This window comes from Taibaiella sp. KBW10, assembly GCF_003852495.1.
In the GTDB taxonomy this organism is placed as follows: Bacteria; Bacteroidota; Bacteroidia; order Chitinophagales; family Chitinophagaceae; genus Edaphocola.
On sequence record NZ_QAJI01000004.1, the window covers coordinates 269718 to 500403 of the forward strand.

Annotated in this window: 197 protein-coding genes and 2 riboswitches (1 of these 199 running past the window's edge); of the genes, 116 read left to right on the forward strand and 81 right to left on the reverse strand. The window is 41.5% G+C overall.

The features are described from left to right. Window positions 1-43 precede the first annotated feature (43 nt). The 5 genes from DBR32_RS08890 to DBR32_RS08910 form a co-directional block, all read right to left on the reverse strand. Window positions 44-607, reverse strand: coding sequence for a DUF6799 domain-containing protein (locus DBR32_RS08890; RefSeq protein ID WP_124635960.1), 564 nt, complete (start codon window positions 605-607; stop codon window positions 44-46). Between the two features lie 113 nt (window positions 608-720). Beyond that, entirely contained in the window at window positions 721-1107 is a 387-nt protein-coding gene (locus tag DBR32_RS08895) for an SRPBCC domain-containing protein (RefSeq protein ID WP_124635961.1), read from the reverse strand. A gap of 302 nt (window positions 1108-1409) precedes the next feature. Then, entirely contained in the window at window positions 1410-2270 is an 861-nt protein-coding gene (gene tatC / locus DBR32_RS08900; protein ID WP_233559700.1) for a twin-arginine translocase subunit TatC, read from the reverse strand. Window positions 2271-2291: 21 nt separating this feature from the next. Further along, window positions 2292-2744, reverse strand: a complete 453-nt coding sequence (rpiB, locus tag DBR32_RS08905) for a ribose 5-phosphate isomerase B (protein WP_124635962.1) — start codon at window positions 2742-2744, stop codon at window positions 2292-2294. A gap of 87 nt (window positions 2745-2831) precedes the next feature. Then, window positions 2832-3815: a pyruvate dehydrogenase complex E1 component subunit beta gene (locus DBR32_RS08910; RefSeq protein WP_124635963.1), complete on the reverse strand. Its 984-nt coding sequence runs from the start codon at window positions 3813-3815 to the stop codon at window positions 2832-2834. 193 nt (window positions 3816-4008) lie between these two features. On the opposite strand from DBR32_RS08910, the gene rpsP reads away from it, so the two are divergent. The 3 genes from rpsP to DBR32_RS08925 all read left to right on the forward strand — a co-directional run bounded on the left by rpsP (window position 4009) and on the right by DBR32_RS08925 (window position 7891). After that, complete coding sequence (gene rpsP, locus DBR32_RS15800) at window positions 4009-4557, forward strand: 30S ribosomal protein S16 (protein WP_124635964.1); 549 nt, start codon at window positions 4009-4011, stop codon at window positions 4555-4557. Between the two features lie 79 nt (window positions 4558-4636). After that, window positions 4637-5161 (forward strand): ribosome maturation factor RimM, encoded by a 525-nt coding sequence (gene rimM, locus DBR32_RS08920; RefSeq protein ID WP_124635965.1) that lies wholly within the window; start codon window positions 4637-4639, stop codon window positions 5159-5161. 39 nt (window positions 5162-5200) lie between these two features. Next, window positions 5201-7891, forward strand: a complete 2691-nt coding sequence (locus tag DBR32_RS08925; protein ID WP_124635966.1) for a DNA translocase FtsK — start codon at window positions 5201-5203, stop codon at window positions 7889-7891. Between the two features lie 409 nt (window positions 7892-8300). On the opposite strand, the gene lptC is transcribed toward DBR32_RS08925, so the two are convergent. The 3 genes from lptC to DBR32_RS08940 are packed head-to-tail and all read right to left on the reverse strand — an operon-like array spanning window position 8301 to window position 10941. Then, window positions 8301-8840, reverse strand: a complete 540-nt coding sequence (gene lptC, locus DBR32_RS08930; protein ID WP_158605946.1) for an LPS export ABC transporter periplasmic protein LptC — start codon at window positions 8838-8840, stop codon at window positions 8301-8303. A gap of 51 nt (window positions 8841-8891) precedes the next feature. Then, window positions 8892-10223 (reverse strand): hypothetical protein, encoded by a 1332-nt coding sequence (locus DBR32_RS08935; RefSeq protein ID WP_124635968.1) that lies wholly within the window; start codon window positions 10221-10223, stop codon window positions 8892-8894. Beyond that, window positions 10213-10941, reverse strand: coding sequence for a type III pantothenate kinase (locus DBR32_RS08940; protein WP_124635969.1), 729 nt, complete (start codon window positions 10939-10941; stop codon window positions 10213-10215). The genes DBR32_RS08935 and DBR32_RS08940 overlap by 11 nt, the downstream gene beginning before the upstream one ends. Window positions 10942-11035: 94 nt before the next feature. On the opposite strand from DBR32_RS08940, the gene priA reads away from it, so the two are divergent. Further along, on the forward strand, window positions 11036-13477 hold the full coding sequence (gene priA, locus DBR32_RS08945) for a primosomal protein N' (RefSeq protein ID WP_124635970.1): 2442 nt from the start codon (window positions 11036-11038) through the stop codon (window positions 13475-13477). A gap of 38 nt (window positions 13478-13515) precedes the next feature. Here priA and DBR32_RS08950 read toward each other — a convergent pair whose 3' ends face one another. From DBR32_RS08950 to DBR32_RS08965, 4 genes are all read right to left on the reverse strand, one after another. After that, window positions 13516-14067, reverse strand: coding sequence for a hypothetical protein (locus DBR32_RS08950; protein ID WP_124635971.1), 552 nt, complete (start codon window positions 14065-14067; stop codon window positions 13516-13518). A 458-nt stretch (window positions 14068-14525) separates the two neighbouring features. Continuing rightward, window positions 14526-15494, reverse strand: a complete 969-nt coding sequence (gene pfkA, locus DBR32_RS08955) for a 6-phosphofructokinase (protein WP_124635972.1) — start codon at window positions 15492-15494, stop codon at window positions 14526-14528. A gap of 6 nt (window positions 15495-15500) precedes the next feature. Then, window positions 15501-15935, reverse strand: a complete 435-nt coding sequence (gene dut, locus DBR32_RS08960; protein ID WP_124635973.1) for a dUTP diphosphatase — start codon at window positions 15933-15935, stop codon at window positions 15501-15503. A gap of 22 nt (window positions 15936-15957) precedes the next feature. Further along, window positions 15958-16722, reverse strand: coding sequence for an inositol monophosphatase family protein (locus tag DBR32_RS08965; protein ID WP_124635974.1), 765 nt, complete (start codon window positions 16720-16722; stop codon window positions 15958-15960). Between the two features lie 237 nt (window positions 16723-16959). Between DBR32_RS08965 and DBR32_RS08970 the strand changes: the two genes are divergently transcribed. Beyond that, window positions 16960-18624, forward strand: a complete 1665-nt coding sequence (locus DBR32_RS08970) for a tail fiber domain-containing protein (RefSeq protein ID WP_124635975.1) — start codon at window positions 16960-16962, stop codon at window positions 18622-18624. Window positions 18625-18726: 102 nt separating this feature from the next. Here DBR32_RS08970 and accC read toward each other — a convergent pair whose 3' ends face one another. Both accC and DBR32_RS08980 read right to left on the reverse strand, forming a co-directional pair. Next, window positions 18727-20202, reverse strand: coding sequence for an acetyl-CoA carboxylase biotin carboxylase subunit (gene accC / locus DBR32_RS08975; RefSeq protein ID WP_124635976.1), 1476 nt, complete (start codon window positions 20200-20202; stop codon window positions 18727-18729). 111 nt (window positions 20203-20313) lie between these two features. Further along, entirely contained in the window at window positions 20314-20727 is a 414-nt protein-coding gene (locus tag DBR32_RS08980; protein WP_124635977.1) for a BrxA/BrxB family bacilliredoxin, read from the reverse strand. 133 nt (window positions 20728-20860) lie between these two features. Between DBR32_RS08980 and DBR32_RS08985 the strand changes: the two genes are divergently transcribed. From DBR32_RS08985 to DBR32_RS09030, 10 genes are all read left to right on the forward strand, one after another. After that, complete coding sequence (locus DBR32_RS08985) at window positions 20861-21886, forward strand: arginase family protein (RefSeq protein WP_124635978.1); 1026 nt, start codon at window positions 20861-20863, stop codon at window positions 21884-21886. A gap of 65 nt (window positions 21887-21951) precedes the next feature. Then, on the forward strand, window positions 21952-22752 hold the full coding sequence (locus DBR32_RS08990; protein WP_124635979.1) for a DUF3822 family protein: 801 nt from the start codon (window positions 21952-21954) through the stop codon (window positions 22750-22752). Continuing rightward, on the forward strand, window positions 22743-23291 hold the full coding sequence (locus DBR32_RS08995) for an RsmD family RNA methyltransferase (protein ID WP_124635980.1): 549 nt from the start codon (window positions 22743-22745) through the stop codon (window positions 23289-23291). The genes DBR32_RS08990 and DBR32_RS08995 overlap by 10 nt, the downstream gene beginning before the upstream one ends. 15 nt (window positions 23292-23306) lie before the next feature. Then, the gene (locus tag DBR32_RS09000; RefSeq protein ID WP_124635981.1) at window positions 23307-23888 is read left to right on the forward strand and encodes a hypothetical protein; all 582 of its coding nucleotides are present in this window, start codon (window positions 23307-23309) and stop codon (window positions 23886-23888) included. Window positions 23889-23900: 12 nt separating this feature from the next. After that, entirely contained in the window at window positions 23901-24716 is an 816-nt protein-coding gene (locus DBR32_RS09005) for a purine-nucleoside phosphorylase (RefSeq protein WP_124635982.1), read from the forward strand. Window positions 24717-24719: 3 nt separating this feature from the next. Beyond that, window positions 24720-25001: a YHS domain-containing protein gene (locus DBR32_RS09010; protein ID WP_124635983.1), complete on the forward strand. Its 282-nt coding sequence runs from the start codon at window positions 24720-24722 to the stop codon at window positions 24999-25001. Between the two features lie 140 nt (window positions 25002-25141). After that, on the forward strand, window positions 25142-26191 hold the full coding sequence (gene ribD / locus DBR32_RS09015; RefSeq protein WP_158605947.1) for a bifunctional diaminohydroxyphosphoribosylaminopyrimidine deaminase/5-amino-6-(5-phosphoribosylamino)uracil reductase RibD: 1050 nt from the start codon (window positions 25142-25144) through the stop codon (window positions 26189-26191). Further along, the gene (locus DBR32_RS09020) at window positions 26178-26774 is read left to right on the forward strand and encodes a YigZ family protein (protein WP_124635985.1); all 597 of its coding nucleotides are present in this window, start codon (window positions 26178-26180) and stop codon (window positions 26772-26774) included. Before ribD ends, DBR32_RS09020 begins: the two co-directional genes overlap by 14 nt. 87 nt (window positions 26775-26861) lie before the next feature. Continuing rightward, the gene (locus DBR32_RS09025; protein WP_124635986.1) at window positions 26862-27707 is read left to right on the forward strand and encodes a hydroxymethylglutaryl-CoA lyase; all 846 of its coding nucleotides are present in this window, start codon (window positions 26862-26864) and stop codon (window positions 27705-27707) included. A 106-nt stretch (window positions 27708-27813) separates the two neighbouring features. Beyond that, window positions 27814-28566 carry a hypothetical protein gene (locus DBR32_RS09030; protein ID WP_124635987.1) on the forward strand — a complete coding sequence of 251 codons (753 nt, stop codon included), beginning with the start codon at window positions 27814-27816 and terminating at the stop codon, window positions 28564-28566. On the opposite strand, the gene DBR32_RS09035 is transcribed toward DBR32_RS09030, so the two are convergent. Further along, on the reverse strand, window positions 28544-29077 hold the full coding sequence (locus DBR32_RS09035; RefSeq protein WP_124635988.1) for a hypothetical protein: 534 nt from the start codon (window positions 29075-29077) through the stop codon (window positions 28544-28546). The two genes, DBR32_RS09030 and DBR32_RS09035, sit on opposite strands and share 23 nt — an antisense overlap. Before the next feature lie 38 nt (window positions 29078-29115). On the opposite strand from DBR32_RS09035, the gene DBR32_RS09040 reads away from it, so the two are divergent. The 4 genes from DBR32_RS09040 (at window position 29116) to DBR32_RS09055 (ending at window position 32829) form a co-directional block, all read left to right on the forward strand. Further along, window positions 29116-30390 carry a replication-associated recombination protein A gene (locus DBR32_RS09040; protein ID WP_124635989.1) on the forward strand — a complete coding sequence of 425 codons (1275 nt, stop codon included), beginning with the start codon at window positions 29116-29118 and terminating at the stop codon, window positions 30388-30390. 63 nt (window positions 30391-30453) lie between these two features. Continuing rightward, window positions 30454-31329 carry an aspartyl protease family protein gene (locus tag DBR32_RS09045; protein ID WP_124635990.1) on the forward strand — a complete coding sequence of 292 codons (876 nt, stop codon included), beginning with the start codon at window positions 30454-30456 and terminating at the stop codon, window positions 31327-31329. Window positions 31330-31425: 96 nt separating this feature from the next. Next, on the forward strand, window positions 31426-32064 hold the full coding sequence (locus DBR32_RS09050) for a M949_RS01915 family surface polysaccharide biosynthesis protein (protein ID WP_199724429.1): 639 nt from the start codon (window positions 31426-31428) through the stop codon (window positions 32062-32064). A gap of 48 nt (window positions 32065-32112) precedes the next feature. Next, complete coding sequence (locus tag DBR32_RS09055; protein WP_124635991.1) at window positions 32113-32829, forward strand: hypothetical protein; 717 nt, start codon at window positions 32113-32115, stop codon at window positions 32827-32829. Between the two features lie 144 nt (window positions 32830-32973). Here the strand turns inward: DBR32_RS09055 and DBR32_RS09060 are convergent, their stop codons facing one another. Then, window positions 32974-33513, reverse strand: coding sequence for a DinB family protein (locus tag DBR32_RS09060; protein WP_124635992.1), 540 nt, complete (start codon window positions 33511-33513; stop codon window positions 32974-32976). Between the two features lie 78 nt (window positions 33514-33591). On the opposite strand from DBR32_RS09060, the gene DBR32_RS09065 reads away from it, so the two are divergent. The 4 genes from DBR32_RS09065 (at window position 33592) to DBR32_RS09080 (ending at window position 38917) form a co-directional block, all read left to right on the forward strand. Further along, window positions 33592-34239 carry a vancomycin high temperature exclusion protein gene (locus tag DBR32_RS09065; RefSeq protein ID WP_124635993.1) on the forward strand — a complete coding sequence of 216 codons (648 nt, stop codon included), beginning with the start codon at window positions 33592-33594 and terminating at the stop codon, window positions 34237-34239. 72 nt (window positions 34240-34311) lie between these two features. Further along, a complete protein-coding gene (locus tag DBR32_RS09070) occupies window positions 34312-36177 on the forward strand; it encodes an Nramp family divalent metal transporter (protein ID WP_124635994.1) in 1866 nt (621 codons plus the stop codon). 77 nt (window positions 36178-36254) lie between these two features. Beyond that, window positions 36255-37760: an NAD(P)/FAD-dependent oxidoreductase gene (locus tag DBR32_RS09075; protein ID WP_124635995.1), complete on the forward strand. Its 1506-nt coding sequence runs from the start codon at window positions 36255-36257 to the stop codon at window positions 37758-37760. Window positions 37761-37951: 191 nt separating this feature from the next. Beyond that, the gene (locus tag DBR32_RS09080; protein ID WP_124635996.1) at window positions 37952-38917 is read left to right on the forward strand and encodes a hypothetical protein; all 966 of its coding nucleotides are present in this window, start codon (window positions 37952-37954) and stop codon (window positions 38915-38917) included. Window positions 38918-38957: 40 nt separating this feature from the next. On the opposite strand, the gene DBR32_RS09085 is transcribed toward DBR32_RS09080, so the two are convergent. Next, window positions 38958-39761, reverse strand: a complete 804-nt coding sequence (locus DBR32_RS09085) for a hypothetical protein (RefSeq protein WP_124635997.1) — start codon at window positions 39759-39761, stop codon at window positions 38958-38960. Window positions 39762-39983: 222 nt separating this feature from the next. Here DBR32_RS09085 and pnp point away from each other — a divergent pair, with 222 nt between their 5' ends. The 13 genes from pnp to argH all read left to right on the forward strand — a co-directional run bounded on the left by pnp (window position 39984) and on the right by argH (window position 56093). After that, a complete protein-coding gene (gene pnp, locus DBR32_RS09090; RefSeq protein ID WP_124635998.1) occupies window positions 39984-42314 on the forward strand; it encodes a polyribonucleotide nucleotidyltransferase in 2331 nt (776 codons plus the stop codon). A 716-nt stretch (window positions 42315-43030) separates the two neighbouring features. Further along, window positions 43031-45013, forward strand: a complete 1983-nt coding sequence (locus DBR32_RS09095) for a M13 family metallopeptidase (protein WP_233559701.1) — start codon at window positions 43031-43033, stop codon at window positions 45011-45013. A gap of 168 nt (window positions 45014-45181) precedes the next feature. Further along, a complete protein-coding gene (locus DBR32_RS09100) occupies window positions 45182-45664 on the forward strand; it encodes an RNA polymerase sigma factor (RefSeq protein WP_124636000.1) in 483 nt (160 codons plus the stop codon). Then, window positions 45664-46485, forward strand: a complete 822-nt coding sequence (locus DBR32_RS09105; protein WP_124636001.1) for an anti-sigma factor — start codon at window positions 45664-45666, stop codon at window positions 46483-46485. The genes DBR32_RS09100 and DBR32_RS09105 overlap by 1 nt, the downstream gene beginning before the upstream one ends. Before the next feature lie 6 nt (window positions 46486-46491). After that, the gene (locus DBR32_RS09110) at window positions 46492-47388 is read left to right on the forward strand and encodes a hypothetical protein (protein ID WP_124636002.1); all 897 of its coding nucleotides are present in this window, start codon (window positions 46492-46494) and stop codon (window positions 47386-47388) included. Window positions 47389-47868: 480 nt separating this feature from the next. Continuing rightward, a complete protein-coding gene (locus DBR32_RS09115) occupies window positions 47869-48564 on the forward strand; it encodes a GNAT family N-acetyltransferase (RefSeq protein WP_124636003.1) in 696 nt (231 codons plus the stop codon). A gap of 22 nt (window positions 48565-48586) precedes the next feature. Further along, window positions 48587-49786 carry an argininosuccinate synthase gene (locus tag DBR32_RS09120; RefSeq protein ID WP_233559702.1) on the forward strand — a complete coding sequence of 400 codons (1200 nt, stop codon included), beginning with the start codon at window positions 48587-48589 and terminating at the stop codon, window positions 49784-49786. A 1-nt stretch (window position 49787) separates the two neighbouring features. After that, window positions 49788-50771 (forward strand): N-acetyl-gamma-glutamyl-phosphate reductase, encoded by a 984-nt coding sequence (gene argC / locus DBR32_RS09125; RefSeq protein ID WP_124636005.1) that lies wholly within the window; start codon window positions 49788-49790, stop codon window positions 50769-50771. Between the two features lie 10 nt (window positions 50772-50781). Beyond that, the gene (locus tag DBR32_RS09130; RefSeq protein ID WP_124636006.1) at window positions 50782-51927 is read left to right on the forward strand and encodes an aspartate aminotransferase family protein; all 1146 of its coding nucleotides are present in this window, start codon (window positions 50782-50784) and stop codon (window positions 51925-51927) included. A gap of 10 nt (window positions 51928-51937) precedes the next feature. Further along, complete coding sequence (locus DBR32_RS09135; RefSeq protein WP_233559703.1) at window positions 51938-52912, forward strand: acetylornithine carbamoyltransferase; 975 nt, start codon at window positions 51938-51940, stop codon at window positions 52910-52912. Further along, the gene (gene argB, locus DBR32_RS09140; protein WP_124636007.1) at window positions 52905-53687 is read left to right on the forward strand and encodes an acetylglutamate kinase; all 783 of its coding nucleotides are present in this window, start codon (window positions 52905-52907) and stop codon (window positions 53685-53687) included. Before DBR32_RS09135 ends, argB begins: the two co-directional genes overlap by 8 nt. Further along, window positions 53684-54790 carry a M20/M25/M40 family metallo-hydrolase gene (locus DBR32_RS09145; protein ID WP_124636008.1) on the forward strand — a complete coding sequence of 369 codons (1107 nt, stop codon included), beginning with the start codon at window positions 53684-53686 and terminating at the stop codon, window positions 54788-54790. The genes argB and DBR32_RS09145 overlap by 4 nt, the downstream gene beginning before the upstream one ends. A gap of 4 nt (window positions 54791-54794) precedes the next feature. Next, window positions 54795-56093, forward strand: coding sequence for an argininosuccinate lyase (gene argH / locus DBR32_RS09150; RefSeq protein ID WP_124636009.1), 1299 nt, complete (start codon window positions 54795-54797; stop codon window positions 56091-56093). A 126-nt stretch (window positions 56094-56219) separates the two neighbouring features. Here argH and DBR32_RS09155 read toward each other — a convergent pair whose 3' ends face one another. The 8 genes from DBR32_RS09155 to DBR32_RS09190 all read right to left on the reverse strand — a co-directional run bounded on the left by DBR32_RS09155 (window position 56220) and on the right by DBR32_RS09190 (window position 63243). After that, a complete protein-coding gene (locus DBR32_RS09155) occupies window positions 56220-57461 on the reverse strand; it encodes a DEAD/DEAH box helicase (protein ID WP_124636010.1) in 1242 nt (413 codons plus the stop codon). 263 nt (window positions 57462-57724) lie between these two features. Continuing rightward, the gene (locus DBR32_RS09160; RefSeq protein ID WP_199724430.1) at window positions 57725-58177 is read right to left on the reverse strand and encodes a GNAT family N-acetyltransferase; all 453 of its coding nucleotides are present in this window, start codon (window positions 58175-58177) and stop codon (window positions 57725-57727) included. Next, the gene (locus DBR32_RS09165; protein WP_199724431.1) at window positions 58174-59442 is read right to left on the reverse strand and encodes an MFS transporter; all 1269 of its coding nucleotides are present in this window, start codon (window positions 59440-59442) and stop codon (window positions 58174-58176) included. Before DBR32_RS09165 ends, DBR32_RS09160 begins: the two co-directional genes overlap by 4 nt. A gap of 156 nt (window positions 59443-59598) precedes the next feature. Further along, window positions 59599-59982: a DUF1573 domain-containing protein gene (locus DBR32_RS09170; protein WP_124636011.1), complete on the reverse strand. Its 384-nt coding sequence runs from the start codon at window positions 59980-59982 to the stop codon at window positions 59599-59601. 36 nt (window positions 59983-60018) lie between these two features. Next, on the reverse strand, window positions 60019-60489 hold the full coding sequence (locus DBR32_RS09175; protein WP_199724432.1) for a DUF1573 domain-containing protein: 471 nt from the start codon (window positions 60487-60489) through the stop codon (window positions 60019-60021). Between the two features lie 429 nt (window positions 60490-60918). Beyond that, window positions 60919-61575 (reverse strand): CoA transferase subunit B, encoded by a 657-nt coding sequence (locus tag DBR32_RS09180; protein WP_124636012.1) that lies wholly within the window; start codon window positions 61573-61575, stop codon window positions 60919-60921. A gap of 62 nt (window positions 61576-61637) precedes the next feature. Continuing rightward, window positions 61638-62561 (reverse strand): hypothetical protein, encoded by a 924-nt coding sequence (locus DBR32_RS09185; protein WP_124636013.1) that lies wholly within the window; start codon window positions 62559-62561, stop codon window positions 61638-61640. Further along, window positions 62548-63243, reverse strand: a complete 696-nt coding sequence (locus DBR32_RS09190) for a 2-C-methyl-D-erythritol 4-phosphate cytidylyltransferase (protein WP_124636014.1) — start codon at window positions 63241-63243, stop codon at window positions 62548-62550. Before DBR32_RS09190 ends, DBR32_RS09185 begins: the two co-directional genes overlap by 14 nt. A 109-nt stretch (window positions 63244-63352) precedes the next feature. Between DBR32_RS09190 and DBR32_RS09195 the strand changes: the two genes are divergently transcribed. The 7 genes from DBR32_RS09195 (at window position 63353) to DBR32_RS09225 (ending at window position 71145) form a co-directional block, all read left to right on the forward strand. Beyond that, a complete protein-coding gene (locus DBR32_RS09195) occupies window positions 63353-64654 on the forward strand; it encodes a hypothetical protein (RefSeq protein WP_124636015.1) in 1302 nt (433 codons plus the stop codon). Between the two features lie 41 nt (window positions 64655-64695). After that, window positions 64696-65241: a glutathione peroxidase gene (locus tag DBR32_RS09200; RefSeq protein ID WP_124636016.1), complete on the forward strand. Its 546-nt coding sequence runs from the start codon at window positions 64696-64698 to the stop codon at window positions 65239-65241. A 12-nt stretch (window positions 65242-65253) separates the two neighbouring features. Further along, window positions 65254-66333 carry a DUF5074 domain-containing protein gene (locus tag DBR32_RS09205; RefSeq protein ID WP_124636017.1) on the forward strand — a complete coding sequence of 360 codons (1080 nt, stop codon included), beginning with the start codon at window positions 65254-65256 and terminating at the stop codon, window positions 66331-66333. Then, the gene (locus DBR32_RS09210; protein ID WP_124636018.1) at window positions 66326-68113 is read left to right on the forward strand and encodes a BamA/TamA family outer membrane protein; all 1788 of its coding nucleotides are present in this window, start codon (window positions 66326-66328) and stop codon (window positions 68111-68113) included. The genes DBR32_RS09205 and DBR32_RS09210 overlap by 8 nt, the downstream gene beginning before the upstream one ends. 66 nt (window positions 68114-68179) lie before the next feature. Then, on the forward strand, window positions 68180-69424 hold the full coding sequence (locus DBR32_RS09215) for a DUF1015 domain-containing protein (protein ID WP_124636019.1): 1245 nt from the start codon (window positions 68180-68182) through the stop codon (window positions 69422-69424). 15 nt (window positions 69425-69439) lie between these two features. After that, window positions 69440-69982 carry a DUF1599 domain-containing protein gene (locus DBR32_RS09220; protein ID WP_124636020.1) on the forward strand — a complete coding sequence of 181 codons (543 nt, stop codon included), beginning with the start codon at window positions 69440-69442 and terminating at the stop codon, window positions 69980-69982. 11 nt (window positions 69983-69993) lie between these two features. Then, window positions 69994-71145: a BT_3928 family protein gene (locus DBR32_RS09225; RefSeq protein ID WP_124636021.1), complete on the forward strand. Its 1152-nt coding sequence runs from the start codon at window positions 69994-69996 to the stop codon at window positions 71143-71145. Between the two features lie 67 nt (window positions 71146-71212). On the opposite strand, the gene DBR32_RS09230 is transcribed toward DBR32_RS09225, so the two are convergent. Continuing rightward, the gene (locus DBR32_RS09230) at window positions 71213-73447 is read right to left on the reverse strand and encodes a Tex family protein (protein ID WP_124636022.1); all 2235 of its coding nucleotides are present in this window, start codon (window positions 73445-73447) and stop codon (window positions 71213-71215) included. A 193-nt stretch (window positions 73448-73640) separates the two neighbouring features. On the opposite strand from DBR32_RS09230, the gene DBR32_RS09235 reads away from it, so the two are divergent. From DBR32_RS09235 to ruvX, 4 genes are all read left to right on the forward strand, one after another. Next, complete coding sequence (locus DBR32_RS09235) at window positions 73641-75593, forward strand: peptidylprolyl isomerase (RefSeq protein ID WP_124636023.1); 1953 nt, start codon at window positions 73641-73643, stop codon at window positions 75591-75593. Window positions 75594-75732: 139 nt separating this feature from the next. Further along, window positions 75733-76515, forward strand: coding sequence for a hypothetical protein (locus DBR32_RS09240; RefSeq protein WP_124636024.1), 783 nt, complete (start codon window positions 75733-75735; stop codon window positions 76513-76515). Then, complete coding sequence (locus tag DBR32_RS09245; RefSeq protein ID WP_124636025.1) at window positions 76490-77188, forward strand: DUF5683 domain-containing protein; 699 nt, start codon at window positions 76490-76492, stop codon at window positions 77186-77188. The genes DBR32_RS09240 and DBR32_RS09245 overlap by 26 nt, the downstream gene beginning before the upstream one ends. A gap of 2 nt (window positions 77189-77190) precedes the next feature. After that, window positions 77191-77601 (forward strand): Holliday junction resolvase RuvX, encoded by a 411-nt coding sequence (gene ruvX / locus DBR32_RS09250; protein WP_124636026.1) that lies wholly within the window; start codon window positions 77191-77193, stop codon window positions 77599-77601. Between the two features lies 1 nt (window position 77602). Here ruvX and DBR32_RS09255 read toward each other — a convergent pair whose 3' ends face one another. Next, the gene (locus DBR32_RS09255) at window positions 77603-78208 is read right to left on the reverse strand and encodes a hypothetical protein (protein WP_124636027.1); all 606 of its coding nucleotides are present in this window, start codon (window positions 78206-78208) and stop codon (window positions 77603-77605) included. Window positions 78209-78419: 211 nt separating this feature from the next. Here DBR32_RS09255 and DBR32_RS09260 point away from each other — a divergent pair, with 211 nt between their 5' ends. After that, on the forward strand, window positions 78420-80447 hold the full coding sequence (locus tag DBR32_RS09260) for an Ig-like domain-containing protein (RefSeq protein WP_124636028.1): 2028 nt from the start codon (window positions 78420-78422) through the stop codon (window positions 80445-80447). Between the two features lie 577 nt (window positions 80448-81024). Here the strand turns inward: DBR32_RS09260 and ychF are convergent. Beyond that, complete coding sequence (gene ychF / locus DBR32_RS09265; RefSeq protein ID WP_124636029.1) at window positions 81025-82122, reverse strand: redox-regulated ATPase YchF; 1098 nt, start codon at window positions 82120-82122, stop codon at window positions 81025-81027. Window positions 82123-82260: 138 nt separating this feature from the next. Here ychF and DBR32_RS09270 point away from each other — a divergent pair, with 138 nt between their 5' ends. The 7 genes from DBR32_RS09270 to DBR32_RS09300 all read left to right on the forward strand — a co-directional run bounded on the left by DBR32_RS09270 (window position 82261) and on the right by DBR32_RS09300 (window position 89714). Further along, window positions 82261-83043 (forward strand): alpha/beta hydrolase, encoded by a 783-nt coding sequence (locus tag DBR32_RS09270; protein WP_124636030.1) that lies wholly within the window; start codon window positions 82261-82263, stop codon window positions 83041-83043. Between the two features lie 8 nt (window positions 83044-83051). Then, a complete protein-coding gene (locus tag DBR32_RS09275; RefSeq protein WP_124636031.1) occupies window positions 83052-84203 on the forward strand; it encodes a glycosyltransferase in 1152 nt (383 codons plus the stop codon). 31 nt (window positions 84204-84234) lie between these two features. Beyond that, window positions 84235-84675, forward strand: a complete 441-nt coding sequence (locus DBR32_RS09280; RefSeq protein WP_124636032.1) for a hypothetical protein — start codon at window positions 84235-84237, stop codon at window positions 84673-84675. 50 nt (window positions 84676-84725) lie between these two features. Then, the gene (locus tag DBR32_RS09285; protein WP_124636033.1) at window positions 84726-85322 is read left to right on the forward strand and encodes a phosphatase PAP2 family protein; all 597 of its coding nucleotides are present in this window, start codon (window positions 84726-84728) and stop codon (window positions 85320-85322) included. 10 nt (window positions 85323-85332) lie between these two features. Continuing rightward, entirely contained in the window at window positions 85333-88242 is a 2910-nt protein-coding gene (locus DBR32_RS09290) for a DUF5686 and carboxypeptidase-like regulatory domain-containing protein (protein ID WP_124636034.1), read from the forward strand. Window positions 88243-88392: 150 nt separating this feature from the next. Beyond that, the gene (locus tag DBR32_RS09295; protein ID WP_124636035.1) at window positions 88393-88863 is read left to right on the forward strand and encodes a hypothetical protein; all 471 of its coding nucleotides are present in this window, start codon (window positions 88393-88395) and stop codon (window positions 88861-88863) included. 125 nt (window positions 88864-88988) lie between these two features. Then, on the forward strand, window positions 88989-89714 hold the full coding sequence (locus DBR32_RS09300) for a 1-acyl-sn-glycerol-3-phosphate acyltransferase (RefSeq protein ID WP_124636036.1): 726 nt from the start codon (window positions 88989-88991) through the stop codon (window positions 89712-89714). A gap of 207 nt (window positions 89715-89921) precedes the next feature. On the opposite strand, the gene DBR32_RS09305 is transcribed toward DBR32_RS09300, so the two are convergent. Next, entirely contained in the window at window positions 89922-90524 is a 603-nt protein-coding gene (locus tag DBR32_RS09305) for a hypothetical protein (protein WP_124636037.1), read from the reverse strand. A gap of 258 nt (window positions 90525-90782) precedes the next feature. Between DBR32_RS09305 and DBR32_RS09310 the strand changes: the two genes are divergently transcribed. Beyond that, entirely contained in the window at window positions 90783-92507 is a 1725-nt protein-coding gene (locus DBR32_RS09310) for an amidophosphoribosyltransferase (protein WP_233559704.1), read from the forward strand. A gap of 70 nt (window positions 92508-92577) precedes the next feature. Beyond that, window positions 92578-93642: a 3-oxoacyl-ACP synthase III family protein gene (locus tag DBR32_RS09315; protein ID WP_199724451.1), complete on the forward strand. Its 1065-nt coding sequence runs from the start codon at window positions 92578-92580 to the stop codon at window positions 93640-93642. A gap of 199 nt (window positions 93643-93841) precedes the next feature. On the opposite strand, the gene DBR32_RS09320 is transcribed toward DBR32_RS09315, so the two are convergent. The 3 genes from DBR32_RS09320 to DBR32_RS09330 form a co-directional block, all read right to left on the reverse strand. After that, complete coding sequence (locus DBR32_RS09320) at window positions 93842-96175, reverse strand: T9SS type A sorting domain-containing protein (RefSeq protein WP_124636040.1); 2334 nt, start codon at window positions 96173-96175, stop codon at window positions 93842-93844. Window positions 96176-96291: 116 nt separating this feature from the next. Next, window positions 96292-99156 carry a histidine kinase gene (locus DBR32_RS09325; RefSeq protein ID WP_124636041.1) on the reverse strand — a complete coding sequence of 955 codons (2865 nt, stop codon included), beginning with the start codon at window positions 99154-99156 and terminating at the stop codon, window positions 96292-96294. Window positions 99157-99194: 38 nt separating this feature from the next. Further along, window positions 99195-99935 carry a LytTR family DNA-binding domain-containing protein gene (locus tag DBR32_RS09330; protein ID WP_124636042.1) on the reverse strand — a complete coding sequence of 247 codons (741 nt, stop codon included), beginning with the start codon at window positions 99933-99935 and terminating at the stop codon, window positions 99195-99197. Window positions 99936-100335: 400 nt separating this feature from the next. On the opposite strand from DBR32_RS09330, the gene DBR32_RS15735 reads away from it, so the two are divergent. Continuing rightward, complete coding sequence (locus DBR32_RS15735; RefSeq protein WP_124636043.1) at window positions 100336-100749, forward strand: VOC family protein; 414 nt, start codon at window positions 100336-100338, stop codon at window positions 100747-100749. A gap of 252 nt (window positions 100750-101001) precedes the next feature. On the opposite strand, the gene DBR32_RS09340 is transcribed toward DBR32_RS15735, so the two are convergent. From DBR32_RS09340 to DBR32_RS09355, 4 genes are all read right to left on the reverse strand, one after another. Then, window positions 101002-101355 (reverse strand): arsenate reductase family protein, encoded by a 354-nt coding sequence (locus DBR32_RS09340; protein ID WP_124636044.1) that lies wholly within the window; start codon window positions 101353-101355, stop codon window positions 101002-101004. A 2-nt stretch (window positions 101356-101357) separates the two neighbouring features. Then, window positions 101358-103193, reverse strand: coding sequence for a UbiD family decarboxylase (locus DBR32_RS09345; RefSeq protein ID WP_124636045.1), 1836 nt, complete (start codon window positions 103191-103193; stop codon window positions 101358-101360). Between the two features lie 118 nt (window positions 103194-103311). Further along, window positions 103312-106635, reverse strand: a complete 3324-nt coding sequence (locus DBR32_RS09350; protein ID WP_124636046.1) for a TonB-dependent receptor — start codon at window positions 106633-106635, stop codon at window positions 103312-103314. A gap of 125 nt (window positions 106636-106760) precedes the next feature. Next, window positions 106761-108290, reverse strand: a complete 1530-nt coding sequence (locus tag DBR32_RS09355) for a GH3 auxin-responsive promoter family protein (protein ID WP_124636047.1) — start codon at window positions 108288-108290, stop codon at window positions 106761-106763. Window positions 108291-108487: 197 nt separating this feature from the next. Here DBR32_RS09355 and DBR32_RS09360 point away from each other — a divergent pair, with 197 nt between their 5' ends. The 3 genes from DBR32_RS09360 to DBR32_RS09370 all read left to right on the forward strand — a co-directional run bounded on the left by DBR32_RS09360 (window position 108488) and on the right by DBR32_RS09370 (window position 110301). Beyond that, window positions 108488-108754: a hypothetical protein gene (locus DBR32_RS09360; protein ID WP_124636048.1), complete on the forward strand. Its 267-nt coding sequence runs from the start codon at window positions 108488-108490 to the stop codon at window positions 108752-108754. 64 nt (window positions 108755-108818) lie between these two features. Further along, window positions 108819-109943, forward strand: a complete 1125-nt coding sequence (locus DBR32_RS09365; protein ID WP_124636049.1) for a glycosyltransferase family 1 protein — start codon at window positions 108819-108821, stop codon at window positions 109941-109943. 1 nt (window position 109944) lies between these two features. Next, the gene (locus tag DBR32_RS09370) at window positions 109945-110301 is read left to right on the forward strand and encodes a YraN family protein (RefSeq protein WP_124636050.1); all 357 of its coding nucleotides are present in this window, start codon (window positions 109945-109947) and stop codon (window positions 110299-110301) included. A 19-nt stretch (window positions 110302-110320) separates the two neighbouring features. On the opposite strand, the gene DBR32_RS09375 is transcribed toward DBR32_RS09370, so the two are convergent. Beyond that, on the reverse strand, window positions 110321-110968 hold the full coding sequence (locus DBR32_RS09375; protein ID WP_124636051.1) for a murein L,D-transpeptidase catalytic domain-containing protein: 648 nt from the start codon (window positions 110966-110968) through the stop codon (window positions 110321-110323). An 86-nt stretch (window positions 110969-111054) separates the two neighbouring features. Between DBR32_RS09375 and DBR32_RS09380 the strand changes: the two genes are divergently transcribed. Further along, window positions 111055-112998, forward strand: coding sequence for an ABC-F family ATP-binding cassette domain-containing protein (locus DBR32_RS09380; protein ID WP_124636052.1), 1944 nt, complete (start codon window positions 111055-111057; stop codon window positions 112996-112998). A 79-nt stretch (window positions 112999-113077) separates the two neighbouring features. On the opposite strand, the gene DBR32_RS09385 is transcribed toward DBR32_RS09380, so the two are convergent. The 3 genes from DBR32_RS09385 to DBR32_RS09395 all read right to left on the reverse strand — a co-directional run bounded on the left by DBR32_RS09385 (window position 113078) and on the right by DBR32_RS09395 (window position 116480). Further along, on the reverse strand, window positions 113078-113845 hold the full coding sequence (locus DBR32_RS09385; protein ID WP_124636053.1) for a class I SAM-dependent methyltransferase: 768 nt from the start codon (window positions 113843-113845) through the stop codon (window positions 113078-113080). 100 nt (window positions 113846-113945) lie between these two features. After that, a complete protein-coding gene (locus DBR32_RS09390; RefSeq protein WP_124636054.1) occupies window positions 113946-114437 on the reverse strand; it encodes a YajQ family cyclic di-GMP-binding protein in 492 nt (163 codons plus the stop codon). A gap of 627 nt (window positions 114438-115064) precedes the next feature. Further along, on the reverse strand, window positions 115065-116480 hold the full coding sequence (locus DBR32_RS09395) for a T9SS type A sorting domain-containing protein (RefSeq protein ID WP_124636055.1): 1416 nt from the start codon (window positions 116478-116480) through the stop codon (window positions 115065-115067). A gap of 487 nt (window positions 116481-116967) precedes the next feature. Between DBR32_RS09395 and DBR32_RS09400 the strand changes: the two genes are divergently transcribed. Then, window positions 116968-117417, forward strand: coding sequence for an META domain-containing protein (locus DBR32_RS09400; RefSeq protein WP_158605948.1), 450 nt, complete (start codon window positions 116968-116970; stop codon window positions 117415-117417). A gap of 1 nt (window position 117418) precedes the next feature. Here DBR32_RS09400 and DBR32_RS09405 read toward each other — a convergent pair whose 3' ends face one another. From DBR32_RS09405 to DBR32_RS09415, 3 genes are all read right to left on the reverse strand, one after another. Then, window positions 117419-118600: an SAM-dependent methyltransferase gene (locus DBR32_RS09405; RefSeq protein ID WP_124636057.1), complete on the reverse strand. Its 1182-nt coding sequence runs from the start codon at window positions 118598-118600 to the stop codon at window positions 117419-117421. Window positions 118601-118679: 79 nt separating this feature from the next. Continuing rightward, window positions 118680-120194, reverse strand: coding sequence for a bifunctional phosphoribosylaminoimidazolecarboxamide formyltransferase/IMP cyclohydrolase (gene purH / locus DBR32_RS09410; RefSeq protein ID WP_124636058.1), 1515 nt, complete (start codon window positions 120192-120194; stop codon window positions 118680-118682). 462 nt (window positions 120195-120656) lie between these two features. Next, on the reverse strand, window positions 120657-121244 hold the full coding sequence (locus DBR32_RS09415; RefSeq protein WP_124636059.1) for a hypothetical protein: 588 nt from the start codon (window positions 121242-121244) through the stop codon (window positions 120657-120659). 579 nt (window positions 121245-121823) lie between these two features. On the opposite strand from DBR32_RS09415, the gene DBR32_RS09420 reads away from it, so the two are divergent. The 4 genes from DBR32_RS09420 to DBR32_RS09435 all read left to right on the forward strand — a co-directional run bounded on the left by DBR32_RS09420 (window position 121824) and on the right by DBR32_RS09435 (window position 126905). Next, window positions 121824-123239, forward strand: coding sequence for a DUF5689 domain-containing protein (locus DBR32_RS09420; RefSeq protein WP_124636060.1), 1416 nt, complete (start codon window positions 121824-121826; stop codon window positions 123237-123239). Between the two features lie 99 nt (window positions 123240-123338). Further along, window positions 123339-124490, forward strand: coding sequence for an N-acetyl-alpha-D-glucosaminyl L-malate synthase BshA (gene bshA / locus DBR32_RS09425; protein WP_124636061.1), 1152 nt, complete (start codon window positions 123339-123341; stop codon window positions 124488-124490). Next, window positions 124491-125606, forward strand: a complete 1116-nt coding sequence (locus DBR32_RS09430) for an ABC transporter permease (RefSeq protein WP_124636062.1) — start codon at window positions 124491-124493, stop codon at window positions 125604-125606. 57 nt (window positions 125607-125663) lie between these two features. Continuing rightward, window positions 125664-126905, forward strand: coding sequence for a pitrilysin family protein (locus DBR32_RS09435; protein ID WP_124636063.1), 1242 nt, complete (start codon window positions 125664-125666; stop codon window positions 126903-126905). 447 nt (window positions 126906-127352) lie between these two features. Here DBR32_RS09435 and DBR32_RS09440 read toward each other — a convergent pair whose 3' ends face one another. From DBR32_RS09440 to DBR32_RS09455, 4 genes are all read right to left on the reverse strand, one after another. Continuing rightward, on the reverse strand, window positions 127353-129530 hold the full coding sequence (locus DBR32_RS09440) for a TonB-dependent receptor (RefSeq protein WP_124636064.1): 2178 nt from the start codon (window positions 129528-129530) through the stop codon (window positions 127353-127355). An 89-nt stretch (window positions 129531-129619) separates the two neighbouring features. Next, window positions 129620-129714: riboswitch (TPP riboswitch) on the reverse strand. Between the two features lie 118 nt (window positions 129715-129832). Continuing rightward, on the reverse strand, window positions 129833-130198 hold the full coding sequence (locus DBR32_RS09445; RefSeq protein WP_124636065.1) for a hypothetical protein: 366 nt from the start codon (window positions 130196-130198) through the stop codon (window positions 129833-129835). A gap of 178 nt (window positions 130199-130376) precedes the next feature. Beyond that, window positions 130377-130922, reverse strand: a complete 546-nt coding sequence (locus DBR32_RS09450) for a hypothetical protein (protein ID WP_124636066.1) — start codon at window positions 130920-130922, stop codon at window positions 130377-130379. A 27-nt stretch (window positions 130923-130949) separates the two neighbouring features. After that, the gene (locus DBR32_RS09455) at window positions 130950-132482 is read right to left on the reverse strand and encodes an aldehyde dehydrogenase family protein (RefSeq protein WP_124636067.1); all 1533 of its coding nucleotides are present in this window, start codon (window positions 132480-132482) and stop codon (window positions 130950-130952) included. A 213-nt stretch (window positions 132483-132695) separates the two neighbouring features. On the opposite strand from DBR32_RS09455, the gene DBR32_RS09460 reads away from it, so the two are divergent. The 7 genes from DBR32_RS09460 to DBR32_RS09490 all read left to right on the forward strand — a co-directional run bounded on the left by DBR32_RS09460 (window position 132696) and on the right by DBR32_RS09490 (window position 138496). Beyond that, entirely contained in the window at window positions 132696-133127 is a 432-nt protein-coding gene (locus tag DBR32_RS09460; protein ID WP_124636068.1) for a hypothetical protein, read from the forward strand. Between the two features lie 18 nt (window positions 133128-133145). Continuing rightward, a complete protein-coding gene (locus DBR32_RS09465; RefSeq protein WP_124636069.1) occupies window positions 133146-134288 on the forward strand; it encodes a hypothetical protein in 1143 nt (380 codons plus the stop codon). A gap of 22 nt (window positions 134289-134310) precedes the next feature. Further along, window positions 134311-134853, forward strand: coding sequence for an NADPH-dependent FMN reductase (locus DBR32_RS09470; protein ID WP_124636070.1), 543 nt, complete (start codon window positions 134311-134313; stop codon window positions 134851-134853). 44 nt (window positions 134854-134897) lie between these two features. Then, window positions 134898-135656, forward strand: coding sequence for an AraC family transcriptional regulator (locus DBR32_RS09475; protein ID WP_124636071.1), 759 nt, complete (start codon window positions 134898-134900; stop codon window positions 135654-135656). A 31-nt stretch (window positions 135657-135687) separates the two neighbouring features. After that, window positions 135688-136854: an NAD(P)/FAD-dependent oxidoreductase gene (locus tag DBR32_RS09480; protein ID WP_124636072.1), complete on the forward strand. Its 1167-nt coding sequence runs from the start codon at window positions 135688-135690 to the stop codon at window positions 136852-136854. Between the two features lie 94 nt (window positions 136855-136948). Next, complete coding sequence (locus tag DBR32_RS09485) at window positions 136949-137428, forward strand: DUF1572 domain-containing protein (RefSeq protein ID WP_124636073.1); 480 nt, start codon at window positions 136949-136951, stop codon at window positions 137426-137428. Window positions 137429-137515: 87 nt separating this feature from the next. Further along, window positions 137516-138496, forward strand: a complete 981-nt coding sequence (locus DBR32_RS09490; RefSeq protein WP_124636074.1) for a hypothetical protein — start codon at window positions 137516-137518, stop codon at window positions 138494-138496. Between the two features lie 24 nt (window positions 138497-138520). On the opposite strand, the gene DBR32_RS09495 is transcribed toward DBR32_RS09490, so the two are convergent. Next, window positions 138521-139801 (reverse strand): MFS transporter, encoded by a 1281-nt coding sequence (locus DBR32_RS09495; protein ID WP_158605949.1) that lies wholly within the window; start codon window positions 139799-139801, stop codon window positions 138521-138523. 147 nt (window positions 139802-139948) lie between these two features. On the opposite strand from DBR32_RS09495, the gene queG reads away from it, so the two are divergent. From queG to DBR32_RS09530, 7 genes are all read left to right on the forward strand, one after another. Next, entirely contained in the window at window positions 139949-140854 is a 906-nt protein-coding gene (queG, locus tag DBR32_RS09500) for a tRNA epoxyqueuosine(34) reductase QueG (RefSeq protein WP_255416696.1), read from the forward strand. A gap of 75 nt (window positions 140855-140929) precedes the next feature. Further along, window positions 140930-142069 carry a cysteine desulfurase family protein gene (locus DBR32_RS09505; protein ID WP_370453699.1) on the forward strand — a complete coding sequence of 380 codons (1140 nt, stop codon included), beginning with the start codon at window positions 140930-140932 and terminating at the stop codon, window positions 142067-142069. A gap of 70 nt (window positions 142070-142139) precedes the next feature. After that, the gene (locus DBR32_RS09510) at window positions 142140-143525 is read left to right on the forward strand and encodes a chloride channel protein (RefSeq protein WP_199724434.1); all 1386 of its coding nucleotides are present in this window, start codon (window positions 142140-142142) and stop codon (window positions 143523-143525) included. An 83-nt stretch (window positions 143526-143608) separates the two neighbouring features. Then, on the forward strand, window positions 143609-144988 hold the full coding sequence (locus DBR32_RS09515; RefSeq protein WP_124636077.1) for a protein disulfide isomerase family protein: 1380 nt from the start codon (window positions 143609-143611) through the stop codon (window positions 144986-144988). Window positions 144989-145092: 104 nt separating this feature from the next. Further along, complete coding sequence (locus DBR32_RS09520; RefSeq protein ID WP_124636078.1) at window positions 145093-146262, forward strand: class I SAM-dependent rRNA methyltransferase; 1170 nt, start codon at window positions 145093-145095, stop codon at window positions 146260-146262. Window position 146263: 1 nt separating this feature from the next. Next, entirely contained in the window at window positions 146264-146749 is a 486-nt protein-coding gene (paaD, locus tag DBR32_RS09525; protein ID WP_124636079.1) for a 1,2-phenylacetyl-CoA epoxidase subunit PaaD, read from the forward strand. 33 nt (window positions 146750-146782) lie between these two features. Beyond that, complete coding sequence (locus DBR32_RS09530; RefSeq protein ID WP_124636080.1) at window positions 146783-147379, forward strand: transferase hexapeptide repeat family protein; 597 nt, start codon at window positions 146783-146785, stop codon at window positions 147377-147379. Between the two features lie 130 nt (window positions 147380-147509). Here the strand turns inward: DBR32_RS09530 and DBR32_RS09535 are convergent, their stop codons facing one another. The 6 genes from DBR32_RS09535 to DBR32_RS09560 form a co-directional block, all read right to left on the reverse strand. Further along, window positions 147510-148175: a DUF4240 domain-containing protein gene (locus DBR32_RS09535; protein WP_124636081.1), complete on the reverse strand. Its 666-nt coding sequence runs from the start codon at window positions 148173-148175 to the stop codon at window positions 147510-147512. Window positions 148176-148316: 141 nt separating this feature from the next. Further along, window positions 148317-148853 carry an inorganic diphosphatase gene (locus tag DBR32_RS09540; protein ID WP_124636082.1) on the reverse strand — a complete coding sequence of 179 codons (537 nt, stop codon included), beginning with the start codon at window positions 148851-148853 and terminating at the stop codon, window positions 148317-148319. A gap of 63 nt (window positions 148854-148916) precedes the next feature. After that, window positions 148917-149981: a lipopolysaccharide assembly protein LapB gene (locus DBR32_RS09545; protein ID WP_124636083.1), complete on the reverse strand. Its 1065-nt coding sequence runs from the start codon at window positions 149979-149981 to the stop codon at window positions 148917-148919. 242 nt (window positions 149982-150223) lie between these two features. Further along, window positions 150224-152545, reverse strand: coding sequence for a TonB-dependent siderophore receptor (locus DBR32_RS09550; protein WP_124636084.1), 2322 nt, complete (start codon window positions 152543-152545; stop codon window positions 150224-150226). Beyond that, complete coding sequence (locus DBR32_RS09555) at window positions 152533-152892, reverse strand: heavy-metal-associated domain-containing protein (protein ID WP_124636085.1); 360 nt, start codon at window positions 152890-152892, stop codon at window positions 152533-152535. Before DBR32_RS09555 ends, DBR32_RS09550 begins: the two co-directional genes overlap by 13 nt. Window positions 152893-152952: 60 nt before the next feature. Further along, a complete protein-coding gene (locus DBR32_RS09560) occupies window positions 152953-153399 on the reverse strand; it encodes a hypothetical protein (RefSeq protein WP_124636086.1) in 447 nt (148 codons plus the stop codon). Window positions 153400-153521: 122 nt separating this feature from the next. Between DBR32_RS09560 and DBR32_RS09565 the strand changes: the two genes are divergently transcribed. From DBR32_RS09565 to DBR32_RS09595, 7 genes are all read left to right on the forward strand, one after another. Then, window positions 153522-154580: an RluA family pseudouridine synthase gene (locus DBR32_RS09565; protein WP_124636087.1), complete on the forward strand. Its 1059-nt coding sequence runs from the start codon at window positions 153522-153524 to the stop codon at window positions 154578-154580. Window positions 154581-154588: 8 nt separating this feature from the next. Beyond that, window positions 154589-155734: a hypothetical protein gene (locus DBR32_RS09570; protein ID WP_124636088.1), complete on the forward strand. Its 1146-nt coding sequence runs from the start codon at window positions 154589-154591 to the stop codon at window positions 155732-155734. Between the two features lie 168 nt (window positions 155735-155902). After that, window positions 155903-162319 (forward strand): gliding motility-associated C-terminal domain-containing protein, encoded by a 6417-nt coding sequence (locus DBR32_RS09575; protein WP_124636089.1) that lies wholly within the window; start codon window positions 155903-155905, stop codon window positions 162317-162319. Between the two features lie 170 nt (window positions 162320-162489). Continuing rightward, window positions 162490-167721 carry a gliding motility-associated C-terminal domain-containing protein gene (locus DBR32_RS09580; RefSeq protein WP_233559705.1) on the forward strand — a complete coding sequence of 1744 codons (5232 nt, stop codon included), beginning with the start codon at window positions 162490-162492 and terminating at the stop codon, window positions 167719-167721. Between the two features lie 191 nt (window positions 167722-167912). Next, window positions 167913-168845 (forward strand): ABC transporter ATP-binding protein, encoded by a 933-nt coding sequence (locus tag DBR32_RS09585; RefSeq protein ID WP_124636090.1) that lies wholly within the window; start codon window positions 167913-167915, stop codon window positions 168843-168845. A 22-nt stretch (window positions 168846-168867) separates the two neighbouring features. Continuing rightward, window positions 168868-170163, forward strand: coding sequence for an ABC transporter permease (locus tag DBR32_RS09590; protein ID WP_158605950.1), 1296 nt, complete (start codon window positions 168868-168870; stop codon window positions 170161-170163). A gap of 52 nt (window positions 170164-170215) precedes the next feature. Next, the gene (locus DBR32_RS09595) at window positions 170216-170743 is read left to right on the forward strand and encodes a 3-hydroxyanthranilate 3,4-dioxygenase (protein ID WP_199724436.1); all 528 of its coding nucleotides are present in this window, start codon (window positions 170216-170218) and stop codon (window positions 170741-170743) included. A gap of 781 nt (window positions 170744-171524) precedes the next feature. Here the strand turns inward: DBR32_RS09595 and DBR32_RS09600 are convergent. Further along, complete coding sequence (locus tag DBR32_RS09600) at window positions 171525-171794, reverse strand: SymE family type I addiction module toxin (RefSeq protein ID WP_124636092.1); 270 nt, start codon at window positions 171792-171794, stop codon at window positions 171525-171527. A 143-nt stretch (window positions 171795-171937) separates the two neighbouring features. On the opposite strand from DBR32_RS09600, the gene DBR32_RS09605 reads away from it, so the two are divergent. The 3 genes from DBR32_RS09605 to DBR32_RS09615 all read left to right on the forward strand — a co-directional run bounded on the left by DBR32_RS09605 (window position 171938) and on the right by DBR32_RS09615 (window position 174226). Beyond that, complete coding sequence (locus DBR32_RS09605; RefSeq protein ID WP_233559706.1) at window positions 171938-172363, forward strand: helix-turn-helix domain-containing protein; 426 nt, start codon at window positions 171938-171940, stop codon at window positions 172361-172363. Between the two features lie 81 nt (window positions 172364-172444). Further along, the gene (locus DBR32_RS09610) at window positions 172445-173560 is read left to right on the forward strand and encodes a zinc ribbon domain-containing protein (protein ID WP_124636093.1); all 1116 of its coding nucleotides are present in this window, start codon (window positions 172445-172447) and stop codon (window positions 173558-173560) included. A 42-nt stretch (window positions 173561-173602) separates the two neighbouring features. Next, window positions 173603-174226 (forward strand): hypothetical protein, encoded by a 624-nt coding sequence (locus tag DBR32_RS09615; RefSeq protein ID WP_124636094.1) that lies wholly within the window; start codon window positions 173603-173605, stop codon window positions 174224-174226. Window positions 174227-174268: 42 nt separating this feature from the next. Here DBR32_RS09615 and DBR32_RS09620 read toward each other — a convergent pair whose 3' ends face one another. From DBR32_RS09620 to DBR32_RS09630, 3 genes are read right to left on the reverse strand one after another with little or no spacing between them, the layout of a single operon-like run. Beyond that, window positions 174269-175018, reverse strand: a complete 750-nt coding sequence (locus DBR32_RS09620) for a RelA/SpoT domain-containing protein (protein ID WP_124636095.1) — start codon at window positions 175016-175018, stop codon at window positions 174269-174271. A gap of 2 nt (window positions 175019-175020) precedes the next feature. Next, entirely contained in the window at window positions 175021-176034 is a 1014-nt protein-coding gene (locus DBR32_RS09625; RefSeq protein ID WP_158605951.1) for a ParA family protein, read from the reverse strand. After that, a complete protein-coding gene (locus DBR32_RS09630) occupies window positions 176027-176614 on the reverse strand; it encodes a hypothetical protein (RefSeq protein ID WP_124636097.1) in 588 nt (195 codons plus the stop codon). Before DBR32_RS09630 ends, DBR32_RS09625 begins: the two co-directional genes overlap by 8 nt. Window positions 176615-177078: 464 nt before the next feature. Here DBR32_RS09630 and DBR32_RS09635 point away from each other — a divergent pair, with 464 nt between their 5' ends. From DBR32_RS09635 to DBR32_RS09670, 8 genes are all read left to right on the forward strand, one after another. Beyond that, window positions 177079-177438: a DUF2200 domain-containing protein gene (locus DBR32_RS09635; RefSeq protein ID WP_124636098.1), complete on the forward strand. Its 360-nt coding sequence runs from the start codon at window positions 177079-177081 to the stop codon at window positions 177436-177438. 204 nt (window positions 177439-177642) lie between these two features. Beyond that, window positions 177643-177999: a hypothetical protein gene (locus DBR32_RS09640; RefSeq protein WP_124636099.1), complete on the forward strand. Its 357-nt coding sequence runs from the start codon at window positions 177643-177645 to the stop codon at window positions 177997-177999. Between the two features lie 849 nt (window positions 178000-178848). Continuing rightward, window positions 178849-179172, forward strand: a complete 324-nt coding sequence (locus DBR32_RS09645) for a helix-turn-helix transcriptional regulator (RefSeq protein WP_124636100.1) — start codon at window positions 178849-178851, stop codon at window positions 179170-179172. A 6-nt stretch (window positions 179173-179178) separates the two neighbouring features. Beyond that, window positions 179179-179646 carry an SRPBCC domain-containing protein gene (locus DBR32_RS09650; RefSeq protein WP_124636101.1) on the forward strand — a complete coding sequence of 156 codons (468 nt, stop codon included), beginning with the start codon at window positions 179179-179181 and terminating at the stop codon, window positions 179644-179646. A gap of 18 nt (window positions 179647-179664) precedes the next feature. Continuing rightward, a complete protein-coding gene (locus DBR32_RS09655) occupies window positions 179665-180042 on the forward strand; it encodes a DoxX family protein (RefSeq protein WP_233559707.1) in 378 nt (125 codons plus the stop codon). Window positions 180043-180051: 9 nt separating this feature from the next. Beyond that, window positions 180052-180630, forward strand: a complete 579-nt coding sequence (locus DBR32_RS09660) for a YdeI family protein (RefSeq protein WP_124636103.1) — start codon at window positions 180052-180054, stop codon at window positions 180628-180630. An 82-nt stretch (window positions 180631-180712) separates the two neighbouring features. After that, entirely contained in the window at window positions 180713-181084 is a 372-nt protein-coding gene (locus DBR32_RS09665; protein WP_124636104.1) for a DoxX family protein, read from the forward strand. Between the two features lie 42 nt (window positions 181085-181126). After that, window positions 181127-181696, forward strand: coding sequence for a DUF4256 domain-containing protein (locus tag DBR32_RS09670; protein WP_124636105.1), 570 nt, complete (start codon window positions 181127-181129; stop codon window positions 181694-181696). 128 nt (window positions 181697-181824) lie between these two features. On the opposite strand, the gene DBR32_RS09675 is transcribed toward DBR32_RS09670, so the two are convergent. From DBR32_RS09675 to DBR32_RS09690, 4 genes are all read right to left on the reverse strand, one after another. Then, window positions 181825-182505, reverse strand: a complete 681-nt coding sequence (locus DBR32_RS09675) for a TetR/AcrR family transcriptional regulator (RefSeq protein ID WP_124636106.1) — start codon at window positions 182503-182505, stop codon at window positions 181825-181827. Between the two features lie 24 nt (window positions 182506-182529). After that, the gene (locus DBR32_RS09680; RefSeq protein WP_124636107.1) at window positions 182530-183789 is read right to left on the reverse strand and encodes an aminotransferase class I/II-fold pyridoxal phosphate-dependent enzyme; all 1260 of its coding nucleotides are present in this window, start codon (window positions 183787-183789) and stop codon (window positions 182530-182532) included. Between the two features lie 160 nt (window positions 183790-183949). Then, a complete protein-coding gene (locus tag DBR32_RS09685; protein WP_124636108.1) occupies window positions 183950-184543 on the reverse strand; it encodes a Crp/Fnr family transcriptional regulator in 594 nt (197 codons plus the stop codon). 537 nt (window positions 184544-185080) lie between these two features. Continuing rightward, window positions 185081-186529: an acyl-CoA dehydrogenase family protein gene (locus DBR32_RS09690; RefSeq protein WP_124636109.1), complete on the reverse strand. Its 1449-nt coding sequence runs from the start codon at window positions 186527-186529 to the stop codon at window positions 185081-185083. 235 nt (window positions 186530-186764) lie between these two features. Here DBR32_RS09690 and DBR32_RS09695 point away from each other — a divergent pair, with 235 nt between their 5' ends. Continuing rightward, complete coding sequence (locus DBR32_RS09695) at window positions 186765-188774, forward strand: putative porin (RefSeq protein WP_124636110.1); 2010 nt, start codon at window positions 186765-186767, stop codon at window positions 188772-188774. Between the two features lie 29 nt (window positions 188775-188803). Here the strand turns inward: DBR32_RS09695 and rnhA are convergent, their stop codons facing one another. After that, window positions 188804-189268, reverse strand: coding sequence for a ribonuclease HI (gene rnhA, locus DBR32_RS09700; RefSeq protein ID WP_124636111.1), 465 nt, complete (start codon window positions 189266-189268; stop codon window positions 188804-188806). 56 nt (window positions 189269-189324) lie between these two features. Here rnhA and DBR32_RS09705 point away from each other — a divergent pair, with 56 nt between their 5' ends. Then, a complete protein-coding gene (locus DBR32_RS09705) occupies window positions 189325-190071 on the forward strand; it encodes a menaquinone biosynthetic enzyme MqnA/MqnD family protein (protein ID WP_124636112.1) in 747 nt (248 codons plus the stop codon). On the opposite strand, the gene DBR32_RS09710 is transcribed toward DBR32_RS09705, so the two are convergent. The 7 genes from DBR32_RS09710 to DBR32_RS09740 form a co-directional block, all read right to left on the reverse strand. Beyond that, window positions 190068-191372 carry a hypothetical protein gene (locus DBR32_RS09710; RefSeq protein ID WP_124636113.1) on the reverse strand — a complete coding sequence of 435 codons (1305 nt, stop codon included), beginning with the start codon at window positions 191370-191372 and terminating at the stop codon, window positions 190068-190070. The genes DBR32_RS09705 and DBR32_RS09710 overlap by 4 nt on opposite strands. Continuing rightward, window positions 191366-193501: a hypothetical protein gene (locus DBR32_RS09715; RefSeq protein ID WP_124636114.1), complete on the reverse strand. Its 2136-nt coding sequence runs from the start codon at window positions 193499-193501 to the stop codon at window positions 191366-191368. The genes DBR32_RS09710 and DBR32_RS09715 overlap by 7 nt, the downstream gene beginning before the upstream one ends. A gap of 5 nt (window positions 193502-193506) precedes the next feature. After that, entirely contained in the window at window positions 193507-194160 is a 654-nt protein-coding gene (locus tag DBR32_RS09720; protein WP_124636115.1) for a hypothetical protein, read from the reverse strand. A gap of 107 nt (window positions 194161-194267) precedes the next feature. Next, on the reverse strand, window positions 194268-194516 hold the full coding sequence (locus DBR32_RS09725) for a type B 50S ribosomal protein L31 (RefSeq protein ID WP_124636116.1): 249 nt from the start codon (window positions 194514-194516) through the stop codon (window positions 194268-194270). A gap of 88 nt (window positions 194517-194604) precedes the next feature. Further along, the gene (locus DBR32_RS09730) at window positions 194605-196656 is read right to left on the reverse strand and encodes a thiamine pyrophosphate-dependent enzyme (protein ID WP_124636117.1); all 2052 of its coding nucleotides are present in this window, start codon (window positions 196654-196656) and stop codon (window positions 194605-194607) included. A gap of 92 nt (window positions 196657-196748) precedes the next feature. Beyond that, window positions 196749-198077: a CinA family nicotinamide mononucleotide deamidase-related protein gene (locus DBR32_RS09735; protein ID WP_124636118.1), complete on the reverse strand. Its 1329-nt coding sequence runs from the start codon at window positions 198075-198077 to the stop codon at window positions 196749-196751. Between the two features lie 126 nt (window positions 198078-198203). Then, window positions 198204-199178: a DUF4465 domain-containing protein gene (locus DBR32_RS09740; RefSeq protein WP_124636119.1), complete on the reverse strand. Its 975-nt coding sequence runs from the start codon at window positions 199176-199178 to the stop codon at window positions 198204-198206. 61 nt (window positions 199179-199239) lie between these two features. Further along, a riboswitch (cobalamin riboswitch) is annotated at window positions 199240-199440 on the reverse strand. Window positions 199441-199551: 111 nt separating this feature from the next. Here DBR32_RS09740 and DBR32_RS09745 point away from each other — a divergent pair. The 6 genes from DBR32_RS09745 (at window position 199552) to DBR32_RS09770 (ending at window position 207519) form a co-directional block, all read left to right on the forward strand. After that, on the forward strand, window positions 199552-200625 hold the full coding sequence (locus DBR32_RS09745) for an anhydro-N-acetylmuramic acid kinase (RefSeq protein ID WP_124636120.1): 1074 nt from the start codon (window positions 199552-199554) through the stop codon (window positions 200623-200625). Between the two features lie 141 nt (window positions 200626-200766). Then, window positions 200767-201378, forward strand: coding sequence for a porin family protein (locus DBR32_RS09750; RefSeq protein WP_124636121.1), 612 nt, complete (start codon window positions 200767-200769; stop codon window positions 201376-201378). Between the two features lie 153 nt (window positions 201379-201531). Then, window positions 201532-202230, forward strand: a complete 699-nt coding sequence (locus tag DBR32_RS09755; RefSeq protein ID WP_158605952.1) for a porin family protein — start codon at window positions 201532-201534, stop codon at window positions 202228-202230. Window positions 202231-202387: 157 nt separating this feature from the next. Further along, window positions 202388-205408, forward strand: coding sequence for a leucine--tRNA ligase (locus DBR32_RS09760; protein WP_124636123.1), 3021 nt, complete (start codon window positions 202388-202390; stop codon window positions 205406-205408). Window positions 205409-205592: 184 nt separating this feature from the next. Continuing rightward, window positions 205593-206246, forward strand: coding sequence for a FadR/GntR family transcriptional regulator (locus DBR32_RS09765; RefSeq protein ID WP_124636124.1), 654 nt, complete (start codon window positions 205593-205595; stop codon window positions 206244-206246). A 43-nt stretch (window positions 206247-206289) separates the two neighbouring features. Further along, the gene (locus DBR32_RS09770; protein ID WP_124636125.1) at window positions 206290-207519 is read left to right on the forward strand and encodes an MFS transporter; all 1230 of its coding nucleotides are present in this window, start codon (window positions 206290-206292) and stop codon (window positions 207517-207519) included. A gap of 60 nt (window positions 207520-207579) precedes the next feature. On the opposite strand, the gene DBR32_RS09775 is transcribed toward DBR32_RS09770, so the two are convergent. The 4 genes from DBR32_RS09775 to DBR32_RS09790 all read right to left on the reverse strand — a co-directional run bounded on the left by DBR32_RS09775 (window position 207580) and on the right by DBR32_RS09790 (window position 215403). Then, window positions 207580-212346, reverse strand: a complete 4767-nt coding sequence (locus DBR32_RS09775) for a translocation/assembly module TamB domain-containing protein (protein ID WP_124636126.1) — start codon at window positions 212344-212346, stop codon at window positions 207580-207582. A 95-nt stretch (window positions 212347-212441) separates the two neighbouring features. Further along, window positions 212442-212939, reverse strand: coding sequence for a hypothetical protein (locus DBR32_RS09780; RefSeq protein WP_124636127.1), 498 nt, complete (start codon window positions 212937-212939; stop codon window positions 212442-212444). Between the two features lie 88 nt (window positions 212940-213027). Continuing rightward, on the reverse strand, window positions 213028-214317 hold the full coding sequence (eno, locus tag DBR32_RS09785; RefSeq protein ID WP_124636128.1) for a phosphopyruvate hydratase: 1290 nt from the start codon (window positions 214315-214317) through the stop codon (window positions 213028-213030). A gap of 120 nt (window positions 214318-214437) precedes the next feature. Beyond that, the gene (locus DBR32_RS09790) at window positions 214438-215403 is read right to left on the reverse strand and encodes a beta-1,6-N-acetylglucosaminyltransferase (RefSeq protein WP_124636129.1); all 966 of its coding nucleotides are present in this window, start codon (window positions 215401-215403) and stop codon (window positions 214438-214440) included. Between the two features lie 168 nt (window positions 215404-215571). Here DBR32_RS09790 and DBR32_RS09795 point away from each other — a divergent pair, with 168 nt between their 5' ends. From DBR32_RS09795 to DBR32_RS09805, 3 genes are all read left to right on the forward strand, one after another. Further along, window positions 215572-216306 carry an NYN domain-containing protein gene (locus DBR32_RS09795; protein WP_124636130.1) on the forward strand — a complete coding sequence of 245 codons (735 nt, stop codon included), beginning with the start codon at window positions 215572-215574 and terminating at the stop codon, window positions 216304-216306. Window positions 216307-216442: 136 nt separating this feature from the next. Continuing rightward, entirely contained in the window at window positions 216443-217024 is a 582-nt protein-coding gene (locus DBR32_RS09800) for a nitroreductase (RefSeq protein ID WP_124636131.1), read from the forward strand. A gap of 52 nt (window positions 217025-217076) precedes the next feature. Continuing rightward, window positions 217077-218438, forward strand: coding sequence for a dipeptidase (locus DBR32_RS09805; protein ID WP_124636132.1), 1362 nt, complete (start codon window positions 217077-217079; stop codon window positions 218436-218438). Window positions 218439-218515: 77 nt separating this feature from the next. Here DBR32_RS09805 and DBR32_RS09810 read toward each other — a convergent pair whose 3' ends face one another. After that, window positions 218516-219169: a DsbA family protein gene (locus tag DBR32_RS09810; protein WP_124636133.1), complete on the reverse strand. Its 654-nt coding sequence runs from the start codon at window positions 219167-219169 to the stop codon at window positions 218516-218518. 59 nt (window positions 219170-219228) lie between these two features. Here DBR32_RS09810 and DBR32_RS09815 point away from each other — a divergent pair, with 59 nt between their 5' ends. From DBR32_RS09815 to DBR32_RS09835, 5 genes are all read left to right on the forward strand, one after another. After that, the gene (locus tag DBR32_RS09815) at window positions 219229-219459 is read left to right on the forward strand and encodes a DUF3820 family protein (protein ID WP_124636134.1); all 231 of its coding nucleotides are present in this window, start codon (window positions 219229-219231) and stop codon (window positions 219457-219459) included. A gap of 73 nt (window positions 219460-219532) precedes the next feature. Further along, window positions 219533-220240 (forward strand): hypothetical protein, encoded by a 708-nt coding sequence (locus tag DBR32_RS09820; RefSeq protein ID WP_124636135.1) that lies wholly within the window; start codon window positions 219533-219535, stop codon window positions 220238-220240. 5 nt (window positions 220241-220245) lie between these two features. Continuing rightward, the gene (locus tag DBR32_RS09825; protein WP_124636136.1) at window positions 220246-220743 is read left to right on the forward strand and encodes a DUF4878 domain-containing protein; all 498 of its coding nucleotides are present in this window, start codon (window positions 220246-220248) and stop codon (window positions 220741-220743) included. 82 nt (window positions 220744-220825) lie between these two features. Next, window positions 220826-222079 (forward strand): methionine adenosyltransferase, encoded by a 1254-nt coding sequence (metK, locus tag DBR32_RS09830; protein WP_124636137.1) that lies wholly within the window; start codon window positions 220826-220828, stop codon window positions 222077-222079. A gap of 50 nt (window positions 222080-222129) precedes the next feature. Further along, window positions 222130-222570, forward strand: coding sequence for a hypothetical protein (locus tag DBR32_RS09835; RefSeq protein ID WP_124636138.1), 441 nt, complete (start codon window positions 222130-222132; stop codon window positions 222568-222570). 56 nt (window positions 222571-222626) lie between these two features. Here the strand turns inward: DBR32_RS09835 and DBR32_RS09840 are convergent, their stop codons facing one another. From DBR32_RS09840 to DBR32_RS09855, 4 genes are all read right to left on the reverse strand, one after another. Continuing rightward, window positions 222627-223430: a class I SAM-dependent methyltransferase gene (locus DBR32_RS09840; protein ID WP_124636139.1), complete on the reverse strand. Its 804-nt coding sequence runs from the start codon at window positions 223428-223430 to the stop codon at window positions 222627-222629. Continuing rightward, complete coding sequence (locus DBR32_RS09845) at window positions 223414-223935, reverse strand: GNAT family N-acetyltransferase (protein ID WP_124636140.1); 522 nt, start codon at window positions 223933-223935, stop codon at window positions 223414-223416. The genes DBR32_RS09840 and DBR32_RS09845 overlap by 17 nt, the downstream gene beginning before the upstream one ends. A gap of 133 nt (window positions 223936-224068) precedes the next feature. Continuing rightward, complete coding sequence (locus DBR32_RS09850; protein ID WP_124636141.1) at window positions 224069-224761, reverse strand: TIGR02117 family protein; 693 nt, start codon at window positions 224759-224761, stop codon at window positions 224069-224071. Between the two features lie 71 nt (window positions 224762-224832). Then, a complete protein-coding gene (locus DBR32_RS09855; protein ID WP_124636142.1) occupies window positions 224833-225255 on the reverse strand; it encodes a type II 3-dehydroquinate dehydratase in 423 nt (140 codons plus the stop codon). A gap of 136 nt (window positions 225256-225391) precedes the next feature. Here DBR32_RS09855 and DBR32_RS09860 point away from each other — a divergent pair, with 136 nt between their 5' ends. Continuing rightward, entirely contained in the window at window positions 225392-227449 is a 2058-nt protein-coding gene (locus tag DBR32_RS09860) for a M13 family metallopeptidase (protein ID WP_199724438.1), read from the forward strand. Window positions 227450-227522: 73 nt separating this feature from the next. Here the strand turns inward: DBR32_RS09860 and DBR32_RS09865 are convergent, their stop codons facing one another. Both DBR32_RS09865 and lipA read right to left on the reverse strand, forming a co-directional pair. Then, the gene (locus DBR32_RS09865) at window positions 227523-229907 is read right to left on the reverse strand and encodes a M14 family zinc carboxypeptidase (RefSeq protein WP_124636143.1); all 2385 of its coding nucleotides are present in this window, start codon (window positions 229905-229907) and stop codon (window positions 227523-227525) included. A gap of 194 nt (window positions 229908-230101) precedes the next feature. Continuing rightward, window positions 230102-230686, reverse strand: the 3' portion of a protein-coding gene (gene lipA / locus DBR32_RS09870) for a lipoyl synthase (protein WP_124636144.1). Its footprint extends 384 nt past the window's final position; only the last 585 of its 969 coding nucleotides appear in the window; its start codon lies beyond the right edge, outside the window — the gene reads right to left on this strand; it ends in the stop codon at window positions 230102-230104.

The following is a 230686-nucleotide window of genomic DNA, read 5'->3' on the forward strand; positions in this document are numbered from 1 at the left end:
CGCGCCACTATCTTTTTATAAAATAAAAGCATCATGCCTTTATTTATTTAGTTGCTTCATGAATGCTTTTTTTAACATCTTTTGCCGCTTCTTTAGTTGCATTTGCCGCGTCCTTGGCACCTTCTTTTACCGCTTTAGCAGCATTGGCAGCGCCCTCTTTAGCGTCTTTGGCCAGGTCTTTTGCACCTGCCGCCGCATTTTCTGCAGCTTGGGCGGTTCCTTTAGCCACATCATTCGCTACTTCCTTGGTGGCATCCCAGGCATTACTGATGGCTGCTCCGGTTTTATCCAGAAAAGCACCCGTTTTCGTTACGGTATACCCTTCTTGTAATACAACCTCTTTTCCTTCTTTTTTTACTGTTCCGGATTTGGTCACAATCATCCCATTTTCCAGTGTTCTGTCTGCTTCCAATGGTTTCCAGGCACCGTTTTGGTATACGACAATGGTGCCGTCTTTTTTCATCAGATCACCATCAACCGTAGTATAGGTTGTCGTTGTCGTCGTTACCGAAGCATCGACAGGATCGGTAGCTGTGGTTGTGGTCGTTGTGCTTTTACAAGCGATAAAACTGGTGCTTACCGCAAGGGCTAAGATTATTTTTTTCATTATTGATTAATTTTTTTGGTTCGTTTTTTATGCGTTTACTATTAATCGGCTTTAGTCAAAAAAGTAACCTGCATAAATGAACCAGCTGCAAATTTTGTTTTTTCTTTAACGGCCTAATCCTCTTCAGAATAGAACTCAATCAGAGAAGCTACATAAGGATCTTCCCAGCCTTCTGCAATATCTTCATAAGCCTCGTCCGGAATATTGGTATGCCTGATCTCTAAAGAAGTACCTTTCTTGTCTTCATGCAATTTTATTGTGGCAATGGAAGGCGTTTCCTGTTCCCCGAAATACCATTCCTGTACAATTTTAGAAGAAGGAACCAACTCCAGAAATTTACCGACAATCGCACCATCCCACATGGAAAATTCACCATTTACTTCCGTTTGCATCTCGGTTTCGGCACCGGTCCACAAAGCAACAGTTGCTTCCTGGGTTAAGGCACGGTATACTTCTTCCGGGCTGGCCGGGATTACTGCATATAGTTTATAATCTTTCATAAATTGCTTTTGCCGCAAAGGTAATGACTTCTGCAGTACCTGCCGATGACAATATCTTTCGGAGGGCTAAATATAAAGATAAGGTCACAGGCCAATATATTAGTACCGGATGATGATGAATAAATAGACCTTACCCTATAAAAAGGATAAGGGATAAAGTTATTCCGGCAAAAGAAGTGTGCCTGGTTTTTCTTACAGAAAATATTTGCTACTTGGGTATGCTCAATGCCGGAGTTATTGTAAAAAAAACAGAGCACATCCTTAGATGCGCTCTGTTTTTTTATTCAATCAATTATTAGAATCTACCAGGGTAGTGTTTCATTTGCTTTCTTTTCTCTTTCTTTCGTGAGTCGGGCACTGATCACAATACCGGCTTCATAAAGCATTACCAAAGGAATGGCCACCAGGAAGATACTGAACCAATCGGGTGGGGTAATGATTGCCGCCAAAACCATAATGATTACAATGGCATACCTTCTGTTATCCCGCATCATTTTAGGCGTTAAAATGCCTATTTTAGCCAGGATGTACACCAGGATCGGCAATTCAAAAACAATACCCATACCAAACACCAGGTCGCTCATCGTATCGTAATAGTTTGATATGGTAATAATATTATCAAACTGCGGACTGAGTTTATAGGTCGCAAAGAAATTAATCGTAAAAGGGGCAATAATAAAATAGGAAAAAGCCACACCGATCAAAAACAAGGCGCTGGCCCAAAACACGATACCACGTGTATGTTTTAGCTCTTTATCGGTCAATGCCGGTCTGGTAAATCTCCAGAACTCCCAGAACACATAAGGAAAAGCCACAATAAAGCCAATCATGAAACTGGCAGAAAAGCTCATCATGAACTGCCCGCTCAATTCCGTGTTTTGGAATTGCACTGTGACCGGATCCATGCATAAAGCATCTATATGGAGCAGCCTGCCTAAACCGCAGAACCATTTATAGGCAATGAAATCTTTATTTGCAGGGCCTAAGATAATCTTGTCGAAAATAAATTCGATATTGAAAAAGGCTACAATACCCGCAATAATAATAACGACAAGCGATCGTACGATATGCCATCTTAAAGCCTCGATATGATCCATGAAAATCATTTCTCCATTTGGGTTTCCATGGGCTCTTTTGGCCAAAAATTTATCTAAAATACTCAAAGAATGATTTATTTACAGGTATTACAAACTGATCTTCTCGGCTCTTCTTTCATGTCTGCCACCTTCGAAATCGGTGGATAAGAAAATGTCGACCATTTTCTGAGCAGTTTCATAGCTTACGAAACGCTCGGGCATACACAATACATTAGCATTGTTATGTTGTCTGGACAAGGCTGCCAGTTCTTCATTCCAGCATAAAGCTGCTCTGATGCCCTGGTGCTTATTGGCGGTCATACAAACGCCGTTACCACTCCCACAGATCAGGATACCTGCTGTGGCTGCATCAGATTCGACCATTTCCGCTACCGGATGGGCATAATCGGGATAATCTGTGCTTTCTTCGGAGAACGTACCTTTATCTTCCACCGTCCAGCCATTATCCATAAGATAAGCTTTGATTTTTTCTTTATAAGTATATCCGGCATGGTCGCAACCGATAGCAACAGGTAATGCCTTGTCAAACGTGTGTTTCATAAGAACCGCAAAATTAGCAATTTATATTATACAGAGTCCATAAAAAAGGTGCAAACTATTGTTTACACCTGAAATATTCGTTAAAATTTATTTTTTGAGGTACATCGCTTCTTTCACGAGGTTGACCGTGCGGCCTACATCCGGAAGATAAGACGCTACGAGGTTTGGAGCATAGTGCATATTGGTATCTGCAGAGCAAATACGTAATACCGGTGCATCCAGATAATCAAAGGCATCTTTCTGTACTCTGTACGCGATTTCAGAAGAAATAGAAGCAAAAGGCCATTGCTCTTCTACAATCACACAACGATTGGTTTTCTTTACAGAATTTAAAATCGTTTCATGATCTAAAGGACGGATCGTACGTAAGTCGATAACTTCAGCACTGATCCCTTCTTTTGCCAACTCTTCAGCAGCTCCTAAAGCCACTTTCATCATTTTATTATAAGAGATAATGGTTACATCCGTACCTTCTCTGGCGATTCTTGCTTTTCCGATAGGAATTAAATACTCTTCGGTAGGTACTTCACCCAAGTCACCATACATCACTTCAGATTCCATAAAAACAACCGGATCATCATCTCTGATGGCTGATTTTAATAAACCTTTCGCGTCATATGGATTAGAAACGGAGATTACTTTAATACCCGGGATATTGGCAAACCAGCTTTCAAAAGCCTGAGAGTGTTGTGCCCCCAACTGACCGGCAGAAGCATTGGGTCCTCTGAATACGATTGGGTTACCAAAGTGTCCGCCACTCATAGACAGCATTTTAGCAGAGTGGTTCAAAATCTGATCCAAAGCCAGTACGGCAAAGTTCCAGGTCATAAACTCTACTACCGGGCGTAAGCCGTTGGCAGCAGCACCCACCGCAATCGCTGTGAAACCTAATTCCGCGATTGGGGTATCTATAATTCTTTTAGGGCCAAACTCATCTAACATACCCTGGCTTACTTTGTAAGCACCGTTATACAGGGCTACTTCCTCACCCATTAAAAATACACGTTCATCTCTGCGCATTTCTTCCTGCAATGCCTCACGTAAGGCCTGACGAAAAGCTATTTCTGCCATAAATATTCTAAACTTATCTGGTAAATAATATTTTAAATTAAATTGCGGTAAAGATACAGCACATTTTTGAATGTTGCACAATTATTCAGGAAAGCAGATCAATATTTGTTTGAAAATCTTTTTGAATTTAAAGAATTGATTCGTAAATTTGCAACTCATTTCATTTTGTTAAACGCAAATAATTTCAATTATTATGGCAGTAAAAATTCGCCTGCAACGCCATGGGTCTAAAAAGCGCCCATTTTACTTTATCGTGGCTGCTAACAGCACGTCACCTCGTGATGGTAAGTTCATCGAGAAATTAGGAACTTACAATCCATTGACTGTACCAGCTACTATCCGCATCAACCGTGAAAGTGCTTTGGAATGGTTAAACAAAGGTGCTCAACCTACGAATACCGTACGTCGTATCCTTTCCTTCAAAGGAGTGTTATACATGAAACACTTAATGCGCGGGGTTGCTTTAGGTTTGTTCGATGAACAAGCAGCTAAAGAGAAATTCGAAAAATGGAATGGTGAGCATGAAGTTTTGGTTGCTAACCGTGAGGAAGCACACCGTAAACACAAACAAGACAAACGCCATACAACGACTCAAGAGTCTGTACGTCGCGTAGAAGAAAAAGAAGCCGTAAAAGCAGCAACCAGAGCCGCTCAAATCGCTGAAGCTGAAGCTGACGAAACTACTCCAGAAGTAGAAGCGCCTGCTGCTACAGAAGGAGAAGCTCCTGCTGAAGAAGCATAATTTTGCTCTTTTAATAGGGTACTGAAAAAAGGAAATAACAACCGTTATTTCCTTTTTTTATGTGTAATTTTACCGCTTTATGAATGACTATATTCAAATTGGGAAAATCACCAATACACATGGATTGGAAGGCCGGTTGTCGCTGATGCATAACCTGGGCAAAAACAAAGAACTCAAGCAATTGAAACATATCTTTATCGAATTGAAAAGGGAAAGTTATATTCCTTTCTTTATCAATAAAATAACAGTAGATAATGATAAAGAACTGTTTCTGATACTGGATGAAGTAGATAGTGTAGAAGCCGCAAAAGCACTTGCAGGCAAGGAAGTGTATCTAAGTACCGAACAATATGAAAAAATGAAACCCAAAGACCAGGAGGTAAACTTCGTGGGCTTTGAGGTTTGGGATGAAGCCTTTGGCCTCATTGGTAAGGTCTCTGCTATCTTTGAAACACCGGGACAGTTGCTGGCGACAGTAATGCATCAGGAAAAAGAAGTGATCGTCCCTTTGAACGAACAAACCATCAAATCGATACAAATCCAAACCAAAACCCTGAAACTGCAACTTCCGGAAGGACTCATTGAGGTATACCTGGAAGATTAAACTGAAATACAAATATAAAAAACTGCTTTAAATTATAGTATGCCTAAAGAAGCTGCAAAAAAAGAGATTAAACCTACAAAGAGTACCCATACTGCAGCACCACCGACCGACCCGGCTGTAATTGCACAGCGTAAGAAAAATATCCGTTTGGGTATCGGTTTTTTTGTAACCCTGGTGGGTTGTTTATGGACGCTTTCTATTATCAGTTATTGCTTTAACTGGCGTCACGATCAGAATAACCTGATCTCCAATATGTCTCTTTGGGATTTTTTGTTTCAGGATAAATCGCCTGTGCACAATTGGGGGGGGCGTTTAGGTGCAGCCATGTCACATTTGCTGGTATTCAGAAGTGTCGGAATCATGTCGCTGATATTTACTTTGTGGATTATTGCCAAAGGCGTTAATATTCTTTATGGCACAAAATATATCAATACCTCTAAGTGGATCAGATGGATGGCGCTGGCCTTTCTATTTGTGAGCCCTTTGCTATCCTTTTTGTTTTTAGACCAACCTTTTCCTTTTGGCGGCGCTTTGGGCAATGGGGTCGTACAATGGACAGAAGGTTTTGCCGGGAAGATGGGGACGATCTTTGTATTGATCACGGTCTTCCTGATCTTTGCCTTTATCGTTTTTAATTTTGACATTAAGCCCTGGCTGCGTAAAGCCAAAAGCCTGGCGAAAGATACCGTATCCGATCCCAAAAAGGATACGGACATGCTGATGGATGATGGACATCAGGAGGCAGCCGAAAAGGAAGCGGATGCTGAATATAAGTTTACTACCGTTTATCCTGATGAAACCGACCTGCCGCAATTAGAGCAGGAAAATCGACTATTGAGTGAAGAGGGTATGCCCAATAAGATTGCAAATCCGGAACCCGAAGCCGATCTTGGCCTCACCTTAGTGGAGATTAACGAAGAGAAAACCCCTGAACTGGAGCTGAATATACCCGATCATATGATTATTGCCCCGGTATCGAAGGCACCGGATACGGTATCGATTCCGACAAATGGTGCTTTGGCTATGGAGTTGCCGGCAGAAGAGGACCTTTTTGAACCGGAAATTTATGCGGAAACTACTTTAGAAGAAGATACAGAAGATACTGCTTTTGAGAGCTTTGAGTCAGAAGAAATCGAAGATGATTTCGTGGTAAATAAACCGGTAAGCGAAGAAAAAATTGTTCCGGCTAATGGTGGGCATGTCAGTATTGAAAGTGGCGAGCCTTATGATCCCTCTTTAGATCTACCTAATTATAAATATCCTACGCTTGACTTATTAGAGTTGTTCTCTCAGGGAGATATTGCCTTTGACCGGGAAGAACTGGAGCGCAATAAAAACCAGATCATTGCTACGCTGAGAAGCTTTGGAATTGAAATACAGAAAATTTCAGCCACCGTCGGACCTACAGTTACCTTATATGAGATTATTCCGGCAGAAGGGGTACGTATCTCCAAAATCCGTAACCTGGAAGATGATATTGCCCTAAGCCTTGCCGCCCTGGGTATTCGTATGATTGCCCCGATTCCGGGTAAAGGAACCATCGGTATCGAGGTACCTAATGCGAATAAGCAAATGGTTTCGATGCGTGCTTTATTGGAAAGTGAGAAGTTTGTCAACAATAAAATGAGCCTTCCGATCGCTTTGGGAAAAAAGATCGATAATGAAAACTACATCGTGGATCTGGCAACCATGCCCCACTTATTGATGGCAGGGGCTACGGGACAAGGTAAATCGGTAGGGATTAATGCGATTCTGGTTTCCTTGTTATATAAGAAACACCCATCACAACTCAAATTTGTGATGGTGGATCCTAAGAAAGTAGAATTGTCTATTTACCGTTTGATTGAGAAACATTTTCTGGCCAAACTCCCGAATGAGGAGGAAGCCATCCTTACCGATACAAAGAAAGTGATCAATACTTTGAATGCTTTATGTATCGAAATGGACAACCGTTATGAACTCTTAAAGGATGCCGGTACCCGGAATATTAAAGAATATAATGAGAAGTTTATCAAGCGTCGTTTAAATCCGAATGACGGGCATAAATTCCTGCCTTTTATTGTATTAGTGATTGATGAGTTTGCCGATTTGATTATGACTGCAGGTAAAGAAGTGGAAATGCCGATTGCCCGCTTGGCGCAACTGGCCCGTGCCATTGGTATCCATATTATTGTGGCTACGCAAAGACCATCTGTAAATGTTATTACGGGTATCATTAAAGCTAACTTCCCGGCACGTATTGCCTTTAGGGTTTCTTCTAAGATTGATAGCCGTACCATTCTTGATACAGGTGGGGCCGATCAGCTCATCGGCCGTGGCGATATGCTGATCTCTCATGGTAGCGAACTCATTCGTCTACAATGTGCTTTTGTGGACACACCTGAAGTAGAACGTATTGTGGAATTCATTGGTAATCAGAGAGGTTATCCTTCTGCATTTGAACTACCTGAATATGAAGGTGCCGAAAATGAGGGTATGGAAGAGAAAAATATTGACCTATCCAAAAGAGATAAAATGTTTGAAGAATGTGCCCATATGGTTGTGCATTCACAAAGTGGCTCCACCTCCATGTTACAGCGTAAATTCAACCTGGGTTATAACCGTGCAGGTCGTATTATGGATCAGCTGGAAGCGGCAGGTATCGTTGGATCAACTCAAGGTAGTAAACCAAGGGATGTATTGGTGAAGACCGAATATGAGTTGCAGGAAGTATTACAATCCTTTTTATAAATAGATACTTAAGCAATGAGGTAAAAAGATATCCGATTGGGTATCTTTTTATGCCTTTATTTGCCAATGATTTACGATAGGATAGATAAGGGCAAGCTTATGATCTATGAGGCTGATAAAAAGAGGATAACCATTAGGGATGCAAAACAACAGACAGAATCGGTTTTTCTACTCAGTGATATCCGGCATGTTTTTCATATAATGACAACACCCATGGCGGAAAAGAGGAGGTATTACTTTCCTTGGGATAGCTATAATTACTCAGAAATTTATTTAAATAATGGGGAGCGTTATACGATCACAAGTCTGATGGTCCATAGACTGGAATTACCGGTAGGGTCGCGATACCAGGTAGTTACTGCCTTTTATCCCTATCCTGAAATTTAAAGATAAGGGTTAGCAATAAATCCTACTCTGCAGGCATTTGGTCCTTTTCTACGGGAATAGTACCTCTTTGATTGAATATCCGGATCCAGGAGAAATCCTTATTGGCTTCCAATCCGGTACCATAGGTAACGGAAGTACCCCGGATGATCTGTACCTGTTTTTGGGTGTAGAACTTTTGTAGTTCGTTATTCCAGACCATTTGTTCGGTAAGCAATTTTTCCCCTTTATTATTGATTACGAAAACGCTATCCTGTACCAGGATATTATTGTTGGCAGTATAAAAACGAGCGGTTTTTGCGGTCAGTGTGCTTTCTATGTTAAGGCTGTCATCATAAAACTCCACTTTCAAACCCTTATTCATATCCAGGTAGGGTGGTTTCGCCTCTTCGTTCTGTACAAATTCCTTAGTGCGCAAGCGTGCTTTGGTATGGCCATCCTTGCTGATGATCACGGTTACACTATCCGCACGATCAATAGTGAGCTCGTCTTTAGTTACTACTTTATTGGACTTGGAGATGGTATCGCCGGTGCAACCGGTACTGTATAAAGTGATACAGGCCATTATACAATATAATGACCTGTTGGAAAAATAGTATTTAAAATGTGCACTCATTTAGTCATATTTTGGTCTGCGGAACCAAAGGTCATTAAAACGAAGGCCTAGGGTGAACTTCACATAAAATTCCTTAGCCAAATTATTATTGATCGTTCCACGGTTGCCCATATCTAAAGATAGATTCAGTGCGCCGGACTGATCATAAGTAGGTTTGAACGGTAATTGTGCTCCTAAAGTAAGTCCGTAATAATTAATATTTGTACCGTTGATATAATAGTAATCTTTACCATAATACGCACCAAAACGATAGGTCATCGCGGCAAAATATTCCTTGCCGGTTGCCTTTACATTAGGTACGACCTCACCACCAATAGCAAGACGGTAAGCATTCTTACCTACTCCGGTTTCTGAAGCATCGTAGCGTTTAAATACCGACCAGTCTGCATAAGTAATATCCAAACCGAAATCATAGTTGTTACCCTTACCGTAGTGTATCCCAAAGCCTAATTCAGTAGGTAATACCATTTTGCCTTTACGATCATAACTGGCACTTACGGTGTCGGTAATAGCGCCCAAAGGATTATTCAAAGCAGTATCTGTACCGGCAACAAAATATTCGGTTCTGCTGCTGTTTACTTTTTGAGATAAAGTGGCGGTAGCGCCAACACTGATGTACTGGCTATTCTTCATCGTAGCTCTATACATTAGTCCTCCTTTCCAATATAGCCCACCGTAAATATCTTTACGGGAGGCATCCGTATTACGAGTGTAATTAGCATTAGAATCCACCACATTGAAATAAGAAGAATTGCGAATGTTACCAAACAGGTATCCGGCATTAACGCCAACACTAAATCCTTTGGTACCACCCGAAAGCCCAAGATAAGCAAAGTTAAGGTTTCCCTCTCCGTTATAAGTACGGGCTGCCTGGCCTAAACCCGGAACCATAATACTATCGGCAGCATTGTAATATACTTTAGAAATCGGCGTGTACCCGATATTCATACCCAGGTTTCCTTTTTTAATAGGGAAAGCCAGGTTAAACTGGCTGATGGTAAAAGTACCTGATTTGGTTACATCTTCTCCAATACGCGCACTGTTTGATTGCATATCTATTGCAAATTCCAGCGTTGTCCTGTTTAGATAAGTATAGCTCGCGGGGTTATAAGCATTGATCGTATAATCTTTTGCATAGCCGTTGGCTGTACCGCCCATTCCGCGAAGCCCTGCACTCCTGTTATCTGCCATATTACCAATCCCAAATCTGGAATAGGGAGAATTGATTCTGCCCGATTTTGGTTCATTAGTATTAACCGTAGCCTGAGACCAGGAAGTGGTTGCCGAAAGGGATAAGAAAAGAAAAAATGCCAGGTGCTTATTATTGCGCATTATAGTTTAAAATTAAGTTTAACCCCTTAAAAAGAAGTTTTGAGTCTGCAAATATCTGATTTTTTATTCTGTTTTCAAAAAAGGAAAGGTTACCTCCGGTCAGGATCACAGCAAGGTTTTCGTAGGTGGCCGCATACTCCTCAATGAAATAATTGATTTCTCCTACAATACCATTGATCACACCACTTTTAATACTGCTTTCCGTGTCATATCCCAACAGCTGAATATAACCCATATCCTCTATTAACGGTAATTTATCCGTTTGCGTATTTAAAGCCTCAAATCTTAGGCGCATACCCGGAGAAATAGCACCACCACGGAAGAATTTATTATACGTAATGAAGTTATAAGTAATGGCTGTACCTAAGCTGATTACCAGACAGTTTCTATCGGCATAGTGGTGTTGGCCTGCGACGGCAAGCGCCACACGATCCATGCCCAGCGTGGACGGACTGGCATAAGCATTTACAATAGGTAAAGGCGTATTGCCATTCAGTACGATAACACGACTACATTTTTCGGACAGTTTTTGATGGATGGATTCCGGATGATTGATTACTGAAGAAAGAATAGCATTTTGAGGGTGATAAGTGTTCAGTATATCCTCTATAGCCTGTTCGGCTTCTGCAGCCGAAAAACTAAAGCGTTCTACTAATTGATCATTTTCGAATAAAGCGGCTTTACACGTACTGTTCCCAAAGTCTAAACAAAGATTCATGTGCTATTTTTTATGCAAAATAATTATTTTATCCTTAACAACACTTAATTAACAGGACAAGGGTTAAATTCGCATCTTTTACTATACCAATTACTTGCAGTTCGCCGAAATCATATTGCCCTTACATTTATCAAGAACACTCACTTATGGGGTGCCCCTTGATATGCAGTCCTCTATCCAGGTAGGGGTTAGGGTTGAGGTGAATATGGGCAGAAATAAATTGTATGCCGGTATTGTAGCAGAGTTGCATGATCGGGCACCGGAACAATATAATGTAAAACCTATCCGGAGCATTATTGATGAAAACCCTATCATCACCAAAACGCAATTACAGTTATGGTATTGGGTTTCCTCGTATTACATAGCCACTTTAGGTGATGTAATGCAGGCTGCACTGCCCGCACATTTGAAGCTTATGAGTGAAAGCCTGCTCGTGTGGACTAATGCTTATGACGATGTGCCGCAGGGATTAAGCGACGATGGTTTTATTATAGCAGAAGCCTTGCTGATCAGGAAACAACTGACCATATCTGAAGTGCATCAGTTGGTACAGGGCAAGCATCATGCAAAGGCCATTAATGAAGTGCTGGAAACCGGAGCAGCAGTCGTTTCGGAGATGCTGGAAGAACGGTATAAAGAAAAAAAAGAGAAATATGTTTTTCTTCATACAAACTTTGAAGAGGAAGAAGCGCTCAAAGCTTTATTTGACCGGTTAGAAAAACAACCTAAGCAATTGGCTATTCTGATGAGCTTTTTGCACTTGCGCAAATCCCTGAAAGGTATCCCGCAGACGGAGTTGTGCAAGAAAACCAATGCCACTGCTGATCAAATTAAAAGAATGGCGGCAAAAGATATTTTCTATATTGAGGAAATAGCGACCGATCGTTTGATCGATATAGCCAATACCCAAGTCAGTGAAGTTTCTCTTAGTGCTGCGCAGCAAAAAGCATATGAGGCCGTGTATACTTCCTGGGAGAATCATACGACAACATTATTACAAGGGGTGACCGGAAGTGGTAAAACGCTTTTGTATATCCGAATGATTAAAGAAGCGATTGCCAAAGGGCAGCAAGTATTGTTCCTACTACCGGAAATCGCCCTGACCACTCAGATTCTGTCCCGTTTACGCGCTTATTTTGGAGAAGAACTAGGTGTGTACCATTCAAAATACAGTAATAATGAACGGATCGAAATATGGAAGAAAGTAGCGACTTCAAAATATAAAGTTGTTATCGGCCCGCGTTCTGCTTTATGGTTACCTTTTCAAGATTTGGGACTGATCATTGTAGACGAGGAGCATGACGGATCCTATAAGCAGCAGGAACCGAGCCCCAAATTTCATGCAAGGGATGCGGCGATTTACCTCGCACAGCTGCATCAGGCAAAAGTATTGCTGGGTACTGCAACACCTTCGATAGAATCGGCTTACAATGTACAAAAAGGGAAATTCGGTTTTGTCCTGCTCAATGAGCGCTTTATGGGGGTTTCCTTACCAGAGATCGAGACCGTGAACGCCAAGAATGTGCAGGCTGCTTTGTCGCCTATACTGACCTTAGATTTATTGTCTGCCATGCAGGATGCGATTAAAGCAGGAAAACAGGTTATCCTTTTTCAGAATAAAAGAGGCTATGCGCCTTTCCTGATGTGTGGCTCCTGTGGGTTTGTACCTCAATGTAAATATTGTGATGTGTCGCTGACCTATCATAAGGCTACGGACAAATTGCATTGTCATTATTGCGGAACCAAATCAGCGCCGATCAAACATTGTCCGCAGTGCGGCAATGCACAGATTAGTGCCCGGACTTTTGGTACCGAAAAAATAGAAGAAGATATTCAACGTATATTCCCGCATTATAAGGTCGCACGGATGGATTGGGATAGTATGCGTACCAAAGGCAGGCAGATACAATTGATTGATGATTTTGCTGCAGGTAAGGTCGATATTCTGGTAGGGACACAAATGGTGGTCAAAGGCCTGGATTTTGAGAACGTAGCGCTGGTGGGTATCTTAAGCGCAGATAGCTTATTAAGTTATCCCGATTTTCGGGTGAATGAACGGGCTTTCCAGCTGATGGAGCAGGTGAGTGGCCGTGCCGGTAGAATGGATGGAAAGGGTAAAGTATTGATCCAGACACTTAAACCGATGCATCCTATTATCAATTACATCAAACAGCATGATTTTAAAAGCTTCTATATTTTCGAAATCAGCAACCGTCAGCAATTTGGTTATCCTCCTTTTGTGCGCTTGATCAAAATGATCTTTAAACATAAAGATGCCCAAAAAGCAGGGCAGGGGGCTATCTTATTTGCCAATGCTTTAAAAGAATCACTTCCCGACATCTTTTTACAAGGACCGGCAGAAGCCATTGTGCCGCGCGTTCGGAATATGTATCTCCACGAACTACTAATCAAAATGCCTTTAGACGGTCCTTATATACAACAGGTAAAAGGATTGATCCAATCCTTAATACAAACCATACCGCAAAACCGGGGCTTCTCTGCCCTGCAGATTTTTGCGGATGTCGACCCGAATTAGAATTATAGTGGTAATTAAATTTAAGGCTTATCCCACTACTATGGGGCAAGATTTACAATAGTTGTGCCATGATAATGAAAGTTGACCCCGCCGAGTGTTGCCGTTCCAGCTGTATTATTATATTGATAAGCGGCAGCTAGTATGGTACATTGTTGGTTGCCTGCTACAACAAGTATGTCATGATCAACATAAAACATTGGATCAACAGTTACCTCAACATCTGGAGCCTGTATAAAATATAATCTTGCAGTGCTTGATCCGACTCTTTCCATAATAAAATTGTAAGAGATGGATGCATCAAAAGGAGCGGGTCCTAAGAAGATTCTTTCTATACATGCACCAAAACAACTTACACAATTGCAGCCTTTATGGGTGATTTTAGAAAACCCTCCGTAGCGATGTAAAGAAATAGCCTGTAATTGGTCGTAGGCACCAGCATAGCTTGGGAAGTAGATATTACTGGCAGCCTGAGTGCTTAAGCCCTTTGTATTGCCCGGTATTTTCTCATCTTTCTGACAACTTATCCATACAACAGAAGCGATTAAAAGAAAGATCATAACGGAGGCAAATGAAATAAATGTCTTTTTCATAATGTTCATTTTAAACGGTTTGGAAATAATTTTATGTTTGACGAAAATAAATATTATTTTTCATTATTAGGAAATAATATTAAAATATTTATTAAAAATAAATGTCCTTTAAGACTATATGAATTTTGCCTGAGTAATTATGTTTCATGACTATCCGCATATAGACAAGCATTTTTTCGGTCCTTTTATCTGGCAACAAAAGCACTGAAAATACCTGTTTTGATCAAGGTGATTATTGTGCACCACAACTTTTATTACGTTGTGTGCCTTTATTTTTTGGCGGTACCTTTTGCATCAAGGTAAAAGGGACGGCATAGCTATAAATGGAGACCAAAAGAATAAAGAAAGTCTTTGTTTCCTAAAAGAGGATAGTCGATTTATGTATTATCATTCCCATAAACCAAAAGTCCTTCCGAGTATACCGGAAGGACTTTAAATATAATAGTTGTTTAAAAGCATTAAGAAGACAGGATCTTCACCATATCCAACAGATCATCATCAATGCTCTGGTGTTTTTTGACCACCTCATCTAAAGGAGAAAGTTTTACTTCATTATTAATGATGCCTGCCATGAGCTGAGACTTACCTTCTTTTAAGGCTAATACGGCATGATAGCCTAATCGGCTGGCCTGTACACGATCATAATAACTTGGAGAACCTCCACGTTGCATATGGCCTAAAACAGAATGCCTGATCTCCATCTCCGGAAATTTATTTTGTAACACATGCGTCAGTGCTTCTGCGCCAAAATCATCGCCTTCGGCCACAACAATAATGTGCACATTTTTCTTACGTTTCTGATCATAATCGATCATATTCAATACACGCTCCACATTCGTAATGCGCTCGGGTACCAATACTGATTCGGCACCGGTAGCAATCCCACTATTCAGGGCTATATACCCGGCATCACGCCCCATCACCTCAATAATGAATAGGCGATCATGTGCCGCAGCCGTATCCCTTATTTTGTCAATTGCTTCTACCGCTGTATTTACAGCCGTATCAAATCCAATGGTATAATCGGTTCCGGAAATATCTTTATCAATCGTGCCCGGAATACCGATAATGGGCACCTGGTGTTCTGCATATAATTTGCAGGCACCTTTAAAACTACCGTCCCCGCCGATGATCACCAGGCCATCAATATTATGTTTCTTAAGCTGTTCCGCGGCTAAAGCCCTACCTTCCACAGTCATGAATTCTTTACTGCGTGCGGTTTTGAGCATAGTGCCTCCAAGCTGAATGATATTCGCAACATCACGGGAACGCATTGGGAAAATATCGTCTTCGATAAGTCCTTTATAGCCGTAACGGATCCCATACACCTCTATATTGTGATAGATAGCGGTACGCACAACCGCACGTACAGCGGCATTCATACCTGGGGCATCTCCACCGGAAGTTAATACTGCAATTCTCTTCATATCAAATTATTTAGTACCGGTATGTCCAAAGCCACCTGTTCCGCGATCGCTTTCTTCCAGACTATCGGTCAGTTCCCAGATAATGTGTTCATGTTTGGCAATCACCATTTGTGCTACTCTTTCGCCATGTTCTATTGTTTGTGTTTCGTTAGAAAGATTCACAATCGGTACTTTAATCTCTCCGCGGTAATCACTGTCGATCGTACCCGGGGTGTTAATCACCGTAATCCCTTTTTTAATGGCCATACCACTTCTTGGACGCACCTGTGCTTCATAACCCAAAGGTAGTTCCATAAACAGTCCTGTAGGAATAAGCGTGCGCTCTAATGGTTTTAATTCAACGGGCGATTCCAAATTGGCTGCCAGATCCATTCCCGCAGAACCTTTTGTTTGGTATTGTGGTAAGGGATTGCCCGATTGATTAATGATTTTAACTTGCATGGATGTATTCGTTTTATTTGTTTTATGAAAATAATAAATCTAAAGTGGCTTCGTGCATAATGCCATTCGTTGCCAGGCTTTCTTTATCCCAGATTGTATAGGGCTGATTTGAAAAATTGCTTACCCTGCCGCCGGCTTCTTCTACAATCAGATAGCCTGCAGCAATATCCCATGCCTGCAAATTGTATTCCCAGAAAGCGTCAAAGCGGCCACAGGCTACCCAACAAAGGTCTAAGGCCGCAGAGCCCAGTCGCCGTACCGGCAATCCTTTAGCTACTACTTTGGTGAAAATTTCCAGGGGATGTATTTTGGTATCGGGAAAATGATAAGGAAAACCAGTCACTAAAAAAGCTTGTTCAATATTACTTTTGGTAGACACTCGTATTGGCTTTTCGTTCAGCGATGCGCCTTTCCCTTTTTCTGCAAAAAACAGTTCGTCCATCATTGGATTATAGACTGCGCCCATAATTACCTCTTCCTTATGGGTTAGGGCAATGCTGATACAGCATAAAGGTACATGATGTGCAAAGTTCACCGTTCCATCAATAGGATCTATGATCCATTTATACGCCGCATCCTCATTTTCATTACCAAACTCTTCACCTACGAATCCATGTTCGGGATAGTGTGCCTTGATGGTGTTTACAATCAGTTCTTCCGAGGCCTTATCGATAGTGGTCACCAGATTATTGATTCCATCCTTATGACTCACTTCAAAGTCTTGGTAGAATCCTTCTTTAACCAGTACACCGGCCGCTTTTATGGTCTGTAATAAAACTTCTTTCATGATAGCACTGCTTTTTATAGCCGCACAAAGATAACCCCGATCTGCAAATTCAAAAACTAAAATATGTGCCTAAAATGATAATATTTAAGTCATAATAGGCCATTGTATTTTAAATATATAATTCATACATTTGTGAATAAGTGTTATAGAATGTATTTTTTTAAAGTTTACCAATTGAGTAAAGAGGATGCGGAAAATCTTACAGAGTACGCAAAACATTAAAAACAATTAGTTCTTATGAAAACAAGTAAACACACAAACCAAAACGTCTTTTTAAAGACCAGAACATTGAATCTTGCGGCTGCAGGATTTGTAACCTTATTAGCATTGAGCAATACGGTACAGGCACAGAACTCGTCCTATAATGCCAATACCGTACCTATTGGTGGCGGGCAAAACAGCGCGTTCGGGCAATTAGCAATGCCTTCTACAAGTGGTACTGCAAATTCAGCGATTGGTTATCGCGCACTTAATGCGACAACATCAGGTGGCTATAATACCGCTGCAGGGGGCTATGCACTTGCTTTTAACGTTACCGGTAATTATAATTCGGGTTTTGGTTATCAGGCGCTGTACAACAATACAACAGATAATAATACGGCTGTAGGATTCAGATCGATGTACATAAATTCTACCGGTGCAAGCAATGTAGCCACCGGTTATGCTGCACTGTACACTAATTCTACGGGAAGTAATAATGTAGCGAATGGCTTTCAGGCCCTTTATGGTAATACAACAGGTGTTAATAACTCGGCTACGGGCTACAATGCACTTTATGCCAATACATACGGACGGGACAATGTCGCAAATGGGTTCAATTCCCTTACCGCCAATACCAGCGGTTCTTACAATGCTGCCGGGGGCTCTTATTCCATGTCCAGAAATGTGACCGGCTTTTATAATGCAGCATTCGGATACCAGGCGCTGTCTAATAGTTTATCTGATAACAATACGGCTATAGGATTCCGGTCACTGTATCTTAACGGGACGGGTGCCAATAATACGGCAAGTGGTTTTGCGGCACTGTATAATAATGGTGCAGGAAGCGATAATACCGGCGTCGGTTATCTGGCAGATGTATCGACCAGTACCTTGTCGAACGCAACCGTTATTGGTAGCGGAGCGGTCGTTAATGCCAGCAATAAAGTAAGGATCGGAAATGGAGCCGTAACGGTAATAGAAGGTGAGGTGCCTTTTTCATCTGTTTCGGATGGCCGTTTTAAAACCAATGTAAAAGAAGAAGATGTAAAAGGCCTGGATTTTATTAAAAAACTAAGACCCGTGGTGTATAATTTGGATACTAGAAAACTAACAGAGTTCCGGATTAAGGATATGCCGGAAAGCGAGCGTGAAAAATACCTGAAACAGGATTTTACCGCTGCTACTAATGTACGCCAAAGCGGATTTATCGCCCAGGAAGTAGAAAAAGCAGCTAAAGAGGTTAATTATAACTTTAATGGCGTGCATGCTCCGGCAAATGATAATGATAATTACAGCCTTGCCTACGCTGAGTTTGTCGTGCCTTTGGTAAAAGCAGTACAGGAACAACAACAAATAATCGAAAAATTGCAACAACAGATCAGTGATCTTCAGGAAACTCAGGGATTAACTACTGCCATAGCCCAAAATTCGGTGATGGGTGCCTCAATGGAACAAAATGTACCGAATCCTTTTTCTCAAGAGACGGTCGTTAAATTTAATTTGCCTACACAAATCGTTACGGCATATATGACCGTATATGATTTACAAGGGAAACAAATTAAAACCTTACCGATTAGTGAGCGTGGCGCAGCTTCTATTACCATCAAGGCTGATCAGCTGAAAGCAGGAATGTATATTTATGCGATCATCGCTGATGGCAAATTAGTCAGTTCAAAACGTATGGTGATTGCGGATAGATAAGCAACTTCTTTTGACGAGATATAAAAAAAGGTCGCTCTAGTTGGAGCGACCTTTTTATCTGTGTCAGGTATGATCATTAAGCCAAACCTTAGCTAATATTATTTATCTTTTCATTTTCCATTTACTGTTCGCTGTTGCCTGACTTTGAACCGGAACGGTTTTCTTGCCTTGCTCCCATAATAATCCGGCCAAGGCAGCGGCTACATTGCGTTCCTCCTCATCGGCGGCCATCAGGTATTCGGGTTTGTAATATTTATTGATAAAGTTCGTATCAAACTTACCTTCTACGAAAGCCGGCTGGCGTACCGCCCATTTTCCAAAAGCCAAAGTTGTTTTGATCCCTTTAATTTTATATTCATCTACCGCTCTGCATAAACGGTCTATGGCCTCATTGCGGTCTTTACCCCAAACCACCAGTTTGGCGATCATCGGATCATAAAAGATCGGAATATCCATACCTTGCTCATAACCGTCGTCTACGCGCACACCATTACCCTGAGGACGAATGTATATTTCCAGTTTACCGGTATCCGGTACAAAATTATCCAAAGGATCTTCGGCACATACCCTTAATTCCAGTGCATGGCCATTTATTTTAAGGTCTTCCTGTGCAAAAGATAGTTTTTCTCCGCGGGCTACACGAATCTGCTCTTTTACCAGGTCTACACCGGTAATGTATTCCGTTACACAGTGTTCTACCTGCAAACGGGTATTCATTTCCAGGAAATAGAAATTCAGGTCATCATCTACTAAAAACTCCACCGTACCTGCACCATGATATTTACAGGCTTTAGCTACATTCACCGCACATTCCCCCATCGTTTGACGGACATCGGGTGTCAGGCAGGAAGAAGGTGCTTCTTCAATCAGCTTCTGGTGTCTTCTTTGAATGGAACATTCTCTTTCAAAAAGGTATACATAATTACCATGCTGGTCGCCTAATATCTGGATCTCGATATGTTTCGGAGAACCTACATATTTTTCTATAAATACATCATCGTTGCTAAAGGCACTTAAAGCCTCGCTTTGCGCCATGTGCATCTGCTCTTCCAGTTCAGAAGCTTCATTGACCACACGCATACCTTTACCACCACCACCGGCACTGGCTTTGATCAGGATAGGGTAGCCCACACGCTCGGCAATTTCATGCGCCTCTGCAGCACTAGTCAGGGGTTTATCCGTGCCCGGTACCATCGGTACATCAAAAGTTTGTGCCGCTTGTTTGGCCGCAATCTTGCTGCCCATCATATTAATGGAATAAGCACTTGGCCCGATAAAGGTTAGCCCGGCATCGGACACCGCTTGAGAAAAAGAAGCGTTTTCACTTAAAAAGCCATAACCCGGATGAATGGCATCTGCACCCAGCTGTTTGGCTACTTCAATTATTTTATCTGCTCTTAAATAAGATTGCGCGGAGGGGGCAGGCCCGATACATACTGCTTCGTCTGCATATTGTACGAAAGGCATCGTTCGGTCTGCTTCTGAATACACGGCTACCGTTTTAATACCCATTTCTTTTGCAGAGCGCATCACACGCAAGGCAATTTCGCCACGATTGGCTACTAATATTTTTTGCATATCAATAATTGAATCTTTTTTTGGAGTTCAAAAGTAGCTAAAAACTCCTTTGATCAAAATAAAATGTGCCGATAATTTTACCGGCACATTTATATAACGTAATTAATTTGCTTAGCAATACTGCTCGTATGCTTGCTGAAGATTTGCAGCAATCATAGCTGCAGAGCGGCCTTCGATCATATGACGCTCGATCATATGCACCAATTGACCATCTTTTAATAAAGCGATCGCGGGAGAAGAAGGAGGGTAAGGCAATAAGAATTTACGGGCTTCCTGTACACCTTCTACATCAAAACCGGCAAAAGAAGTCACCAATTGATCGGGTTTCTTACCTTCACCATTCAGAGACTGGATGACACCAGGGCGTGCCGTACCGGCAGAACAACCACATACTGAGTTGATTACCAATAGGGTAGTGCCGCTTTTTTGCATAGCGTCCTGAACTTGATTTGTATTTACTATTTCCTGAAATCCGTTTTGTGTTAACTCTTGTTTCATCGGATTCACTAAATCTGCTGGATACATATAATGATACTGTTTTTAGAATTAAATGTAAGCAAAGGTAAATCTAATATTTTCATTACGCAATAAATTCAATTTACATACCTATTTACAAAGATTATTAGTCCTATTTTTGCCCTATCTTTAACAAACCCTCATGCAAGACGCACTTCAAGTATATACCCCTGAAATTATCCAAACTTATTTAGCTCCCAGAGCAGGAGAACAAAAACTCGGCAATACGATTCAGTGCGCTGCGCGGGCATCCTGGCAAGCGTCCTTAGAAGATAGCACCGCCAAATATGTTTTAGTGGGTATTCCGGAAGATATCGGCATAAGGGCCAATGGTGGTGTAGGTGGGGCAGAAAGCAGTTGGGTGCCTTTCTTAAAAGCATTTCTGAACATTCAGGACAACGAATTTCTCTCGGGAAGTGACCTCTTTTTATTAGGCCATGTTGATTTAAGCTCCTTATTGAAAAAATACCAGCATGAAACCGCGCCAGAACCGCTCAGGCAGGCCACCACAGAAATCGATGCTTTGGTTTATCCTATTATTCAGACCATAGTTTCCTGTGGTAAAATACCCATTATTATCGGTGGCGGGCATAACAATGCCTATCCTATATTAAAAGGAAGCTCTTTGGCAAAGAAAGCAGCGATAAATGCCATAAATATGGATGCACATGCCGATTTCAGGGAGCTGGAGGGCAGGCATAGCGGCAATGGTTTTCATTACGCCTATCAGGAGCAATATTTGAAACAATATGCCGCCTTTGGTTTACATGAAGGATATAATAATGCCACCATCTGGCAACATTTCCAGACCAATAAAGACCTTTTCTATACCTCTTTTGAGCAGATGTATCTTCGGTCGGAACTTAGTTTTGAAGCGGCCCTGGCACAAAACCTGAGCCATGTACAAAAAGATTATTATGGTGTGGAATTAGACCTGGACTGTATTGCCGATACCCTCAGTAGTGCGGTGTCGCCCCTGGGCTTTAGCCGTACTGAGGCCTTGCGCTATCTTTATCTTGCAGGCCAGCACACACATGTGGCCTATGTACACCTTACCGAAGGCGTATTTACCCGTGCCGATGGCATGCAATACCCCTTAACCGGCAAGCTGCTTAGTTATCTGGTACAAGCCTTTGTCAAAGGCAACAAGGATATAAAACCGCAGTAAACCGAGGCTTTTATTTAGTTTAATAGATTCATTATCTTTGCCCTTTCAGGCTTTTAGTTTAATATATGTTAGATAATCTTACACCCTATTGGAGTTATGCAGTAGAAGGTTTCAATACTACGGATATCGTAGGAGAGGAGCTTATAATATGGAAGAACGGTTGTTGTGTGTTTTTATATAATGATACCGACGTGTTGGAAGCTTATGTATATACCACAACGCAAAATTGGGACGAAGCATTTTTTGAAAAAATATTCCTGCATGAGGCCATGGGGCCACATAACCAAAAGATCAAAAAGATCTGGGTGGCTGATGAGCGCTCGCTGATCATACCCGATAAATTATTTTTGGGGGAAGAGTCCCGTTTGTGGTTAAAAAGACTACACCATATTGGTCCCGACGATGATATTTTTGACAATAAAATACCCGAAATCAATACCCATGTGGTCTACGCTTACGACAGTAAGATTGCCCAGTTAATGAAGCGGTATTTTAATCATCTGCAGGTAATGTCCTTATCACGTTTTTCGCTGAGTACAATTGCAGACCTGCATCATGAGGGGAGTGTGGCTAATCTTATTTTGCTGCAAAATGAAGCCCTGTTGAGTGTGACCAATTCCGGAAAGTTGCTGGCGCACCAAACATTCGAGTTTGAAACGGTAGAAAACGTGGTATATAAAATCGCGCTGATTGCCGAAAAAAATGATTTTGATCCCTTATTGATACAATTTAAGGTTTCCGGGATTATTGAAAACGTGGAAGAATTTGCTTTAGATCTTAAGGCCTATTTTAAGAATGTTCATATCATTACAGGAGACAAAGGACCTATATTACAACTTATAAAACAGATTATACAATGCGCATAATTGGGGGTAAATTCGGAGGTAGAAAATTTCATCCTCCGGCAAAATTGCCAAATACAAGACCCACTACGGATATTGCCAAAGAAGGATTGTTCAATACATTACAGAATTTAATTGATTTTGAAGGCATCAAAACGCTGGATTTATTCGGTGGTACGGGTAGCATTAGCTACGAACTGGCTTCCCGTGGAGCAGCAGAGCTGACCATTATAGAACGGGACAAAGTGCCGGCAGCCTTTATTAAAAAAACAGCACAGGAGTTGAATATCGAGCATTTTAACCTGTTTCAGGGAGATGTCTTTAAATTTCTTTCTCAATGCACAGAGCAATACGGCTTTATTTTTGCCGGGCCGCCCTATGCCTTACAGGAAATAGATGACCTGCCCCGTATGGTGATTGAGCGTAACCTGATCGCTGACGAAGGTATTTTTGTACTGGAGCATACGCCCCGGAATAACTATGAAGATCATCCCAACCTCTTGCGTGTAAAGAATTACGGAACCACACTGTTCTCGTTCTTTACGGCAAAGCCTAATGTATAAAAATTTAATAAGCATATGACCGAAATTTCCCCAAAAGATTCCTTGTATCAAGACCTGATAGAAGACTGGCATGAACAAAAAGCCATCATCAAAGAGCAAATGACTTTGATCGATCCTATGGCCACTTCTTTACGCAAATCGACGGCGCAGCGCTTTCTGAATGCTTCTATGAATGTCCTGATGGAAATACTGATGTATTTATTGAGTCTGGGCAGCATCATATACTTATTTTTCATGAATAACCTGGGCCCCTTTTTTGTTATGGGTAAGGTAGCCGGCAATCCGGAGATTGTTCCGGCAAAAATTTCCAGTACGGAAATGGAACAATTTGACTATACCGTAAAAGGAATGTTCGTTTTGTTGGCCATATTGTTTTTTATCATTGGCCGTATGCTCGCCAATATCAGGAAGAAAAACAGTACTTTAAGTCTTGCCGGAAAAAATATGAAAACCATAGCGGGACAACACCTGAAGCGCAAAAGCAAAATAGAATCGCTGGAACAAAAACATGTGATGACGCTACCGGAAACCGATATTAATATCGATTCTATCGGACCTATTGAATACAATAACAATACAGAAGATACTTTACTTTAAATATACTTAAGTATGACCTTTGAACAAATACAAGAAACAGCAGATTATATAAAATCTAAAGTGGCCGCACTGCCCAGTTATGGTGTGATATTGGGTAGCGGTTTAGGTGGCCTTACCGAAGCGGTAAATATCCAGTCTGAACTGAGTTACAACACCATTCCCAACTTTCCGCAATCGACGGTAGAAGGGCATGCGGGCAAACTGATCTTCGGAACTATAGGTGATAAGCAGGTGGTGATGATGGCCGGCCGTTTTCATTATTACGAAGGATACAATATGCAGGAAGTGACCTTTCCGGTAAGGGTGATGAAAGCCCTGGGCGTAGAAACCCTTTTTGTAAGTAATGCTGCCGGTGGCATGAACCGCGATTTCAAAATCGGCGATATCATGTTCATTAAAGACCATATCAATCTATTTCCCGAACATCCGCTCAGAGGAAAAAATGATACCCGTTTAGGAACCCGTTTTCCGGACATGAGTGAACCGTACAGCTATGAGATGATTGCTAAAGCCAAAGTACTTGCGGCTGAGGCGGGAATTGAGGTAAAAGAAGGGGTGTACATAGGTTTGCAAGGACCTACTTTTGAAACCAGGGCAGAGTATAAATGGCTGGATGTAATCGGTGGCGATGCTGTAGGTATGAGTACTGTACCCGAAGTTATTGTGGCGATTCACGGAGGCATGAAAGTCTTTGCAGCCAGTATCATTACTGACCTTGGCATCAGAGAAGAATTAAATACCATCACCCATGAAGAAGTGTTGGAGGCGGCTAATATCGCGGCACCAAAACTGGCTAAAATTGTTAGTGAACTGATTAAATCTTTATAAAATATGAAAGCGATATTATTAATTTCCGGTTTGGTATTAACCTTAACCTCTTGTGGCAATAATAGTGCAAAAAGTACTGATGGCACCACTACGATGCATACAGATGCTCATAAAGAAGTAGCGGAAGCTAAAGACCCGAATGCGAAAGTAGATCCGGTATGTGATATGCCTAAAAAAGCCGACTGGACAGAGTTTTCTGTAGTGAACAAGGATACAACCTGGTTCTGCAGCCCTCATTGTAAAGAAACATTTGATAAAGATCCAGCTAAATTTGCGAAGAAATAAACCGCTCCGCTTTCCCGGAATAATGTTCGTTTTGAAGGAATGCGTCTGGAGGCGGATTTCTTTAAAACGAACATTTTTAATAAAGGCTCTTTGTGCATTGTGCGCTCCCTTAGCGGTACGAAGACTAAATGATCTGTAATATGAATATCCACGAACAATATATGTACCGTTGCCTGGAACTGGCGGGCAAGGGTGCCGGAGCGGTAGCCCCTAATCCGATGGTGGGTGCCGTGCTGGTATATCAGGACCAGATCATCGGAGAAGGCTGGCATCAGCAATACGGACAGGCACATGCAGAGGTCAATTGTTTTAAGAGTGTAGCCCCGGAAGATGTTCCATATATACCCGAAAGTACCCTCTATGTGAGTCTGGAACCTTGCGCCCACTATGGAAAAACACCGCCCTGTGCCGAACTGATTGTGCAACATCGGGTACCACAGGTTGTCATTGCTTGTGTGGATACTTTTGCACAGGTGGCGGGTAAGGGAATTAAAATATTGGAAGCGGCCGGCATTACAGTACACACTGGTGTTTTGGAAAAAGAAGCCCGGGCTTTGAACAAACGATTTTTTACCTATCACGAAAAAAAACGCCCTTACATTATCCTGAAATGGGCACAGAGTGCCGACGGGTACATGGCTCCTGAACAAGGCACTAAAGTGATGTTAAGCAATGCGCTGGTACAACGGTTTGTACATCAAATGCGCAGCGTTGAAGGGGCTATTCTAGTAGGCTACCAAACAGCATTGAAAGATAATCCGTACCTGACAAATCGTTATTTTGGCAAGCAGCAACCTTTGCGCCTGGTGATTGACGCGCAAAATGCCTTACCGGAAACACTGCACCTTAAAACGGATGGTTTACAGACGATCATCTATAACCATAAAAGCAGCCTACAGTTCGATGCGTTGACCTATGTTCCGCTAGCTGCTACATCGCCTTTACCGGAACAAATAGTAAAAGATTTGTACCAAAGAGGTATTAATAGCCTGATTATCGAGGGCGGGCAAAAGACTTTGCAACAATTTTTGGATGCCAATTTTTGGGATGAAGCCTTTTGCATTGACACACCGGTACTGCTGGAGCAAGGTACACCGGCACCACAACTAGCCCATGCTTTGATACACAACAGTATTACACTTGGCGATAATATTATTAAGCACTATACGCGTACCCATGAATACTTATAAGACGATACAAGGCCCGACCGCAGCAGAATTCAGAGACCGTGGCAGTAAATTTCTGGCCTATACCTTTCCGATCAATCATGTAGATGAGGTAAAAACCAGAATACAGGAATTGAAAAAAGAACACCCTAAAGCAGTACACCACTGTTATGCCTATCGTATGGGCATAGATGGGCTGGTGTACCGTGCCAATGATGATGGAGAACCTTCTGGAAGTGCCGGCCGGCCTATATTAGGGCAAATCGATAGCGCCGGTATCACCAATGTACTCGTTGTGGTGGTGCGTTATTTCGGAGGTACCTTATTAGGTGTTCCGGGCCTGATCAATGCTTATAAAACTGTGACCACCGATGCATTAGCGCTTTGTGAAACGATAGAGCGTAATGTAGAATTTCCGATGGCTTTAAGCTTTGATTATACCATTATGAACGAGGTCTTAACCGTCTTAAAACAATATGAAGTCACGATCATCAAGCAGGATATGCAACTGTTTTGCGACTATGAGATTGGTATTCCCCTTGTGCATAAAGAGGCTTGCGTACAACGATTAACAGAAATATATGGTTTGACCCTTAAGGCAACATAATATTATTACACCGATTATCTGTATTTTTGGATACAGAAATGATCCTCCGGGATTGTTCCCATTTTTAATTGTCCTTATCGTCCTATTATGATCTTAGTAGAATGCCCTAGAGATGCCATGCAAGGCTGGGCGCACTTTATACCCACAGCTACAAAAGTTGCTTACCTGAATCAGTTGTTGAAAGTAGGTTTTGACATACTCGATTTTGGTTCTTTTGTATCAGCCAAAGCGATACCACAACTGATTGATACCAAAGAAGTGATTCCCCAGTTAGACCTGAGTAATACCCGTTCTAAACTGTTGGCGATTGTAGCCAATACCCGCGGGGCACAGGAAGCAGTTGTATATGATGAAATTACCTATTTGGGTTTTCCATTTTCCATATCGGAAACCTTCCAGATGCGCAATACCAACAAAACAATTGCCGAATCCTTAGCGCAGGTCGAAGAGATCCAGAACCTATGCGCACAAAATAATAAGAAAGCCGTTTTATATATCTCTATGGGTTTTGGCAATCCTTACGGAGATGAATACAGTGCCGATATTGTGTACCAATGGTTTAATACTTTAGTGAACCTTGGAGTGACTAATATTGCGCTTGCCGATACGGTAGGGGTATCCAATCCGCAGAATATTCAAAGTATATACCAAAAATTGATTCCCGAATTTCCTCAAATCCAGATCGGAGCGCACTTTCACTCTACTGAGCAAAGTACTGAAGAAAAGCTGCTGGCGGCCTGGGAAGCCGGTTGTACCAGTTTTGATACCTCTATCAGAGGCATTGGTGGTTGTCCAATGGCAAAAGATGAGCTGGTTGGTAATATTGCCACCGAAAAACTAATTGCTTTTGCAGACAAAATGCAGATCCCTTTATCGCTGGATAGAGAAGCCTTTGTGACTTCCATGATTATGGCAAATGAGGTGTTTGTCTGATTGTTATGCTCTCCTTAGTTTGTTAAATAAATTAACAAATATTCATATTTATCAAAAATAAAGTAATAGCTTAGCATATAGATTATTAACTTAATAAATATACTATATGAAAAAAGCTTTACTCTTTACAACAATGGGCGGTCTGTTGCTGACCTCTTGTTATCGTCCTTTATATCGTGCCGAAATTGTGCATGATCCTATGTTAAGCCAGCAAGGTGAGTTTACGGCCAATGCTTCCATATTGGCTGTGGGTGTCTATAATTTCCCTTCCTTCGACCTTGGTTTAGGCTATTCCCCGGTTAAAAATATCGGCATTAAAGCCAGTCTCCGAAACCGTGTATTTGGGACGAGCGGCAGTTTTGATAATGATGATTATCGAAGGAGAATGTACGGTACGACACTGGAAGGCGGTATTGGCTATTATAACCGCTATGGTAGTAACGGACTATTTTCTGTATATGCTAATGTGGCTTCCGGATATAATAAAGACCGTTCTTATTACATCAGCAATGGCAATACCCGGAATCAGCTGAATTCAAAATTTTGGGCTTTTTCGATACAACCGGCAGTAGGTATGGTGAAAAACAAAATCTCTATGATGGGAGGTGTTAAGGTTGGGGTGTATAAATTCTTTGATATCTCCTCCTTTGATGCGTATTATACCCAACAGGAATACAATAATATTGCAAAAAATTATTACCCGATCATCGAGCCATATTATATTTTTGAAGTCGGTCCCCGGAATGTAAAGTTCAATTTCCAGGCTGGTTTCGCATTGGCTCCCGGCGGCCCGGACAAAGACGAAAATTTCTTTACCCCAAAACTATCTCTGGGTATTACTGCCCGTTTTGGGAAATAGCAGACAATAGTGCTTTTGCCGTAATTGATCCGTTGTGCTTAAAGATCAGCTGATGTTTTCCATTATAGATATTGGTCTGTGGAAGGGCCTTGTATTCATATATTTGGGGAATCACATCCGAGCGGTCTGCGCCAACCATAGTTTCCGGCATTTGCTTTAATCCGGTAGTGTTTATATAAGCAGCTAAATAAGGTTTCATATCCTTGGCCGCGATAAACACTACCGGAATATTTTTAAAGGCCTCTTTATGCGCTACAATATCTTTTCCTAAATCTTCACAATGCTCACAGGTCGGGTTAAATAAAACGACGATCAAGGGTTTATCTGCCGGGAAATGATCCTGGTGTATCATTTTTCCATCCAGCGTTTCCATGCTAAACGACGGCAGTGGTGCTTGTATCGCTTTATAATCTGTCTCTGCAATTAAAGCAGTAGATTTCGGAGCATTCTGTGCCACAGCAACAAAAAAAGTACCAAAAGACAATAATAAAGAAAACGCCGCTTTTACCATTATGATGTAATTTTGAGCCTCAAAAGTATATCATTTTCATGAACAATCTATCAAACGCAAAACCTTTGGCAGAACGGATGCGTCCGCAAACCTTAGCAGATTATATCGGGCAGGAACATTTAGTGGGCGAGGGTAGTGTCTTGCGAAATATGATAGAAAGTAAACAGTTGCATTCTTTAATTTTCTGGGGTGCACCCGGCATCGGAAAGACAACCCTGGCACAAATTATCGCGCATCAATCGGACTTGCCTTTTTTTAGCCTGAGCGCGGTAGATAGTGGTGTGAAAGAGATCAGGCAGATTATAGAGTTATCCAAAAAGGCGGGTAAAGCCATTTTATTTATCGATGAGATACATCGCTTTAATAAGGGACAACAAGACAGTTTATTAGGTGCTGTGGAGAAAGGGTATATCATCCTGATTGGGGCGACGACCGAGAATCCTTCTTTTGAGGTGATTAGTGCCTTGCTCAGCCGCTGTCAGGTATATATACTGCAACCCTTTATGGTAGCCGACCTCAAGCATTTGGTTTATAATGCTATGGAGAAAGATCCCATAATGGCTGCCTTGTCGATTAATATTCTGGAATGGGAGGCCTTGTTACAACTCAGTGGGGGCGATGGCAGAAGAATGTTGAACCTGTTTGAGATTGTCGTGAATGCTTTGCCCGAAAATGATCTGGTGATTACCAATGAAAAGGTGCAGGCTATTGTGCAAAAGAAGATGGCTTTATATGATAAGACGGGAGAACAGCATTATGATATCATCTCTGCTTTTATCAAATCTATGCGGGGCAGCGATCCGAATGCGGCGGTGTATTACCTGGCGCGTATGATTGAAGGGGGAGAAGACCCCAAATTTATTGCCCGGAGAATGGTCATTTTTGCCAGCGAAGATATTGGCAATGCCAATCCCAATGCACTGCTATTAGCAACTACCTGTTTTCAGGCCGTAGAATTGATTGGTTACCCCGAATGCCGGATCATTCTTTCCCAAGCCGTAACTTATTTAGCCTCTTCTGTGAAAAGTAATGCGTCCTATATGGCAATCAACGATGCACAAGCATTAGTTCGTAAAACCGGTGATCTGTCCGTGCCTTTACACATCCGTAATGCACCAACCAAACTGATGAAAGAGATTGGTTATGGAGAGGATTATAAATATGCCCACAGCTATGAAGGCCATTTTGTAAACCAGGAATTTTTGCCGGAAGACATTGCCGGTACGAAACTTTATGATCCTGCAGAAAATCCCTCTGAAGATAAAATGAGGACTTATTTACGACAATGTTGGAAAGAAAAGTACGGGTATTAGCGTTATGCTCAAGAGCAAAGTGCTTTTTAAGCATATTATTGAACCAAATATATAAATTATTACATGAAGAAAATCCTGTTTACGATAGCCGTGCTGTCCTCCGTTTCTGTTTTTGCGCAACAAAAAATCCAATTGAAGGATACCATACCGTTTACGATCAATGAACAAAATACCCTTTATGTAAAGGCCGTTTTTAACGAAAAGGATACCCTTGATTTAAATTTTGATACTGGAACCACCGAACTGGTACTGACTAATTCCGTGATGAAGACAAAGCTTAAGTCTGTACCAAAGCTCTATAACACCATTTACAACCTGAAGATCGGAACGCGCGAGTATAAAACCAAAGTCTATGATGCCGAATTGACGGGACATGGTACCGATGGCCGTTTTGGTTGGGATTTGTTTAAAGGTAAAGTTGTAGAGATCAACTACGATAAACACATCATAGTCATTCACGAGTCCTTACCGGCTTCCGTTTTAAAAGATAAGGCCTTCTCTACCTGTAAGATCACGTACTTTAAAGAACTTCCTTTGATCGTCAGTACAATTACACAAAGCGGTATAGACAACACCGATTCTTTTTTGTTTGATACGGGTTATCAAAGAACGGCTATGCTTGATGATGATTTGCTAAAAGCAGGTAAGTTTCCCACAGAGAAAATGGAAGTGATCAAAAAAGTAATGATGAAAGGTGCCCAGGGCAATGAGGTTCCCGTGATTACGGCAAATCTGGAAACATTACGTATTGGTAATTATGAATTGAAAAATGTTCCGGTACAGCAGATAACCACCAATAAACCCTTGAGGGGCGCTAATATCCATATTTTAGGCAACGAAGTCTTAAAAAGGTTCAATACTTTCCTGGATCTTCAAAATGATGTGGTGTATCTAAAACCGAATCAATTGTTTAGTGTGGCCTATATTGAACAAAAGTAAAATCACTGCTGAGGGCAATAGCGTGCTAGCAGGGAGTCATTTTTTAAGTATTTGTTTATGCTGTAAATCAATAATATGCTAAAAAATAATTCATTAATGAGAATATATAAATTTGCCGTTTTTGTACTCCTGTTCCTCCTTTCCGGACAGGTGTTTGCACAAACGACTACTATATTGAGCCCCAAGGAGACCCTGGAACTGCAAAGCGAAATACCGGATATTCCTTTCTCCATACGTAGGGCCTATGCCTACTCCGATAAACGTGGTTCTTTTGATCTGGTGCTTTGCGAAAAAGAATCCCGTATTAGAGAAAATGATACCCTGAAATCGAACCTGACTGCTATTTGCTATCTGCAAGACCATGGCGGTTACCGGGAACAATGGAGGATAACAGATGCTTTGGCCGGTATACAAGATCAAGAATATGGTACGGAGTATACGATCTGGTTTTGGACAAAATATTGTTCGGCAACCGATATTGACGGAGACGGGATTGTAGAACCGATTATCGTATATGGAACCAAAACAGAATACGGCTACAAGCGGATTAAGATCATTACGCTTTATAAGGGCCATAAGTACGCGATCCGCGCGGTAGAATGCGACCTGGACTTTTGCAGGACTTTTGTCAAAGACGCAAAAATGAAAGAACTTCCGCTCAAAATAAGACAATATATAGATCAGCTACTAGAGCAGATGCGCAAGGAGCAGGACCTTATCCTGCACCATCATTAAAGCAAGCAGCAGCAGCAGATTAATTACATAATCAAAAATCGGGGCGATATGAACCTATTACAACAGACCGCAAGAACAATCATCAGGAAATCATTTCATTTATCGGTTTGGACTATCGAACAATTTTATGATATTGCCATATATGAACAAAAGGCAAGGCAACTGCAGACCTTACCCGAGGGCACACTTGGCAGGGATATTGGCGATTGTTTGGCTAAGAACGACTTGCATTTAGTGCCCAATTATGAAAGCCACGACCTGAAACATGTGTTATTAGACTTTGAAATGACCGCTGTTGATGAGATCAGAATGCAGGCTTTTATGCTTGGAAATGGTAATTATTCTCTACCCAGTTTTGCGATTTTTATTTTCGGGGCTTTATTGCTGCCGGATCTATGGACCACCTTTTACAAGGATTATATAAACGGTCGGAACGCAAAGCCGATCAGCACCTGGACAATTGAAGAGTATGCCCATTGTCAGACCACAACGCTGCGGGAAATTGTATTTAATTATAAACCTTCAGTGCAGCATAAGATAGATAGCAGATCACTGGCTAAATTAGGGGCTTTTACTGCTATAACTTTAGGGATATTCGGTATGGTTTTCTGTCTTCCGTTTCTCTTTTCCGTTCATCTTGAAGATTTAGTAGGGGCCGGCTTCGGGTTTTTAGGAGCCGCTATGATCGCCGGTGCAGGACTAATTGCCTTATCTAACCTGGTCAAACAGAACAAGCAATCATTTGAAAAGGTAATAACTTCCTGACTCTTTCGTCACTTTAAAAAGGTGATGAAGCCGGTTTAAAACATTCAAAATGTCATTATTGTCCTTTAATTGGAACTACCGGCCTTAAAGGTCATGCTGGAATAACTTCTAAAAATTATCTATAATTCTTTTGCTGTAAAAGTATTATTGGTTTTTATGCCCACTTAGGTATCTTGTGGCTATTATATGTCTGTGGTGCAGCTCATGCCCTGCAATGATCCAGGCGCAGGCACGTACACTCATGGTATATTGGCTGGCAATGCCCGCGCGCTCCACTTGTTTGGCCGTAAGGTTATTAAAGAAAGCAATAGTCAGGTTGCGGTTAGCATTATATTCCTTCAGCAATTTTGAAAGCGGAATTTTATCAGCCTGTGCCTGTTTCGCAAATTCATTTTCATCAAAAAACGGTAACGGTGTACGATCCAACCGGGCGAAACGCATGGCGCGGTATACAAATACCCGTTCCACATCAATGAGGTGCATCAGCAGGTCTCTTAAAGACCACTTACCGGGCTCATAAGGGGTCAGCAGACTGGCCGTATCTAAAGATTTATACAGCGCTGTAACCTCTTTTGCGGAGGCTTTTAACTGATCCAAAACGCTCGGCTCAGCCGGCACCAGCTTTACATAATTTTCATAGTACAGAGCATATTCCGTATCGCGTGGTTTGCTGATCTTCTTCATTTCTGATTAAAATTAAAGCCGAAAATTAAGATTTTATTTAAACATCAAACAACTATCTTGCACATACATATTTCGTACATGAAAAAAATAAAAATGCTTGTCCTTGTCTTACTATTAATCTCATTGTGTAGTGTTGCTTTGGTTTACAGTATCAAAAAAGAAGCCAATCGTTATTGCTACCGGAATATAGACCGAGTTCCTGCGGCATACACCGGCATTATTTTTGGTGCAGGCATTGTTAACAACCAACCTAGTAAATACCTTAAAGACCGTTTGGATGCGGGTATTGCCTTATACAAAGCCGGTAAGGTCAAACGCCTACTGGTCTCCGGAGATAATGGGCAGGACGAATATGATGAGGTCAGCGTCATGAAACAATATTGTGCCGATCATGGCGTTCCAAAAGCAGATATTTTTGCAGACTACGCAGGTTTTGATACGTATTCTACTGTATACCGGGCCAAAGACCTGTTTAAGGTGGCAGATGCCATTATGATCAGCCAGAATTACCATTTAGATCGTGCCGTATATTTAGGCAAATCCATGAATATCAATTCTTATGGCTTTGCAGCGGATAAAGGAGATTATGTATTTCTGTTCAAAAATAAAGTGAGGGAAGGACTGGCGATCTTAAAATCTTTTGTAGATGTACACCGGGGCCGTAAACCCAAATATTACGGCGGAGATATTGATATTCAAGGGCCATCCAATTTCGATAAAAAATAAACGATATTATATTGTTTGTTTACCTTTATATTTGCTTAATAAAATTGTTACACAAATCTAACATTTAAACAATTGGATAAGCAACACAGATCATTACACGATGTACACAGCAGTGTGGATATTACGTCTAAAAAAAACGGCTGGCGTAAGATTATGGCTTTTTTCGGGCCTGCATATTTAGTAAGTGTAGGGTATATGGATCCGGGAAACTGGGCCACAGACCTTGCCGGCGGCTCTCAATTTGGTTATACCCTCATCTGGGTACTCTTATGTAGTAATCTTATCGCTTTATTCTTACAGTCTCTATGTACCCGTTTGGGTATTGTACGCGGTAAAGATTTGGCACAATGCAATCGGGAGACCTATCCCAAAGGCATGAATTTTGTATTATACCTCCTGGCCGAGATTGCAATTGCGGCTTGTGATCTCGCCGAAATTCTGGGTATGGCCATCGGCTTACAATTGTTATTTGGCCTGGATCTGATGTGGGGTGTGCTCATTAGCTTCGGGGATACTTTTCTGCTCTTATACCTGCAACGTCTGGGTATTCGTAAAATGGAACTATTTATTATCGGAACCATTTTTATAATTGGCATGTGCTTTCTGATCGAGATGTTTTTAGCAAAACCAGATATGCACGCGCTGGCCAAAGGATTTATCCCTTCACTTCCCAATACACAAGCGCTATATATCGCCATTGGTATTATCGGGGCTACGGTCATGCCCCATAACCTATACCTGCATTCGGCATTGGTGCAAACCCGAAAGATCGGTAAAGACCATAACTCTATTAAAAAAGCGATAAAGTATAATTTTTGGGATAGTGCTATTGCCTTGAACCTGGCATTTTTTGTGAATGCGGCCATCTTGATTTTAGCGGCATCGGTGTTTCATAAAAACGGGATGACCGAAGTGGCCGAACTGGAAGATGCCCATAAATTATTATCGCCAACTATAGGTTCAGAATGGGCTTCCCGGTTGTTTGCCGTTGCCTTGATTGCTGCAGGGCAGAGCTCGACCATCACCGGGACCTTAGCTGGTCAGATTGTGATGGAAGGCTATTTACAACTGCGCATTAGTCCTGCCTTAAGGCGTATTATTACCCGCCTGCTCGCGGTAGTGCCCGCGGTGATTGTGATTGCACTGATGGGTAATAAAGGCGTCGGAAAATTACTGATCTTCAGCCAGGTCTTATTAAGCATGCAGCTCTCTTTTGCCATCATTCCCCTGATCTATTTTGTAAGTGATAAAAAGCAAATGGGTCGTTATGCGATTCCGACGCTGAGTAAGATTATAGGTTGGTTGATCGTGGTATTGGTGGGTGGCTTGAACCTGAAATTGGTTTATGAATCTATACAGGATATTTTAAAAACAGACCTTAACCCGACGCTTAAAATATTATTGGTGATCGGAGGCATAGGTCTTTTGGTTTTACTCGCACTTACGATCATTTATCCTTTGTATAAGAGAACCCATAAAGTCAATATAGACATTCATAAAGATGCGGTGATTGCGATCACAGAAGTGTCCGGATTCAATACGATTGCTGTGGCACTCGATTATTCCGAAGTAGATCAGAAGACCATCAGTTATGCCCTGAAACTGGCTCATGAGCATACAACAATGGTATTGATCCATGTGGTAGAAAGTGCTGCGGCATTGCGTTCCGGCCCCGAAACACAGGATTATGAAACGCATAAAGACCTGAAGCGCTTACGCGAATATGTGGATTTTATAAGCAGCAAAGGCTATAACGTCATTTCGGTAATGGGCTACACCAACAGGGTAAAGGAGATCGCGAAATCATGCGAAACCTATGCTGCCGATCTGTTGGTAGTAGGCAGCCACGGGCACCGGGGTTTGAAAGATTTTATTTATGGAGAAACAGTCAATAATTTAAGACATAAAGTGAAGATTCCGGTCTTTATTGCACAGTAGCTTTATTATGGCGCTTTTCATGCCCCATAATAGCCATAATAAATTCTAAATCTTTAATTACTTTTGAGGCTGTACACATGAAGCACCAAATTGTAATCATAGGATCCGGGCTAGGCGGTTTGCTCACAGCCGTTTTGCTAGCCAAAGAAGGCTATGATGTTGCAATTATAGAGCAGAACAAGCAGATCGGGGGCTGTCTGCAAACCTTTTCTTTTGATAAGAAAATATTTGACAGCGCGGTACATTACCTGGGTTCTTTAGGAGAGGGAGAGGTGCTAAACCAGATTTTTTCCTATGCCGGTATCCAAAAAGACTTACAGCTTAAACGCCTGGATCAGGATTGTTTTGATGCGGTATTATTCGGATCAGACCCGCAGCAATACAAGTTAGCCCAGGGTTTAGATAACTTTGCCGATAGCCTCTGGCAGCAGTTTCCCGAAGAAAAAGAAGCTATTAATGCTTATACCCGTCTATTACAAGATACCTGCGACCGTTTTCCTTTATACAACCTGAGAAATGGTGATGCGGCAGAGAAAGAGGAAGTTCTTCATCTGAAATTAGCACAGGAATTACAAAAGATAACGACAAACCAAACCTTACAAAAAGTACTTAGCGGAAATGCGATTCTCTATGCCGGTATGGCGCAGAAAACAGCTTTCTCTACACATGCACTTGTCAGTAAAAGCTATATCGACAGTTCATGGCGTTGTGTAGGCGGCAGTTCTCAAATCGCCAAATTGCTTTGGCGCAAATTACAAGAATATGGAGGGGTGATCTATCGACATGAAAAGATCAAGCGACTGGTGGTAAACAATGGGATCATTGAAAAAGCAGTTGCTGCATCCGGAAACGAATTTTTAGGTACCCATTTTATCGCTAATATCCACCCGCAACAAACCATTGCTTTATTGTCTGATCAAAGTATCTTGAAATCTGTATTCAAGAACAGAATACTGGAGGCAACGCCAACAGTAGGCTGTATCATGGTTAATATCGTACTCAAGCCACGGACGGTGTCCTATAAGAATTATAACATCAACTGGAACCTTAAAGATGGTCTGGAAGTGATCGATGCCTTATCAGAATTTTTTCCTGTAAATTACTCCATATATTATACAGAAGATTCGCATAATCATGGTTTTGCAGAATCTGTTTCAATCCTGAGTTATATTAATACTTCAGATTTTGCGGTATGGAAAAACTCTTTTAACAGTACCATGGCTGCTCAGGAGAGGGAACCGGCTTATACCGATTTTAAAGAAGAAAAAGCAGTACTGTTGATCAATAAGGTTGCAGAACGTTTTCCAGAACTGAAAGAACAGATGCAGTCTTATAAAATAGCCACGCCACTTACTTATCGAGATTATCAGGGTTCGGTAACCGGTGATATGTATGGTATACAAAAAGATGTAAACCAGTTAAACCATACCCGTTTTACTACGAAAACAAGAATTCCTAATTTACACCTTACCGGCCAGAATATAAACCTGCATGGTGTTTTGGGTGTGAGTATGACAGCCATTTCCTCTGCGGCCGATTTCTTAGGATTAGATTATCTGCTGCAAAAAATAAACGAAGCATAAAAGCATTCTGGTCACATTGCAGTTGTATCCCAAAATCACCCTTATCATCGAGTAATTATGAACATAAATTTGAAAGCCTTACTTACCGGAACGCTTATGGTATCTTGGTTGTACGTACAGGCACAGCAATTGGATTCTATAGCGCTGTCCAAAAAATAGGACAACAACTTATTGCTCTCGAAATGGAAGGGATGAGCGCAACAAATACCAAGACAGATAACTGTATACGGGATAAAGACGGTAATTTTCTTTCCTGCTATTATGCCAGTGCACAACCGGAATGGGTTACAGATTTTAATGGAGATGGGATTGCTGATGCGCTCTTTCATTTTATGGACGAGGGTTTAGGCGGTGGGGGTAATGCATTTGGTTATGAATACCGTATTGTTCTCCTAGACCAAGCACAAAAGATTCAAAAACAATATGCGCTTTTTGGCGGTGGAAAAATGTCTTATGGGCAACTGAACATTAATCGCGTACATAATGGAAAAATTGAGGCCAGCTATGAAGAAAATCAATTCTTACGCGGCAATTATGAAGACACCTTAAACCTTAAAAGTGAAGACTTGGTTTTCAGTCTGGAAGGAGACCGAATCGTAGAGGCTCATTATCATAACTGTCCGATGGCCATGATGAAAAAGCAGATTTTCAAAACAGATAAGGGCCTTAAAATTGAAAAAGACATCGCTTCTGATGACCAGTACAATGAGGAATGCACCGAAAGTATTACGATGCCTGATCGTAGTCAGTATACCGCAATCCTTGGTGGATGTGAGGAGCTTTCTCTCCACTTTAGCCGTACGATAGCATATGATAAAAGATTGGAGACGAACAAAGCCTTTATCAAACAAACGTTACTAGAGGAGCTCTTATTCCTGAAAGAACATACACTATACCCAACCGTAATTAAAGCCGCCTATGATCAGGTTCAAAAAACGCAATCGGGAAGCCTGACCATTGAACAATATGGCGGTGTAACCTTACATCTGAATATGGCCGATCACTGGCAGGCACATTTGTTTATTTCCGGAAATGCAGAACAGGGTAGCTTTTTGACCCTTCGTTTTGTCAAAGCAAAAGCCGGGGAAACGATGGCGTTTTGGGAAAGCATGGATAATAAAATGAAATTAAAGCCACAAAAAAAGGCTACAAAATAGTGATATTTTATAGCCTTTTTAATAAGATTATATACTTTCCTTAGAAAATTTCATAGGCAAAACGGATGCCTATAGAAGCATAAGAAAGCTTTTGGACGACATCTTTGCCCATTTGGTATTTATAAGTCACATTATAGGCATTACTGACCGAAAGGGCTGCATTGCTGTTGAAAAATGAATAGCCAAATGTTAAGCCGACACTGATTTTGTCGGTTAGTTCATTATAGTTAAGTCTTTTATATCCTATATAAAGATTAGCATTACCATTACCATAGTGTTTATTCTCATCATTCATATTTAATGACTCCGTTGTCCCGTAACGCACCCTGTCTTTAGTTGACAAAACAGTAGTGCTGTATGTGGTATCGGATTGGGAAGTGATTTTGGCAAGGTACAGGGGTAAAGAAACGCCCACGCGTACATCAATACGGTGCTTCTGCGCAATGTCAAAGTAACGACCGATTTCAAAATGTGGTTCAAATACCGGTACCGAAATCCCTCTTCTTCCCATAACCCCTTTAGGAAAAGTAGTATCGGAAGTAGGGGCAAATTCTTTAATGTATTTATAACTGAAGTTTCCGGTTCCTACAGATAAAGCCGTTCTAAAATACAATTTTCGGGTCAGGTGATAGCGGTATTCTACTCCTATTCTTAAAAAGGGCGCAAAGGTACTCGCATTGCCATTTTTTGAGACTAGATTGCTTCCCATATTTTGGTTTAAATCGGCATAAAAGCCCAGATGTCTCCCATCTTTTGCGCGGTCAAAACTCCTGATTACCTGTGCAGAAGCACCAATGGATAGACTACAGATCAAAAAGAAAACTAAAGAAAAATATTTGCTCATGATATTTTAGATAATTGTATTTAAGATAAATTTAATGTAAGTGTGTCGAAAGAAGATGCAATATAAATGAATATCTCTTTAATTTAAAAATAAATTATAAAAAATTATCAGTTATTACACTTAACTTCGCGAAACCTTTAATGTGGTTAATTTTTTAGAGACCTTAACCATATTATTTTAAGCTGAATATTCGGTCTCTAAGCTGACTTAAACAAAAGATATATGACATTGAATCCAACTTCGGTTTCCTTTACTTTAGACAATGGTAAAGAAGTAATAATCGAAACAGGAAAATTAGCCCGTCAAGCGGACGGTGCTGTTACAGTTCGCTGTGGCGACTGTGTAATCTTAGCTACTGTAGTAGCGAGTAAAGAGCCTAGACCAGGCCAATCTTTCTTCCCGCTGACTGTTGACTATCAAGAAAAATTTGCATCCGCAGGTCGTATTCCCGGTTCTTTCTTCAAACGCGAAGGCAGAATAAGTGATTATGAAATATTAATATGTCGTCTGATCGACAGAGCTTTACGTCCTTTATTCCCGGAAAGCTATTTATGTGAAGTACAGGTTTTAGTTTCCTTGATTTCCAATGATCCTGAAGTAATGCCAGACGCTTTGGCCTGTTTAGCAGCTTCTGCTGCACTGGCAGTATCCGATGTGCCTATCCAAGAAATCATTTCTGAGGCCAGAGTTGCCCGTATCAATGGTGAAATGGTGGTAAACCCTTCGCCGGCGCAAATCGAAACAGCTGATATGGACTTTATCATCGCCGCTACCGAAAAGAATATCATGATGGTAGAAGGAGAAGCTAAAGAATGTCAGGAAGAAGACATGATCAAAGCGATCGAAGTAGCACACGAAGCGATTCGTAAGCAAGTAAAAGCACAAGAAGAATTAAGAGCTAAAGTTGGCGCTCCTGCTAAAAGAGTAGTAGCCGAATTTACAGAGAACGAAGAAGTTAAAGCTGCTGTAGAATCATTTGCCGGAGCGCGCATGCTGGAAATCGCCAGAGCGGGTAGCAACAAACACGATCGTACAGATGCTATTAAAGCATTAAAAGAAGAATTGATGGCCAGCTTCGGGGAAACACCTGAAGAAGAAACCATCGCTTTTGCAAAACGTTATTTTGACGACCTGCAATACTATAGTGTACGTAATATGATCCTGGATGAAAGCCGTCGTTTAGATGGTCGTAAACTAGATGAAGTACGTGGTTTATATATAGAAACCAATGCTTTACCAACTCCTCACGGTTCTGCATTATTTACCCGCGGTGAGACTCAGTCTATGACCACCGTGACTTTAGGTACCAAAGACGATGAGTTACTGATCGAAACTGCCGGTACTTCCAATTATCAAAAATTCCTGTTACACTATAACTTCCCGCCATTCTCTACCGGAGAAACCAAGCCAATGCGTGGACCAAGCCGTAGAGAAGTAGGACATGGTAACCTTGCGAAGCGTTCTTTATTCCAAATGATGCCAAAAGATTATGCGTATACTGTACGTGTTGTTTCTGATATCCTGGAATCTAATGGTTCTTCTTCTATGGCTACTGTTTGTGCCGGTTCTCTTGCTTTGATGGATGCGGGTGTACCTTTCCCTAAACACGTAAGTGGTGTAGCGATGGGTCTGATCAGCCGTGCCAGCGATGGTAAATGGGCTGTATTGACCGATATCCTGGGTGATGAAGATCATTTAGGAGATATGGACTTTAAAGTAACGGGTACCCGTGAAGGGATCTGTGGTATTCAAATGGATATTAAAGTAGATGGTTTAAGTATGGATGTAATGCGTCAGGCATTGGCACAAGCCAATAAGGGCCGTTTACACATCCTGGATGCCATGTATGAAGCCATGCCTGCATACAGACCGGAATTGAAACCACAAACACCACGTATCGAACAATTGATCATTGATCGTGAGTTTATCGGTGCGGTAATCGGACCAGGTGGTAAAATCATTCAAGAAATTCAACGTACTACCGGTGCGGAAATCAATATCGAAGAAGTTGGCGAAACAGGTGTCGTTAAGGTATTCTCTAATAACGGAGAAAGCCTGAACGCAGCGATGAACTGGATTAAAGGTATCGTAGCCATTCCGGAAGTAGGAGAGGTGTATGAGTCTACCGTTAAATCAATCATGCCTTATGGTGCTTTTGTAGAGTTTATGCCGGGTAAACAAGGTTTGCTGCATATCTCAGAAGTAAGCTGGAAGCGCCTAGATACTTTAGAAGGTGTATTAAGCGAAAATGAGGTAATCAAAGTAAAACTGTTAGGCGTAGACCAGAAAACCGGTAAATTCCGTTTGAGCAGAAAAGTATTGATGCCAAAACCTGAAGGTTATGTAGAAAAACCAGAAGGGGAGAAAAGAGAGCGCAGAGAAGGTGGAGACAGAAATGACAGAGGAGATAGAAGAGACCGCGATAACAATCGTGATCGTGGCGACAGAAGAGGTCCACGTGAACCTCGTGAAGAGCAACCTGTTCAGGATACACCAATAGTAGAAAATAATACACCGGCCATTGATCCTGCTGATGCAGATTTAGCCTTGTAATTGTAAGTATATCATTTTGAAAATGCCGGTCGTTAACGCCGGCATTTTTTTATATAAACTGAGTATCCACTTTTAGAAAACAAAGACTTAATTATCCTTTTGGTTTCCATTTATTGGTATTGCTATCTTTTGCCTTGATGCAAAAGGTACCGCCAAAAATTGAAGGTGTCGTTCGGTCGTAAACCAAGCTCGCTGCGCTCAGACCGTGGTTTACGCCTTATCGACCGAGCCAATGATTTCCTTAACGCCGGATATATAAGGCCGGTCCTAAGTGGTCTGTTCTGTACAGATCGCTTACCTTTTTTGCTCGAAGATCATATTTCCGCATGCAATTTGCTATCGCTGTATATAACACAGTAGCGAGTGCTGTTAGGAGTAGCGCACCTAATGCGTCATAGTAATGCGGTCTCTGTACCATCATTTGCTGAGACCGAAGGGACACCAAAATAAACTAAGCCCGGTGCAATTTTACCTATAAGAACTTTGTTTCCTACATGCGGATAGCCATATAATACGCTACACTGGTTATCAAAATGAGGGATAATCATATGAGAATAAGCTACATGCAACAATGGTCCAATAACTATCGGAAGACTGGCATATTAGCGCTCGATTTGTCGCGAATTTTCGATAAATTTGGAGTTCAAATTCTTAAAATGTATTCTATTCAATTGTACTCTAAAAAGTGGTTACTCTTATCAGCCACAGCTTTATTTATGGCACAGAACCCTATTCAGGCACAACAGAAAGTACCTGCCTTCCCCATTAGCGATTTAGACAAATCAGCACATGCCTGTGACGATTTTGATCAGTTTGCGAATGGAGGATGGAAGAAGAACAACCCTATTCCGAGCACAGAAAGCCGCTGGGGTGCCTTTGGTATCCTAGACAAAGAAAATAAAGATGTACGCCTCAAAGGAATCATTAAAGAGATCCTGGCGCAATCTAATTTAAAGAAGGGAACAGAAGCCCAACAAATTGCGGACTTCTATAAAGCCTATTCAGATATCAATACCCTGAATAAATTAGGCGTGAGCCCGATAAAAAAATATGCCGATAAAATTAATGCGGTGAAAACGGTAAAAGAATGGACCAATCTATGCGGCGCACTGGATATTGCCGGTGTGGACGGTGTCCTTGGTTTCGGGATTTATGCCGATAAGAAAAACAGCAAATGGAATGCAATATATGCGGGCCAAAGTGGCCTGAGCCTGGGAGAAAAAGGGTTTTATTCCCGTGATGATTCGAGTGCAGTCGCCATTCGTAAAGAATTCGTAGGCCATATCAACAAAATGTTTAGTCTGGCGGGTTGGAAAGATAAAAACCCGGGTGAAACGATCCTCAAATTTGAAACGGCATTAGCCGCCTTACAATTATCCAATGTAGAGCTGAGAGATCCGATAAAGACTTATAATAAAATGCCTTACGGGGAATTCAAAACCCTGATCAAGGATTTTGATATGGACGGTTATCTGGCACATCAAGGCTTCAAAATAGATGTTGTTATTGTTCAGAATAAAGAATACCTGAGTCAATTGAATGCCTTGTTGAACAGTACCTCTGTGGATATTTTAAAACAATATTCCCGCTGGCAGTTATTGTCTTCTTTTGCAGGCTATCTTTCTGAAGACTTTCAAAATGAAGACTTCCGTTTCGGTAGTACTGTAATGCGTGGGGTAAAACAACGCAAATCCATGGAAGAGCGTGCGACATCTGCCACCAATGGTATCATGGGTATGCCTTTGGGTAAACTGTTTGTTGCTAAATATTTCCCGGAAAGCTCCAAGCAAAAAGTAGCCGAAATGATTGAAAATGTACGCGTGGTTTTTGGTGAGCGCATCGATCAGTTGAGCTGGATGAGTCCCGAAACAAAAATTGAAGCCCGTAAAAAACTGGCTGCCTTTACTTATAAGATCGGATATCCTGATCAATGGAAAGATTATTCTACAATCGATATCAAATCCAATACACTGGTAGAAAATGTGATCTCTGCAAGATTGTGGAGCCACAAAGAATCGATCAATAAAATAGGAAAAGAAGTAGATAAAAAAGACTGGGGCATGTCGCCACAAACGGTTAACGCTTATTACAGCCCCTTGAATAATGAAGTGGTATTCCCTGCAGGAATATTACAACCGCCCTTCTTTAACCCGGATGCAGATGATGCGATCAACTATGGTGGTATCATTGCCGTAATCGGTCATGAATTCAGCCATGGTTTCGATGATAAAGGTTCAAAGTATGATGCAGAAGGTAATATGAAAAACTGGTGGACAGAAGATGATCGTCAGAAATTTGATACCCTGGCCAATAAGTATATTGCTTATTTCGACAGTCGCGAAGTATTACCCGGATTAAACGTAAACGGAAAGTTGACCATTGGTGAGAATATCGCTGATCTGGGCGGTTTGACCCTTGCCTATCATGCCTTGGAGAAATCCTTAAAAGGAAAGCCGGAACCAGCCTTAATTGATGGCTATACCTGGCAACAACGTTTCTTCCTGGGTTGGGCACAAGTGTGGCATACCAATATTACGGAAGCGGCTTTACGCCAACAGGTGTTGACCGATCCGCATAGCCCGGCGCATGACCGTATTAATGGCCCGATGCCGCACCTGATCGAATTCCATAAAGCATGGGATACAAAACAAGGTAATAAATTGTATTTACCCGAAACAGAAAGAATCATTATCTGGTAATCATATACCGGTCAAATATTATTTCCCGTTTTGTTGTGGCGCGCCGAAGGCGCGCCACAACTGTTTTAGAGCAATTATACAAACTAAAATGAGCATCATTTTTTATGATAATAAAAAATATTTGAAAAGTTTTGTAACTTTTTTCCTCCGACAACGATTAACTATTAAATGACCGCAAAAGAATACAATATCACCGTAGAAGAATGGGCAGATGGCCTATACCGGTTTGCGTTCAAAACGCTGCAACATGCCGAAGATGCAAAAGATGTCGTCCAGCAAAGCTTTGAGACCCTATGGCTGAACCTGGAAGAAGTCTACTTTGAAAAGGCGAAAAGCTATCTGTTTACCGTGGCACACCGACGATGTATGGACCAATTCCGAAAGCCGAAGACAAGAGAACTGAACAACGAACATTTTTTAGAAACCACAAATATTAATAACACAAACGAATGGAAAGGATATCTACAAGAAGCACTGAAAATACTTGATCAGCAAAGTAAGACCCTGATTTTATTAAAAGATTATGAAGGATACAGTTACGAAGAAATCAGCAAGATCACCACGCTCAACCTTACTCAGGTAAAAGTATACCTGCACCGGGCCAGAAAAACACTAAAAGATTATCTCATCAGCAAAAAGCAAATTTTATAATGAAACATACAGATATCACTTATATAGAGGAGCAAATTATGCTGTTGGTCGATGGTGAATTAAACCCGGAGCAAGAGCAGGCGATCCTTGAAATTATAGATACTAAAGAGGCTTATCAGCAATTATATGCCGATTACCTTTCTTTAAAACTGGATCCTCAAGACCATATGGTATATGCCTTTAAGGATGAGTTAAAGAAAACCATTCCATTGGTTGCCCCTGTTGCGGCTAAAAAGAAATGGCCTTTATATGCTGCGGCCGCTATTGCGCCTCTGGTACTCCTGTCTTCTTTATGGTTCTTTAACCAAGGGCAGCACACACCTGAACAAACAGTTGCTAAATCCCAGTTGCCCCCTGTTTTTACGAATCCAATCCCCACCAGCAGGCCTACTTCGACAAAGCCTTCAGGAAAAACCGTAAAACCACAGGCAACGACAGAACCGAAGAAAGCAGATCGTATGGTGAATAAATCCAAACCCAATAATACCGGACTGGCACTACAGGTACCTGCACTACCTAAAGAAATAACAGCACAGCATACCAACGTACCCTTAATCCATACTCCGCAAGCCAATAAGTATGATGCAATCGCCATAGCCGGCAGCCCTGTAAACCCTATCGCAACACAGTATGTCGCTATCGAAACTATTGCCAATGAAGAAGACAATACGGACTTCGTTCGTAAATATGAAACGCCCAAAGGCTTGCTGGGCAATGTGATTAACGCAGGCAACTGGTTTTTTAAAGAAGAAAAATCAACAACAATTGAACTGTCATTAGGTAACAAAATCCATAAATCTTATACCATAACCCTAAAATAAATAAACATGAAACATTTACTCGTACTGGCCACTGCAGCCACATTATTAGGCACTGTAACCACCCAAGCTCAGGAAAAAACAAAAAAGATTACCAAAGAGCAAAAAGGGGATGTAGAACTCTACGTAATCGAAAATAAAACGCCCGGAGATACTACGAAAAAAAGCGATAAATATATTTCCATTACTACCAGCGGCGTTCGGGTAAGCGATACCAAGCAAGACGAGCGACGCGCGGAGAAAAGATTTCAGGTACAATGGGGTATGCTCGATCTGGGTTTAAATCTCTTGCAGGACAATACCGTCTATAATGTACAGGATGCTGCTTTAATGAATAATTTTAGTAACATTCCTAATGATAAAGTCAACAAAGACTTGTTCAGTCTGCAAAATGGCCGTTCCTGGAATGTAAATATTTACCCGGTAATGTTTAATTATAAAGTAGTAAAAAATAAAAACTTCGGCATAAACCTGTACACCGGTGTAGGCTTGCAGATTTACAATTTCAGGTTCAATAAAAACATTTCATTTGTAAACGACCCGAATTATAAAATCGTAATGGACTCTGTTGCCTTTACTAAAAACAAACTATCCTTAAACTATCTTACCGTGCCTTTGATGATCAATTTTAACCATAGAATTGATAAGAAAAACTGGTTGACCTATGGCTTCGGCGGTAGTGTAGGTTATCGCTTGAACAGCTGGACCAAGCAGGTTTCCGGAGAGAGAGGTAAAGATAAAAACCATGACCAGTTTAACTTTAGCAACTATAATGTAAACCTGAATGCAGAGATTGGTATTGGTAATGTGCGCTTCTATGGCTCCTATCAAATAACCAATTTGTACAAAGATGCTTCTCTGACCCAACAACCGATCAGCTTCGGAATTCGCTTCGGAGGAATATAATAATCGCATACCCTTTACATAAAAAAGCCGGCTTGATGAAGCCGGCTTTTTTATGCCCTGAATATTACTTTATCGCAACCATATATTTTTATTACAGTGACAAGCAGTTGCTCATTTTACTCATCTGCGTATGGTCCAAAAGCAGTCCTGGTAAGCCTGCATCATTATTCCACACTTTTCGGTCGCCTTGTCGTAAAGTAAACGATTGTAAAATTATTCCGGCAAATACTTGTTTGTTTTAAATTATGTAATACATTTGCCCCTCATTTTACAAATTGATTACAACACTTATATATCAATTTTCAGTCGATACAGCAGATATGATTGCTGATAACTTATCGCACTTTAGCCCCAGATCATCGCGACAGGTGAACTGGTAGTAGTTGTTTACAAACTGCTGTCGGTCCCTCTTTTTATTTGAAACACTAGCCACTAGTGTCTTCTTTTCGTTTTCCGTTTTTTATTTTAAATAATTAATAAGTGCCAGATTCTAAGATAATTTTTCGCACTGCAGGGCAGGCAGACGTGTCTTATGCAACAACCATCATCAATGAGATGGAGCATAGTGCCCAAGTAAGGGGCACCGGTATTGCCAAACGGTCTCCCGATTATATTGCACAAAAAATGCTGGAGGGAAAGTCTGTCATAGCCCTTACGACCACCGGTATCTGGGTAGGCTTTTGCTATATCGAAACCTGGAGCCATGGCGCTTTTGTGGCCAACAGCGGCCTGATCGTCAATCCCGATTTTAGAGGCCATGGTGTCGCAAAAGAAATCAAAAAACAGATCTTTAACCTGAGTAAAACACTTTATCCGCAGGCTAAAATATTTGGATTAACCACAGGGCTGGCCGTGATGAAAATCAATAGCGACCTGGGTTATGAGCCGGTGACGTATAGTGAACTGACACAGGAAGAACATTTCTGGTCGGGCTGTAAAAGCTGTGTCAATTATGAGATCCTCATGATGAAAGAACGCAAAAACTGCCTCTGTACTGCCATGATGTATGATCCGGAAGATCATTATACAGCCTCAGAAACCAAACAATTCTTTAAAGAGAAAAATAAAGTCCTGGCCCGTTTATTACGACTGAAGCGAAACAATATGCTAGGCAAACTATTGAAAGCACGCGCATTGAAAAAAGAAGAACGTAAATCAAAAAAAGAAATTTCATAAAAGGGAAATCGCATAAAAAATCATGAAAAAAATTGTTTTAGGATTTAGTGGCGGGCTGGATACCAGCTATTGCGCCCAATACCTGAGTCAGGAGCTGGGCTATGAAGTGCATAGCGTGATTGTCAACACCGGTGGCTTTACGGCCGAAGAATTAAAGACGATCGAGGCGCATGCCTATACCTTGGGTGTGGCTTCCCATACAAGCATAGATGCCGTACATCACTATTACGACAGCATTATCAAATACCTCGTCTTTGGCAATTGTCTTAAAAACAATACCTATCCCTTAAGTGTAAGTGCTGAAAGGCTGTGCCAGGCCATACATATAGCCAATCATGCCAAAGCAATACAGGCCGATGCCGTCGCGCATGGCAGTACCGGGGCAGGCAACGATCAGGTGCGTTTTGATATGGTTTTTCACCAGGTAATACCGGGTGTGGAGATTATTACCCCAATACGCGATCAGCAATTGAGCCGTGCAGAAGAGATTGCCTACCTTAAAAGCAAAGGCATAGCCATGGACTTTGAAAAAGCGGCTTATAGCATCAATAAAGGGTTATGGGGCACCAGCATAGGTGGTAAGGAAACCTTACAAAGCCACGGGATGCTTCCAGAAGAGGCCTGGCCCACTGCCTGTACCAAAACAGAAATGGAAAAGGTAACCCTGGAGTTTATTCATGGAGAATTGAAGGCCGTTAATGACCGGAATTTTGCCCATCCGGTGGCTGCTATTCAATACTTGCAGCAGATCGCGGGACCTTTTGGTATCGGTAGAGATATTCATATTGGAGACACCATTATCGGTATTAAAGGCAGGGTAGGCTTTGAAGCTGCAGCGCCCATGGTGATCCTTAAAGCACACCATACCTTAGAGAAGCATGTGCTTACCAAATGGCAATTGCAATGGAAAGATACCCTGGCGCAGTTCTATGCCAACTGGCTGCATGAAGGGCAATTGTTAGATCCGGTGATGAAAGATATCGAAGCCTTTTTTGAAAACAGCCAGCAACAGGTAAATGGTAAAGTCTTTGTTCACCTCTATCCTTACCGTTTTATGATTGCAGGAATAGAGAGTGCACATGATCTCATGCACAATGCTTTCGGGCAATACGGAGAGATGAACAGCGGCTACACCGGAGCAGATGTAAGAGGATTCAGTACCATATTTGGCAACCAGGTAAAAATCTGGAATGCCGTAAACAACAGACCAAAACAAGACTAAGATGAAAACAATAAGAATAGGTATTATCGGTGGCGCAGGCTATACCGGCGGAGAGTTGATCCGGGTATTAGTACAACACCCGGTTTCGGAAATTGTTTTTGTACACAGCAGGAGCAATGCAGGCAAAGCAGTTACTTCCGTACATCGGGACCTGATCGGAGAAACGGATTTGTATTTCACCGATACCCATACACAGGAGATTGACTTATTGTTTCTGTGCCTGGGTCATGGAGCATCCCGGGCCTTTTTGGAGCACAATACTATAAAGGAACATATCAAAGTGATTGATCTGGCGAATGATTTTCGCATACAGGATCAGGCTTTATGGAAAGGCCATGCTTTTATATATGGTTTACCGGAGCTGCAAAAGGAAAAAATAAAGACGGCGCAATACCTGGCTAATCCCGGCTGTTTTGCTACGGCCATCCAATTGGGTTTGCTGCCCTTAGCCGCAGCGGGTGTGTTAGGAGCCGTTTATACTACGGGAATTACCGGTAGTACCGGCGCCGGCCAGTCATTAAGCAGTACCAGCCACTTTAGTTGGCGTGCCAATAATATTCAAGCTTATAAAACGCTGAGCCACCAACACCTGACAGAAATAGGGCAGTCCTTAAAACAATTACAAGCCGATATCCCTGCCGATGCGGTACATTTTATACCCTGGCGCGGCGACTTTCCCAGAGGTATCTTCGTGAGTACACAATTAAAAAATGATCTGTCCTTAGATGCATTATACACTCTATATGAACATTACTACCGGGAACATCCTTTTGTACACCTTAGTAAAGATCCCATCGACCTGAAGCAAGTGGTGAATACCAACAAATGTCTGATCCAGATTGAAAAGCAAGGGGAGGACACTGTCATACACAGTACTATCGATAACCTGTTGAAAGGCGCTGTAGGTCAGGCAGTACAAAATATGAACCTGATGTTTGGCCTGGAAGAAATGACCGGCTTGCACTTAAAATCTTTAGTTTTTTAATCCATACCATATGAATTTATTTGACGTATATCCCATCAATCCTATCAATATTGTAAAAGCTTCAGGTTCTTATGTATGGGACGAAAAAGGGCAATCCTATCTCGATATGTATGGCGGCCATGCCGTGATCAGTATCGGGCATACCCATCCGCATTGGACAAAAGCCATCAGCAAACAATTACAGGAAATTGCCTTTTACTCTAACTCAATTCAGATTCCGATACAGCAACAATTGGCTGATAAACTGGGTCAGGTCTCAGATAAAAAGGACTACCAGTTGTTCTTGTGCAACAGTGGCGCAGAGGCCAATGAAAATGCAATGAAGCTAGCCTCATTTCATACCAATAGAAAAAAGATCATTGCTTTTAGCAAAGCCTTTCATGGACGCACTTCCTTAGCGGTAAGTGCCACGGATAACAAAAGCAATATTGCTCCCGTCAATGAAACAGATAATATTATTTTCCTGCCCTTTAACGATGTGACGGCATTAGCAGAAACATTCGCTACGGAAGGCCATGATATCGCTGCAGTAATTACAGAAGGTATACAGGGTGTAGGTGGCATTAATATGGCCAGCGTACCGTTTTTACAGGCCATCAGGGCTTTATGCGATCAATACGGAGCACTATATATTGCCGACAGTGTACAATGCGGTTATGGACGCTCCGGTAAATTTTTTAGTCATGATTATGCCGAAGTCAATGCAGATATCTATACTATGGCAAAAGGCATGGGCAATGGTTTTCCCGTAGCCGGTATCATTATTGCACCGCATATTCATCCCAAACACTTTATGCTGGGCACCACCTTCGGAGGCAATCACCTGGCTTGCGCTGCAGCATTAGCCGTTTTGGAAGTGATCGAAAAGGAGCATTTGATCACACATGCTTTAGAGATGGGTAACTACCTGATGGAAGCCTTAAGGCAAGTGGCACCCCTGGAAAACGTGCGCGGCCATGGACTCATGATCGGCTTCGATGTGCCGGAAAGCATTGCATCTTTAAAAAAGCATTTACTGCAAAAGCATTTTATTTTCACCGGAGAGGCGAAACCCAATGTGATTCGTTTATTGCCGAGTTTAGCCTTAACGAAAGCAGATGCCGATCTGTTCTTAACCGAGCTCAGAAAGGCCATACACACTTTACAAAACACTTAAATATTTTGTTGTGCAAAAATTCACCTGCGTACAAGACATTGCAGATAGCGGACAGGACTTATCTCTGGCCATAAACCAATTGATTCAGGAAGCATCGGCTTTTAAGAAGACACCTTTTGCCCAACAGACTTTGGGTCTGCAAAAACGTATCGGGTTAATCTTTTTAAATCCCAGCTTACGCACGCGTTTAAGTACGCAGGTAGCGGCAGAGCAATTAGGATTGCAGGCGATGGTTTTTAATATAGGTAGCGAAGGCTGGACCTGGGAATTTGAAGACGGTGTGGTGATGAAAGGCAATACTGCAGAACATATTAAAGATGCCGTTCCAGTATTGAGCAGCTATTTTGATGTATTGGCGATCCGTACCTTTCCCGGTTTAAAAGACCGCCAATTAGATTATTGCGAATTTTATCTAAACCAATTTATTAAGTACAGTACCGTACCGGTGATCAGTTTAGAGAGTGCCACATTACATCCCTTACAATCGCTGACAGACCTTATGACCATTAGCGAATTCGGGCTTAAACGACCTAAGATTGTTTTGTCCTGGGCACCACATGTAAAAGTCCTGCCACAATGTGTTGCCAATAGCTTCGCCCAATGGGTGACTGCATGGGATCAGGCCGATTTTATCATTACGCATCCCGAAGGTATGGAACTTGAAGAAACCTATACACGTGGAGCAAGCATAATCCATGACCAAAAAGAAGCCCTGGCAGAAGCAGATTTTGTATATGTCAAAAACTGGAGCAGTTATCGTGATTATGGACAAGCAATGAATGGAAAAGAAGATTGGCTATTACAGCCGGAGGATTTGTCCCGGACCAATGCTGCCAAAATAATGCACTGTCTGCCCGTAAGGAGGAATGTAGAACTGAGTGATGCCTTGCTGGACAGTAAGCAAAGTATTGTTACCCAACAGGCCGCCAATAGGGTATGGGCTGCACAAGCCGTACTGGCACAAATATTAAATACCAATGGATAAAATCACTATTATAAAAATCGGGGGCAATATCATTGATGAGGAAACGCAACTGGCCTCTTTCCTAAAGCAATTTGCACAGATAGCCGGGAAGAAAATCTTGGTACATGGGGGCGGTAAACTGGCGACCCGAATGGCAGACCGTCTGGGTATCCCACAGGAAATGGTCGAAGGCAGACGCCTTACCGATGCTGCTACTTTACAGATTGTCACTATGGTTTATGCCGGTTATATCAATAAAAATATTGTAGCCCTTCTACAACAATACCCATGCAATGTGCTGGGAATTTGCGGCGCCGATGCCAATATTATAAAAGCACATAAAAGAACATCTTTTGAAGTAGATTATGGTTTTGCCGGCGATATTGATACGGTTAATGTAACCATGCTGGTTCAATTGTTGCAAACTACGGAAGCTTTGGTGATCGCGCCGATTACACATGATGGGCAAGGGCAATTGCTCAATACCAATGCCGATACGATTGCACAAGAACTGGCTAAAGCTTTAAGTTCCGTTTATGCAACTGAACTGGTGTACTGCTTTGAAAAACCGGGTGTGCTGTCGGATGTAAACGACGAAACCTCGGTGATTCGGGTATTGCAACCGGCACCTTATGCACAACTAAAAGCCAAGCGAAAGATCTTTGAAGGCATGATCCCAAAACTCGATAATGCTTTTTCAGCCGTGCAGGCGGGTGTACAAGCAGTACATATCGGTAATGCTACCGCGCTCGACGCATTGATAAAAGGCCAGTGTGGCACCAAAATTATGTTATGACACCCTCCCCGGAACTATTACAGCAAGATGCCATCGAGCTGCTGAAAGCATTGATCAAAATACCTTCTTTGAGTAAAGAAGAGGAACATACTGCCGACCTTATAGCCGGGTTCTTACAAGCACGTGGTATCGAAATTATCCGCATCGGTCATAATATATGCGCCCGTAATCTGCATTTTGATCTGCAAAAGCCGGTAATCCTACTCAATTCGCATCATGATACGGTAAAAGCCAACAATGGATATACCCTGGATCCTTATGATCCTATAGAAGAAGGTACGCAATTGTTTGGCCTGGGCAGTAATGATGCCGGGGGGTGCCTGGTGGCCCTTATTGCAGCCTTTATCTTCTTTTATGATAAAACAGACCTTTCCTGTAACCTGGTGTTGGCCGCAACGGCAGAAGAAGAAATCAGCGGTAGCGGTGGCATCACTTCTTTATGGACAAATGAGGTATTTAATGCTTATACCGGATTTTTAGAGCATAAAGTGCATTGGTCTGCGATTGTCGGGGAACCCACACAATTACAAATGGCAGTGGTAGAACGCGGATTGCTGGTGGTTGATGTACGGGCGACGGGTAAAGCGGGGCATGCAGCACGTAAGGAGGGTGAAAATGCGCTTTATAAGGCATTGGAAGATATTGATTGGCTACGGAATTATACCTTCGAAAAAGTAAGTGATTTCTTAGGCCCGGTGCAACTCTCGGTAACCTCGATAGAAACGCCGAATAAACAACATAATGTGGTCCCTGATACCTGCGATTTTGTGATTGATATCCGGGTAAACGAATGTTATGACATGGCATCGATCCTGCACATCCTGCAAGCACACCTGCACAGTAGGATCAAGGCCAGAAGTACCCGTTTACGTCCCAGCAGTATTGCGCTGAACCATCCTTTAGTCCTGGCGGGAACAGCAATGGGGCTAAATTGCTTTGGTTCTCCCACCACGAGTGACAAGGCTTTAATGCCTTTTCCCGCGGTGAAAATGGGTCCGGGTGATAGTGCACGCAGCCATACGGCAAACGAATTTATTTTTATACCCGAAATAGCAGAAGGTATAGCCACTTATATCCAATTATTAGCAAGAATAATCCTTTAATCGTATGAAAAAACTTTGGCAGAAAGAACATAGTTCCGTTTCGGAAATAGTGGAAACGTTCACAGTCGGGAAAGACAAAATGTTTGACCTATTATTGGCTGCTTATGATGTACAGGGCTCTGCAGCACATGTACGCATGTTGGGCGAAAACGGATTGATGCCTCCGGAAGATGCCGATCAGGCCATTCTGGGACTGAATGCGATTGCTGCCGAAATTGAAGCAGGCAATTTTCTGATTGAAGATGGGGTAGAGGATGTGCATTCACAAGTAGAACTGCTGCTCACAAGGCAACTAGGGGATATTGGCAAGATGATTCATAGTGGCCGCAGCCGTAATGATCAGGTAGCGGTAGACATTAAGCTGTTTCTTCGAGCGGCCTGTATAGAACTTAAGGAAGCCACAAAAAGCTTGTTCGACGACTTGATTACCAAAAGTAATCTTCATCAGGCAGATTTGATACCCGGGTATACGCATTTGCAAATAGCCATGCCTTCTTCTGTGGGTTTGTGGCTTGGTGCTTATGCAGAAAGCCTGGTCGATGATCTGGCACTATTGGCCACTGCCTATAAACTGTGTAATAAGAATCCTTTGGGAAGCGGCGCCGGTTATGGTTCTTCTTTTCCTTTAAACAGAAAACGCACTACTGAATTATTGGGTTTTGAAACCCTGCACTGGAACAGTATTTATGCGCAAATGAGCCGGGGAAAAACAGAAAAAACGGTAGCCATTGCCATAGGCGGTATTGCCGCAACCTTAAGTAAACTGGCATTGGACTGTTGTTTATACCTGAATCAGGACTTTGGCTTTATCTCCTTTCCGGAGGCATTGACGACGGGCAGCAGTATTATGCCCCATAAAAAGAATCCGGATGTACTGGAGTTGATCCGAGGCAAATGCAACCGTATTCAGGCGATACCTAATGAATTGACTTTGCTGATCAATAATCTGCCCAGTGGCTACCACAGAGAGTTGCAGCTCACTAAAGAAATATTGTTTCCTGCCCTTACAGAACTGGGAAGTTGTCTGCAAATGATGCGATTGATGCTGCAAGAGATAAAAGTAACTAAAGATATCCTGAAGGCTGATAAGTACCAATACCTGTTTAGTGTAGAGGCCGTAAATGAATTGGTATTGACAGGGGTACCCTTCAGAGCGGCCTATCAGCAAGTGGGGAAAGCCATTGAGGCCGGTACCTTTTCGGCGGGTGAAAAAAGAGTCCATACCCATGAGGGCAGTATTGATCATTTATGTAATGAAGAAATAATAAAAGAAATGGAGCAGGTATTAGCATTGTTTCCCTAACCATTTTATACAATAGTAAAGGGGGTTCTGTAACAGAACCCCCCTTTACTATTGTATGATTATATTTTATCTGATGATCGTCATATGATAGGATAATATCTATTATCAACCACACTCATCAAATAATTATTTTTTCGTTCTGGCTGCTTTGGCCATACCATTATTTCTTTTGGGCTGTGTCGACTGTCTTCTGTCCGGAGCGGCCGCTTTAGTGTCTTTTTTCTCCAATTGTTTCATCGGATAGTTATGGTTTTCTACTACCGGAATTTTCATACCGATAATTTTTTCAATGTCCTTGATATAAGCCATCTCATCGATGTCACAAAAGGAAATAGCAATTCCTTCTGAACCTGCACGGCCACCTCTACCAATCCGGTGTACATAAGATTCCGGGATATTTGGAATTTCGTAGTTGATTACATATTTCAACAGGTCAATATCAATCCCTCTGGCGGCAAGGTCAGTTGCGACCAATACTTGAATCTCTTTTGATTTAAATCGCTCCAGAGCATTTTGCCTTGCATTTTGCGATTTATTACCGTGAATCGCCATGGCAGAAAGTTCTCTTTTATTCAAGATCTTCACCAGTTTATCCGCGCCATGTTTGGTTCGGGTAAATACCAGTACACTGTCTTTGATCTCATTGGCAATCAAATCGGATAACAATTGGTATTTGCTGGAACGGTCTACATAATACAAGCTTTGCTGAATAGTCTCTGCAGTTGTCGATTCCGGCGTTACCGATACTTTAACCGGTTTGCTCAGGATTGTATCTGCCAAAGCCTGTATCGCCTTAGGCATCGTTGCAGAGAAAAATAAGGATTGTCTTTTATGCGGCAGTAATTGAATGATCTTTTTTACATCATGAATGAAACCCATATCCAGCATACGATCTGCCTCATCTAATACAAATAACTCAATATCCTTAAGAGAAATAAGTTTTTGTCCGATCAGATCCAACAGTCTACCTGGGGTTGCGGTTAGGATATCTATGCCTTGTCTTATTTGTTGTACTTGTGCATGTTGGTTTACCCCACCGAAGATAACGGCATGTTTCAGGTGTAAAAATTCACCATATTCCGAAAAGCTCTCATCAATCTGGATCGCCAATTCGCGGGTAGGGGTTACAATAAGTGCTTTGATATTGGGTCTCTGTTTTGCAGGCCCTTTGGCATCTAATAATTGTAAAATAGGAATTGCAAAGGCAGCAGTTTTTCCGGTACCGGTTTGTGCACAGCCCAGTAAATCCTGTTGCTTCAATATATGAGGAATGGCTTGTTCTTGTATAGGGGTAGGATTTTGATATCCCAGCTTGTCTAAAGCTAATAAAATTGGTTTAATTAATGCTAAATCTTGAAATGTTGTCATTTATAAAAGTGTTAGCGCACCATTTGAGTTGCGCTTATTCTGTGCAAAGGTGCGTTATTATTATCGAATAATTGTTTTTTGTCCGTATCCCTTATGTATTTTGTGTTTGGTTTTGCCTGAAGTACTGTGAAAATAAATACCGGTCAGTCCTAAAACGATGCCCGCCATCGCACAGTTGTTGCAAAAAAGAAGGCGGCAAACATACCTGGCGTTAAGGGGAAAATTGAAATTTTATGCGCATGTTTATGTCCAGGGCCATAATTTTACTTCAGGATCATCAATTCCCTAGTATGGGCCAGAAAACCATATTTTTGGTATAATGTCCGTGCAGGTGCATTATGGGGCTCTATTTCCAGGTAGATGATTTTCAGATCCAATGCTTTTTGTTGTGTCTTAATAAAGGCAACACTTGCACCACCGGCGCCTTTACCTCTTGCTTTATCGGATATATACAATTCGTCTAAAAAGGCGATTCGTCCGCCATATTCGAAACTCCAGACAAACGTAAGGATTGTATAACCGATCGCTTCGGCATTGTCCATAATCAGCCATGCTTTTCCCAACGTTTCTTCCTGAAGAAATGTATGTAACATTTGCTGTGTGCGTACCGGATCAATGGGATACTGATCTATAGCATAAAAGGCTTCCATCATGGGGATCATGGTGGCTATCGTTTCTTCCCCAAGCGGGCAAAACCGGATCGTGGTGTTACTCATACGTTTGATTGTTTAGCCTTCTTCCCTTTACGATCTAATAAATAATTGATACTGAAATGAAAACCGATGCTGGTGAGCACCAATAAAATCCCGGTGCCAATCCAAAGCTGATCAAAACCGAAGACTGTTGCAATTTTGGAACCGAGTAAAGGGGAAATGATAAATGCAAGGGCCACGGAAATACCATTCATACCCATATAGCTCCCTTTATTATGTTTTCCTGCCCTTACCGCGGTGATGGTAGACATAAAGGGCAAAATGAGGATTTCTCCCAGGCTCAGCAGTGTAATGGAAATAAATAGTACAATCAGGTGGTGGTCTAAACCAAGCATACTATAGGAAATCGCGCATAATAGCGTACCGATCACCATAGTTTGGGTAATGCTGAGTTTGTGTTCAGCAATGTGTACCAAAAGCATTTCAAAAAGCACTACGACAATACCACTGTATCCGAGTAATACCCCGATTTCCTGTCTGCTTAAGCCCGCCGTATCTTTATAGAACAGGGGCAGGGTGCTCAGTAATTGAAAAAAACAAACAGAAAAGACGGTACACAAGATACAGAACAGTATAAACCGGCCATCAGTATAGGGAGAACGCTCTTTTTTCCGGACAACAGGCACTTCCTTGACGGCTGCTTTCTGTACTTTGAACTGAAGATGTCTTTTTCGGAAAAAGTATACATAGGCAATACCGGCTACCAATGCGGCAATCGCATTGGAGATAAACAGAAAGTTATAAGAAATAGCAGACAGTAAGCCGCCAAGCGCCGGGCCGATAGAGAAGCCCAGGTTTACCGCCATTCGATTCAGGGAAAATGCCCTGGTAATATTCTCGGGCTGTGCATACTTGGTAATAGCGACAGAGTTGGCCGGTCTAAAGATCTCGCTGGTTACGCTTTGTACAAAAACCATAGCCGCCAGGCTTATGGGCGTGGTAAACAGGGGCAGTAAACAAAACATCGGAACACTAGCGAACAGACTGAATGCCTGTATCCTAAACTCACCTATCTTATCTGTAATATAGCCACCCAACCAGGAACCGACCACGGCACCTACACCGAAAAAACTTAAGACCATTCCTGAGTCTGCTATGCTGAATTTCAAGTGGTCGACCATGTATACGCCCAAAAAAGGCAGTACCATGGAGCCGGCCCGGTTCAGGAGCATAACAGCAGAAAGCATCCATGATTCGATAGATAGTCCTTTAAAAGAGTCGGTATATATTCTGAATATTCGTTGCACGGGTAGGTGGGAAAAGGGCAAATGTACGTTTTATCTCTAAGGGCTGATTCTTCTTAAGAAAAGTTTAATCTATTGATTATTAGTTATTCTTGAAAAAGAATCGGCTTGGTTTCTGAAAAAATAAAAAGGCTCCTCTGTAGAGAGAAGCCTTTTTATGATCCTGCGGAGCAGGTCTTACTATTTTACAACATTACCCGTAATTTTTAATTCTACAGGGGTTCTGCTTGCATTAGATTTAATGTAAATAGATTTGTTAATAGGGCCAACTCGGTTAGCGGTATTATACTTAACCGTGATTTTTCCTGTTTTTCCAGGTAAGATTGGTGCTTTAGGCCAATCTGGCGTCGTACATCCACAAGATGACTCTGCTGTCTGTATTAATATTGGCTGATCTCCGGTATTGGTAAACTCAAAAACATGAATAGCATCCGGTCCCTCTTTTACGGTTCCAAAATCAAAAGAATTATTTGATTCTTTGAAGCGGAAAGATGGTCCTGCCTGTGCAAAAGTTACAATAGAGAAGGTAAGCGCTAATATTAGTGAAGATAATGTCTTTTTCATTTTAAAAAATCATTTTATACTTAACTAAAAATAGCCTTAATTAGCTTTCATTACTGATTTTACCTCAGGTGCAGAAGTAGCTGGTTTTGGCGTTACATTACCTGTGATCTGGATTACTTTAGTACCCATGTTAGACGTAACCGTAACATTTTTATTAATTGGACCTGGACGACCCGGAGTAGAATAAGCTACTTTAATAATTCCTTTTTTACCTGGCTTTACCGGCTCTTTAGACCAAGACGGGCTTGTACAACCACAAGAAGCAGTTACCGATTGCAGAATGATAGGCTCTTTTCCTTTGTTCACAAACTCAAAATCAAACTCGGCTTTATCACCTTCTTTTACGGTACCAAAATCATGAACTTCGTGCTTGAACTTCATTACGTCAGCAGGGTTAGCAGCAACTGCAGCTTCTTCTTTCGCTTTCAGCGATTTTCTGTTTTCTTGAGCAAATGCAGCAGTACCCATAAGCAATAATACTGCTAAAGACATTAATGGTTTTTTCATTTTTATTGAAATTTTATTTAGTTTGTAAATGTATTTTTCATGACAAAGTTATAACTACTTAAGATACAAAAAAAGATTATATGGGTTAATTGCAGGTTAAAAACATCTGCATAACGTATATAACGCTGTAAAGCCCAGTATTAAATTTTGTTGGGGCAACTATATTTGCTTCTCTTAGATCCTCCACAACTTTGCAACAAAGTACCTGTAAAGAGTACCGCAAATACAATAACAATAATACGTGTGTATTTTTTCATTGAAAAAAAATTGAAATATTTAATATATGAGTTTATAAAACAAAGTTATGTAAAAAATAATAACATTACAATAGAAAATTATGCTCAAAATCCTTCTAAAGAGTTAATAATCACCGTAAGGCATCTGATTTACTATAATATTAACACCGCTGCTAAATGAGCACAACTGTGCTTAGCATTCCATTTCCTTTACATCTGCCGCAATAACTAAACGGCCTTCTGTTTTGGCTTTAATCTCTTCGATGGTTACTCCGGGTGCATATTCTTTTAATACAAAGCCTTCAGGGGTAATCTCAAAAAAGCCCAGATCAGTAACCACACGCTGTACACATTTTAAACCTGTGATCGGCAGCGTACATTGAGATAGTAATTTTGAATTGCCCTCTTTATCGGTATGCATCATCGCGACGATAATATTTTTGGCAGAAGCCACAAGATCCATCGCACCACCCATACCTTTAACCATTTTGCCCGGTACTTTCCAGTTGGCAATATCACCCTGATCAGATACTTCCATTGCACCTAAAACCGTCAAGTCTACTTTTCCGGCACGGATCATCCCAAAACTCAAGGCGCTGTCGAAATAACTGCCTCCCTGACGTAGCGTAACGGTTTGTTTTCCGGCATTAATCAAATCTGCATCTACGTTTTCATCCGTAGGGAAAGGGCCGATCCCTAACATTCCATTCTCACTTTGCAATTCAATTTCAATATTATCCGGTACGTTATTGGCCACCAGTGTTGGTACGCCGATACCCAGATTTACATACATGCCGTCTTTTAATTCTTTGGCAATACGTTGAGCGATTTGATCTCTGTTTAAACCCATAATTACGCTAGTGTTTTGTAATACGCAAATGTATATATTTTTTCGAGTCCTGCAATTATAATTTAGTAGGTAAAAGTAGCCTTGAAATTAACCCTTTCCCGATCCTTCAATACAACCTTCCAATTGCCTTTATAGCTGATATAAGAAGGTAAAAGCGTATTGCCCACCTGCTTCAGGTCAACATACATCACGACATCGAAATCGTAGCCGAACGCGTCATAAGAAAGGGAATAATCCCTGGCGATAATGGAGTAATCGGACGGTCGGAACCAGGTGATGAAGCGGTTGATCACTACTTTGTTTTTATACGCTTCTTTCGGTAACGCTTCGAAGCAATAAGCTTCTTCCCCGTTTTTGGCCTGTGCTGTAAGCTTAAAATCATACATTTTAGCCACCTCCGGTTCGAAAATACCCACTTTATTACCAATGAACGGTAAGCCCGGAATACTCGAACCGGGATTAAACATTAATAGTTTAAGCTGTGTTTTGCTTTTTTCAATACGGTTACCGGACACTTCCCGGCTTAAAGCGCCTTTCACTACATTGTCTTCCTTACAAACGGTGCCTCGCGTAAAGAAGAGGTTGGCATACAGCTCTGCCGTAAAGTAATTATAGTTTCCTTTTTTCGTATAGAAATCGCCGGTAGTCTTTTCCTCCAGTACCCTCATGGTACGGCATCCATTCCGGTATATCTGTTTGGTTTCGCTTTGTAAAGATGCAGACACCGCACCCCGTTTATTGAATACCACAATATTATTTTCCGCATCATAGGTACGCAGATGCATGGTTTTAAAAGCTTTGTAAAAAGTGGTATCTTCTTTGATCACCTTAATAAAATTGGCCACATTAAAGCCTCCTTCTCTGGCCAAAACCATGACTTCATCCAGCTCTACGGGTATATAAAAGGTAGTGGTGTCTACCGTTTGTGCCTTGGCCGGTACGCAAAATGCAAGCAGAAATATATAAAAGAGATTAATTGTTTTCATGAAGTTGGTTTAATAAGGCAGCAGCAAAAAGCAGGTCTTCCGGCGTCGTGATTTTGAGGTTACTTTTTTCGCCCTCCACAAGATGTACTGGTTGACCAAAGCATTCTACCACACTGGCCTCGTCGGTAAAGTCTTCCCGGTATTCCTGCGCAAATGCAGGCAGCAATAATGATCCTTTAAAGGTTTGTGGCGTTTGTATCGCCCGCAGGGCATTTCGATCTATTGCGATAGAGCCCGTGTTATTAACTTGTCTGATGCTGTCGCTCACGGTAATGGCAGGGATAGCACTTCCATGTGCCTGAGCAGCGGCATAGCATCTCTGGATCAGTTCGGGCGACACCAAAGGCCTTACCCCGTCGTGAACAAAGATAATATCTTCTTCCTTTGCCTCAAGCAACCCGTTTTTTACACTGTGAAACCGGCTGGGGCCTCCATGCACAATGGTGATTTCTACGCCACCGGAAAATTGCTGTAGTACCATATTGGCATAGCTGATCTGTTCGGTAGGCAATACCAGTACAATCCGTACAGCAGGAATGGCCTCTATAAAAGCCGCAATTGTATGGTATAATATGGGTTTATCCTGTAGGGGTAAGAATTGCTTGGGCAGGGCATTTTGCATGCGTAACCCTTTACCACCGGCAACGATTACTGCTACGCATGGCGCTTGTTCTGGAATCATGAGTAAAAATGAGGTTTCTTTTTGCAGACAAAGGTAGTATAGAATGTAGATAAAGCATAATATTTACTATTTTCGCCGCACTCTATTACTTAAGAAACTTTAAGTTCGTATGGTTAGCCCAATAAAAAAAATAAACAAATTTGACTTCCTGCTCTTGATTGCCATTGTTTTGGAAATCCTGTTTAGCGTTTACGCCAAGAAATTTTTCGATCAACCGGTTAATGCATTTGGTTTTTTCTTTTCGAGTCTTCTTTTTGGAGTTATTTTGTTGCTTAAATTCTACAACAAAGATGCTGTTTTATCTGTTCGGATAAAAGAAGCCAAGCGGAAAAATTGGCTGAGCCTGATCATGGTGCTGCTCAGTTTAATTGCGATTGCCTTTATCTCCAGAAGCAATATCGCCCTCTTTCTGCGCGTCCCGGTGGGTCCAGAAACCTCCGATGTAATTCCTACCGTGGCCGAGCTTTGTCAGCGTTACCTGAAGGGTTCTTTTGTGTATGAACCGATAGAAAAATTCGGCTACCATTTGCCCGTTACTTACCTGCCCATGCAGTGGATGCCTTACCTGATTGCCGAAAAGGGTGGTTTTGACTATAGATGGATTGCCATTGGCATTTGGATCATCGCTGCGGTAGTCTTATTAATACGCAGTTTCCGGTCGCAAAATGTAATGGTCCGGTTCTTTGCACCGGTATTGCTGGTCATGTCTTATTTCTACATCTGTTATTATAACGACAGTATTGTAGCTAATGTGATCGAAATGATGGTATCCGGCTATTATATTTTACTTATTGTCTCGCTGAACACAAAGAATGCTGTATTCAGAGGCCTCATCATTGGCATTTGCCTGCTGTCCCGATACAGCTTATTACTATGGCTGCCGCTGGCCATCCTGGTGATCTTTTTGTCTGAAAACAGGAAACATTTTTGGACGACAGCGCTTACTGTATTCCTCTTTATTTGTATACTGTATGTGATACCTTTCTTAAGTAAGGACTGGAGTATTTTCTATAAAGGCTATAAGCATTATGATATATCTGCCCTGGGAGAATGGAAACACCTGAATATTTACACCAATAAACCTTTTCATTTGTATAGCGGTCATGGCATTGCCTTTTGGTTTTACGAAAGAAAGGGCTTCCCGATAGAAATGCGTTTGAAATACCTGCAAAAAGCCCATCTGTTCCTGTGTTTGGGCGCAACCGCCATTATGGGAATATGGTATTGGTTTAAGCGTACCAAAATAAACGACAAGATTTTCCTGATGGGTTCTTTCAAAATATACCTCGCGATCTTCTTATTTTTTATCCAGGTTCCGTATCTCTATTTAATGATCGTTGGCTTGTTTGTGAGCATTGCAATATTCTTTGAACAGGGACGTTATCTTATTATTCGGAAAGCAGATTCGTAATTTTAGCTTAAATTTGAAGATCAATTTTTAATTATTCAACAATGAAATACTATCTGATGGCATTACTGTCTTTTTTATTTGCCTGCAATCCTAAGACGAATGCACAAATACCCAAATCCATATACGATTTTAAAGTTGCGGCTTTAGATGGTGCGACGATCGACTTTGCCGCTTTTAAGGGCAAAAAAATCCTGATTGTAAACACCGCTTCTAAATGTGGTTTTACCAAACAATATGAAGATCTGGAGCAATTGTACGAACGATATAAAGATCAATTGGTGATCGTGGGTTTCCCTGCCAATAACTTTATGGGGCAGGAGCCGGGTCAAAATGAAGATATCGCCGCTTTTTGTAAAAAGAATTATGGTGTTACCTTTCCAATGGCCGCAAAAATATCGGTAAAAGGTAAAGATATGGCGCCTATTTATCAGTGGTTAACCAATAAAAGCTATAATGGAACGGAAAGCAGTTCTGTAAAATGGAATTTTCAGAAATACCTGATTGATGAAAACGGGAAGTTGGTGCAACATTTCAGTCCGGCTACGAAACCCCTGAGTGACGAAATTGTATCTAACCTAAAAAAATAACGCTTGTTGTTCATGAACTATAGTAAAGGATTTTGGCTGGTCATACTGCTATGCAGCACGGTGTTTTTTTCTTGTGTAAAAGACAAACCGAATCCGGGCGATAAGGGCCAAATAACAACAGAAAGAAAAATAGTAATTGCTAATGAAGGCGTTTTCGGCAACGGAAATGCCTCTCTTAGTTATATTGACGTAAGTAAACACAGCATTGTCAACAATGTATATAGCAACCAGAACAATGGAAGCCTATTGGGTGATGTATTTCAAAGCATGACGGTTGTCGGGGATAAATTGTACCTGATCATCAACAATTCCAATAAAATTGTGGTGGTTGATAAAAATACCTTTACAAAGCAAACCGAGATCAGTATTCCACAGCCCAGGTATATGCAAGTAGCCGGTAACAACAGGGCTTATGTTACCAATATGTATGGCAATAAAATTTACATAGTAGACTTAGCTGCCAATACCGTCTCCGGTGCTATCAGTACCACCAACAAGAACAATGAAGGTATTATTGCCTTAAACAATAAGATATATGTTTGCCCCTGGGATACGGCTTGTAATTTTATTTACGAGATCGATCCGGCCAGCAATAGCATCACCAATCGTATACCGATCGGGGGTTATGCACCCACACAGGTATTGACCGATAAAAATAATATGCTTTGGGTGGTAGCGGGCAACCCCCTATACCATAAACCGGCGACTATTACACAGATCAACCCTGCCAATAACAGTATCCTTAAAACAATTTCTTTTGGTGCAGATGCGGAACTGATCAAACCTGCCTTTAACCCAACTAAGGATACGCTGTATTTTATCGGAGTAGATTATCAGGGGCGGGTAAACAGTTATAATGGGATATACAGAATGCCCATAACGGCGACACAAGCGCCAACACAGGCTTTTATTGCAGCACAAAACCTGCAGTATTTCTGGGGCTTGGGTATTGATCCCTTAAGCGGTAAAATATATATCGGCGACCCTAAAGGCTTTACGCAGAAGGGGAGTGTACTGGTCTACAATCCTGATGGCAGCTTAGTTGATCAATATTTGGCAGAACTGGGACCGGGTTATTTTTATTTTGAATAATATTTATACCATCAGATTACGATTTCTCCTTATCCTCTTAGGGCTTTGTTTGGCCGGTTCAGCATGGGCACAAACGCCCGGAGCCCCTATACTGTCTATCACAGTAACGGACAAGGCAAAACACAAATTACCTCCGTATAAGAAATTTGACCGTAAGGAAAGTGTTTCTGCTTATTTACAAACAGAACTTATCGCACTGCATAAACAGGGTTATCTGGAAGCATCTGTAGATGAACTCCTCCAGCAACAGGATACTTTTTACGCAAAAGTGCACATCGGAGCAGTATATAAAATCGGCAAGATTAGTTTACAATCTGTGCCTAAAACCATTCTGAACAATGCCGGTATTGTAGAGCGGGATTATGAAAATAAAGTATTGAGCCCGCAAAGGATCGGTACTTTGATGGAACGCCTCCTGACCTATGCAGACAATAATGGCTTTCCTTTTGCATATATCGGGCTGGACAGTACTTATATAGACAGCAACCATACCTTTAATGCCGTAATGCGGTTTCTGCAAGGACCTTATATTACCATCGATTCTATAAAAGTATTTGGCAATACCAGTGTTGAAAACCAGTTTCTGCAGTCGTATTTAGGGATCCGGCAAAACAAACCCTATAATGAAAGTGCGCTACGCGGCATCTCGAAAAAAATACAGGAATTACCGTTTTTAAAAGAGGTACGGCCTTGGGAAATGTATTTCTCTGTAGATAAAAATAACCTGAATCTATACCTTAATGATAAAAATGCAAACCAGATCAATGCTTTGATCGGCCTGCAACCCAACAGCCAGGAAGCCAAACGTTTTGTATGGACCGCAGACGTGTTATTGTTATTGAATAATACTTTTGGTTATGGTGAGACCTTTAATGTGACCTATAAAAACCTGCAGGTTCGTTCCCCGCAATTTAATGCAGGTCTGATCGTGCCTTATATTTTGGGTTCCAATATCGCTTTGGATGGCAAGTTTGAATATTTTGGCCGGGATACCTTATTCCGCAGGACTTCTTATGAGCTGGGTGCACGCTATATGTTTAATGCCAAAGATTATCTTCGGCTGAGCTTTCAATTATACAACAACCGCATACAAAACCCCGATACCGCTTATGTAAGGGCCAATAAAACCCTCAATAACAATGTAGACCTCAATACCCGGGGATTCAGCGCTGATTTTGTCCTGAACCGTACGAATTATATACAAAACCCAACCAAAGGCTGGGCGGCCAATGTCAGTATAGCCGGATTAAAGCGCAATGTGTTAAAAAATGATGCGATCTTATCGCTTACAGATGGCTTTGACTATAATAGTTTGTATGAGGAAGCGAATAAAACATCTTTTCAATACCGTATAAATGGTAACCTGCAATTTTTTATACCCCTGGCCAAGCTGCTGGCCATAAAGACGGCCTATGATGGGGCATACATCAGTGGTAATAAATTATATCAAAATGAATTATACCAGATCGGAGGTTTCAGGCTACTCAGGGGTTTTGATGAAAGGAGTATTTATGCGAACCAATACCACCTGATGACGATAGAATTAAGGGCTTTGTTGTCTGCCCAGTCTTACTTTTTCGTATTTGGTGACGGCGGCAAGACCTATACACAATATAATTTGGTACATACTTCTAATACGCCTTTAAGTTTCGGGACGGGTTTGACCCTGGAAAACAAATCCGGGATTTTCAATATCGTGCTGGCTTTGGGAAAGCAGGAGGGTGAACATTTCCAGTTTAGAAATGCTAAAATTCACTTCGGATATGTGACCTACTTTTAAACGCAGAAGTAAAATAAAAATAATGCCTTAATTTTGGCATTCTTCAAAAAAATTGAAATAGATTTCATGGCAAAAATTGCACCATTTAAAGGATTAAGACCCAGAACAGATATTGCGGCGCAGGTCGCGGCATTACCCTATGATGTTTCCAGTGCAGATGAATTGAATGCGACGAAAAATAATCCGTATAATTTTAACCATATTACGCGTTCGGAAATTGACCTTCCCGAAACAACGGGGATGAATAGTCCTGAGGTATATGATAAAGCGCAGGAAAACCTGGAGCAGTTTATCGCAGGGGGTATTATGACGCAGGATGAGCAAGCCTGTTATTATATTTACAGACTGATCATGGATGGCCGTAGCCAAACGGGCCTTGTTTGCTGCTCCTCTCTGGAAGATTACGAGAATGAGCTGATTAAAAAGCATGAATTTACCCGGCCGGACCGGGTGCTCGACCGCGCCAATCATATCAAAAGCACCAATGCGCATACCGGACTGGTTTTTCTGGCCTGTAAAGACGTGACGGATTTAAACGAGCTGTTGGAGCAGTGGAAAAAAGATCATGAAGCTACTAACGATTTCGTTTCAGAAGATGGCATTCAGCATACTTTTTGGGTGGTAAATGATGCCCATACGATAGAAACCATTACCCATATATTTAAAGAGCAAATACCCTATACTTATATCGCAGACGGTCACCATCGTACAGCATCTGCTTTGCAGGTCGCCCATGAATTTGACCAGCAGGCATCCATGGAAGATAAAAAACAGGGATATCGTTATTATTTGACCTGTGTTTTCCCCGAGAGCCAGGTGGCGATTATGGATTATAACAGGGTTGTCAAAGACCTGAACGGACTGAGCGAAGCGGCATTTATGGAAGCACTGATGCTAGATTTTGAACTGAGTGAAGCGCCTGCAGGTGGCCCTTACCGCCCGCAACAGGCACATGAATTCGGCATGTACCTTAACCAAAAATGGTATATCCTTAAAGTGAAACCCGATACTTATACCAAAGACCCGGTGAGTGTTCTTGATGTCAGTATCTTACAAAATAATATCTTGAGCAAGATCTTAAATATTCACGATCCGAGGGTAGATACCCGAGTAGAATTTGTAGGGGGCATCCGCGGCTTACAATACCTGCAGCGAAAAGTAGATAGTGGGGAGATGGCTGCAGCCTTTTCTTGCTATCCGGTAAGTGTATCACAATTATTTGAAGTAGCCGATGGGGGAAAAGTGATGCCACCCAAGTCTACATGGTTTGAACCCAAAACAAGAGACGGGCTTGTGGTACACATGATCTAAACAGCAGCAATAAACATGAACACGATAACACAATATAATACCGTAGTAGCCGCATGTGAATCTGTCTTTTTGAAAAAGGCGCAAGATTACGGCACGTCCTGGCGTATGTTTCGGCCTATTTCTATTGTAGACCAAATCTACATAAAGGCCTGGCGCATTCGTCAGATACAGGAAAATAAAGGGGTACAGCAGATTGAAGACAGTATAGCCAGTGAGTTTTCCGGGATCATCAATTACGGTTATATTGCTTTAATACAGGCAGGCCTTGGTGACAATGATCCTTTAGAACTGGATATCGCTATCGTACAGGAACAGTATAAGGCACAGGTGGATTTTGTAAGGGCCTTAATGCTGAAAAAAAATCATGATTATGGCGAGGCATGGCGCAATATGAGCCAGGAGTCTTTTGCCGACCTGATCCTCACCAAACTCTTACGCATCAAACAGATTCTCGCTAATGACGGGAAAACCATTATCTCAGAAGGAATGGAAGCCAATTTTTGCGATATCATCAACTACGCCATTTTTGCATTAATTTTAATAGACGAACAAAAATAAATTTCATCACAATGAATACAATCGTTACCCCAAAACCCAGAAAAGCAGGCTTTTATATCTTAAATATTGTAAGAATACTGGTCGGTGTACTCTTTATCTTCTCCGGATTGGTAAAAGCCAATGATCCTTCCGGTTTGGCTTATAAGATGGATGAATTTTTTGAAGTATGGAAAATGCAGGCATTTGTTAAATACAGTCTGTATATATCTATTGCGATGATCACGTTTGAGATCCTTGCCGGGATTGCCATGCTGATCGGTTATGCTTACCGTTCGGTCTCTTTTTTGATTTTATTGTTAACCATATTCTTTACTTTCCTTACAGGATATGCCGTGTTTTCGGGTAAGATCAAGGAGTGTGGCTGTTTTGGAGATTGTATTCCTTTGGAAGCGTATCAATCTTTTATTAAAGATCTTATCTTGCTGATCCTCGTCTTTTTATTATTTCTGGGTAGAAACCAGATAACAGGATTATTCAAGAAACAATGGGGTACCGCAGTGATTTTTGTAGGCCTCATTGCGACACTAGGCATACAGTTTTATGCATTAAGGCATTTGCCTTATGTAGATTGCCTGGCTTATAAAGTAGGCGTAAATATCTGGAAAGATATGCAGGTGCCTCCCGGTGCCAAACCAGATGTATATGCATCCGTATTGGTTTATGAAAAAGATGGCAAGCGGGTAGAGTATACCCAGGAGCAATTTATGGCGGACTCTACTTTGTGGAACCTGAAATATATCGAAAGCAAAACATCCCTGATCGAAAAAGGGAATGCAACACCTAAAATACAAGACTTTTCTGTTCGCGATTTTGCCGGACAGGATTATACCGAATCCCTGTTGAAAGATGAAGGCTACTCTTACTTACTGTTTGTAAAAGATGCCGATAAAGTATCAGGTAAAGACATGGATGATTTACGCCAGCTAATCAAAGATTCCTATGCAAAAGGTATCGGGTTCTATATCCTTTCTGCCAATGATGAAGCCGCAACCAACCGCTTTAAAGCTAAGTTTAAGCTGGATGCCGATGCTTATGCGATAGATGGCACCGTATGTAAAACGGCTATGAGAAGCAATGGTGGTTTAATGCTGATCAAAAATGGCACCATTCTTGGGAAATGGAGCAGACAGGATTATCCAAAATCTGTAATTACCCCTAAATAAGCAATGGTTACTTTCCTAAAAAGGGCGGCAAGAAATTCTTGCCGCCCTTTTATATTTGCGTATACGCCTATTTCTTAAACCTATTCTTAAGGTGGCTCAAAGCATCAGCCATAGTTTCATGTTTTGGTTCTGAGGTCCCCTTTTTAGGCGCCTGGTTCTTTTTGGTTGCCGCAGCACCGGGTGCCTGCGCCTGCTTGATCGACAAAGCAATCCGTTTTCTGGACAGGTCAACTTCCGTAACCAATACCATTACCTTATCATTCAGTTTTAAAGCCTCACTCGGATCGCTGATATATTGATGCGCAATTTCGGACACATGCACCAAACCATCTTGTTTCACCCCGATATCCACAAACGCGCCAAAGCGGGTAAGATTCGTTACAATACCCGGTACAATCATGCCGATGGCCACATCTTCTATACTGTAAATACTGGCATATTCAAATTGTTCCAATTCACTACGCGGATCAAGACCCGGTTTTTTTAGCTCTTTGATAATATCTTGTAAGGTGTGTAACCCAATCGTTTCACTTACATATTTTTGAATCGCAATCTGTTTAATCGCCTGTTCATTACCGATTAATTCTGCGACGGCCACCTGTGTATCTTTCGCCATTTGTTCTACGATATGATAAGCTTCAGGATGCACACCGGAAGCATCTAAAGGATGCGTTGCATTTTTGATTCTTAAAAAGCCCGCGCATTGCTCATAGGCCTTATTGCCCAGGCGTGGTACTTTTAATAAATCCTTACGATTGGCAAACTGCCCGTTTTCACTACGATACTTTACAATATTTTCGGCAACATTAGCGCCGATACCACTCACATAAGCCAAAAGGTGTTTTCCCGCTGTATTCAGGTTCACGCCCACCGCATTCACACAGCTTTCCACTGTCTGATCCAAACGATCCTTCAAACGAGTTTGGTTTACATCATGCTGGTACTGACCCACACCAATACTTTTAGGATCGATTTTTACGAGTTCAGCCAATGGGTCCATCAACCTTCTGCCGATGCTCACTGCGCCTCTCACCGTAACATCATAATCCGGAAATTCTTCCCTGGCCGTAGGCGAGGCGGAATATACCGAAGCCCCATCTTCATTCACCAGGAATATCGGTAAGGCCAGTTGCAGGTTTTTCACAAACTGCTCTGTCTCCCTGCCTGCCGTACCATCACCAATCGCAAAGGCTTCGATCTGGTGTTTTTGCACCAACGATCGGATCGTATTTTCCGCTTCATTTAATTTATAGTTCTTTTCATGCACATAAATCAGGTCATTATGCAATAAGTCTCCTTTATCATCAATCACTACAACTTTACAACCGGTACGGTAACCGGGATCAATAGCTATAATGCGCTTGGATCCTAAAGGAGAGGAGAGGAGCAACTGACGCAGGTTTTCGGCAAATACGGTTATGGCCTCTTCATCAGATTTTATTTTCAATTCCATACGGAATTCACTTTCCAGGCTTGGTTGCAGTAGTCTACGGTACGCATCTCTGATGGCTTTCTTTACCTGTTCCGTCGCCGTACTGTTTCCTTTTAAATAGTCTTCCTCAATGGTTGCCAGGGCGGTTTCTTCTTCCGGGGTAATGTTCATCTTCAGGATACCTTCCATGAAGCCACGCATCACTGCCAGCATACGGTGCGAGGGTATTTTGGATACCGGCTCTGAAAACTCAAAATAGTCTTTATACTTTGCACCTGCCGCTTCCTGCCCGGTAAGTACTTTACTTTGTACCGTTGCTGTTTGTTCAAACAGTTTCCGCATCTTAGCCCTTACAAGTGCATTTTCATTTACCGTTTCCGCAATAATGTCGCGCGCACCCTGTAAGGCCGCCATCGGATCGGTCACGGTATCATTAAGGTAGGCTGCTGCCTCCGTTTCCGGGTTTCCTTCTTTTTGTTCCAACAACCATAAGGCCAGGGGTTCCAATCCGTTTTCCCTTGCCGTCTGTGCTTTAGTTTTACGCTTAGGCTTATAAGGCAAGTAGATATCCTCTAATTCATTTATCGTAATGGCTTTGTCTATTTTCCGCTGTAATTCCTCCGACATTTTGCCCTGCTCCGTAATCGTCTTTTCAATAAATGCTTTCCGATCCGAAAATTCTTGTTGAAACTTTGCCTCTTCCTGTATCTGCTGTATCTGTACCTCATCCAGCGCACCGGTCTGATCTTTGCGGTACCGCGCGATAAACGGTATGGTGGCGCCTTCACCTAAAAGTTCCAAAACCGTAAGGATACCTTTCTCTGCCAAACCAAGTTTCTGTGCAATAATTTTAGAATGTGTCGTGTGCATTGCTATATTGTTTGATATTTTAAAGTGGGCAAATATAGGCAGTTCTTCCACAACATTTTTTTTCATTTTTAAGGATAAATCGGTATAATGATGTTCAGTATCAAGCCATTTTTAAGCCCATAATAAAATAGCGTTTATTTACGAAAGAATAGTTAATTTAGCCCATCCAAAATTATTTTTTTCAATTATCAAAATGAATAAGAAATATTTAGTATTGTTAGGTATCAGCTTAGGATTGAGCTATTCTGCCGCTCAGGCACAAACTATTTTTACGGTAGGAAATGAAGCCGTTTCTAAAGAAGAGTTCTTAGCAGGGTATAAGAAGAATAATTCGAGTAATACCTTAAGTTACAATGATGCATCGCTGACCAATTTTGCCAATTTGTATGCCTTATACAAAATGAAAGTGAAGGAAGCGGAAGCCCTCAAAATAGATACCATCGACGCCATTAAGAGCGAGATTAATAATTATAAGATACAATTGGCTAAAAACTACTTGACCGGTAAGGAAAATGTAGAAGCACTTGCCCGCGAGGCCTATAACAGAACACAGACGGAGCGTAAGGTAGCACACATCCTGATCCAGTCCTATACGGCTACACCTTCTAACGATGTTTCCAAAAACTTTATTGATAGCTTATATGCGCAAATCAATTCCGGTAAGGTCTCATTCGAAGAAATGGCCAAGAAGTACTCGATGGATAAAGCGACGGGTATACAGGGCGGAAGCATGGGCTATATTACAGCCTTTCAAACACCATATGAATTTGAAAATGTAGCGTATAATACCCCGGTAGGTACTCTCTCCAAGCCCTTCAAAACACAATATGGCTACCATATCGTAAAAGTATTGGCAGAAAGGCCTTCGACCGGAACGGTAGAAGTGGCTCAGATTTTGTTGGCAAACAATAATGGCAATGCTGATATGGTTACAGAAAAAGTAAAGCTTGCCATGGATATCAGAAACCAACTGATCAACCAGCAGGCGTCTTTTGAAGCCTTGGTTCAAAAATATTCGGAAGATGAATATACCGTTGGCACGGGGGGGAAGATACCACCTTTTAAAACGGGCAAAATGACCGAAGTATTTGAAAATGCTGCGTTTGGTTTGAAAAATGTTGGGGATATATCGGAACCGGTAATCACCGATTATGGGGTACATATTCTGAAGTTGATCTCAAAAAAACCTTTGGGCACCTTTGAGGAAGAAAAAAGTTTCCTGGTGAATAAAGTAGAGCAGAACAGTCGTTTTGAAGTGGCTAAGGCCAAAGACATGCTGGAAGTGAAGAAAAAAATGGGCTTTAAAGAGTATCCGGAAAACCTGAGCGCATTGGTGAATACGATTAATCAAAATGACCTGGAAAAGGGAAATCAGCTGCAGGCCTATCCTAATCTCAAGGAAAAACTGTTTGAAGTACAGCAAAAAACCTATACCCAACAGGATTTTCTTCAATATATAATGGCCTTAACCCAAGGAAGGTTAAACGGCAGAAAAGAAGAGGCCTTTAAGGAATTATACCGTATTTATACCGACAAGGTGGTTACAGATCTTCAGATCGCAGATCTGGAGACAAACAATAAAGATTATAAAAACCTGATCTCTGAATACCGTAACGGCGTCCTGATCTTTGATCTGATGGATAAAAACATCTGGTCAAAAGCAACTAAGGACACGATGAACCTTAGAAAATTTTACACCGCTAATAGCACTAAATACCAGTGGCAGCCCGGTTTTGAAGGCGTTATCATACAAAGTAAAAACCATGAAGCGCTGCAACAGGTACATAATGCTTTAGCACAGGGCTTATCGGTAGACGATGCCTTGACTAAGGCAAATACACCGTCTAACAGCGAAAAGATATATCAGCAAACCGGCCGCTTTGAATTTGATTATGTCAACATGTTTGACAAAAACAATTTACCGGAAGGTAAGGTTACAGACATCAAAAAGGACGGGGATAATGGCGAAATATTTGTATACCCGACAAAGGTCTACAACCTTGTTGTTCCCAAAACACTGGACGAAGCGAAGGGCGCTATTGTCGAAGACTATCAGAAACAATTGGAGCAAAACTGGGAAAAAGAGTTGCGTAGTAAATATACTTTCAAGTTGAATACGGCGGCTTTAAAGAAGTTGGCACAATAAAATATTGTTTTAAACGGCTATTATAAATACCATTATGTAAAGAACTTACGTTTTGGAATGGTGTAATAGCCCTTTTTATTAATAATGAATACACCTAAAGGTATTAATACCTATTTTTGTATTAAATATTTTTTCCATTTTGACAGACCACATCCCATTTTCTTTTACCCGGCCGGCATACTTAAGAACCTTTTTTTCATTACTGGCATTCTTCCTGGTTTCGATAAGTTCCTTTGCACATAAGATGGTTGGCATTGTGGTTGACCGGATTTCAAACAAACCTATTGAAGAGGTAAGTATCGTAAATGTACATACGGGCCTTGAAGTGAAGACAACGAAGAATGGTCAATTTGAAATTGAAGTGCAGAAAGGCCAGTTGGTAGAATTCAGGATACCGGGATATGATGCGGCAAGGGTCAATGTAAAATCAGATATACTGGCTAGCTATTATAATATTCAGTTGACAGAAAGCAATACGATTATTGATGACCGCTTCTTAGCCAATTCCTTTGCGGGTGCCGCTATCGACAGCATCAAAAGAAGAGCTATCTATAAAGAGGCCCTGGAACATTATAAGCTTACCGGACTGGATGTGATCCAACATCCTTTTGATGCTTTGAGTAAACGCAACCGAATGATTTGGAAATTCCAGCAAAATTATGAGTATTGGGAGCGCGATAAATTTATCGATTATGTATTTAACGACCGTCTGATTGTTCAGTTGACACAACTCAATAGTGATAGCCTCGAAATGTATAAGCGCTTATACAGGCCTAATTATAATTTTATCCGTGTCATGAATGAGTACGATTATTATACCTATATCAAAGAAACAGTGCGCAATTTCAGGGAACGCAGCGCCAGACAAGAGTTTAATAAACCGGAAGACAAACCATATGAACCATATAACAGTGAGCGGTAACAAAACAAGGGAAGGCTATAGCCGAAGTGGTTTGCTCATCCTGTTTTTCCTGATGGCTACACTGGCATATAACCGTTCCTTTGCTGCAGATGGCAATAAAGACATCACATTATCTTTGGAACAGGATACCCTTAAAAATAAAAAGAATACCCTGCCACTAAGCGATTCCGTTACCTTTATCGAAAATAAAGACTTAAGAAAAGGTGTTTTTGCGTGGAAAGACTCCGTCATTATTCCAAAGCGTTCCGCCATGTATTCTATGCTGTTTCCGGGACTTGGTCAGCTCAATAACGGACAGTATTGGAAACTACCGATTGTTTATGGACTACTGGGTGCAGGCGTTTATTTCTTTCAGGATAATTTAAAGGGCTATAATGAATTTCGGAGGGTGTATGCCGACCGGTTAAATAATATATATACCGATAAGTATGTAGGGCGATTTGACGATACAAGGATCAAAAATGAACGGGATTATTTTAAGAAATACCTCGATATGACCGTACTTATTTCAGTCCTGGGTTATGGCCTCCAGATTATGGATGCCAATGTTTCTGCCCATCTCAAACACTTTGACATTTCAGAAGATATCAGTTTCCGGGTAAAACCTACTTTCCAACCCACCCCCTGGGGTATCAGTCCGGGAGTAGGCATTGCCTTTAATTTCAAAAAATAACCATGGCTAAGATCATTGCGATAGATTACGGAAAGAAGAGAACAGGTTTGGCCATCAGCGATCCGCTGAATATGATTGCAACCGGAATCGGTACGGTAGATACAGAAAAACTGATATGGTCCCTGAAACAGGTATTGAAAGAAAATGAAGTGGATAAAATATTGCTGGGTTATCCGCAAAACCTAAATGGTACTGCAACAGATATTACGGCCAAAGTCGAAAAATGTCACCAGCAACTGCAAAAAGTATTTCCGGACAAAGAGATCATTCTTTGTGACGAGCGCTATACCTCCAAAATGGCTTTTCAGGTGATGATCGACAGCGGACTAAAGAAAAAAGACCGGCAAAACAAAGCGCTGATCGATGAGATCAGCGCCAAAATAATACTACAGGGATATTTAGATTTCCTCTAAACTATTCTTCACCTGTTCTTTTCGTTTCCACATCCTTTTTAATCTGATAATACTCAGATTTTATTTTCTTAGAAGGCAGATGAATCTGGAAACCCAAATTAATGCCTAAACCCGAAGTATTACCGGTGCCATAAGTACCTTGGTATCTTACTAAGGTTTCCAAGGCTACATTTGGTGTAATGAAATAAGCATAACCCGCACCTACTTTGATGTTAAAGCCCACTTCGACATCGGTTTGGCCTGCAATACCAACACCAGCTTCTCCAAAGAAGCGGCCACGGTTCAGGATATTATCGATGTTAAATTCCTTAGGGGCAAAATAATAACGCCCGAAAGCACCGATACCGTAGCGGAATGTTGGATCAATACCCTTGATTGCAGTAAATCCTAAAGGTACTTCAAGGCCCAGGGCTAAATTGTTTTGGATAAAATATCCCACTTTAGGACTAATGTCCAGGCTTACAGAGTTCGAACTTCCAAGTCCGAAATTGATATTGGCTAATTGTCCCCCAACCAAGAACGTCCCTTTTTGTAATTGAGCATCAGCTTTTGTGGTTACAGCCAGACAGCCTGCCAGTGCCATAACAGAGAAGATTACTTTTTTCATTTTGTTTCCGTTTTTTTGTTTAAACAATAAGCTTTTACGATATAGTAAGAAAGCCATTATCCTTACAAATATAAGGTAACAATTGTAAAATGCTCGTTATTATAGTTTTATTACCATTTGTTGTGTTACCTAATTCTTAATAAATGGCATTTATAACCAACATGTTCTATCATTTTATTAACTTTGCCACAAATAAAATAAATATTAATTTATGAGAGCAATTTTTCACAATTTAAGAGCAAAATTGGCTTGCGCTTTGTTATTGTCGGGATTTGGTTTGGCTGCAAACGCACAAACATATCCTTATGTGGTAGATTTTGAGACTGCTACGACTAATCCTAACTCAAAGGCTTATGCCGATACGTTAACGATAGCTGCAAATGGGGCCAACTGGAAAATGCCTGGTGTATATTTGGGCACTATGATCACTCCTGGTGGCGATCGTCTTAATGGCACAAGATCAGCCAGAATGAGATTAACAAGTAATACTACTGGTACGCAAGGTTATATGCAAATGATTTCTGACTTACCAAGTGGTGCCGGAACGTTTTCCTTTAAAGCCGGACGATATGGTTCAGATGCGGTAGATTCTATTCAGGTTTTATATAGTACCAACGCAGGTTCTACCTGGACTTTAGTTGCTACTGATCCAGTTACAGATACCGTATTAACTACATTTACCCATAACATTAATGTTGCCGGAAATATCCGTTTCAAATTGATGAAGAAAAGTACTGCTAGTACAAGGGTAAGTATTGATGATATTAATGTAACTATTTACTCTACCACTCCAGGTACTAGTTTATATGTTACGGCAAAAACACCAAGCGGAACAGGCGTACCTTTAACTACCGATTCATTAACGGCTACATTCTCTAATGCTATTACAGCAAGTACGGGTAGTGTGAAGTTATACAAAGTAGGTCAGGCAACACCAGTTGCTACTTTTACAGGAGCGAATGCGACGATTACAGGTACAAAAGCTAAATTTGCACCAATCGCTTTGCAAAATGCAACTTCTTACTATGTAACCGTAGATACCAACACCTTTACTTATAGTGGTGCGGGTAATACACCGGTTAGCGGAACAACTTCATGGACGTTTACTACAGTAGATACAACGCCTCAGGCACCTTCTGTTACTTTCAAAATTCCTTTTGGTACTAACGTGTCTCCTTTAACGGATTCTATCAGCATGACTTTCTCTAGTAATATCACTGCAAGTACGGGTAGTGTGAAATTATACAAAGTGGGTCAGGCAACACCAATCGCTACCTTTACCGGTGCAAATGCAACAATCACTGCAGACAGAGCTAAATTTGCTCCAATCGCTTTAGAAAATGCAACTTCTTATTATATTACTGTAGATACTAATACTGTTAAAAACGGTACAATAGGAAACCATCCTGTTTCCGGTACTACAGGTTGGGCATTTACAACAAGAGATACTTCATATCAAACTTCTTTAAACGAAACATTTGACGGTTGTATTTCTACTGCAATTGGCGATTTCGTAAGATACAGTGTATCAGGTGCTAAAGTATGGAACTGTTCTAAATTTGGCCGTACCGATACAAGTGCTGTTTATATCAATGGTGGTTCTTCTACAGGTTCTGAAGCCAATAATGACTGGTTAATCTCTGCACGTAAACTTGATTTCTCTGCAATCGTTAATCCAAACTTAAGCTTCTGGCAAAAAAGACGTTTTACCGGTACGGTAACTCGTAAAATCATGATTTCTACAAATTATAGCGGTGCAGGCGATCCAACACTGGCTACATGGACTACTTTAAATGTACCAGCTTTAGGTTCAGTTCCGGATACAACATGGAAACAAATTAAAGACATCAGCTTAACTGCTTATAAAAACACAGCGTTTTATTTAGCATTCAGTTATGAGTGTGGTACTGCAGGTGCTTACGAGTTAACATATGATGATATCCAAGTGCAAAACAGCACAACAGGTATTAATACTGTAAAAGGTGCTTCTGTTAATCTTCAGGTATTGGGTATGCCAACAAGAAACACCATCAATATGAATGTTGAATTGAAAAGCAACGATAACCTGGAAATCAATGTTTATGATTTAATTGGTCGTAAAGTAGCTACACAAAATTATGCTGCAAAAGCCGGTAACAATACAGTTGTATTGAACAACTTAAACTTATCCAGCGGAATGTATGTAATTCAAGTAACAGGTGCAAAAGGTTTTGGTACTGTGAAAGCAGTAGTAAGATAATAATACTTCTTCTAGATTATACATCAAAAAAGGTTCGGTCTCAAATGAGACCGAACCTTTTTAATACATTATATCGAGTATATCCGGCTTTAGGAGGCAAAGAGATTTAATTATTCATTTGATTTCTATTTATAGCAACTGCTACCTTTTACCTCGATGCAAAAGGTAGCGCTAAAAATCAAGGCTATATAAATTCATGGCTAAAAAATCGATCTGTTCTGTACGGATCGCTTATTGTTTTCATCACAGCGATAGCAATTTTGTAAGTGGCGTTGCGATTTTTGAGCCATGTATACTCGCTTAAAGCTCAAAAATCAATGCACGAAACGCAACAAAATTGCGATGCGGAGCAATCGCCTTGATGAAAACAGGCATTTTTGGTCCTTTTGTTGCCACAAAAGGACGAACAAAATAGGTGCCTATCTTCCGGGCATAGAAACAGACCTAAACAACTAGTAAACAATATATTATAAAGGCTTTCTCAATATAATGTAGGGAAATATAACTGCACTTCTTTATACATAAAAAGGCTCCGTTTATATAAACGGAGCCTTTTTACTATGGTAATACTAAATTATTAAACATTAAATCGGAAATGCATTACATCACCATCACTCACCACATATTCCTTACCTTCAATCCGTAATTTTCCTTTTTCCTTACAGCCATTTTCACCACCTAATTCGATATAATCGTTATAGGCAATAACCTCAGCCTTGATAAATCCTTTTTCAAAATCCGTGTGAATTACGCTGGCAGCCTGTGGTGCTTTCCATCCTTTATGAATCGTCCAGGCACGTACTTCCTGTACACCTGCAGTAAAGTAGGTAATCAGGTCTAATAATGTATAAGCTGCACGAATCAAACGGTTCAAACCGGGTTCTGTTAAGCTGTATTCCTCAAGAAACACGGCTTTATCGTCCGGATCTTCCATCTCAGAAATCTGTGCTTCAATATTGTTACACATGATAATGATTTGTGCCCCTTCTTCTTCCGCTACCTTTTTCAGGGCTTCAGAATAAGCATTACCTGTGTGCATAGATCCTTCATCCACATTGGCTACATATAATACCGGTTTAGCCGTTAATAAAAAGATATCGGCAATCGCTTCTTTCTCTTCTCCCGCTAAATTCAGTCCTCTAACGTTTTTCCCTTGTTCCAGATGACCTTTACAAGCCAGCAGCACATCCAAAACAATCTTTTGTTTAGGATCATTTTTGGCCACTTTCTCTACACGGGCAATCTTTTTTTCTACACTGGACAAATCGGCCAATTGCAACTCTGTATCGATAATTTCTTTATCGCTTACAGGATTGATCGCGCCTTCTTCCCGCAAGATATTCTCATCTTCAAAACAACGGATCACGTGTACTACCGCATCTACCTCTCTGATATTACCCAGAAATTTATTACCCAGACCTTCCCCTTTAGAAGCACCTTTTACCAAACCCGCAATATCCACAAACTCAATAGCCGTTGGTACAATACGTTCTGGTTGAACAATTTTTGCTAATGCATCCATACGCTCATCCGGTACATCTACCAAACCTACATTAGGCTCGATGGTACAGAATCTGTAATTAGATGCTTGCGCTTTGGCGCTATTACTTACTGCGTTAAATAGGGTGGATTTACCCACGTTGGGTAATCCTACGATTCCTGCCTGTAAAGCCATTTTTGATTTAAAAATTTTTGCAAATGTAGGGATTATTTATCAATGCTTACTATTATCTGCCCAGGCGTTTACACTAAATCTTTATTATTCTATACGATTATTTATCTTTGCCCGGTTCAAACCCATTTTTAGCCCTTTATGCCATCCGGAACACTTTCATACCAAAACAACAAACTGCATTTTGTACGATACGGTACCGGTAAGCGTTTATTACTGGCTTTTCACGGATCAGGACAGGATGCTTCTTTTTTTGCAGCTTTGGCCCGAAAAGTGGGAGAGACCTTTACGATCATTGCCCCTGACCTTCCGGAACATGGAAAAACGAGCTGGCGGGGCGCTATTACGAAAGTGGCATTGATAACTTTGTGCGAACGGTTTAAAGTTGAATTTGATGTAGATAAGTTTTCACTTCTGGGTTACGGTATCGGCAGCAGATTTGTACTGACATTGGCAGAACAACGTAGTGAGTGGATTGATGGCGCATTCTTATGGGCAGCAGCTGACTTGCAGCCAAAACCCTGGTATGGCCCGGAAGCAAGAAATCCTCTGGGAAAACGGATCTTCCGGCAACTGGCCTCAGCACCGGAGACAGGACTCCGGTACCTGTCTGCGGCGAAAAACGTAAAACTCCTTAAAAAAAGTAATTTTGCATACATGAAAAGGGTGCTTGAAAACGAGGGCTTCAGGAAAGCGTTAAGCGTCGATACATCCCTGACTAAAAACATCGTACCGGAACTGGATAAAGTGCGGTGGCAACTTAAAAAATATGCCATTCCAACCATCATTTATATACCTGCCGATGCACCCGAAGATGAGGTAAAACAGGCAGAAAAATTCATTAAAAAACTACCGGCTGCAAGGGTAGAGCCGATTCCTTCCGAAAACCTCCTGGATCATATCGCGTCCCAGCTCAAACCCTGACCGACCCTATGCTCTATACAATAATCAGCTTTTTTTTATGTGCCGTTTATATAGTCCTGATGGGCTTATACCGTTATGGGTTTACCATCGAAAAGCGTAAACCTTTTACCAACGCATTTTCTGAACACAAACCTACTTTTTCCATTATCATACCTGCACGCGATGAGGCCGGGAATATTGCCGCTTGCCTGCAATCCATCTTAAGAAATACTTATGATGCCGATCGTTTTGAAATCATTTTGATCGACGATTTTTCTACCGATGAGACCGTATCTATTGCGCAAAAAATATTATCCGCCCCACACCGCATCCTGCAACTAAAAGATTACCTGTCGCCGGAAGAAACCCTGAATGCTTATAAAAAGAAGGCCCTGGAAATAGCCATTGGAATGGCAAATGGAAGTTATATCCTCACCACAGATGCGGATTGTATCCTTCCCCCAAACTGGCTGGCGTTATACGCACAGCAATTAGAAGATCCCGCTATTCATTTTATTGCCGCTCCGGTTTCCTTTACACCCTTTGACCATCATCGGTCCTGGTTATATTATTTCCAAAGCCTGGATTTTATGACCATGCAAGGCATTACCATCGCCTCAAACCGGCTAGGCCTGGGCAATATGTGTAATGGCGCCAATATGTTATTTTCAAAAGTCGCTTTTGATGCCGTAGAAGGCTATAAAGGCATTGATCATAAAGCTTCGGGCGACGATATGATGCTGATGCAAAAAATCAATATGCGTTTTCCGGGCAGTATTCGCTTTCTTTTTAGTCAGGAAGCCATAGTCGAAACACCCGTACAGCCCACACTTAAGCACTTTATCAATCAGCGGATCCGTTGGGCATCCAAAGCCGATAGCTACCCACAGTTTAAGATGACCCTCATTCTTTTGGCGGTCTACCTCTTCAATGTAAATTTACTCTTCCTTACGATTGTTTCTTTATGTATTCCCGCCTATTGTGCTGTGTTGCTGCTCTGCCTGAGCATTAAGATTGTGGCAGAATTATACTTCCTCTATCCCGTTTCCCGCTTCTTTCACAAAGCCAACGAATTGCTATTTTTTATATTTTTACAGCCGTTGCATATCCTATACATCATAATTGCAGGATTTTTAGGTAAATTTGGTAAATATTCATGGAAAGGAAGGATCGTAAAATAAAAAAACGAAAAACTAAACACACACAATACTTATGCGTAAAATAATCGGAATTCTGGTCCTGCTGCTCATTGTGGCGATAGGTGGCTATGTTTATTGGTTCTATATCAATCGCTACAGCGACGGACAAAGAGAAGGTGTATTGCAAAAATTTTCCAGGAAAGGCAATGTCTTTAAAACTTACGAAGGCGAAATATTAATGTCTGGTTTTGGTCGTGTAGGCGGTAATTTTCAGGCACAGTATTTTTATTTTAGTGTGGAAGACCCCAAGATCGTAACCGTTTTGGAACAAAGTATAGGCAAAAACGTAATCATTCATTATAATCAATATCGTAAAAGCCTGCCTTGGCGGGGCGATACCTATACCAATATGAATGAAAAGCCCGGACAATACATCGTTGATAAAGTAGAATTGGGTGCGAGTACCCCAACCAACAACAATAACAATAATGCGGAAGACATTATTCCATATTAGGTCCGTATTAGGCTTCTGAACGTTTACCTTACCTGAACTTATTTGTATACATGCTAGCAGAACTACTGGAACTAGATCGGTCTTTGTTTTTAAAAATCAATACAGAGTGGACAAGTCATTTTTTGGATCTTATTATGCCCGTATGGCGGGATGCCAAGACCTGGCTGCCCTTATATATCCTTATCGTTGCTTATTTGGTATACCGTTTCGGGCTTAAAGTATGGCCTTGGTTTCTATTTGTTGGGGTCATGATGCTTTGCAGCGATCAGCTGAGCAGTCACCTCATCAAACCATGGGTAGCGCGGATCAGACCTTGTAATGAACCCCTGCTACAAGGGCAGGTACGAAAAGTACTGGGGTATTGCAGCGGTAGTTATAGCTTTACTTCTTCTCATGCAGTAAATCATTTTTGCATTGCTGCATTTATCATTTTTACCTTAAGGAGACATACGGGGAAAGCCATTTACCTGTTTTTTCCCTGGGCATTTTCCATTGCTTATGGCCAGGTATATGTAGGGGTTCACTATCCCTTAGATATTTTATGCGGCGCCCTTTTGGGAACAGGAATAGGGTATCTGTTTGCGACAATATACAATAAGAGATTAGGCCTGCCCAGCCTGCGCAACTCCCGATTATCTACCCCGTAAACCCAAACAATTGACATACTACAAATCTCTTTTTACCATGCGCTTCTTCGGAATGATGCTCTGCATTTGCGGCCTTTCTTTGGCTGCAAAGGCGCAAAAAGTGATCGTGGGCAAAGTACTTGCCGAAAAATCTAAAGTGCCGCTTTCCGGCGCATTCGTGATTTATGAATCAGATACCGCCAGGACCGATAGCCTGGGTGGATTTATCCTGTCGACCAAAGCCGAAGCCAAAAACATACTGGTTATTGCAGAGCATTATCAGCAGGCCATCATCACCCTTAGAGAAGAACAAGACCTGATGTTGACCATCATGTTGCTCCCTAAAGATAAGTATGGTGATTTTGTGGATGACCGGAAGAATAAGGGTATGATCCATCCCGATTCTATAAAAAATGCGGGTAATGATACCAGTAATTTTTCAGGCACTATTTCAAAGATAAATGGTAAAGTGATTGATGCAGACAAAGGGGATATCATTCCCGGCGTCTCCATTTATATGAAAGAGGAAGAAGAGGGTACTGCAACTGATACAATGGGCAATTTTCAATTGCTATTCGGCGGAGACAAACAGTCTTTACATATCTCCGCATTGGGTTATGAAGAAATCGATACTGTACTATCCTTATCAGCCGGCCAGCTTCCGGTCACTATAGCCTTACAACCTTTGGTGAGTGAGTTAAACGAAGTATTGGTCAAAGGAAAGCGCAAAGGCAGGTATCGTAATAAGAATAATCAGGCCGTAATGCTGATCAAAAAGGTTATCGATCATAAAGAAGACAACCGGATGCAGACCAACGAAGACAGTAAATACATTAGCTATGATAAGATGGTCTTTTATGTGAGCAATCTTCCGAGAGCTATCAAACACAATTTCCTGTTCCGTAAATTCCGTTTTATTTTCCAGAATGAAGATACTGCCATGCTGAAGGGTCGAAAACTACTTCCGATGTATGTTACGGAAAACATTGCAGATAACTATTGGAGCAAGAAGCGGCAAAAGACCGCTAAAATCATGACTTCAGAGAAAAGAATGCGCTTTGGCAGTAACCTGATCGAAAGCAATAACATTTCTTCTTTTCTGGATCGGCTTTATGACCAGGTAGATATTTATGATAATAAGATAAGGGTGTTGAGCAATTTCTTTTTAAGTCCCATTGCACCGGCTGCACCGCAATTCTACAAATATTATATTGTAGATACCAATATGGTAGGTGGCAAACAGGTGGTACAACTGGAGTTTGAACCGAGAAATAATAAAGATTTTCTATTTATCGGTACCATATTCGTTACTCTCGATCCCGATTTTGCCGTCACTAAAATTAAAATGGGGATTGCCAAAGGCATTAACCTGAACTGGACCAATGACCTGAAAATCGATCTGGACTTTGAAAAACAACAAAACAGCGGCAAATACTGGCAGCATAAAAGCAGTTATTTTGTAAACTTCGGGCTGTTCAATTCCAAAAGAGGGGCGGTTGGTGTACGCTATACTGAAAAAAGCGATTACCAGACCAATATCACCATTCCCGATACGGTTTTTAAGGAAAAGCAGAAACCCTTAGAATATTTTGGAGATACTACGCTAAAGAAATCGAATGAATTCTGGGAAGAAGAACGACCCAAATCCCTAAGTTTTTTTGAGAAAAAGGCCTACAAAAACATAGATAGCCTGATTACCCTAAAGTCGTATAAAAACATGCTCGAATGGGGTTATGTGTTGGGTACGGGTTATAAAAACCTGGGATGGGTAGAATTAGGGAGCATCTACGATCTGTATTCCTATAATCAGCTCGAAGGGCATAAATTCCGGGTGGGGGCAAGAACCAATATTAAAAAATGGCAAAACTTCTTACTGGAAGGATATGCCGCCTATGGTTTACGGGACGAAAGATTCAAATATTATATCGGGGGCAGTTATTCCCTTACAAAAAAATACATTTATGGCTTTCCGATGCATTATGTAAAAGTCAGCTATCAGTCTGACGTACGCGCACCTGGCCAGGAACTGGGTTATGCCACTCAGGAGAAAATCTCGGACATTGCCAAGCGTGGAGACGGTAACCGCTGGATCTATAATAAATTATTTACGGCGCAGTATAATAAGGAATTGCAAAACCACATGACCTTCTCGCTAAGCTATAATTTATGGCAACAAGAGGCGGCAGGCAATCTGTATTTTACCAGGGCTTCGGGCACCAACGATACCATACGTAATATCTCGACCAACGAAGTAAGTCTCAATTGGAGATGGTCGCCCAGGGAAAAATTTTACCAGAACAAAAGATACCGTGGTTATATCAGCAATGGTGCTTTGGCCATAAATGTGAAAGCGACGCTGGGCTTCAACGATGGTTACGGCGATGCGGTGATTCCTTATCAACGACTGGATGTCAACCTCAGCAAAACCTTTTTCCTTGCACCTTTCGGAGAGGCCAGGATGAGCTTGGATGCCGGGTATTTACGGGGAAATGTACCATATCCTTTATTGTTTATCCCACAGGCCAATCAGACCTACCGCTTTAGTGTAGGCGCTTATAATATGATGAACTTTATGGAGTTTGCCAGCGATCAATATGTAGGGCTTACCGTAGATTATCATTTGAAAGGATTTATCCTAAACCGGATTCCATTGGTAAACAAATTGAAACTGAGAGAAGTATTCTGTTTTAAAGCACTTTATGGAGGTATTCGCAACAGCAATCTGCCGCAATTCAATAAAAACCTGTTATTGTTTCCGGCCGATGCTAATGGCCGGCCGATTGTAAATAGTTTTGGCAACGTTCCTTATATAGAAGCCAGTGTTGGTGTAGAAAACATACTGCAGGTATTGCGGATTGACTTTGTTAAACGGTTTACTTATACCAATCTGCCCAATGCGCCAACTACGGGGATTCGCTTTAGTTTTGGTTTTGATTATTAAACAATTACACAAAAATAAAACTGACGGGATACAACATCTTACTGCCTTATAAGTCTATTTTTCTTCAGGGAAATCCCTGCTTATAAAGTCTTGTTGAGAAAGAATGTTGATCCATTTTGTCATATATTTGCCATAAATTTTGAAACTATTATGAACACAGGACTTTTACATGTACACAGCCTATTGCGCTATCTGATCATTATCGTTGCGATCTGGGCTATTATCAAGGCTGCATCGGGTATGAGCGGCGGCAAATCATACACAAAATCAGATCAGAGACCAGGGTTGTTTTACCTGATTTTCATGGATCTGCAATTAGTAGTAGGACTATTACTTTATGTAATGGGTAATTTTGGGATCAAGCAAATACAAGCTTTGGGTATGGGAGAGGTCATGAAAAACGGCGTTGCGCGCTTTTTCGTGATGGAACATACTTTGGGTATGCTTCTTGCGTTAATTTTAGTGCACATCGGTTATGCCAACACTAAAAAAGCAGGCTTAAGCGATCAGAAAAAATTCAGTAAATCCTTTTGGTGTTTCCTTATTTCCTTTATTGTGATCCTGGCGTCTATTCCTTGGCCATTCAGGGAATTAGGCAGAGGCTGGATGCCCGGAATGTAAGGTTAATTCAAGATAATTATTTATGTTTGGTATGAAGTTTAAAAACTTCATACCTTTTTTTATTTACCGATAAAAATATAGTCGCAGATCCAACGATGCAGATCTTCCGGCCTTAAAACGAACGTATGAAATATATCTATGTCCTTTACGCTTTATTGACCTTTATCCTGTTTTTCTTGGCCTTGTTACCCTTCTTTTTTATACTGAGTTTATTTGGGGCCTGGGGACGTAAAGCGATATGGAGATTGGTACAAGGCTGGAGCTATGTATGGTTTTTCTTATTGGGCATGCGCACCCGGAAAATATTTGAGGCCCCTTTAGATAAAAATGAGGAGTACATTGTAGTCGTAAACCATATTTCCTATATCGACGTACCCATTATATTTAGAGCGATCCCGTTTTTTGTACGACCACTGGCCAAATTTGAACTGGGCAAGATCCCGCTTTTTGGGTTTTTATACCGGCAATTGGCCGTGACCATAGACCGTGCTAATGGGAAAAGCAAACTAGAAGGTAGTAAACAGCTAAAAAACACCCTTGAAGAGGGTAGTAGCATACTAATATTCCCCGAAGGTACGTTTAATGAGACAGGAGCACCACTCAAGAGTTTTTATGACGGTGCTTTTAGAATTGCCCTCGAAACGCAAACGCCCATTTTACCGGTTGTTTTTTTAGATGCCTTAGATATATGGAATTATAAAAGTTTTTGGTCCTTAAAGCCCGGAAAAAACAGGGTGGTATTTCTGCCGAAAGTGGCTGTGGCACCGTATGGCACTGATGTAAAACGCTTAAGTGCAGAGGTACATCGGCAGATGTGGGATACAATTAATGAGTATAAAAAATTGCCTTAATTCGTTCTGTAAAAAAAATGTGACAAATTTAAGATGGTTTATACAGAATAAATTTTTAAATTTGTTGTGCAAAAGGATTTTACAGTTTTGCGATTTGCAAATAATGCGACGTTCAAATTGAATTTATATTTTTTTGTTTTGTTTTTAGTTTAGAAAAAGGTAGTAGCCGTGCATTTCTGTACCAGCAACTACCTTTTTTACTGCCCTTTACTTTGTAAAAGTAGACTGCTCCCAAGCCTGTTGCATAATGGCCTTATCTTCCTCATTAGTATAATTGACATTGACACCGAAGTCATACCCCTTAATATACCTGCTGTATATGATCTGACGGAGCAATACTTTACCATCCGGTGCATAAACCGTAAAAGAATATTGTTCAAAAGCCAAGCCGTCTACCTGCATCGTTGTGGTAGCGGTAGAATCCACTTTTATTCCTTTTTCGGTATAGGTATCATAAACCAGCTTTTTTAGAAACAGGTTATGTTCTGTCCAATTGCCCTCTTTTAGGGTGTCGTAAGGCTCAATAGAAGACTGAAACATATTGAACTGATCTTTCTGGAAATTGGCTAAATGCTTTAAAGCAGAGAAGTCAACAGATTCTCCTAAGGTTTCTGTTAAAGCAGCCTCTCCCTTACTTTGCAGGGTCTCAACCATTTCTTTGTCAGTTACCTGCCATCCTTCGGGTATTTTTATCGTCCAGCCAATATCCTTACTGTAATAAGTCGTGCGTTTTCCAGTGCTTTTTTCCACTTCAGAAGTGCAGGAGCAGCAGAGGCTTCCCAGGAAGGCTATACCGATGATTTTTTTCATAAATAAATTGTAATAAGATGTTTATAATCATAAATATAAGTATTAAATGCAGGAGCGCAAATCTTTATAAATTCTGATGATGCAGGCATTATATTTTACATTGGGTAAAAATCGAAATAATCGTAACTTTGCACACCTATGTCAGATGCTATTCGCCACGAATGTGGTCTCGCTTACGTAAGGTTACTCAAACCCATTTCATACTATTTCTTAAAGTATGGTACTGCATTTTACGGCTTGAATAAGCTGTATCTTTTAATGGAAAAACAACACAATCGTGGTCAGGATGGAGCCGGTATTGCTACTTTAAAACTTAATGTAGAGCCCGGATACCAATATATGCACCGTTTGAGAGTGTCCGGTTCCGGAGCCATTAAAGAAATCTTTAACCAGGTAAATAATGAAGTATCAGAACTAGAAAAAATGTATCCTGATCTGAAAAAGCATCCCGGTTTATTGAAAGGTTACCTGCGTTTTATGGGAGAAGCCATGATGGGGCACTTACGTTATGGTACACAAGGCAGAAATAATGTAGCCTTCTGTCACCCATTCGTGAAACCCGATATCAATCCGGCGAGAAACCTGACGATGGCCGGTAATTTTAACCTGGTCAATACGGATGAGTTATACAATGCCTTAGAAGGAAACCCCACAGAAGAAGAGCGTAGCAGCGATTTGGGTGCTATGATTCAGACCGTGCACCACTATCTTTGTAAAGAAGAAGCCCTTTCTCCGGAAAATCCCGATTTAGTAAAAGTATTGCAACAGGCAACCAGCAAATTTGATGGTGGTTTTGTATGTGGCGGTTTAGTCGGTAATGGCAGCAGCTTTGTGATGAGAGATAAGAACGGTATCAGACCGGCGTATTATTATCAGGATGATGAGGTGATCGTAGTCGCTTCTGAAAGACCGGCGATACAAACAACTTTTGACCTGCAAATCGAAGATATTAAAGAACTGGAACCCGGACACGCTATTATTGTAGATGCAGAAGGAAAGTTCCATAATGAAAGAATCCTGGAAGCGGCACCCAAAACGGCTTGTAGTTTCGAGCGCATTTACTTCAGCAGAGGTAGTGATGCCGATATCTATAAAGAGAGAATTGCTTTGGGCGAAAACCTTTCAGACGATGTATTGAAAGCCATCGACTATGATTTAAAAAATACGATTGTTTCCTTTATTCCCAACACCGCCGAGATTGCGTTCTACGGCCTGATCAAGGGATTGGAAACCTTCCTCAAAAATATAGAAGCGGATCGTATCATCAAGAATAAACACAAGATGACCGATGAGGAGATCCGTGAACTGATTCATCGCAGGGTACGTATTGAGAAAATCGCGATCAAAGATGTGAAACTGAGAACCTTTATTACGGAAGACAGTAGCCGTGATGAAATGGTACAACACGTTTATGATATTACCTACGGTACCGTTAAGAAAGGCTTAGATACCCTGGTGGTTATTGATGATAGTATTGTAAGAGGAACGACTTTGAAACAAAGTATCCTTACGATGCTAGATCGTTTAAAACCAAAACGCATCATCGTTGTTTCTTCCGCACCGCAGATCCGCTACCCGGACTGTTATGGTATCGACATGAGCAAAATGGGTGATTTCATTGCCTTCCAAGCAGCAGTAGCCTTACTGAAAGACCATGGCAAAGAACATTTGATGACCGAAGCATACGAATTGTGTAAAAATGCAAGCGATGAACAACTGATGCAGGAAAATTATGTAAAACGTATTTACAATGATTTTACACCACAGGAAATCAGCGATAAGATTGCCGCTTTACTGAAGCCCGAACACGTAACCGCAGAAGTAAACATCATTTACCAATCTATTGAAGGATTACATAAATCTTGCCCCAATAATACAGGAGACTGGTATTTTACCGGTAACTATCCGACCAAAGGAGGTAATAGAGTAGCCAATAAAGCTTTTATGAACTATATGGAACGTAAAGAAGGAAGAGGATACTAAAATTTGTGATACATTGTGCTTAGGTTTGCCTAAATTCGTAGTCTAACAAGTATTGAGGCGTGTGAATATAATGATAACAGGTACGGGTAGCTATATTCCGACCGAAACCGTAACGAATTTAGACTTTGCTAAGCACAATTTTCTTAATGAAGACGGCAGTCCTTTTCCCCATTCTAATAAAGTGATTGCCCAAAAATTCCTGGATATTACCGGCATTAAAGAGCGCCGTTATGTTTCAGACCATTTAACCAACTCAGATATTGGCTTTATCGCAGCAGAAAAAGCGATCCTCGATGCCAAAATAGATCCTGAAACACTGGACTATATTATATTTGCCCATAACTTTGGGAATGTAAAAAATGCAGCCTTACAGACCGACATTGTACCCAGTCTGGCAACCCGTGTAAAACATAGCTTACGTATCAAAAATCCGAAATGTGTCGCTTACGACCTCATTTTCGGCTGTCCCGGTTGGATAGAAGGCGTCATACAGGCACAGGCCTATATCAAAGCGGGCATGGCCAAAAAATGCCTGGTTATTGGTGCAGAAACCTTGTCCCGTGTCGTGGATAGAAGCGACCGCGATTCCATGATTTATTCTGATGGCGCGGGTGCTACGGTAGTAGAGGCGATAGCAGAAGACAATCCTGCCAACAATTCCGGAATTCTGGCCTTTGAAACGGCAAGTTATACTTACGAAGAAGCTTATTATCTGCATTTCGGTGCTTCCTACAATAAATCCGAAGATCCCAATGTACGTTACCTGAAAATGTTTGGCAGAAAGATCTATGAATTTGCCCTGCAATACGTACCGCAAGCCATGACTGATTGTCTGGCCAAGAGTGGGGTACCGATCGGACAGATTAAAAAAGTATTGATACACCAGGCCAATGAAAAAATGGATGAAGCCATTATCCAGCGATTTTACAAATTACATGAAGAATCGGTACCCGAAGGGATTATGCCTATGAGTATTCATAAACTGGGCAATTCCAGCGTGGCAACCGTTCCTACTTTATTTGACCTGCTGCTTAAAGGAGAAATCGACAATCAATCGCTCAACAAAGGAGATACCGTAATCTTTGCCTCTGTAGGTTCGGGAATGAATATCAATGCAATCGTCTATAGATTATAAGCGTAAACAAGATATTGTATACAAACAAACCGCCAAAGCATCTTTAAGATACTTTGGCGGTTTGCTTATTTTATAACTATCTATATCTGGTAAACCTTATTCTATTGCTTTGCGAGCATAAGCAGATTTCAATAGTCTTTTTCAATATAAAGTAAACAGATACTTCGCAAAGAAGACTGCTGGTCCGATACGCTTAGGGTTACAACAAGGTAATCTTCCCTTTATAGATTGTTCCGTTTGCTTCCAATTGGTAATAGTAAATACCCGGAGCCAATCGCGAAACATCCACAACGGCTTCGTTACTTCCTTCCTGCTGTGTCAGTGCTTGTTGTAATACCACCTTGCCCAATGTATTGTTTAATTGAAACGTTGCTTTGCTTTCAATATCACTATTAGCATGCCAGCTAAGGTTTATCTTCCCTTTGGCCGGGTTAGGGTATACCTGGGCAGTTTCTTTATCCAAGCCCCCAATTTTTAATCCAGGAAATGTTTGTTTCCACCAATTTCCACCGGCACCACCATCAATTATTCTGAAGTAGGAATACCTTTCTATAAGGCCACAAGGGGTGGTGTTAACGCCTAAAGTCACTTTAAAGTAAGCACTGTTCCTAATGGTGGTATAATTGGTGATGAACCAACCATTAGTCAATGTGTTTAAGTTAAGGTCATTAAATGGTGTTGTTTGTATCGAGTCGCGGAATAAGCCGCCTGGGACTGGGACTCCTGAACTATTGACCTCTTGCACCGATAAGATATAATTCTGGATGGTGAGTACACCTGTAGGGGCAACGGTAGGCTGCTTTATTTCCACAGAAACGGCACCCAGCCAACCATCTCTACAAAAAATGCTCGATGCAGGCTGTGTATTAGATCCTGAATTGGCCAGCTGGCTGATATTGGTTACCCGATTTTGGGGAGTACAGCTACCGGGTCCCTTCATCGTAAAATCGGCTACCAGCCCGGCTCTTTTAATATTAAAAGTCTGGGTGATACTCACATTGCCGCAACCATTATTGAAGGTAAGTGTAAACTGAACCCCTCCTGTATAATTACCCAAATTGAACAATTGCCCTACATTAACACTGCCGCCCATTGACGGAGCTCCCAGGGGATTGCCGATAGTGCTTATAAGAAAGCCTTGAGGCGTGAAAGTATTTCCGGAAACGATACCTTTCTGCAAGGTAATCCCTGCGCTTGTAAAATACCCCCCTGTGGCGAACTGAATTGTCATGGGTGTATTATCACATAAAATCACTTCGGGAATCACCGGTGGATTGTTTTGCGAGAGGCCATTCAGTGTATAACTTGGACTCAGGCTGTAGCTCTTAAACGTCTCACCATCGATTTGCGTTTGTATTTTATACCCATTTCCACCACCTTTGATATATACCTGGGTCGTACCATTAATCTTCACGGGCAACAAGGTATTATTGGCAATATTCAGGGCATAAAGAAGGCCTGGAGTCGTATCCGTTTCAACCGGTGGATTAGGTCTGTTGGCCAGGTATAACTGTCCGTCCCGTCCCCGTTCTATTTCTGTATAACCCCAACTCAGCTGCGATGTTGTGGAGGGCAGCGTAACTGTTGCAAAAGTGTTGGTGGCCACACCCGGGTTGGATAGGGAAACATAATGCAGGCCGCCCGATAACTGAGCTCCATGCCAGCTGATATACACACGGTCATCGCCACCCGGCATCGGTACATATTCAAAGCCATGGATATGCCGGCCTGTTCCCGGTAGACCCGCAGCAAGATTAGTGGTGGCATAGCCGCCCGACATTACATCTATCGACCAGAGGTTGCCGTTGTTGTCGCTAAACAATACATACTTACCATTGGGGCTTACCTCCATTTGATTCTGGTATGCAAAGGTGGTGCCGGACAATGATACACTACACAGATACTGCACCGCACCAATTGTCCCGTTTACCGAAATCGTAACAGATTTTAGCGCCTGGTTGATATGGTCATAGAAATAAACGATCCTAGATCCATCAAACCGGATGGGCGCTATGGCTACGGTATGGGAATAGGCATCATATACCTGGTCAGAAAACAAGTCGACGCTGGCCGTTTCTACAACTGCCAGAGGATTGGTAGCATCCAGTTTTCTGACAACCAATTGATTGTTTGTCGGATAATGGTTCTGTGTCCATTCTACAGCATAATATTGCTTACAAATTCCGGGTATCGGAAACACATTCCGGTAGCCGGCATTTGCAACTTTCGTACCGGAAAGGTTATACGTACCACAACCAAGTACAAAGTCGAAGGCCGGATCACTCGCTGAAGAGGTAGAAATAACCTGGGGAGGAGCATGCAGGTATCCGGGCCATGAGGTGCCGCCGGTACAACCGATGCCCGGCATGGAAGATGGTACGCCAGTAGCCCCGTTAAAATTAATACGTGTAGCAGGCGGGATTACCCAGTCATAAGATTGTGCAGAAGCACCGAAGCTGACAGAGGAGAGGAGCACGATGGCCGCCGCCCGGCTGAGATGCTGTTTTAATTGGTCGATTTTTTTGATAACCATGAGTTTTAGATTTATTTAGTGTACCCTAAAACTAACACAGAACATTATACTCACTATTGTGAATTGATTAACGGTTTAGCCCGATACAGGAACGGTAGCTTATAATTGATAAACGGTCAGGAATGGTATTCTAAGGCTAAGCATAATATAGCTGTAGCACCGGGCTCCTCCCCATTATCTTTCAGCTGAAAACGATACGCTTTTCCCTTAACCTCGCTCAGGAGTTGCAAGCGGCTCCGGATCATATCCAGTCCCAGGCTTTTGTGTGTCCCTTCGGCAGAGCCAGTGCTGCGCAACCCAGGGCCGTTATCCCGTACATAGATGACTAAACTATCTTCTGCTATGGTACAGGAAATGGTAATCTTTACCGGCTTATTACTGGCCATAACACCATGAATGACGGCATTTTCAGCTAAGGGCTGTAAGAGCATTACCGGTAGCAGTATCTTGTCTGTATCGAGCCCTAGTTCCAACTCAATAGTGTAGGAGAGCCGGTCTTCAAATCGTAATTGTTCGAGGTCCAGGTAATTGCGGATGTATTCCAGTTCTTTCGACAACATATTCTTACTTTCTCTGCTGCTGTTCAGGCTTGCCCGGATCAGTTTAGAAAATTTGGCCAGGTATTTATTGGCTCTATACCGGTCATGATCGTTGATATAGCCCTGAATCGCATTCATTGCGTTGAAGACAAAATGAGGATTCATCATCGCTTGCAGGGCATGCAATTTCAACAAGGTTACCTGTAGTTTCATATCCTGCTCACTAAGCTGTCTTTTCCGCCGCCTGCGGGCAACATAATTGCCGGCCAGCATTATCAGGATCAGTGCCGACAAGCATAAAGACAGGATTACCGGCCAGCGTTTTAAGAAGGGCACCGGTATCTGCAACAACAGGACTGTTTCCTCCGACCATTTGCTGTCTCCTTTACGGCAGCGGAGGTACAGTTTCTTGTGGCCATCAAAACCCAATGGGATGGAAAAGAAGGGCCCGGGTGTTTCAATAAAATTGTCGGCGCCTTCAAAACGGTAGGCGAAGATCACCGGTGCGGTATTGCCAAATGCTATGGCGCTGCATTCCAGTTTTATTTCCTTGCTTTGTTCCGGAAGATAAATGGTTCCGGAAGGGTTCATCCAGACTTGCGCTTTATTTTGGATAGAATGGAGCAATAGCCGGGGTTTATCCGGCTGTTGTGTCAAGGATTCGATAGGAAGTTTTTGTAAGCCCTCTGCGGTAACCACATAGAGAAAGTCTTGTTCCAGGCAAAAAGTAAGGACATTATCCGATAAAAGACCATTGTTCTTGTTCACCCAAAGTACAGGGCTGTATTTATCTCCTTTGCGACGAAACATACCAATCCCGGCTTCTCCGGAAAGCCACAATTGATCTCCATATATTTTTGTTTTACTGATGGCGCCCCAATGCAATTCCTTTAGGCTTATCAACTGGCTTATATTTCCTAAGGTATCAGTAATGGCTATCCCTTCACTTTCTGTAGTCAGTACAAGGAGGTTCGGCGCCGGCATTTTGATATCTGTAATCCGTTCCTGAAAAAAAGGATGGGCAGCAGAAATCGGGTGGGGTGTCCCTTGCTCAAGCCAATGTAATCCGTCCATATCGCTATACCAGATCTTAGCAGAGGCAATATCCGGGCAAACTGCATATTTTCGGGTCCGGCTTTCGAAGACAGAATCGACCGGCAAACCAGGCTTGGTAATATCTACCTTAAATAAATGCCGTATACCATTGAGATACAACTTTCCGGATGCCGATATTTCGGCGTCTTTTACGGTTCTTGCAAAAAGCCGCAGTGAGTTTACAACCTTTAAGGAGTGGAATTCCTTATTTCCATTTGCCTGCCATACCAATATACAACCACCGGAAACAATGACCTTGCTTAAGGCACTGTCATAATGTATTGTCTTAACCATCATCTCCTTATTTGTAGATCGATACAGGATAGTATCTAGGACCAATTCTTTACTAAAACAAGCCACGCTGCCATTCTCAAACCCGGTTATGATCTGCGCACCACACACTTCCATATCCGTAATTATTTTCCCCGGCCATTGAGGAGTGTACCGAATTGCCCGGGCATTTTGCTTACTATCAGGATAATAATATAAGCCCTCGGCGAGGGAAGTGATCCAGACACCTCCTTCCTTATCCGCCCAGGCGTGCCCCGGAGAATAAATATCCGTAAAGGTGCGATAGAGAACTAATACTCCATTCTGCTCGCGCAGTTCTATTACCTTTCCGTCGTTGCAGGTGATGAAAAAATGGCCTGGAGATTGCACCTCCAGTTGCCAGGGTTCCAGTTTCCCTGCCCAGGTAAAGAGCAATCGCTCTTTACCTTCCCTGAAGCAAAAGAGTCCGTCCGACAACAAGTAGTAGAATGTATTTCCCTTTGCAACGGACATTCTCGGTCCAAGTGGCTCTCTCAACTTGAAGATGCGTTGTCCATTCTTACAGATAATACTTCTATCTGCAAGATAATAATTATCCTTACCTTCCTCCCAATATGCATTGGCCTTGTAAGGCATGATCTTACTGCTAAGGATGCTATCGGCGCTCACGTTTAATTGCGCATAGTTTCCACCTAATCCTAAGACGTGATTGGTGTGGTTACGGCCTTCATAAAAATGGGTAGAATAGTTCATGAGCCGTACCTGAGCCAGCGCGGGTGAATTGCCTGGATAAAAAAAGCGGCCTTTGTCATAAAATCCGACTCTTCCGTTAAAACAACAAAACCAAACCCTGTTATATTTATCGATACAAATTTCCAGTACCTCGTTATCCGGTACGCCATCCTGGGTACGGAATTGCCGGAAATGTGTCCCATCGAAACGGTAGACACCTGTATTAGAACCGATCCAGAGAAAGCCATTGTGATCCTGTATTATATCATAAATATAATTACTAGTCAGTCCTTCCGATACGCCATAATGAATAAAGGTACCCTGTTGCGCCTGCGTTTTTTCCATCAGCAGTATGCATAGCAATACAAGTAAGCGCAAACCTTTCAAGAGCCCATCTTTTGAGACAGTTCCAGGAATAGCGGTAATTTTCTACGGCTGACGGGCACCTCGTGGCCTTCAGAAAGTAAAGCTGTATACCCATCTTTCGAAGAAAAACCTTTCAGATGCCGGAGGTTGATGATGTAAGATTTATGAGAACGGAAAAAAGTGGGATTGGTCAATAAAGGCTCGTAAGAACCGAGTTGCCTGGAAGCGGTAATCTTCCGCGAACCCTCCAGATGAAACACCGTATAGCTGCCTTCTGCCGCTGCAAAAACGACCTGAGAACGGTCAAACAATTCAAAACCCTTATCATGGTTGACGATAAGCTGTTGCTGATCGGGATCGGAAGGCTGTGGCGACATTACTGCTCCAAGCCTTGTTCTGTTCAGAAATTCCGTTGCTTTGTCCACGGCAAGTATTAGTTCATCAATATCTATGGGCTTAAGCAGGTAATCTATGGCCTGCACCTTGATCGCCTTCAGGCAAAATGCTTCATGGGCCGTTACAAAGATCAGTGCCTGATTTCCGGTCAACCCCTGTTGCAATAAGTCAAATCCGCTCTCTGTGCCGAGGTTTACGTCGAGAAATAAAATGTCGATCTTGTTTTGGTCTACCAACCGTTTTGCAGTGCTAACATCTTCAGCCAGAAAAAGCGAACTTAACTGAGGGCAATTTTCAGTCAGCAAGCCAAGCAGGCACTTGCGGGCGGGGGCTTCATCATCTAATATAAGGGCAGAAAACATATTTTTCGTATTTGAGCTATTACTGAATTAAGTGCGTAAACCCCTCTCCTGAAATCCATGTTTTTTCAACGACGTACAAGATCGCTGCCTGTTATGTGACATTTCATTTGCCAATTTTAATAGCGGTATAGGTTTATTCGTTTAGCACCTTAAAAATATAACATTAAGGATAGAAAAACTATAGTATTTATGCTTGATTTTAAATAAGATAGCTAACTTTCTTATTCAATACAGTATTTCCGGTTCTCTATTATTGCGCAAATATTTGAATGATACAATCGCCTTTGTGCTAAATGATTAGAAAATTTATAAACAGATTTGGTAATATCCTAAAATAGGTGGAAATTTCTCAAAGGTTATACCTCTAATTTAATTCTATAATACATAACACATATTAAATATGAAAAAAGTAACAGGCCTTGGCGGCGTATTTTTTAAATCTGAAAACCCAAAGGGGATGAACGAGTGGTATGCCAAAAATCTTGGGTTGGAAACCAGCGAATACGGAACGACATTTGAGTGGCGGCAGGCTGAAGATCCGTCCAAAAAGGGAACCACGGCCTGGTGTGCCTTTCCGCAGGACACTAAATATTTCAATCCTTCCGAAAAGCCGTTTATGATCAACTATCGGGTGGACAATATCGTTGAATTGCTAGCAGAACTAAAAAAAGAAAACGTAACCATTGTTGATGAAATTTCGGAGTATGATTACGGCAAATTTGTGCATATACTCGATCCGGAAGGAAATATAATTGAGCTTTGGGAACCCAAAGAGGAATCCTATTCTGATGCCGCACCGGATCAAGGGGTATAGTAAATCCTCCTGCTTTAGCGGATTAAAAATAGCGATAGGACTGAAACCTATCGCTATTTTTTAGTTTTAAAGAGCATAGCTCTTTAGCTTTTTATCTTTATTTACTCGGGTATGTAATTTAAACTGACTATCTGGTTTTAAGAAACAAAAATGCCTGTTTTTATTAAGGCAAAAGGTAGCAATTACTATAAATGGAAAGCCAAAGAATAATTAAGTCTTTGTTTCCTAAAAGCGGATACGCAAGTAGTATTATTATCCTTTAGTCTGCAAATAAGCGGCTATCCGCTCCGGTGGCCGGCCTACAAGCGCCACCTCACCGTCAATCAAGATCGGGCGTTCCAGTAAAGCAGGATGTTCCACCAATACCTCAATCCATTCGGCATCGCTTAATACCTTCCCTTCATATTGCTCTTTAAATAGTAGCGCTCCTTTACGAATAATATCCAGGGGTTTTGCCTTTAATTTCTCCAGCAGGTCTTGCAACTCCGCTTTATTCAGAGGGTCTGCGATATAATCCCGTATTTCAAATTCCTGATGCGATGTTTGCACAAAATCAAGCGCACAGCGACTTTTAGAACAGGTATTAATATGTAATAAAGTGATCATTTCTATTTGTTTTTCAAGTGTGCTAAGCTTCCTCCCTTTTCAAAAAAGCGATCTGTTTTTGCTGTTACTTCCGGATCGGGTACCAGGGGTGGCGCATGATGCGGTTTCACCCTTGCATCAATGACCAGACTATCGCAACCCCAGTGTTTGTGTTCATAAAAACTGTTTATCCCGTGTATATCATGTGAAGGATTACTCCGGGTAAAGGTGACCCATAAAAAATTCTTCAGGTTTTTGGCGGTAAAGGCTGCATCATCGGCCAGGATAATCAGCGGTACCTGTGCGATATCATCGGCCTCATGCAAGAGTGTATTTAACCGCTCCATTTCTGCCCGCACCTGCTGGTACGATTCGAATGCTTTTGTCTGCAAGATAACAACGCCGGGCAGTGCCAGTTGCGGATTTTCAAAACCATTGAGGGCTTTAAAAACAGCTGGTACTTCTTTACATAAAGCGCGTACCGGACTACCACAAGCGGCAAAAACGACTTTGCTTCCGGTATTCAAACCGGTACCGGAATAATCTAAAGTATCGATTGTCGTATTAGTCTGGAAATGAATATCCCTCTTCAGGTTAAGCCGCTCCAGCATATAGGTTAGAAATTCCGATTCCTTATGCGTACTAATCGCCTGTTGTTCCTGAGCGGCGATAAAAAGGTATTTGGCCAGACTTAACTGTCCGGTCCCCAAAATTCTGTTGGCCACAGTGAGGATCTCTGCCGGTTGTTTCAGGCTTTGATACGGTGTATACCGCTCATATCCGATGGCAAAGAGTAGGGGATGTACGCCCGCAGCATCCAAAGCATGTACTTCTTTTACACCCGGCACTTCCGAAGGCATGGCTTCGTCTGTCAGTTCATGAATCAGGTCTCCAAAGGCTGTATCTTCCTGTGGTGGCCGGCCCACAACGGTAAATGGCCATATCGCGTTGCGCTTTGCATAGACCTGTCTTACTTTCATAACCGGAAAAGGATGCGTTAGACTGTAATAGCCTAAGTGATCTCCAAAAGGCCCTTCGGGCTTAGTTTCATTAGGATAAATATCGCCCGTGATCACAAAATCGGCATCATGACTAATGCAATAACCGTCTTCATAACTATAACGGAAACGCCGGCCACCTAAAAGCCCGGCAAAAGTCAATTCACTTAATCCTTCCGGTAAGGGCATTACTGCCGATAAGGTATGGGAGGGTAGCCCACCGATAAAAATGCTCACCTTCAAAGGCTGGCCTTTTTTATTGGCTTTTTGCTGATGCACCCCGATGCCGCGGTGGATCTGGTAATGCAGGCCAATCTCTTCATTAGGGATATATTTATTGCCAGAAAGCTGCACCCGGTACATACCTAAATTAGCATTCATCACACCGGGTTTGTCTATATCTTCGCTATATACCTGGGGTAATGTGATAAAAGCACCCCCATCCATAGGCCAGTGATGGATCTGTGGTATGTCGCTGATTTTTATCTTTTCAAAATTATTGGGTAAATGACTGTATTGCTTGGGTAAAGCATTCCAGGCCGCCAAACCCGTTTGCAGGTGCTTAAAAGGCTTCTTTAGGGCCTTCATCGGATCATTTTTCAGTTTGATAACCTGCCCGGTTTGTGCAATGGTATCGCGAAACAAAAATTTGCTGCGCGCTAAAGTGCCGAATATATTGGAAGCGGTCCTGAACTTAGAACCGATAACGTTTTCAAATAATAATGCCGGTCCGCCCATTTCGAATACCCGAAGATGGAGGGCCGCCATTTCTAAATAAGGGTCTACTGCTTCTTTAATGCGCACTAATTGCCCGTCCTGCTCCAGATCTAATAAACTTTCTTCTAAACTTTTGTGCCTCATGATACTGTAAAAAAATTTCACAAATATACTCCTAAATAAGCATGGATAAAGCGAAATGCAAAAGGTTTCGGAATGTTCCGAAACCTTTTAACAAAACTAAAAATGTACTATAAGTAAATTAGAAGGTGTAGCGTACGCCCAATTGCATACCCCAGGTACTGGTAGAATTCACACTTTTCATAAATGCTTTTTTAGGAAATACGGTCTGACCGTTTTCTTTTACTGTAAGCATATTAAAGGATGGGGTACCATCTGCCGAAACACTGTTTACCACTAAAGGCGTATAGGCATATAAGTTACCGTTATTCAGCTGGCTGTAATAACCCCAGTCTTTGCTTAAAAGATTCCCTACGTTTAAGATATCCAGGCTGATCTGAACCGTATTACGGCGATTATTTTTACCAAAACGGGTATAAACATCCTGTAAGATCCGGGCATCAAAACGATTTAACCAGGGTAATAATCCGGCATTACGGTCTACATATTTGCCTTTATATTGCGATAAGATTTTATCATTACTCAGGAATGCTTCATAAGCCGTACGTTGCTCCTGCGCCGTATAGGTTTTACTACCTACCGTTAAAGGCACAAAATTGATCTCGGAAGCATTTTGCGGTACATATAACAGATCCAGAGATACCCCGTCTTTATTGATATCGCCCGAATACGTGTAAGCATAGCGGCCCTGATGTGCTCCTTGATAGAATAAAGAGAACGTTGTTGCCAAATGATCTGCATAGTCGATTCTGTAGGATATTGAACTTACGACTCTATGTGGCACGGCAAATTGTGACATGCCCAGTAAACGCTCGTTAGGGTCATTGATCGAATAATTGTTGGACCAGGCGGAACCTGCGGCAGAACCCGGATTGCCCGTGATGTCTTTGGCAGCAGAATAGTTATAGAATAACGATCCGCTGAATCCATGATAATTATTAACGCTAATCCCCAATGAAGCCGCCATGGAATAACCTTTGCTGCTGTTGGCCAATACCGGGATAATGGTACCCGTGCTATTGGTATATTTTACATCATTATTAAAGAAATCGCGTGTATCCCCGCCATTTTTCAATTGTCCGGAAGCCGCTTTTCTGTTAGCATTATATTGATATACGCCCACGATATCTTTTGTATAGATCAGATCGGCAGTTAAAACGAAGGGCGTATTGCCTAGTTTATAATCCGCACCCAGATTGGTTCTCCATACCTGTGGCATTTTAAAATCAGGATCAATTAAAGAAAACGAACCCGGTACCGCAGCTTTGGGTGAAGCCGGGAAGTCTGTGGTCAGTTGCTTAGGCCAGTACATCGGATCTTTCTCTAAATGACTAATTTTAGTTAAGGTCGCGCCACTCACCGGTTCAAAAGTGTTTTGCAATACACCGGCATTGGTTGGCATATTGGTAAACCATACAAAAGGAATATTACCGGTAAAGATACCCGTACCGCCTCTTAATTGTAGCGAACGATCGCCCAATACATCATAGTTAAAACCCACTCTTGGCGATAACATGATTTTCGACTTTGGCCACATCGCTGTTGTAAACGTAGTTTGTACGCCTTCATTGTTTAAGAGTTTTACCGTATCAATAGAAGGATTGCCTACCGGCTTGTTGAAGAACAAAGGCATATCGGCTCTTAAACCATAGGTCAACCTGAATTTATCAGAAAGGTTCACCTGGTCCTGCGCATAAAGACCCGCCAGGCCAAAGTTCACACGGGCATACTGATCTGCACCGGCATAAGGGTAGGTAACGCCATAAGCAGTAGGTTTACCCCCGGCCAGGAATTCGGATACAGAATTATAACGATAATAGGAAGTGCCCATACGCATATAACTATTGGCATAGCTCATGGTTTGGAAATTGAGGCCTCCGGTAATATTATGTTTCCCTACCTGGTAGGTGATGTTGTCGACAAGATTGATGTTGTCGTTGATTACATCATTATTATAGGAGAACAGTTCTGTACCGAAACTCATGTAGTTATTCTTCCCGGTTCGTTTTCCGGTTGAGTCTGCCGCCTGAAGATCTCCATCCCAAATATCTACAAAAGGAAACAGGTTACCCGGTGTACTCCTGGTGTCCTGTATACGGCTGTATGTAGCTAACAACTGATTGGATACCTTAGGCGACAGTTTACTGTTCAACTCGGCCGATACCGACTGTACTTTATTCAGGAAAGAATAGTTGGCGTTTTCAAAAGCAATGGACTCTGAACTGATCCGGGCTGCAGTCGACCTTGGATTAGGTCCGGAAGAGGCATTGGTACCCTGATCGGAAGTACCTCGCATATGATTGTACTTTATCGTTAGGGTGTTTTTATCATTAATGTTCCAATCCAGGCGAATCAGGCTTTTAATATTGTTGTTTACATAATTATCAGCATAGCCTTCATAGCGTCCCGGATCATAACCATAGGTCGATTTCAGGTAATTGCTTACCGCATTCAGGTCTGTATCCTTTACCCGGCTTACATTGGCCTGACCGCTATTGCTTCCGTTATTGGCGCGCCAAAGGTTACCCTGTGTCAATTGGTTTTCATATTCAAAATTGGCAAAAAAGAATAATTTGTTCTTAATGATAGGCCCACCAAAGCGAACACCATACGTTGTTCCGGAGGTACGGGTCGATTTTGCTAAAGTATCTTCCCCGACTTTCACCCCATTAAAGGATTTAGGTCTAAAAAAAGCATAAGCAGAACCGGAAAAATCGTTGGTACCGCTACGTGTTATGGCATTGATACCCGCGCCGGTAAAACCGGTTTGCCGTACATCAAAAGGTGCTACATTCACCTGTACTTCCTCAATCGCATCTATGGAAATGGGTTGGTTACTGCCACCGGGTAAGGCATCAGGGCTTATCCCAAAGCCATTATTGAAATTGGCACCGTCAATCTGAACATTATTATAACGATTGTCCCTGCCGGCAAAGCTATTGCCATTGGCCTGCGGAGTAAGGCGGGTAAAATCTGTCAGACTACGCTTGATTGTGGGCATTCTGCTGATGGTACTGGAATTGATATTGGTAGAAGCGCCGGTACGATCGCTGTTCAGCAAGGGATTTTTAAACGCAAATACATTCACGGAACCCAATTCTGTGCTGCTTTCTTCTGTCAGTTTTGCATTTAAGACATAATCATCTCCCAAAGCCAGTGTGATATTGTTATACGTTTTTTCGCTGGAACCTAAAGAATTCACCGTAATCGTGTAAGGTCCTCCGGGGCGCATTCCCTGGATATTGAAATAGCCGTTGTTGGTGGCAACGGTGCTGTATTTTGTTCCGGAAGGAACATGCAAGGCCGTAACGATGGCACCCGGCATTATTTCATTTTTACTGTCTTTTACGGTACCTCTTATTCCCGAAGTGGTTACTTGTGCACTGACGATTACTGAAGAAGCCATTAAGGCACCTGTCAGCATTAAGGTAAATTTATTGCTCATCTTTATGTGTTTAATGATGAGGCAAAAGTAGCTTGGGTATATTACGAGAGGATTAAGGAATGTTTAATTACAAAAGAACAAAAGGCACTGNNCAGTGCCTTTTGTTCTTTTGTACGTGTATTTAATTATTTTTTCAGGAATTCTTCCCAATCAATTAATTGTGTTCCTTTCAGCACCCTTGGAAATTTATTCATGGCACCATACTTACCCATATGTTTCAAATAATCTATAAAACGTTCTTTTGGTAAGATTTCGATAAAGACTTCTTTCAGTGCAGACTGCCGCTCTACCGCATAGTCATCATTAATGCGGCATAAGGTCTCATCGATGATTCTTTTAATCTGTTCCTTATCTACATTTTGGTTGTCGCAGCCAATATACCATCTGTGGGCAAACCTGTTTTCATAAGGAAAACCGGCCACTGTAAATTCACCAATGCTTAAACCGGTTTCATTAATGATGGCATCGATCGCTTTGTTGATATTGTCTACAGACATGTGCTCTCCGCAAAGGCTTAAGAATTGTTTGGTACGGCCTACAATCACAAGCTCGTTGTGTCTTACCGAGGTAAAGCGCACCACATCACCGATTATATAACGCCAGGCACCGGAGCAGGTCGATAACATAACGGCATAATCCGTTCCTTTTTCTACTTCATGAATGAATTTGCTCTGTGCATTAGGCCTTACTTCTCCGTCTTCCGTAAAATTTTCTTCATTAAACGGTACAAATTCAAAGAAAATACCCGCGTTTAATTCTAATTGTATACCCGATACGCCCGGTCTGGATTGAAAACCGAAAGAACCTTCAGAGGCCATATAGGTTTCAATATAGGTAATCGGTTTGCCCATCAGTTGCTTCAGGGGTTCCCGGTATGGTTCAAAAGCAACGCCTCCGTGGATGTATACCGAAAGGTTAGGCCACATTTCGTGGATATTTTTCAGGTTATATTTTTTGACAATCTCTTCCAGTACAATCAAAGCCCATGCCGGAACACCACATAAGGTACCTACATTCCATTTAGGCGCATTCTCTACAATCAGCTTTATGCGTTCTTCCCAATTGGGGCTTTTAGATATCTTTTTGCCCGGCTTGTACAGGAGGTTAGAAAATAATTTAGGCATGTTCTTGGCACTGATTCCGCTCATATCGCCTTCATAATAGTCGTCTTTCTCCATTAAAGAAGTGGTGCCGCCCAACATTAAAATACCTTTGGTAAAGGCTGCCGGTGGAATGTCAAAATTGGTCATAGAGTAAAACTGCTTTAACCCTACTTTTTTGATCGAACGGATCATATCGGAGGTCACCGGAATATGCTTGCTTGCCGATTCGGAAGTACCCGAACTGAGGGCGAAGTACTTTACTTTACCCGGCCAGGTGACGTCTGCTTCACTTTTGAGGCAACGATACCACCACTGGTCATGCATAGAATTGTAATTATGTTCCGGAATCGTATTTTTAAAGACCGTAGGAAAATCTACGGCTTCCGATAGTATTTTTTCGAATTGATAATGCTTACCAAAAGCCGTATACTGTGCTTTCTCCAGCAGTTTTTTCAAGGTTTTGCGCTGTACATTCCAATCGTTATCTTTCTTTTTACTAAATCTTTTTCTTATTTTCAAAGAACGGGAAATGATTTCTCCAATAATGGGCATGTTAAGTGGCTGTGTTGTTTTCAGCTGCGAAGTTAAATACATTAGCTGCTCATTTGCAAATAAAGTATTGAAAAAATAACACAAAGGATTGTCATATTTTAGCGAAAATGAGTATAAACTGAAGATATCATATTAAATTTACTTTGTAATTTAGAAATGCTTTTTGTAATTTCGCACACTTTAAAGCGCTTTTACAGATGACATCAAAAATGATTCAGAAGGAAGAAATTGAAAATTATTTAATTGTTCCTGCATCAGAAGACAAATCGTCTACCCTAATCAAAGACTTAGAATACGCCGTAAGACTGGGAAACGAGTATAAGGGAAAAACAATCATTACCTTTCAGTCTTCTGAAGGTCCTTTGACCGTGGAGACGACCGTATGGTCTGTTACCGAAAATAATATACAGTTGAAAGGCGGTATTACGATACCTCTTTCCAGCATTATTATGGTTTCTTTCTAATCATTCTACTTTTTATACTATTTTAGGGATAATTTCGCAGCGGAATTATCCTTTATTTTTATCGATGAGAATTGGCGTCAATACAAGACTGTTTCTGAAAGGAAAACTCGAAGGCATCGGCTGGTTTGCCCACGAAACCCTAAAACGGATCGTACAAAACCACCCGGAGCATGAATTCTTCTTTTTTTTCGACAGGGCATACGATCCGGAATTTGTTTTTGCACCGAATGTAACCCCTGTAGTCTTACATCCTCAGGCGCGGCATCCCATACTCTTCTATATCTGGTGTGAATGGGCCATCCCACAGGCTTTAAAAAAATACAAAATAGACGTTTACCTTTCTCCCGACAACTATGGCAGTTTACGGACAAAAGTACCTACCTGTCTGGTGATCCATGATCTGGCTTTTGAGCATTTTCCTAAATTCATCAAAGGCGTTCACCTCAGGCACTATAAATATTACCTGCCACGATTTGCCAAAAAAGCAACCCAGATTGCAACGGTATCCACATTTACCAAAGAAGATATCGCCCAGAGATACCATATACCCGAAGACAAAATAGATGTGGTCTATAATGGTGCCCATGAAGTGTACAAACCTTTACCTTATGAAGACAAACAGGCGGTAAAAGATAAATACACCGATGGAAATGAATTTTTTCTTTTCACCGGCGCCTTGCATCCCAGGAAGAATGTGATCAATCTGCTGAAGGCATTTGTAAAATTTAAACGCAGGCAGCGCAGCCCGATGAAATTGGTCATCGTCGGCCGTCTGGCCTGGCTGGCCAAAGATATACAGGAAGCCAAAGAGCGCATGCCTTATAAAGAGGATGTGATCTGGCTGGGTTATCAGGAAGTTGAGGAGCTGGCGCGTATTACCGCTTCGGCTTACGCGATGGTCTATCCTTCTTTATTTGAAGGCTTTGGTATTCCGATCCTCGAAGCCCTGACCTGTAAAGTACCCGTTATTGCCTCTAATACCTCTTCTATGCCCGAAGTAACGGGAGATGCCGGTTTACTGGTCGACCCGACCAGCGTGGACGAAATTGCCCAGGCTATGGAACGCATCTATAAAGATGAACCCCTGCGGCATCGGTTGATACAGAATGCAGCCCGTCAAAGTGCCTTGTTCAGCTGGGATCTTAGTGCGGAAAAGCTATGGCAGTCTATCATGAAATGTGTCCAATAGGATGAGTCACCATATTTCCAAAGGAATCCTGGGCGAAAAACTCGCCGTTGCCTTTCTGGAAAGCAAACAACATCATATTGTGCAGACTAATTTCCGTGCAGATCGTAAGGAGGTCGACATCATCTCGCTAAAAGAGAATATTCTAATTTTTACGGAGGTCAAAACCCGCAGCAATTTTGCTTTTGGCTATCCCGAAGCGGCCGTCACCAAAACAAAACAGGCACATATCAAAGCTGTTGCTGCATTATTCCTGCAGGATCATCCGGAATTTACCCAAATACGTTTTGATGTAATCAGTATTATTTTGGCCGGAACACAGGCAAAGGAAATTCATCATATAGAAGATGCTTTTTATTGAGATATACAATTATAAGTAATTAAGCATCAATAATTTCTAAGAGCACTGGCTTTGTTTTGCCATCGATGATATTGGCTAGTATTTTCAAAAAGGCAGGCGATACGGTCGGACAACCGTCACTCTGGCAAATCGGATAAGGATCCACTTCATTGTTGGGAACGCATTCATGGGCATGCAACACGACAAAGCGTTCAAAAGCATTGTTATTACTCGCCTCGAGACCATGCAATTTATAGGCTAGGCCAAAGGTACCCTGATAGGCAAGCCCGATCTTATATTTACCCAAAGCGGTGCAGCCGCCACCCACAACATTACTATATCGTCTGCTCACCTGCACTGTTTCATTACAACGGCCATGGGCGACTAAGGCTTGTTGCACTACTTTTTGATGTATGGCATCATAAATAAAAAAGCGGTCTTTGCCGGAAGCAATGCGCATATTGAGCACAAAAACGACCGTGGTATCGTAACCGTTTTTACGGGCATAGGCGACTAACTGTTTGGCCTTGGCCATAATACGCGGCAATTCGGAGGGATCGACCGGTTTTTGGCTATTTATTGCCTTGTTTCTAAAGAGATAATTGGCCGTACTCCGGTAGTTAAAAGCGATAAATATAAGCAGGCCGGCAAGCAGAAAACCGACAATGATAAGCATTACTTTTTTCATATGATGATTGATGCTGCAATTTATCGAATTGCTTTGTAGTAATTTGGTTAAATTTGCAGCTCTTAAACACAAAATACTATAGTAATATGCTTTTAGCACTGAACAATATAACGTTTTCTTTTGGCGCACGCACGATGCTGGATGAAGCCAGCTGGCAGATCGGGGAGAATGAACGTATTGGCTTGATTGGTCCGAATGGTGCCGGAAAATCCACGCTCTTACGCCTGATCACAGGAGAATACAGACCCGAAGCGGGTAATATGCAGAAGGCAAACGATGCAACGCTGGGCTTTTTTAACCAGGATTTGCTTAGTTTTTCTACTGACGACAGTATACTTACTGTGTGTATGCAAGCTTATGAAAGAGCAGCAGAAATGGAACGCCAGATTGAAAAACTGACTAAAGAAATTGAAGATAATCCGGAAGATGAAGATTTGCTGATCCGGTATAGTGAAGCCCTGCATGATTTTGAATTGGCAGGCGGATATGAAATGGAGCATAAGGCTGCTGCGGTACTCGAAGGTCTGGGTTTCCTGACCAAAGACTTGCACCGCCCTTACAATCAGTTTTCCGGGGGATGGAGAATGAGGGTATTGCTAGCTAAAATCATGTTGCAGCAACCGGATATTCTCTTATTGGATGAACCGACCAACCACTTGGATCTTCCCTCTATCGAATGGCTGGAGAAATACCTGCAATCCTATCCGGGTACAGTGATCATCGTTTCGCATGACCGTTATTTCCTGGACAGAATGGTAACCAAAATCGTTGAACTGTTCCAACAAAAATTACATATTTATTCGGGCAACTATACTTTCTATGAAGAAGAAAAGGCGACCCGTATGGAGTTTTTAGAGCGCGAATATGAGAACCAGCAGAAATTTATCAAACAACAGGAGCGCTTTATTGAACGTTTCCGTGCACAGGCTACCAAAGCAGCGCAGGCACAAAGTGCCATCAAGCGTTTGGATAAGCTGGAAAAAATAGAGCTGAATGATGAGGGCGCACCAAGAATGAATATCAGTTTTGATGTGGGGGTAACGCCAGGCAAGATTATTTGTGATCTCAAAAATGTGTCGAAGGCTTATGGCGACCTGCAATTGCTTAAAAACGCAGATGCCGAAATCATCAGGGGTGATAAAATTGCTTTAGTGGGTGCCAATGGTAAAGGTAAATCAACCTTGATGCGTATCGTAACGGGCAATGAAACTTTTGAAGGTGTTCGTACCGGTTGGCATAATGTAATCTCCAGTTTCTACGCGCAGCACCAGTTGGAAAGCCTGCAGGTTGAAAACAATATCTTAGATGAATTAAAACTTTGCGGCAGTAATAAGACGGAGGTGCAATTGCGCCAGCTCTTAGGCTGTTTCTTGTTTTCGGGCGATGATGTGTTTAAAAAGATCAAAGTATTATCGGGAGGAGAAAAGGCGAGGGTAGCCCTGGCAAAAGTAATCACAAGCAATGCCAATTTCTTATTGCTGGATGAACCGACCAACCACCTGGATATGCAGTCTGTAGAACTATTGATACAGGCCTTACAACAATATGAAGGTACCTATATCCTGATTTCGCATGACCGTTATTTTGTGAGTAAAACGGCTAATAAATTCTGGGAGATTGAAGAAGGAAAAGTAAAGTCTTTTGAAGGTACTTATGACGAGTGGATCTACTGGAAAGAAAAGATTGCCAAAGAACAACTGGCAGCCAAAACAGCAGAAAAGAACACCCCTAAACCGGCCAAATTAGCGCAACCGGTAAAAACGGTGGTACAAAATGTAAACAGGGAACAGCAAAAAGAAATTCAAAAGCAGCAAAAGGCGGTAGAACGCATAGAGCAGCAATTGAATGAAGCCAATGCTCTGAAGGTTACTTACGAAAATGACCTGGGTAACCCGGATATTTATGCCGATAAAGATAAATTCAAAAAAGCTGAGGATTTGTATAAGGCCCAAATGCAAAAATGCAATACGTTACAAACACAGTATGATACGGCTTTTGAGCAATTAATGAATCTGGAAGAAGGGGCTTAATTAAATATTTAAATCCCTTTCTCACCTCGGTGAGAAAGGGATTTATTAAATCGGGCATAAACTTATCGAATACCCGTATTTACAATCTTAGGGAACCGACGTATACCTTGGTTTCATAACCGATACGGATCTTGTTATCCTGTTGATAATGCGCAAATAATTTTTTCAGATCATTGATCATCTCCTCGTAAACAGGATTTTCTTGTTTAGGCATATAGGAAGAAGATAATAAACGTCCTTTCAAGCCTTCAAAATCAAAAAGCTGTTGATTAGCAAAAAGCTGCTCCGTACAGGAATTGGGCGCGAAGAAGTCTTTGATGCTTTCATAATCAACATTCCGATGACTGATCTGTACATAATCGATCGCATACTTAAGGATGAGCTGATCATAGGCTTGTTCAAATTCAGTACGCACCAAACGCTCATTCCAAATTAAAACAACATATCCATCCGGTTTCAATATCCGTTGAAACTCTTTTCTGACGGGTACCTTATCAAACCAATGAAAGGCCTGTGCGGCCACTACTGCATCTACACTATGATCGGGCAATAAAGTATGTTCGGCTGTTCCGTCGAGGGCACTAAATTTTGAATATTCTTTTAAATCTGCTGAAGCCGCAGCACGCATTGCTGCATTGGGTTCCACCGCAATTACGGTATAATCCAGCTCCAGGAATAAGAGACTTGAAATCCCCGTTCCTGCACCGATATCTGCAATCGTTTTTTGCGGGCTTAATCCATATTGTGCCTGTAAAAAAAGGACGATCTCCTTTGGATAATGGGGGCGGTATTTTTTATAATCACTTACCCTGTTGCTAAACCGGTTGGTACTGTCTTGCTGATGCATATCTTTCTACACTTTATTTACAGTTTTATCCTAAGCATAGGTCAAGGCGAGATGGCTTACCCGTCTTGGCCTATCCCACAAAAAAATATGAAAAGCCGGATTAGCTTTTCATATTTACAAATTGCAAGGGTAGTTCCAGTGCAGAACTTCTGCACAATGCGATGACTTCTTGTAATTCATCAATTTTTTTACCCGTCACGCGAATTACATCATCCATGATCGCAGCCTGTACTTTAGAGCCACTGTCTTTGATCAGTTTTACGATCTTTTTAGCATCGGCCTGTTCAATTCCATTACGGATCTTGATATCTTTCTTTACATATTTTCCGGAAGCGGTATGGTCTTTACTGATGTCGAAACATTTGGCATCAAGGCCCTGGCGCATGGCTTTCGTAAGAATGATGTCTTCTGCCTGCTTCAGCTGCATATCACTTTCAATCTCTAATTTGAGCACCATGTTTTTCTTATCCAGCTCGATTTCACAATGGCAACCTTTAAAATCATAGCGAGTGCTAATCTCTTTTTTGGCCGTATTAATGGCATTATCTAAGGTTTGAAGATCTACTTTACTGGTAATGTCAAAAGAAGGCATAAATAATAAATTTCTGCAAAGATAAAATTTTTATCTTTTGGAATTAATGACAAATGCAGAAAAATTCGTGTTTCCGCCGGACATCACAGATGTAACGTATGCTATATAAGGCTGCACATAAAACAGCCGGACAATACGCCCGGCTGTTCATATCTTTAAAATGCTTTATATGACCCGCATATAGGCTATCATTTTGTTCGTCCTTTTGTGGCAACAAAAGGACGAAAAATGCCTGTTTTCATCAAGGCGATTGCTCTGCACTACAATTTTGTTACGTTTCGTGCATTGATTTTGAGCATTAAGCGAGTATACATGGCTCAAAAATCGCAACTTCAATACAAAATTGTTATCGCTGTGATGAAAACGATAAGCGATCTGTACCGAACAAGTCGCTTAGGACTGGCCTTATAAATCCGGCGTTAAGAAAATCATTGGCTCGGTCGCTCATTCGTAAATCAATGTCTGAGTTTAGTTTTCTTCCGACCGACACATTGATTTTTAGCCATGGATTTATATAGCCTTGATTTTGGTACCTGTTGCCTTGATGCAAAAGGTACCAATAGCTATAAATGAAAACCCAACGAATAATTAAGTCCTTGTTTCCGAAAAGCGGATACTCAATATGCTTTATTTCTTAAGTATCATTTTCCTGATGTTATCTTCCTTACGGTTAAGTATCAGTAGGTAAGTACCGGCAGGTAGATTTGCCATATCCAAGAGCATGACCGGCTGTGTCGCCACAACAGTTTTTAACTGCTTACCGGCGAGATTCCAAAGTTCAAAGACCTCACCAGGCAACAGATTTTGTACCGTGATGACATCCGTACATGGATTAGGATACACAATTAGTTCCTCTGCTGTCGCATTTTCTGCCAGCATGATGATTTTAGAGTAACTGTTGGTACCATCTGCCTCCAGGATGTTTAAGCGGTAATAATTTTTTCCTTTCCATACCGCTGTCCTTTGCAAAGAGTATTGTTCCAAACCCTTAGCAGTAATGGTTCCTACCGGCTCAAAATGCAGCGCATCGGGACTCGCTTCCAGTTCATAATGATGAATGGCTTTTTCATCTGCTACGGTCCATACAATCGTATGTCCTTCTTTTTCTTTAAAGGCTTTTATATCTTTTATGGTTACGGGCAAAGGAACATTGGTCACGCTTCCGCTAAGCGGTATGGATTTACTCATACCGCCACCGGAAATGCTAAGCGTATTCGCGTAGTTTCCGCTGTTGAGCTCGCTTTTCATTCGTACATATACGGTTCTGGAAGAAAGTGCTGCTCCGCTATAGGCAACAGACTGGCTGCTTAAATAGGTCGTCCCGTTGAAGCTGTACTCAAAACCTGCAGGAACCGAAATGCTGATATTACCGCTGGCAGGGGTCAGATCGCTGGCACTCAATGTAAAGGTCTGTGCTGCCGAAGGGCCGTTGCCTTCTCCATAAGAGAAGCCACTAAGGCTCGCCTTAGAAGTCGTGACAGAAGGAGGATTCACCAGCTTAAACATATAGATATCATCCTGACCGGAACCGTAGCAGGCAAAGAGATCTGCACTAACATTGTATTTCAAAATGTTTCTGCTATAAGAGGCCGGTCCGGTTATCGTTGCGATACCGGAACTGGTTACGGAAATGGTAAAGTTTTCCGGGCTTGCATTGCCCAGCAAACCGTTATTGTTTCCTGTCCTTGGTCTTAAAAATGTATTATTGACGGCATCTTTTAATGTAAAGGTGCCGCCGGTACCCGTACCTAAGGTGATTTCATATGGCCTTGCCTCGTCGCTGGATAGAGTCGCTACAGTAGTCGTAATCGCATTGGAAGATACCGTAACATTTACGGCTGGCCGGTTATTGGTATTTTGATATCCAATCGCACCCACAGTGCCGGATTTACCATCTGTAATCAGGTACTGACCGCCTGATACGATTTGTGCAGATGAGGTAACTAACTGATAGGTGCCTTGTGCTGTGGTGGATATAATCCCTAACAGTACACTGAGTACGGTCAGCATTAATGGTTTTCTCCATGTAAAAATTGTCTTCATGTTTACAAACTTTTGTTTAGAAATGTATTTTATTACAGGGCGAAAGTAGTAAGCCAATATAAATTGGCGGGTAACACTAAATTCATCTTATGGTAACAAAAGCGGCTTAACAGATAGGCTATTTTAGGTTAAAAGAAAAGAAGCATGCGCGCTATTTTAAAATATAAATGGTTGATAATCACTTATTTAAACTTATCGCTCTCAAACAGAATAAAGAATACGGAAAATAAATCATATTCGAATTAACATGGGTTAATGTCTTGTTTTCTTAATCTTAGTTTAATAATTGCATGATTATTTCATAACACTATGAAAGGATTTAAGGTAATCTGATGCTCTTTTAGAGCAGCCAAAAAAGGTACCTCATAGTAGGAGGAAACCAAATAGTCATAAATTATGCCCTGTTTTATGTATTTTTAGCAAGAACAGCATCTATAGGATATACAAACAGCAACATATTTTATAAACAAGACAAAAAATGAATTATATGAAATTAATCATGACCGGCTTATTAGCTATAGGACTTCTGTCTTTTACCGCCTGTGCAGCAGGTAAGAAAAAAAGCAAGACAGCCCAGGAACAGGGTACCGGTGCCGTACTGACTCAAAAATGGATGATTACGGAAATGAGGGGAACAACAAAGGAAGAACTGATAAAGTTTGGTGCCTTCATCTCTTTTAATAAAGATATGAATGGCAGTGCTTATATGGGTTGTAACGGTATTTCGTTTCAATATAAGCTGAACAAAGCACAGGGCATTTCTATGAGCAATGTATTGAGTACCATGCGCTATTGCGAGGACAGCAGCCCCATAGAAAACCGCTTCAGTCAGGAAATCGTAAAAGCTGAATACCAATACGAAATCAAAGGGCATTTTTTATACTTAAAGGATAGTAAAGGCGTCTATATAAAAGCAATAAGACCGGACTGGGACTAATTTACAGCCCCATGATCTTTTCAAGATGATGTTCCTGAATGCCAAAGTATGCTTTGGCATTTTTTATTTTTGTACTGATGATTTCCTGTTGTGCAGGGTTTATTTGCTGCTTTTTAGTGCCTACAATTAATACATTTTTGGGCGTATGTGCATCCGAAATAAATTCAAATACTTTGGTGCTATAACCATAATATTCCATAATCATGGCCCGCAAGCCATCGGTAACCATTTCCGATTGGCGTTCGGTAAAAATGCCATGCTTCAATAAGAAATCCAGATCGTTGACCGCTTTATTTTTTTCAATCTCTCTCCTGATTTGTTTATGGCAACAAGGTGCTACGACTATAAGGTCAGCATTGCCGCGAATTCCTTTGGCAATGGCATCGTCTGTGGCGGTGTCGCAGGCATGTAAGGCGATCAACACATTGATCTGATCGCTTTCGTAATTTTCTATACTTCCTTCCACGAAAGACAAGCCTTCAAATTGAACTTTTTGCGCAATATCATTACAAAGATCAACCAGATCCTTTCGGTATTCCACCCCAATAACCTCTGTTCTTTTTTGAAGCGTATTGGTCAGGTAATCATAAAGTGCAAAGGTGAGGTAACCTTTTCCGGCACCCATATCTACTATATTCAGCACTTCCCTTGAAGGTAATTCTTTTAAAAGAGTGCTTAAAATCTCGATGTAATGATTGATCTGTTTAAACTTATCCTGCGCGCTCTTATAAACCGTTCCGCCGGCATCGGTAATCTTCAACTCCTGTAAATAGCTTTTGCCTTCACTTTCCAGCTTTCTTTGCTTGGCCTTATCATGTGTCGGCTCGGGTAGGGTATTATGACTCGGTTTCCTTTTGTTATAAGTAAGTGCATTGTTCTTTCCATACTCAATGACTGCATCAAACTCAAGTGTAAATAAGCTAGCCACTCTAAATTGCTGCAAATCAACATAATCGGATAGAAGTACTTTTGCTTCTTCCAATGTATAATTCTTAACGATATCGCGGGTCTTGTACCGGTAGGTAAAGCTGAGCATCGTTTTTTTCTTAATGACAGCAATTTTAATATAGATATTCTTCAGGGCTTCGGCACCGCGATAATTGCCCAAACTGACTTTTACAAAAGTATTATTTGCAATGCTCTCGTCTAAAGCGCTGAAAAATTCATTAAAAGCTGCGTCCATTATAATCGGGATTTGATAAGGTAAAAAACGAAGAAACACCAAAATACATTGGTGTTTCAACAAATTTATGATTTAAATATTAATGTCTGAAATGTCTTTGACCGGTCATGACCATGGCTAAATTGTGTGCTTTGCAATATTCAATGCTGTCTTTATCACGGATAGAACCGCCTGGTTGAATGAAGGCTACAACACCCTCTTCATCAGCCATTTGTACGCAGTCATTAAAAGGAAAAAATGCATCGGAAGCTAATACCGCACCTTTCAGGTCAAATTTAAATTGTTTTGCTTTTTCGATAGCATGGCGTAAGGCATCTACACGGCTGGTCTGTCCGCAACCTTTTCCAATAAGCTGTTTATTTTTCACCAAAGCAATCGCATTACTTTTCAAATGCTTACACACGATATTGGCAAAGGCTAATTCATCCTTCTCGCTATCGCTACAGGCTCTGGCGCCAACTTCTTCCCATTTCTCAAAATTACCCTGATCAGCTACTTGTGTCAAGGTTCCGTTTAAGATTGATTTTACATTGGTGGTATAAGAAGCCGTCTGTGCATTCATTTGTAACAAAATACGGTGCTTCTTCGATTTTAAGATGTTCAGGGCTTCTTCTTCAAAAGCTGGTGCCATCAATACTTCAAAAAAGATTTCATTTATGGCATGAGCCGTGGCCACATCAATCGTTTTATTCGTGATCAATACGCCACCAAAAGCACTTTCCGGATCACCGGCCAATGCCGCATCCCAAGCTTCTTTTACGGTAGCTCTGCCCGACACACCACAGACATTGGTATGTTTGATAATCGCAAAGATTGCTTCGTCATGGGCTTTAAAATCGTTGATCAATTGTACGGCAGCATCTACATCTACAAGGTTGTTGTATGATAATTCTTTCCCATTTATCTGCGCAAATACTTCGCTCAAATCCCCGAAAAACGTCGCAGACTGATGCGGGTTTTCTCCGTAACGCAGGCTTTGCTTATGTTTTAAAGGTTGTATAATGGTTCCGTTAAAATAGTTATTGATCGCAATATCGTAGTTCATAACAACTTCAAAAGCTTTTGCAGCAAAGGCTTTACGCTGTTCTAAACTCGTCGCCCCTTCTTGCGCTTTCAACATTTCTTCCAAAACGGCATAATCGTTTTTATCGGCAAGCACCACCAGGTCTTTGAAATTCTTCGCTGCCGCTCTGATCATAGAAGGTCCGCCGATATCGATCTTCTCGATAATCAATTGCTCTTCGTTGGTATTTTCCAAAGTCTCTTCAAAAGGATACAAATCGACAATCACCAGGTCAATCTCCGGAATATTGTATTCCTTCATTTCCTGAAGATCCTGTTCATTACTTCTTCTGCCCAAGATACCTCCGAATACGGCAGGGTGTAAGGTTTTTACACGACCGCCCAGAATAGCAGGGTAGGTGGTCAGGTTTTCAACAGGCACACAAGGAATGCTCAGTTCCTCGATAAACTGCTGGGTACCACCGGTAGAATAGATGGTCACGCCCTGGCGGTGCAATTCCTGCACTAAAGGGGCTAAACCGTCTTTGTAAAAAACAGAAATTAAAGCCGATTGAATCGATTTTGTAGACATATATTGGAGTTGATATTTATAGCTGATTGCCTTTGGGCTGCAAATTTCTGTAAATTTCTTTAGTATTCAAAGAATTGCCTTTTGAAATATGAGCGGAGTACAGCTATTTGTATTCTACTATACTTAATAAATAAGCGTTGTGAGAAAGAAGAGCGACTATCGTCTTCAATGAATATTAATTTAACATCATATAAAATCTACAAATTTGTTGCCAATATGTTCGTCCTTTTGTGGCAACAAAAGGACCAAAAATGCCTGTTTTCATCAAGGCGATTGCCCTGCATCGCAATTTTGTTACGTTCCGTGCATTGATTTTTGAGCTTTAAGGGAGTATTCGAGGCTCAAAAATCGCAACTTCAATACAAAATTGCTATCGCTGTGATGAAAACAATAAGCGATCTGTACAGAACACATTGATTTTTAGCCAGGGATTTATAAGGCCTTTATTTTGGGGCTGTATGCTTAACTATATACTTGATTGCTCCATTGAGCAAAAACATAGCGACCAATAAAGTAAATAGATAATATAAAAAGCACACCGAGTATTAAACTCAATATATTTCTGAATACCTCTAAGTCAGATAAAGAGTCGGAAGGTACAACATACCATTTAAGCTGCACCATTAGCTTTGGATCCATAGCCACAACTCCTGTTATTAAGCAATCATTACATATTTCGTTATGGGTATCTTTTAATATCTCTAGAAATAATAAGTTTTTATCGACAGTTTCAACATATGCGAATATTCTGCCATTTCCCAAACCGTATTTAAGAATTTTAGATATGGTATCAGTAATACCATTAGTCTGAACTAGTGACCGATTCCCTAATAAAGGCATTCCATGGCGATCCATCAGACTAAACCCACCTTCAAAGCTATATCTGAATACCGGTCGAACACCATACGGTAGGGGGCTTTTATAGGCAAAAGTATTTTTACCGGTTAGGAAAAGATGCTTATCAATATGATACCAAATAGCACTTATAAAGCATATCCCTAAGAACAGGATTAATATCTTTCTTGCTTTATATCTGCTATTTTGATCCATATCCAGGGTTTTTAAAACGTATATTTAAGGTAGCCTTGATCATCGATACTTTTACTGATCACAATTCCATTAGCATCTAAATATACGGCAATTGATGAGAAGCCTCCATAGGACTTACTATAATCATACATAATCGATTTAGTATCGAATGGAGCTTTACAGATGATGTCAGGTTTACCCATAATTATGCAGTATTTTCACTTTAGGATCACCCACATTTATTTTTTGAACATTGCCCTATTCTTGTCACTGAGTTGTAAAGGAATGAAAAATGATGCTAAAAAAGCAGGGTACCTATACAAATTGATCATTGCACGATGTTTTCAATATGAAATTAATTCAAAATCTGGATGATTCAGGTATAAATACGAACCAGATTTAAGGACATAAATTGTGATACCAAAATATCAGTTTAACAATTTTAAGTCTTTTTATGATTTCAAAAAACAAATATCCGTAACTATCTGTGTTACTAATAGTAGAAACAAATAGCCAATATTAATAAATTGTTTTTTCCATAAATATTGTGGGAAAATCTAAATAATGACCTAATTTTGCGGTTCAGTTTTCAATTAATATATGAAAAAATTATCTCTACTTTTATTATGTAGTGCCCTTGTAGCGACTACATTTACTTTTGAGTCTTGCGTTAAGAAGGGTAATGATGCCCCAATCGATAATACAGGATTTGATCCAAATCTTAAGGTAACCCATACCATTGCACAGTTATTAGCGATGCCGACTGGTGTGGCTATTACACAAGACGTGGTGGTTTCAGGTGTGGTTGTGATGGATGACCGTAGCGGTAACTATTATAAAAAATTCGTAATCCAGGATGCCACCGGTGGTTTGGAGATCAATTTAGACCAAAACAATATTTATAATGATTATCCGGTAGGCCGTAAAGTATATATCAAATGTAAGGGTTTATCCATGGCTACTTATGGCGGTATGGTACAACTGGGTTATGGACTGGATGAAAGACAATCTATTGTCTCTATTCCTTTCGTAATGGCTGACAACTTTATCGTAAAAGCCAATTATCCGAATACCATTAAAGTAGATACTTTTACTTATGATGAATTGGCTAATGCAAATGCAAACGGTACCCGTTTAAATACTTTAGTTGCCATCCGTGACGTAGAATTTGCCAATGGTGCTTATGGGATGCCATTTGCGGCACCTAATGCGACGACAAACAGAGCCTTAAACGGTTGTGGTGCTGCCAGTAGCGGTATCGTTGTAAGAAGCAGTAACTATGCCCGTTTCCAACCAACCTTAACACCTACGGGTAAAGGGGTTATCGTAGGGCTGTATACAAAGTACAATGCGACGCCTCAATTGATCATCAGAGATGTGAATGATTTAAACTTCGTTGCAGAAAGATGTGATGGAAGCATTCCTGTAGCACCGGTGTTTATTACAATTGACAGTCTTCGTAACAAATATGCGGGTTCTCCTTTATCTCTTTCCGGAATCAAAATTACCGGAACGGTAATCAGCGACAGAGCGAACGGAAATGGTAATGGTCAAAACCTGATCATCCAACAAGGAAACAAAGGTATCATGATCCGATTTACCTCGGCACATAGCTTCAATCTTGGTGATTCTGTAGTCGTTATTACCAATGGTACTTCTTTGGAAGAATTCAGAGGTACGCTTCAGGTAAATAATACACAATTATCCACTGCGAGCAGAGTAGGTACGGGTACGATTACCCCGACCATCCTTACTTTGTTAGATTTGAACAATAACTTTGAAGCACACGAATCTACCCTGGTGAAGATATTAAATGCAACAGTTGCAGGCAGCGGTAGTTTTGGTGGTAACCAAACATTAAGCGATGGAACGGCTACCATTACGCTGTACACAGCTACAGGTGCTTCCTTCTCTGGTACAGCAACACCAACCACTGCAAAAAACTTCAGCGGTATTGCAGGTCAGTATGATGCGACCAAACAATTGCAAATGAGAAATATTACTGACGTAGAATAACACTATCATAAATTATTAAAAAGGTTGCTCAAATGAGCAGCCTTTTTTTATCTTTGCGTTTTACAAAAAAGACAATCATCTTATCTTATATATTTCTTTATGAAAATAGGTATTGTGTGCTATCCGACATTTGGAGGAAGTGGGGTTTTAGCAACGGAATTAGGCATCGCACTGGCAGACAAAGGACACGACGTACATTTTATTACTTATCAGCAACCGGTCAGGCTGATTAATAGTTTCAGACCAAACATTTATTTTCATGAGGTTAGCGTTCCGGTCTATCCTTTGTTTGATTTTCCGCCTTACGAAACGGCACTGGCCAGTACCATGGTGAGCGTTGTCAATAACTACGACCTGGATGTACTGCATGTCCATTACGCCATTCCACATGCTTCCGCAGCATATTTTGCACAAAAAATACTGGAGAAGAGCCATAAAGGACTTCCCTATATCACAACACTTCACGGGACGGATATTACCCTGGTAGGTAAAGATAAAACTTATGCCCCGGTAGTGACCTTCTCGATGAATCAGTCTTCGGCGATCACTGCGGTTTCGCATAACCTGAAGGAAGAAACCATGTCTTCTTTTGATATCGAAAAGGACATTGATGTTATCTATAACTTTGTAGATGTAGATCGCTTCCAAAGAAAAGATAAAACGCATTTTAAGAAAATGATCGCTCCCAACGGAGAAAAGATTATTGCCCATATTTCCAATTTCCGTAAGGTAAAAAGGGTAGACGATGTGGTGAAGATCTTTGAAAAGATCAGAAAAGAAGTACCCAGTAAATTACTCATGATCGGTGATGGTCCGGAGCGTATTGAAGCGGAGGAGCTAGTAAAAAAATTCTGTAACCTGCATACTGATGTGCGTTTCTTAGGAAAGCAAGAGCAGGTAGAAGAGATCTTTAGTGTGACGGACTTGTTCTTATTGCCTTCTGCTTATGAAAGCTTTGGATTGGCGGCTTTAGAAGCGATGGCCTGTGGCATTCCTGTCATTTCCAGCAATGCCGGTGGTTTACCAGAGATCAATACCCATGGGGAAACCGGCTTCTTAAGTAATGTAGGCGATGTAGATGAAATGGCCGCTTTCGGGATTGATCTACTGAGCAATGAGGAAAAACTAAGCCAATTTAAAGAGAATGCCTATAACAGAGCGCATAGCTTTACCATAGATAAAGTGGTTCCGCAATATGAAGCCTTGTATAACCGCGTCATTGCAGAATATAAAAACAGTAAGCCCTCCTAAATGTCATCAACCCCAACCGAAAAACCATACAGCCAGTTTAAAGCCTTCTTGGCCTTAACCAAAGCCTCAGTCAAATCGATGCTGAAGAGCCCGTCCTCTGTGGTGTTCAGTTTGGCTTTCCCTCTGGTATTTATCCTGGTATTTGGGTTTATGGGTGGCAACCGTTCCGTGATGAACGTATCGCTGCACCCGCAAGCGGATACGGCGAATCCTGTATTCCTGGAATTACGTCATAATCCTTTGGTAAACCTCAATATGAGTATAAAGGATACCCTTGCGCTTAAGGAGCAGCTGAAAAAGGGCACAATCGCTACTGTTTTAAATATTCAAAAAGACCCCAAACAGGCGGGTAAATATACAGTCGATATTCAGGCCAGTGTACAGAAACTGGCTACTGCCGATCAGTTACAGGCGATTATCAATCAGTCGCTTTTAGACGAAGATTCGATCCTGCACCATAGAGCGGCCGAAATCGTAGCAATCAACAAAACCGTAATTGCCGCCCGCCCGTTCAAAACAATTGATTTTATCCTGCCCGGGCAACTGGGATTTTCCTTATTGGCGGCCAGTGTATTTGGTACCGCCTTCGTTTTTTACCACATGCGCCAAATGCTGGTCTTAAAACGTTTTTTTGCTACACCGATCAAGCGCAGCAATATGCTGCTGAGCGAAGGGGTAGCCCGATTGATATTTCAATTATTAGGTGCCTTACTCATTATCCTGATCGGAAAATTCTTTTTTGATTATACCCTGATTAATGGGCTTAGTACCGTTTTGTCTATGCTGTTTGTTTCGGGCATTGCCTTATTGGTATTTATGAGTTTTGGATTCGTCATCAGTGGTATTGCCAAAAGTGATGCGACCATTCCTCCATTAGCTAATATTTTTACCATGCCACAATTCTTACTGGCAGGTACGTTTTTCTCCATAGATGCATTACCCAAATGGCTACAGTATATAGCCAAACTGATGCCGCTGACTTATTTCAACAATGCTTTAAGAGCGATTGCTTTTGATGGCGCCAGCCTTTGGCAGGTTAAATGGGATATCCTCATTTTACTGATCTGGGGTGTAATCGGTTATGCATTGGCTGCAAAACTATTTAAATGGGAGTAGGGAATATTACCTGAACCCACAGCCCTTTTAGGGCATTCTTAAAAACAACCTAGTAACATGATCAATTTCGATAAATTTATTTTAGCAAACGGTTTACGGGTGCTGGTACACCAAGATACCACAACACCAATGGTAGCCGTAAATGTCTTATATGATGTAGGTGCCAGAGATGAGGATGAAGCACAAACAGGATTTGCCCATTTGTTTGAGCACTTAATGTTCGGCGGTTCTGTAAATATCCCGGATTATGATGAGCCTTTACAAATGGCCGGAGGGGAAAATAACGCTTATACCACTAACGATTTTACCAATTATTATATTCAGATTCCGAAAGAAAATATGGAAACGGCCTTTTGGCTGGAAAGCGACCGTATGTTGTCTCTGGCCTTTAGTGAAAAGAGCTTGGAAGTACAGCGTAAGGTTGTTTCTGAGGAGTTTAAAGAACATTATATCAACAAACCTTATGGTGATGTATGGAAGATCTTAAGGGAACTGACGTACACGCGTCATCCGTATAAATGGATGACTATCGGTAAGGAATTAAAACATATTGAAGATGCGCGTTTACCGGATGTAAAAGCATTCTTCCAAAAACACTATAATCCTCTGAATGCTATTTTATGTGTGGCGGGCGATGTTGAGACGGAAACGGTCAAGGCAATGGCCGAGAAATGGTTTGGTAACATCCCATCAGGCATAAAATACAACCGTAATTTGCCCCTGGAACCACAACAAACCGAAGCCAGAAAAGCGACTGTAGAAGCAGATGTACCTCTGGATGCGTTTTATAAAACCTGGCATATCGGCGGACGCTTATCTGATCAGTATCATGCTGCAGACATTATCACGGAGGTGATGGGCAGCGGACAAGCTTCCCGTTTGTATCAGGAACTGGTTAAAGAAAAAAGGCTGTTCAGCAATATTGATTGTTACCATACCGGTAGTTTAGAACCGGGTATTATTGTGATCGAAGGCAAGCTGGTAGCCGGTGTTGCGATGGAAGCGGCAGAAGCAGCAGTTACAGAAGCACTGGATCTGCTGAAAAAACAAGGAATCACCGAAGAAGAATTGCATAAATCGATCAACCGACTGGAGTCTATGGTTGCTTTTGAAGATATGAACCTACTGGCAAGAGCCAATAACCTTGCCTTTTACGAGTTGTTGGGTGATGCACAAATGATGAATACTGAAATGGATCGTTATAGCCAGGTCAACATCCAACAAGTGAATGAAGCTGCTACGCAAATCTTTACTGAAGAAAATAGCAATACCTTATATTATTTAGCCAAACCTAAATAAGTAGTATAATACTTTAAATGACTATCCGGCGTTAAGAAAATCATTGGCTCGGTCGCAAATTCGTAAACCACTGTCTGAGCGCAGCGAGTTTGGTTTGCTAACGACTGACACATTGATTTTTAGCCATGGATTTATATAGCCTTTATTTTTTGGCGGCACCTTTTGCATCAAGGCAAAAGGTAGCAATACCAATAAATGGAAATCAAAATAATAAAGAAAGTCTTTGTTTCCTAAATGGAGATACTCAATATACTTTATATAACAAGAAAGGATGTCTGATCTTCAGACATCCTTTCTTGTTATAATTTATCATTGATATATCCTTTGCTTAATCGATCGTTGACGATTATTTGGCCTGCTCCTGCATCGGAAGGACAAAACAGGAAATAGAATGTATCACGCGCTATTTGTCTTTTTGAAACGCAGCGACAGCAAGCAAGAAAACGATTAGAATCCCAGGGATAAAGTCAGCAAATAATTGCGGCCCGCCTGAGGATAATAATAATTAGAAGTCTGTATACCATTAGCTACATAGCTAAAGGTATAGCCCTTAGACTCGTATTTTCTATCCAGAATATTATTGACCATAAGACTCAAAGAAGCATCTTTGATCCATTTATTCTGAATACTATAACTTAAACGCACATTAGCCAGACCATAGGGATCAATACTACGTTTCTTATCAGAAGTATTGTCCAGATACTGACGGCCAACATATTTGCCGATCAGGTCAATTGAAAACTGTTGCTGATAGGGTAGAGAGAATGGTTTGAAAGATATAGTCCCTCCGGCAATAATTCCGGGAGATAAAGCAATATCACTATTGTGATGCACGATTTCTTTTTGGCCACCGTTATCATAATCATCGATATACTCCGTAAAGGATTTAATCTTATTTTGCGATAAGGTCATGTTCGCCGCAAGGCTTACCCAAGGGGCCAGTGTGGTATTTCCAAAGAGTTCTATACCTCTTCTGAAACTCTGTGCAACGTTCGTGCGCGTGTAGGCACCTACATCATTAACCTTACCTGTAGCCACCAACTGATCTTTATATAACATATAATAGAGGTTAGCGCCCACACTACCTTTCAATCCGAAATACTGATAACCGATCTCAATATCATTTAACTGTTCCGGCTTTGGAATTTGATTGACCCCTGCTTCAAAATCATCCCTGTTAGGCTCTTTATTGGCTATTGCAAAAGATGCAAAAGCTTTATGATGATTAGTCACATAAGAAAATCCGGCTTTAGGATTAAAGAACAGATAGTTTTCTGCGGTATATACCGTAGGGTGTTTCCGGAAACCGTTGATGGTATAGCTTACGGAACGCAATTGAAGATCGGCAAAGCCATAGAAATGAGAAAATAATTCCTGTTCCAGTTTTCCATAAATATTCGCGTCCGTTTTAAATGCCCTAAGGTTATACCAGCGGTAATCAAGCGGTACGCCACCATTTTCGGCCCATTTTACAAAGCCATAATGTTTGGCATCATACTGAGAGAGGGCACCACCGAAAATGAGACTAGTCCTATTTTTAGTGTAGATCAAAGAAGCAACACCACCATAGTAATAATTATCTAACCACAACTGGCGCGTTAAAGACGTCTGCTTAACCGTATCATTCCCCACGACATGGTTAGGCAATCCATAAGTGCCATAATCTTCACCCGATTTGTATTCGTTATAAAACCCGCGGCCTCGTGTAAGATACAGACCTGCATTGACTTTAAGGTGGTTATTGAATTTATGATTGACAAACAACTGATAAAAATCTTGCTGGTAATTATCCGTTTGGTCTTTATAGAACGTACCATCATCTTCAAGCCCCAATTCATTATAAGTACGATTGGTTTTCAGAGAATCCTGCGGCACGCCATTCCAGGACTGTCCCGTTTTTTGTTTGCCCGAAAAAAGGTTGAATTTAATATTGGTCTTATTATTATTGCTGGTCCAACCAGTAATGAATTGTATGGATTTCATATCCGAAGCACTTCTGTCGATATACCCATCGCTGGAAACCTTTGATAGGCGTACATCCATATTGAAACCACCTTTGAGTCTGCCCGTTCCGGCAGTCAGCGTATGTCTTAAGGTATTAAAAGAGCCTACCGTATTGATCAGGCGCACCGAAGCTTCGTCATTTTGTTCAATATTACTGATATTCACCGTTCCGCCGAAAGCACCACTACCATTGGTGCTGGAGCCAACGCCTCTTTGTATCTGAATACTGCTTGCAGATGAGATCAAATCCGGAATATTTACCATAAAAGACCCTTGTGACTCCGCATCATTAACCGGAATACCATTGATCGTTACATTGATCCGCTGTCCATCCGTTCCCCTTACCCGGATATCCGTGTAGCCTACGCCGGCACCGGCATCAGAGTTGATGAGTACAGAAGGCGTCTGGTCTAAGAGATTAAATACATCCCGGCCATCATTGCCTTTTTGAATATCTTTTTTTTTAAGGTTTGTCAGGGCAAAAGGCGCTTTAGTACTTGCCCTCAAGGCCACAACTTCTACCGGGTTCAACTCCTGAGCACGGACTGTATCTGCACTTTGTGCCTGTGCAACCGTAGCACAGGTTATACCCACTACGAGTAAAGAGGTTTGCTTATTCATTATTGTTTACATTACAATTGTTGATACATAAAATACCAGACACGACAATACGCATCCTTTATTATTGATCAGTAAGTATTTCAGTGGAAAACCTAAGTACCTACCATTTCCTAACCAGCATTACCTGGTCCAGGTTCTACGGGTGTGATCTCAGCCTGAAAGTAAGGCACCCCGTGGTGTGATTATTGCTAATCGTGGGCAAAACTAAACACAATATTGTTGTAAACAAAACAAAAGAAGAAATAATAAAAAGAGGATAGCCAAATAACCGGCTATCCTCTTTTTAAAAATAGATAGAAAAACTATGCTTTTACAGCATCCTTAATATCCGATCCGGCGTTCTTAACCGTATCTTTAATATCAGAAGCAGCATCTGCTGCAATATCCGTGGCCTTTTCTTTCTTATTGATCAAGTCCTTGATATAACTCTCTGCTTCTGCCCAGTATTCCTTCAAAGAATCCGTTCCTTTAGTACTTAACTCCGCAAAGTATTCTTTTGCTTTGTCGAAAGAGGTCTCGGCTTCATCCTTAAATTTATTGGCTTTGTCTTTAAGATTGTCCGTCAGCTTTTCTTTTTCTTCATCGCTCATCTTAGCGTACTTTAGGGCGGCAGCACCCGCTGCGACCCCTAATAAAAAGGTTGCGATATGTTTTGGTTTTACATTCATTTTACGACAATTTTTAAAGGTGAAAAAATGATAGATTAAAGTTATCCCTTTTTATCATCCAAATATCAAAACAAAAGGGTATTAACGTTTGCTTGTGCAACATTTAAAATAATCGTAACATATAAGAAAGAGGCCTTACACTTCGGTGTAAGGCCTCTTTCTTATCAAGAACAACAGTTTATGCCTGTTGGTACATCACTTTTTTTGCTTCATTATTGATCACTTCCAATGCAATTTCCGTAGGAGTAGCATCTTCCCGGGTCATAATAAAGTTAATAATACGTGCATTCAGTTCCTTGGCATCTGCATCCGGATTCATATCCTGTGCAATCTGGTTGATCATAGCAATTTCCTGTTCTTTAACGGAGATAATCGTATTCCAAACCTGTGCAGATACATAAATCTGTTGGGAAAGGTTATGTTCAAATTCCGTTTTGATACTGGCTACAGACAAAGTCTGCAGGTCTCTTACCGTCATACCGCTCACATAAATACGGGGCACCAGTTCCCTTGGATGCGCTCTTTCTATAAACATCGCCAGGCGCTCATAGGCCTGTAACCGCAGACGCAGGGTAGTTTCCTGTCCATCCTGGAATACAGCAAGCTGCTTTCTTTTATACTCACCCACCAGGAATTTGTTGACGATCACCGTAGCGGCAATCAATACAACAAGAGCCGGCACCGTATACTTCAATAATTCTAAAATTTGCTCTCCTATACTCATGGAAACAGTGGCTTTTATGGGTTTTGTTTAGAAATCAAATTTGATACCTTGCGCCAAAGGCAGGCTGGTGCTGTAGTTGATCGTATTGGTCTGACGACGCATATACGCTCTCCAGGCATCCGATCCGCTCTCACGGCCACCACCGGTTTCTTTCTCTCCACCGAAAGCACCACCAATTTCCGCACCGCTTGTACCGATGTTTACATTGGCAATACCACAATCACTACCCGTAACGCTTAAGAATAATTCCGCCTCGCGCAGGTTAGTCGTCATGATTGCAGAAGACAAACCTTGTGGCACTTCATTTTGAATAGCAATCGCCTCGTCTAAAGTATTGTATTTGATCAAATATAAAATCGGGGCAAACGTTTCGGTATGAACCACTTTGAAATTATGTTCCGCCTCGATCACACACGGTTTTACATAACAACCGCTTTCATAACCTTTACCATTTAATACACCACCTTTTACCAATATTTTGCCACCTTCTGCTTCAGCCGCTTTAATGGCTGCTTCATACAAGGCTACCGCATCTTTGTCGATCAATGGCCCTACGTGGTTTTTGGTATCCAAAGGATCACCGATTTTCAATTGTTTGTACGCACTTACGATTTTCTTTTTCAGTTCTTCGTATTTGCTTTCATGAATAATCAGTCTTCTGGTCGTCGTACATCTTTGTCCGGCAGTACCTACGGCACCAAAAATGGCACCGATCAGGGTCATTTCCAAATCTGCATTTTCAGTTACAATGATTGCATTGTTACCACCTAATTCTAATAAAGAACGGCCCAGGCGTTGTCCTACAGCAGCACCTACCGCTTTACCCATACGAGTAGATCCGGTAGCCGATACCAAAGGTACGCGCTCATCATGGCTCATTAATTCACCGATCTCTCTGCCACCGATCACCAGACAGCTTACGCCTTCCGGTACACCGTTTGCTTTGAATACATCTGCAATTATTTTTTGGCAAGCTACAGCAGTCAATGGTGTTTTCTCAGAAGGTTTCCAGATACACACATCACCACAAACCCAAGCCAGGGCAGTGTTCCAGCTCCAAACTGCTACAGGGAAGTTGAAGGCAGAGATAATCCCACAAATACCCAGTGGATGCCATTGCTCATACATTCTATGTCCCGGACGCTCACTGTGCGTCGTCATACCGTACAACTGACGGGATAAACCTACAGCGAAATCACAGATATCAATCATTTCCTGTACTTCTCCCAAACCTTCTTGTAAGCTTTTGCCCATTTCATAAGAAACAAGCGCACCTAAATTATCTTTTTGTTTACGCAAAGCTTCTCCAAACTGGCGAACAACTTCTCCACGCTTAGGCGCAGGGATCATTCTCCATTCTAAAAACGCTTCTTGTGCTTTGGCTACTGCTTTTTCGTAATCTTTTGCCGCCGATTGTTTTACCGATGCAATCAATTTACCATCTACAGGAGAAAAAGAATCCAGGTTCTGGCCACCGCTTTTGAGCCATTTGCTTCCGGTAGAAGTACCTTCATTTACTTTTTCGATGCCTAAAGCAGCCAATATTTTCTTTGTATTCATAATATAAAAATGTAAAAATTTATGGTGTCGCAAATATATAGGTAATTCTTTAAACGATGCATGGGAAAATAAATTTTGGCATATAATTAATCTGATCCTGATCTGCAGTATAAATAGGGTAGCGTAAATGGACAAATTAAAAAACAAACAGCGGTAGCAAAGAAGTTTTGTACCTGCGTGCTTTTCGCTATATTTAAATATTATAAGAGATTCATGAAACAGGGATTATATTTTTTATTTGGGCTATTCGGTTTATGGTTCGGAAGCCCTCCACTCAGTGCACAGCAACAAGCCATTGTATTTGATTCGGTAACGACCAATGGCGTGCTGCGGCTTAATTACGGTAGCATCAGCCGGACCGAAGCCAATACACTCCGCCTGAAGATCGGCTTTAAAAATAAAAGCAATCGTCCTTTTCATTATTTGAATAAAGGTGTGGCCTGGAATGACGCTCCGAACATAAGCCCATATGCCCAAACACCGGAAATACTGAAACCCCATAGTTCCGGCACCTATGAATTCCAGCTCCGCCTGGGATACTCTAAATCCCGGCTGAATCATTATATTGACCTGGTCTTTACAGATGATCGGGGACATGAGGAACGGTATAAGATTAATGTTTTTGCAGCCATAACAGACGATTAAAAGAGGTTATAAAATATCATGAAACCAATAGTACTCCTTTTACTAAGCATCACTACCTTTATTTGTCAGGCCCAAACAGCCGATACGGGCCGTTTGGGCTTGACGGTTTCGCCTGTCATTGATCAGAGCAATCCGACAAACAAAGAGATCATAAAGACCTTAAACCTTTTCTTGCAAACCAAAAATACCTCCCTCACTGAAAATAAATATTGGCATACGGATGATTTTAACCGCTACGTTTATCCGTATCTGGATATATTCCATGTCGAAAGCAGTAAATACGGGGAGGACTTTTTCAAGCCAAGCCTGATGGAAATTTTACCTACAGGTAAGGAAGCGCAAAAAATAGTAAAGATTGCCTTTATCGGTTATAATGAATCAACGAATGAGCGGCAGTTGAAATCAATCTTCAACCTTATAGCCAATATAGAAGGGGAAATAATACGCTTTAGCCGCTACCTCGATTATGCCACTTCATCCTGGCGATCGCATACTGCTGGCAGCCTGCATTATAAAATATCACCAAACAAAACCGTCAATAAAACGGAAGTAAGAAAACAAGCCCGGGAGATCAAAAGGCTATGTGCTTTTTTCCAGACTAAACCATTACATATCACCTATTATTCCTGTATTAACCCCAAAGAAGTTTTTGAGATCAAGGGATTTGATTATAACCCGATGATGTATGTAGACCAGCGCGGGGGACTGGCCGATTTCGGCGACCTTGTTTTCTCCGGTAATAATGCTGAATTGTATACCCATGAGGTCATTCATATCTATACCAAGCACCTGTATCCAAACATCAATAAATTTATCGATGAAGGGATCGCTACTTATATTTCCGGCAGCGGCCTTTACGATTATGCCTGGCACAGGCATAAACTAAAAAAATGGCTCTTAGAAAATCCGGAGGCCGATTTTGCAAGATTTATGGATACCTATCAGCGGCAATATTTTGAGCAGGAAACCTCCATTCCCTATCTAACGGCTGCATTGATTTGCGAAAGAACCTATCGGATGTACGGAAAAGAAAAATTATTTGCATTAATGAAAAGCGAGCAAGATATTTGGATCATCTTAAAAGAGGTGGGTCTGAATAAAGACAATATCAATGAAGCCTTAAGGCAAGAGCTCAGCAAACCGCTAAAACCTGTTCGCTAAAACTTTCCCATAAATCAGGAACATGACTATAAAGAAAAATATATTGGCCATTATCGGCAGCGCAGACAACCATTCAGCCAATCAAAAGCTCATGGATATACTTGCAGAGCGTACAAAAGACGACTTTAACCTAACCATCTACAAGGACTTAAAAACCTTACCCCATTTTGATCCCGAATTATCGGCTCATCATCCTCCAAAAGAAATAGTGGCCCTTAGAAAAGAGATAGAACAGGCAGATGGCTTGCTGATCGCCACACCCGAATATATATTTAGCATCCCGAGCGGGCTTAAAAATGCACTTGAATGGTGCGTCTCCACAACCGTGTGCTCCGATAAGCCAACCGGGCTGATAACTGCTTCGGCAAATGGACAGAAAGGACATGAAGCATTACAGTTGATCATGAAGACACTCATGACACATTTTACCGCTGAAACCACCTTATTGATACCCGGTATTAAAGGCAAGATTAATGAAGCAGGCCTGATCTCGGACGAGCCAACAGAGGCCGCGTTTACTAAATTTATACAGGCTTTTAAAACATTAGTAGATACAGCCTCTTAAAAGCATTTATACAAAGGATACCTTACCAAATAATCCCCTAAAAAATGTTGGATACCGAAATAGAATACCTCTTTAAGTGTCCTGATCCTGCCATTGCACGATTTGTCGACAGCTTCTGGATGCTTTGTAACCATTCCAAAGAAGCAAAAGAAATTGTGCTCTTACCCGATGGCAGAATTGATCTTTTCTTTTCTTATACGGCAACAGAACCCTATCATGTAACCCTTTTAGGTTTGGAGACAGAGGCCACCAAAGCCGCTTTAGCCCCACAATCCGTTATTTTTGCGATCAGCTTTACCCTGTTGGCTATGGAATACATACTCGATACCAAAGTATCCTCTATACTGAATGACGGGCAGGTTTTAGCCGACGATTTTTGGGGATTCGCACAGAAAGACCTCCATAATTTTGATTATTTTTGTACGCGGGCGAGCCTTAAAATAAAAGAGCAACAACCGGAAGCAATAGATTCCAGGAAGGAACGACTTTTTGAGCTGATCTATGCCTCGGAAGGCGCTTTAACCGTACAAGAGCTATCGGAGCGGGTTTATTGGAGTAGCAGACAGATCAACCGTTATTTTAACCAGCAATTCGGCATTTCGCTAAAAGCCTATTGTGATACCTTAAGATTCAGGGCTTCTTTCCGGCAGATAAGGGAAGGAAAGCTTTTTCCGGAACAAAATTTCAGTGATCAGGCACATTTTATACGGGAAATCAAAAAACGCTCCGGTGTCACACCTAAAGAACTTGCTCAAAATAAAAACGACCGATTTATACAATTGTCCACCTTACCGAAGCCCTAATTTTGCATGATAAATTAAATCAAATTTAATCATGATGATACAAAATAAAACCATAGCTATTATTGGCGGCGGCCCCGGAGGCTTAAGCCTGGCGAGGCTTCTACAAATGGCAGGTGCTGAAGTAACCGTTTATGAAAGAGACCAGAATAGTGACGTAAGAATACAAGGGGCAACACTCGATTTACATGAAGATTCGGGATTAAAAACCATCCGTAAAGCCGGTTTGATGGAGGCCTTTTTGGCACACTTCAGACCCGGAGCGGATAAAATGCGTGTTGTGGATCGAGCGGCCCATATTCATTTTGACGACCATCGGACAAAGCCCGCAGAGGACTTTGGAGATGCCGATTTCAGACCGGAAATAGACCGGGGCCCTTTAAGAAAAATATTACTGGCTGCTTTGCAGCCCGGTACTGTCGTATGGGATCGGCAATTCATATCCATGACCCAAACAGATCAGGTATGGACCATCCAATTCCAAAACGGCGAAACCGCTACTGCCGATCTTGTTATCGGTGCAGATGGCGCCCGTTCAAGGATCAGACCATACCTTACCGATATAAAACCATTTTATTCGGGTATTACCATGGTAGAAGGCACAATATATGATGCGGCTATAAACAGCCCAAGGATTTATGAGCTGTTAAAAGGGGGTAAAATATTTGCCCTGGGCGATTCAAAAACCTTAATCGTTAGCTCCAAAGAAGCAGGGGCAATGTCCTTTTATACCGGTTGTAAAACGGCAGAATCATGGGTGGTTGATAGCGGTATCGATTTTAAGGATAATACACAACTACTACATTGGTTTCAACAGGAATTCAGCGGATGGGATCCCATTTGGCAAGAACTCTTTGCCCATGAAAAGACAAGCTTTATCCCAAGACCCCAGTACTGTATGCCTTTAACCCAAACCTGGACCGCACAAGCCAACCTGAGTCTTATCGGCGATGCCGCACACCTTATGCCTCCTTTCGCGGGAGAAGGTGTGAATATGGCCATGCTTGATGCTTTGGAGCTCAGTGAATGCCTGAGGGGCAATCAATTTAGCGACCTGCAATCCGCAATCGCTCATTATGAGTTGAAGATGCGGGAAAGAGCCGCCGCGACCGCAAAAATGACCCTGGAACAAACGGAGTCCTTACATTCGGAAAAGGCCTTAGACAATATGTTGCGTATGTTTTCGGAAGAACCATCCTAAAAAGGACGATTTTCGTAAACCGAAGATAAAAGCGCCAGGGGTATATTCCTGGCGCTTTTATCTTAAATTTGAATACAATTAAAAAACGCTTTAGATGAACACATCCACACAATTAGCGAAACATTTCAGGGATATTCATTTTGGCGGCAACTGGAGCTGGTCCAATCTTAAAGACAATCTTTCAGATGTATCCTGGCAGCAAGCGTTGACCAAAGTGTATGGTTTGAATAGCATTTGCGCCCTGAGCTACCATGTGCATTATTACGTGGCGGCACTCATAGATGTCCTGGAAGGTCGCCCCTTAACTGCCAAAGACCAATACAGCTTTGCACATCCACCCATCAATTCTCAGGAAGACTGGGATTTGTTATTACAGACAATCTGGGCGGATGCGGAAAAGGTCGTACCACTAATAGAACAACTACCGGAAGCGCAACTCTGGGCCGATTTTACAGAAGAAAAATATGGTAACTACTTTCGTAATCTACTCGGGATCATCGAACATACCCATTATCATTTAGGACAAATTGCCATAATCAAAAAGATTGTGGTACAGATGGATGGAAATACATAATTGGTCAGTTGCGCAAAAGCAATGCAATGGCCGTTAAGGAACAGATTAGCTACATTATATCCCTTTATGCTTAAAAATTGGTCTTATATGAAACCGCTATTGGTGCAAAACGTTTGCGCTATTGGAATCTTCCTACTCGCCGGTGTAAATACCCTAAACGCGCAGGAAGTAAACATTTTAGTCAGGGGTACCTATGAATTCAAATATGTGTTACAACACATGGATCAATACCCGCCGCAAAGGTTTGAACAAAGATATGAACCATATGAAGATTTCAGGTTTATCGTTTACGCCCACAATACCTTTTACAGTGAGCGGAAGGTAAAACAGGTACAAATCTACAAGGCGGCCGATTCAAGTTTATTATTTCAGCTGGAACTGGACCGGGCGGGACAAATAAATAGTGAGGGTAGAAAGACGCCTTTCTGTTTCAAAACGGAATATTATCCGCAGATGGGGCAGCAGGGCAAAAACGTTCAGAAAACAATCTATACAATCGAAGAAGGAATTATTCGGATTGATTCCAGCTTTACGACCACAGATACACTATTACAAAACGATACTTTAGTCGTTTGCCATACCAACCATACTTATATCAGCAAGTCTGGCAAACTGCTCAATGAAGCCAATACCTTTTATAATCAGAAATACTTAGGAAAGAAGGTGGCCTTTTCCGGCCCTTATAAAAACTTCTTTGGAAAAACGAAGTTCAGTATGGATAAAAAGCATGTGCTCTTACGCCAGAAACTCAAACAGAATTATGCCGATGATCAATTATACCCTTATTCATACAGGATACAGATCAGCTACAATTATTTAAAAGGCGATCATTATATCCGTACGCTTTCGGGCAAACAGCAATTCCATTGCTATGTACAAAAATGTTTTGGAGAACCGGCACCATACCCCGGCTATAATGGTATGGAAAAGCGGGAAAATCCATTACAAAAAGATCGCTATCGCTATACGGAAAATAGTTTAGGCCTACACGATAAACTCTTATTCATAGACCCGGATACCAAAGCACAGGAACCGGTCTTATACTACCGCTATACTTTTTTCGAATAAAAAACAGTCGCATGCATACCCGCTTTATTCCTCATGTTCCTCAAACTTAAAATTGCGTAGTTGCGGGGTGCGGAAAAAAGTAACGGCAACGATTAGTAAGGTAATGCAGCCGCCCGTCACAATCGCCGGAACCGTACCCAGCCAGCTGGCCATCATACCGCTTTCAAAGTCGCCCAGTTCATTAGACGAGCTGATGAACATACTGTTGACAGAAGCCACCCGTCCGCGCATCTCATCGGGAGTCACTAATTGTAAGATGGTGCTTCTGATGACCACACTTACCGCATCAAACATGCCCGAAAGCAGGATAAAACTGAAAGACAAAAAGAAATTGGTAGATAATCCAAAGCCGATAATACACAATCCGAAGGCCGCCACACAGGCAAATAACTTTTTACCGGGATTGGTTTTTAAGGGCAAAAACGCCAGGATACCCAAAGTCAGCAAGGCACCGATACCGGTAGCCGAGCGAAGAATCCCAAATGCGGTGGCTCCGCTGAAAAAACTGCCGTCATAAGGAAAAAGCTCCTGCTGAATGGCCGGTAATAAAGCAATAGCCCCACCAAACAAAACCGAAAACATATCGAGCAATTGTGCCCCGAGTAGTGTAGGGGTCTTGAATACAAACTTTAAGCCTTCCCCGATGCTCTGCAGTACCGGTTCCCGCTCGCGCTTCATAATCGGTTTGGGTTTGATCGAAAAAGCAGGGATTAATAAAAGGATTTCGATAATCACGACAACCGACATACCCTCTACCGGACCGGAAGCCGCTATAATAGCACCAGAGACCAGCGGTCCCAGTACGGCACCTAACTGCCAGGCCATACTAGACCAACTTACCGCATTCGGATAGAGTTTTTTGGGAATGAGCAAGCCTACCAGCGAAAAAGAGGTCGGACCTAAAAAGGAACGGATAATGCCCCCAATAAAAATAATAGTATAGATCAGGAAAATACGCATGTCATGCGTCATATGAGCCGCTGTAACCGGTAGGGACAAATAGAGCAGCCCGATGCCCAATAAAACGTAAGCTGCAATGATCTGGATCATTAATTTGCGCTTTTCCCTGAGGTCTACAAGATAACCGGCAAAAAATGAACTGGCAACCACCGGAATCACCTCGGCCAGCCCAACCATGGCCAGCGCCACCTTACTATGTCCTGTAATCTGGTAAATCCAGTAAGTTATTACGGTAAACTGGAGGCTTAAGGCAAAGATCAATCCAAAACGAATACTTAAATAGTGGAGAAATTCTTTGTTCTTTAAAGATTCATTTTTAGTAAGAAAATTTTGAACGAAACTCAAGGGAAATGTTTTTATACAAAAAGAACACAAAGGTAACCGTTTTGCCATTTCGAAGTATTTCAATTCTTTAAATAGATTTATTGCGAATCTCTATCTATTTTTGTACCCTAAATATTCCCCGACATTACCGCCGCACAACATACCCGTATCGTAAAAGAACTCAGCAAACGCCTGGGTTTTGACTATTGTGGTATTGCTAAAGCGGAACAACTCGAAGACGATGCCCGCCATCTGGAAGCCTGGTTACATAAGGGATATAATGCAGGGATGTCTTATATGGAGCGTAATTTCGATTTACGCATTAATCCTCAGTTACTAGTACCCGGAGCCCAATCCGTCATTACGCTTATGATGAATTATTATCCCGATCAAAAACAGGATACAGACGCCCCGCAAATCGCTAAATATGCTTATGGCCATGATTACCATGAAGTGATCCGGGCTAAACTGCATGAGTTTTTATTTGAAATACAAGCCCAGATCGGAGAAGTACAGGGCCGTGGATTTGTGGACAGCGCACCGGTATTGGAGCGCAGCTGGGCACAACGCACCGGCTTGGGTTGGATTGGCAAAAATGCCAACCTGATCAACAAACAATCAGGTTCTTTTTTCTTTTTAGCAACTTTAATCGTTGATCTCTCCCTCGAATACGATGATCCTTTTGCCAAGGATTTTTGCGGCACCTGTACCAAATGTATTGATGCCTGCCCGACCCAGGCCATTGTATCGCCTTCAGTTATTGATGCGAACAAGTGTATCTCTTACCTCACCATAGAGTTAAAAGATGAGCTGATTCCCGATGAATTGAGCGGTAAATTCAAGAACTGGATGTTTGGTTGCGATATCTGCCAGGATGTATGCCCCTGGAACCGGTTTTCACAACCCCATCAGCAAGAGGCTTTTAAACCTATTCCGGAGATCCTCAACTTTAGTTCCGGTGACTGGGAAAGCCTCGATGAAGACTTTTTTAAAGTCCTCCTTAAAAATTCTCCCATTAAACGTTCCAAATGGAAAGGCATCCGCCGGAACATCAGTTTCATCAAGACCTCATAAAAAAATGCAAATGCCCTCATAAAATGATGCCTATATGATATTGTTTTTTGTAACTTTGGCAATTATTTTAAAATGATGATGCAACGTATATATTTCGACAATGCCGCTACCACTGCGCTTGATCCTAAAGTTTTGGAAGAAATGCTTCCGTTCCTGACCGAGAAATTTGGCAATCCGAGCTCGATTTACTCTTATGGACGGGAAAGCAAGATGGGTATTGAAGCGGCGCGAAAGACTGTTGCAAAAATATTACATACCAAACCCGGTAATATCTTTTTTACCTCAGGAGGCACCGAAAGCAGTAATACTGCTATCCGCGCAGCGATAAGGGATTTGGGATGTAATCATATCATTACTTCTCCTATAGAGCACCATGCAACATTGCATTGTGCCGAATATTGGGCCGATCAGGGGCTTAAAGTATCCTATGTAACTATTTTACCTAATGGCCATGTAGACCTGGAGTCTTTAAAAGCACTCCTGGCAGGACATACTGAAGGAAAAACCCTGGTTACCTTAATGCATGCCAATAATGAGATCGGAAACCTATTGCCCATCAAGGAAGTAGGAGAGATCTGTAAAGCATACGATGCGATATTTCATTGTGATACCGTACAAACGGTAGGGCATTATCCTTTAGATTTCACAGATCTGAATGTACATTTTGCTACAGGCGCCGGTCATAAGTTTCATGGCCCGAAAGGCGTAGGCATTTTATACATCAGCGACGAGGTATCGATCAAGCCAATGCTGAACGGCGGCGGACAAGAGCGCAATATGCGTGCGGGTACGGAAAACCTGTATGGCATCGTTGGTTTTGCCAAAGCCCTGCAAATGGCTACAGATACTTATGAGGAAGATGCTGCTTATATTGAAAGCCTGAAACAATACATGGCCACGCAATTGCAGGAACAAATCAAAGAAGTAAGTTTTAACGGCGATTGGAACGGTGATTCTTTATATACTGTGCTGAATGCCTCTTTCCCTAATACGGAGAAATCGGAAATGTTGTTGATGAGCCTGGATATGGCGGGCGTATGTGTATCTGGCGGCAGTGCCTGTTCCAGTGGAGCCAGTGTAGGCAGCCACGTAATCAGCTGTATTGCTCCGGGTAGCAACAGGGTACCGGTACGTTTCTCGTTCTGCAAACACAATAGCAAAGCAGAAATCGATACAGTAATCGCAAAACTGAAAGAGATTTTAGCTCAGGCTTAATAGCCTCAGCCGTTTTTATTATAATTATTCCGTCATCAATTTTATACATTTGGTCAGCAATTTATAGCAATTGAAAATCAAGCATTTAAGGACGATCGTAACATTAAAAAATAGCCCGGGCGTAGTCTATACGCGCCGCTATCTTAAAAATGCTTATGATAAGACTATAGAGACAAATGCACAATTAAAACATCAGTCGCTTCAATTTTTGCCCTTTTTGCTGGCTTCCCTGATCACAGGTGTTGTCGCGTTTTTATACAGCAAAGTATTTAGCTATTCCGAATCCCTTTCGGTTTATCTCTATCATCAGAACAAATACCTTATTTTCCTGATCACACCGGTTTGCTTTTTGCTTTCCTGGTGGTTGGTCAAGCGCATGGCGCCTTATGCCAAAGGCAGTGGTATTCCGCAGGTGATGGCGGCCCTAGAGTTGACCAACCCCAAAGACAATGCCCTGATCAGCCGTTTTCTAAGCCTGAAGATTATCCTAGTCAAGATTGTATCCAGTGCCATAAAGATTATCGGAGGTGGTATCGCGGGTAGGGAAGGCCCCACGATTCAAATTGCCAGTTCTATATTTTACCAGGTACATAAATGGCTACCCAAATGGTGGACACCCATTTCGCAAAGTAATATCCTGATCGCGGGGGCCGCCTCGGGGCTTGCCGCGGCCTTCAATACCCCTTTGGGCGGCATCATTTTTGCCATAGAGGAATTATCAAAATTCCATGTAAAACACTATAAATCGCCGCTGTTTATCGCCGTAATTGTTGCGGGGCTTACCGCACAGGGACTAGGTGGCTCTTATCTTTATTTAGGTTATCCCAAATTAGCTACCGACGAATGGTTACTGATCATCGTAGTGGTCTTAACGGCTATCGTTGCCGGTTTCTTCGGCAGCAAAATGTGTGTGGTCCTGTTAAAAGTGATACAGTTTTTCGGGAAGATCAAAAACCAGTTCAGGCAAATGGGTGTGGTTGTATTCTGTGGGCTCTTTGTGGCGACCTTTATCTTCTACTTTGGCACAGAAGCGATGGGCTCCGGTAAAGAATTAATGGAACGTACCTTATTTACCTCCGATAAAACGGTAGCCTGGTATCTCCCTTTTATCCGTATGAACGGATTGATCGCCTCCTTTAGTTTCGGAGGTGCAGGAGGTGTATTTGCCCCTTCTTTAAGCTCAGGTGCATCTATTGGGGCGCTGATCGCACAAATCACCCATTTTTCGGGACCAGATGCCAACCTGCTGATCCTGATCGGCATGACGGCCTTCCTTACCGGCGTCACCAGAGCACCTTTTACCTCTGCCATTATTATTTTTGAAATGACGGACCGGCATAGTGTTATTTTCTTCCTGCTGCTGGCGGCTATTATCGCCAACCTTATTTCCAGCTTCGTGGATAAACATTCCTTTTACGACCGTCTTAAGGAAAATTATCTTCGGGAAGTACGTTAAAATTGAGTTGAGGGCGCAGAAACGTCTCATATAAATCGTTAATATTGTAAACGATAAAATACAAATCCATCAAATCCAGAATAATGAGAAAATCGGTATTAGGCCTTGCCTTTGCAGTATTAAGCCCTTTTATGCTTTGGGCACAAGGTATCCAGTTTGAAGAAGGAAGCTTTTCAGAAGCATTAGCCAAAGCCAAAAAAGAAAATAAAATTGTTTTTGTAGACGTGTACACCACCTGGTGCGGCCCTTGTAAGAAGATGGCTAAAGAATTTTTCCCTACTAAAGAGGCCGGTGATAAATATAATACCCATTTTGTCAATTATAAAATAGATGCCGAAAAGGGCGAGGGTATCGGTGTAGCCAAGAAATACAAGGTAGAGGGATACCCGACAAACTTATTTATCAGACCAGATGGCTCTATTGTTTATACCAAGATGGGCATGAGCGACCTGAATGCTTTTTTGGAAAATGCTGACATTGCGCTGGCAGAGCAAAAAGATCCGCTGAAATGGGAAGATTATGTGGTAAAATTAAAGAAAGGCAATAGCGACAAAACCTTTATTACCCAATATCTTCAAAAAGCGGAGCGTCTGGGTAAAAACAGCGATGAGGCAATCAACATTTATGTAGCTAAATACATCAACCAACAAAAAATAAGTGATGAAGATTTGAATTTTCTACTGGACAATACCCATACAGTGGACAACAAAGCATTTCCTATACTGGCGGCCCATGCCGATCAGGTTGATGCATTAAGAAAGAATATCGCTCCCAATTTCTTTACCTATTATACCCAAAACCTTTATAATAGTACGGCAGACAAATTGGGTAAGAACAAAGAAGAAAACAGATTTGAGGAGTTAATGAAGCCCTTAATCGGGAAATACAGTAAATTACCGGAAAGCGATTTACTCTTCTATAAAGGTAAATTCTACGAAGCGATGGGAGATGAGGCAAAGATGAATGCCTTTATGAAAGAAAAAGCCAATTATTATACCAACAAATCGGATCAGGCTTACGACAAGGAGAATTATATCCGAAAAGAAGAAACGCTGTTATCGATCAAACAACAAATGATTGCCAATAAAGTACCAGAAGCACAACATCAGCAACAAATAGATGTGACACTGGAACAAAATCCCAGTATACTTAGCATTGCTTCCATGAGTGCGGCTTCAGAATTAAACCAGATCGCCTGGGGTATCTATGAACAAGAAAAGAAAGCACAGTATAAAGATGCACTTAAATGGTCTAAGCGTTCGCTGGAGCTGATTGGTTCCGATATTAAAAACCGTGCCGCATTTATCGATACCTATGCGCATTTGCTATTTGTAGACGGGCAAACGGAAGAAGCCATTAAACAACAATCAGAAGCCGTTGAAGGCCTGAAACAGGCCGGGATTACAGAAGGGATTGAAGATTTTGAGCAGACTCTGCAGTCCATGAAAGATGGTAAACTGTAATCTGAATCAGTAAATTATAGCAAACGTCAATATGAGCTTCATATTGGCGTTTTTTTAGCGCTCGGATATAAGGGCAAATCGCTTATTTGATGTACTTTCGCAGTATGGCTAAAATATTTCTAAACAAGAAGATCAGCAGTAGAATTGCAGACGGGCATCCCTGGATTTTTAACAACGAGATTGGAGACGAGGAAGGCGCTTATGAAGCCGGAGATATTGTAGATGTATTTTCTTCTAATGGTTCTTTTGTTGGTAAGGGATATATCAATCCTTTATCTCAAATAAAAGTGCGGTTACTGACGCGTAAGCAAGAATCGATAAACGATGATTTTTTCCTGCATAAAATACAAAATGCATGGGCCTATCGTCAGCGCATGGGTTATGTAGAAAACTGCCGTTTGATCTTTGGTGAAGCGGATGGTCTTCCGGCCTTGATCATCGATAAATTCAATGATTATTTTGTGATCCAAACCATGGCTCTGGGTATTGAGCGTTGGAAAGGATCGATTGTAAAGGCCTTAAACACAATATTTTCCCCTAAAGGTATATATGAGCGTAATGACGTTCCGGTAAGAGAACTGGAAGGTATGGAGCAGATAAAAGGTTTCCTGAGCGATCCTTTCGATACCAATATCATCATCAATGAGAATGGTTTGAAATTCCATGTCGATATTGTAAACGGACAAAAGACGGGTTATTTCTTGGATCAGCAGGATAATCGCCGGTTCATTGCTCCTGTTGTAAAAGATGCGGAGGTTTTAGAAGCCTTTTGTTATACGGGTACTTTTGCCAATCATGCCGCCAAATATGGTGCCAAGAGTGTATTAGGACTGGATATCTCCGATAAAGCAGTGGATACTGCCCGCAAAAATGCGGCGCTCAATGGGTATAGCGATATTTGTTCCTTTGAATGTGTGAATGCCTTTGATGTCTTGAAGAAATGGGTAAAAGAAGGAAAACGATTTGATACGGTGATGTTGGACCCTCCCGCATTTACCAAAAGCCGTGCGAATATTCAAAAAGCCATAACCGGTTATAAAGAAATCAACCTGAGGGGTATGAAACTCCTGAAACCAGGCGGTTTTTTAGTTACGGCTTCCTGTACCAACTTAGTACCGCCCGATATGTTCCTTAAAACGATTGAAGCAGCTGCCAAAGATGCCCGCAAACAGATCAGACAGGTAACCTGGCAAACACAAGCCGCCGATCATCCGATCGTATGGAATGTACCCAATACACAATATTTGAAATTTTTAATAGTAGAAGTTAATTAAGATGTCGTCCCGGGAACAAATACTGACCTGGCTGGAGAGCGTGACTGACCCTGAGATTCCAACGGTAAGTATCGAGGAAATGGGCATTTTACGCGATGTCCGGACCGGAGAAGCCGGTGAAGTGACCGTCACCATCACCCCGACCTATAGCGGCTGCCCTGCTATGGATGTAATCGCAATGCAGATCAGGATGACCCTTCTGGGCAGAGGGCTAAAGACCGTACACATTGAGCAGTCCTTAAGTCCTGCCTGGACCACCGACTGGATTACGGAAAGTGGTAGACAGAAAATGCATGCCTTTGGTATTGCACCTCCGGTACGCAAAGCAAAAGATGATTTGGCTTTGTTTGAAGAAGATGAAGTGCCTTGTCCAAAATGTGCTAGCGTCCATACAGAGTTGGTCAGCCGTTTTGGCGCCACCAGCTGCAAATCGATGTACCGCTGCCTGGATTGCAAAGAACCCTTTGAGCATTTCAAATGCCACTAATATTCTATACAGTATAATTCAAAAAATCAGTTTATGATATATGCATTTAAAGGTTTTATACCGGTGGTACACCCAACGGCTTTTGTGCACCCTCAGGCAATTGTGACCGGCAATGTGATTATAGGAAAAGACGTTTATATTGGTCCCGGAGCGGCTTTACGCGGAGACTGGGGGGGCATAGAAATTGCCGATGGTTGTAATGTGCAGGAAAACTGTACCATACATATGTTTCCCGGAGTAACGGTCAAACTGGAGGAAAGTGCGCATATCGGGCATGGCGCGATAATACACGGTGCCCATATTGGCAGAAACTGCCTTATCGGGATGAATGCCGTGATCATGGATGATGTAGTCATCGGGGAGGAGAGTATCGTAGGCGCTTTATCCTTTATCAATGCCAATACGATTATTCCCCGCAGAAGCCTGGTGGTGGGCAACCCCGCTAAAATAATTAAAGAAGTAAGTGACGATATGATTGCCTGGAAAACAAAAGGAACACAATTGTACCAAAGCCTGCCTAAAGATATGCAGGAGCATTGGCAAGCCTGCGAACCCTTAAGTGAGTTGCCGGTAGATCGTCCCAATCAGGACATTCTTTTTGAAACCTGGAATACAATAAAAGGGAAATAAGTTTCTATCGCCCTTTAGAATGGAGTAACGTGAAAGGAGAAATCTAAAACAATTCTGAAAAGATGTCTCCTAACGTCGACAGGACAAAACTAAAGTGGTAAACCTTACTCTGCTTTGGAATGAGGATCATCTATTTACCCGTCCAGAAAAGCTGGTATAATTTAGGGCATAATACTTGCATGGTCGCAGGAACCTGCTCTCTCCAGGTAATTTCTATCGGAGGATAATGCTCTTGTGTCGTTTTAACCTGTGTATAGTCGATATAATCATCCATCTCTTTTTGAGTGGTCTTTTTAAAGGCTTCTGCAGGTAATGTTGCCAAGGCTTCAAAGTCGAATGCACTATTGATATTGTCCTGTACTGCATAAGCGATATCATCGGCATGGCTTATACCCAAATCAAATATTTTCTTACCCCTGGTGATAAGCCAATACCGGAAAAAGGTAAAATCTTCTTCTCCACATCCCCCTTTCATCAGATAGGCTGCACACCATAGGCTTCCATTATAAGCATCAAGCAGTAATTGATCCGTTTTTAATTTAAAACCGATCAGCTGTTCCGGACTAAGCTGCGCTAAAGTATCGGATAGAAATTCTTCCTGTTCTTCCTGTGCCGTACTTTGTAATAGGGATTGATTAATGATCTCCCAATAGGCAAGCTCATTCATCACCGGAGCAATTTTACCCGGGGGTAAAGCCATATTTCCGGGTTTGGCCTGGGCATAGCCCTTAGCAGAAAGTAAGAAAAAAGCCATAAAGATAAGCCCATACCGGAGCCAATTGACTATAGGATACATATAAGCGTTTTGTATTTTGAACAGGATAATAGTTGGAATAAGGGCTATAAATATAACCGATAATTTTATGTATTCATAGTAATTATACAAAAAAATAGGGTATGCCTGTGCATACCCTATGTAACCATTATCTTTCTTCGTTTATTTACCGAATTTCACTTTATAATCTTCAATCGATTTTGCCAGAATTTCACGGGCTACATCTACACCGTGGAAATCTTCGATTACCACTTCTTTGTTTTCAAGACGTTTGTACTCCTCAAAGAATTGTTTTACCTCTTTCAATAAGTGGGCCGGCAATTCGCTGATATCATTAATATGGGCTACGCTCATATCTTTGTCACATACTGCAATCAGTTTATCATCTGCCTCTCCCTGATCAACCATACGCATTACACCAATGATTTTTGCAGAAACGATACACATAGGGTGAATATCAACCTGAGATAATACTAAGATATCCAGTGGATCATTATCATCACAAAAAGTTTGCGGTATAAAGCCGTAGTTGTGCGGGTAGTAAACAGAGTGGTACAAAACCCTGTCTAAACGCAGCATCCCGGAATCTTTATCTAATTCATATTTCGCTCTGGATCCTCTGGGGATCTCGATAATTGCGTCTACGATTTCAGGCGCTTTATCGCCGTAACTCACATTGTGCCAAGGATTGAATTCCATATTTTTCTTTAAAAATTTTTGCAAAAGTAATAAAGTATTGTCAATATATTTATTCTGAGTAAATTATTTCAACTCTGGTTTTTCATCAGCCAGATTGGGTAGATACGGATTATCTTTTTTCCACATCTCAAAATTCCTGATGGCTTCTTTAAACTGATTAGACCAGGCAGCAAAGTTCTGAGAACTCTCTACGGCACCGAATAACCATTGGTTATAAGCATTAAAATGCCCGTTTTTGATAATTTTGGTCTGATAAGTAAACAATGATTGGGGGTAGGTACGGGCAAAATTACTATTCCAGTATACCAAAAAACGGGTACGCAACATGGTAAGGTTGTCTACCGTAAAGCCATCGCTGATAGTAGAAATATTGGTATTAATGGCTTTTTTATAAGCCGAAGCGAAATTGCGGCTTTCTTTTTTACTACTGTTTTCGCCATTAAAACCGGGCAGGGACTTATCTTCCGTCTGAGAAAATATTTTCTTATACCCATCAAGCAGCATTTTTTTCATGTCTACCGTTTTGGCGGTATAAGGCTCCAGGTTGATAAAAATTTCTGCATAAATTACCGCCCACATAAAATCATTATTCTGGTATAAAGCCTTAGCAGCATTATAATAATTGGTAGGGTAGTAGGGATCCTTTTTAATCCCGTTATTCCACTCCTTCAAGGCCGTATTGTTACTTTTGGCATCTGCAATCAGCAAATTACCTTTGGTATTGTATAACACCCCGGAATTTGGATATTTATCCAAACCGCTTGACACAATCTTTTTCGCTTTGGTGATATTGCCATTAGCTTGTTCAATTACGGCTGCTATCTGAAAAGTCTGTTCATCCGCAGCAGCAGAGTTCAGTACCGGTTCTATCGTTTGTTTGGCCGATTCAAAGTCTTTTTTCAGGAAGTAGGTATAAGCAAGATCCCGGCGCAAAGCAACATTGTCCGGCGCCATACGGATGGCCTGCATATACATGGCCGCGGCATTATCATAATCATTTTTAGATAAAAAATTTCCGGCGCTGGTGATGATCTGTTGTAATTCGGGTGACTGGTCTCCGATCTGGGCACTGCTAGTATTGGGATATATAAAAACGCTTAAAATAAACGCGAGCAATATTCTTTTCATCTTCAAAATTTGAACAAATTTATTTCATTTTTTATTAATGAAGGGTCTTTTCTAGTGCTTAAGAGCAAAGAGCGTATTAAATAGCTTACAATTCTCTTTTCGCAGCCGGGCAAGCAATCTAAATAATCTATTGGAGATTCCTCCTATTGTCGGAATGAGCAGAAAAGGAGTATGCCCTAAAATAATATAAGGAATCAACCAAAAGTCAATTCCTTATATTTAGAGCTTATCATACTATTTACTTATTTCAAATTCAAACGGAAGCCTGCATAGATATTACGCCCCATACCGGAACCCCATACCAAAGAGGCATCAAAGTTGTTTCCAAATGGATTTTGTGCATCTACAATTAAGGGATGTTGCATGATGTTCCCGATATTTTCCATACCCAGGTATACTTCATATTTGCTATCCTTAAATGATTTATTGATCTGTGCATTCATCATCCAATAGGTAGGGGAATAATCGGAACCATGAATATGCTGGGCATGTTCGTTGTACCGTTGCGGTACGCGCTTCGCGCCGATCCATTGTACGGTATAATCAAATTTCCAGTTGTTCTTGGTTTCGTATCCGATATTGGCAAATGCTCTTTGTGCCGCCACAAGGGGTTTTTCCTTTGATCCGGAAACATAATCTGTTTTAATATCATAAAAACGATAGGCCAAACGGATATCCAGGTTTCTGATCAGTTCATAGTCTACTTGTGCCTGAATACTATGGGAGTAAGACTTTCCGTCAAGGTTATAAAAGTTAACGGCATTATACTGCTCCATATCCACCACAATCTGGTTGGTGAAATTGGTAAAGTAATAATCGATCCCGAAAGTACCATCTCTGTAATTCAACCGGAATTTCTGTGTCAGGTTCAAACCCATATTCCAGGCTACTTCCGGTTTAAACGGATAGGCGCCGCTTTGCATGGTATTGATATCCGTCCCATTCAGTTGGAAGGCCCTGGAAGAAGCCATAAAGCCCATGTTCTCTGCCAGAAAGTTAGCCGTTCTTTGTGCCCTGCCTATAGACGCACGGATAGCCGTATTTTCTGCAGGGGCATAGCGCAGGTGCAGTCTTGGCGTCAAAAACGCTCCGAACAGGTTATGGTAATCTGCTCTTAAACCCATCACTGCATTAAACTTGGTCAGGTATTTATAGGCATATTCTACAAAAGCACCGGGCACAACTTCGGTTCTGTTTAAAGGTGTATTGTTGAACTGTTCTTTATACTTATCGTATTGCGCACTTGCCCCAAACTTGATGATATTATTGGTATTATTGATAATAGTTTGGTAGATATAGTTGGCATAGAAACTCTGCTGGCTACCATCATAAGTACGGGCACCATAGCGGTTGCTTTGATCATGAAAAACACCGGAAAGCTGCAGCCCCATACTCTTATAAGGCTTATTTGGAAATACTTTCCCGATCTTAGCCCAGGTCTCCAAACGGTTTACCTGATTTTCATAGCCCCAGGCATTACCCACGACTTGCGGCGTTCCTTCGGTATAGTTTTTCTGTCCTCCCATCATATTCAGAACCACTGCCTTAAAACCCCCTTGAATTTCGAGGCCATTATCTCCGAAATAAAACCAGCGGTTGCTTCCGACAAAGTTAGTACCCATAGGATTGTCCAGGAAGTTATCTCCATTCATATCCACCTTCATCCAATCCGATCTGCCATGCAATAATACACTGGTACTTAAATGTTTGTTGAAACTATGATTATATACAAGATTCCCTTCTGAACGGCCTTGTGTGCTTTGATAGCCATTGATGAGCCATTTGGGCGATTTATCTTCAAAAGGTTTCACCCATTCTACATTAATCTGTCCGGCGGTACCTTCAAAACCATTTACCACACTACCGGTACCTTTACTTAATTGCATACTTTCTACAAAAGTACCCGGTGTAAAGCTGAGGCCGGTAATGGCCGCAAGCCCTCTGATATCGGGGATATTTTCTCTTGTAAACGTGGTGTAGGCACCAGCCAGACCCAACATTTGGATCTGCTTATACCCGCTTACCGCATCGGTAAAGCCGACATCAACAGAGGGGGTTGTCTCAAAGCTCTCACTAAGGTTACAACAAGCCGCTTTCATGAGTTCATTGCTGCCGATCTTTTCTACTTTGAAGGCTCCGGTAAGGCCGATCTCCGTCGTTTTTCTACGACTCACCACATCTACGATGTTGAGCTCCTTTCCGGTAGTGTGGCTTTCTTCTTTAAGTAAAACCTGTATTGGTGTCATACTGTTATTTACAATAGACAGGGTATCATTTAGGTAACCCATGTATCGAAATACAAGCTGCTGTTGTTCTTCAGGCAAGCTTATACTAAAGTTGCCGTTTTCGTCAGAAACACTATGATGCTTGCCATCAAGGCTACTGATGGTCACGCCAATCATTATTTCTTTATTTTGAGCATCAGATACCACACCCGTAACGGTTTTCAGCGTTGCGGTTTGCTCCAATTTGCTATCCTGCGCAGATGCAAAATGAAAAGTACCCAAAAGGCTTCCTATAAAGACCAATCGAAATATAAACGGTTTAGGCATTAATGACTGCATTCAGCCCCATCGTTATATGCGCAGCATGAAGGAAGTTTTTTATATTTTTCTTTGTCGGCGACTACATTACCGGCATCATGACCCGTATGGGCGATGCTTTGTTCAATCTTATCGAGCGTCGTTTTATCCGCGTTGTAGACTACTTTTAATTCCTGCGTTTTCACGTCCCAGTCGGCACGTTTTACACCTTTGATGTAGGCAGCGTCCTCGATGCGTTTTTTACACATACTACACACGCCTTTCACCTTAACGGTTTCAGATTTTATTTTGGAAGTTTCCTGGGCAAAGCCAGAAGAAGATATGCTGAGCGTACCGATAGCCATCATGGCTATAAAGAGATTTTTCATTCTTACAATATATTATGGTTCTTAAAGATCATGTCGTTCATTTTGGAAAAAGGAACATGATCATCCATAATATACAATACGCTGAAATAATTTATAAAGGGGAATTGCCTGCCAGAGCCCATCGGGCGGGGCATTGGCAAAATAAGATAAATGTTGTGCTGTACCGGTTAAGTGCAATGCCTTAGGCACCTCATAAGCAATTAGCGGCAGCGGTAATGCTGTCTGCAGTGATTGTAAGTTAGAAGCTGCTTCGGTATGCTGATGATCTGCACTAACCTTAAAACTAAGTTCTACATTATCACAACAACTTTTAGCAGATTGTTTAACCTCTTCTGTAGCACCTTTCGCCGGTTTATTTTCGGCATCATCGCTGCAACAACAAGAAATGCCTTGCTTGCTAAAACTTACCGAAGAAATATTATCGCCGCAAAAATGCATCTGCATCACCGATCCAGAAACGGACAGGCTATACAGGAATAACATTAATATGGCGAACGATTTTTTCATTGATTGAAGCGAAATTATGTAATAAAAATTTGATTATCTATTCTTTAATCGTGTATATATTGAATTTTATAAATTTTTAACTAATATACTTATTGTATTTTTGCCGTTTAAAATATTTTGATATGCATACAGAAGAGTGGGAAGACGAAGAATTACCGGAATCGGAGGTAGAGGAGAAGGAACTGACAGAACGTTTGAGAATTATTGTAGATAAGGGCCAGGAGCCTTTAAGGGTAGACAAATTTGTTATGAATCGTGTGGAAGGTGCGACCCGTAATAAGATCCAGGTAGCGATTGATGAGGAAATGGTTTTGGTGGATGGCAAGCCGGTTAAAGCAAATTTCCGGGTAAAACCGGGTATGGAAGTGGTAATCTTCGATAACAGAAGACCAGACCGTACCGACATTATTCCGGAACCGATGGATCTTGATATTGCTTACGAAGATGATGATGTACTCGTAATTAATAAAAAGGCCGGTATGGTGGTACACCCCGGTAGCGGTAATTACTCCGGTACTTTGGTAAACGGAGTGGCCTGGTATTTGAATCCCGAAGAAGATAAAAACAGGATTATAGACCTACCCAGAGTAGGCTTGGTACACCGTATCGATAAAGATACCAGCGGGCTGATTCTAGTGGCCAAAAATGAAGCAGCAGCTAAACATTTGTCCCTGCAATTTCAGGAACACACTATACATAGAAGATATATTGCGCTGGCATGGGGACATTTTGAAAGTCCGGAAGGAACCATTACCGCTAATATAGGACGCAACATGCGTTTTAGAAAAAAAATGGATGCCTTCCCGGATGGAGATCATGGAAAACATGCAGTAACCCATTATAAAGTACTGGAAGAATTCCATTATGTGTCTTTGCTGGAATTCAGACTGGAAACGGGTCGTACCCATCAGATACGCGTACACAGCAGGTTGATAGGGCATCCTTTATTTAACGATGAAACTTATGGTGGTGATCGTATTGTAAAAGGAACGGTCTATTCCAAATACAAGCAATTTGTCGATAACTGTTTTAAAATATTACCGCGGCAGGCCTTACATGCTAAAGAATTGGGATTTGTACATCCTGTAACGGGCGAAAATATGTTGTTCACTTCTGACATACCTCTAGATATGGAACAGGTGATCGAGAAGTGGCGCAAATACATTGTAAAAGAACAATAATCATAAGGATGAACATAAAAGGTTTAAAATATATTCTATTCTGTTCCGCTGTGCTTGCGGGCGCGCAAAGCTTTGGTCAAATCAGCAACCTGATGGAGGAACAGGATGTCCGCTCCTTAAGAAATGAAAAAGATGCGTTGTACTTCAGTTTATACAGTAATAACTTTTTTAAGAATAATGAATATTTTCTGAATTCCGTAAGTGGTTATACTTTATTTGGCACACAAAATGTGATGGCATTGACCTATAAACCGAACAAGATTTTAAGCTTGCAGGGTGGGGTATACCTTAAAAAAGATTTTGGTACGGAGGGTTTGGCTAAAGTGGCCCCTTATTACAATCTTAGCTTAAGCAAGAATGGCTATAGCCTTAGTTTTGGTAATTATGGCGGCCATATCAATCACCGGATGCTTGATCCGATGTTTGGTTACGAACGATTGATGACCAACTATTTGGAAAACGGGATACAGCTAAAGGTCAATAAACGGTCGATCTATTCCGAACTTTGGATTGATTGGGAAAAGCAGCAATATTATAATGTAAATTATAACGAGCGGTTTACCATAGGAAACAACACCCGTCTGAGGATATTCCATGAAGGTGGCACGAGCCTAAGCATCCCCGTACAAGTGCTGGCCAGTCATAACGGCGGACAATTGGATACTACAAATTCACCTACCGTAACATTATTCAATGCTGCAGTGGGTCTGGATATTACCCAAAAAATCAGTTCCCGGACCATTAAAAGTATCGGGTTGAATGCCTATTATCTTTATTATAAAGATCTGGCAGGGAATAGTGATCTTGCGTACAAAAACGGTTCGGGTATGTACGCCAACCTGAATGTACAGTTTCAAAAAGGATTTTATGCTACAGCAGGGTATTGGCAGGGAAAGCAGTTTATTGCGCCTAAAGGCGGCGTCCTTTTTCAATCCTTGAGTTATAATCCCGGTAATCCCGATCTGCTTACACCCGATCGAAAAATGGTCATGCTCGGACTGGCTTATCAGAAAAAAATAATGCCCCAAATGACTATTGATGTACGGCTGGAACCTTTCTATGATATTGGAAATAAGCGACTTGACTACTCCTACGCACTATTCCTGACCTATCAGCCTCATTTTTTACTAAAGAGAAATCTGCAAGAACCATAACAGAACCCGATTCCGGGTTCTTTTTTTATTGAGGGATTCCCCTTATAATTTAATATTAAGATAATTGCATTTTTTAAAACCATTAACTACCTTTACATTTCGTTAACACTATATAGTGTCTAAACGAAGAGAAGCCCCTACCTATTTTAAAAGTAAATCTATAATGTTATGAAACGAATTTTCACGTCCGTATTCGTACTCATGAGTGTGGCATTTTCTGCCAAAGCACAATTGGGGATGACGGTTAAAGACACCACGGTCTGTAAGACAACGACCTTTAATGTATGTGCCACGCCACCTGCCAGTACACTTCCGAACATTGACATGGATGACAAGTTTTCTTCTGCAGTTGATATCGGTTTTCCATTCACTTTTTACGGACAAACGTATACGCAGTTAGTCATCTCAGACAACAACTTTGTGTCCTTCAATACCGGACTATCCGGTCAAATCAGCGAGTTTACTTATCAAAATGCGCTCAATGCCAATCAGCTGAACAATGTGATCATGTTCCCTTTTCAGGATCTGAACATCGCAACCAGCAATGGCATCATCCGTTATAAGACCACCGGAACGGCGCCCAACAGAAGGCTTATTATCGAATTTTGTAATGTAGGTTATTATACCTGTAATACTTTACTTACCACCAATCAGCTGGTTCTTTTCGAAGGATCAAATAATATTGAAATGCATATTGCACAAAAACAGGACTGTCCCAACTGGCCCATCGGCATTAGCTTAGGTAAGGGGGTACAAGGTGTTCGTGCAAACACAAATGCTTCGGCGGTCTTTGTAAACGGAAGAGGCCCCGCCAATGCTTCCTGGACCATCAGTGCTCCGGAAGCGACCCGCTTTACACCTTCCGGCAGTACCTATACGGTATCCAGTATTGGCTATACTTCAGAACCCTTCTTTAACCCAGGCGGAACATTCACCTGGTATAAAGGCAATAATACCCCGCCTTATGCCAGTACCAACTGTGTGAATATTACTACCGATCCGGCCACTAGTTATTATGTAGCAGTATATACCGGAACCATAGGTTGTAATTCCAATATACCTATGACGGCATCGGATACCGTATTTATCCACCATAATGTTACAACGGCACCTAAAACCCTGACCTATTGCCAAAACCAATTACCAACAACCTGGAATGGGATGAGTATCCCTGCAGGTACGACCAGTCAAAGCAATTATGATACCGTATTAGTAACCGGTACCGGCTGCGATACCAATTTCGTCGTGAGTCTTAATATTACACCTGCACTAAGTCCTGCCTTCACACAGGTAGCCCCGATATGTGCCAATGGAGCGTTAAACCCTTTGCCGACAACATCTAATAATGGCATTCACGGTACCTGGACCCCCGCTTTGAACAATACGGCGACAACCACTTACACTTTTACCCCGGATAGCACTACTTGTGCACTTCCGGCAACCATGACAATACAAGTAAATCCCAATACACAACCGTATTTCGACCTAGTCACACCAAAATGTATCGGCTCCAATATTCCGCCCTTACCCACCACCTCTATTAATGGGATCACCGGTTCCTGGATACCCGCTACAATCAGCAATACGACATCTGGGACCTATATTTTTTATGCCAATGCCGGGCAATGTGCTCTGCTCACCTCGATGAACATACAGATTAATAACAATACGGTGCCTGCTTTTACCCAAGTACCACCCATCTGTATCGGGCATCCTTTAGCACCTTTACCGACGATTTCCAATAATCAGATTACCGGTACCTGGTCGCCGGCCATTAATAATATGGCTACCACCACCTATACGTTTACACCGGATACCGGACAATGTGCCGCCAGTACGACCATGACCATACAGGTGTTGCCGGTCATTACCCCTAGCTTTAATCAGGTGCCTCCGATCTGCGTCAGCGGAACGATAAATCCCTTACCGACCACTTCATTAGAAGGCATTACCGGTACCTGGTCTCCGGCTATTGACAATACGACGACGACGACCTATACCTTTACCCCAAATCCGGGACAATGTGGGGAACCCACATCAATGACGATTGTTGTACATCCCAATACAATTACGCCTACCTTCAACCAGATTGCTTCTGTTTGTTATGGCAGTGCAACAAATCCATTACCGGCTACGGCGACAAATGGTATTAGCGGAACCTGGTCGCCAACCTGGAATAACACCGCATCCACTACTTATACCTTTACCCCAACACCCGGACAATGTGCAGTAAATACCACTATGACGGTATCTGTCGACAGTGTGGTGCCTAATTTCGGTGCAATTGCTCCTGTATGTTTTGGCAGCACAACAAATCCATTACCGACAACCTCAACAAATGGCATCACCGGTAGCTGGACCCCCGCATTCAATAGTACCGCAACCACAACGTATACATTCACTCCGAATGCAGGACAATGTGCCGTTGGTACTACAACAACGACTGTTACTGTAAATAGCATTACACCTGCATTTACACAAGTAGCGCCTGTTTGTCAGGGTGCGATGATGAGCCCTTTACCAACCACTTCAACGAATGGCGTTACGGGTACCTGGTCGCCTGCTTTGAATAATACCACTACAACTACATATACCTTTAGCCCAACAGCGGGACAATGTGCGACTGATGTGACGATGACCATAACTGTAAACGGGACGACCCCAGTATTTACACAGGTGGCACCGGTTTGTGCAGGCGCAAGTTTAAGTCCGCTACCCACTACCTCGACGAATGGCGTTACCGGAACCTGGGCTCCGGCGATAAACAATACAGCAACCACCAACTATATCTTTACCCCAACATCCGGGCTTTGTGCTACAAATGCGAGCATGACGATTGTCGTTAATCCAAATGTAATACCACTATTTGCTCAAGAGCCTTCTGTATGCCTGGGTACTAAAGTAAATCCGCTGCCAACCACTTCCCTGAATGGCGTTATCGGTACTTGGTCGCCAATTGTAAATAGTAATGCCACCACTACTTATACCTTTACACCTGATTCCGGGCAATGCGGTACTAACGTAACGATGACCGTTGCCGTTAATCCGATTTTATCCCCGACATTTACGCAGGTAGCACCTATATGTGCCGGAACAAGCTTAGCACCATTACCCGATACGGCATCCAATGGTGTGATCGGTACCTGGTCACCCGCTTTAAATAATACCACAACCACTACTTATACCTTTACGCCCAATCCAAACCAATGTGCGGAACCGGCTTTAATGACTATAACCGTAAACCCAATCATTACCCCGGCCTTTACGCAGGTAAGCCCGATATGTGTTGGAGCGGCTTTGTCTCCTTTGCCAACCACTGCTACCAATGGTATAACAGGATCATGGGCTCCGGCTTTAAACAACACGGCTACCACCACCTATACCTTTACCCCAACAGCGGGGCAGTGTGCGGCAAGTACCACCATGACCATTACCGTGGGGAATAATACCTTACCGACATTTACCTCTGTAGCACCAATCTGTGCTGGAGCTGCATTGGCTGCATTACCCACTACTTCAAACAATGGCATTACGGGTACCTGGACACCGGCCTTAAATAATACCGCAACCACGACCTATACCTTTACACCGACAGCAGGTATTTGTGCCACAAGTACCACTATGACCATTACAGTAAATCCGGTATTAAGCCCGGCATTTACGCAGGTGGCTTCTATCTGTTCTGGTGCTACGCTGACGGCATTACCGACTACTTCAACCAATGGCGTTACGGGTACTTGGTCACCGGCTTTGAATAATACGGCCACCACAACCTATACATTTACCCCGACAGCAGGACAATGTGCCAATACGGCAACAATGACCATCACGGTCAACCCTAATACGACACCAGCATTTGCGCAGGTAGCACCTATTTGTACCGGAGGCACACTGGCTCCTTTGCCAACCACTTCAACGAATGGCATTACGGGTACCTGGACGCCGGCTTTGAATAATACGGCCACCACCACCTATACCTTTACGCCGACAGCAGGACAATGTGCGGCAACCGCAACTATGACCATCAATGTGGGTAATAATACACTTCCTGTATTTACACAGGTTGCTGCGATCTGTTCAGGAGCTACCTTAACCGCATTACCAAGCACTTCAAACAATGGTGTTGCCGGTACCTGGTCACCGGCTTTAAATAATACGGCGACCACAACCTATACATTTACCCCGGCCGCTGGCGTTTGTGCGACCAGCACCACAATGACCATTACGGTCAATCCGATACTAACACCGGGCTTTACTCCTGTTGCGGCAATCTGTTCCGGAACCACTTTAACCGCTTTACCCACCACGTCGACAAATGGCGTTACGGGTACCTGGTCACCGGCATTGTATAATACGGCTACAACAACTTATACCTTTACGCCGGCTGCAGGACAATGTGCGACGACTGCTACCATGACCATCACGGTTAATCCGAATACGACGCCTGCATTTACACCCGTTGCACCTATTTGTACCGGTACCACATTGAGTCCTTTACCGACGACTTCCAATAATGGTGTTACGGGTACCTGGGCACCGGCTTTGAATAATACGGCCACCACCACCTATACCTTTACGCCAACAGCAGGACAATGTGCGGCAACCGCGACCATGACCATTCAGGTAAATAATAATACGCTGCCGACATTTACTCCGGTAAATGCAATCTGTTCCGGTGCAAGCCTTGCAGCATTACCTACGACCGCGACAAATGGGATCACCGGTACCTGGGCTCCGGCTTTGAATAATACTGCAACGACCACATACACCTTTACACCTGCGGCAGGGCAATGTGCGACCACCACAACGATGACCATTACGGTTAATCCGATTCTTAGCCCAAGCTTTACAGCAGTGGGACCGGTATGTGCCGGCACGCCTTTATCCGCTTTACCAACAACCTCAACAAACGGGGTTTCCGGAACCTGGGCACCTGCTATAAATAATATGGCGACAACGACCTATACCTTTACACCGGCAACAGGACAATGTGCGACCTCCACAACCATGACGATTACGATTACCCCAGGAACAACACCAATTTTTGTTCCCGTAAATCCGATATGTACCGGAGCCAGCTTAGCGGCATTACCGACTACTTCCACCAACGGAATTAGTGGTACCTGGTCACCTGCATTAAATAATACGGCAACAACGACCTATACCTTTACCCCGGCTGCAGGTCAATGTGCTTTACCGGCAACGATGATCATTACCGTTAATCCTAATATTACACCGGCATTCACTCAGGTCGCACCAATCTGTGCAGGAACGGCATTAGCCGCACTGCCGACAACTGCAAATAATGGAATAAGCGGTACCTGGTCTCCCGCGGTAAATAATATGGCCACCACATCCTATACCTTTACGCCAAATACCACAGGAGGACAATGTGTACTCCCCACAACCATGACGATTGTGGTGAATCCTTATCTGACGGGCAACAGAAATGCCAGTATTTGTGAAGGCAATAGTTATACGTTCAACGGTATTACCTATACAACAGCAATTAGCGGGGTAAAAGATACCTTGCCAAATGCAAATGGTTGTGACAGTATCATTACCTTAAACCTGAACATCAAGCCAAAAACTTACGGTATTCATACGGCGCTGATCTGCCAGGGAAGTAGCTATACTTTTAACGGAAATGTTTACACGATCTCTAATAATACGGCGAAGGATACATTGATCAACTCTTTAGGCTGTGACAGTATCATTACCCTTAATCTTACGGTAACGCCGGTTAATCCTATATTAACGAATCAAGCGCTTGCAGGATGTGGTAATGTTGTTTTCAAATCGGTAAACTATACTAACAATACAATTGTGAAGGATACGCTATACACCGCACAAGGATGTGACAGCGTTTACAGAACCACTAATATTACGGTATATCCGGAATACCATTACGGACTCATCATTGATACTTTTGGTTGTGATAAAGTGGTGTATAATGGCATTACCTATACAGAAAGTGTTTCCTTTAAAGATACCATACGTACCGTACACGGTTGCGATAGTATTATCAATAATGTGAATATCGAAATTGTAAAATTTGATCTTCAGGCAAGCATCAATCCCGAAGATCCTTATGAAGGAGAAGAGGTAAGGATACAGACTAATAGCGCTGACGGACAAGCCTATAATGTAATTTCCTGGACCCCAACCAGCTATTTTAACGACCAAACCAGCTTGTTCCAACAATTCCAGGCCAATACCGGCCAGCATGTTGTGGTTACGGGTGTGGGCAGAAGAGGTTGTAAGGATACAGCAGTCATTGATTTTAAAGTAAGGCCTTATACCCCTAGTGTAATCTTACCAAATGCGTTTACGCCCAATGGAGATGGTAAAAATGATGTTTTTGTGCCTGTGCTGGGCGTGGACAGAGGCTATCAGCTTACCGATTTCAGGATTTTTAACAGATGGGGGCAACTCTTATTTTCTACTACCCATATTAATGTAGGTTGGGATGGTACCTTCAATGGCCAGTTGCAAAGCCAGGATGTGTATTTCTACACCGTAACCATTATTTTCAGAGATGGTAGCAAAAAATTCTTCAAAGGAGATGTAACTCTTTTAAGATAAACTGATTATAATTTAAAAATGCCAATGCCCTGTAGGATTTTCTTACAGGGCATTGGCATTAACATTTTTTAACATAGCGATTTTTTTGTTATTTGCTTTTTTATTAATATTTTTAGATAAATTATACCTACCTAATTTACAATATTATATTAATTGCAAAATACCCCCCTATGAAAAAAATATTTTGTATTATCACCATACTCATGGTGCATTTATCTGCGCTGGCGCAAATAGGTATTTCCGTTAAAGATACTACTGTGTGTAAGGCAACAACATTTAATGTTTGTGCCTCCACGCCTTCCAATACCATATCGAATATCGGTTTCGATGATGAATTTTCCTCAATCGTCAATATTGGTTTCTCATTTACCTTTTATGGGCAAACCTATACACAATGTGTGCTCTCAGACAATAATTTCGTTTCTTTTAATACCAGCCTTGCCGGTCAGCGTAGCGAATTTAAATACTCCGATGCAATAGGTTTAGGAGAATTGAACAATGTTATTATGTTTCCTTTTCAAGATCTGTATGTGCCGGCAGGTAGCCCTACCATAAGATATATGACCTTAGGACAGGCGCCCAACAGAAGATTTATCATAGAGTTTTGTAAGGTGCGTTACTACAGTTGCAACAATTTAGAAACCACCAACCAACTGATCTTATATGAGACTTCCAATGTGATTGAGATGCACATTAACCGGAAAGATAATTGTGCCGGCTGGCCCACCTTTACGACCACAGGACAAGGAGTACAAGGGGTGAGGGCGACCACAAATGCTTCTGGTGTATTTGTTACGGGTCGTGGACCAAACAGTGCACAATGGACGGTAACGACACCGGAAGCAAAACGATTTACCCCAACGGGTTCTACACCTTCCTATACGGTTAGTAACATTTCTTATGCATCGGTCCCGTTCATTAGCCCGGGTGGAACGTATACCTGGTATAAAGGAAACAGTACCACTCCCTATGGCACGACAAACTGTATCAACATCACTACTGACACAGCAACAGATTACTATGTGGCCAAATTTACCGGTATTGCCGGCTGCGGCGCTACGGCCCCAACTACCTTGTATGATACGGTATTTATTAATTACCTGAATCCTTATATTCCCAAAACATTATCTTATTGTAGCAACCAGTTGCCCGCAACTTGGAACGGGATCACCATCCCGGCAGGAACGACCAGCCAGAACAACTATGATACCGTTTTAGTAGCAGGAGCCAATATTTGTGATACCAATTATGTGATTAACCTGAACATTACGCCCGCCCTTATCCCTGCATTTACACAAGTAGCACCTATTTGTATCGGAGCAACACTGGCTCCTTTACCCACAACTTCAAATAATGGTGTTACCGGTACCTGGGCACCGGCTTTAAACAATACCACCACCACAACCTATACTTTTACGCCAACGACAGGGCAGTGTGCCAATACGGCCACCATGACCATTACCGTAAACCCGATAGTAACGCCTGCTTTTACCCAGGTAGCACCGATCTGCACAGGAGCAAGCTTGTCTCCTTTGCCCACTACCTCCAATAATGGGATTACGGGTACTTGGGCGCCGGCGGTAAATAATACGGCTACCACAACCTATACCTTTACCCCAACGGCAGGGCAGTGCGCCAATACGGCTAGCATGACCATTACCGTTAATCCTAATATTGTACCCGTATTTACGCAGGTACCTGCGGTTTGTGCAGGCGCTACGATGACTCCTTTACCTACCACCTCGAATAATGGCATTACGGGCACATGGGCACCGGCGATAAACAATACCGCCACCACAACCTATACCTTTACCCCAACCGTGGGGCTCTGTGCCCCAACGACGACCATGACCATAACCGTAAATCCGCTAGTAACGCCTACTTTTACTCAAGTAGCGCCGATCTGTACCGGAACAACGCTCAATCCTTTATCTACCACTTCTAATAATGGCATTACCGGTACCTGGGCACCGGCATTAAATAATACGGCCACCACAACCTATACCTTTACCCCGACGGCGGGGATATGTGCTACAACCGCAACCATGACCATTACCGTCGATCAGCTAATTACACCTGCATTTACACAGGTAGCACCGATCTGTACCGGAGCCAGCCTGTCTCCTTTGCCCACTACTTCAAATAATGGTATTACGGGCACCTGGGCACCGGCATTGAACAATACGGCAACGACCACTTACACGTTTACCCCTACAGCAGGGCAATGTGCGGCCACAGCCACGATGACAATCAATGTTGGCAATAATGTCGTACCGGCATTTACCCAAATAGCTGCGGTTTGTGCCGGAGCAACAATGGCTGCTTTGCCCACAACCTCAACCAACGGTATTACCGGTACCTGGGCACCGGCATTAAATAATACGGCCACCACAACCTATACATTTACGCCTACGGCGGGTCTTTGTGCCACAACGACAACCATGACGATAACGGTAATGCCGATTGTTACACCTGTATTTACACAAGTAGCCGCAATTTGTGCCGGAGCAACGCTAGCGCCTTTACCCACCACATCAACCAATGGCATTACGGGTACCTGGGCACCGGCTTTGAATAATAACGCTACAACAACTTATACCTTTACCCCAGCGGCAGGGCAGTGCGCCAATACGGCTACCATGACCATAACCGTTGATCCGAATACGATACCGAGCTTTACGCAAGTAGCCCCTATTTGTGCCGGTGCAAGCCTGAATGCATTGCCCACGACTTCGAATAATGGTGTTACGGGTACCTGGACGCCGGCAATAAATAATACAACGACCACAACCTATACCTTTACGCCTACTGCAGGAATATGTGCGACAACCGCAACCATGACCATTACGGTCAATCCAATTATCACACCTGCGTTTACACAAGTGGCCGCAATATGTTCGGGCGCAAGCTTAGCACCATTACCCACCACATCCACTAACGGCATTACCGGTACCTGGGCACCGGCTTTAAATAATACGGCTACCACAACCTATACGTTTACGCCAACGGCAGGGCTTTGCGCAACGACGACCACCATGACCATAACGGTCAATCCGATCGTGACACCTACTTTTACGCCAATAGCCGCAATATGTTCGGGCGCAAGCTTAAGCCCTTTACCGACCACATCCACTAACGGCATTACCGGTACCTGGGCACCGGCTTTAAATAATACCGCTACCACGACCTATACTTTTACCCCTGCAGCAGGGCAATGTGCCACGACCACTACCATGACGATTACCGTCAATCCAAATATACTACCGGCATTTACCCAAGTGCCGCCAATATGTGTTGGTGGTGCCTTAGCGCCTTTACCGACCACATCCAATAATGGCATTACCGGTACTTGGGCACCGGCTTTAAATAATACCGCTACCACGACCTATACCTTTACCCCTACAGCAGGGCTATGCGCCACGACCACTACTATGACGATTAGTGTGGGCAATAATACCGTGCCGACCTTTAACCCGGTTGCTGCCATCTGTGTAGGAGGAACATTATCTGCCTTACCCACTACCTCTAATAATGGTATTGCGGGTACCTGGGCACCGGCGCTAAATAATACGGCAACGACGACCTATACTTTTACGCCTACAGCGACAGGGGCCTGTGTTACCGGAACAACCATGACTATTACGGTGAACCCGATTGTTACCCCAAGCTTTACCAATATCGCTCCTATATGCTCCGGAGCAAGCTTAGCCCCCTTACCGACGACCTCGCTTAATGGCGTTACCGGTACCTGGTCACCGGCTTTAAATAATACCGCTACCACGACTTATACTTTTACGCCAAGTGCCGGTGCCTGTGCAACGACAACAACCATGACCATCACCGTCAATCCAAATACAATACCTACATTCACACCCGTTGCACCCATTTGTGCAGGCGGTAACTTAACGGCCTTACCTACGACTTCGAATAACGGCATTAGCGGTACCTGGGCGCCGGCTTTAAATAATACCGCTACCACAACCTATACTTTCACGCCCAATGCCGGGGTTTGTGCGACACCTGTTACGATGACAATAACCGTTAATCCGAACATTGTGCCATCCTTTACACAGGTAGGGCCAATATGTACCGGTAATAGTCTCGCATCCTTACCACTCACGTCCAATAATGGCATTACCGGTACCTGGGCACCGGCACTGAATAATACGGCCACAACAACCTATACCTTCACACCAAGCGCGGGGCTTTGTGCCACCACAACCAGCATGACTATTACGGTAAATCCTTATCTGACCGGTACCCGGAATGTGCATATTTGTGAGGGCGCAACATACACCTTCAATGGTATTACCTATACGACTGCCGTTAGTGGCGTAAAAGATACGCTGGCCAATGCGAACAGTTGCGATAGTATCATCACCTTGAATTTGGCTTTCAATCCTAAAACCTATGGTATAAAGACCGCAACAATCTGTCAGGGTTCCTCCTATAGTTTTAATGGCAATATCTATACAACAGCCAATAATACGGCGAAAGATACGCTGGTGAATGTAAACGGATGTGATAGTATCGTGACCCTTAACCTATCGGTTATTCCTGTAAATCCAATTACACAAACACAAAATCTGAGAGATTGTGGCCAGGTGACGCACAATGGCACAACGTATACTTCCAGCACGGTCATAAAGGATACAATATATACTGTCCTTGGCTGCGATAGTATTTATACCACGACAAATATTACCGTCTTTCCGGAATATCATCTAACGAAAATTATTGATACTTTTGGATGTACCTCTTTGCGGTATAATGGAAAGACCTATACTACCAATACCACTTTTAGAGACACTATAAAAACGGTGAATGGCTGTGATAGTATCGAGCATACAGTAAATATCCATATCATAAACTTTGACCTGAGAGCAGACATTGACCCGGAATCGCCCTATGCCGGAGAAGAGGTTAAAATTGAAACCCGTAATACAAGCGGGCTGCCTTACAATATCATTTCCTGGAGTCCGGCTACTTATTTTAGTAATCAAACTGCTTTATCACAACGATTCCAGGCGACAACAGGGCAGAAGGTGATCATTACAGGAGTAGAAGAACATGGCTGTACCGATACTGCACTTATTAACTTTGAGGTCAGGCCTTATCGTACAGATGCAGTTATGCCCAACGCCTTTACTCCAAATGGAGATGGCCGAAATGATGTATTTGTTCCGGTGTTGGCTATAGACCGTGCCTACCAGCTGACTGATTTCAGAGTATTTAACCGTTGGGGACAGTTATTATTCTCTACAACACACCTGAATGTGGGTTGGGATGGTACTTATAAAGGAGAGCTGCAAAGCCAGGATGTATATTTCTACACGGTAAAAATTATCTTTTTAGATGGTACCACCAAATTCTTCAAGGGAGACATTACTCTATTAAGATAATCCTAAGCCAATCGAACGCTTTATCCTTAATTGACAATAAGTGATTACAATCACCTATAACTCAGGGTAGGGGGATTTAATTGGGGGAAATTAAGATTGGATTGGGCTTTCTGATAATTCTAAATTATCTTTGAAAATGTTGCCTCAGGGCAACATTTTCGTATTTAAAGCATAAATGATTTAGAGGAATTATGGAAAACAACATTTTACTATCTGTCAGAAATCTAAGTAAATCGTATGCGGCACATAAAGCTGTAAACGATATCAGTTTCGACATAGAAAACGGGAGTATTTTTGGATTGTTAGGGCCGAATGGGGCAGGGAAGAGTACCTTATTAAGAATGATCACCGGTATTTTTTATCAGGATTCCGGAGAGATTATTTTAGATGGTAAGCCTTTTCAGGGATTAAAGAATACGGAACTGATTGGCTATATGCCGGAAGAACGGGGGCTTTATAAGAAAATGAAAGTAGGGGAGCATATCCTTTATCTCGCACAACTCAAAGGGCTAAATAAAACAGAAGCACTGGAACGTGCTAAATACTGGGTGGATCGGTTGGAAATGAACAGCTGGTGGAACAAAAAGGTAGAAGACCTGAGTAAAGGGATGAGCCAGAAACTACAATTTGTAGCGACGGTAATCCATAATCCCAAATTACTGATCCTGGATGAACCCTTTAGTGGTTTAGATCCGGTGAATGCTAATGTAATCAAAGAAGAGATCTTCCGTCTGTCAAAAGAAGGCACCACCATTATTTTCAGTACCCACCGTATGGAACAGGTAGAAGAAATCTGTGATAAGATCGTCTTGATCAATCTCGGACAAAAATTATTAGACGGCAGCGTACAACAGGTTAAGCAGGATTATAAAGAGCATATCTTTAATCTTGAGTTGGCCCATCCGATGGCCAGCTTACCTGACAGGATCAAGGTACTGGACCAAAAAGAACACTTTTTGCGTTTCCAACTGGAAGAAGGCCGTTCCGCCAATGATATCTTATTGCACTTTATCCAGCAACAGAACAACATCATATCTTTTCAGGAACACTTACCCTCTCTGAATGATATTTTTATCAAAATAGTAGGGGCTACTCCAAATGCCCGACCATTCGATACCTTCTAATTTTATTAAAACATATTTTCCAATGAAAACAGGAATCATCATAAAACGCGAGTACCTTACCAGAGTCAAGAAACGCTCTTTTATCATTACCACACTTTTATTGCCTTTACTCTTTATTGCCTTTAGTGCTTTGACGACTTATCTGACCATGAAGAGCTCAAAGGTAAAAACAGTGACCATATTGGATGAGAGCCAATATTTCATCAATCATATCAAGTCGACCAAAAATGTTTCTTTTGAATTCAGTCATAAAAACCTGGATTCTTTAAAAAGGGAATTGAAAGATGGCGCCTTTGATGCCCTTGTATATGTGCCCGCGATCGATATCAATAAAAAAGAAACCCTGACTATTTTCAGTAATGAACAACCGGGTACAGAGGTAGAAAGCGAGTTGAAAGAGCAGATGAATGACCTCTTAATAAATGAACGCCTGAAAACGGCCGGAATCGATCAGGAGAAATATAAAGCAGCCAATGAAGCTACCATTTCCTTTGAAAACAAAGTAGGGCAGGAAGAGAAAAAATCAAATTCAGCCATCGCCAGCGGCATTTCAACTGTGAGCGGATTTTTATTGTATTTCTTTATGTTATTATACGGCATGAGCGTGATGCGCAGTGTTATGGAAGAGAAAACAAACCGTATTGCAGAGATCATTATCAGTTCTGTAAAACCATTCCAACTCATGATGGGAAAAATTGTTGGGGTAGCCTTGGTCGGTTTGACACAGGTGCTGATCTGGGTCGTCTTCCTGGGGGCAATCTTCTTTATTTTCAGCCCGATGATGACGGCCAAAATGAATATATCCGAAGCAGCACAAATAGCACAAAGTGCGCAGGGGGGCAATACTAAACTAGAAATGTTTAAGATGATCAGCAGCAGCCTGGGTAGTATCAACTGGCTGAGCATTGTTGCCTGGTTCCTGTTTTATTTCTTAGGAGGCTACTTCCTTTATGCCGCGTTATTTGCAGCTGTAGGCAGTTTGGTTAACGAAGACCAGCAGGATGCGCAACAGTTTACAACCATCATCACCTTACCGATCATTTTCAGTTTCTTCCTGATGACCGCGGTGATCAGAGATCCAAACAGTGGCATGGCTGTTTTCGGCAGTATCTTCCCGCTCACATCACCCATTGTGATGATGGCAAGGATTCCGTTTGGGGTACCTGCCTGGCAATTAATTGCCTCTGCAGTCTGTCTGGTTGTAGGTTTTATCCTGACGACTAAGCTCGCCGGAAAGATATACAGAACAGGCATCCTGATGTATGGTAAAAAAATTACCATGAAAGAAGTGGGTAAATGGATTTTCAGAAAAGGATAAACAGACATTCAAAAAAACAGTAACTTTAATTCAAAATTAGAAGCATCATATTATGGCTATACAACGTCCCTTTAACCTGACTAAATGGATCGACGAGCATCGTCATCTCTTAAAACCACCTGTCGGTAATCAGCAAGTCTACAAGCAAGTCGATGATTTTATTGTAATGGTCGTTGGCGGACCCAACAGCCGGAAGGATTTTCATTATAATGAAACCGAAGAATTATTTTATCAGCTTGAAGGTGATGTCGTGGTGCGGATTATAGAGGACGGAAAGATTGTACCCATTGAGATCAAGGAAGGCGATATGTTCTTATTACCAGCTAAAGTACCACATTCCCCACAACGTGGACCCAATACCGTTGGACTGGTGATCGAGCGGGTACGTCCCGGAGATATGCAGGACTCATTTGCCTGGTACTGCGAAAACTGTTCCCATAAATTATATGAAGAGTTTTTACCCGTTGGGGATATTGTGGCGCAGTTACCTCCGGTAATGAATGCCTTTTATGCCGATGAGCAAAAACGCACTTGTGACAAGTGTGGTACGGTAATGGCACCGCCAAAGAAATTGAGCTGATCTGAGTTTATAAGCATCTAAGTATAATAAAATAGGCTACACTTTGTGTAGCCTGTTTTACTTATACAATATTGGTGCATGTTGATATATCATTCGGTACTCCTGAATTTTTCTAAAGGTTTCAACAGGTGAAACGTAGTTAATATTTAAGTATCCAAAAACTCTATAATGATCACGGATGACAACTTTTACATAACCCATTTGCGCATCTACACTAATGCAGGCTCAGAGGGCAGGTACTTCAAGATTATAGCGGTTTATACAAAGTATTTCTTTGGATTTGCAGTAGGCGGCTAGTTCGCGCCTAATTTGATAATTGGTAAGTGATTTCATAATAGTAATGATTAACAACGTTTTTGATCATCACTACATAATTTATACTTAACATAATATAAATTATAGGACAAAACAACCTTTGTAAAAAAATTGGCTAAAAATTACTGGTAAGCCTAAAGCCGCCAAACTCGCCCCGTAGCCTCGTTATAGTCAAAAAATTCCGCAGGCTCAAACAATGGCGGCTTCTTAGCGGCTTCTGAGCACATAATTATTGAGCGCATCAAGGGCATTGGTACGAAAGATCCTTAGTGTTCATGTACAAAGCCAGTAAAACCCAGGTATTGGCATTGGGTTGGCTGTATGGGAAAACGCTGGTACTACAAGTTTCGCTGAGGTTTGAGCGTACATATAAATATATGTTTTTCCTGTGCGCTGGTAATTAATTGTTTTTTCTACTTTCACAGGTATGGTATTTTATTATTTCTCTATTTAACATAATGTAAAATCACACAATTTCTATCTTTTCCCTTTGAAACCGCTCTTGTAACGCCTCATACTTTTGCTCCTTAGCAATGGCGTTTGTGAGCCGGCCTTTCTCACAAATAATGTCTACCACATGGCCTATTTTGAAGCCGCTATCTTGCAGCCATTTACCACCGAGCCGCAGCACGGGATATGGTGTATTTCTACTCCCAAAGCGGTTGTACGATTTGCTGCAAATAGTAATGCGCCTTGTTGCAGGCTTTGTGTTGCGGGGTGTTGCGATCGTTTGCATAGGTTATCCTTTTTGTTGGTACAAAGCACGCACCACAGCAAGGTATATCGAAGTAATGGTTGGTATGTTTTATTACATTACAGGAATATTTTATTTAACTTTGAGCCACGCATATCTGCCTTGAAAAATATAAATTTGCTACTATGACAACACAAGCTACCATGCCGCATAAAAAAGTACACGAAGGCCGTAACATAAAGCGTTTTCGCGAAATGATGGGAATGAAACAAGAAGCCCTGGCCATTGACCTTGGCGACGATTGGACGCAGAAAAAAGTATCGCTGCTGGAACAAAAAGAGACGATTGATGCTCCCCTACTCCGTCAGATTTCTGATATACTTAAAGTACCTGTGGAAGCTATTCGAAATTTTGATGAGGAACAGGCAGTAAATATTATTTCCAGTACATTTCATGATAGTGCTGTAGCGAACACTTTTACTGAAAACTCACAGGCAAACTTTCATTGTAGTTTCAATCCACTTGATAAAATGGTAGAACTGTATGAGCGTATGTTGGAGCAACAAAAGGAAATGATTGAAAAGTTGGAGCAGCTGCTTGATAAAAAGTAAATTAGATACTTTCTTATAATAGTTAATAACGACTATTTATATCACTAATGATAAGTTTAATTTATTCAAACAAAATTGTAAATGGAGTCGCAAAACTGTTTCAATTGTAATATTATAGTCACTGAAAATGATAATTTCTGTTCATCCTGTGGAAGCAGAATTAAATGTAAGTCGTGTACAACCCTTATTAAAAAAGGTGCAAGTTTTTGTACAAATTGTGGTGAATCTTTTAAAGCTAAACAATTACAAGAGACCACATTGAATACAATAAAATATAGAAAAGGTATTGATGAGGTTTCGTATGAAATATCATTTACCAATGAAGTTGGTAAAGAAAGTATGAATGAATTGTTAACTGCAATAGTAAATAATCGCGCAGGTTTTCAGCAAATTCCATTAGGAGAGCAAGTAAATTCGAATAAATCAATTCAAACAGCTTTATATCCCAATAATGGAAAAGTACTGCATGTGCCTGACCAAGAAGAGATTATTCCTGTATTAATGGAGATACCTCATATTAATGATATCGAAACTAACTTAGACTGTCAAGAAAACGTTTGGATAGGAATCCATGCATTTTACGTGAGCGATTATGGTCAGAAAAATTTTACTAAAGAAGAAATCAGAACCTCGTATATTGCAAGGCGTAGAACTGATAATAGAGTAAAGAACTACACTAGAGAGTGGAAAATTGCACACAAAAAATATTTCAAAACTATAAATGATAGCGAACTGGCCTTTCAAACGGGGAAAGTTGAAGAGCTTAAATCTATAATACTAGGCATTTACAAAGAGCAACCTTCAAAAAGTAAAAAGGTAACCAACTCTGCTTCAGCCAAAAAATCACCAGCGAAATCCATTAAAATTGAAGAATTTGATTTATCAAAAAGTGAAGAAAAACCTTCTTTGGAAGAATTCATAAATCTTAAAAGGCCCGGGGAGAGCACGAATGATAGAATTGTAGTAATTGCATATTATATAACTAGAATAGTGAAAGCAGATTTTTTTACAGAGGGGCAAGTTGAGTTTGCATACAAGGCACTGCAATTAAACAATAGACCAGGACATTTAAGGCAAACAATTAATAACGTTAAGAATACTAAAGTATGGTTTAAAGACATAGCGCAAGGGCACTGGAGCCTCGAACGATTGGGCGAGCTTTATGTAGAAGAAAAACTTCCTACAACTACTAGCTAATCGACGAATGTTTATTTACAATGCAAATCTATTTTAAGTATTATGTTGCCAGTTAAAGTAATAGACAGAAAACCTGTTCAAAGCAAGAGTAAATATTTAAGTAAAATTTTTGAAGTATTATCAGAAGAGGAAGGAGATGACTTCGATTTGATAATCTCAATAGAGCAGTATGATATTTCGTTTAGAGACTTTAGCCATTTTTTAATTACTATAGATCATTTTTACGGAAGATTTTATAAGAAGGGATTTTTGAGCTATGCGATGTCGCCCTATGATCATTTAAGGGCGTCTGAAATCCGACAGGGGTCTATAGAAATTATCATCGAGGATATACTCAAAAAAATCTCTTTAAATGAGGTTGTCTATTTTTTCTTGATGATTAAATATTTGCCCGCAATTTTTAAAGAAACAAGCGAGGCGATAAAAAATATTACCGAGGCTTGGAACAATTATGAAAATGCCAGGAAAGTTAGACTAGAAAGGAAAAATCTAAGTAAAGAACTTAGAAAAGAAGAACTTCTCAAAAATTTGTCTGATGATGAAATTAGGAAATTGACGAGAAGCTTAATCAATCGATATGCTAATGAGAAAAAGAGTTTAAAAAAGGCCGCAAGATTTGCAGCTCAAAAACTTTTAGATGTTAAATTCAGAAAAAGAAAATCCTAGTTTTACAATTACAACATGTATGCTCATATAGTTTAACTGATCCTAGTCTTTTTTTCGAGTAATCTTCTTTATGGGCTGAACTTTGATATCATCCTGTTTTTTATGTTCGTAATTGTATGTGCTAAATATCGAATCCACAAGCCTGCTACAGCTTGACGTGACTCTAGCTAGGGTTTTTATCTGTTCTCTGCAAGAATGACTGTTTGATTTGTGAGGATAGTTTATTTTATGATCGACTTCGCCCCAAACTTCTTCCATTAAGGTCCTCACTTGAATTTCACAAGTAATAGGATTAGAATTATTCGACTTTAAAATATAGTGAACACTTGTATACATGTTGGGATGGGGAGATGTTTCTACCCCGATACTTGTGAAGTAGGCTCTAGTTTCATCATCCCAGGTTCTAGCGTTTGGACCTTCAATAATTTGCCATTTATGTTCTGCTAGTATTTTTTTCAGCTCAATATTTATTGCTTCAAATTGACTAGTATGCAGATGTAAGATTCGAAAACCTACTAAATCATTAATTTTCTCAAATAAGTCATCTAGTGTATAATCAAATGTTTCTCCCTTTTTGAGTTCATTTGCTTTGCGCAAAAGTTTATCCTTAAGATGACTCGGATCTTTAATACGAGACTTATAAGAGTGCATCAAATCTCTTAATCCAATAGATTCTCCAATCATAGTGTTTAATCCTACTTCCAAAACTCGAAAGGTATTTTTATTGTCTACAAAATGAGCAACTAAGCTATCAATATGCTTTAATAGTTTTATAGGTATTTGTTTCGCCATGGCTAGATATCTGATGTTAGTAAAGCAATTTTAGTTGCTATGGATTTGAATTCCTTTCGTGAATCGTTCTTCATAGTCGTGTCTCCACCGTCCACATCAAAAAAAGCAACTCCTTGTTCTTGAGACAGAGGCACTAAACTTGCAAAATCCTTAACCTGACCAAGTCGAGTTTGACTTAACGTTCCTGTAGCCAGTTCTTTATCTATTCTTCTTAATACCTCCGTAATATCGCTAAAAGTAGTTTTTTCAATCATGCTTGCATAAGAAGCGAATTGGCTTGCAATCACGCCACCATACATTCTAAATCTTTGGAGTATATAGCCTAAATATTTAGGCCTTCCTGGTAATAATAATGAATTGTCTGGTGCTAACTGCGCAATAACCTGCCACTCTTTTATCCAATTAAATAGAGACTTGCCTAAGGTCTTTAAAGCCCTAGCCGAAAATAAGTCACAAGCTGCAGGAATAATGAAGTAATCACAATCAAGCAGTATTACTCTATTTAGAGGACCGATATTAGGACCAACATCGTAAAATACAAAATCAATTTCATTCTCCTCACAAATAACATTTACTATTTCACTAATAGCAGAAGCTCCTTTAAATCCACGAACTTTTCTTTGCAGACAATCAAGCCATATTTGATTTAATTCCTGCTCAAAATCAGAAAGACGTATATCTCCAGGTAACAAAAGAACACCATTGTGCATTTCGGGTGGTTGAGTAAAATTTAACTCCCCATAACTCTCGACAAATGGTTTGAGGGCAGTCCATATTGTTTGTCCATGTTCAGAATCAGAATTATCAAGCCATTTATCCACTACTTCAGCATTAACAAGATACGAGGTTAAATTACATTGGGGATCTGCATCAACCAATAATACTTTATATCCTAATGAAGCTAAAGCAGAGGCAATATTTACTAATAAAGTTGTTTTGCCAACCCCACCCTTGTGGTTATAAAGGGTTAATCTAGTTGCGCCATGTCTAGTCGGTTTTGTGTTTGCCTTACTCACTGTCAGTCTGTTTTGATGGTTGCGACTTGGCTGGTGACTTTTTGATAGTACGCCTTTTAATCTTCATATTTGCAATACTTGCTTTAGCCGCTTCTCTGTCTGGAAGTGCCTGAACAAATATTTCTCCCATTGCACTAATCTGTTTACTACCTTTAATAGCCTGAACTAAGTATCCACTTCTAGTCGCATTATCAACTGCAACAGTTGGGTTCGATAATTTGGGTTGCGCAGCCTCTGTGTTTAGTGTACTTAGATCAATAGTTTTAAAATAATTTGTATCTCTATAGTGTGTGAGGTAATAAGCTAAACAAACAATTCTTTCTATATCTGTTTTCGGAGATTTATCACGAAGAAATTCTTTTGGTGAAATAGAGCGATTTTCTGAAAATGAAATCTCATTTTTATTCGATGTACTAGATGGTTCAGCTATAGTATTATAATTAGAATTTCCATTTTCTCTAAGTGGTATATCTAAGAAAGTGGCCACAGCTAATAGCGTCCTTTTTTGTAGTTCTGCATCCATATCCTTTAGCAGAGATATTATAGTTGTTAACGCATCAATATTTATTTCTCCTGCCATTTTCATTATTTTTTATAAAAGTACTTACATTTTTTTTAAAAAGAAACGAAAACGTTTTTTAGTCTAAAAAAAATAGACAAAAGGCTATTAAATTTGAAGCAATTACAGTTTTTGTTGATCTAGAGCCGCCCCTTCCTCCATAAAGAATATTAATGACTACTCGCCACCACCCCATAATTTAGTAGATCACTTCATCAGGCATATTGTTGTTGATGAGGGCGTGCCCCCTGCCCTGTTTTATTATTGATATTTTGGTGGGCAGGGGTCGGGCTATTCGCTCATATTCCGTCACAAAGCCCGCCGCACAAGGCTTCAGCGGGGTATCCGCTGCTATCCCATCACGCATTAACCGCCACACGAAAAGTCAAAATCTAAAGGATCGGCTATTGTAACTTAACGCGAAATTATAGAGGGAAATTTTTTTTAAGCGAAAACACATTTTAACTTTATTTAAATTCTCATGCATGAACAACACAAATAACGAAAGAGTATATAAAATGTCCTTTGCGGGCGTATACCCACATTATATACAGAAGGCCGAGAAAAAAGGACGTACGAAAGCTGAGGTCGACGAGATCATTTACTGGCTTACGGGTTATGATGCCGAAGGGCTGCAGCAAGTGCTGGATAATAAGACGAATTTCGAAACCTTTTTTGCACAAGCACCACAGATGAATCCCAATACTTCCAAAATAACAGGGGTAATCTGCGGCTACCGCGTGGAGAATATCGAAGATAAATTGATGCAACAAGTACGCTACCTGGATAAGCTTATTGATGAGTTGGCTAAGGGCAAAGCCATGGAAAAGATTTTAAGACCATAAATTAGTAAAAAACACTCCGGATACCGGATCTCTGTGCCCTTTACCTTTTGGTATCTGCTTAGCTATACATGGCACGTACTGGCCTTTACTTAATTCCTAATCATAAGCAATGCTGCTATACTATATCTGATCAGTTTGAAGTTTTAGTTTCTACAATTTCTTTATATTTACGAAAGAATTTTAAAACAATCGCCACGGAGCAATATGAGCAAATTTATTTTTTTGACGATACCAACGATGCTTTTGTTAAGTTGTAATGAAACGGGCAACAGCAATAAAGCAAAACCAATAGAAAACCAAACAATACAAAAGGACAAGGCCGTATCTGAAAATGTTTTTTGGCATAAAAACCAAGTTATAGAGCAGGTGATTAAAGAAACAGATTCCCTATATATCGTGCAAATTGGTATCATGGCCCAATCTTTTCAATTGGAGCAGCAACACAATGCACATTTCAATGAGGATTTAAAGCTCTTGAAGAAAAGCCTTTCGGAACGGATAAAAGTAAACATCGGCATTGAAAACGGTAGCAATAAAATTATAAGCGTAACAGAGCGTTAGTACGATTTAGCTCTCTTCTCAATTTGGGTTTTCAAGGCATATGTGTGACATAACAAACATATAAGGCCGCATATACAGAACACGCCACCGCAGACGCTACAAACAAGGTGGTAAGGCCCCAAGTACCCCAACCACAATTTAGACCTGTTAATTGGTTTAATTAGACCCTTATAAGCACATTAAGTTCATGATCCTTATTCATAGGAGGAACAGTAAACGCTAATAGTCACTATTGGGTCTTTTTCTTTAAACTTATTGTAGGGAAGCAATCAATATTTATGCAAAAAAATATTGAGTATCCGCTTTTAGGAAACAAGGACTTTCTTTATCTTTTTAGTTTCCGCTTATATTATAACTATTGCTACCTTTTGCCTTGATGCAAAAGGTAGCGCCAAAAAATAAAGGCTGTATAAATCCTTGGCCAAAAATCATTGTTTCAGTCGGTCGCAAACCAAACTCGCTGCGCTCAGACAATGGTTTGCGCCTTTATCGACCGAGCCAATGATTTTCTTAACGCCGGATTTATAAGGCCGGTCCTAAGCGATCTGTTCTGTATCAATCGCTTACTCTTTTCATCACAGCGATAGCAATTTTGTATTGGCGTTGCGATTTTTGAGCCCTGGATGTTCCCTTACAGCTCAAAAATCGATGCACGGAACGTAACAAAATTGCGGTGCGGAGCAATCGTCTTGATGAAAACAGGCATTTTGTTTATTCTTTTATGGCCACAAAAGAATAAACAAAAGGATTGCCTATATGCGGATAGACTTAAAAATTAAATCATTTTTTCAATAAAAAATTTGCGTAGCTAAATAACTACACTTATATTTGTAGTCAAATAGCTACATAATGAATTTAAGAAGAGATGTATTCCAGGCCATAGCGGATCCTACCCGAAGGGCTATTTTATTATTAGTGGCGTCACAATCCATGACGGCAGGCGCTATTGCGGCCAATTTCGATACGGCAAGGCCGACGGTCTCTAAACACCTGCAAATCCTTACGGAATGCGCACTTTTACAACAAGAGCAAAACGGCAGGGAAATATATTATCACCTCAATGCAAAAAACATGAAGGACATAGCCGATTTTATAGAGCCCTTCCGCAATATGTGGGATGACCGATTCAACAAATTAGAAACGGTCATGAAAAACTACCAAGCAAAAAAATAACTTGTTATGGAACGCAAAACAAAAATACAAGCCGAAGAAGGCCAGCAGGACTTAACAATCATCCGGACATTTGACCTGCCTCTTGAACTCCTATTCAAGGCATATACGGACCCGGAATTACTATCGCAATGGATGGGCACTAAAGTACTCAAGCTTGACAATAAAGTGCATGGCGCTTACCAGTTTGAAACCACCGATCCGCAGGGTAACATTGTATTTCGTGCGAATGGTTGCATCCACGAATTTGTACCGGAGCAAAGAATCACGCGCACGTTTAAAATGGAAAATACACCTTTTGAGGTGCAGCTTGAATTTCTGGAGTTTGAAAAAGTCACCGATGACACCAGCAAACTGAGTATGCATATCGTATACCGCTCTATTGCGCTCCGTGATCAGCAGTTGGCCCTACCCTTTGCCCAAGGCATTAATATGGCACATAACCGGCTTCAGCATATTCTAAATCCCTTAAAATAATCTCTTATGACTAAGCGTATGAAAATAATCTATTGGAGCGCTACCCTTTGGCTGGCCTTAGGTATGTGCTCCACAGCCATCGTGCAACTCTTAAAAGTAGAGGATGAAGTAAAAGCATTCACCACCTTGGGCTATCCTATCTACCTGATGACTATTATTGGCATTTGGAAAATTTTAGGTACCATAGCTATATTAATCCCCAAAACGCCTTTGCTTAAGGAATGGGCTTATGCAGGCTTTTTCTTTGCCATGTCGGGAGCTGCTATCTCGCATATTATTATGTGTGATGCTTTCTCTAAAATATTTCCGTCCTTATTGTTGCTCGTGCTTACAATACTCTCCTGGTACACAAGACCTGCAGATAGAAAATTTATTTCCCTTAATTTTAGTTCATAAAATCTGTATATGAATCCTACTGTTGATTTTTATTTTGATAAGGCCAAAAACTGGCATAAAGAGCTGGAGCAATTAAGAAAAATCGTACTGGATTGCGGGCTGAATGAAGTGTTGAAATGGGGTTGCCCCTGTTATACCTTGGGCAAAAGTAATATCGTATTAATACATGTATTCAAAGAATATTGTGCGGTGTTGTTTTTCAAAGGCGCCTTATTGCAGGATACACATGGCGCATTAATCCAACAAACAGAACGGGTGCAAGCAGCCCGCCAGATGCGGTTTACCAATGCTTCCGAAATAGTGAAACAGGCAAAGATCCTAAAGACGTATATCTACGAAGCAATTGCGATAGAAGAAGCCGGACTTAAGGTACCAATGAAGAAAGTGGCCGAATACCCCATCCCGGAAGAATGGCAACATCAACTAAATGTGAACCCATCTCTTAAAACAGCATTCGAAGCTTTGACACCGGGACGGCAAAGGGCTTACCTGTTACACTTTGCCGCAGCCAAACTGACCCAAACCAGGGCGTCCAGGATAGAAAAATGCATCCCGCAAATTATGGAGGGAAAAGGATTGAATGATTAGTATTTTCCTGTCTTTAAATAAGCATAAGTAAATGTTAGCGCACAGAAAAACATTGTGTCATCCACGAAAAATATACACATAAATGAATACCATCTTATGGATTATACAAGTAATACTCGCCGTCTTCTTTTTGATGCCTGGTGTGGGAAAAATAAGTAACAGCAAACAAAAACATATTGCAGATGGCCATCTAAAACCCAATGCCTCTGTGAATCCGATACGGATACTGGGTATACTGGAATTACTGGGGTGTATCGGGATCGTCTTGCCCTGGTTTAGCGGCATATACCCCGTGCTCACGCCGATTACCGCCCTTTGCTTTTGCGGCATCATGATCGCCGGTATGGTGATACACATACAAAAGAAAGAATATAAAATGCTGCCCATGCTCTTTTCAGTGTTTGTTCTGAGCGCAATGGTCGCCTATTACCGGTTCCGATCAGTATCAAAATAATTAGATAATACATATCTGTCTTCAAACAAAAACAGCAGTCATATGAACGGAAATAAAAAAGAGTTAGCCCCTTCCGCCCGTGAAGAACTACTTGATATTCTGAAAACACGTTTTACAAAAAACAGCATCAGGCACAAAGGCCTTGACTGGGCCGCTATACAGGCAAAGCTGGAAGCAAATCCAGAAAAACTATGGTCGCTCAATGAAATGGAGATGACAGGCGGAGAACCGGATGTGGTCGCTCATGATCAAAAGACGGGCGCTTATATTTTCTGTGACTGTTCCCCAGAAAGCCCTAAAGGACGCAGAAGTATTTGCTACGACGCGGAAGCATTGGCCTCAAGGAAAGAACATAAACCCAAAGACAGCGCGCTACATATGGCTGCTGAAATGGGTATTGAGTTACTAACTGAAGCACAATACCGGGAACTACAGCAATGGGGCAGTTTTGATACAAAAACATCTAGCTGGATACAGACCCCTGCGGATATCAGAGCCTTAGGCGGTGCCCTTTTCTGCGATCGCCGTTATAATACAGTATTCTTGTATCATAATGGTGCTGAATCCTATTATGGTGCTCGTGGATTTCGTGGTAGGCTGGAAGTTCAATAGATCCATTCTCTGTACAAATGCTCAAACAAATTGATTGTATCAATTTGTTTGATGAAATATTTTTCACAAAAGTACCCTATACGGATAATGATATCCGTATAGGGTACTTTTTATACCTAAGAAATTAATTACTTTTTAGCTTCTTTATAGACCAATTCCATTACCTTTTCTAAGGCAAGCTTAATGGCTTTCTTTCCTTTTGGAGTATTAATATCTATCTCACAGAATGTGCTGCCATTGCTTTGTGCATGCAGAATCAAGTAGTAAATACCCGCAATCTGTAAAGCAAGAACGGCTCTGAGGTTAACATCTGTTCCGGAAAAATCGCTATCGGTCAGTTTGAATAATTGCTTACCCAATTCTTCCCGGTTATCCGCCAGCTCCCTCAAACGGGCTTGCGGTTCACTGATTTCCCAACAAAGAATTTTTTGCAGATCAGCAGATTTAGAAACTTCTTCATACATCGTATGCAATATGGCTGTTATTTCTTTTTGGCCAAACTGCTCTGCTTTTGCTACAATCGCTTCCGTCTTCGGACTGATCTGGCTCATCCAATAATCTTTTTCGTTCAGATAGGCCTCAATGAGCTCATCTACCCCCCCGAAATACAAATAGATTAACCTACGATCCACTCCGGCAGTTTCCACGATATTACGGATGGACAAACCTGTGTAGCCCTTCGTTCGCAGCACTTCGCCTACGGCGTCTAATAGTTTCTTTTTGGTACGTGCTTTATTCCTGATAGCACCATCCGTTACTTTTCTTACTTTAGGAATTTTTTCTTTATTTTCAACGATTTTCTTTGGCATTTTCAATTACTTCATGTATATGTATCATGCAAGTTCCAACTTTTTATTTATATATTCAAATGCAGCTAATGCTTTATCCAGATGTTCCCTGCTGTGGGTAGCCAATAAACTCATTCGGATACGGGCATCTTTCTTCGATACCGCAGGATATAAAATAGGGTTAGTGTAAACACCCATTTCCAGTAAAAGGCTTGCTACATCGCCTGTTATATGAGGATCTCCGATTTTTACAGGAACAATAGCAGAGCAGGAATTCCCTACATTTAAACCCATTCCGGTAAGGCCATTTTTTAAATAGTTAATATTATCCCAAAGTTTTGCCTGCCATTGCGGCTCCTCATCTAAAAGCTCTATTGCCTTGACTACACCCGTTATCGCCGGTGTGGCCGCGGCCGAAAATGCATTTTGGCGGGACTGATATTGCAAAAATTCAATAATTTCCGGACGGCTGATGACATAACCGCCTACATTCCCAAAAGTCTTGCTCAGGGTCCCGGTAATAATATCAATATCCTTCAATAAATCATAATGCTCCAGCACTCCCCTGCCCGTCTTCCCAATCACACCGATGCCATGCGCATCATCCAGCATCAGGTAGGCACCATATTGGCGACACAGCTGTAAAATTTCTTTTACGGGTGCCATATCTCCATCCTGAGAGTAAATCCCATCGATAATCACCAGCTTGGTCCTGTATTTATGCTGTGCATCTTTCAGCGCCATTTCCATCATCTCCAGGTTATTGTGCAATATTTTTTTCGTATTGGTGAGGAGACAACCCTCATAAACACTGGCATGCACCGCCATATCCAGCAGTGCGATATCTTCTTTATGCAATAAGGATTGTAGCGAAGCACTATTGGCCGTATATCCGGTAGTATAGACTAGCGCGGATCCTTTTTCTCTTTGAAAAAAAGCACATAATTTATCTTCCAATACCTGATGGTATTCATAATGCCCTCCTATAAGGGGTGATGATCCGGCACCGGTACCATATTGAATTATACTGTCGATAGCAGCTTGTTTCACCGCCGGGTGTTGCGAAAACCCCAGGTAATCATTACTCACAAAGCTCACACACTCTTTAATATTACCTGCAGCATCTTTATGCTGTACAGTGGCACCGGCAGAGTTGTAATTAATTAACCGGTAATTGAGCCGGTCTTTTTGTTTCATAAAATCAAGAAAAGAAGAGAGTTCCTGCGCTCTTTCAAACAAATTTAAATCCGGGATGTTTTCAAAATCTTTAAAAGAAGCCTTATCATAGCTAATTTTTGCTGTCATAATCTGTTGTTTTTATCGGCTTAAATATAGTCCCTTTTTTGTGATTTAATTAACTTTCTTTGCTTAAATAATTTTAAACAAAAAAATTGGCTACCTCATTCCCATTTTGCATAAGAATGTGATAGCCAAGTACCGTCCGCATTAGGCGGGCGTTAAACAATTATTTGCTAATCCCCTTTAGCCTGCTCTTTATGCGGCTTAAAGAAGGGTTTTCGATGCCCAGAAATGAGGCAATATGATATTGAGGAATTTGGTCGGGCAAATCAGGAAAGTTTTCCAGAAATTGCTTATAGCGCTCTTCTGCGTTTAGAAACACCAGGTTTTCCATACGGTTTAGCAGCTTATAAAATGCATCTTCGGCTATAGACCGTCCAATGCGTTCCCAGCCTTTTGATGTTCCGTATAATTTTTCTAAATCATTGATATGGATACTCACAATAAAGGAGGGCATCAGCGCCTGAACATAATATACACAGGGTATACGCTGTACCATGCTACGGAATGCCGTTACAAATTCACCGGGGGTATATAGGAATACCGTATTTTCCTTAAGGTTTTCATCAATATAATACGTGCGGAAAACCCCGGAAATAATAAAACCTAAATGCTGGCATACATTGCCATACTGGTTAAAATATTCCCCTTTTTTATAGTTAAATTTTTTCCAATAAGGAAGTGATAACTGAATATCTTCCTTACTTAATTTCAGTTCTTTTTCCAGATAAATGAGGAGCGCGTCTAATTCTAATTCCATACTATAGGGGGGCCATTAATTTTCAAAATTACATAACCAGTAGTCAAATGTATGAAAATATTTTTTAGTACCGCACATAAAATATATCTCACATATAAATGTATTATCTCATTTATTTGTCATCAATCTGTCAAAACTGCGACCCCATTATCTATGTGCCATAATATAAAAATATAAAGCCCCTAAAAAGGGGCCTTCTTAAAATTTAAAATATGAGCTGTATTATAAATATTTTTATTTTGCCTACAGTATCGTAAATCATAGGAATATGATTTTCAATGTTTATTCCGATAATTTATTGCAAAAAGTGTTTTTCCATAGAAGAAGATTATCAAGTTAAAAAAATATTACTACGCTTTTTCCCTGTGTAGTGCAGGTGCTTGCAAGCTATTTTTTTAATATTCATTTCCCCTGTCTGCGCAAACAAAATACTTTGAGTATCAAAAATTATATCGCAAAGTTAGGAATTGTATTTTCTGAACTCATTAACCTGGGTTAACAAAAAATATTTTTCTTTTTTGCAAGTGTATAATTTCCTTATAAGCGACTCAGGCAGTCTGCTTCTACAATTATTTTTTTGATATCGGCAAGCAGGAAAGCCGCCGCATTTCTGAAGTCTTCATATTCAAATGCACGCGCTTCGGCAGATTGCATGACATTATTCAGGCAATTCAATCCAAATATCCGTGCAATGATTTGACCGTTCAACACCTTTTGGGCCTGTGTTTTATGCTTATTAAGCAGCGACAGGTCAAAATCAATATGCCTCAGGCCATTTCTTGTTTTTTCGTACCCGGACAAAAAGCAAGTCACATTACCATCGACACTTTCTGTGATACAATACTCAGCCAGTTGTTGACTTAATAAATCATTAGTACCATCAAAAACGGTATAAACGCGTGCATCCAGTAAGGCATAGGCCGCACTATTATCTGGTGTATCATAGCGATACCCCTCTCCACCACAAATCTGCTGGTAGTTTAAGGCACATTCCAACATTTTGTCGGTAGAAAGCGTTTTAACCGCCTGTGCTTCGAAAAAATTGCCGGTTAGTGTATTTCGGAAATCGTTATACTGCGTTACGTAAACCAATAAAGCTTTGGATATTGTTTTACAAGCTGCGATCAATTTTAATTTATATTGTACATACCCTATATCATAAAGGGTACCATTACCAATTTTTCTGCGTTGCGCACGTTCCAGGGCTTCTTCATGAATACGGGCGGTAAAGCCGCTGGCCATAGCACTCATACTTAAGCGGGAAGCGCAAAGCATATCTACTGCCCCATCCAGTTTTTCTGAAGTCACCTGCAATCTTCTGTATTTGGGCACCACCGCATTGATTTCGTTTCTACCGTAATCAATTGCTTTTAGGCCCAAAGCATTGTATTTTTCTACGGCTTTAAAACCTTCTGCCGCTTTAACGATAAAATAGCCAAACTCTTTCTCATTATGGACATTTTTGGCCGCAACAAGCCACCAATCCGCACTCAGGCTAAATGCCTGCCAGTGTTTTTGACCGGTGATATGGTAACCCTGTTCCGTTTCTTCATAAACAGTGGTCATTTTGGCGAGGTTGGAGCCACAACCGGGCTCCGTCAAGGCAAAGCCGCCGATTAATGCCTCTGTGCTAAATAAAGGAAGCACTTCCTGCTTTAATTCTTCAGTACCGTATTTACTTACATTTCTTACAAAAAGTAAGGTGATGATCATGGTATACATTCCCAAAGGAAGGTTATGCCGGGAAATGGATTCTATCAGTGTACATAGTTCTTCATGGCTATCGCGTCCTCCATAGGCTTCGGGAATCATGGATAACATGATCCCGCTATCAGTCAATTTTTTCCAGTCTGCTCTAGGGAAAGGTTCATTAGGGAATTGTGTGGACGCATAGTTTTCTTTTATCAGATGCTGAATTTTTTCAAGATAAATATTAGCGTCTTCTAGTGCCGGAGTGCTCTCGGTGGTAACTGCTGATGGATCCATAGTACGTACATGTTAGAAATATGATGGTAAAAATAGATTTGGAATATGTTAAATTCATTAACCTAGGTTAACGAAATGCATTTTTCACCGCTTTTTTATCCCCAATAGGGGTAAATCAGCGCATAAATGATAATAATTGCGCCAAAAACGGACTTATATAATATTTTTCATCAAAATTCCGTAATTAACTTAGCTTTGCCCTCATCCATAAAAAAGCAGTGTACAGACGGTAACCATGGCGCTCAGATTCTATATATATACTTTTATTTTTATTGTACTTTGTTCTGGTATTGCTACAGGCACATGGGCTCAATTTAACCGGCCCAATGGCGGAGCTAATACCGCGGAGAATAACCCTTTTGCACAAGCGAGTGATACCGCAGCCAATAAAAAGAAAAGCAAAACAGATTGGGATGAAGCGCCCGCTAAAATACAATTTACCTATTACAACAGTGAAGTGGTACACTATTACGATACTTCTTTAGTGTTTTTCCACCGCAATCAGTATACACAACCGGTATGGTATAAAGACCTTGGAAACTGGGGCACAACAGCCAGACAGCTTGTATTTAGAACCAATACCACACCAGGTGTACAAATGGGTTATAACGCATGGGATGTCTATAAATACACCATGGATAGCCTGCCCTTTATACATACTACCCGGCCTTATACTTCTTTTTCTTTTATGTTGGGAAGCAAACAGTTACAGTGGGTCGAGATCATGCATACGCAGAACATTAATCCGAGATGGAATTTTGCTTTCAAAATTGCCAATAACTCTTCCTCCGGTTTTTTTAACATGCAGACGACTTCCGGCCTGAATGGGTTTATCAGTACCAATTACAAAAGCAGGAATGAACGGCTGCAGACCAAAATCGGCGTCATTTTCAATAATTTCAAACAGGACGAGAACGGGGGGATTACGAATGACAGTTTCCTGACGGATCCGTTTTATTCTAACAGGATAAATGTACCGGTACGGTTTGAAAATAACGGGTTTAGTGCCAAGCGCTCAGATGTTTATAACCGGCAGAGAGACAATCTTTTTTTTATTCAAAACAGTTATGCCTGGGGTAAGCAGGATTCTTTATATAATGCAGACTCTACTCAGGTTAGCTACCGCTTTACGCCACGTTTTTCTATAAAACATGTTCTAAGCTTGGAGCAGACCCGTCACCAGTTTGTCGATGGCTCTCCGGATTCTGTCAATTACCTGTTTGCCGGAAATTTTAGCTTCCGCACCAATGACACCCTGAGGTCGATACAAAGATGGCTCAGCCTTGACAATAAGTTTTCCCTGAATACCTTTATCGGGCGCGATACCCAACAGGTTAAAATAGAAGCCGGCATTGGCGTGAGGACCGATAATTTCAATACCAGTTATGATAATTTGGTGAAAGGCACTACCATTTTGAGCAATTACATCTTTGGGCAAATCAGAAAAGAGGCTCTCGCCGACAACCAATGGGCTTATCAGGCAGGTGCCACTTTCTTCTATGCAGGCGAAACACTGGGTAATCTCAATATAGAAGCGCAACTCTCTAAGCGTTTCCCCAAGCTCGGTATGTTTCGCATAGGTGCCTTACAGTCGATTACCAGTCCCGCAGATAATACGCGCTATTTTAGAACCAATTATTTCACGCTGACTAACGACTTTAATAAACAAACCACAACACAGATATACGGCCAGCTATATATTGATGCTATAAAAATACAATTAGGACTTCGTAATCAATTGGTATCCAATTATATTTACCTTAATAGCAATTTGAAATACAATCAATACAGCCCTACCTTCTCCATACTACAATTCAATGCCCGAAAGGCCTTTAACTTTGGTGCGTTTAGTTTGGACAATGAGGTGGTGTGGCAGCAAGCAACCAATAATGCACCGGTACATGTACCGAGCCTGATGTTGCGGCACCAGATCACGTATAAGATCCCTGCCTTTAAAGGCAGGCTGGATGTCTATTTCGGCATAGAGGGCCGTTATAATACAGGGTATTATGCTGATGGCTATACCCCATTCTACAACCAGTTTTTCTATCAGGACCAGGTGATGATCAAAAACAAACCTGAGTTTACGGCATTTTTCAATTTTAAGGTAAAACGCTTAAGGGCTTTTGTCATGGGCGATCAGATGCAACAATTATTCTGGACCAAAAACGTGATGCAGGCACCCAACTATCCGGGCGCAAATGTGCACCTGCGATTTGGGTTTAACTGGATCATGATGAATTAAAACAGCACTTGCAAGATAAATTGCGGTGCTTATCTTGCGTAGAATTCCTCTTCGTACACCGAATCAGCAAGTAAATTGCCCCCATCGGCTGCAGTCGTAGCCAAGACATCGCAACGGTTATTGTAGGGATTATCGGCATGGCCTTTTACCCACTGAAACTGTACATGATGTTTGCGATAGGATTTTAAAAAGCGCTGCCACAAATCAGGATTTTTCTTTCCGGTATAGCCCTTCTTTTCCCAACCAAATACCCAGCCCTTCACCACAGAATCAATTACGTATTTAGAATCGGAATACACCACAATATTCAAGCCCTCTCTGGTTAAGGACTCCAAAGCCACAATAACTGCCAGTAATTCCATCCGGTTATTGGTGGTCAGTTTAAATCCCTGTGCAATCTCTTTTATGGTCGATCCCCATTTCAGTACAATTCCGTATCCTCCGCGCCCCGGGTTACCTCTGGAGGCCCCGTCTGTGTAAATAATCAGTGACAAATTTCGTGTTTTACTTTTGGTAAATTAAAGGTATTTTTGCGCTCAAAAGTACAATTTTGAATCGGAACATAAAAGTTACTGCCGTTAGTTATCTTAATACAAAACCCTTATTATACGGCATTCAACGCCACCCCATCCTCCAGCAGATCGACCTCAGCCTTGCTTACCCTTCCCGGATTGCCTTACAATTGCAAGAGGACACTACAGATGTAGGCCTGGTATCTACCGCCGCATTACTGACCATTCCAAACGCAACCATTATTACTGATTATTGCATTGCCGCCAGCGGAAAAGTCGCTTCGGTTTGTATATACAGCAAACGCCCTTTAGCGCAGGTAAATAAGATCTATCTCGATTACCAGTCCCGTACTTCAGTGAAACTCGCAGAGATTCTCTTAAAGCATTATTGGAAAAAAGAGGTGCTTTTACTACCGGCACCGGAAAATTTCATGGATTTGATTGAGGATACCACCGCTGCCGTTATTATTGGTGACCGTGCGCTTAAAGCAAATCACCAATTTGAATATGTATACGATCTGGCCGAACACTGGAAAGCTTTTACGGGTTATGACTTCGTATTTGCCGCCTGGATCGCCAATAAAGCCTTACCCGAGACCTTTATCCAACAGTTTGGTGAAGCGAATGCATTGGGGCTCCAACATATTGATGCGGTTATCGCCGAAAATCCCTTTCCGGAATATAGCTTAGATACCTATTACAGAGAAAATATTCAGTATGTATTGGATGAGGATAAGCGCAAAGGCCTGAACTTGTTTCTAAACTATCTCAAAGAGATGGCCTAAAACAAGTCCAGCAATTGCTTTAAAGAAGATTTCTGTGTATCAGCGAATGATAACTTAAGGGTATAAACGGTCTTATCTTTATCTTTTAAGGCTCCGGTAAGACTAAGCCTGCGAAAGGGCTTCAAATAGGTTTTAAGCTCTTTAAAAGCCGCCATTTGGGCTATTTTATCTACTGTACACCAAGCCTTCAGTACCTCATCAGGCATTAGGGTTGTTTGCTCTGGCATACTATATCCCTGTACCGCTTGGGTACCTGAATACAGACTGAACAGATTTGCTGTATTTATCCCGTATTTCAGATCAAACAAGGGGAACATTGCTTTATTAAAACTGTCGGTTCCGTATAAGAGTTTATTATCGCGCAATATCTTTACTTGTTCAGTATTATTAAGGTATGCATAAAAGAAAATATTGGGTACCGGTTTTTGTACCGTTTCTGATACTGCCACTTTTTCAAAATTATCATCAAATACATATTGCACAATCTTTTCGGACTGCTGTACCTCTCCGTCCACAAATAGTGCAAATTCATTTTGAAAACAGGCTTGAAAATCGGGATAAGAAACGGCTGTATCCTTACGCTGTTCTAATCCTAAAGCATGCAGAAGACGAGCAGGATTTTCTGAAGACAATATTGCTAATGATGCATTTTTAGGAACATATAGTTTTGTCGCTTCTTTTGTATAGCCATTGGTGATCAGCTCAGCGTTTAGTGCGCCCGGTTCAAAATTCAGGCTTCCCGATCCCCAGCTCCCATCCATAGCTATATCGGCTTCAGAAGCGCGAATGGTATACAGACTACTTTTTTCAAAAGAAATGACTTCTTTCTCCTCCAAAAAACCTTTCGCTACCGTCAAAACAGTATCGGTAAGCTCTTTTGAAGAGATCATTACCAAATGCTTTTTATTATAGACACAGGAAAACAGCTTTGACTTATGGGTATATACCTGGGATGCCTCGGCTTTAAAATCGCGGCCCAGCCAAGCTTCAAAGTCTTTCTGATCTGCTATTGCAAGTTTTACGAACAGGCAATGATGCGGCAAACCTTTAATACCAAAAGCAAAAATATTGAAAGGGATGTCAATGCCATTGCCCCGCTCCTTTTTCCCTTTTTTAGCAGAGAAATCAGTACTGATGAGCTTTTTACCCATCTGCTCTACATTGAGCCTTATTACCCTGTCGGCCTGTTTGGGGATCTCGATATCAAACGATTGTAGCCGCTTGTAATACATAAATCCCCAAACACTCAGACCAATCAGTATCGCCAGGCTTATGATGCTAAGGACGATTTTTTTTACCATGCTTTTCTCATATCATCAAACATATACAACAGGTATTCTAATGAATTTGTTTTACTGTTTGGTATATTCAGTTTATAATTGGCCTCAGCCCTGTTGTTTTTAATTTTTTCGGTATAGAATTGCATCTGCCCTACATTGCGCAAAAGGTTATTAACCCGCAGTTTCCGCATCGCATCCATATCTTCATCAAACATTTTATCCACCAGTCTATCGGCATAGAACCATCCTGCACCATTATGTTTCGTCAACAAATTTTTATCGGTTTTGTTGAGGTTTCCTCTGTACACACCATCGCGGATCGCCTGTAATTCCAACAGATCGGTTCCGATAAATATGATACCATCTTTGATGGTACAATAGTAATCAAAGGGATCATAGCCCGTCTTTTTAACCACTTGGTAAATACCGTCTTTTGGGGTCAGTACTTCTTTTTTGATGCCATATTCCAACGCTTTAAAGAAGATATTATCATCTTTGGTGGTGTACATCAGCAAGAAATTAGGTAGTTTTTCTTTCTTTGTGACTTCTTTTTCGGTAGACTGATAAGTCTCTTCGTCCCAGTTATACTCAATGCTTTTGTATTCTTTTTCTTTAATATTGGTAAACACGAAAGCGGCATCGCCCCAAAAGGCTTTTCCTACTGCTTTTTCATCCACCACAAGGCTGAATACATCTGCCAGTATATTGGCCTCATCCGTACCATAAGTATTCATGTTGGCAAAGGCATCTTTAACAATACCCGGCATCTCCTCTAAATAGTTTTTAGTATTCAAGGCCATACTCAATACCCCTATATCTGTCTGACTATTGATATATTTTGAGAATTTAGGATTCAATTTTCTTTTATACACCCGCTTCACCTTATCGCTCGTTTGCTTATTGGTATGGGTAATTCCCTTTATCGCCACTGCATTTGCTTCAAAATTCAGTTGAAACATAGCCCAGTTTTCTATAGGCCCCTCTTTTGCCACATTTTGCGTCAAATCTTTATAGCCATACAGGTAGCCGCCCCAGGTTGAAAAAGGGTTTGTATTGGAATTGACATATACTGTAAAAGCACTATTCGCTTTAGGATACTCCAGGTCTTTATATTGGGCTAATTGCTGGTAAGTTGTAGCATTTTCAGCTAGCATTTGGCTCAAAAAACGCTCTTGCCAGATGCTGATTACTGAATCGCGTTTTTTGTCAAACAGTTCAGTATCCCGCTCATAGCGTTGCTGATCAAAGGTATTGTTATAGGGGGCATCTACTGCCACCGGCGATACTTCTAAGGAATAAGGATAATCTTCCGTAGTACTAACGGCATCTGCCACAGCATAGGTAACTTCAGCTGATTCTCCCTCTTCGGTCGTCGGATCCTCTTTTTGTGTTTCGTATACCACACGGGCTCTTGGAGGCGGTGGCGGTGGTGGTGGCTCGACCATTTTCACTTCTACAATTTCCGGAGGAGGAAGCTCTACTACCTCTACTTTATGTGTTTTAGCCGTTTTTTTAGTGACCTTTGTTTTTTTCTTTTTCTTTACCGGTTTTGGGGGTTCGGGTACCGCATAAGCCGTATCCGCCAGTTCACTTTCATCGATATAATAATCGCTGTATTCTACGGGCTTTATGCCGTACTGGGCTGCACGGGCACTATCTTCCAAAATTCTGTACCGATTGGAAACAGTGAGTAAGATACCATAGGCACCGGATTCGGGAATGAACAATTGATTATTGCCTTCCAGGTTGAAAAGATTGCCACCATTGCTTTTCTTAGTTGCGGTTTTTTGATCGATGCCTAAAGACGCTTTAAATTGGGCAACATTCTGAACAGGGAGTAAGCGAACTTCATAGCTGATGCTATCGGTATTGATATAATGTAAATAGGCTTTATTATTATGATCAATTCCTGATTGGGTGATATCGGTTTCGTTTTCGTAATTCCTGTTTACCGAAAGCAGGCTCTCATATAGGGAACGGCCGCTTTCAGAATTATTCAGGTGTTGAATATTGGTTTGGGAAAAAATATAAGGCAGGTTAAATTCTACAACAAAACTGGCATTCTTAGGTGCCGGGATATTCTTACTCTGTGCATTGATCGTCATGGGCACAAACAAGCCCATGGCAATGAGGTATTTAATTTTCTTCATGATAATTATTGTAAATTAATAGCGTTATTGATAGAGGTTCCGTAGTTGAAGATATTGGTGATCGCCGTTCTGAACATAACCGATTTTTGGGAACCGGAAATTTTGGCTTCTTTATTACTGAGCGACTTTACAGGCGTCGCAAAACGGTATACGCTTGTGTACAGGGCATTTTTGAACACTTCTTTATCTTCTGCTTTCATCTGCTGAAACTGTTTCTTGGTTTCTGCATTGAGCTGATAGGACTTCGCAAATGTTTTGGTGCTTTTATTATAACTGTAGGTCGCAAAATTATAAGTAGGTACTTTATATTGCTGCATAATCTTACCCGAAGCCGCATTAATATTGGCTACTTCCTTAAAATCGAAGGAAACGGTAATGATATAGTTGCTAAAATCGCTGGTAGTTTTCACATTACTAATGCCTGGTGTTGCTCTTAACGCAATAGCCGTTTGGTTTAGTTCGGCTACAATTTCCTGTTGGCTGGGAATTTTATGTCCGTTCACCGTTTTCAGTTTCATTAAAGAGGCTACTTTTGCTTTACTCTGCGACACATTTAAGGTCAGGATCATCCTACCGCTGCCATCCGCATTTAAATTAATTTCCTCTACCGTCTCGAAGCAGGAACTAAATGTTATGCAACAGATTATAACGGCAAGCATTTGCACAATTTTTCGCATATTGGTATTTTATAGTACAGATTACAAATATAGAGCATAAAAAAACTGCGACCGAATTTCGATCGCAGTTTCTAAAATAAAATATGGGATTATTTTTTCTCGTAACGTTTTTTGTATTTTTCGATACGACCCGCAGTATCCACAAATACAGATTTACCTGTATAGAAAGGATGCGACGTGTTAGAGATCTCCACTTTAATCAATGGATATTCTTTACCATCTTCCCAAGTAATTGTCTCGTTGGAAGCAGTAGTCGATTTTGTTAAAAACGTAGTTTCATTAGACATATCTTTGAATACTACGAAGCGATAATTTTCCGGATGTGTACCTTTTCTCATTGTTTTTTATATTTATGTATGGTTTCTAGCCATACGACATTAAGGGTGCAAAAGTATATCTTTTTATTTATTTATACAAATAATAATGCTAGTAGGCCAATAAATAAGCAATTTTGTCGGCTACTTTTTGCGCATTAGGCAGCATTTCCGCTTCCAGACCGGTGTTCAGCGGTACTGCAGGTAAGTTTAAAGCGCCGATGGTTTGTACCGGTGCATCAAGGTATTTAAAGCATTCCTGTGCAATTCTGCCGGCTAAGGCTTCTGTAAAGGAGCTATTCAACTGCTCTTCTGTAAGTACAATACACTTACCGTGTTTTTTTACGGTATCGTAAACCAAGGCCTCATCTAAAGGATAAATGGTTCTTAAATCTATGATTTCAACTTTACCTTCGTGCTGCTTAGCCGCGGCTGTAGCCCAGTGCACACCCATACCATAAGTAATGATGCAGACGCTTTCTCCATTATCCATGTGTTCAGGGCTCGCAGCCAAAGTAACCTTACCAATCCCGAAAGGCAGGATATAATCTTCTGCCGGTTCAATGGTTTTAGCCGCTTCGGTACCCGGTACTTTGCTCCAGTATAAACCCTTATGTTCCAGCATCACGACCGGATTATTATCATAAAATGCAGCTTTCATCAATCCCTTAAGATCGGCAGCATTGGAAGGATAAGCAATCTTAATCCCTTTAATAGTAGCCAAAGTGCTTTCTACACTCCCGCTATGGTAAGGACCACCACCACCATAAGCACCGATGGGCACCCTGATGATGTTGCCTACCGGGTATTTCCCGCAACTCAAATAACAGGATTTAGATATTTCTGTAACCAATTGATTCAATCCGGGATAAATATAATCGGCAAACTGCACCTCCACGATCGGTTTAAGACCTACTGCACTCATTCCAACCGTAGATCCGATAATGTAGGCTTCTTGTATAGCGGTATTGAAGACGCGTTTATCGCCAAATTTCTGTGCCAGAGTGGCTGCTTCTCTGAACACTCCTCCTATCCTGCCGCCTACATCCTGTCCATAAAAAAGGGCTTCAGGGTGTTTGCGCATAATCTCTTCAATAGCATGCAAGGCCGCATCAACCATCACTACTTTCTCTCCGTTTTCCGGTTGACGGGTTCCGCGTTCTGTCGTGATTTCCAAAGGTGCAAACACATGATCCGCAACGGTGGATAAATCCGGATCCGGCGCATTGACCGCACGCTCAAATTCCTGCGCAATAAAATCAATTTCTTCCGTTTCTATTTTATCAAGATCGGTTTCTGTAAGCCCGAGAGCCATCAGCCTTTGTTTTAATTTCGGCCCCGGATCGTCTTTTCTATGTTTTTCCAGGTCTTCCTCGGTACGATACCATTCTCTGCGTACCCCGGAAGTATGGTGCCCGATCAGTGGTACCGTTGCATGTACCAGAATCGGTTTTCTTTCTGTTCTTACAAAATCAATAGCCTCTTTCATAACCTCATAAGAGGCTTCAAACTGGCTACCATCAACAGTTCTGCGGGCAATGCCTTTAAACCCTTCAATGAATTCATAGGCCGTCATGGTCCTGGCTTCATCGCTGGAGACCGAAATACCCCATTCATTATCCTGTACCAAAAATATAATGGGCAATTGGTGTAAGGCGGCATATTGAAAGGCTTCACTTACCTCTCCTTCCGTGACGCTACCATCTCCAAAAGAACAGATGACCACCGGTGGGGTCTCATAAGTCTTTAGTTGTTGTGATTCAATATAGGCGATCCCCTGAGCGACGCCGGTTGTCGGAATGGCCTGCATTCCGGTAGCGCTGCTCTGATGAATGATCTTAGGGAAATTATCTCTTTTGATATTGGGATGGCAATAATAAGCCCTGCCTCCGGTAAAAGGATCATCTCCCTTCGCCAGTAATTGCAGCATCAGTTCGTATGGACGAAATCCCATACCCAGCATAATGCTTTCATCGCGGTAATAGGGACTTACATAATCTTCGGGTTGTAACAAAAATCCCGTAGCCAGCTGAATGGCCTCATGTCCCCGGGAGGTACTGTGTACATATTTACAAATAGGTCTGTTGGCTTCATAAATATCTGCCATCGCTTTAGCAGACATCATTAATCTATATGCTTTTAAAAGCAAATCTTTATCAGTCATGTAACAAGTTTGTGCTATAAGATAGCAAATTTAATGTTTTAAATTTATTCGCTATAAGAATCAACCGAAAACTATCCGGGGGTATCCAAAAATCAATAATGCTCGAGTATAAATGTGCGTAAAAATGCCCAACCCTCATTGATCACCGCTTCTTTATTGGTGAGGCGGGTATAACGCAGGTGCAATTGTTTGGTCTCGACCCTGCCCTCTTTATTGGCAATGGCCATCCATACCAGCCCAACAGGTTTGGTCTCTGTGCCGCCATCAGGGCCCAAAATACCGGAAAACGAAATGGCGAGGTCAACTTCTAATTGTGTAAGGGCTCCTTTTGCCATAGCGATTACCGTTTCTTCACTAACGGCACCATGGGCAGCTAAGGTTTCAAAAGGCACCTGAAGAATATGTTCTTTTACTTCATTGGCATACGAAATGATACCTCCTTTATAATACCGGGAGCTACCGGGAATATTGGTAATCAAATGACCAAAATAGCCTCCGGTACAACTTTCGGCGGTGCCAAACTTCAGTTTTCTATCCGCCAGCAATCGCGTGGCGTATACATCCAATCCTACATCCTCGTACCCGATAATATATTTTTCCACCCGTTCGGTGATGGCTTGCACGACCTGCTGCGCTTCTGTTTCCAAAACATGTGCATCCAATCCTTCGGAAGTAATACGCAACTTAACCATTCTTAAAGAAGGCAGATAAGCCAGGTGCATGTGTGCAGGAAAAGCGGTTTCTATATCTTGAATTCGGTCGGCCAGCAGACTTTCCGGTATACCGGAGGTGACAATATGCTTATGTAATACCACGCGCTCCGAATGCACTTTATCCTTTAATATTGGCATCAGTTCCTGCTCCAGGATATATTTCATCTCGAAAGGCACGCCCGGCAAGGAAGCAATATATTTACCTTCTTTTTCAAACAACATACCCGGAGCCGTGCCCATCTTATTAAAAAGAATCCGGCAATTGTCGGGTACATCGGCCTGCATGGCATTACGTTGCAACATGGGCAGGTTTCGTTTGCTGAAAATGCCCTCTATATGCTCGAGTACTTCGGCATTCCGCACCAGCGTGCCACCAAAGTAAGCACAAAGAACCGGTTTCGTAATGTCATCGGCAGTAGGCCCCAAGCCACCGGTGAAAATCACGACATCTGCTTTCTTCAGGGCTTCATCAAGGGTTTCGGTAATATCGTCTTTATTATCTGATATAGCGATTTTACGGATCACTTCTATATTGTGTTCGCCCAAAACGAGGGCAATATGTGTAGAGTTAGTATCAACAGTCTGACCGATCAAGAGTTCATCTCCTATGGTGATGATGATGGCTTTATTGGGCATAATATTTTGCGATTTATAAGTGCTATCGTTTTTGGCAAGGAACAAAGAAAAGTCATTAGGGCGCTCATCCATATTCCTTTTTCAATAAAGTCCAAAGGTAATAATTTCTCTGTCTGTAAGGCATTGTATATAAAAGATAAACGACAAAGCCATTGAAAAATCAATGGCTTTGTTTTAAGATCATCTAAGCATTGCTGCTTATTGTTTAACAAACTGGGTAACAGCTGTTTTATCTCCTTTAAGGGTAGCAATCTTTATAAAGTAATTACCTTGTGCTAATGAGCTGATATCAGCATTATTGGTGTTTTGTGCGGCCAGTATCAATTTACCGTTCACATCAAAAATCTGATAATTAACCGGCTCCTTATATGCTATAGTCAGGTTATTCACAGCAGGGTTAGGATATACTTTTGTCGCTAAAGGCGTTACATCATTAAGACTTACCGGAGTAACAAATGTAAGGTTGTCCATACAAAAATAAACCGGTGTATTAACTCCAAACGATCCTACATCAGAAGAAGCATATTTGAAAGACAGGCTGTCCACCGAACCTAAAGTTGTCAGGTTCACCGTACGCCACGCTTTTACAATATAATCATTGGCATTATTTGCATCTCTGAAATCAGCAAGATAAAAAGTAACGCTATCCGGCTTTACCGTACCATTCAAGTATCCAAAAACAGTTACAGAAAAGAAATCCGGATCATTACCGGTAACCCCTCCAAATTTTTTGGAATAGGAGTCTCCGTTTTTCATGCTTAAACCGGCATAGGTAGCATTTGTATAGTCAAATGCTTTCAACTTCACACTGTGGTTAAAGCTGATACCATAACCCTCTCCATAAGAAATTACATATTTAGCAGAACTCCCTGCTCCGGATGGAGCATAAGCCGCACTCGCATTCGTATAACCGGCAGTTGTATCATTTACAACATTAGAATAGTTAAATCCTGAATAACCACCCCAGGAAGGCTTTGTGCCGTAAAAAGTAGCAATATGACCTCCGGTATTGGAAGTACCGGTGAAGGTATAATCAAATGTATCCTTCGTTGAGGCATAATCTGTATTCGTACCGGTCAGCGTTAATGCTTCAAAATCGATATTAATTGTTTGTGCTTGTACAAACATAGAAAGACATACAGCCGATGCTGTTAAAAGTAAATTTTTTACCATTTTTAGTATATATGTAATTTAAATAAATAAAATACGTCCTTTTCCTTTTTCCCGAGAAAAAACAGGTTTAATAGCATAGGGCAGGTCTTCTGACTCGTTCTTTTTGTTAGGCACCTTCCCGCGATCATGCAGTGGTTATGAAGAAAATATAACAAAATACAATAGAACTTACAGCAACGGGTATTGTTTTGGATTTACACCAAATTCCCTTTTAATTCTGTCAAACTGAGGTTTGATCGAAACCAAATGCGCTGCAAATATATAAAAATATAGATAGATATGGCGACTTTGTTTCGTAAATTTATGATCTTGATGGCGATACACAAGTATAAATATATACTACCTTTGCTCCTCTTGATAATAAGTACAGATTATGATTTATAATGTAATAGGATTAATGTCCGGAAGTTCTCTTGATGGATTGGATATTGCCTTCGTAGAGATTACGGATATGCGAAACGATTGGAGTTTCGATATAAAAGTGGCGGATTGTATTGCTTTTGAGGACACCTTAAAGCAGCAGTTGAGAAATGCGGCGCAACTAAGCGTACCGGAATACCTGAACCTGCACACGGCCTTTGGAAAATGGCTGGGCAGCCAGGTGAATACTTTTATCGATCAAAATGAATTACACCATAAGGTACATTTTATTGCCTCTCACGGGCATACGGTATTTCATGAGCCGCATAAAGGAACCAGTGTCCAGATCGGAGATGGTGCGGGCATTGCTGCCATAACAGGATTGACGGCGATTACCGATTTAAGAAATATGGATGTGGCCCTGGGCGGACAAGGTGCTCCGATTGTACCGATGGCAGACCGCATGTTGTTTAAGGAATATGATTTTTGTCTGAACCTTGGGGGAATTGCTAACCTAACGGTTAATACGGAGCATCCGATTGCTTTTGATATTTGTCCCGCAAACCAATTACTGGACTTTTATGCACAACAACTGGGACATCCCTATGATGCGCATGGTGCCATCGCCCGCCAGGGTACGGTACATGATGGTTTATTGGCACAGCTTAATGCACTCGAATATTACCAAGTCAATGCGCCAAAATCTTTGGCAAATGATTATACCGCACAGTTGCACCAATTGGCTGATAGCAGTGGTCTTGCCGCCGCCGATATACTGGCCACTTATGTAGCGCATATTGCCCAGCAAATTCAAAAGGCCATAGCGCCTTATCAACAGGAGGCTATGCAGAAAATGCTGGTTACCGGTGGGGGTGCCTTAAACACTTACTTAGTGGAATGTATTCAGGCACACTTAAATAACCTGAGCCTTGTGGTACCTGAAGACAGTATTGTGATGCATAAAGAAGCGGTAGCCATGGCTTTAATGGGCGTATTACGCTGGCGCGAAGAGACTAATGTTTTTGCGAGTGTTACCGGTGCCAGCCGCAATAGTATAGGCGGAGCCGTATGGTTAGGTAATAACTAAAAAGCACCTTGCTTGTTTATAATATTTCGAATTATCATAGGTTAACGTTTCGCTAATTACAATTTCCTATTAAACTAATCAGCTTAATTTTGTCCAATAATTCACAAACTAAATAAACAAACAATTTAAAAACAAAATTTTATGAAAAAAGTAATCTTAAGTATTGCTACCCTTGCAGGATTTGCCGTTGCCACTCAGGCGCAAGTTAAATTCGCTCCAGAAGTAGGTTTAAATGTAACTACCATGAAGTCGTCAAGCGATCTTGCTACAAGTACATCTAATGCGCTTGTCGGATTAAGAGCGGGTGCTTATGTAGAATTACCCTTCAACAATATGATCTCTTTAGAGCCTGGTGTATTTTATAGCATGAAAGGCGGCGAAAACACGTTTTTAGGGGTTAAAAGCACAACTACTTTAAGTTATATTGAAGTTCCGGTAAACATAAAATTCAATTTACCTTTAGGTATTGCCGGTAAAGTATTTGCTTATGCAGGACCGCACATTGCTTATGCAGTAGCCGGACAAACAAAAATAGGAAGTGTATCTTCTGACATTAAGTTTGGTGACGGAAACGCCCAAATGAATCCTTTGGATATCGGTGCGCAAGTGGGTGTTGGCTATCAATTGCCTTTTGGCCTGTATGCCAGAGCACAATACGGTATGGGCTTTAACAATCTGAGCAATGCATCTACAATGAATACCAAATTAACAAACAACAGTAACTTCGGTATCAGCGTAGGTTTTCAATTCTAATTTATTGACCTAAGATTTTAGGTAAAAGCAAAAGATTCGCGGATGATTTTCCGCGAATCTTTTGCTTTTAAAAATTCCATTTCTTTTTTTAATATAAGTTTTTACCTTTGTAAGCATACAAACAGTCCATCGTATATACTCCAATATAAGTACATGAAGAAAAGTTTATTATTCTTAGCTATCTTATCAGGCCTTGCCGCTCATACCTATGCACAGGTAACCGTAACTCCTGAATTCGGTTTTTTAACCACCAAATTCAGCGCCTACACGACCGATAACGGTATGAGAAATTCATTAAACTATGATTGGCAAATCGGCCCTCGCGGCGGTATTGCATTTGATATTCCGATCGGATCAAAAGGCTTTTCAGTAGAGCCGGGATTATTTTACAATTCTAAGATGATACGGGTAGTGGACGAAAACAGTATGATGCGTTCTGACCTGAAAATGTCTATGAGCAATGCAGAATTGCCTATAAACCTTAAATACAGCTGGTCGATCAGAGAGTATACCGGTAAGCTTTTTGTGTTTGCAACGCCTTATGTATCCTATTCCTTTTCGGGAAGAAGAACAGGAGATATTACCGTGAAACAACCTACGGTAAGCATCAAGCAAATCGATGATAAAATCAATTTCAAGAGCGGTGCCACTCAGGAATTAAAACCCCTGGATTATGGCGCGTATGTAGGCTTTGGATATCAATTCCAAATGGGTTTTCAGCTTAAAATGACTTATGGTGTCGGCATGAGCAACTTATCTGTCGTACCTGGTGCCAGCCTTAAAAGCAGCAGCATGTTTGGCCTCAGTGCCGGTTTTGTTTTAGGCAGAAAAATTGCGGGAAGGTTTTACTAATCCACTTCAAATAATATTAATCAGGAAGCCCTTGCCCATGTGTAAGGGCTTTTTTATGACCGTCGCGTTTAAGTTTTTATGTGCCGCTTTCCTATAAATGCGCCTGAATGCTTACTTTTGCGATTATTTTTTAGACAATTGACTTATTATACAAACGATGAAATATAATTTTTCCGAAATAGAACAAAAGTGGAAACAATACTGGACCGACCATAATACCTATGCTGTGGCAAATACAACCGATAAGCCCAAGCATTATGTATTGGATATGTTCCCCTACCCCAGCGGTGCGGGTTTACACGTGGGTCATCCTTTAGGTTATATTGCATCGGATATTTATGCCCGTTTCAAAAGAATGCAGGGCTTTAATGTATTGCATCCTATGGGATTTGATGCCTTTGGACTGCCTGCAGAACAATATGCACTGGACACGGGTCAACACCCGGCGGTGACTACCGAGAAAAATATTGCCCGTTATAAAGAGCAATTAAACAATATCGGCTTTAATTACGACTGGAGCAGAGAGGTGCAGACCAGCGATCCAAAATATTATAAATGGACCCAATGGATCTTTAGCCAGTTATTCCATAGCTGGTATAATAACAAAACGCAGAAAGCAGCGCCCATTGCCGACTTGATTACAATTTTCGAACAGGAAGGTAATGCCGGCTATCCCAGTCCGAAAGAAACAGAAATGTTTAATGCCGAAACCTGGAATGCTTATGATGAAGCGGCAAAACGCCACGTCTTAATGCAATACCGCCTGGCTTATCTCGACTATGCTGAAGTATGGTGGTGTGCTGCATTGGCAACCGTTTTGGCCAACGATGAAGTGGTGAATGGCGTATCGGAAAGAGGCGGCCACCCGGTAGAAAAGAAAAAAATGCGCCAATGGTTTTTGCGGATTACCGATTATGCTGATAATCTTTTATCCAGCCTGGATCACCTGGAATGGAGCGAAGCGATGAAAGAAATGCAACGCAACTGGATCGGTAAAAGTGAAGGGGCACAAATCGGGTTCTCTATCGCCGGTACGGATCATAGTATCGAAGTATTTACCACAAGACCGGACACCATCTTTGGAGTAGACTTTATGGTTTTGGCACCTGAACATGAACTGATCTTAGACATTACGACTGCGGCACAAAAAGAAGCTGTAGAATCCTATATTACTTATGTAAAAAGCCGTTCCGAAAGAGAGCGGATGGCCGAGAAAAAAATCAGCGGCTGCTTTACCGGAGCGTATGCAGTACATCCTTTCTCCGGAAAACAGATTCCGATCTGGATTTCAGAATATGTACTGGCCGGATACGGTACCGGCGCCATTATGGCGGTACCTTCGGGTGATGAGCGTGATTTTGCTTTTGCGAACCATTTCAATATCCCAATCACTAATATTTTTGGCGATCATTATACGGGGGAGCATGCTTTTACGGACAAAAACGTATCCATAGAAAACAGTGATTTTATTTCCGGATTGTCTATTGCCGCGGCCACAGAAGCGGTATTGACTGCGGTTGCCGAAAAAGGTATTGGTAAGCGTACGACAAATTTCCGTTTGCGGGACGCGGGCTTCAGCCGTCAGCGCTATTGGGGAGAACCCTTCCCGATTGTGTATAAAAACGATATTCCCTATACAATTGATGAACCCGAGCTGGCATTACAGGATGCGGATAAAACCTTACCGGTATTATTGCCCCATGTAGATACCTACAAACCCGGACCAAACGGGGAAGGCCCTCTGGCGAATATCGACAGCTTTGTACACCTTACGAATAGTGCAGGTGAAATTTTGCGCAGAGAAACCAATACCATGCCCGGTTATGCCGGTTCTTCCTGGTATTTCTTACGCTATATGGATCCTCATAATGATACCGAATTTGTGGGCGCTGACACTGCGCAATACTGGAACCAGGTAGATTTGTATATCGGTGGTACCGAACATGCCGTAGGGCATTTGCTATACAGCCGTTTTTGGACAAAGGTTTTGTATGACCTGGGTCATATTGGTTTTAATGAGCCCTTTAAGAAATTATTGAACCAGGGTATGATCCAGGGTAGCTCTAGGTTTGTATATAGATTGAATACAAGCATTAATAAATCAAATAAGAACACTTTTACAGGACAGGTTACAGAAGACAAAGGAGCTATTAATCCATTGCTCCCCTCCGTAAACCCTAATGATAATCCAATAATTTTTGTTTCTGAATCTATTGCAAAAAAATTAAGAACAAAGGATGATACAGAAGCTAAAACTATAATTGATGATTTTTTAACCCCTATAAATAAGGGGTTATCAGAAAAATATAATGGCAAGGCGGTATATATTTCAACCGAATATATAATTAATGCCATCCATGTAGATGTAAGTATGGTAGATGGTGTGGAATTGGATATCGAACAATTCAAGCAATGGAGAGCAGAATATAACAATGCCGAGTTTATTTTGGAAGATGGCAAGTATATCTGTGGTGCAGAGGTGGAGAAAATGTCCAAATCTAAGTACAATGTGGTGAACCCGGATGAGATTGTTGCCCAGTATGGTGCCGATACCTTCCGTATGTATGAAATGTTCCTGGGGCCAATCGAAATGAGCAAACCCTGGGATACCAAAGGTATTGAGGGCGTACATCGTTTCCTGAAAAAACTATGGCGTTTATTCTTTGAGGAACAACAAGAGCAAACCCAATGGCTGGTTGTAGATGAGGAGCCCACTAAAGAGGAATTAAAAGCGCTGCATAAGACCATCAAAAAGGTAGCGGATGATATTGAGAAATTCTCGTTTAATACGACGGTGAGCCAGTTTATGATCATTACGAATGAGCTACATGAGCTTAAATGCCATAAACGAGCGATCCTGGAACCTTTGGTAGCCCTGTTGGCGCCATTTGCCCCTCATGTTGCAGAGGAATTATGGCAGCGTTTAGGTCACGACACAAGTGTGGCTGCTGCTGACTTCCCGAAATTTGAGGAACAATATATTACCGAAAGTGCCAAGCTCTACCCGATTGCCATCAATGGTAAACACCGTACCAATATGGAGTTTGCCCTGGATGCAGCTACTGAAGCCATCGAGCAGGAAGTATTGGCTAATGAAATCGTGCAAAAATGGCTGGAAGGGAAACCACATAAAAAAATAATCTTCGTAAAAGGAAAAATGATCAATGTGATTGTTTAATTTCTTAAGGATAAATAAAATTAAAGATGTCGGGCGCCGCTTTGCGGCGCCCGACATCTTTAATTAAAGTATCACCCAAACAACGGCACACTGCTCCATAAAACCAAATGAAAAAAAGAGAGATTGTTTTTTTATTAAAAAATACTACTTTTGCAAACATCAGATGATATGATGAACCAAGTATATGCACGTAATTAAAAAAACATCTTTAGCAGAGGGTGTGGCAGAAGCCCTGGAGCTCCGGATCAAAAACGGCGCCTTGGCTATTGACGCGCAATTGCCCGCAGAACCTGAGCTGATGAAAACATACGGGGTTGGCCGGTCTTCTATTCGGGAGGCCATCAAAATACTGGCACAGTCGGGTTTTGTAAAAGTACAACAGGGGCTGGGTACTTTCGTGATCAGCCACACCGGCAATACGGCATTAAGCAATAAAATTGAACAAGCCGATTTTGCCGAAATATTTGAGGTACGTCAGATTTTAGAAATAAAAATTATAGAAAAAGCAGCGGTGTACAGAACGGATAAGCAAATCGCCAATATGCGCCGGGAACTGAAACAACGGGGCATATATGCCCAGGAACATAAGCTTAATGAATGTATTAAAGCAGACATCCGGTTTCATATCATGATCGCTGAAAGCTGCGGCAATGGCATTTTAGCAGCTTTGTATCAAACCCTGTCCGAGCATGTGGAGCGTTTTTTCTATAATATATACAAAGATACCGAACCGTTTCTGGCCTCACAGGAACTACACGAAAAGCTCTTACTATATATTGAAGCGAAAAATGCACAAAAAGCCGTGATCACTGCACAAAAAATCATTGGCAAACTCTAAAAATTTAACTCAAAACATCAGATGACCTGATGTTATAAAAATTATGAAAACACAGTCGTCCCCTCAAGCCGCTGTACTTACAGCACAGCAAACCGTTTATCCCATATTATTTGCGATCAGCTTTTCGCATCTGTTAAATGACCTGATACAGTCCGTCATCCCGGCGATTTATCCCTTATTAAAGGAAAATTATGTCTTAACCTTCACACAGATCGGGATCATTACGCTGGTCTTTCAGCTGACGGCCTCTATCCTGCAACCCTTTATAGGCTTATATACAGACAAGAAGCCCAATCCAAAATCCCTGGCCATTGCGATGTTGTTTTCTCTTTTAGGTTTGTTATGCCTGGCCTTTGCCTCTAATTTATATTATATCCTGGCCTCTGTCAGTTTAATTGGTATTGGCTCTTCTATTTTTCATCCCGAAGCATCTAAAGTAGCTCATTTAGCCTCGGGAGGGAAGAAAGGCTTGGCACAATCTATTTTCCAGGTAGGGGGTAATGCAGGCGGCGCTACAGGGCCTTTACTTGCTGCGCTCATTGTTATTCCTTTTGGACAGAAATACGTTGGTTGGTTTGGCGTATTGGCCATTCTGGGTATGATCCTCCTTACGTTTGTGGGCAAATGGTATCAGCAAAATATGCTGGCCAGATCTCTCACAAAAAACGTCGCCCATCACAGTGCGCCAACGGTAACGATTTCCAGGAAAAGAGTAATTATTTCTATCGTCATTTTATTGGTATTGATCTTTTCGAAATATTTCTACATGGCCTCCATGACGAGTTATTTTACCTTTTATCTGATCGATAAATTCCATGTGAGTGTACAGCAATCCCAAATTTATCTGTTTGCTTTCCTGGCGGCCGTGGCAGCAGGAACCATATTAGGTGGCCCTTTGGGCGATCGCTATGGAAGAAAATTAATTATCTGGATTTCTATATTAGGTGCCGCACCCTTTACCTTACTGCTCCCCCATGTAGGACTGAATATGACCATTATATTAGCCATACTGATTGGTTTGATCATTTCTTCTGCATTTTCAGCCATTTTGGTTTATGCAACTGAACTCATCCCGGGAAAGATAGGCCTGGTATCGGGGCTGTTCTTCGGTTTTGCCTTTGGTATGGGTGGAATCGGTTCTGCTCTCTTAGGTTGGCTGGCCGATAAAACCAATATTGAATACGTCTTTAATGTCTGTGCTTACCTGCCCTTGATTGGGATCATCACCGGCTTTTTACCCAATATTGAAGGCAGTAAAAAAAGAAAAGGCTAAGCAAGAAAGCGAATTAGAAATAAAAATCATCATTAAAGGATAGCGGAATAAGCAAGTATGTTACTCGCTTATTCCGCTATCTTTTGTATGTGCATCCAAAGTATCTTTGGGGGCTGTCATATTTCTAAAGAATAAGTCTTTGAGGTTGGTAAAGGATTTACGATAAGAAATCCCTACACCCTGCCGGGAGATATTTTGTTGAAACAAGGCATCATAATTGCTCGTTCTGAAAATATTGAAGCGGATCCGGCCATCCGGTGTCATCAGGTATTGCACCCTAAAATCGCCTGCCAGATTGGATGAATATGATTTGGAACCTGCCGTAGCCGGCCGGCCCCAGTCGTATACCCCACCCACATCAACAAACAGACGGTTGTTCAGGAAGTTCTTACGCACATTTACTTTGGCCTCATTCCGGTTTAAATAGGATAAACTTGTGGGATCATTACTATTGCTCAGGTTATAATTTTTATAACCAACCCCTACATGTAAATCCCGTACTTTAAACAGTTTATTGGCCATATTGGTCAACTGTGAAGAAGCTACAGAGGAGAAAATATCACTCATATTATTGATGGTTCCTGAAGATACTGCCGCCGTATTATTCATAAAGCCTTCCGGTGGGGCAAACTGATCTAACAGCAATAAAGAGGCCACCTGGTTCAATAATTGTTTCTCATCATTATTGATCCGCTCTAATTTTTGGTAGGCGTAGGTACCGATAGAACGGTTTTCCAACAGTTCCAATTTAAAGTTCACTTCGGGGTTTTGCAGGGTACCCGATGCATTCAGTTTTACATTGACTAACTGTGCCAGCTGTGCATCCCGTATTTCCTGATTGGAAAGGTTGATTCTATTGATTTCATTGCTGATCAGGTCATATAAACGTGCCTTTACCGCAGTGGTACCGGTCACATCGAGATGGGCATCGTATAAGTCTCCGTTCCAAACAATGGTACTGCCCGGTACGATAGAGAACAGCCTGTTATAATTCAGGATTTGCATCTTTCGAAACGCAAAGTTGTAGGTACCTTCTTCGATTTTATACATACCATTCAAGCGAATGTCTCCATCGGAAGGTATTTCAAGAATGATGTTCCCGTTCCCTTTAGAGATTAACTGATCGCCTGTTTTGGGATCCAGGATAATGTTGCTGCCCAGATTATTATTGATCGTGGCATCGATCCTGATATTGTATTTGTTGGATAGTTTTAGTTTTTTTCTTTTGGCGAGCTCGTAATCAACATTCCTTTTCTTGAAGCGGATAAATGTATATTCCCCTAAATCGCTGGAGAAATCTATGGGAATAACCAAGTTGGAATTGGGTAAAGGGATTGCAGAGATAAACACATTCAGGTCTTGTGCCAGCCCAAAGATACGCGCCCGTGTTTTGGCATATATCGTGCCGTAAAAACGCTCTCCCTCCGCACTATTCAGGTTTAATACCCTGATCTTATCGCTATTCATTTCCAGGTTGAGGGAAAAGGTCTGCAACTTATTATGGGTAATACTCCCCGTTATCAGCCCTGTGTTTTTCTCCTGGTCTTTTACATACATGGTGCCGATGTCAATAGTATTTTCATTGACCCTAATAGTGGCGTCGGCTACGGTATAGGTCTCCCCGTTTATTTCGGGACGCACTTCAATATCTTTTAAGGACAATTGGCCTGAAGTGATCGGATGCGCGGCATTGCCTTTAATGCTGATAGCCCCATTCACCTTACCATTAAGATTGCTGACAAAGCCTCTTAAAAAAGGGGTCAGCCAGGCGATATTAGCATTGTTGAACTGCAATGTGCCGTCTATAGCTTGCGCAGAACTGGTATCTAAAGATAGTTTTCCACTAATGGTTGCAGAGGCATTTTGTGCTGAGATGCCGGTATTATTGGTTAGCTCCACCATACCTTTGGCCACATCATAATTGCCCTGAAGGGAAATTTTCTGTAAGGTATCTTCGTAAAAACGGGTGTCTTTGGAGGATAGGTCAAAATTGATTTTCTGTTTACTCCATAAAGACTGGATTTTAAGCGTCCCGTTAATACTCCCTCCCTTGATCATATCGTCTATCTGCAATAAACGGGTGAGCGGTGCATTGCTCAGGTTCTTAAGCTCAATATAAGCCGTATTATTTTCTACTTCACTTTTACCGACATAGATATGTTGTTGCCCGGAATTGATCGAGAGGTTTTCGATATTCAGTTCCTCGTTTTCATAAACGATCCGGTTACCGGCAGGGATATTCCATTTATTGTTATTGATAAAAATCTGAGAAGGTAAAATATGTAAAGTAAAACGTCCGCCCTGCATATAACCCCTGCCATTCAATTCTGCATTTCCGAATTCTTCAAAGGTAGAGGTGACAATATTAAAATCTAAAGAATCGCGGTACCACTTGGAATCAAGGTTTACATTTCTGAGAAACACATTGCTGCCCGAACGGATCTCTGCAAGATCAATATTTATTTTCAGGTCTTTATTGTTTCCATTCCCGTTCACCTGCAGGGAGTCAAAAACAAAACCATCAAAAATCAATTGAGGCAGATTGGAAGAGAGGCGTAACTGATCATTTTGGGTGTTCAGGGAGCCCTCCAGCACGCCGCCTTTTGGCAAACTAATATCTTTGTTGAATATAGACAGCAGATCGGTAATATCTTCTGTCTGCATATCAAAATTGATCAATTGGTTTCTGTTGTACTGTTTGGGTGCCTTGAAATAATTGGGCATATAGGTAGACAACAATTGCTGAAAGGATTCTGGCAGATCGACCAGTTTATAATTACCCCATATCCTTGCTTTAATGTTATTGGTACCGGCATACAAGTATTTCTGTCCGTTTTCTATCGTCGATTTCAGATATACCGAATCGATATCCAGATAGGTAGAATCCCGGTAGATTTTCATTTGCTGCAATAAGGCTTCTCCTGTAAAATCATCGAAATTAGTCCCCGTAAAATGAGCCGTCAGTAAGCCATTTGCACGGATATTTTCGTTCATCAGTTTCAGGTTCAGAAAATTAAGGTGTCCTATTTTGGCAGTAAAATCGGTTTTTGCGATGGCATGATCATATTGTAGTTTCCCGTCAAAATCTACTAGTGCATTCGGATCATTCAACAATACTTTTCCCTGAAAATAGGCAGGGGTGATATCTCCTTTTACCGTAACATCAGTGTAGACATAGTCTTTAAAACCGAAACGGGTGAAATTGCCATCGACAAGAATATTCATTTTTGCCGGATCAAGGTATTTCCCTTTGAAAGAAAACGCCCCATCAGTTTGACCAATCATGGGCTGCTGCAGGAGCGCGCCCAAATTAAACTGCTGCACCTTTACCTGACCTTCATAATTGGGTTCGGGACTCACCACCTGGGTAATGGTAGTATTGGCCTGTACGAGCCCTAAACCGGTTTGTATGCGGGCATTAACATGAAAGTTATGCATCGTACCGTTAAAGTCAAAGGGTGCCGTAATCTGATCCAGTGCCAGCAGGTTAATACCGGTAGCCTCTTTCAGAAAAGGAAAATAATGGTATAGGTACGCACCGGATGTTTTCAGGGTTGATTGTTCAAAAACAATATTTGAATTGTCTACATCAGGCAATTGATCCATACGGAAGGCCCCAACATTCAACTGGCTCTTACCATCATTAATGATCGCGTTTGTTGCATATAGTTTGTCTACCGTACCCCCGCAATGTCCGTCCACCGAAACTTCCATGTTTTGGAATAATTTCATTTCCGGTGCAAAAAAGATGATATCGTTTACGGCTACTTTTGCCTGACGTAAACGGCCTTCCATCCTTACTTTGCTGATGTAATCGATAAAATCCGGAAAGCGGTCATAATGCATGGCATAATAATCCTTGATAATGCTGTTGTTTGTCTCCAGATACAGATCGGCACATTCAGAGATGCGGGGAGAAACTTTTACTTTGGCCCGCATTTCTTTAATATTGAGCCCGCAGCGTTCCTGAGCAGAGAGGTGCAGCAGATCGCCACGTATGGTATCGCCTGCAATACGCACATCTTTGATCTGGATGCTGATATTTCGCACATCCATCTTCCATTCATCAAATAAGCCTGCCGGTGCAACCGTTCTGTCCGGATCATCCATAAAATACCGGCCATCTTCAATCGTCACATTTTTGACCAAAACCTTCCATTGATCCGGATTAAAGGCAGTGGTATCAATCTCATTTGTTTTTTTCCGGCGCCGGAGGTGCTCGGGTCTGCCCCCTTTATAATCCCGGAGGCCGAAAGTCGTTTGCAGCCCGGAGATATTGTTGATGTCAATTAGTTTCGTTGCAAAATCAAGCTTATTGAAGTCCATCGTGAAATCGGTCAGCGCCATTTCCATGTCACTACCCACCCATTGGTCTATTAAGGCAAACCTTATCTGGTGCAGCTTTATTCTTTTCAGGTCAATTTCGAGGGGATCTGATGCTTCTTTATTGGTCTGCGCGTCTGAAGAGAAGGCATCTGCGATAAACTGGTAATTCCAGACCGAATCATTTTTAGGTCTCCGGAGGTTGATAAAGGCGCCGTCTAAACCGACATAATGCAGGACAGGCTTGTCTTTAAAAATAAACCAATCGGTAATGCTGATCTCCAGGTGTTTGGTGTACAGTAAAGTATCCCCTCGCTGGTCTGCAACAAAAACGCCATCCAAGGTCATTTTATCCAGCAGTTGCAGGTGAAACCCCTTAACGGTTACGGTTGTCTTTAATTTTCGGGAAAGAAAAGCAGCGGCCTTTTCTGCTACATATTGTTGTACGGAAGGAATATTGATTAGCACCGCTATCAAAAGCAATAATGCCAATACCGTACCCAACACGTATTTTGATATTTTTAGAAACCGTTTCAGCTTAATTAATTAAGCTGCAAATATACTTTTATTCAGGCAATTCAGCACCAGCGAATTACGATTTAAAAGTAGCCTAAATAGGTCTTGGAATGCTTGGCAAATTCTATACTTACCGTATCGCCTATGGCAAATGTGCGGAAGTCTTCGGGGCTGACCTGAATGGTCAGCAGACCCGGATAATTCAGGTGAAAATGGCAGGAATTGGTCTGAGGAATAAATTGTTTTTGCTGAATGGGAATGGCAATGATGGTTTTGAGGCCATCTCTAAGATCGGCTTTAAACTTACGGGAGAAGCGCTTTTTTCCAAAAATGGCCAATCCGTATATGAGTATAAAGAAACAGGTCGCAGCCAGGATATATTCGGGCAGGGAGAATTTTTTCTCCAGCTCATTGGCCGGTGTAGCTAAAGAGGCGATGAGCCCGACACATACCACCAGACCCATACCGATTATGCCCATAAGTCTCAGCGTGCGAAAATAGCCCACCGATTCTGCCTCCAGCAAACCTTGGATAAACGCACGTTCTTTATGGCTCATTTCCTCTTCGTAGGCCGTCAGCATATTGTTTTTGTTTTAAGAAAACTAAGATACAAAAATAAAAGTCGCGTCCGAAAACGGACACGACTTTTTTATAAAGAATGATGTTTTATTAGAAACCGAATTTCAATTTCTTACCCGGATAATAGGCCAGATCGCCTAATTGCTCCTCAATACGGATCAATTGGTTGTATTTAGCCATACGGTCGCTACGGGAGGCAGAACCGGTTTTAATTTGGCCACAGTTTAAAGCGACAGCAAGGTCTGCAATCGTTGCATCTTCCGTCTCTCCGCTACGGTGGCTCATGATGGTATTATATTTATTGGTTTGCGCCAGGCTTACCGCATCCATCGTCTCGGTAAGGGTTCCGATCTGGTTTACTTTTACCAACAAACCGTTGGCGATATTTTCTTTAATTCCTTTTTCCAAACGCAATACATTGGTCACAAACAAATCGTCTCCTACCAATTGTACATTTTTACCAATCGCATCGGTCAGGGCCTTCCAGCCTTTCCAGTCATCTTCATCCATACCATCTTCAATACTCACGATAGGATATTTCTTTACCCATTTCTGCCAGTATTCTACCATTTCTTCGCTGGATAATTTCTTACCGTCAGACTTATGGAAATGGTATTTTTTAGATTTGGCATCATACAGTTCGCTGATGGCTGCATCCATTGCAATCACCACATCTTCTCCGGGTTTAAATCCGGCTTTTTCGATCGCTTTCAACACGATCTCAATGGCTTCTTCATTGCTTTGGATATCCGGTGCAAAACCACCTTCATCTCCTACATTGGTACTAAATCCTTTGTCGCTCAATACTTTTTTCAAGGTATGGAAAATCTCCACGCCCCAACGCAAGCCTTCGCTAAAAGTATCTGCACCCACAGGCATTACCATAAATTCCTGAAAATCGATTTTGTTATCAGCATGTGCGCCCCCGTTCAGGATATTCATCATTGGCACCGGTAAGGTTTTGGCATTGGTACCACCTACATAACGGTATAATGGTAAACCCGCATCCTCAGCACCAGCTTTGGCTACGGCCATACTCACGGCCAGAATTGCATTGGCTCCTAATTTTCCTTTGTTGGCACTACCATCCAGGTCGATCATATACTGGTCGATGCCTGCCTGATCGGCTACATCAAAACCATACAACTCGTCTGCCAATAGCTCATTAATGTTTTTAACTGCTTTCAGCACACCTTTGCCCAAATATTTTTTCTTATCACCATCACGCAATTCTACAGCTTCGTGCTTTCCTGTAGAGGCGCCAGAAGGAACTGCCGCACGACCCATAGCACCGGAATTGGTATAAACATCTACTTCAACCGTTGGATTGCCACGAGAATCTAAGATTTGACGAGCGTGGACTTGTGTAATTATGCTCATAAGATTGTTTGAATTTGGATGCAAAGATAATTTTTTTGTTATATAAAATTGCGGATAAAGTTAAAAATCCGCATTCGGCCTATACTTTATAAAACCAAATGCGGATTGTATTGTGTACGCTTAGTTACACTGGGTGGTATTCATTAAGCGATTCCCTTCGGTATTCAGCTCTTTTTCTTTTCTAAGTGGTGTGTCAAAATATGCTTTCAATCCGCCAATCACATTGGCATCTACATTATCATCAAATTTTCGGGCAAAGAGATTATTGCCTTTTTTTAGAAACCCAAGATCTTCGTTGGTAAATGTTTTGGGCCTCAGTTTAATATCGCCATCCGGTATCCAGATAATGGCGCGCATATCGTCGTTGACCAGCGTTCCTTTGAAGGAACTGTTCATCAGCACTGTCTGAAAGAAGGATTCATCAGGAATCAGTGTGTTTTTATAATATTCTTTGAATTTCTTAACCTCTTCACTGCCACACAGGAATTCACAACAGTCACGGGTCAGCATCATCCATTGCCCGCCAATATAAGGAACCACACCGTCCATATACTTCCTTTTATGTGTTGTGACAGACATGGCTCCGTCGATCTCGCTAAAGTGGTTTTCAATTCTGTTCAGGGTTTCGGGGCGGGTCAGTATCTGATTGGCATATTTCAGATAACTCGTTCCTTTATGCTCGGCCAGGAACTCGCCAATAATCTTTTGGGACTTTAAAGGATAATCCTGTCCGCTCAGGTTGATAAAATAATCCCATTGTGTTTCCTGCTTCAGCAAATAGCGCATACCGCTGAGTTCTGCCTGAACCATACTGTAACCGCCCCATACGACGGTTTGGTTTTCCAACACATGTATGCCGGAAAATTTACTTAAAAAGGAACCTATTTGTTCTTTGGTTATCTGATCGGCCTTTTTGTCGATATTGACAAGATAGATATTATTAGGATGATAAATGGCATTAAACAGGCGCCTGAACTGCTTAGACAACCGGTGTGCCATGATAAAATATGCTATTTTAATCTTTGGCGGCTGTTCTTCATGCAATGATGAAGGACTGGGTTGTGTGTTTAACTGTACTGCGCTCATAATAGAAATATAAAGGGGTATTTAATACTATTGTACCCCTCTTTTGTAAGGTACGACTATTAGCCGGATAAGGGCTTGCCTCATTTGCCCCTCCCTGGCATTTAGGGTACGGGGATGATCTCCCGAACATAATTATAGTTTACCTTTACGGGATACAAATTGTATCAAATGAAAGAATTAAGACTCGCCGTATTGATCGACGCCGATAATGTGCCTTATGCTAATATTAAGGAGATGCTGGAAGAGATTTCTAAAAACGGCACCCCAACTATAAAAAGAATTTACGCAGACTGGACCAAACCCACCCTTTCGGGCTGGAAAAATGTATTACTTGAGAATGCCATCACCCCTATCCAGCAATATAGCTATACCACCGGTAAAAATTCGAGTGACAGCGCGCTGATTATTGACGCGATGGATATCCTGTACTCCGACAAAGTCGACGGATTCTGCATCGTTTCTTCCGATAGTGATTTTACACGCCTGGCCACAAGGCTCAGAGAGGCCGGAATGAAGGTAATCGGTATCGGGGAACAAAAGACCCCCTATCCTTTTATTACTGCCTGTGATAAATTTATCTACATTGAAATCCTGAAATCTTCAGCGCAGGAAGAAGCTCCCGAAACCACTAAAAACAAAAAAGAGGAGCATAGCATCTCTAAGATCGATAAACGCCTGATCAAATTACTGTCTGACAGTGTCAGTGACCTTGCGGATGAGAGCGGCTGGACCTTCCTGGGGGAAGTAGGCAACTTTATCCTGAAGAAAAAACCGGATTTCGATCCCAGGAATTATGGATTCCCTAAACTGCTGCTCCTAATCAAGAGTACCGATAAGTTCCTGATTGAGGAGCGGGAAACGGGCACTAAAACCGTTAAACACATTTATGTAAAAACGAAGTAAATCTATTTATAAAGACAGGATACAAATTAGCGCGGGTAAATCGGATACGATCGAATAAAAATCCCGCTAAAAATCAATATTTCTGTATAATTTTGGCAGCATTCTTATACAGACATATAAAATATACATAGCTCAGATGAACGCTTTTGACACTTTAAAACAGATTATAGAAACAAGAAGAACAACCAAACCGGGCCAGATGAATGGCAAGGCCATTACTAATGAAGACCTGCAAGAAATACTGGCGCTGGCCGATTGGGCACCTACCCACGCCCGCACTGAACCTTGGCGGTTTTTTGTCTTAACCGGCGAAAATCTTCAAAAATTCTGTGAGCATCATGCACAACTCTACTGGGCCAATACCCCACTGGAATCCAGAACGGAAACCAAACGTGATGCCCTGATGAATATGGGTAACAAGGCCTCTCATCTTGTGATCTCTGTGATGCGTCGCACCCCTGAGGCCAAAATCATTACCGAAGAAGAGTACGCTGCGGTGGCTACGGCAACCCAACATATTTTACTGGGCGCGACTGCTAAAGGCATTGCGTCTTTCTGGAGTACAGGAGGTATGACGCACCACCCTGCCATGAAACTATACCTGGAGTTAAAAGATGATGACCTCCTTATGGGATTGATTTATCTGGGTTATACGGATGAACCGGCAAAAGAAGGCATGCGTAAAATCCCTCTGGAAGATAAAATCATCTGGATATAGCTTGTAATAAAAATGTAAACAACCCAAATATTAATCAATAAAAATTATAATTATGGAAGCTTGGAAAGCCTATTTGGCCGAACATAAGGATCGTTTCTTGAACGAATTACTGGATCTGTTAAGAATCCCCTCTGTAAGTGCTGATAGTAAATACAAAGGTGATGTAGCCCGTTGTGCAGACGCAGTGAAGCAAGCGATGCTGGATGCCGGTTGTGATATGGCAGAAGTATGTCCTACGGAAGGGCATCCGATCGTGTATGGCGAAAAAATAATTGATCCTGCCTTACCTACTGTTTTGGTATATGGCCACTATGATGTGCAACCTGCCGATCCCCTGGAACTATGGACCAGCGGGCCTTTTGAGCCGGTAATTAAAGATGATAAGATTTATGCACGTGGGGCCTGTGATGATAAAGGACAGTTTTATATGCACATCAAAGCATTTGAGGTAATGGCAAAAACCAATACCCTGCAGTGTAATGTAAAAATGATGATCGAGGGTGAGGAAGAAGTGGGTTCGGCTAACCTGGGTAAATTCCTGGAAGACAATGTTGCTAAATTAAAGGCCGATATCGTTTTGGTTTCTGATACGTCTATGATCAGTATGGAGCATCCTTCTATAGAAACGGGTTTACGTGGCCTGGCTTATATGGAAGTGGAGGTGACCGGTCCTAACCGCGATCTGCATAGTGGTGTATACGGTGGTGGTGTCGCGAATCCGATCAATGAATTGTGTAAGATGATCGCATCGCTACATGACGAAAACAAACACATTACGATCCCGGGCTTTTATGATAAAGTACAGGAACTGACTGATGCGGAACGCAAAGCCCTGAATGATGCTCCTTTTGAGCTTGATGAATACAAAAAAGACCTGAATGTTACCGAAGTAGCCGGTGAAAAAGGCTATACCACAATCGAACGTACGGGTGTACGCCCGACACTTGATGTGAATGGCATCTGGGGCGGCTATACGGGTGAAGGGGCTAAAACGGTATTACCGTCTAAGGCATTCGCTAAAATATCAATGCGTTTGGTTCCCCATCAGATTTCTACCGAGATCACAGAATTGTTCCAAAAACATTTTGAAGGACTGGCTACTGCGGGTACAACCGTAAAAGTAACGGCACATCATGGCGGCGAACCGGTGGTAACTCCTACTGATGGTAAGGCGTATCAGGCTGCGGCAAAAGCAATCAAAACAACTTTTGGTAAAGATCCGATCCCAACCAGAGGCGGTGGCAGCATTCCGATCATTGCTTTATTTGAGAAGACTTTGGGTTTAAAAACCGTGTTATTGGGCTTTGGACTGGATAATGATAATATCCACTCTCCTAATGAGAAATATGATATCGCCAACTACTTTAAGGGTATTGAGACGATTCCGTATTTCCATAAATATTTTGCGGAGTAAGATACGCTCCCCATTATAAATTAATAAAGGCTAACCGGATTCGGCTAGCCTTTATTAATTTATAATCTTACTCATTTTTAATTCTGTGCCGACTGTATCTGTATCAATACAGAAGAGATCGTCTGCTTTAAGGTTTCATAGTCTGTATAGCCCTTAGCTAAAAGATAGAATTTACTCTCTGAAACCTGCAACAATACCTGCGGATAGCTTTCTACCTGTAATTGTTTCACCAATTGAAATTCATAGTAGGCTTTTTCTTTGTAGGTTTCGCTGTGCAGGCGCGTATAAAACTCGTCCGGATCAATTTCGTATTGATGCAATAAATGGCGATAAGCCTCATCATCGGTCAGGTCGCGGCCTTCATAATGTAAGGCATACTGCAGATCGGCGGCAATCTGCACGGCTTTGTCAGGCATATATTCTTTCAGAATGCACAAGGCAATTGCCGGCTTTTCCGAATTGGGAAACCAATCGCTGTCCTCTGCCTGATTGATATGAAATAAATAATCGGGGCCGAATTTAATACCGGTGTGGGCTTCTACTTTTTTATAGTTTTCCTTTATCACATCGGCAATTATACTAATAGGTTGCGGATGTTCAGGTAATAACATGCCCCCACTCAATACCTCAAACTGGAATTCCTTTTGAAATTCCTCAGCAATTCTTTTAATCACCGGGCTGAAACCATAACACCATCCACAATATGCGTCGTAACAATAAATAATAGTCATACCGCAAAATAAAAGATTTTTGAACTATTTAAATATAGATATTTGTGAAAAATATCCAAATGGAACCAAATCCCGAACTCCTCACCGAACTATTTGAACTGCGCATGCCTTTTGGGAAATATAAGGGTACCCTGATCGGCGATCTGCCGGAGGCTTATATTTTATGGTTCAACAGGCAAGGATTCCCAAAAGGAAAACTAGGATTACTACTCCAAACCATGTATGAAATTAAGTTGAATGGCTTAAGTTTTCTTTTAGACCCGATCAGAAAAAGCAAAACAAAAGGATAAATACTGCCCTTCTCTTAACCGTAATGATGGGCAAAGGCATTTTTATCCCTAAATTTGCGGATCGGTATCATTTATGTCATCACAACACACTACTAATCCTAAAAAGAGGAAACTACATACAACATTGCTCATTGCAATGCTGATCACTTTTGTGGTGGTTTACAACAGAAACCTGATTGCAAAGGAGATTTATCCTGATTACAAACTGGGAAGCAGCCTTAATGAAAAGCTTAATAATCCCATTAATATCCGGTATATTGACATGGGTATGGATATTTTGGAAAATGGCTACCTGATCGTTATCTCCGGTAAGGATACCAAAAGTGAGCTTTTTAGTAGCGTCAACCGGAAAGATAAGACTTATGCTTATGCAGGGCTTGTGTTTATCGAAAATAATTACCCTTTTGTTTATACCATAGCCCTTCCGACCACTACCAGTAAAGGTGGCCTGGTAAGAGACTCTTTCGAAAATTATGTTGGAGCCAAGAATGTAACCGGATTCGGTATTTATAAATTCCCGGTCAGTAATATGCAGGTACTTGCGATGCAAAAAATCATCCGGAGTTACTATCAAAAAGGAGTCGCTTATGATAATAATTATCAATTGAGCACCGATGAAGCAATGTATCCTTCAGAATTCGTCTTTAAAGTAATGACACAGGCCACGAAAAACAAAAAATTCATCTCTTATACCAATGCGGGGCCTTATCAGTTTGTCTCGATCGACGATCTTTTCTTAAGACCTCAAAATCAAAAAATTTATTCCGCCGTTTTTAATTAATCTTCATGTCTCATTCTTTACGCAATTATATTACCCTCGGCTTTATTGCTTGTTTATTATTTTCTTGTAAAAGTACTAACTCTCCAAAGGCAGTCACCGAGACTTTCCTGGTGAGTGTAGCCCGTCTCGACATTAATGCTGCGCGGAATTATTCCACCAGGCCCACCTGGGATTTCCTGAAAGTATTGGATAAATCGACTAAAGACTTGACTCCGGAACAAAAGGAGAGCTTCCTGAATGGCTTCAAAGTGAAGATACTGGGCGAAAAGAAATTGAATGACAGCACGGCGATGGTGCGCTTCAGTACCACGCCCGTATTATTACCTTTCAACGAACTGGAACTAAAAGCAGAGAAGAACCTGGAGGGCAATATCAAATGGAAAGTGAACTATACAACGCTCTCTTATGTGGAGGCCGACACCTCTATTCAGGAGGTGATGATGCCCGGAGTGGACTCTCTTGAGGAACAATTAGAGCTATTGAACACGCCATCTGCTAAATAAAAGCCGCTTTATCTTTTTATTAAAAGATAGTTTAGTACTTTTGAAATCATTTTTTACACAACAAATCATATTAAATATAACAATGCCTTATTTATTCACATCTGAATCCGTATCTGAAGGACATCCTGACAAAATTGCCGATCAAATTTCTGACGCGCTGATTGATAATTTTCTTGCATTTGATAAAAATAGTAAAGTAGCTTGTGAAACGCTGGTTACTACCGGACAGGTAGTATTGGCGGGAGAAGTAAAATCCACTGCTTATCTTGATGTACAGGAAATAGCCCGTAACGTCATTAAAAAGATCGGGTATACTAAGAGTGAGTATATGTTTGAAGCGAATAGCTGTGGAATTATTTCTGCTATTCATGAGCAGTCTCCGGACATCAACCAAGGTGTAGAGCGCAAAAGCAAAGAAGAGCAAGGTGCTGGTGATCAGGGTATGATGTTTGGTTATGCAACCAACGAAACAAAGAACTATATGCCTTTGGCCCTGGATTTGGCCAATACGCTACTGATCGAATTAGCCGCACTGCGCAGAGAAGATAAAGAGATTAAATATTTACGTCCTGATGCGAAAAGCCAGGTAACTTTAGAATACAGCGACAACCACAAACCGCAAAGAATTGATGCGATTGTAATCTCAACACAACATGATGATTTCGATACAGAGAAAAGCATGTTGAAAAAAATCGAAAAAGACATCAAGGAAATCCTGATTCCGCGTGTGATCAAAAAATATCCTGAATACAAACATTTCTTCAATAATAAAATCAATTACCACATTAACCCAACCGGTAAATTTGTAATTGGTGGACCACATGGTGATACCGGTCTTACCGGTAGAAAAATCATCGTAGATACTTATGGTGGTAAAGGGGCACATGGTGGTGGTGCCTTTAGTGGTAAAGATCCTAGTAAGGTAGATAGAAGTGCCGCTTATGCTACAAGACATATTGCCAAAAACATGGTCGCTGCAGGTATTTGCGATGAAATTCTGGTACAGGTATCTTATGCGATTGGTGTGGCACAACCTATGGGTATTTTTGTAGATACCAAAGGAACGGCAAAAGTAGATATGAACGACGGACAAATTGCAAAAATTGTATCCGAATTGTTCGATATGCGCCCTTATGCTATTGAAACCAGATTAAAATTAAGAAATCCTATCTATAGCGAAACGGCCGCTTACGGACACATGGGCAGAACGAACGAAATCAAAGAAGTAACCTTCTACGATCATAACAAAAAGCCTAAAAAGATTAAGGTAGAACTGTTTACCTGGGAGAAACTGGACTACGTGGCTAAGGTGAAAAAAGCTTTTGGCATAAAATAATGACTTTTCGATATCTTTATATATCTTTATAAAAATTAACGAATTATTATATGAAAAAGACCCTGTTTCTTATGATGTTTGCAGCTACCGCTTTTATGGCCTGTAACAAAAATGAAGGAAAGCCTACCTCTGAAAGCGTTGGAAAAGTGTTGCAGCAAAAAACCTGGCGTATGACCATTTATTTTGATGACGGCAATGATAAACTGACTAACTATACAGGATATGCCTTTACTTTTTCTGCCAATAACAGTGTGATGGCGGTAAGAAACTTTGTAACTAAATATGGTAGCTGGAAAGATTCCATGATTACCGATACGGTTACCAAAACAAAAGTGGCTTCTTTTTATATGGATTTCGGTAATGAGAAACCATTTCGCGATCTGAATAAGAACTGGGAAATCGTTACAAAAGATACCAAATCAATACATTTAAGACAAAAGGATAAGCCCGTAAATCCTTATGACGAAATATATTTCAACCTTAATTATTAATCAAAAAGCAACTCTTAAAGAGTTGCTTTTTGATTATATATGATCAGTATTGATTATTATAATGGTTTCGTCGCTTTTAAGGCATATACCATCGGGATTTTATGCTCCAGATGGGCAATGCGGAACTTACCGGGTTCAAATTCCACCGTATTGAAAAAACAGTTATAGGGAGCATAATCATACTCATTAAAACAGTCTATCGACAGTTTATTCCCGATCAGGCTAGTCAATACTTCGGCAATCCCGTGGTTCCAGTTCACATAAGACAGGTTAATGTCGGCTTCCCTGTCGGCATAAGTACCCTCCTGGGTTTCCAGGATCGGCCCGGAATTAAAATAATCGTAGCCTACTTTTGTAAACTGATCATCAAACATCCAGACTACCGGGTGAAATTCCGCAAAAACGAATTGCCCCCCGGGTTTCAGGTATTGTGCCACGATGTTTGCCCAACGGTCCAGATCCGGTAACCAACCGATCGTACCATAACTGGTAAACACAATATCAAATTGCGTATCCAAATGCTGTGGCAAGTCATAAAGAGCACAACAAACAAACGTTGCATCTTCACCCGTTTGCGCCGCTAATTCCCGCGCGCGTTCAATCGCCTCGTCCGATAAGTCTACACCGGTTACTTTGGCGCCCATACGCGCTAAAGAAATACTATCCTGTCCGAAATGACATTGGAGATGTAAGACCGTCTTGCCTTTAAGATCACCCAAAAGCGCCAGCTCGATTTCTTTCAAAGACGTTTTTCCCTGCAGAAAGCCGGCTACATCATAAAATTCAGAGCTGAGGTGACTTGCCACCCGCTCATTCCAGGATTGTTTATTAATAGCAATATAATTAATTTGATCGCTCATAATCTGTTCTTCTTACAGCGTATATCAGTTCGTCGATATAACGTCCATTTTTAAAAATAGTGTTTTTCATATGGGCTTCTAAAAGAAAGCCATTTTTTATCAAAACGCTTTGGGAAACGATATTATTACCAAAGGTCTTTGCAAATATACGATTGATATCGAATGCTTTAAAGGCAAAGACAATCATCTGCGGAATGGCCCTACTGATAATACCCCTACCCCAATACGTTTCGCCCAACCAATAACCCAGTTCGGCATTTTTACGCATAATATCTGTTTGTGGATGAATACCAATACCACCCACCGCCTTACCATTTACTTCAATAGCAAAGATATGAACGGGGTCTGCTAGTGTGGCGAATTCAATAAAAGACAGTCCTTTCTCTCTGGTATAAGGATATGGAAACATATCCGTCATAAACTGAGCGATATTAGGGTTGTTAGCCTGTTCCAACAGGCTATCCAGATCTGTTTTTTGCCAGGGCCTTAAAAGAAAATCTGTCATGCTAATTGTTTGCTGAGCCAATTCCGCTCATGGTTACTTGAAGTATATCTATTGTTTTTTATTAGTCGCAAAGACTTCTGTCAACGTATGTTTTACTGCCATAAGCTTTGTAAACACCGATTGCAACATAAAATTATTCCGGTTTATATTTTAAAAAGATACCCGTATCAAAAGCCGTCCATAAACAAGCCTTTTGCCCACAGGCTTTTAGCGCATTATTGGACCAAGTATTACAGGTGCCAAACAGGCTGTAGCTTCCTACTGCTTCATAAAAGGCATCATTCCGCCCATAGTTGGCATTGGTCACAATGTGTTTAAAATGCCCGCTGCTATCCGTTTGGAATGTTTTCCTAATATAAGAAATTAACCGTGAATATTGTACTTCGCTGATCATGATTTTGCGGCAACGCGCTCCTTCGGTCATAGTCTTATAATAAGTAGCGTGAATGGCGGTATTCCCTAAGCCAAAAACAGCTTTAAAGGCAACGGAGGCTTTCAGGTCTGACCATTCGGGTGTCTCGAGATAAAAACCTTTATCACCCCAGCCCATGGCCAGGTAAGGCAAAGCGGTATCGTTGGCAAGGGTATTGCTGTAGCGGATCTCTTGTGTCCAATCCATCTGCTCCGTTTTCGCAGGCATTACGATATCGGTATGCACCCCGTTTGTAAGGATATAAATCGCTATTTCTTCCGGGGCATCCGGTTCTTTTTTCACCGTAATACGTGCAGTAATATACTCCACCGATAAATAGAGCAATATTAAAATAACAAAAGCGAGCACACTTTTGCCTAGAATAATCAAGGTATTTTTTAGGGTACGATTCATATCGGGGCTTTAGAATAAACAAATGTATATTGCTTTATACCCTGTTATCTCAAATGGTAACCCTTTTCAATTCAGGATTTACGAAGTAATTTTTCAATTGCTTCTTTATAGCCCTCAAGGCCTTTTCCTGTAATCATGTGCTGTGCATACGCTGCTGTGTACGTATGTTGCCTATAGGCTTCTCTTTGATAAATATCCGAAATATGCACTTCTATAATGGGCATATCCAGGCAAGCCAAAGCATCTGCAAGGGCAATGCTGGTATGACCATAAGCGGCTGGATTAAGTATCAGGCCGTCATACTGCCCTATCATCAACTGCAGTTCATCAATCAATGCACCTTCATGATTACTCTGGAAATAAGAGAGCGTCACCTCCGGAAAGTGAGCACTTAATGTTGCAAAATAATCTTCAAAACGAGTGCTGCCATATAACTCCGGCTGTCTTGTACCCAATAAATTCAGATTGGGGCCATTCATAATTTTGATCTTCATATACTTTATTACAGGTTTACAGAAATCTTATACGTATTAATATTATATAAATCCCCCTTATTTTACCCCTTGCGAAATTACGTTCTTAAGCTACAATAAGTTATTTTTACCTTCAAAATATAAAATTTCAAGAAAAATGAAGTTCCAAAAAATAGTTTTAGCCACTTACCTGATGTGTGGTAGTGCTATGCTTAGTCAGTTGCATGCACAAGGGGAATTGAACACCTCTGCTAAAGATTTCAAATTTATTGATCCCAAAAACATGGACCTGTCGGTGAAGCCGGGAGACAATTTCTTTGAATATGCCAATGGTGCCTGGTTAAGAACTACTGAAATCCCGGGAGACAAAACCCGCTGGGGCAGTTTTGATGAATTAAGAGACAGAACAAATAAAGCCGTACAAAAATTATTGGTTGATGTAAGCAGTGGTAGTAATGCAGCTAAAGGCACAAAAGAATATAATGTAGCCAGCTTTTACAAAAGCGGTATGAATACTGAGGCGATCAACAAACTTGGGGTAAACGCCATCAAACCGGAACTGGATGCGATCAAAGGCATTAAAACACCACAACAAATCCTGGATGTGGTAACGATGCTTACAAAGAAAGGAATCCAAACGGTGATGAACGGATATATCGGACCTGATGATAAAGATGTAACCAAGATAATTGTACAATTTGGTCAGGGTGGTCTTGGTTTACCTTCTAAAGATTATTATACCGATAAAGATGAAAATGCGGTAAAAAACAGAGCAGCTTATACCAAATACATTACGGATATCTTAATCGCTTCCGGACAAACGGCTGCTGAAGCCGCTAAGAATGCAACTGCTGTATTTGCTTTGGAAAGCAAATTGGCTACCGCTTCTTATTTCCCTACAGAAATGCGCGATCCACAAAAGATGTATAATAAATTTTCTTTAGCCGCATTTTCTAAACAAACACCAAATATTAACTGGAGTACGCTGTTTGGTAAATTAGGTATTAAAGGTCAATCAGAAATGCTGATCAGTAATCCCAATTACTACAAAGCGGTTTCTAAAGAAATCACGGCTACTCCATTGGCTAGCTGGAAACAATATTTATTGTTCCATACCCTGAGCCATATGTCTCCTTATTTAAGCGACAATTTCGAAAACCTGAGTTTCGAATTTTACGGTAAAACCTTAAGTGGACAAAAAATGCAAACACCCCGTTGGGAGCGCGTAATGGGTGTGATCAACGGAAGCATCGGTGATCAGCTGGGACAATTATATGTAGACAAAAACTTTCAGCCGGAAGCAAAAGAAAAAATGCTGGAATTGGTGAATAACCTTCAAGTCGCCTTTGGAGACAGAATTAAACAGTTAGACTGGATGAGTGCTGCTACCAAGACTAAGGCCATGACCAAGCTGAACTCTTTCATGAAGAAAATCGGATATCCCGACAAATGGAAAGACTATAGCGCACTCACGATTACAGAAAACAACTATGCACAGAATGTCTTAAAGGCATCTGCTTTTGAATATGACTATTACCTGTCTAAATTGGGTAAACCGGTAGACAGAACAGAATGGGGCATGACGCCGAATACAGTAAATGCTTATTATAACCCGGCATTTAACGAAATCGTTTTCCCTGCTGCCATTTTACAATTCCCCTTCTTCGACTTCAATGCTGATGATGCGGTAAACTATGGTGGTATCGGTGCGGTGATCGGGCATGAGATGACCCACGGTTTTGATGACCAGGGAGCACAATATGCTGCCGATGGTAACCTTAAAAACTGGTGGACTCCAGAAGATGAAAAGAAATTCAAAGGAAAAACACAGGTTGTCGTAAACCAGTTCAACAGCTATAAAGTACTGGATACAGTAGCAGTAAACGGAGAGCTGACTTTGGGTGAAAACATCGCGGATTTGGGTGGACTGGCTGTTGCCTATGAAGCATTTAAGAAAACGAAACAAGGACAAAGTTCTGAGAAAATAGATGGCTTTAGCCCCGATCAACGCTTTTTCTTAAGCTGGGCACAGATCTGGAGAGGAAAAGCTACCGATAAGCGTACTTTACAGCTGATCAAGATCGATCCGCACTCTCCGGGTGTATGGAGAGCAATTGGTCCTTTGAGCAATTTTGAACCTTTCTATAAAGCATTCAACATTCAACCCGGCGACAAAATGTACCGTCCGGAAAATGAAAGAGCTAAAATCTGGTAATCCGGATAAATTATATAAAAATGAAAGCGCCCGAATGATCGGGCGCTTTCATTTTTATATAACATTTAGGTTTTTATGGTAACACAATCATCTTCTTGACCTCTGACCTAAGCCCTTGGTCAGAAACAATATGGTAGAAATATACACCACTGCTGTATGGGCGCAGATCCAAATCGAAGCTTTCTGTTCCCGGATTTAATCGCTCTTGAACGATGATTCTTCCAGTCGCATCGGTTATGTTCAAGTAATATTGGTGCTTTTTTTGCGGCAACTTGTATACAATCCGCGTATTGGTCGTACAGGGATTCGGTACATTTTGTAAGGTAATACCCGATAACTGCCGTTCCTTAATTCCCACATTACCCCCTATCTTCACCACCGCCATTTCATCAAAATAAAAACCATCTTTCTCTCCTCCCGGGTCTGATTTTAAGGTAAAGCGTATGTTTATTTTCTTGCCCAGATAATCCTTCAGGTCAATATATTCTTTAACCCATTCCGATTGGCTACCATCATAAATAGCTTTCCTGTTGTTTTGTCTTTCACTACCCAAATGACTGAACCGTCCACAAAGGATATTATAACTGCCATTTTCTTGAGCAGCAGAAACGGTTACATCATCATAGCTTTTTTCAATATCCCATTTTGCATAAAAAGAAAGATAAGCTGCCGAAGCACCGGTAAGATCAATAGCCGTAGATGTGGTCACATTACTCGTACTCGACGCAGTATAATCGCCATTAGGACTTTCGGTAATGCTACCGCCGGGCGTTTGGAACTGAGTAGTAGAAACACCCCAACCATCACTGCTTTGTAGTCCGGCCATACTACTACCATTATTATGGAAAGCCGTATCGCCTGTTCCTATGTAACGGGTTACGGTATCGGAATGGCTAAAGCCATCCGCATTTTCCCATTTAAGGGCAAAACGAACCGTACTGCCCGGCGCGGCGCTGCTTATAATATTATATCCTATAGAATCTGCATAGTTTATTAAATGATCGGGATTATTAAACGTAACGGGCGCCACAAAACTGATATTCGATGTAACAGGGATAAGTGATACCGTAAAGTTGCTGGTTCCCAGACCCACTCTCTTTAAGTTAAGGTGTACCCGTCCGGTGCCTACTTTCATAAACGGAGCATCGGTGCTGAATAATTCAGCAAAGGGAGTGGCGAATTTTGCAAGATCCAGATTTTGATCCATCGTTTGCTTGGCAATTGGAATAATGCGGTTTGACATTGGCCAAAAGCCATCGCTTTCGTTTCCGGCTTCCGGTGTCATGGAAAAAATTTTGGGTTTTGACGTCTGCTCTCCATACATCCAGTCGTCACTATCTCCATTCACCACATAACCAACTGTTTCATTTCCTGTGCCGGCTACAAATCCGCTACAGGAGGTCAGATCCTTTCCAAAATGCCTGAATGCAAGGGAGTCTGGCGTCTCCGCAGAAGGAATATGCCCCCAGGGATAAATAAGCAGGTTACTAAAGGTATGTGCATTTAAAGCCATTTTAAAAGAATGGCTGTTACAAAAAGCACGCATTATCTGTGTTTCCGGCTCAGAGAAACCTGCGGTACCCTTGTAGCTTTCATCTTGTGAATCATTAGAAGAACCTAAATTATCATAACCCCAAAACTGACCGTAGTTCCTGTTAATATCTACACCAAAACTGCCATCCCCATTATTTCTGCGGTTCTTGCGCCACATACCGCCGCCATTGGGATTAGTGGTTTCATTATAAATGTAGCCATCGGGATTGAGGCAGGGTACAAAATACATTTCTGTATGATCTACTAAATATTTTACATAATCATCGGTAGCATAATTTTCCAGCAGATACCACATATAGAATATTAACTGAGATAAAGATTCTGCTTCACGGGCATGATGTAGTGCAGAGTACATCACTTGTGGCCGCGTGCTGGCGACATCCGCATTTTGGCTGATTTTTACATAGTATATAGGCCGGCCCTCAATAGTAGTCAAGGTTGTAGAAATAGGCTGTTTTACGGTGATTAAAGTAGGGTATTTACTCCGCATACTATCCAGTGCCCGTAAGAGTTCCTGGTATTTATAAAAACCGCCCATTGTGCCTAATTGAAAATTAACAGGTGTTGCATACACTTCACAGGCATCACAACCTTCCCCACCAAAAGCCTTCTGAGTGGTTTGCTCTTTATTTCTATTGGCATAATAAGTGCTCACATCTTCTATTTGAATTTCATAGGGCAAGCCGGATGCTTTGATCTTTGTGAGCTCCCAGGGAGAAAAATCAGAAATGAAGTATTGGTCTTTTTTAAAAGTTCCGTGATCAACGGCGATACCCGCTTCAGCTAATTGTTTCAGGCCATCAGTACCTGTGGTAATCTTTACCCGGGAATAGATTTCCGGGGTTTGCGCATACATACTGCTACTGATTAGCAACAGAAAGAACGCATAGAAAAATTTAGTCATAGTAGTGTGTGTTAAAGTGTAAAATAAATTATATAAAAAAACTTCTATGCAAGATAAAACAAAATTATTATATCCAATATAGGATCATAAAAAATAAGCAGATCAGATGCAAAGGCATCCGGTCTGCTTATTTTTATCCCTATTTTATCCGAAACAGCTTGTAAAAAGTGTCCACGGGGAAAACGGAAAATATCCTACAGCGCTATCTGTAACTTTTGTTCTTGTTCCCATTGGGTTTTACCATAGCCGGGTATAACGTGTCTTTCACTATGATAAGAAGAGCGTACTAAAGGACCGCTTTCAACATAATCAATACCCATTTTATAGCCTTCTTCTCTGTAAAAAGCAAATTCATCGGGATGTACAAAACGTATTACCGGTAAATGCTTTGGTGTGGGTTGTAAATATTGCCCTATGGTAACCACATCACATCCATTCTCTTTCAGTGCATGCAAAGTCTCCAATACTTCTTCTTTTTCCTCTCCGATACCCAGCATAATACCGCTTTTGGTGCGTACACCGGCATCATGCAGACGACGAATCACTTCAAGGCTACGGTGATATTTTGCCTGTATCCTTACTTTACGGGTCATCCGTTCTACCGTTTCCACATTATGCGAAATCACTTCAGGAGCTACATCAATTACATTTTGCAGGTTCTTCCAATCTCCTCTGAAATCCGGGATCAGCGTTTCTAAAGTCGTTTGTGGATTTAAGGCTTTTACAGCTTTAATCGTATTAGCCCAGATAATAGAACCCCCATCTTTTAATTCATCCCT

What these genes read in the sequence shown, in the direction of transcription:
- DBR32_RS08890 (WP_124635960.1), bottom strand. Translation starts at nt 607, where the DNA reads ATGAAAAAAATAATCTTAGCCCTTGCGGTAAGCACCAGTTTTATCGCT.
- DBR32_RS08895 (WP_124635961.1), bottom strand. Translation starts at nt 1,107, where the DNA reads ATGAAAGATTATAAACTATATGCAGTAATCCCGGCCAGCCCGGAAGAA.
- rpiB (WP_124635962.1), bottom strand. Translation starts at nt 2,744, where the DNA reads ATGAAACACACGTTTGACAAGGCATTACCTGTTGCTATCGGTTGCGAC.
- DBR32_RS08910 (WP_124635963.1), bottom strand. Translation starts at nt 3,815, where the DNA reads ATGGCAGAAATAGCTTTTCGTCAGGCCTTACGTGAGGCATTGCAGGAA.
- rpsP (WP_124635964.1), top strand. Translation starts at nt 4,009, where the DNA reads ATGGCAGTAAAAATTCGCCTGCAACGCCATGGGTCTAAAAAGCGCCCA.
- rimM (WP_124635965.1), top strand. Translation starts at nt 4,637, where the DNA reads ATGAATGACTATATTCAAATTGGGAAAATCACCAATACACATGGATTG.
- DBR32_RS08925 (WP_124635966.1), top strand. Translation starts at nt 5,201, where the DNA reads ATGCCTAAAGAAGCTGCAAAAAAAGAGATTAAACCTACAAAGAGTACC.
- lptC (WP_158605946.1), bottom strand. Translation starts at nt 8,840, where the DNA reads ATGGCCTGTATCACTTTATACAGTACCGGTTGCACCGGCGATACCATC.
- DBR32_RS08935 (WP_124635968.1), bottom strand. Translation starts at nt 10,223, where the DNA reads ATGCGCAATAATAAGCACCTGGCATTTTTTCTTTTCTTATCCCTTTCG.
- DBR32_RS08940 (WP_124635969.1), bottom strand. Translation starts at nt 10,941, where the DNA reads ATGAATCTTTGTTTAGACTTTGGGAACAGTACGTGTAAAGCCGCTTTA.
- DBR32_RS08950 (WP_124635971.1), bottom strand. Translation starts at nt 14,067, where the DNA reads ATGAAAAAGACATTTATTTCATTTGCCTCCGTTATGATCTTTCTTTTA.
- pfkA (WP_124635972.1), bottom strand. Translation starts at nt 15,494, where the DNA reads ATGAAGAGAATTGCAGTATTAACTTCCGGTGGAGATGCCCCAGGTATG.
- dut (WP_124635973.1), bottom strand. Translation starts at nt 15,935, where the DNA reads ATGCAAGTTAAAATCATTAATCAATCGGGCAATCCCTTACCACAATAC.
- DBR32_RS08965 (WP_124635974.1), bottom strand. Translation starts at nt 16,722, where the DNA reads ATGAAAGAAGTTTTATTACAGACCATAAAAGCGGCCGGTGTACTGGTT.
- DBR32_RS08970 (WP_124635975.1), top strand. Translation starts at nt 16,960, where the DNA reads ATGAAAACAAGTAAACACACAAACCAAAACGTCTTTTTAAAGACCAGA.
- accC (WP_124635976.1), bottom strand. Translation starts at nt 20,202, where the DNA reads ATGCAAAAAATATTAGTAGCCAATCGTGGCGAAATTGCCTTGCGTGTG.
- DBR32_RS08980 (WP_124635977.1), bottom strand. Translation starts at nt 20,727, where the DNA reads ATGTATCCAGCAGATTTAGTGAATCCGATGAAACAAGAGTTAACACAA.
- DBR32_RS08985 (WP_124635978.1), top strand. Translation starts at nt 20,861, where the DNA reads ATGCAAGACGCACTTCAAGTATATACCCCTGAAATTATCCAAACTTAT.
- DBR32_RS08990 (WP_124635979.1), top strand. Translation starts at nt 21,952, where the DNA reads ATGTTAGATAATCTTACACCCTATTGGAGTTATGCAGTAGAAGGTTTC.
- DBR32_RS08995 (WP_124635980.1), top strand. Translation starts at nt 22,743, where the DNA reads ATGCGCATAATTGGGGGTAAATTCGGAGGTAGAAAATTTCATCCTCCG.
- DBR32_RS09000 (WP_124635981.1), top strand. Translation starts at nt 23,307, where the DNA reads ATGACCGAAATTTCCCCAAAAGATTCCTTGTATCAAGACCTGATAGAA.
- DBR32_RS09005 (WP_124635982.1), top strand. Translation starts at nt 23,901, where the DNA reads ATGACCTTTGAACAAATACAAGAAACAGCAGATTATATAAAATCTAAA.
- DBR32_RS09010 (WP_124635983.1), top strand. Translation starts at nt 24,720, where the DNA reads ATGAAAGCGATATTATTAATTTCCGGTTTGGTATTAACCTTAACCTCT.
- ribD (WP_158605947.1), top strand. Translation starts at nt 25,142, where the DNA reads ATGAATATCCACGAACAATATATGTACCGTTGCCTGGAACTGGCGGGC.
- DBR32_RS09020 (WP_124635985.1), top strand. Translation starts at nt 26,178, where the DNA reads ATGAATACTTATAAGACGATACAAGGCCCGACCGCAGCAGAATTCAGA.
- DBR32_RS09025 (WP_124635986.1), top strand. Translation starts at nt 26,862, where the DNA reads ATGATCTTAGTAGAATGCCCTAGAGATGCCATGCAAGGCTGGGCGCAC.
- DBR32_RS09030 (WP_124635987.1), top strand. Translation starts at nt 27,814, where the DNA reads ATGAAAAAAGCTTTACTCTTTACAACAATGGGCGGTCTGTTGCTGACC.
- DBR32_RS09035 (WP_124635988.1), bottom strand. Translation starts at nt 29,077, where the DNA reads ATGGTAAAAGCGGCGTTTTCTTTATTATTGTCTTTTGGTACTTTTTTT.
- DBR32_RS09040 (WP_124635989.1), top strand. Translation starts at nt 29,116, where the DNA reads ATGAACAATCTATCAAACGCAAAACCTTTGGCAGAACGGATGCGTCCG.
- DBR32_RS09045 (WP_124635990.1), top strand. Translation starts at nt 30,454, where the DNA reads ATGAAGAAAATCCTGTTTACGATAGCCGTGCTGTCCTCCGTTTCTGTT.
- DBR32_RS09050 (WP_199724429.1), top strand. Translation starts at nt 31,426, where the DNA reads ATGAGAATATATAAATTTGCCGTTTTTGTACTCCTGTTCCTCCTTTCC.
- DBR32_RS09055 (WP_124635991.1), top strand. Translation starts at nt 32,113, where the DNA reads ATGAACCTATTACAACAGACCGCAAGAACAATCATCAGGAAATCATTT.
- DBR32_RS09060 (WP_124635992.1), bottom strand. Translation starts at nt 33,513, where the DNA reads ATGAAGAAGATCAGCAAACCACGCGATACGGAATATGCTCTGTACTAT.
- DBR32_RS09065 (WP_124635993.1), top strand. Translation starts at nt 33,592, where the DNA reads ATGAAAAAAATAAAAATGCTTGTCCTTGTCTTACTATTAATCTCATTG.
- DBR32_RS09075 (WP_124635995.1), top strand. Translation starts at nt 36,255, where the DNA reads ATGAAGCACCAAATTGTAATCATAGGATCCGGGCTAGGCGGTTTGCTC.
- DBR32_RS09080 (WP_124635996.1), top strand. Translation starts at nt 37,952, where the DNA reads ATGAGCGCAACAAATACCAAGACAGATAACTGTATACGGGATAAAGAC.
- DBR32_RS09085 (WP_124635997.1), bottom strand. Translation starts at nt 39,761, where the DNA reads ATGAGCAAATATTTTTCTTTAGTTTTCTTTTTGATCTGTAGTCTATCC.
- pnp (WP_124635998.1), top strand. Translation starts at nt 39,984, where the DNA reads ATGACATTGAATCCAACTTCGGTTTCCTTTACTTTAGACAATGGTAAA.
- DBR32_RS09095 (WP_233559701.1), top strand. Translation starts at nt 43,031, where the DNA reads ATGGCACAGAACCCTATTCAGGCACAACAGAAAGTACCTGCCTTCCCC.
- DBR32_RS09100 (WP_124636000.1), top strand. Translation starts at nt 45,182, where the DNA reads ATGACCGCAAAAGAATACAATATCACCGTAGAAGAATGGGCAGATGGC.
- DBR32_RS09105 (WP_124636001.1), top strand. Translation starts at nt 45,664, where the DNA reads ATGAAACATACAGATATCACTTATATAGAGGAGCAAATTATGCTGTTG.
- DBR32_RS09110 (WP_124636002.1), top strand. Translation starts at nt 46,492, where the DNA reads ATGAAACATTTACTCGTACTGGCCACTGCAGCCACATTATTAGGCACT.
- DBR32_RS09120 (WP_233559702.1), top strand. Translation starts at nt 48,587, where the DNA reads ATGAAAAAAATTGTTTTAGGATTTAGTGGCGGGCTGGATACCAGCTAT.
- argC (WP_124636005.1), top strand. Translation starts at nt 49,788, where the DNA reads ATGAAAACAATAAGAATAGGTATTATCGGTGGCGCAGGCTATACCGGC.
- DBR32_RS09130 (WP_124636006.1), top strand. Translation starts at nt 50,782, where the DNA reads ATGAATTTATTTGACGTATATCCCATCAATCCTATCAATATTGTAAAA.
- argB (WP_124636007.1), top strand. Translation starts at nt 52,905, where the DNA reads ATGGATAAAATCACTATTATAAAAATCGGGGGCAATATCATTGATGAG.
- DBR32_RS09145 (WP_124636008.1), top strand. Translation starts at nt 53,684, where the DNA reads ATGACACCCTCCCCGGAACTATTACAGCAAGATGCCATCGAGCTGCTG.
- argH (WP_124636009.1), top strand. Translation starts at nt 54,795, where the DNA reads ATGAAAAAACTTTGGCAGAAAGAACATAGTTCCGTTTCGGAAATAGTG.
- DBR32_RS09155 (WP_124636010.1), bottom strand. Translation starts at nt 57,461, where the DNA reads ATGACAACATTTCAAGATTTAGCATTAATTAAACCAATTTTATTAGCT.
- DBR32_RS09160 (WP_199724430.1), bottom strand. Translation starts at nt 58,177, where the DNA reads ATGAGTAACACCACGATCCGGTTTTGCCCGCTTGGGGAAGAAACGATA.
- DBR32_RS09170 (WP_124636011.1), bottom strand. Translation starts at nt 59,982, where the DNA reads ATGAAAAAGACATTATCTTCACTAATATTAGCGCTTACCTTCTCTATT.
- DBR32_RS09175 (WP_199724432.1), bottom strand. Translation starts at nt 60,489, where the DNA reads ATGAAAAAACCATTAATGTCTTTAGCAGTATTATTGCTTATGGGTACT.
- DBR32_RS09180 (WP_124636012.1), bottom strand. Translation starts at nt 61,575, where the DNA reads ATGGGTTTAAACAGAGATCAAATCGCTCAACGTATTGCCAAAGAATTA.
- DBR32_RS09185 (WP_124636013.1), bottom strand. Translation starts at nt 62,561, where the DNA reads ATGAAAACAATTAATCTCTTTTATATATTTCTGCTTGCATTTTGCGTA.
- DBR32_RS09190 (WP_124636014.1), bottom strand. Translation starts at nt 63,243, where the DNA reads ATGATTCCAGAACAAGCGCCATGCGTAGCAGTAATCGTTGCCGGTGGT.
- DBR32_RS09195 (WP_124636015.1), top strand. Translation starts at nt 63,353, where the DNA reads ATGGTTAGCCCAATAAAAAAAATAAACAAATTTGACTTCCTGCTCTTG.
- DBR32_RS09200 (WP_124636016.1), top strand. Translation starts at nt 64,696, where the DNA reads ATGAAATACTATCTGATGGCATTACTGTCTTTTTTATTTGCCTGCAAT.
- DBR32_RS09205 (WP_124636017.1), top strand. Translation starts at nt 65,254, where the DNA reads ATGAACTATAGTAAAGGATTTTGGCTGGTCATACTGCTATGCAGCACG.
- DBR32_RS09215 (WP_124636019.1), top strand. Translation starts at nt 68,180, where the DNA reads ATGGCAAAAATTGCACCATTTAAAGGATTAAGACCCAGAACAGATATT.
- DBR32_RS09220 (WP_124636020.1), top strand. Translation starts at nt 69,440, where the DNA reads ATGAACACGATAACACAATATAATACCGTAGTAGCCGCATGTGAATCT.
- DBR32_RS09225 (WP_124636021.1), top strand. Translation starts at nt 69,994, where the DNA reads ATGAATACAATCGTTACCCCAAAACCCAGAAAAGCAGGCTTTTATATC.
- DBR32_RS09230 (WP_124636022.1), bottom strand. Translation starts at nt 73,447, where the DNA reads ATGCACACGACACATTCTAAAATTATTGCACAGAAACTTGGTTTGGCA.
- DBR32_RS09235 (WP_124636023.1), top strand. Translation starts at nt 73,641, where the DNA reads ATGAATAAGAAATATTTAGTATTGTTAGGTATCAGCTTAGGATTGAGC.
- DBR32_RS09245 (WP_124636025.1), top strand. Translation starts at nt 76,490, where the DNA reads ATGAACCATATAACAGTGAGCGGTAACAAAACAAGGGAAGGCTATAGC.
- ruvX (WP_124636026.1), top strand. Translation starts at nt 77,191, where the DNA reads ATGGCTAAGATCATTGCGATAGATTACGGAAAGAAGAGAACAGGTTTG.
- DBR32_RS09255 (WP_124636027.1), bottom strand. Translation starts at nt 78,208, where the DNA reads ATGAAAAAAGTAATCTTCTCTGTTATGGCACTGGCAGGCTGTCTGGCT.
- DBR32_RS09260 (WP_124636028.1), top strand. Translation starts at nt 78,420, where the DNA reads ATGAGAGCAATTTTTCACAATTTAAGAGCAAAATTGGCTTGCGCTTTG.
- ychF (WP_124636029.1), bottom strand. Translation starts at nt 82,122, where the DNA reads ATGGCTTTACAGGCAGGAATCGTAGGATTACCCAACGTGGGTAAATCC.
- DBR32_RS09270 (WP_124636030.1), top strand. Translation starts at nt 82,261, where the DNA reads ATGCCATCCGGAACACTTTCATACCAAAACAACAAACTGCATTTTGTA.
- DBR32_RS09275 (WP_124636031.1), top strand. Translation starts at nt 83,052, where the DNA reads ATGCTCTATACAATAATCAGCTTTTTTTTATGTGCCGTTTATATAGTC.
- DBR32_RS09280 (WP_124636032.1), top strand. Translation starts at nt 84,235, where the DNA reads ATGCGTAAAATAATCGGAATTCTGGTCCTGCTGCTCATTGTGGCGATA.
- DBR32_RS09285 (WP_124636033.1), top strand. Translation starts at nt 84,726, where the DNA reads ATGCTAGCAGAACTACTGGAACTAGATCGGTCTTTGTTTTTAAAAATC.
- DBR32_RS09295 (WP_124636035.1), top strand. Translation starts at nt 88,393, where the DNA reads ATGAACACAGGACTTTTACATGTACACAGCCTATTGCGCTATCTGATC.
- DBR32_RS09300 (WP_124636036.1), top strand. Translation starts at nt 88,989, where the DNA reads ATGAAATATATCTATGTCCTTTACGCTTTATTGACCTTTATCCTGTTT.
- DBR32_RS09305 (WP_124636037.1), bottom strand. Translation starts at nt 90,524, where the DNA reads ATGAAAAAAATCATCGGTATAGCCTTCCTGGGAAGCCTCTGCTGCTCC.
- DBR32_RS09310 (WP_233559704.1), top strand. Translation starts at nt 90,783, where the DNA reads ATGGAAAAACAACACAATCGTGGTCAGGATGGAGCCGGTATTGCTACT.
- DBR32_RS09315 (WP_199724451.1), top strand. Translation starts at nt 92,578, where the DNA reads ATGATAACAGGTACGGGTAGCTATATTCCGACCGAAACCGTAACGAAT.
- DBR32_RS09320 (WP_124636040.1), bottom strand. Translation starts at nt 96,175, where the DNA reads ATGGTTATCAAAAAAATCGACCAATTAAAACAGCATCTCAGCCGGGCG.
- DBR32_RS09325 (WP_124636041.1), bottom strand. Translation starts at nt 99,156, where the DNA reads ATGGAAAAAACGCAGGCGCAACAGGGTACCTTTATTCATTATGGCGTA.
- DBR32_RS09330 (WP_124636042.1), bottom strand. Translation starts at nt 99,935, where the DNA reads ATGTTTTCTGCCCTTATATTAGATGATGAAGCCCCCGCCCGCAAGTGC.
- DBR32_RS15735 (WP_124636043.1), top strand. Translation starts at nt 100,336, where the DNA reads ATGAAAAAAGTAACAGGCCTTGGCGGCGTATTTTTTAAATCTGAAAAC.
- DBR32_RS09340 (WP_124636044.1), bottom strand. Translation starts at nt 101,355, where the DNA reads ATGATCACTTTATTACATATTAATACCTGTTCTAAAAGTCGCTGTGCG.
- DBR32_RS09345 (WP_124636045.1), bottom strand. Translation starts at nt 103,193, where the DNA reads ATGAGGCACAAAAGTTTAGAAGAAAGTTTATTAGATCTGGAGCAGGAC.
- DBR32_RS09350 (WP_124636046.1), bottom strand. Translation starts at nt 106,635, where the DNA reads ATGAGCAATAAATTTACCTTAATGCTGACAGGTGCCTTAATGGCTTCT.
- DBR32_RS09355 (WP_124636047.1), bottom strand. Translation starts at nt 108,290, where the DNA reads ATGCCCATTATTGGAGAAATCATTTCCCGTTCTTTGAAAATAAGAAAA.
- DBR32_RS09360 (WP_124636048.1), top strand. Translation starts at nt 108,488, where the DNA reads ATGACATCAAAAATGATTCAGAAGGAAGAAATTGAAAATTATTTAATT.
- DBR32_RS09365 (WP_124636049.1), top strand. Translation starts at nt 108,819, where the DNA reads ATGAGAATTGGCGTCAATACAAGACTGTTTCTGAAAGGAAAACTCGAA.
- DBR32_RS09370 (WP_124636050.1), top strand. Translation starts at nt 109,945, where the DNA reads ATGAGTCACCATATTTCCAAAGGAATCCTGGGCGAAAAACTCGCCGTT.
- DBR32_RS09375 (WP_124636051.1), bottom strand. Translation starts at nt 110,968, where the DNA reads ATGAAAAAAGTAATGCTTATCATTGTCGGTTTTCTGCTTGCCGGCCTG.
- DBR32_RS09380 (WP_124636052.1), top strand. Translation starts at nt 111,055, where the DNA reads ATGCTTTTAGCACTGAACAATATAACGTTTTCTTTTGGCGCACGCACG.
- DBR32_RS09385 (WP_124636053.1), bottom strand. Translation starts at nt 113,845, where the DNA reads ATGCATCAGCAAGACAGTACCAACCGGTTTAGCAACAGGGTAAGTGAT.
- DBR32_RS09390 (WP_124636054.1), bottom strand. Translation starts at nt 114,437, where the DNA reads ATGCCTTCTTTTGACATTACCAGTAAAGTAGATCTTCAAACCTTAGAT.
- DBR32_RS09395 (WP_124636055.1), bottom strand. Translation starts at nt 116,480, where the DNA reads ATGAAGACAATTTTTACATGGAGAAAACCATTAATGCTGACCGTACTC.
- DBR32_RS09400 (WP_158605948.1), top strand. Translation starts at nt 116,968, where the DNA reads ATGAAATTAATCATGACCGGCTTATTAGCTATAGGACTTCTGTCTTTT.
- DBR32_RS09405 (WP_124636057.1), bottom strand. Translation starts at nt 118,600, where the DNA reads ATGGACGCAGCTTTTAATGAATTTTTCAGCGCTTTAGACGAGAGCATT.
- purH (WP_124636058.1), bottom strand. Translation starts at nt 120,194, where the DNA reads ATGTCTACAAAATCGATTCAATCGGCTTTAATTTCTGTTTTTTACAAA.
- DBR32_RS09415 (WP_124636059.1), bottom strand. Translation starts at nt 121,244, where the DNA reads ATGGATCAAAATAGCAGATATAAAGCAAGAAAGATATTAATCCTGTTC.
- DBR32_RS09420 (WP_124636060.1), top strand. Translation starts at nt 121,824, where the DNA reads ATGAAAAAATTATCTCTACTTTTATTATGTAGTGCCCTTGTAGCGACT.
- bshA (WP_124636061.1), top strand. Translation starts at nt 123,339, where the DNA reads ATGAAAATAGGTATTGTGTGCTATCCGACATTTGGAGGAAGTGGGGTT.
- DBR32_RS09430 (WP_124636062.1), top strand. Translation starts at nt 124,491, where the DNA reads ATGTCATCAACCCCAACCGAAAAACCATACAGCCAGTTTAAAGCCTTC.
- DBR32_RS09435 (WP_124636063.1), top strand. Translation starts at nt 125,664, where the DNA reads ATGATCAATTTCGATAAATTTATTTTAGCAAACGGTTTACGGGTGCTG.
- DBR32_RS09440 (WP_124636064.1), bottom strand. Translation starts at nt 129,530, where the DNA reads ATGAATAAGCAAACCTCTTTACTCGTAGTGGGTATAACCTGTGCTACG.
- DBR32_RS09445 (WP_124636065.1), bottom strand. Translation starts at nt 130,198, where the DNA reads ATGAATGTAAAACCAAAACATATCGCAACCTTTTTATTAGGGGTCGCA.
- DBR32_RS09450 (WP_124636066.1), bottom strand. Translation starts at nt 130,922, where the DNA reads ATGAGTATAGGAGAGCAAATTTTAGAATTATTGAAGTATACGGTGCCG.
- DBR32_RS09455 (WP_124636067.1), bottom strand. Translation starts at nt 132,482, where the DNA reads ATGAATACAAAGAAAATATTGGCTGCTTTAGGCATCGAAAAAGTAAAT.
- DBR32_RS09460 (WP_124636068.1), top strand. Translation starts at nt 132,696, where the DNA reads ATGAAACAGGGATTATATTTTTTATTTGGGCTATTCGGTTTATGGTTC.
- DBR32_RS09465 (WP_124636069.1), top strand. Translation starts at nt 133,146, where the DNA reads ATGAAACCAATAGTACTCCTTTTACTAAGCATCACTACCTTTATTTGT.
- DBR32_RS09470 (WP_124636070.1), top strand. Translation starts at nt 134,311, where the DNA reads ATGACTATAAAGAAAAATATATTGGCCATTATCGGCAGCGCAGACAAC.
- DBR32_RS09475 (WP_124636071.1), top strand. Translation starts at nt 134,898, where the DNA reads ATGTTGGATACCGAAATAGAATACCTCTTTAAGTGTCCTGATCCTGCC.
- DBR32_RS09480 (WP_124636072.1), top strand. Translation starts at nt 135,688, where the DNA reads ATGATGATACAAAATAAAACCATAGCTATTATTGGCGGCGGCCCCGGA.
- DBR32_RS09485 (WP_124636073.1), top strand. Translation starts at nt 136,949, where the DNA reads ATGAACACATCCACACAATTAGCGAAACATTTCAGGGATATTCATTTT.
- DBR32_RS09490 (WP_124636074.1), top strand. Translation starts at nt 137,516, where the DNA reads ATGAAACCGCTATTGGTGCAAAACGTTTGCGCTATTGGAATCTTCCTA.
- DBR32_RS09505 (WP_370453699.1), top strand. Translation starts at nt 140,930, where the DNA reads ATGATGCAACGTATATATTTCGACAATGCCGCTACCACTGCGCTTGAT.
- DBR32_RS09515 (WP_124636077.1), top strand. Translation starts at nt 143,609, where the DNA reads ATGAGAAAATCGGTATTAGGCCTTGCCTTTGCAGTATTAAGCCCTTTT.
- DBR32_RS09520 (WP_124636078.1), top strand. Translation starts at nt 145,093, where the DNA reads ATGGCTAAAATATTTCTAAACAAGAAGATCAGCAGTAGAATTGCAGAC.
- paaD (WP_124636079.1), top strand. Translation starts at nt 146,264, where the DNA reads ATGTCGTCCCGGGAACAAATACTGACCTGGCTGGAGAGCGTGACTGAC.
- DBR32_RS09530 (WP_124636080.1), top strand. Translation starts at nt 146,783, where the DNA reads ATGATATATGCATTTAAAGGTTTTATACCGGTGGTACACCCAACGGCT.
- DBR32_RS09535 (WP_124636081.1), bottom strand. Translation starts at nt 148,175, where the DNA reads ATGTATCCTATAGTCAATTGGCTCCGGTATGGGCTTATCTTTATGGCT.
- DBR32_RS09540 (WP_124636082.1), bottom strand. Translation starts at nt 148,853, where the DNA reads ATGGAATTCAATCCTTGGCACAATGTGAGTTACGGCGATAAAGCGCCT.
- DBR32_RS09545 (WP_124636083.1), bottom strand. Translation starts at nt 149,981, where the DNA reads ATGAAAAGAATATTGCTCGCGTTTATTTTAAGCGTTTTTATATATCCC.
- DBR32_RS09550 (WP_124636084.1), bottom strand. Translation starts at nt 152,545, where the DNA reads ATGCAGTCATTAATGCCTAAACCGTTTATATTTCGATTGGTCTTTATA.
- DBR32_RS09555 (WP_124636085.1), bottom strand. Translation starts at nt 152,892, where the DNA reads ATGAAAAATCTCTTTATAGCCATGATGGCTATCGGTACGCTCAGCATA.
- DBR32_RS09560 (WP_124636086.1), bottom strand. Translation starts at nt 153,399, where the DNA reads ATGAAAAAATCGTTCGCCATATTAATGTTATTCCTGTATAGCCTGTCC.
- DBR32_RS09565 (WP_124636087.1), top strand. Translation starts at nt 153,522, where the DNA reads ATGCATACAGAAGAGTGGGAAGACGAAGAATTACCGGAATCGGAGGTA.
- DBR32_RS09570 (WP_124636088.1), top strand. Translation starts at nt 154,589, where the DNA reads ATGAACATAAAAGGTTTAAAATATATTCTATTCTGTTCCGCTGTGCTT.
- DBR32_RS09575 (WP_124636089.1), top strand. Translation starts at nt 155,903, where the DNA reads ATGAAACGAATTTTCACGTCCGTATTCGTACTCATGAGTGTGGCATTT.
- DBR32_RS09580 (WP_233559705.1), top strand. Translation starts at nt 162,490, where the DNA reads ATGAAAAAAATATTTTGTATTATCACCATACTCATGGTGCATTTATCT.
- DBR32_RS09585 (WP_124636090.1), top strand. Translation starts at nt 167,913, where the DNA reads ATGGAAAACAACATTTTACTATCTGTCAGAAATCTAAGTAAATCGTAT.
- DBR32_RS09590 (WP_158605950.1), top strand. Translation starts at nt 168,868, where the DNA reads ATGAAAACAGGAATCATCATAAAACGCGAGTACCTTACCAGAGTCAAG.
- DBR32_RS09595 (WP_199724436.1), top strand. Translation starts at nt 170,216, where the DNA reads ATGGCTATACAACGTCCCTTTAACCTGACTAAATGGATCGACGAGCAT.
- DBR32_RS09600 (WP_124636092.1), bottom strand. Translation starts at nt 171,794, where the DNA reads ATGCAAACGATCGCAACACCCCGCAACACAAAGCCTGCAACAAGGCGC.
- DBR32_RS09605 (WP_233559706.1), top strand. Translation starts at nt 171,938, where the DNA reads ATGACAACACAAGCTACCATGCCGCATAAAAAAGTACACGAAGGCCGT.
- DBR32_RS09610 (WP_124636093.1), top strand. Translation starts at nt 172,445, where the DNA reads ATGGAGTCGCAAAACTGTTTCAATTGTAATATTATAGTCACTGAAAAT.
- DBR32_RS09615 (WP_124636094.1), top strand. Translation starts at nt 173,603, where the DNA reads ATGTTGCCAGTTAAAGTAATAGACAGAAAACCTGTTCAAAGCAAGAGT.
- DBR32_RS09620 (WP_124636095.1), bottom strand. Translation starts at nt 175,018, where the DNA reads ATGGCGAAACAAATACCTATAAAACTATTAAAGCATATTGATAGCTTA.
- DBR32_RS09630 (WP_124636097.1), bottom strand. Translation starts at nt 176,614, where the DNA reads ATGGCAGGAGAAATAAATATTGATGCGTTAACAACTATAATATCTCTG.
- DBR32_RS09635 (WP_124636098.1), top strand. Translation starts at nt 177,079, where the DNA reads ATGAACAACACAAATAACGAAAGAGTATATAAAATGTCCTTTGCGGGC.
- DBR32_RS09640 (WP_124636099.1), top strand. Translation starts at nt 177,643, where the DNA reads ATGAGCAAATTTATTTTTTTGACGATACCAACGATGCTTTTGTTAAGT.
- DBR32_RS09645 (WP_124636100.1), top strand. Translation starts at nt 178,849, where the DNA reads ATGAATTTAAGAAGAGATGTATTCCAGGCCATAGCGGATCCTACCCGA.
- DBR32_RS09650 (WP_124636101.1), top strand. Translation starts at nt 179,179, where the DNA reads ATGGAACGCAAAACAAAAATACAAGCCGAAGAAGGCCAGCAGGACTTA.
- DBR32_RS09655 (WP_233559707.1), top strand. Translation starts at nt 179,665, where the DNA reads ATGAAAATAATCTATTGGAGCGCTACCCTTTGGCTGGCCTTAGGTATG.
- DBR32_RS09660 (WP_124636103.1), top strand. Translation starts at nt 180,052, where the DNA reads ATGAATCCTACTGTTGATTTTTATTTTGATAAGGCCAAAAACTGGCAT.
- DBR32_RS09665 (WP_124636104.1), top strand. Translation starts at nt 180,713, where the DNA reads ATGAATACCATCTTATGGATTATACAAGTAATACTCGCCGTCTTCTTT.
- DBR32_RS09670 (WP_124636105.1), top strand. Translation starts at nt 181,127, where the DNA reads ATGAACGGAAATAAAAAAGAGTTAGCCCCTTCCGCCCGTGAAGAACTA.
- DBR32_RS09675 (WP_124636106.1), bottom strand. Translation starts at nt 182,505, where the DNA reads ATGCCAAAGAAAATCGTTGAAAATAAAGAAAAAATTCCTAAAGTAAGA.
- DBR32_RS09680 (WP_124636107.1), bottom strand. Translation starts at nt 183,789, where the DNA reads ATGACAGCAAAAATTAGCTATGATAAGGCTTCTTTTAAAGATTTTGAA.
- DBR32_RS09685 (WP_124636108.1), bottom strand. Translation starts at nt 184,543, where the DNA reads ATGGAATTAGAATTAGACGCGCTCCTCATTTATCTGGAAAAAGAACTG.
- DBR32_RS09690 (WP_124636109.1), bottom strand. Translation starts at nt 186,529, where the DNA reads ATGGATCCATCAGCAGTTACCACCGAGAGCACTCCGGCACTAGAAGAC.
- DBR32_RS09695 (WP_124636110.1), top strand. Translation starts at nt 186,765, where the DNA reads ATGGCGCTCAGATTCTATATATATACTTTTATTTTTATTGTACTTTGT.
- DBR32_RS09710 (WP_124636113.1), bottom strand. Translation starts at nt 191,372, where the DNA reads ATGGTAAAAAAAATCGTCCTTAGCATCATAAGCCTGGCGATACTGATT.
- DBR32_RS09715 (WP_124636114.1), bottom strand. Translation starts at nt 193,501, where the DNA reads ATGAAGAAAATTAAATACCTCATTGCCATGGGCTTGTTTGTGCCCATG.
- DBR32_RS09720 (WP_124636115.1), bottom strand. Translation starts at nt 194,160, where the DNA reads ATGCTTGCCGTTATAATCTGTTGCATAACATTTAGTTCCTGCTTCGAG.
- DBR32_RS09725 (WP_124636116.1), bottom strand. Translation starts at nt 194,516, where the DNA reads ATGAGAAAAGGTACACATCCGGAAAATTATCGCTTCGTAGTATTCAAA.
- DBR32_RS09730 (WP_124636117.1), bottom strand. Translation starts at nt 196,656, where the DNA reads ATGACTGATAAAGATTTGCTTTTAAAAGCATATAGATTAATGATGTCT.
- DBR32_RS09735 (WP_124636118.1), bottom strand. Translation starts at nt 198,077, where the DNA reads ATGGATGAGCGCCCTAATGACTTTTCTTTGTTCCTTGCCAAAAACGAT.
- DBR32_RS09740 (WP_124636119.1), bottom strand. Translation starts at nt 199,178, where the DNA reads ATGGTAAAAAATTTACTTTTAACAGCATCGGCTGTATGTCTTTCTATG.
- DBR32_RS09745 (WP_124636120.1), top strand. Translation starts at nt 199,552, where the DNA reads ATGATTTATAATGTAATAGGATTAATGTCCGGAAGTTCTCTTGATGGA.
- DBR32_RS09750 (WP_124636121.1), top strand. Translation starts at nt 200,767, where the DNA reads ATGAAAAAAGTAATCTTAAGTATTGCTACCCTTGCAGGATTTGCCGTT.
- DBR32_RS09755 (WP_158605952.1), top strand. Translation starts at nt 201,532, where the DNA reads ATGAAGAAAAGTTTATTATTCTTAGCTATCTTATCAGGCCTTGCCGCT.
- DBR32_RS09760 (WP_124636123.1), top strand. Translation starts at nt 202,388, where the DNA reads ATGAAATATAATTTTTCCGAAATAGAACAAAAGTGGAAACAATACTGG.
- DBR32_RS09765 (WP_124636124.1), top strand. Translation starts at nt 205,593, where the DNA reads ATGCACGTAATTAAAAAAACATCTTTAGCAGAGGGTGTGGCAGAAGCC.
- DBR32_RS09770 (WP_124636125.1), top strand. Translation starts at nt 206,290, where the DNA reads ATGAAAACACAGTCGTCCCCTCAAGCCGCTGTACTTACAGCACAGCAA.
- DBR32_RS09780 (WP_124636127.1), bottom strand. Translation starts at nt 212,939, where the DNA reads ATGCTGACGGCCTACGAAGAGGAAATGAGCCATAAAGAACGTGCGTTT.
- eno (WP_124636128.1), bottom strand. Translation starts at nt 214,317, where the DNA reads ATGAGCATAATTACACAAGTCCACGCTCGTCAAATCTTAGATTCTCGT.
- DBR32_RS09790 (WP_124636129.1), bottom strand. Translation starts at nt 215,403, where the DNA reads ATGAGCGCAGTACAGTTAAACACACAACCCAGTCCTTCATCATTGCAT.
- DBR32_RS09795 (WP_124636130.1), top strand. Translation starts at nt 215,572, where the DNA reads ATGAAAGAATTAAGACTCGCCGTATTGATCGACGCCGATAATGTGCCT.
- DBR32_RS09800 (WP_124636131.1), top strand. Translation starts at nt 216,443, where the DNA reads ATGAACGCTTTTGACACTTTAAAACAGATTATAGAAACAAGAAGAACA.
- DBR32_RS09805 (WP_124636132.1), top strand. Translation starts at nt 217,077, where the DNA reads ATGGAAGCTTGGAAAGCCTATTTGGCCGAACATAAGGATCGTTTCTTG.
- DBR32_RS09810 (WP_124636133.1), bottom strand. Translation starts at nt 219,169, where the DNA reads ATGACTATTATTTATTGTTACGACGCATATTGTGGATGGTGTTATGGT.
- DBR32_RS09815 (WP_124636134.1), top strand. Translation starts at nt 219,229, where the DNA reads ATGGAACCAAATCCCGAACTCCTCACCGAACTATTTGAACTGCGCATG.
- DBR32_RS09820 (WP_124636135.1), top strand. Translation starts at nt 219,533, where the DNA reads ATGTCATCACAACACACTACTAATCCTAAAAAGAGGAAACTACATACA.
- DBR32_RS09825 (WP_124636136.1), top strand. Translation starts at nt 220,246, where the DNA reads ATGTCTCATTCTTTACGCAATTATATTACCCTCGGCTTTATTGCTTGT.
- metK (WP_124636137.1), top strand. Translation starts at nt 220,826, where the DNA reads ATGCCTTATTTATTCACATCTGAATCCGTATCTGAAGGACATCCTGAC.
- DBR32_RS09835 (WP_124636138.1), top strand. Translation starts at nt 222,130, where the DNA reads ATGAAAAAGACCCTGTTTCTTATGATGTTTGCAGCTACCGCTTTTATG.
- DBR32_RS09840 (WP_124636139.1), bottom strand. Translation starts at nt 223,430, where the DNA reads ATGAGCGATCAAATTAATTATATTGCTATTAATAAACAATCCTGGAAT.
- DBR32_RS09845 (WP_124636140.1), bottom strand. Translation starts at nt 223,935, where the DNA reads ATGACAGATTTTCTTTTAAGGCCCTGGCAAAAAACAGATCTGGATAGC.
- DBR32_RS09850 (WP_124636141.1), bottom strand. Translation starts at nt 224,761, where the DNA reads ATGAATCGTACCCTAAAAAATACCTTGATTATTCTAGGCAAAAGTGTG.
- DBR32_RS09855 (WP_124636142.1), bottom strand. Translation starts at nt 225,255, where the DNA reads ATGAAGATCAAAATTATGAATGGCCCCAATCTGAATTTATTGGGTACA.
- DBR32_RS09860 (WP_199724438.1), top strand. Translation starts at nt 225,392, where the DNA reads ATGAAGTTCCAAAAAATAGTTTTAGCCACTTACCTGATGTGTGGTAGT.
- DBR32_RS09865 (WP_124636143.1), bottom strand. Translation starts at nt 229,907, where the DNA reads ATGACTAAATTTTTCTATGCGTTCTTTCTGTTGCTAATCAGTAGCAGT.